Raw genomic sequence first — 229075 nt, forward strand, 5'->3', positions numbered from 1 at the left:
CACAGCCTGCTGTTCGATGTCGGAGAAATCGCTTCTCTGTCAGCGCGGAAGATACGGCGTGTCGACCAAATTTTCGTCTCGCATGCACATATCGATCATTTCGTCGGCTTCGACCATCTGCTCCGTTTGCTGGTCGGGCGCGAGAAAGCGGTGCAACTCTACGGTCCACCCGGGTTCGCCGAGCGCGTCTTTCACAAGCTTCAGGCCTATCGATGGAATCTGGTCGAAGCCTATCCTTGCGATCTGGTTTTCGTTGTGAGCGAATTCGAAACGCCGAATTCCATGTCGACCACGCGGTTCCGCCTGAAGAAGGCGTTTGCCGCGGAGCCATCAGTCTCACACAAAAACCGTGCTGGCGTGCTCTGCGATGAGCCGACCCATCGCGTGTCGGCCGCGATCCTTGAACACGGCACGCCCTGCCTTGCCTTTGCCCTGCAGGAAGCAGCGCATGTGAACATCTGGAAGAACCGATTGTCGGAGCGCGGACTTCCCGTTGGTCCATGGTTGCGCTCCCTCAAGAAGGCCGTTGTCGAGCGTCGCGCGGACGATCATTTGGTCCATATCGACGGACCGGCGACGTCGGATGATCGTCTTGTACCGCTTGGCAGCCTGCGTGATGTCCTGACGGTCGCCGCCGGTCAGAAAATTGCCTATGTTACCGATGTCGCCGACACGCCGGCCAACCGTGCCGCCATCGTGGCGCTCGTTCAGAGTGCGGACATCCTGTTCATTGAGGCCGCATTTGCCAGGACGGACGCCGGATTGGCGAGGGACCGGGGCCACCTTACGACCACGGCTGCCGGAGAAATTGCGCGGGAGGCCAATGTGCGCCGCGTCGAGCCGTTTCACTTTTCTCCGCGCTATTCGGGAGAGGAGGAGCGGATGCTGGCCGAGGTGATGGCGGCATTCAGAGGATCTCACGCCTGACGCGGATACTGGAGCAGCATTTCATGCTCGACGAAAGACAATTGCCGGCTGCGCACAGGAAATCGGTGCGGCTCTTTCTATGCGGAGATGTCATGTGCGGCCGCGGTATCGACCAGGTACTGGCGCACCCCTGCAGCCCCGAGATCTACGAAGCTTACATGCGATCGGCGGAGAGCTACGTGCTGCTCGCCGAGCAGGCAAATGGGCCCATTCCACGGCGTAACGGGTCGTCCTACGTTTGGGGTGCTGCATTGGACGAATTGGAGCGCATGCAGCCTGACGCGCGGATCATCAATCTTGAAACGGCTGTCACCCGCAGCAACGACCGCGCGCGCAAAGACATCAACTACCGCATGAGCCCCGAGAATGCAGAATGTCTCGCGGCCGCCAAGATCGACTGCTGTGTACTGGCAAACAACCATGTGCTCGACTGGGGCCGCGCCGGCCTGCTTGAGACGCTGACGACTTTGCAGAAACTCGACGTCAAAGCGACGGGCGCAGGGCGCAACGATCGCGAAGCGCGCGCACCCGCGGTGCTTAATCTTGCCAACGCGCGGCTCCTGATCTTTTCGTTCGGATCGACGTCGAGCGGCATCCCGGTCGAGTGGGCTGCGACGTCAGACGCTCCAGGCATCAACTTGCTGTCTGACCTCTCCGAGGCGAGCATGTTGGAGGTCGCTGACCAGGTCATGGCGCGGAGGAGACCGGGCGATCTCGTCGTCGTTTCGATCCATTGGGGATCCAATTGGGGATATCGCATTGCGGATCAGCAGGCGATTTTGGCCCGGACCCTCATCGACAAGGCAGGTGTATCGATCGTTCACGGGCATTCTTCGCATCATCCGAGAGCGATCGAAGTCTATCGAGATCGTCTCATTCTCTACGGCTGCGGCGATTTTCTGAACGACTATGAAGGGATTCCCGGTTACGAGCGCTACCGTGACGACCTCGCGCTGATGTATTTCGCCGACCTGGATCCGGCCAGCGGATGCCTCCATGCGCTCAAACTGGTTCCCCTGCAGATCAAGAACTTTCGTCTGTCCATTCCACCGTGGCCGGACATTGAATGGATCCAGCAGACCGTCGATCGGGAATGTCAGAAGTTCGGAACAAGGGTCATCTTTGATGCCGAACGGCAGCTCGTAGTGGCCTGAGCTACGGATAACGCGACCGGCCGGGATGGGAGAATACCGAGAACGGTAACGCGTTAGAATGCCTACGGCGAGCAGGGGGGTATCCCTGCTCGCCATGACTGCGGTTCCCTTGGAGGTTGGTCGGAACGAAGATTGTGCGTTACGGGGTACGGTCGGCGGTCACCAGGCGGGCTTCCCGGACCACCGACTTGGAGCCGGCGGCGCGGAGGCAGGAAGCCTCGAAATTCGGCCAGGCCTGCTGCGAGCAATCCTTGCCGACGGCACGGATATCCAGCCGGTCACCCTTGGCCAGCGCCTGCGGCACACTGGCTTCGACCTGGGGGGCAAAGCCGGGCAGCACAGTGAGCGCGGCAGCAATCAACGCGGCGGCAGCGACTGCGGAAAAAGCCTTGATCATGACGGTCCCCTGTCATGGGCCTTGGCGGCCCGTCGTTTCGTTGGGTGGACTTGTAGCCAGCGGAAGTTTCCGGCCGTCTTCGCCAACCCCGAAAATGGTTTCGTGCGGGCCGAGTTTTGTTTCGTCGGCCAGTGGCGGACGAAACATTGGCAGCCCGCGAGGGAGACGCTCGGGCCCCGGGACTGGTTCATTGGCCGACCGGAAATAAAAAGCCACACCAGGAGGGAACCGGGCCCGGCTTGCCGGGCCGCCCGGGTCGGGGTAGAGGGGTCTATGCCCCGTATCGCGCTCTATCCCGGTTCATTTGATCCCATCACCAACGGCCACCTGGACGTGCTGCGGCACGCCGTGACGCTGTGCGACCGCCTGATTGTCGCCATCGGCGTCCATTCCGGCAAAAAGCCGCTGTTTTCGACCGAGGAGCGGCTCGACATGGTTCGGGCGGTGTGTGAGCCGATCGCGCAACAGGCAGGCTGCGCCTTCGACTGCATCACCTACGACAACCTCACCGTCGCTGCGGCGCGGCAGGTCGGCGCTACCATCATGATTCGCGGGCTGCGCGACGGAACCGATATGGACTACGAAATGCAGCTTGCCGGCATGAACGAGGCCATGGCGCCGGAGGTGCACACGGTATTCGTCCCGGCGTCGCCGGCCGTCCGCCCGATCACCGCCACGCTGGTGCGCCAGATCGCCGGGATGGGCGGCGACTTCTCCGCCTTCGTGCCGCCCCAGATTGCCGCGAGCCTGAAGGCCAAGTTCGCAGGCTAAAAGCGCTGGTGCGCGACAACACGCTTTCCTGTTTTCACATGACCGGAGCTTTCATGATCCGAATTCTCGCCGTTCTCGCCGCGCTGTTTCTTGTGGCTCCCGCCATCGCCCAGCCGCTGCCCGCCAATCTCGACAAGGCGAATGCAATCGTGATCGACACCACCAAGGGCCGCATCGTGATCAAGCTGCGGAACGACCTCGCGCCCCAGCATGCCGAGCGCATCAAGCTGCTGGCGCGCGAGGGCTATTACAACAACGTGCCGTTCCATCGCGTCATCGAAGGATTCATGGCGCAGACCGGCGACGGCAAGAATTTCAACGGCACCGGCGGTTCGAAATATCCAAACCTGCCGGCCGAATTCTCCAACGTGCCGTACAAGCGCGGCATCGTCGGCATGGCACGAACGAGCGATCCCAACTCGGCCAATTCGCAGTTCTTCATCATGTTCGCCGAAGGCGCGTCGCTGAACGGCAAGTACACCGTGATCGGCGAAGTGGTGGCGGGCATGGATGTGGTCGACAAGATCAAGCGCGGCGAACCCGTCGTCGATCCCGACAAGATGGTGAAGGTGCAGGTCGCATCCGACGTCAAGTGAGGCGATGATTTCGGCGCGCCGCGGGCCGTCCGTCTGGTTTGCCGCCGCTCTCGTGTGGCTTGTGCCGGCGGCGCATGCATCGGCCCAGCCGCAGCAGCTCAACACCATCAAGGACGTCTACGCCAAACTGTATTCCTGCTGGCGGCCGCCGCCGGTCTCGCGCGCTAGCCCGATGGACATCACGGTCATCGTCAGTTTCAACCGCGAGGGCGCCATTCTCGGTCAACCAAGGATTACCTATGAATCCGCAAATGCCGGCGATAACGACCGGATCGCGTACCGAATTGCCGTAATGGAGACATTGCAACGCTGTGCGCCGTTGCCATTTACCGAAGGACTGGGCGGTGCGGTTGCCGGCCGGCCTTTCGCGGTCACTTTCAGAACCCGCAAACGTCCACCCAAACCTGAAGAGAAAAGAGCATGGCTGATACAGAAAATACTTTGATTCTTGAAACCACCCAGGGCCCCGTCACCATCGAAATGCGCCCCGATCTGGCGCCGGGCCATGTCGCCCGCATCAAGGAACTGGTGCGCGAGGGATTTTACGACGGCATCGTGTTCCATCGCGTGATCGAGGGTTTCATGGCGCAGACCGGCTGTCCGCACGGCACCGGCACCGGCGGTTCCGGCCAGAAGCTGAAGGCCGAGTTCAACAAGGAACCGCATGTGCGCGGCACCACCTCGATGGCCCGCGCCGCGAGCCCGGATTCCGGCGACAGCCAGTTCTTCATCTGCTTCGACGACGCCTCCTTCCTCAACGGCCAGTACACAGTGTGGGGCAAGGTGACGTCCGGCATGGAGAACGTCGACAAGATCAAGCGTGGCGAGCCGGTGCAGAACCCCGACAAGATCGTCAAGGCGCGGATGGCGCTGGACGCGGCTTGATGTAATTCGTCATACCCGGGCTTGACCCGGGTATCCATCCTAAGAAGAAGATGGATTGCCGGATCAAGTCCGGCAATGACGACCAGGCCGATGCGCACCGATCTCTTCGACTTCGAACTCCCCGCCACGAGCATCGCGCTGCGGCCCGCAAGCCCGCGTGATTCTGCGCGCATGCTGGTCGTGCAGCCGGACGGCGCGCTGAGCGACCGCATTGTCTCCGAGTTGCCGCAGTGGCTGAAGCCGGGCGACCAGCTCGTCGTCAACGACACCAAGGTAATTTCCGCCCAACTCAAAGGCCGCCGCATCGGCCGCGAGACCGAGCCGAAGATCGAGGCGACGCTGATCAAGCGGCTGGACGGGTCGCGCTGGCAGGCGCTGGTCAAGCCGGCGAAGAAGCTAGCGCCCGGCGATATCGTTCGCTTCGGCAATGAAGGCAAGGTCTGCCTGCTCGGCCATCTCGACGCCGAGGTCGAGGCCAAGGGCGAAGAGGGCGAGATCACGCTGTCGTTTTCGTTTCATGGGCCGGCGCTGGATCAGGCCATCGCCGATCTCGGCACGCCGCCGCTGCCGCCCTACATCGCCTCCAAGCGCACGCCCGACGATCGCGATGCCGCCGACTATCAGACCATGTTCGCGGTGAATGAAGGCGCCGTTGCCGCCCCGACCGCGGGATTGCATTTCACGCCTGAACTGGAGGTGGCGCTGCGCGGCCGCGGCGTCGAACTGCACCGGCTGACCTTGCATGTCGGGGCAGGGACCTTCCTGCCGGTCAAGGTGGAGGAGACCTCCGAGCATCGGATGCATGCCGAGTGGGGTTCGATATCGGCCGATACCGCTGAGGCCTTGAACACCGCGCGCGCCAAGGGCGGGCGCATCATAGCTGTCGGCACCACGTCGCTGCGGCTATTGGAGAGTGCTGCGACCGAAGACGGCACCATTCAGCCGTTCGACGGCGAGACCTCGATCTTCATCACGCCGGGCTATCGCTTTCGCGCGGTCGATATCCTCATGACCAATTTCCACCTGCCGCGTTCGACGCTGTTCATGCTGGTGTCGGCCTTCTCAGGGCTCGACGCGATGAAGCAGGCCTATGCGCATGCGATCGCCAGCGGATATCGGTTCTATTCGTACGGCGATGCCTGTTTGCTGTTCCGTGCGCGCGACTGAGGCAAAGCCGGGCGTCCTCGCTTGAAAAAGAGGCCCGCCAATTGGGCGGGCAAAGGTTCAGGGAGGAAGCGCTCTGACAATAAAGCGCCAACGCATGTTTCTTTGATTCGGCTGATGTCGCCAAGATCGTATAACTACCGTCTCTCGGCGCATCGATGCGCGGGAACAACAGGGGCCTTACATGAACTTCTCCGGTATTTTCGCGCGCATCGTCGCGCTGATCGGCGCCGTTGCGCTGTTGTGGCGGCGGCTGCAGGGATCCGCGCCTGCGCCGGCCTGGGGTGAAGCGCCGGCGATTCCGGAGGCCAAGCCGCAGGGCGCCATCCCGACGCTCAAGATGCCGACGGCGCAAGGCTGGAGCGACGGGCAGAAGCCAACCGCTGCACCCGGGCTCAAGGTCAACGCGTTTGCGAAAGACCTCGACCACCCGCGCTGGATCAACGTGCTGCCCAATGGCGACGTGCTCATCGCAGAAGCCACCCAAATCGCGGGACCGCCCAGGAGTGTATTCCACTATGCGATGCAGGCGACGATGCGGCGGGCCGCGGCGCTCGGCGTCAGCGCCGACCGCATCACGTTATTGCGGGATCGCGACGGTGACGGCGTTGCCGAGGGACGCGGGATTTTCATGGAGGAATTGAGCCAGCCATTCGGCATGGCGCTGGTCGGCGACACCTTCTATGTCGGCAACACCGACGGCGTGGTCGCCTTTCCATACGCCGCGGGCGCGGATCGCATCACCGCCGAGGGTCGCAATCTCGTGGCGTTCAAGCCGGGCGGGCACTGGACGCGGAGCCTGCTGCCGAGCGCGGACGGCAAAAAACTCTATGCCGGCGTCGGCTCGCTCAGCAACATCGCCGAGACCGGCATGGAAGTGGAGCAAGGCCGTGCTGCGATCTATGAGCTCGATCTGGCCGATGGCACGAGCCGTATCTTCGCCAGCGGGCTACGGAATGCCGTGGGGCTGGCATGGGAGCCCAACACAGGTGTGCTCTGGACCGTCGTCAACGAGCGTGACGGCTTGGGCGATGAGACGCCGCCGGACTATCTGACCTCCGTGCGCGATGGCGGATTCTATGGCTGGCCCCATTGCTACTGGGGGCAGACGGTGGACGATCGCGTGCCGCAGGATCCGGCCATGGTCGCCAAGGCGATTCAACCGGACTATGCGCTCGGCGGCCATACCGCCTCGCTCGGCCTGTGCTGGATGCCGTCAGGTACGCTGCCGGGCTTTCCGGATGGCATGGTGATCGGGCAGCACGGCTCCTGGAATCGCAGCACGCTGAGCGGCTACGCCGTCGTTTTCGTACCGTTCGAGAACGGACGTCCCTCCGGCCCGCCGCGGGATATTTTGACCGGGTTTCTCGCTCCCGACGAGAAGGTCTCCTACGGACGGCCGGTCGGGGTCACGATCGGCCCCGACGGCTCGCTGCTGGTGGCTGATGATGTCGGCAACGTCATCTGGCGCGTGACGGGCGCGTAATTGCCGTAGGGTGGGCAAAGCGAAGCGTGCCCACCATTCTCACTATCGATGCGGAGCGACGGTGGGCACGGCGCGAGGTGCGCCTTTGCCCAACCCTACCGCCACCTCACGCCATCGAGCGCTGTGGCAGCAATTCCGCGATCTGGATCGCGTTCAAGGCCGCGCCCTTCAGGAGTTGATCGGCTGACACGAACATCGAGATCGAGTGGCCTGAAGCATCGCTGAGATCCCGGCGGATGCGGCCGACCAGGACGTCGTCTTGGCCTGACGCGTCGATCGGCATCGGGAAGTAGTTCTTCGCCCGGTCATCGACGATCTTGACGCCCGGCGCCTTCCTCAGGATGGCGCGGACCTCGTCCTCGGTGATCGGCCTTTCGCATTCGAAGGTGATCGCCTCACTATGCGCGCGCAGCACCGGCACGCGGACGCAGGTCACGCTGATCGCGATCTGCTCGTCCTCGAAGATCTTGCGGGTCTCCTTGATGACCTTGGTCTCTTCATCGTTGTAGCCGGTCTCGGGATCGATTGCCGTGTTGTGGCTGAACAGGTTGAAGGCGTAGGGATGCGGGATCACCTTGGGCTGGAAGTCGCGGCCCTCGAGATGCGCGCGGGTCGATTCCACCAGCTCTTGCATCACGGCGGCACCACCGCCGCTCGCCGCCTGGTAGGTCGACAGGATGACGCGCTTGATGCGGTTCTGCCGGTGGATCGGCCACAGCGGCACCAGAGCCGTGATCGCCGAGCAGTTCGGGACGGCGATGATGCCCTTGTGCTCCCGGATACGGCTCGCGTTGATCTCCGGGATCACCAGCGGCACGTTCGGATCCATGCGGAAGGCCGAGGAATTGTCGATCACGACCGCACCGGCCTTGACGGCTGCGGGCGAGAACTTTCGCGAGGTGCCGGCGCCGGCCGAGAACAGCGCGATATCGACGCCCTCGAACGACTTTTCGGTGAGCTCCTCGATCACGATCCTCTCGCCGCGGAAGTCGATGGTCTTGCCCGCCGATCGGGCGCTGGCCAGCGCCTTGAGCTTGCCGACGGGAAAAGCGCGCCTGTCCATGGTGGCGATGAATTCGGCGCCGACCGCGCCGGTCACGCCGGCAATGGCAACAACGGGTTCGTGGCTCACGGGTCTGTCCTCTGTTTGAGCATCAATGCTGCGGGCAATAAAAAAGCCCCGGTCCTTTTCAGGCGGGGCTTCGGTTCAGTTAATGCGATCGTTCGACTACGCGCGCACGGCTCCCGAGCCCCCTGAGGGCGCTTTGGTTTTCGCGGTCGCTTTGGTCGAAGTCGTCATGGCGCGGACTTATGCGGCAGCTTGGGGCCGCCGTCAACGGGTTTCGGCCTCATCCGGGCCGCAACGGTGGCCAGACGAGCCCCGTCATCGCCGCCTTGCGGCGCCGGGAGGCTCGAGGATCACCTGCTTCAGGTCACTGCCACTCATGACGACGATTGCGAAATTCAGCCGGCTGCGTTCGCGGATCAGGCCGCCGCTGATGGCCTTGCCGGCCGCCGCCTGCTCGGCCACGCTAATGGCATCTGCCAAGCGGTGCCGGATCGTTTTGAGTGCAACGAGGTTGCTGCGGTCCTCGGCATCGAGCTCCTTCAGGGGCAGGGCGGCCTCGCCGCCGACAATCTTGCCGGTCGTGGCGTCGATGGCATGTTGCCAGATGCGGTCGTCGTGAAAGGTCTTTACGCGGTAGACTGGTGAATCCGACCCGCCGTCGAAGCTGACATCGGCAGTCGTCGCACCGGCATGCAGGGCTTCGGCAATCGCCATCGCCTGGCTGAGCGAGATCGCCGAGCCACGGAAGAGCTCAAGCTCGCGGGTGACCGCCTGCTGGTCGGACGCAGCGCTCTGCTCGGCCTCATTGCGGAGTGAGGCTGGCTCGCCGGCCGACGACGCGACAGCATAGACCGGGGCAGGGAGGATGACCGCCACCAGGGCGGCTGCAAGCAACTGTCTCCAACATCTCGGGGCACGCATGCTTGCAGTCTCCATCCTTGAGCCTATCTCTGCCGGCGGACGGGCCGGATCGTCTCATACAACGCGCGGCCGACCCTTTGGAGGCATGCGGGTCGGCCGCGGAGCGTCGCGAACGGGGGCTGTACTGTCGTTTGCGGCGATCGAAGCGGCGCGAGCCCTGCTGGGACTAGTGAAAACAGGACCCGCATTCCGCTTATAACAAAACCATACCGTATCGTTTTGTTTCGGTCAAGGATGCCCCGATGCGCTACCGCAGGTGAAACTCCGTTCTCACGGAATTGTCAGCGGGAGGGGCGCCGCCGAATGGTTCCTTTGGGGATGGACTGAACGCGGCTCGATGGCCCAAGCGCACCGGCCAGGAACAGCCTGATCGCCAAGCGCATGCGTTTTTCGGCGGACTTCATCTCCAGCGGCGTTCCGAACGTCGCCATGCGGTGCGTGTGACCGACGACCACGTCGAGAAAGACCTCGGCCGCGATTCCGGTATCTTCGACGTCCATGGCGCCTTGTGCGACCAAACGATCAAAGAACCGCGCGGTCGTGGAAACCGCCTTCAACCAGCCTTCTTCCTTGCCAAGTTTGGCAATGTCGGGAAAGTTGATGGCCTGCGACGTCATCATGCGACTGAACGCGACGGCATCGGGTCCGCAGGTGAACGTCAGCATCTCGCGCCCGACCTCGATCAGGCGCTGCTCGACCGAAATGTCCGAGGAACGCGTGATCTGCGCCTCCGCCGCTTCAGCAAGCGGAGCAAGCCAGCGCGCAATCTCGCGCCTCAGCACCTCCGCAAACAGCCCGCGCTTGTCGCCGTAGCGCGAATAGACGGTGGGCTTGCTGACCCGGGCTGCTTCCGCAACCGCATCAAGCGAGGTCGCATCGTAGCCCCGGTCCAAGAAAAGACGGGTGGCAACTTCGATCAGCCGCTGATCGCGCTCGACGGCGGCGCTTTTCGTCGGCCGGCCGCCGCGCGACTTCGGGACGTCTCGTTTCGCCGGTCTGGCCTTGGTCGCAGTCAATCCCATGCCCATTGATTCCTGCGCGGTCGTGATATCAGTCATTTGTTCTATAACGCGCAGCAGGAGGGACGTCATCGCGAATCTGGCCGAACTGGCCATATCGTCAACGGTCCAGGAAGGTCGTCGTGCGGCTCACGGAAGCGTCGAGGTCCAGGCGCGGCCGGACGCAGCCTTCTCATAGCCATGCTGATAAAGGGCGCGCATATAGGCGGTGTCGAATCCCTCTGAGGGCGACGCGGGATAGTCGCGCTCAATGTACGACAGATGGAAGCCCCACCGATTGCGCTTGGCGAAATCGTAGGTGGAAAAGATGACCGAGCGCGTCTGCGACTGGGTGATCGACGACAGGCTGCGTGAAGCGACGTCGAGCGTGCTGTTGGACACGAGCTCAAAAGTTCGTTCGAGCTTCTTGTTGACGAGGATGTAGATGTTCATCCGGCTGTTTCCGGGCAGACGTCCCTGGAAGAGCAGGGCATCCGGCAGCGTCAGGACCGGAGCGGTCACGCCGCCGTCGACATGCATCTCCTCAAAGCGCCGGCCCTGGCCCTCGGCTTCGATCAGGATGGGCGGGAAGACCAGGGGAATGCTGGCGGAGGCGGCCATCACGTCGCGAAACAGGCGCAGCGCCTCGGGCGAACCGACCGCGGCGATTTTCCCCATGTCCCAAACGACCGTGCGTTGGGTGTCGAGATCGGTCGTCACCACGAGCAGTTTTCGGCCCTTGGCATTTTCGTGTGCAACGGCGGCCAGGATCTCCGGCCCGACATAGCGGGCCACCAGCTCGCGCAGTCGCTTATTGCCGAACAGGCCGGATCCGAAGAGCACGCGGATGATGCTGGGATCATTGAGCAGGCTCTCCGCTATGCCGCTGGTGTAGACCTCCCTCAGCGTGTCGTCGTATTGGGATCCGAGAAATGCAAAGGGCGCAATCAGGCCGCCGGTGCTTACGCCTGAGACGACCGAGAAGATCGGGCGGGAGCCGGCCGCGGTCCAGCCGTTCAACACGCCCACGCCATAGGCACCATCGGCGCCGCCGCCGGAGAGCGCGAGATAGGTCTTGGTTGAGGAGGGGGCGTCTTTCTCGAAACGGAATTTTGTGACGGGTTCGTCAGTGTAGCGCCGCAGGCCGTCAATATCCAGCACGCGCGAGTCAGAGGCATCCGCGGCGCTGTAGGGCGTCCGCGGCAGGGACGTGCAGGCGGCTAGCGCGAGGCTGCACAGCAGGATGGCTGATCCGAGCAGGCGTGAGCCTGTCTTCCTGATCCGGCCGTCGGAGAGGATTGATCCTGTCAGGAAAGTGCGGAAGGGCATTCGCCGTCTGTCATCGTACACGCACTTGCCGCCGCCGGCCTCATCGCCCGCAGCGTCCCGTGCTGCCTGTTCATAAAACTATACGGTATCGTTTCATTCAACAAGCAAAACCTGAGGCTCGGGCGGCTCAATTGTGTCCGGCGTGGGGCGCGGGCTGCTTCGAAGCGCGCACTGGGCGGTTGATTGGCCGTTCTCGACACGCAATAAGCAGCGCCATGAGTCTTCCCAATCATTTCGAATTGCTCGCCACCGATGGTCCTGCCCGCACCGGCCGCCTGACCACGCCGCACGGCGTGGTCCGCACACCCGCCTTCATGCCGGTAGGCACGGCGGGGGCAATGAAGGGCATGCACTGGCGCGAGGTACGCGATGCCGGCACCGATATCGTGCTCGGCAACACCTATCATTTGATGCTGCGGCCTGGCGCCGAGCGGATCGCCGCGCTCGGCGGCCTGCAGGCCTTCACCGGCTGGAACGGGCCGATGCTGACGGATTCCGGCGGCTTCCAGGTGATGTCGCTGTCGGACCTGCGCAAGGTCAGCGAGAAGGCCGTGACCTTTCGCTCGCATATCGACGGCGCCAAGGTCGAGCTGTCGCCGGAGCGCTCGATCGAGGTGCAGCGGCTGCTGGGTTCTGACATCGCGATGCAGATGGACGAGTGCGTGCGGCTTTCGCCGGAACGCACTAACCACGGCCTTGCGGACATCGAGCGCGCGATGCGGCTGTCGCTGCGCTGGGCGGAGCGCAGCAAGCGGGCATTCGAGACTGCGCCTGATGGTTACATGCTGTTCGGCATCGTGCAGGGCGGCGACATTCCCGAAATGCGCCACGTCAGCGCGCGCGAACTGGTCGCGATCGGTTTCCACGGCTATGCGATCGGCGGGCTTGCGGTCGGCGAGCCGCAGGCGGTGATGCTGGCGATGATCGAGGAAACCGCACCGGCGCTGCCGGCCGATCGCCCGCGCTACCTGATGGGCGTCGGCACGCCGGAGGATCTGCTGGAAAGCGTGGCGCGCGGCATCGACATGTTCGACTGCGTGATGCCGACCCGGAACGGGCGTCACGGCATGGCGTTCACCCGCTTCGGCCAGATCAATCTGCGCAACGCCCGCCACGCCGACGATCCGCGGCCGCTCGACGAAGAAAGCGAGTGGCCCTCGGCGCGCGACATTTCGCGCGCCTATTTGCATCATCTGGTCAGGTCGGGCGAAACACTCGGCGCGATGCTGCTGTCGGAAATCAACGTGGCCTATTACCAGCACTTGATGCGGGGCATGCGCGACGCGATTTCACGGGGAATTTTTGCCAGCTTCCGCGAACGTACGCGCGCCGACTGGACGAAGGGCGATATACCGCCGCGCTAGGGTTCGGCTTCCGTTGGCGATCGATGCAAGATTGCCAGGCACGAATACAGAATGATTATAGGTAGGCCCGACTAAGCCACCGATTTACCTCCTGTACTCCACCATTCACTCTCGGGTGGCTCATTCCAAATACTCCAAATGGACTGGGCTATCAGCGGTGAACGCGTCTGATAGCAGTAAGTCAAGAAGACGTGGCGCTATGGCATCAACTCGCCGGGCGGCAAGAACGCAAGCCTTGGTCCCTACAGCGGCGTACCGCGAGGGCGCAAACGCATTCTTAGATGCGGAACTCCCACATCGTCGTATGGCTCGCCATCGCGTACGAATCCGAAATGCGAATAGAATTTTTCCAGATATAGTTGCGCACCAATGACGATATCGCACGACTCTTCTCCAAGGTGCGCGAGACTCCTTTGCACGAGTTCCTTCCCAAGTCCCGTTCCCCGATATTGCTTTGAAACGACTACTCTGCCCAATGACGCAAAAGCGCTCTGCTCGGAAGGCCAGGTACATCGAGCATAAGCGACAAACTCTGCGCCTGTTTTTGCCAGCAAATGCGACGCCGTCTGGTCAGCAAAATCCAAGTCCGAGTAGGGCGACTGCTGCTCGACCACCAGTATCTCCTGTCGCAACGCAAGCATGGAGTACAGTTCCTGTGAACCGAATTCGCCAAAGCGATACCAACGGAATTCTATCAAGCTACCCTCCTCTGTTTTCAAAGCTGACGAAATCTAATGTGCGCAGTCACCCGAAACATAGATGGGCAGGAAGTAGCACCAGGAGCGCGCGATGGCTCGCCGCAATCGGACTCGGTCGTTGGGAAGAACCAGGGTTGGCAAGCTGGACATAGCAACCTGCGAGAGAGGGTGCGTGGCAGCGGCGGCTGAGCGCGCTGGATTTCGGCCGTGCTTGCGGTGCAGGCCAGAGACGGCGCCATTCTCTCCGGCATGGAAGGGCTCACGAACGACCGTTGAGCGCGCGGTGCGATTGATCGGCAACGGCGCACTCGATCATGCGTCGGTTGAAGCGCTCGCGGATCGCGTCGGAGTCGGGACGCGGCATCTATGTCGATTGTTCGACAAGTATCTCGGCGCCAGTCCCAGTCAGATTGCCAAGACTGCGCGTGTGCAGCGGGCCAAGCGACTTCTGAACGATACCAAATTGCCAATGATCGAGATTGCATCGCGATCTGGGTTCGGCAGCTTGCGCCGATTCAATGCCGTTTTTGTTGAGGTATACAAGCGCTCCCCATCCAGGATTCGACGGGTGCAACGGAATGGCTAGAAAATTTCGGACCAAAAACAAACGCGCGCCGGGTAGGCGCGCGGTGACATCGCTTCACGCTAGAATCTATTTTTAATTTGACGCGTTTTCTTCACGCGAACCGGGAGCCACTTCGCTCGAAAACGCTATGCCGTCAATTACAGGCGAACCTCTTGATCGAATGTTTGGTCACGAATCCGTAACCGCAGGTATCGCAGGTCCAGAGATAGCTGATCACGTTGTCGTTGAGGTAGGCAGAAGCTTCCGCAGCCACCATGGTATCGGCGCACACCGGGCACGTCGGCAAATCACAGCCGCGCGGATCGGGTCTGGACGCTACGGTCGACAGGATTTCAGCAATAGCTGGCATCGTGACCTCCTTGCGCTCCGAACCTCAGGCTCAGCTCACGACGAAAGTATACACCAAAATCTTTGACGATGTCGCAACACAAATGCGTTGATTTCGCGATATTTGGCGACGTTCTTGTTTTGCAATGCAGCGAATTCTTCGCCTTCGCGATTTCGCCTTGCGCATCAATGCGGGCGCCTCCTAAGTAGGGCGAGCCGCAATTCCCGCACATGATCGTACAGGGGTGTTGAGATGGATGCGTCGTCAGCCGCGAGTGCAGTGCAACGTCCGGGGCGGGGCCGGGTTTTCGACTCCATCGTCGATGCGATCGGCGACACGCCGATCGTCCGCTTGCGCAAATTGCCGGAGGCGCACGGTGTTAGCGCAACCATCCTCGCCAAGCTCGAATATTTCAATCCCGCCGCGAGCGTCAAGGACCGCATCGGCGCGGCGATGGTGATCGCGATGGAGAAGGCCGGCGTGATCAATGCCGACACCGTGCTGATCGAACCGACGTCAGGCAATACCGGCATCGCGCTGGCCTTTGTCGCAGCCTCGCGCGGCTACCGGCTGAAACTGGTGATGCCGGAATCGATGTCGATCGAGCGGCGCAAGATGCTGGCTTTCCTCGGCGCCGAGATCATCCTGACGCCGGCCGCCCAGGGCATGAAGGGCTCGATCGCGACCGCGGAGGAACTGGTGCGGTCCACGCCCAACGCCGTGATGCCGCAGCAGTTCAAGAACCTCGCCAACCCCGAAATTCACCGCCGCACCACCGCCGAAGAAATCTGGAACGACACCGGCGGCAATATCGATTTCTTCGTCGCAGGCGTCGGCACCGGCGGCACCATTACCGGCGTCGGGCAGGTGCTTAAACCCCGCAAGCCATCGTTGCGGATCGTCGCCGTCGAGCCGGAGGAAAGCCCGGTGCTGTCGGGCGGGCAGCATACGCCGCACAAGATTCAGGGCATCGGCGCCGGCTTCGTGCCGGACATCCTGGATCGGTCTGTTATCGACGAGATCGTCAAGGTCAACGGCCCGACGGCGATCGAGATGTCGCGCGCGCTGGCGCGCATGGAGGGCATTGCCGGCGGCATCTCCTCGGGGGCTGCGATCGAAGCGGCGCTTGCGATTGGCAAGCGTCCCGAGAGTGCCGGCAAGACCATTCTGGCCGTCGTGCCATCGTTCTCCGAACGGTATTTGTCGACGGCGTTATTTGAAGGAATTTAGCGATGGCAGATCAACCGCGGCGGCCGAGAACCCTCAACGACGCACGCACCGAGGCCGAGGCCGCGTTCAAGCGCGCCACCGCCAAGGTCGCGGTAGCGCCGGCCAAACCAGCCACTGTTCCCGGCGTTCGCGAGCAGGTCACCTTGCGCATTGACCAGGACGTGCTGGAATGGTTTCAGGAGGGCGGTCCAGGCTGGCAGGATCGCATCAACGAGGCGTTGCGAAAGGCCGCCGGCAAGTAAGAACGCGACACGCAGCACGCCGCAACCCAGCGTCGATTTGCGAAGTGCCAAATGAAAAGGCCCGGGGATTGCCCCGGGCCTTTTGTTCGCTGATGTGTTCGTTCGCCGTCAGCGCAGCATGCCACCGACTACGCCGCCGATGAAGCGACCGGCGCCGGCTGGATCAGGACCGCTGTTGTTATACTGGCGCTGCGGCGGCGCCTGCTGGGGTTGTGACTGTGCCTGGCCGCTGCTGGGGGCGGGGGCGCGGCGCTTGGGAGCGGGCCGCTCCTCGTCGGAACTCGCGGTCGGCGCGGCTGCGACGATCTCGGTCAGCAACGCCTTGTGCTGCAGCTTGTTGAGGTAGCCGCTCTTGGGATAGCCGCGCGCGGCCTGCCAGCGCGCAATTACGGCACGGGTCGACTGGTCGAATTGGCCGGTGGCCTTGGTGTCGAAGCCGAGGCCGGTGAGGCGGCGCTGCACGTCGCGGCGCTGGCCCTTATCGAGGCCGATCTGATCCTCGGTGGTCTGGTTCGCTTCCTCCTTGAAGGTTGCGGGATCGATACCGGTGCTCAGGTTGCGGGTGGCATTAGCGTCCTTGGCACCGTTCTCCAGCGAGGCAATGCGCGACAAAGCCAGCGAGCGGAATTGACCGTTGGGATAGCTGGCCAGATAGGCGTTGAGCTCTTCCGGCTTGTTGGAATCCTTGATCGAGCGCCAGAACTCCAGTTCCACGTCCGACGCCTTTGAGGTGGATCCCGTCGGCGCTGCAGCCGCCACGGCGCCGGGCGCAGGCGCGCCGTTCAGGTAGACCGAGCCGATCAGGTTGGTGTGACCCCAAGGCAGTTGTCCCTTGTTGGTCTCCTCATTGACCTGCGCGCGGACCTTGGTCATCGCCTGCTGGATCTCGACTCCGGGCTGGGTGAGGTTGGCGAGCAGGGCGCGCGTGAACGGACTGTTGTTGCCTTCCTGGCCGTCGAGCGCGGTCTGGCCCGGGCCGGTCGCGAACGCGATCAGCGTGCCCTCGCCGGATTTCATTTCGGCAAGGCCGGTCTGCACGTTGACGCTGCGGGTCGCGGAGTTCGACTTGATCTTGGCCGCAAACGGATTGTCGCGGCAGGCATCGAGGAACACCAGCTTGACCTTGGCGTCGCCCATGGTCTGCTCGAGCGTGAGGTCGATATTGATCGCGGCGCCCAGCTTGACGTCCATTTCGGATTTGATGTCGGCGTCGATCGGCAACAGATAGTTGGTGCCGGAGATGGCGATGCCGTGACCGGCGTAGAAGAACAGCGCGACGTCGGCGCCCTGCGCCTTCTTGCCGAAGTCGAGCAGCCGTTCGGTCATCTTGTCGCGCGTGAGATTGGAGCCCTCGACCACTTCGAATCCGACATTGCGCAAGGCCGCGGCCATCGCCTTCGCATCGACCGATGGGTTCGGCAGCGGGGCGACGTTCTTGTAGGCGCCGTTACCGACGACGAAGGCAACACGCTTCTCGGCGCTGGCGGTACCAGCCGTGAAGATCAGGCCGATCACAGCCAGGACGAGGGTTGGGTAGCGCATCAGGAAATCCCCCTGCAGAATCAAATAAAGGCTTTGGTTGTAACGCTGGCTGGACATTACAAAAAATCCGCCACTTCGCGCCACAAAAAAGCAGGCGAAACAACCAAATTGGAGCCATCCGTTACCTTTGCACCACGCTGCGTCGCGTGATCCAGATCACAGCCCGGCAAATAAAATTCAATTTCGGGCGGATGCCTTAGTCGAAGGATTCGGTTTCAGGTTCAACAGATTGCCGGTGAGGATCAGCGCGGCGCCGAGCACGGTGAACAGATCGAGCCGTTCCGAATAGATCAGCCAGCCGGCGGCGGCGCTCAGGGGAACCCGCAGAAAATCCATCGGGATCACCACGGTGGCATCGGCATGCAGCATCGCGCGCGCCATGCAGTAGTGAGAGAACGTGCCGCAAAACGCGATCACCACGACCCAGCCCCAGAGATGGGTCGGCGGCCACGTCCAGACATAGAGCGCGGGAAGGAGACCTGCCGCCGATTGCACCACCAGCATCCAGAACATGATCGAGAGCGTCTGCTCGGTCCGGGTGAGCGATTTGACCATCGCGACCGATACGCCGAAGCCGACTGCGGCGCCCAGCGCGATCAACTGCCCCGGATCTACCTCGCTGGTGGCGGGGCGAACGATCATGACGACGCCGACGATACCGAGCACGATCGCGGCGATCTTCCAGATTGTCATGCGCTCGCCGAGAAAGGTCGCGGCGAGGATCGCGGTCCAGATCGGCATGGTGAATTCGATGGCCACCACCTGGCCGATCGGAATCAATGTGAGTGCAAAGAACCAGCCGAGCCCCGCACCGTAATGAATGAGGTTGCGCGCCACGTGCTGCGGCAGTCGTGTCGTCTTCATCGCGGCAAATCCGCCCGCGGCGCGGATCAGCGGGTACAGCATCAGAAAGCCGAGGATCGAGCGCATCTCCAGGAGCTGGAACACGTTGATCTCGCGCGCCGCCTCGCGTCCGGCGACCGCAATGATCAGCATCAGGCTGAGCCAGCCGGCCATCCACAGCGCGGCCAGGGTTTTGGATTGTGTGCGGTTCATTCGGCGGGCGCGGGGTTGGGGAAGGCCGGTATCGGCGAGTGTTGCGTGATTTGCAACGTGCAAATGCGCCGGGGCAGCGATGCGCGGCGTCACAATTTCGCTGTGGGAGTGGCTGCCGGTTCAATGCTAAGAGCGGCGGACTCAAGGAGGAAACTGCGCATGCGTGTCTTGCAACCGGCCGAATGGTCGAAACCCCGCGGCTTCTCGCACGGCGTCGAGGTCGACGGCCCTGGCAGATGGATCGTGCTGGCCGGCCAGACCGGCGGCGACGAGAAGGGCGATTATGCCCCTGACATGGCCGCCCAGGTCGGCACGGCGCTGAGGCGCATCGTCAAGCTGCTCGGCGAGGCCGGCGCGGGACCAGAGCACATCGTCCGCCTGACCTGGTACCTGACCAGCCGCAGCGAATACGAAGCCGCAGGAGCCGGCATCGGTGCAGCCTGGAAGGAAACGCTCGGGCGCAATTTCCCGCCATCGACGCTGCTCTACATCGACGGGCTGGTCGACGTCAGGGCCAAGGTCGAAATCGAAGTTACCGTCTTCGTGCCGAAGGCGTGACGAGGCGTAAGCAGACATCAGAAGTGCCCGGCGCTACCAGCCTCAACAAGCGCGCCGGAAAAGACAAAAGGATACCGTAAGCCCATGACCACTCGATCGACCTCTGCAGATTTCGTGACCGCCTTCGCAACCGGCTGGCCCGAGCACCAGCCCGACATCATGGTGCTGTCGCTGACCACGCACCGGGGCGTGCAGGATTTTGCGTTCAACAGGGAGCAGGCCTTGTTGATCGCCAAGACGATCAAGGAGACCGCGGCGAAACTCGAGAAGCCGAAGACGAGTTAGCGCGACTCCTCAACCGTCATCGCCCGCGAAAGCGGGCGGTGAAGTATTCCAGAGATGTTATGGCCTGAAACGCCAGGGCGCGGCGTACTGGGTACCGCGCTTTCGCAGGGTACGACAGCCGGCCTATTTCGACAGCGTGATACTGGCTGCGCGGAACTGGCTGTCGGCCTTCATGACGATGTGTTGCTTGTTGCCGGTGGTCTTCAGCGCGATGTTGGCGCCGAAGCCCGCCGCCTGGGCGATCACCTGAAAGCTGCCGTTGGCGCCACGGCCCTGGATGTTACCGCCGACATTCCGGCTGGTCTCACTCCAGGTGCCGCTGACTTCGCCGCCCGCTGCGATCACCGCCGCCTGCAGGTTGAACCGATAGGCGTCGCTGGCGCAGGTGAGGCTCATATCCATGCTGGCGCCGATCACCTTGTAGACCGCCCGGCAGCGGATGCGCTCGCTCGAACCGTCGTCCAGCGTCACGGTGCCCGGGCCGGACCATGTGCCGGCCATGCCGGCGAACGCACTGGACTGGGCGTAGCCCGTGGAGGCCGCAAAGATCGTCAAAAAAAACGCGACGGCTGCGAATGTCAGCCGCCGCGCTTTGGCGAAAAATTCTGAAATCTGGCTTGCCTTACTGACGGGACGCTTCCCATCGACCGCTGCACGCGACACCAGCTGAAGCCCCATTCCATTTCCCCGATCCGGAGTTGCCACTGAGTTGACCGTTCGCATATGCACCATTGATCGAGACTCGCACAAGTCCCCCGCTGCCGACGCTGCCGGACACCGGGCCGCCCGAAATCTTGCCGTCGGCGACATTCACGGTCGAGGTAGTCTGCGCATCGCAACTGCCCGTTTTTGTGACAACGGTAACCTGCCAAAGGCCGTCATAGGGCGACTGGGCGGAGGCCGGAGCGGCGGCCAAGGTCGCGGCTGAGGCAAGAAACGAAGCAAACAAAATGTCGCTGATGCGATTGGCGCGCATGGATCAAATCCTTGAGATGTGTGTGATGACGCGCCTTATCTGGTCACAATGTGTCCAAACTTGGGTGCGTCGCAACACTGTGGAAAGTTCCCGGGATTTCAAACACATCAAGGTGAATCCGGTTCCGGGCGGGGAACGAAAAAATCCGCCATTTTGATGCAAGTTCGGCGCAAATGGGACGGCTCGAGGTATTTTAGTAAGGGTCAGTGCTTGCCGTCGGACAGGCTCGGCGCTTGGGTCGCGAATTCTTCCTCTTGGGGCGTGGAGGGAAGGTTGTTGTGGGTCCTGGCGTGGAAGATGACGTCAGCGAGCAGTTTCTGGCCCAGCGGGGCCAGCGCGCGCTCCCAGAGCTCGCGCGCGGTCTCTCCCTTCTTGACGAACACCCACTCCTGCGCGGCGATGGCGCCGGCGTCCATGCGGTCGGCGAGGTGATAGACGGTGCCGCCTGCGATCGGATCCTCCTCCATGATGGTCCATTCGACCGCGGCGATGCCGCGATGCCGGGGCAAAAGCGAGGGGTGATAGCCGATACCGCCGAGTTTGGCGGTGGCCAGTGCTTCCCGTGTGACGCGGGCATGGCTGTGCGCGGTCACGATCAGGTCGGTATTGGGCGCGACTTCTGGCGCGGCCACGCGCTTCGGATCGGCCTGCACGACGACCTCGATCCCGGCGGCCTGCGCGGTGGCGGCAAGCCGGTCCTCGCCATCGTGGACGACAACGCGGACGATATCGATCCCGTGTTGGCGCAACGTGTTGAATGTCGTCACGCCGAAATGGCGGGAACCGACCAGTGTGATCCGCATGTGTTCTGTCCGTCGTTAGTCAGGCCGGTATGCCGATAGCACACCATGGCTGCCCGTTTCGACGCTGCGGCTGCGGCTTTTGGGTTATCAACAGGGCTAGCACTCGATCGCCCAGCTCGGGTAGGGCGGTCTCGCCCGGGACGGACCGGCTGCAAATTGACGCGGCCGACGGCGCCAGCCAGCGTGAGTGGCGTCACGTCGGCAAGAATGACGCGGCGCTACGGTTCGGGCCAACGCCGGCAACCAAGGGACCGCCAGCATGAAACGCTTTTTGATCTTTGCCGCCGTCGCGCCGCCGCTCGGCTTCGTCGTCGCGTTCTGGGTGATGCTGCAGATTGCCAATTGGCTTGCGGGCAGCCCGAACACCTTCGATGTCGCCCAAATCATGATGCTGCCGACGATATATCTGGTCGGGCTGATCCCGGCGCTATTGGCCGCGTGGTTCGACCATGCGCTGGCAAAACACAACGTCTCGTATCGTATCGCGCTCACGGCGCTGTTCGGCTACGCGATCAGCTACCTGCCGCTGGCAGCAACGGCTTGGATAGGCTTCGGCCACAGGCCGGGTGTCCTGCTGTGCGGGCTCATCGGCGCGGTGCCGTCGGCGGTGTGTTCGTGGCTGGCGGCGGAGCGGCATTCGCCTGACCTTGTTCTGTCACCATGACAGGATTCGCAGCTCCGGCCGGGAGTAGGGCGGGATCGGTTGCTGGACCGGTCCGGATTGCTGTTCGGCCGCCATCCGCAGTCGCGCCCGCAGGTCGGCGCTGCACTGCTTCATCTGGTTGCGCAACTCGCGCCGGCTGAAAGTGGTGAGGGAGGGATCGCCGAGCTGCTGCCAGGCAGCGCGCAGCCATTGCTGCAGGGCGCGGATATCGGAATCGAGGACCTCAGGCTGGTTCATGCCGCCGGAATCTCAAGACGTGATCGCGCCACGATTAGGTCTGATTCTCTTACCGACGCCTACTCCGTAGCAGGACGGACGGCAGGAAAAACCGAGGCCCGGAAGGGACCTGGACGCAAGGGAACGCGTGCCCCACATGATCGTTGCATGAGTGCCTCCTGGAGAGACCTCGATGTCCCGCAATCCGGCGCTTGTTCTCTTCATGGCGCTCGCCCTGATCGCCCCCACCAAGGCATTCGCACAATTGACGCCGCCGGCCGGCTCGGCCGGCGCCGGCAATTCGCCGATATCAGGCGTGCCGTTCGGTCCGGCCAATCCCAGGGCACTCTCCGACCCCAGCGGCATCGGCAACGCCGCAAGCACCCCGCCGTTGCGCCCCAATCCTCCACCGCCGGCCGTCTCCTACGGCGCGGTCGATACGCCAGCGCCGCGCGCACGCGTGGTGACGCCGCCCTATGCCGGCGCCTCGCAGCGGATCATCGGCCCGCGTCAGGCTTACCCGCGAAAACCGCCGGTTCGGCGGCGGGCGCGACCGGAGGTGAGTTCGTTCACGGGGATCTGCCGGGGATGCTAGCGGTCAAACTGCGATCCACCCCGCCAGCAGCAACCGCGCGAGGAGACGGACGTTTCGTCGCCCGGCCTTCGCGAGGAACAATTTTCCCTCCTCCAACTTATGCAAAGTCAAGCTCAGCGGTCATGCGTGTTCATCGTGCATGTGCTGATGCCGAGTATCGTGTGACGCAAAATTTGCCCTTGAGGCGGGGATGGCGGGAATGAACATCCAGCAACGGACGGCCAAGACTCTCTCTCCGCCAGGCCGGTCCGCCTCCCCCGACGTCGCCCGAGCGCCTCGCCAAGAGCACGAAGACAGGCCGGCTATCACCTACGAACATGTCGGCGTGGGCATCGTCGAGATCGATCAGACCGGGCGCATGTTACGCGTCAACCAAAAGGCCTGCGAGCAGGTGGGACGCGAAGCGGCCGATCTGCTTGGCCGCTCGATCTTTGACGCGACCTCGCCACAGGACGTCGCGCAGGATCTCAGGCAGTTCAGGCGACAGATCGCGGGCGAAATCGATCGCTACACCATCGAAAAGCGTCTCGCCCGCAAGGACGGCTCATACTTCTGGGCCGAGGTTACGTCCTCGAGCGTTCGCGATGCATCGGGAAATTTTCTGTGCGCGGTGCGCGTTCAGCATGACATCAGCGCCCGCAAGGAAACCGAACAGGCACTGGCGCGCCGCGGTGAGGAGCAGGCGGCCCTGTTCCGGTTCTCAGAGAGGCTGCAATCCGCCGCGTCACTGCCAGACGTTTACGACGCTGGCCTCGACGCCATCCTCGCAGCGTTCGCCTGCGAGCGTGCCTCCATTCTACTGAGCGACGACAGCGGCGTTATGCGCTTTGTCGGCTGGCGGCGCCTGTCGGACGGGTACCGCCACGCCGTTGAAGGCCATTTTCCATGGTCCAGGGATGAAGCAAATCCGCGCCCGATCTATTTCGAGGACATCGCCAAGGCCGATCTTTTCGGTGCGATCAAGGAAACGATTGCGCAAGAACGCATCGCAGCCGTCGCCTTCATTCCGATCCTGATTGGCGGCCGGCTCGCCGGGAAATTCATGGCCTATTACGACAGGCCGCATCGCTTCGCCGAACCGGAGATCAACGTCGGGCTGACGCTGGCGCGGCAACTGGGCTTCGGCATCGCGAGATTGCGAACGGAACAGGCGCGGTGCGCCGCCGAAGATCGCGCGCAGCTACTCGTGTCCATCGTGGAATCCTCCGATGATGCGATCATCAGCAAGGATCTGGACGGGATCATCCGGACCTGGAATTCAGGCGCCGAGCGGTTGTTCGGCTATTCGGCCGGCGAGGCCATCGGCAAGCCCGTGACCATTCTTTTTCCGCCAGGACGCGAAGACGAGGAGCCCGAAATCCTCGCGCGTATCCGGCGTGGCGAGCGCATCGACCATTATGAAACCGTTCGCCGGCGAAAGGACGGCAGCCTTTTCGAGATTTCGCTGACCGTCTCACCCGTGCGCGACGGCGAGGGACGCATCGTCGGCGCATCTAAGATCGCCCGCGACATCAGCGATCGCAAGGAAGCCGAACGCAAGCTGCGCGAGAGTGAGCAGCGTCTCACGGAACTGCTCGCGGCGATTCCGGCCGCGATTTACACGACCGACGCGCAGGGGAAAATTACCTATTTCAACCAGGCGGCGGTCGAATTCTCGGGCCGGACGCCCGAGCTCGGCAGCGACGAATGGTGCGTCACGTGGAAGCTGTTCATGCCGGACGGCACGCCGCTTCCGCACGACCAGTGCCCGATGGCGGTTGCGCTCAAGGAAGGGCGCGCCGTCCGTGGCGCGGAGGCGGTCGCGGAGCGGCCGGACGGGACGCGGGTACCCTTTATTCCATTCCCGACGCCGCTGCGAGACTCTTCCGGCAAGGTCACCGGCGCCATCAACATGCTGGTCGATATCAGCGAGCGACGGCAGGCGGAAACCCAGCAGCGGCTTCTGCTCGATGAACTCAATCATCGCACCAAGAACAACATGCAGATGCTGCAGTCGCTGCTGTTTTCCGCCGCAAGAACGACCCGCAGCGAGGAGGCGCGGAAAGTCCTGAACGAGGCCAGCGCGCGGATCGCGGCCATGGCGGCGGCGCAGGGGGTGCTGTACGGCCGAAGCGATGCGAGCCGCTTCGCGGCGGAAGAGTTCCTGCCAGCGGTCTGCCAGACCATCCGGCAATTGCTGCCGCCGGATGCGCGAATTGAATGCGGCGCTGCGCGCGGCGTGCTTTCCAACGACGTGGCGATGCCGCTCGCGCTGATATTGAACGAGCTTCTGACAAACGCCGTGAAGCACGGCGTCAAGGATCATGCGAGGCAGGGCGTCCGGGTCAGCTTGACCAGCGAGGGCGGACGGCTGGCGCTCTGCGTCGAGGATGACGGGGAGGGGTTCGACCTCGAAGAGGTGCGCAAGACCTCGTCCGGCCTGCAGCTTGTGCTCGGCCTCGCGCGCCAGTTGCACGGAACGCTTTGCGTCACGAGAAATCCCTCGCGGGCGTGCCTCGATTTCCCCGCTGCGAAAATCTAGCACGGCAATCGATGACGCTTCGACACAGCGCAGGGCATTTGGTGTTGCCGTCCGAGCCGGATCCGAGCCCGCCGCCGCCTGTTGAAAAGGCTCGATGGATGAAAGGGAAACAAACCCCGCCGCGCATTCTCGTCGTCGAGGATGATTTTCTGATCGCCATGCAAACCGAAGTCGCGCTGACGGCTGCCGGCTTTGAGGTTGTCGGCCCGGCCACGACCGCCGAGGAAGCCGTCGCGCTGGCCCGTGAGGCGCAACCGATGCTCGCCGTGATGGATATTCGTCTCGCCAGCACCCGCGATGGCATCGATGCCGCACGGCAATTGTATCAGGACCTCGCCATTCGTTGCATCTTTGCCACCGCGCACGACGATGCGCATACGCGCGGGCGCGCCGAGCCCTATGCCCCGCTCGGATGGCTGCCGAAGCCGTACACCATGGCTTCGCTCGTGGCGGTGGTTGCCGAAGCTTTTGCGCGGCTGCGCCAGTCGTGACGGCGCAGCAGCGCGCGACTGGAAGGCCACGCGTGGTCAGTCGTGACTTGCGACCACGCCCGTGAGCCTCAGTCCCGATGGTAGTAGCGTCGCCCTTTCTTTCGCCGGATTTCTGTCACCATCTTATTCTTGTGACGAATCTATGGGGAGACATGGACGTGGCAACAGGTACGGTGAAGTGGTTCAACGCGACAAAGGGCTATGGATTTATCCAGCCCGACACTGGCGGCAAGGACGTGTTCGTCCATATCTCGGCCGTCGAGAGAGCAGGTCTCAGCAGTCTGAATGAGGGTGCGAAGGTAAGCTACGAAGTCGTGGCCAACCGCGGGAAAGAATCCGCCGAAAACCTCAGGGTAGGTTGATCGTCGTACGCCCGTGCCAGGCATTGGGCGGTCCTGCCACAAGCTTGTTCGTCTGATCTGTCGGGGTCTTTATAGACACCGGCTGAAACGGAATTTAGCCGGTAACAAGGACGGCCCCAGCCAGACCATTGTCATGAGGCCCTCAAGGCCATCAGGCAAGCATGCCGGAATGGATCGGCCTAATGCTTCAGCAGTTCGTGCTGCGTGGTTTCAATGCCGCCTACCGGACTGGCACCGATAGCATCCTTGGCATCGCCGGGCGCTTCTGGGACGTCACGCCTCCCAGGCGAGATCAGAAGCTGTTTCCGCATCTCGGCGAGGCGGGCACGGCAGTATTCGCGGTACAGGAGGTCGAATATGGCGGGCATGATCTAACCTCGTTGTTTGATCTGCACCAACAGCTCCAAGCTATCATTTTTCTTGGGGCCCAAGATGTGAGCTAGATCACAGCCTGTCTCGCTTGAACTTCCACCGGCCCCAGTGATGCGTTTTCCGGGCTCGGTGAACGCGCGCGGACGTACCCGCGGTTCAATGCTCGCATGATGCTGATCGAAGCGAACGTCGTTGGCCCGCTCAACTCGGCCGCCAGCATCGGCGCTTGGATGGCGGCTTGCCATTCCGGCAAGGCGGTGTCCTTGCTTGGGAGGCCGAAGCTATTTGATCAAGTGCGCCACCATGGCCTCACAGGCCTTCTCGGCTTCCGCAAACGTCTTAAAAGGTGATCCACCTACCCGGATGGCGGTCCTGTTGGAATTGATGGGGCGCCAGGAAGCTACAAAGCCGGGCTGCCCATGGAGTCCGGGACCACTGCGACTCTCGTTGCTGATGACAAATGAGAAGCCGCTCTCGTTTGCGCTCCATATTTCCAGCTCCTCTGTCCCGGGAGCGATGCGGCTGAAGTGCAGAGCCATTCCACCAATCCAGACAACCCTGAAACGGCTCCAGCCTGTTGGAAGCTGGAACCGTCAACCCTCGAAGGGTTTTCTTCCGGTGGGCTTTGGGGGCTAGAACCGGAAGCCATATTAGATTCATTTCGAGGCCCAACGGTTCCGTCGCTCTTGCCGTTTTTCCCGCAACTCGGAACTGTCGAGTGCCGGACAGACAGCGGCCGAAATCGAATCTTAGCTTGCCGCATGCAGGGACGGCGTACGGACGGCTTGCCCGGCATAAGACAGGACGGCCTCAGCGGTTGACTCCAACCTCCCACCCTGGGGCCGTTTCTCTGCATCACGTCGAACTATGAAAGGGTCGTTCAGTATTGCTGCCTTTGATGGCAGGATCCCAGCATAGGAGTTGATTCGATGATGCTCGAAACAATTCTGGCGATGTTAGGCCTTGTGACCTGCGCGCTGATCCTCATCGCATTCTGGGGCTCCGACCTCTTTGGAAGCCGCACGCGGAAGCGGAGTTAGCTGTCCGCACTTCTGCGGGGCGCGGCTCGACCAAGGCCTGCTGACCCAAACGGTCCTGGGTGGCGGATTTCCGCTGTTGGGGTGAGGCAGAGCCGTAGTTGCTAAGCGCTGCGTCGCGTTACCTTGTGCCAATAGTTTGCGTTCCCAAGCGAGCGCATGGCGGACGATCAGGGAAAGATCATCCCATTGAGGCCGCCAGCCTAGCAGATTGCGCATCCGCTCCGCCGACGCCACGATCTCGGCCGGATCGCCAGGCCGGCGGGCGGCAAGTTCGACGGGAAAGTCGTTTCCGGATTCGTGCCGCATGGCCTCGATCACCTGCAAGACCGAATAGCCGCGGCCGTAGCCGCAATTTAGCGTCAGGGACTCTCCGCCACCGCGCAGGTATGAAAGCGCGTTATAATGGGCGTTCACGAGGTCGCTCACGTGGATATAGTCGCGAACGCAGGTCCCGTCAGGCGTGGGGTAATCGGTGCCGAAAACCTGCATCTTCTCTCGCAGACCGACGGCGGTTTCCGCTGCAACCTTGATAAGATGCGTTGCTCCTCGCGTTGCCTGTCCAGTGCGCAGAGCAGGATCGGCGCCTGCTACGTTGAAATACCTCAAGATGACGTAGCGTAGGCCATGAGCACGTGCAGCATCACGCAGCATTGTTTCGGCCATGAATTTGGATGAGCCGTAAGGTGATACAGGCGCAATGGGGGTCTCTTCCGTGACAGGATTTGCCGGCGGATTCCCGTACACCGCAGCCGTCGACGAGAGGATAAAACGCCGCACTCCACTCCTGATTGCGATCTCGAACAGGCTTCGGGAATTTGCCGTGTTGTTGCGATAATATCGAAGCGGTTCGGCAACCGACTCCGGCACGACGACAGAACCCGCAAAATGAATGATCTCCGAAATCCCATACTTCGCGATCAGGTGCGCAACTCGTCGCTGATCTCCGATGTCCTCAACGAAAACGGAAACTCCGGATGGTATTGCCCATTCGAAGCCCGACGAAAAATCATCGATCACGATGGGCAGTTCGCCGCGATCTGCGAGTCCGTACACCATGTGGCTCCCAATGTATCCGGCACCACCGGTGATAAGGATCGCCATTACTATCGCCTTGGGAGACCTGATTTGAAACTTCGGAACAAAGTTCCCTTCAGGCGCGTTATGAAAGCCAATGCCAGGGACAACACTTGAGGTGCGCTGGGGGTTCATTCCCGATCAAGGATTTAGCTGGGTGTCGCCTGATGTGATGCAGGCGGCGGTGTCGGCCGATGGATGGCAGATCCGTCTGAGTCTCGATCCGCCGCGTGAAACTCCTCGTGCTGCCGCTCGATCGCGTTGGTGGTGGTAGCGATGTGGCGACCTCGCCGCGCGAATTCCCACCACATTTCTAGACGGCAGCGGTGCGTTGTCATGCAACCGTTAAGGACAATGCATGGCGCTTGAACAGGTGGATGACGACGGCTCTGGGTTTGCGAGGCCGAAGCTCGGCCTCGCATTTGCTGCTCGCCATGCCGAGACGTTGCTCGTGCTCCTTGTGCTGAGCATGGCCTTGGTTATCGGGCTTGCGACCGCCGCGGATTACGGGCTGTCGACCGACGAATTCAATACTGACGATTACGGCCCCAAGGCGCTTGCCTGGTACACGAGCGCCTTTGCGGACCGGTCTCAGTTCGAGACGGTCGAAGAGTATCTGTGGATGTATGGACCGTGGTTTCAGATGCTCGTCGCGGCCGCGCAGCCGCTTGAGCTCGCGAGCCCGATCACGGTCCGGCACGCCATGACCTTCCTGTTCGGCCTCGCTGGGCTCGCCGCCGTCGTACCGATGGCACGGCTCACGGTCGGGCACTGGGCTGGGTTGACGGCGCTCACCCTGTGCCTGCTGACCGGCTACCTGTACGGCAACCTGTTCTTTGCCCCCATCGACGTGCCGTTCCTGTTCGCCATGAGCTGGTCGACGCTCGCGATCGTCCTGATGGTGCGGCAGGAGGTGCCGAGCTGGCGTCTGACCCTTGCGGCCGGCCTTGCCACTGGCCTAGCCATCGCGACACGCACCGGCGGGGTGATCACGCACGCCTACCTCGTCGGTGGCATGAGCCTGTGCGCGCTCGAGGCGGTGCTGCGCCATGGCCGCACGGGCTATGGCCAGTTGCGCCAGATCGCCTTGCATACGCTGCTCGCCATCCTCGTCGCCTGGCTGACGGCGATCGCGCTCTGGCCGTGGTTGCAGACTGGACATCCTCTCACACAATTCCTCGAGGCCTATCGGCACTTTGCTCCGCTCGACACCTCGTTCGAATTCCAGAACTGGGGCCAGCGCACGTTCACCGATAAACTGCCCGCCTGGTACATCCCCGGACAGCTCGTGGCGCGTTTGCCCGAGGGCTTTTTGGCGTTGCTGTTGCTCGGCATGGCGGTCTGGATCTGTGCTGCGGGGGCGTGGATGCGCGCCGCCCTCGGCGCCCTGCGTCGGTCCGGCGTCGTGGGACTGCGACCAGTGGCGGCCGAGCTCGCAGGATCGCGCGCGGTGCTGGTCGTCAGTGTGGCGGCGTTCGGGCCCATCGGGGTGCTCATCCTGCAGGGCTCGACGCTCTATGACGGTGTCCGCCACGTATTGTTCGTGATCCCAATGCTCGCCATCGTGGCCGCGCGCGGGCTGACGAGCCTCTTGCCCTTCTTGCGACGCCTCCCGATTGTGCCCGCGGCCCTCGGGGTCGCGCACACGGCCGCCGTCGTGGTGACGCTCGTCATCCTGCATCCGCTCGAATATATCGCGATGAACAGTCTGGCAGGCGGCGTCGCCGGCGCTTACGGCCGATTCGACCTCGACTATTGGAGCATGGCGGCTCCCGAGGCGCTGCGCCGCCTCGAGGGTCGAATTGACGCCGAAGGCCAGTTCGCGGGCGATCCACCACGCGTGCTGGTCTGCCTGGGCTGGCGCGAGCAACTGGCCGGCGTGATGTTCCGTCGCAACTGGATTGCCGAAACCGATCTGCGTAAGGCCGACTACCTGATCGCCACCGAGCGCTGGCCTTGTGCCGACGGCACGTCGGCCGTACTGGTTGATGAAGTCACGCGATTTGGCCGCCCGTTCGCCCAGATCTACGCCAATCGTCGCGGGCTCGGCGACTGACGCCAAGTCCCGGCGCGACTTGGCACGCGACTTGGCAATGGCATCTACTTCTTCGCCTGCAATTCGATCGGGAGCGCCTCGGGCTTTCGGCCCGATATGACCGGGCGACGTTTTCGCGGCGGGCCTGCCTCAAGCCGGCTCTCCTTGGCGCGATCGATCGCGACGGCGCGCGCCAGACGCGTGATCATATCGAGCTGGAGCCGCAACTTGAGATGCAAGTTGAGCATGATGAGCAGGCTGATCACGACCCAGGTGTAGACGATGAGGTCGGAACCGCGGCCGATTCCCACGAAGGCCGCAAGCGCGGTGGCATGCTCCGGCACCCAAACGAAGTAGAGGCCGGCGAGCGCAGCGCCGCTCGCGAGCAGGCCAATGATCGGCACCGTCCGATGCGCCGACCAGGCGTAGACCAGAACCAACGCCAGAAAGGCCGTCAACAATAGCTGCGCGATCATCGGTAGAGCCTCCGCGCAAACAGATCGATCAGGATGGCCAGTGCATCGGTGATGCGTTGACCCTTGCCCAGCGAATAGGCACTGTACTCGATGTTCACCGGCACCTCGACAAAGCGCAGGCGGCTCTGCGCGATCTGGTGCAGGATCTCGGATGCGTGCGCCATTCGGTTCTGTCGCAAGGAGATCGCGCGGGCGCCGCGCGCGGTCATCGCCCGTAGGCCATTGTGGGTATCGGTGACCGGCAGTCCGGTGCTCGCGCGTGTGAACCAGAGCGCGGCGCTGAGCAGGATGCGGCGCGACACCGGCAGATTTGCCGTCGCGCCGGCGAGAAAGCGGCTGCCGAGCGCGAAATCGATGCCGGGCTGCTCGATCGCCGCGAGCAGCGCCGCGATGGCCACGGGGGAGTGCTGGCCGTCGGCGTCGAACGTGACGAGCGCATCTGCACGCTGCTCGAGGGCGTAGTCGATGCCGGTCTGCAGCGCGGCGCCCTGTCCGAGGTTGACCGGATGCCGGACGACGAGCGCGCCTGCGAGCAACGCAACGTCGCCGGTTCGGTCACTGGAGCCATCATCGACGACCACGACCGCGTAGCCGGCGCGGCGAATGCCGGACACGACTCTGCCGACCACCGGCGCTTCATTGTACGCCGCGACAACGACCCAGGGATTACGAATCCGGCCGGTCATGGTGGCGCCTTGCTCAAGACCACGCGCATCGCGTCGAACAGGTTCACGGGAATAGCGAACCGGTTGCCCGTCGGGCTGGCCGCGATCTTGCGGCCGACCATGCGACCGACCTGGAAGGCGATCAGCGAGAACGGCACGAATTTCCAGGGGTAATCGGAACTCTCGACGCGAAAGCCGACCGAATTGGCCAGAGACGCGATGCTGGCGCGATTGAAGAACCACAGGTGCTGTGGAGGCGTCATCAGGCGCCAGTGCGCGCCGGTCGACCGCGCTGCCAAGGAACCGAAGTCTCCGGTCGTCAGCACAATGATTCCGTCCGGCCGGAGATGGTCCGCGAGCAGCGCGAGGGCTTCCTGCGGGTCGGGCAGATGCTCGATGACGTCGAGGAGGACGATGACATCCAGGGTGCCAAGCGACTCGAGAGTCGCTTCGCTCAGCGGGCCGCAGATGACGTTCAAGCCGAGATCGCCGGCATGGGCCGCGGCCGATTCCGCCGGCTCGATACCGCTCACCTCAAATCCCGCGCGGCGGGCTTCATCGAGAAAGAAGCCGTATGCGCAACCGATCTCGAGCAAGCAGCCCTGTGGCTTGCGGTGCTGGATGAACTCGACCGTGCGGGCGAACTCGCGCCGTAGCACAGGTTCGGCGCCGCGATAGTCGGCGTAGCCGTCGGACTGACGGCCGGAAAAGTAGCCATCGTCATAATATGCGAGGGAATCGAAGCTCGATGCCTCGGTGCGTCCCAGTCCGCAGTCCCGACATTGAAAGATGTCGCAACCGTTCTTGATGTAGAGAAACCGATGTGGCGTCGCCCGACTGCACGCGGGACACTTGAGCGTAAGCGCAGTTCGGTCGTTTCGCATCAGCACATGCGTCCCCAAAGGGCGTTTCTTCCGTGCGAAAAAACGCCTCCGGTGCCGAACTGTTCCGCTTGGCGAACGGCCACGGGGTCGCAGGCAGCTTTGCTGTGTCTGGGCTTCGAATACCCTTACGGCGTCCAGCCGCGACCCGGTCAGAGTCTTATTTCGACCGGCTTGAGACTGCGGGCAAATTTCCGAGGCGCGTCAGCCTCGGCGAAAGGCGCGTGGCATGGGTGAAAGCAAGATCGACGCGTGTTTGGACAACCTGATCAGATCAGCAAACGCTCGCGCGCACTCGGCACATTCGGAAGCCAGACCGACCTAGTGTGCGGCTCGCTGCGTAGATCGCACGCCTGATCCACTACCAACGTGCTGATCAGCGCTGATGACTTGCTACCCATTTGCTACCTGGGAGAGCTTTTAGGCAGCAGCCCAAGCCTAGTCTAGAAGCGCTTGATTTTATGAGGTTTTTGGTGAGCGCGGAGGAAGTCACACTTTCCAGCAAAATCAATAACCTAGCAGTGTCTAATCGTCATAACGGCGCACTGTAAGGCCAAAGGTTTTCAACGGAGTGTCTAAATCTCGGGGAGCCGCTCGCCTTGTCGGTCGGGATTGGACAGGTGATCCGGCGGTACTCCGCCTAACACCGCAGGGGCTCTGGACTAAATCTGGATCGAACCTGGCGCTGGTCCGCTGTGCCGCGTTCCGCAGCCGCGCCGGGCGGATCGGTAGGACCCGGTTCAACCCATGCCAGGGCTTCGACATGGTATGACGCTGAGGCCGCGACGACCACAGTTGAACATGTGCTTGGCTTAGCGGCGTCTCTCGTTATCCGGCATCTCCGGGGCGTGCCGGACGCATGTCCCGCCTGTGGCTCCAAGCGGCTGTCGCCACAACGGGGTTTTCACTCGGGCGCCCCCGACATCGAATGGGAGCGTCCGACGTGCGAAAAGTGTGGGTGGGTCGGTGAACCTGCCCCTATCCTTGGCGATCCCGAAGCCTACGCCTCGGATGATGAAGACTCGCCGCCCCCCGAGGGCGACTGCGTCATACCAAGCGTGCCGCTACGGGAACTTCGCAGGCCGACGCAGAATGATTAGCTGACATCGACGGTTGTAGGCGCCCGGTGGCTGGGTGTCGCTTTCGTAGTGGCCCGTAACACCAATCGGCAAAGCGGCTAGGCCGATCATCGTATGCTGCCCGGTCGCGAATTGACGAAAACCGGACATGGCGCAGGTGTCGCATTTCGGCAGCGATTGACCCAACTGAGACGAAACCCCCGCGCCAACATATCTACTACGCCGGCAGCCGCAGGGTCCCAAAATCGGTTCCCACAATCGTTGTTGCGGTGATACCGCCAGCCTCGACCGCTTTGTGCTAACCTGCCTCCGTCAACGGACCGCCGCGACGGCGTCGAGGGCCCTCCGGATGAAGATTCTCCTAGTTGACGATCATGCCCTGATCCGTGATGCATTGAGCGGCGTCATCAAGGAGTTGGTCGATGACGCGAGCGTATTGGAGGCACCGGATTGCCACCAGGCGATGCGACTGATCCGGGAGCATCCCGATCTTCATCTGATCCTGCTTGATCTCAACCTGCCGGATCGGGACGGCCTCGCGGTTCTCGCTGACCTGCGCATGCGCCACGCGACTATGTCGGTCGTCGTGTTGTCGGCCTTCCACGACCGCGAGAAGATCCTGAAGGCGCTCGATCTCGGCGCGCTCGGCTTTATTCCCAAGTCGGCACCCCGCGAGGTGATGGTGAACGCGCTTCGCCTGGTGTTGTCGGGCGGTGTCTACGTTCCGCCCGAGGCGCTCGCGCGAGCGGAACCGAAGGAGGCAAGGCCAGCAAAACCGTTCTCGCCCGCCGACGCCGGCCTGACGGACCGGCAGCTCGAGGTGCTGGCGCTTCTGATGCGCGGCAAGAGCAACAAGGCGATCTCGCGCGCGCTCGACATGGCCGAACCCACGGTGAAGCACCACGTCACGGCGATCCTCAAGGCCCTCAAGTCCGCGAACCGCACCGAGGCCGTCATAGCGGTGGGGGCGCTGGGCTGGGAGCTGCCACAGGTTCCCGAATAGCCGGCGCGCGGGCGATGGCGTCCGGACCGGCGGCGCCGCCCCCGCCGTCTTTGAGAAGCTGGTTAACGACGGAGCGCAGCGTAATCGGCAGCACTGGCTTGTGCAGAAGGTAGTATCCGCTCGCACGCGCTTCGCGCAGCCGCTCGGGCGTCGTGTCCCCGCTGATGAGGAACGCCGGGATCGACGCGCCGAATGCGCGGCGTATGCGCTCGATCACGTCGAAACCGGTATTCCCGTCGCTCAGGCGATAGTCGGAAATGATGATGTCCGGCGGCCTCTCGGCCTCCGATAGGGCGGCAAGCGCCGTATCCTCGGAGGTCGCGGTCACGACCCTACAACCCCAGCCTCTCAGCACTCCGCGCATGCTGTCGAGCACGAGCGCATCGTCATCGATCACCACCACCGATTTCCCTATCGCCTGATCCGCAGCGGCTTGCGGCGGAGCCTCAGGAAGTTCGCGTGGAGCGGCCAAAGGCGCCGAAATGATGAATCGCGAGCCTCTGCCGGGGCGGGAGGTCACCTCGATCGGACAATCAAGGAGGCGGCACAGGCGGTCGACGATCGCAAGCCCAAGACCGAGTCCGCCTCGGCGGTCCTGGCCGTGCGTCGAAAGCCGATGGAACTCGCTGAAGATATCGCGTTGCTGCTCCTCCGGAATGCCGATCCCGCTGTCCCAGACTTCGATCCGCAGGATGCCGGCGCGGCGGCGGCAACCGACGACGATGCCGCCCGCCGGGGTGTAATGCACGGCGTTGGATACGAGATTGAGGAGGATTCGCTCGAGCAGAATGAAATCGCTGCGGATCCAGGCGCCGCTCGCGACCACGCGCAGTCGCAGGCCCTTTTCACGCGCCGCGGCCGTGAACGTCATTTCAATCCGTTCGAGTAGCTGATCGACCGGAAATTCCGAGATGCTTGGAACAAGCACACCGGCATCGAGGCGGGACATGTCCAGAAGCTCGTTGAACAATTCGTTCATCGCCGCGACGGCAGCATCGATACGCCCGATGACCCAGGTCTTTTCGGCCTGATCCTTCTCGTTGCGCAGCTGCGTAACGAACAAGTTCAGGGCATGAAGTGGCTGCCGGAGATCGTGACTCGCCGCCGCGATGAACCGGGACTTCGCGAGGTTCGCCTCCTCCAGCTGGTGATACAGGCGGCCCAACTCCTCGGACATGCGGTTGACATTGACCGCCAGGGCGCCAAGCTCGTCGCGATTGTCGACCCGCACGCGCCGGGAAAAATCGCCGGCGGCGATCCGGCCAAGCTGGCCTTCGACCTCGGTGACGGGACCGATTAGCGAACCCGATATGGCGTAGCCGAGGATCACCGCCAGCACGATGCTGCCAAGGCCGAACCCCACCACGATCCAGCGGGAGGTGTCATAGGCCTGGTTGCTCGCCTCGATGCCGGCGACCATGTCGGCCTCGGCCTTGTTGACCAGCTGGTTGGTGAGGCGTTCGAGCCGATCGGCGATCGTTGCGGCCTGGGCCACCTGCAACGCGCGCGCTTCCTGGGTGTGGCCGGCACGGATCAATTCGATCATGTGCCGTACGACGCTGGTGAACTGGTTGTACTCCTTCCGGAATCGGTCGAGCAGCTCGATCTCATCCTTGGCCACGAACTGGAGCCGGTCGACGTTGTATCCCAGCTGATTGAGCTGGCGCAGCGTGCTCGCGAGCGTCACATCGTCGGACGACAGCAGGACGGACGAAACAGCATAGAGCTGATTGGTCGTGTCGTGCTGGACCTGGCGGTAGGACTCGATCTTGCGCTGCAGCCTGATGAGCTCGTCGGTGCGGTGATTGACCCCGCTCAGCACGTGCAGCCCCACCGCACCCATTGTGATCAGCAGAGCCCCGATCGCGAGAAATGCGGCCAAAAGCTTGATCTGGACGCGGGCGGGTACGCGTGAGACGAAGCGGATCAGTGCGCTTTGCGGGAGCATTATCGCTCGTTCATGAGGCTCACGAGATCGCGGCGAAACTCTTCGGGATTGAAGCGTACGCCGAGATACTGGACTCGAATCATGCCGTTCTGATCGACGATCGACGTAAGGAAGGAATGCTCGACGTCGCCGTTAACGTCGTTGGCGACGAAGACGCCGTAACGGCGCGCGAGATCGGCGACGACCGCAGCGGGACCGGTGAGGAAGCTCCAGCCGGCAACATCGGCGCCGTATGCCTGCGCGTACAGCTTGAGCATCTCGGGCGTATCGTGCTCCGGATCGACCGTGATCGATGCGAATGCGATCTTGCTCCCGAAGTCATGCCCGAGCCGGTCCTGCACCAGCGCCATCATCGGGGTGAGCATCGGGCACGTGGCCGTGCAGCGGGTGAAGATGAAGGTCACGGCCAGCACTTTGCCCCGCAGGGTGGTGAGGGAAACCTGCGCGCCGTCCTGCGAGGTCAGCGTGAACGTCGGCGCCGGCGCGATTTTTGGTAGCGGCTGAGCCTGGTATACCGCAGGGGCTGCGTCAGGTGACGGCTCCATCGGCCTCGGCGCGGCCGACAGGGCCAGCCCCAGGATCGCGAGCGGGAAAGCAAAGACCGCACGCATTGATCACCCCTTTAGCTCGCGCTTGAGCTCGTTGAAGAACTGCCAATCCGTGCCGTCGCCCAGGATCTTGTTAGGGGTCGCCCGGATGAACCCCGACTCGCGCAGCCGCAGCGAGTAGAAGCGAATGGTATCGTCCGGGTCGAACTCCCGCCAGTTCAAGTACTGGATTTCTTTGAATGACTGGAGCGCATAGTCATAGCGCGGAGTGAATCCGGCATCGACGATCTGGCGCGCGGCGCGCTCCGGCTGGGTGGCGCAAAAGTCAGCCGCCTTGATGATGGCGCGCAGAACGCGCTTGGTTGCGACCGGACACCTGCGCACATAGTCACGGTTTCCCGCCACCATGCAGCAGAAGTAGTGGGACCATGGGCGGTCGATGGCGCTGTTGAAGATCACATGGCCGATGTTGCGCGCGCGCAATTCCTGCGGCTCGGGCGGCAGCCCCAGAAACGCATCGATCTTCCCCTCGGCGAACAGCTCCATCGGCTTGGGAGAGGAACTGGTGACCCAGCGGATGTCCTTGGCCGGCTCGAGTCCGACATAGGAAGCCATGCCGCTCACAAAGGTGTATTGGCTCGAGCCCAAGGCCTGCACGCCGACGGTCTTGCCCTTGAGCTCAGGGATGCTGCGGATGCCTTCCCGCGCAAACAGCTCGAAACAGCCGACGTGCTCACCGGCGAGGATGGTAATCGGCTCGCCCGCGTCGATCGCGATGATGAGGGGCGGGGAGAAGTTCGTGGTGAAATCGATCTCGCCGCGGGCGATTGCCGTGGCCGCCATGGTTCCGGGCTCTGTCGGCACGTAGCGGATATCGGTGAAGCCCTCGGCGCGGAGCAACTCCTCGGCGACATACTGCGGGGCGATGCAGATGCCGGCGATTTTCCCGATTTTGACGGTCGTCGTTTCCAGCCGTCCGTCCTGAGCCTTCGAATACGGCGGGCCGACCAGACAGGCCGTGGCGGTCGCCGCGAGGGCAGCAAGGAAGCGACGCCGATCCTGGAATGTCTGCATGACCTGTCCTCCCCTGATGAAAGCTCTTCAAGCGTCAACGGCAGGTCGGTCAGGCATCCAACTATAAGCTGCCGCGCCATTCTAGTAAACTCAATGGCCGGGCCCGCGTCGGGCGAGCCCGGCGGAACTTGCTTTATCGCGATGCCGTCACGGCCGGCTGCATCACGCTGTTCACGACATACTCGCCGATCTGCAGGCCCATCTCCGTCCCGACGCGAGTCGAAAAGCGGTAGTGGAAGCCGGCCCAAATGCGGGCATTGGCAACCTCTTCCGTGTAGGCCGTCATGGTGGTCCAACGGCGGGTGATACCGGGCGCCGTTGGGCTCGTCATCGCGGTCTCGGGGATGTCCATACTTCCCAGCACCGCCTTGACCACGGCTGCGACGGTGCCGCTCTGGACGCAATGCGAGCACGGGTATTCCGGGTGCATGGGCGTATTTGCTATCGGCTGCCAGGTCGCGTCGCGATCGGTGGCCGGGTTGCCGTCGAGATCACCGTTGCGGATCGCCGTGATCGGGCGCCAGAAATTGTAATGATATTTGGCATCCAGCACGGCGATGATCGCATCATTGAGCCCGATCGCCACCAGCGCCATGAACCGCGCGCTGTCGACGACGCTCATTTCCTTCGCCCTTACAAGTTCGCGCGCGAAGGGGTGATAGGCGACGGGCGGGCCGACCAGCCAGAACCGGGCGATCTCGCTCTGCTGGGGCGTTCGCTTCGTACTGACTAACCCCCCATAGTCCTTGAGCTCGTTGAAGTCGATTGCCCACGCCTCGCTGTCGAGGGGGATCGGTGCTTTCGGACGGAATTGCGATCCGCGGGTTAGGGCAAACGGCTTCATGTCCGGCCACATCGAGGAGATCGTGATCGCCGTCGGCACATAGACGCCCGGCGTGGTCCTCGGCCGGTAGGCATCGGGCCCGTCGGAGCCGTCGTTGGCCCGGGCCGCTACCACCTTCGCGGCGATGGCCTCGCCCAGCCTGGCCCCGGCCGATTTCGCGGGCGCATCGGGTATCGACGCGAGGTACGTCGCGAGCGCCCCCTTCATGTCATCGGCTGTCTTTGCGTCAATGGTCGCCAGGACGGCGGCAGCTGCCGCGGCGGCGGCGGCTTCCTTTGAAGCGGCAGGGTCGGCCGGCAACTGGGCCAGATATGGCCGATAGCGCCGGTCGATTGAGTTGACCGCGTCGAACATCGCGGCGTGCACCATGCCCATCATGCGTTGAGCCATGTAGGGCGAGGTGCCGCCGAGGCTCGCCATAGGCGTGACGACGGCGAGGGCTTTCTGGTCCCAATCGGTGATAACGTTGGCAGACGCCGATGGTGCCGTGCCGATCATGGCGGCGGTAAGCAGCACTTGGCAAAACTTGGTGTGCATGTTGCGCTCCTCCGGTTATCTGACAGCCGCGCGTGCGGATCGCGGTGCAAGCTTGTTGCAGTGGCTGTCCGCGGTAAATGGGACTGACGGATCGCTGATCCGCGTGCAGAAAGAGCGCCGATCAAGTCGCAACTCTTTGGAATCCTGGGCGTTTCGATGATCCGCCGACCGGTCGCCTAGCGGTCCATTGGTGCTAAGACCGAAGTGCCGCGCAGATCTGCTCCGCCCCGGCGTCGCTCACACACACTTCGGCTAAGGTCCCTCAGTTGGGGTGACATTCCTAAGGGTAGCGGTCGATCAGTGGCGAGGCGCCCGCGGTGTCTGCATGCCAAAAGGAATCGCGACCCTTAAGCCAATCCGCTGAGCGCCTACGCGTAGCCCCCGAACCGGGCGCAAGTCCGCGTTTGGCCCATCGCGTCATTCGCTGCCGCGCAACAATACGTCGGCTATCAGGGGCCAAGCGGACTAGACCTATGAGACGATGGACGCCGCCAAATAGCAGTAAGTCCGAGTTTGGTAGTCGGCTTTGTGGAGGGCCTTGCCGAAAATAAGCATGCTTTCCGACAAATTTTTCCCTCCCCGGTGGGTCGGCGCTAACGTCCCTACTGCTGCGGTTAGAACGCCTGCGGCCTTTCACTGGCTAACAATGCCCAATCGCTTCATCACGCGCATCACGGTCATTGCATTCCACAAATCACCGCCGCGTGGCGTCGGAATATTGCGGTTGGTAAGCTCCTGCGCGATTTCCCGGTATGGCAACTCCCACACCGCCTCTAGGATGGGCCTCAGCTTGGCATCACGAGCCGCAGCGGCTTCGGTGTTCATCTTGCCGACATTTGGGTTGCCGAGAACGACGCCCCGCTGCTTGGCCTTGGCAAGCGCATCGCGTGTGCGTTCCGAGATCATGGAACGCTCTTTCTCGGCGAGCGCCGCATAGATGTGCAGCATGAAGGGGTCCACATTCTTGCCGAGCGCCGCGACGATGAACGGGACGCGCTTAGTCATCAGGCCCGAAATGAAGTGAACATCGCGGCTCAGCCGGTCGAGTTTCGAGACAACGATGGGCGCCTTGATCTGTTTGGCCTTGCGCAGCGCTGCGGCGAGGTGTGGGCGTTTGTCCAACGAAACACGCGGCAATAGCGCATGTGCTATGGGTGGCCCACGCGCATTTGATGAGTGCATGGGAGAGCACGCCGCGGCTGGCATTTCTGTCGCCCGAACCGGGATCAGGCAAGACGCGGGCGCTGGAGGTGACGCAGCTATTGGTGCCGAACCCAATTGCCACCATGAACGCAACGTCAGCGTATCTTTTCAGAAGGTGCGGTAATCAGGATAACGACCCGCCGACAATCCTGATTGATGAGATGGACGCCCTGTTCGGTCCAAAGGCAAAAGAGAACGAGGACATCCGCGCTTTCATCAATAGCGGGCACCGACGGGGCGCGACTTTCGGGCGCTGCGTGGTGCGCGGCAAGATCATCGATACAGAGGAGATCGAGAGCTATGCCGCCGTCGCACTCGCAGGCCTCGGTTGGCTGCCCGACACGATCATGAGCCGCAGCGTCGTTATCCGGATGCGGCGGCGGGCACCCGATGAGCAAGTCGAGCCTTTCCGGCACCGGATACACGCGCCGATTGGCGAGGAGTTGTGTGGGAGGTTGGAAGGCTGGGCTGGTGCGGTTGTCGATGCAGCCGAACTAGCGCGCCCCGACATGCCCATCGGCGTCGAGGACCGCAATGCGGATATGTGGGAGCCACTGTTAGCCGTGGCCGATCTGGCTGGTGGCAACTGGCCAAAGCTGGCGCGCGAGGCCGCTATCGCACTCATTGCTGCGGCTCGCGCTCGCGCTCTACCTTAACCTCGGCGTGCGCAAGTCGGACGTGGTGCGGATCGGGCCGCGCAACGTCAAGGCTGGCGTCTTGACCGATTTCCTGCCGCAGAAAACTAGCCACAGTAACGGCAAGCGCATCAACGTGCCCCTGACGGAAGAAACCAAGGCGATCCTAGCGGCGACGCCGATCACCGGCTCCGATAGCTACCTAGTCACCTCGTTCGGCAAGGCGTTCACCGCCAACGGGTTCGGCAACAAGATGCGGGAGTGGTGCGATCAGGCGGGCTTGCCCGAATGCACCAGCCATGGCCTTCGGAAATTATGCCTGACGCGCCTTGCCGACATCGACGGCATGGACGTGCTAGGCCTAGCCGCCATCTCAGGTCACAAGGATTTGCGCGAGTTACAAATCTACATCGACACCGCCGACCGCAAGCGGAAGGCCAAGTGGGCGATTTCCAAGCTTGAGGCAGCTCAAAAGGCGAACACGAAAGTGTCTAACCGGGCAAGCCCGTTAGACAATCCGACGAAAAATTTGAGTGAAATCAAGGCCGAAAGTTAAGAATGGTGAGCGCGGAGGGACTCGAACCCTCGACCCCATGATTAAAAGTCACGTGCTCTACCGCCTGAGCTACGCGCTCACTTGCCGCGCTGTGTAGGGGGCGGGCCCCTGCGGGTCAATAGTGCCGGCGCGACAAAATCGGCACCCGTGCAACTCGAATTTTCTTTGTGCCCGGGGCGCTTAGCAAGGCTTGTTGAAGCGGACGCGGGCCTGTTCATCCACCGTCAGTTCGCCTCGCGGCGAATTTCCGACGCAACCGGCTGGGACTGGCTGCCAACGGTCGGCAGGCTGACCGGACGCAGCCCGATCAGTTCCGCCGTCCGCACCGCGCTGTTACGCCAGAAGGCAAAGGAATTGGCGCGGGAGTTTTCCAATAGCGCGATCGAGACTGCGGCCAGGAACGGCAGGCTCTGCAGCACCAGCACGCCGGCGAAGATATAGATCTCGCGCACCTGCTTGTAGCCGTTCGTCACGACCAGCACGGTGGCGCCAACCAGCAGCAGCACGCCGAGCACGGCCTCCCAGAACGCCTGGAACTCGATCGACATCACGGACAGCCCGCCCTTGGAGGTGCGGGCGAACGGCAGATGCTCGGTGATCAGGCCTTGGGCGACCGCGCGCGATACCGTCCACTGCACGCTCATCGCCGCGATCATGGCCCCCAGCATCTGGCCGGCTTTGACATGCACGCGCAGGCGGTACAGCGCCACGAAATGGATCAGCGAGACGACGAAGGAGGCGATGATCGGCAGCGTCAGGATCTTGTCGGGAATGGCGATGTCGGCAAACGCCACGATCGGCACCCAGATCAGATTGAGGATCGCCACCAGCACGCCGAGGCTTTCGGCCCCTAGCCAGTTCAGCCAGCCGAGCGAGAATTCGCGGCGCTGATCCGGCGTCAGCCGGCTCGCGCCGGGCAGGAAGCGACGCCAGTGCTTCTTGACGATCTGGAAGCCGCCATAGGCCCAGCGGTGGCGCTGCTTCTTGAAGGCTTCATAGGTGTCGGGCAGCAGGCCGTGGCCGTAGCGGTGGTTGGTGTAATGCGTGAGCCAGCCATGCTCGATGATGGCGAGGCCCAGGTCGGTGTCCTCGCAGATGGTGTCGCCGGCCCAGCCGCCAGCCATGTCCATCGCCGCGCGGCGGATCAGGCACATCGTGCCGTGCACGATGATGGCGTTGTGTTCGTTGCGCTGGACCATGCCGATATCGAAGAATCCGGCATACTCGCCGTTCATGATGTAGTGCATCAGCGAACGGTCGCCGTCGCGATGTTCCTGCGGCGCCTGCACGAGGCCGACGCGCGGATCGGCGAACACCGGCACCAGGTCCTTCAGCCAATCGGGCTGCACGACGTAGTCGGCGTCGATGATGCCGATGATCTCGGCATCCGCCGCGGTGCGGTCCATGGCGATGCGCAAGGCGCCGGCCTTGAAGCCCTTGACCTTCTCGGCATTGATGAACTTGAAGCGCTCACCGAGCGTGCGGCAGTGATCCTGGATGGGCTGCCAGAACTCCGGATCGGGCGTGTTGTTGATGATGACGACGCATTCGAAGTTCGGATAGTCGAGGCGCGAGACCGCATCAAGCGTCTGCTTGAGCATCTCGACCGGCTCGAAATAGGCGGGAATGTGGATCGAGACTTTCGGAAACGCGACGGCGTCGCCGATCGTGGCGGGCGGCATCGCCTCCGCACTCTTGGCGATCAGCCGGCGCGGGCCGCGGCCGAACGCGATCGCGGCGATTTCGTCGATGCGCGCCATCGCAATCAGGATCAGCGGAACCAGAAGAATCAGGCCCAGCGTCAGCGCAAAGGCCGAGCCGAGCACGAAATAGTGTCCGGCCCAGTAGGCGAACACGGTGGAAACCCAGGCGCCGACGCCGTTGGCCGCGGCTGAAAGCACCAGCGCCTGCATGATGGTCGGCTGCTCGAGCCGCAGGATCGGCAGCGACATCAGGATTCCGACCAGGAGCGCGATCGCCGCCAGCTTCCAGTAGTTCTCGTTCACGATCGGGCCGGTCCAGGCGAATTTCGGTTCGCGGGAGGCGTCGAGAATGCCCCAATAGGGTCCGACGCCGCCTTCGAAGAATTTCCAGGGCTGATCGATCGCCTCGACGATGTTGTAGTCCATGCCGATGGCTTCGGCGCGGGTGACGAAATTGCGCAGCACTGAGGCCTGCTCGAACGGCCCGGGTTCAGCATTCCTCAAATTGTATCCGGCGCTCGGCCAGCCGAACTCGGCGATCACGATCCGCTTGCCGGGAAACTGGTCGCGCAGCAATTGGAACATCGCGACCGCCTGATCGACGGCCTGCTTGTCGGTGAAGTTTTCCCAATAGGGCAGCACGTGCGCGGCGATGAAATCGACGGAGGATGCCAGTTCCGGATAGTCGCGCCAGATGTTCCAGATCTCGCCGGTCGTCACGGGGACGTTGACCGACTTCTTCACCTGCTTGATCAGTTCGATCAGGTCGTCGACCTTCTGCTCGCCGCGGAAAATCGTTTCGTTGCCGACCACGATGCCGTTGACGTTGCTGTTGCGCTTGGCAAGATTGATCGCCGCCTCGATCTCGCGCTTGTTGCGATCGGAATTCTTGTCGATCCAGGCGCCGACGGTGACCTTCAGGCCGAACTCGGCGGCGATCGGCGGCACCAGTTCGACGCCGCCGGTCGACGAGTAGAGACGAATCGCGCGTGTGACCGTCGACAGCTTCTTCAGGTCGGCGCGAATCTTTTCGATCTGCGGAATATTATCGACGTCCGGATGCGCCGTCCCTTCGAACGGTGCATAGGAGACGCTTGGCAGAATGCCCCTGAAATCGGGTGCCGGCTGCTTTTCCTGAAACAGGCCCCACAGCCCGGCGTGAGCTGCGGTCACAAACAGCAGAACGGCGACGACGGCACGCATCGGGAGCTAAACCATACGGGGCTGCAATTTAAGGAAAGCGAACCCGTCCCCTGGGTTCGACCGACACGGCGGCGTCATAAGGATAGTCCTGCCCTGCGAATTCACAACTGGTATGACGCCATGACTTTTTTAAGGGCGCGGCCGAGAAACGCCGGGAAAATAGGATCGTTCCGCTGAACGTATCCTGAATGGCGGTTGTCTATTTCAAATCCGCCTATTTCGCCGGCGGGGCAGGCGGGGCGCTGGGGGCCGGCGAGGGTGAGGCGGCCGGGGCCGGCGGCGCGTTGCCGGCGGTCGCAGGCGCCGCCGGCGCCGGGCTGGCCGCCGCGGCCTGGGGCTGGGCGCCCGGATTGATCCAGCAGACGTGGATGCGGCTGTCGAGGGTTTCGGCGACTTTGGGATCGATCTGTCCGCCAAAGCGGGTCAGGCAGCGGAAGGTGGCCTGGACATGACCGCCGGGGCAGCCGAACCGGTCATAGAGATCGAGGTGCCGGAATGCGGTGTCGAGGTCGTCCCGCCACATCAGGCGAACCACCCGGCGGCCGAGCCAGACGCATTCGGGGTTTCCGGCCGGGCCGTTGATGGCCTGGGCCGCCTCGACGAATTCGTCGGCCTTGCGCTGGTTGTCCTTGTTGGCGTCGGCGGTATTGGCGGCCGACTTGCCTTGCTGATCCTGGGGGGCCGGGCTGCCGCTCTGGGCAAACGCTCCGGCCGATCCGATCAGGAGGGCCAGGCCGGCAGCGGCGAAGCGTCTCAAAACCGCAACTCTTGGATCAAGCACCCGTCGACGCATACATTCCCCGATTAGTTTCCTGCCGCGCGAGCGGCCGGTGTTGTGGTCTGGCTTGTTGCCGCCCAAATTGGTCCCCAATGCGGCAGACATACTGGGCGATTCACATGACGGGTATTTCAGATTTTGTCCAGCAAAGTCACAACTTTATCGGGGCGGTGGCAAAACTGCCGCAGGGGCGGCGGCGGAATAGGGCGATCGTGCATCTTGGCAGAACGCCGATGAACGGGTAATCGACGGTCCCCGCCCGGAGGATGGAACCGATTTCTCTTCGTACGCCGCTGGCGCTTCTCCTTTCATCGCTAGGTATGATCGCGGCCCTTTGGTGGTGGCTGGCCACGCCGATTACGCTTGTGCGCGCGCCGATCGACCCCAGCGCAAAGCTGCAATGCGTTTCCTACGCCCCGTTCCGCGGCGCGCAGACGCCGCTGATTCCGACTACGCAAATCCTGCCTGAACAGATCGCGCAGGATCTGGCGCAGCTCGCCAAGATCACCGATTGCGTGCGGACCTATTCGATCGAGAACGGGCTCGATCAGGTTCCGGCACTGGCCGCGAAGGTCGGGCTGAAGGTGATCCAGGGGATCTGGCTATCGAGCAACCGGATCAAGAACCTCGCCCAGATTTCGGTAGCGATCGAGCTGACCAAGGAGCACCCCGATGTCATCACCGCGCTGGTGGTCGGCAACGAGGTGCTGTTGCGCGGCGAGATGACGACATCGGATCTCGCGGCCCATATCCGCTCGGTGAAGTCGCGGGTCACCGTGCCGGTCACCTATGCCGATGTCTGGGAATTCTGGCTGCGCAACCGTGAGGTCTACGACGCCGTCGACTTCGTCACGATTCACATCCTGCCTTACTGGGAAGACATGCCGGTGCGCGCGAAACACGCCGCCGGCCATGTCGACGATATCCGCAAGCGGATGGCGGTGGCGTTTCCGAACAAGGAAATCCTGATTGGCGAAACCGGCTGGCCGAGCGCGGGCAGGATGCGCGAAGGCGCGCTGCCGTCGCGCACCAACCAGGCGCGCGTGGTGTCCGAAATCCTCGACCTTGCCAAGCGCGAAAAGTTTCGGGTCAATTTGATCGAGGCCTATGACCAGCCGTGGAAGCGCCAGCTCGAGGGCACGGTCGGCGGCTATTGGGGCATGATCAATGACGCGCAGCGGGCGGTGAAATATCCGCCCGGCGAGCCGATCAGCAATTATCCGTTCTGGAAACTGCAGATGGGATGCGGGATGGCACTCAGCGCCTTCGTGTTCCTGGCGGGCTGGCTGACGCTGCGGCGGCGGCCGTGGAAGCCGCGGCTGGCCTCGTGGATCGCGGTCGGGACATCGGCGACCACCGCCGGCATGCTGCTCGGGGTCGCCGCCGACAAGATGTTCTACGAGAGCTACGGGCTAGGGGGCTGGCTGCAATGGGGCGCGCTGCTGGCGGCCGCGATTGCGTCACCGATGCTGTGCGCGAACGCTGCGATGTCGGGGCGGCCGCTGCCGACATTCCTCGAACTGCTCGGACCGCGCGAGGTCCGGACCAAATCGGTGCTGACGGCGCTGTTGGGTTTCGTGCTTGTCGTCACCACGGTGATCGCGGCGGAAACCGCGCTCGGCTTTACGTTCGATCCGCGCTACCGCGATTTTCCGTTCGCCTCATTGACCATGGCGGTGGTGCCGTTCGCGGCCCTGATGCTGCTCAACCGGCCGAAAGAGGGCGTGCGCCCGATCGCCGAATCCACCTTTGCCGGTTTGCTGGTCGCCGCCGCGCTCTTCACCGGCTTCAACGAGGGCAACCAGAACTGGCAGTCGATGTGGACCTGCGCGATCTATCTCTTGCTGGCGCTCACGCTGTGGCGGGCGCGGGCCGAGCAAATCCCAAAATGAGCAGGCCGATCGCAAGTCCCGACAGCACGATATTGTAGAGCACGATTCCAAATCCCGCCGCGATCAGCCCGCCGGTCAACAGCACGATCGACGGCCGCATGACGTGAAGCGTCGCGATCACCAGCGCTGTGATGCCGAATACCGAATTCTTGAACAGATAGGTGGCGAGCGTCCGCGACTTGCACAGCATGGTTTGCAGGCCGGCGTCGCAGGCCAGCGCAACGGGCGACAATTCGACTGCGAGATAGCGCAGGTAAAGCGCGTAGCCGACGGTGACGAAGCCGACCACGAGCAGGAATTGAACTTGATAGGGCGTGAGCCGGAACGGGGATTTTTTCATGGGCGCAATATGGTCGGGATTGGCTGCCGGGACAAGCGTTCGCCTGTGCCGAGAATGCAAGTCAGAATTTCGCCATAACGCCCTATAAGACCCTCATCCTGAGGAGCCCGCAGAGCGGGCGTCTCGAAGGATGTAGGCCACAGACCGGGCCTCATGGTTCGAGACGCGCTTCGCGTTCCTCACCATGAGGGGCAAGGATAGTCAAAAGATTATTGCGAATTTTTCCGGCTGAAGAAGGACGACAGCGTCGTCTGCGTTGGCGCAGGCGGCGCCTCCGGCTTCTTCGCCACCTCCTCGACGACCACCGCCGCCGCCCGCTTGGCGATGCCGCGCCGGCGCAGCGGCGGTTTGGCTGCGGTGGGCGGCGGATCATCCGACTTCAGCGACAGCCGTTGGCCGTCGAAGATCGTGGTCTCGCAAGGCCGCTTGTTTTCGGTCAAGATGGCGCAGATCCTGGCGGCGGCGCCGGCGTCGTTCAAGGGACCCGCCACCAGGCGAAGCTGCATGCCGAGCCCACCGGTCGCCTCCTTGATGACGATGATCGGACGCAACCCCGTCAGGGGGGCGTTCGATCTCGATTTCAACAGCCCGAGCCACAACGCGCGCAGGCCGTTCACCGAATTGGCGGTGCCAAGATCGACCCCGAATTCGGTTCGCCGCAGCGAGACTTTTGGCGCCGTGTCATCGTCGGCTTCCGCATCGGCGGCCGATGGTGCCGCCGCCGCGACGTCGGGGATCGGGCTTGCGATCACAGGGTTTGGCGCCTTGCCCGGCGCGATCAGCTTGCCAGCGGCGGGATCGGGCGGGGCCATCATCGATTGCGCAGCCATCAGCGGCGTGGCGGGCGAGGGCTTTGCCGGCTCCGGCTTGACCGTGTCCGCTTTTGCGGTGTCGGCCTTTGCCAAGTCCGCGTTTGCCAAGTCCGCTTTTGTCAAGTCCGCTTTTGCCAGCTCTACCTTTGGCAAATCCGCCTTCGCCGTTTCCGGCTTGGCGCTCTCCGCTTTGGCCGCGTCGGTCTTCGCGGCATCCTTGGCGGCGGAGTACACCGCAGCCGGGGCGGGCTCCGCGGTGGCGGCAGTGGATTTATCGGCAGCGGGCAGCGTGGCCGGGCTAGTCGCTACCGGCGCGACGGCCGGCGACGGCGGCGGGTTTGCGGCGGCCTGCGGTTCCGGATTTGCAACAGGTGGTGAAGCCGAAGCGGAAGCCTGCCGGGCGATGGCCCCGGTAACAGAGTCGAGCCCCTGTTCCAGGCTGGTGACGCGGGAATACAGCCGGTCGCGATCACTATTGAGCGTATCGATGGCGGCGGAAAGCCGCCGCGCCTCGTTCTGGGTTTCCCGCGCAACCACCTGGATCTGCTGCGCCTGCCGGGTCAGATCGGTGGCGGCGACCTGTTCCCGCTTCAACCCGAGCGACGACTGGTTGGCCATCACGGCTAGAACCACCGCAGCCGTGGCGCCGACGCCCCAGGATCCGATCCGCCACAGCCCGCGGCGGTCGAGTTCGTCCTCCTCGGCCAACAGGTTGCTCAGCACGCCACCGGTGTCATCCGCCTCGAAGTCTGCGAGATGGTCTGGTTTCTTGGCCAAGCGCCCCTGGCCCTCCTCAAGGCCCGCCGAATCACAGGCCAAACATTAACAGGAAAAGCGACGCCCACTTGAATCCGGACGTTTTCGGGGCGGCGAATCGGTTTGATCTCCGGGGGAAAACAATTAAAGACGGCCCGGCGCCATCCGCTTTGTCCGTAAAAGGAACAGAATGACCGCTCGATCCAGCCTGACTGTCGTGCTTGCGGCCGGCGAGGGCACGCGCATGCGATCCTCGCTACCGAAGGTGCTGCACCCCGTCGCCGGCCAGGCGCTGCTGGCGCATGTGCTGGATGCGGCCCCGCACGGAACGGGCGCCGCGCTCGCGGTCGTGATCGGGCCGGACCACAAGGCGGTCGCCGACGAGGTTGCGCGCATCCGCCCCGAGGCGGCAACGTTCATTCAGGCCGAGCGCCTCGGCACCGCGCATGCCGTGCTCGCCGCCCGCGCGGCGATCGCGCGCGGCGCCGACGATTTGCTGGTGGCGTTCGGCGACACGCCGCTGATTTCGGCAAACACCTTTGCGCGGCTGCGCGCGCCGCTGGAGCAGGGCGCGGCGCTGGCCGTGCTCGGCTTCCGCGCCGCGGATCCGACCGGCTATGGCCGCCTGCTGCTCGAGGACGGCCACCTGATGGCGATCCGCGAACATGCCGATGCAACTGAAGAAGAGCGCAAGGTGACGCTGTGCAATGCCGGCGTGATGGCGTTCGACGGCCACAGAGCGCTGGAAATTCTCGACCGGATCGGCAATGCCAACAGCAAGGGCGAGTATTATCTGGTCGATGCCGTTACCATTGTCAGGGAAATGGGATTGGAGGCCGTCGTGATCGAAACCAGCGAGGACGAAGTGCGCGGCATCAACAACAAGGCGCAGCTCGCCGAAGCCGAAGCGGTGATGCAGGCGCGGCTGCGCCAGGCCGCCCTCGATGCCGGCGTGACGCTGATCGCGCCGGAGACGATCTATCTCGCCGCCGACACCATTTTCGGCAGCGACGTCACCATCGAGCCGTTCGTGGTGATCGGCCCCGGCGTCACCATCGCCGACGGCGCGGTGATCCATTCGTTCTCGCACATCGTGCAGGCCTCGATCGGCAAGAAGGCGTCCATCGGTCCCTATGCGCGCCTGCGCCCCGGCACCTCGCTCGGCGACGGCGTTCGGATTGGCAATTTCGTCGAGACAAAAGCCGCGACGATCGAAGCCGGCGCCAAGGTCAACCATCTCTCCTATGTCGGCGACGCCCATGTCGGCGCCAACGCCAATCTCGGCGCCGGCACCATCACCTGCAACTACGACGGCTTCTTCAAGCACAAGACCACGATCGGCACCGGCGCCTTCGTCGGTACCAACTCCTCACTGGTGGCGCCGGTCAAGATCGGCAACGGCGCCTATATCGGTTCGGGCTCGGTGATCACCAAGGACGTGCCCGACGACGCGATGGCCGTGGAGCGCAGCCCGCAGAGCAACCGCGAGGGCGGGGCGGCAAGGTACCGCGAGATGAAGATGCGGGCCAAGGCTGAGAAAGAGGGTTAGGCACAGGGGTTGTTAAGCTTTCCGCCTAAGACTGTCTCAATCCGCAATACGGTTTTCGGTCGAAAATGCCGTGAATAGCCCGGCACATTGCGGACGCTCGCGAAACCCCTCCGCGACGCCATCGCAGCACGATTTAGCAATTTGGCTACCAATTGGTGCCAGCATTCCGCCATTGCGGATAGGTCGCGATCGGCGACTGCGAAATCCGAAAGGCTCTAACCCGACCAGCCCGGTTGGCGGTCTCTTTCCTTTGGAGAGGCCCACTATGTTCAAAGGCTTTGTAATGGCAGCCGTGATGCTGCTTGGTGCGTCGCAGCTAGATCAGTATCTCACCCATGGTCGGTATACTGATGCCGCCACATCGATGCTGAGGCAGATCAGGCACTCGTTCGGTATTTGACCTGCAACCCGGCTGGCATCGGCTGCATTGCGACCGCCACCTCGGTTGACGCCGAAAGGAACGCTTTAACCTTGATGAATATTCATTCAAGTTCCTGCAACCATCGGTCTCGCTCGGCGTCATGCTTCAGTGCGGAGCGGAGCGCATTTATGGATGACGACAGGGAACAGCGTGAACTTCAGGAGCGGGTGATGCGCTTCCGCGTGATGGAGCGCGAGGTCACTGACCCGCTTGCAATGGGGCTCCTGCACGACATCGTCACAGAATTGGAAGCGGCCCTGGAGAAGCCTGACAGGTAGTCATGCAAAGCCCGGCAGCCATTTTGGACTGCCGGGCGAAACGCAAATACTAGGTGAACTGAATGCCGCGCCGCTGCAATGCGGCTATTTTGATGCGGATTTCGGGACCGTCTATCCGGAAGAGTACGGGCGCGCACTTTCGTCCCGTTAGAACCGAACCCTCGCACCTTTGCGGGGCGGCGTATTTTGCGTACCGGCAGAGCGCGACTGTTTCTTTAAAGACAGCACTGTGCAAACCTTGATCGACGGACGCGCCTCCGTCGGTCCGTATGCGCGCCTGCGCCCCGGCACCTCGCTTGGTGAGGGCGTTCGGATCGGCAATTTCGTGGAGACAAAGGCCGCGACGCTCGAAGCGGGCGCCAAGGTCAACAATCTCTCCTATGTCGGGGGGAATTCGGTGCCAGTGCACTCAATTGCACTTCGCCAGCGGCAAGTTAAGTGCACTGTCACCGTAACCCGTGCAGCCGCCAGTCGAACGTCTCCATCTCGGCGCGGCGCTCGGCGTCGGGCCGCCAGTCGAACAGCACGCGAGTCTCGGTCTTCATTCCGTCGAGAGTCGAGCGCGAAGCGAATGACAAGCGCGCCTTGCGTGCCCGCAGCAACTGCAGAACCTCGGTACTGCCGTAAGTCAGGCTCCCCGTGAAATCGAAGGTCTTGCCGCTGTTGTCTGCGCGATAATGCGACTCGTCGGTATGCTGTTCGCGGCGCGGCGCGACCTCGACCACGAGATCGATGTCGCCGAGATCGTTGCTGTTAGTGAGATACGATCCGAACGCGGTGATCTTGTGTACGAAGAACACCAGCTCGTCGCGCTTATTGATCTCGTTGGCGCGTGCAATCAGGGCAGCGACTTCGGCGTCGGCCTTGGCGCGGTCGAAGCGTTTCGTCAGGTTCGCAGCCGCGACTTGCCGACCCTTCTGGCTGGTCTGGTATTTGGCTTTATCGAACTTGTGCTCCGGTTCGTGGGGTTCGAGGTAGCCCTCGGCGAGCAGCGCATCGAAGACGCGCTTGGCCTCGGCGGCCTTGATCGGCGTGAACTTGAAGCCCCAGATTTTGCAATATTGCTTGCGGTCATCAGAATCGCATCGCTGGCGAAGGGTCTTCGGGATTCTCGGATTGGCCTTGTGGGCGGCGTCCACCGTGCTGCGCCAATGCTCGTCGTTGAGGAACTCAAGCACCGTTTCCGCGTCGATTCGAAATACGTTGAGGTGGCGCATCAGGTCGCGCGCTTTCTTGACGGGCAGTCCGGCGATAATGTTGGAATCAAGTTTCATTTGGTCTGGGTGTTGTTCCCATTTGTGTGAACCGTCCTTCACTGCCAAGTGTCGTCGTCTGGATCAGGCTTCTCGGCGGATAGATGAACTGGATTGATATCTTCGATCACTGAAAGCGCTTCGCGAGCCCTGTTCTGATCTAGGCCGTCCCTATGAACTATTTGCGTGAAATACCTTTGCAGAAGTTTTCGGCGCCCCGCGTCGTCTGCCTCTCGCCAACTTAGATCACAGGCGCCAACCGACATCGGATGGGCTTTGAGCGGAGGTGCTTCGGGAATTGTTGTCACTGCAATCTGCCCCGACGTGGGGCGGCCCTGCCACATATCGCGGTCCGGTGTCCAAACAATCATCGCGTCTCTAAGCAACATCTGCAATTCCCTTCGGGTGACCTTGTTGCCTCAGATCACATTTTAAGCTCAGGGTACAGTAATGGTTGGCTTGATTGTAGCCAGCATTAACCTAAAGTAGAATCTACCAGAGCCCTATCGCGCTGGGCTGGTCAGGGCTGGTAATAATGGACCGATAAAGTGATTCCGACGCGGCAAGAGGGAGGGGCGTTGGCCAGTGACAATAGCATTGCGGGATAGCTCGCCAGAAGCAGTATTGCAGCTGCTGGACCAGCTAGAGAAAATTGAAGACCCGTTCAGTCCTGAATTTGAACATTTAGACTTGGGCGATTGGCCTCAAGTTCATGTCTACATACCTCATCCCGAGGTCTCATCCAGCATTACGCCCCCGTTCATGGAGGCGTTTCTTGAGCTACAGAAGCAAATCTACCGGTTGGCCGCTCAAGCCTCTGCAGGGGTGGCTGATAGCGGACAACTTTCTGAAGGGGTCAAAGCAGAACTCCAAATCAATGTCCTCGTTACAGATGGTAGCTCTAATCTCACGGCTAAACTGGAAAAAATCGTTCCGGGATTGTTGAAGCAAATGATTGGCAAACTGGATGGCAAGCGGGCGGCTATCGTCCTCGTATCTGTGGCCGCACTAGTAGGTGGTAACTGGGCGTTCAATGCGTGGCTCGAACAGCAGAAAGCCATCAAGATTGAGGAGTTGAAGAGCAAAGATCACATCGAGGCTTTGAAGGCACTCACCCTCAGCTCGACCGGCCAATTGGAAGCACTCAAGACAATTACCGGCGTGCTGGAGAAGCAGGGCGAGATTGGCAGCCGTGCGTTGGAGGCTATTACCGCCACGAACGATGCCTTGCTTAAAGCGGCATCCAAAACCTCCGAAAGCTCGATAAACGATACACATCTGACCCGGCAGGAAGCCGAGTTGCTGCGGACAACGCCAAGAAAGAAAGCCGAGCTCCGAATCGCGATCCAAAGGATGCGGGTGCTCGACATCAACACCAGCGATCCACATGAGCTGAGCGTCCTAATCAGCACTCCAGACAAGAAGCAGCAGTATCGGATTAAGTTCGGAGATACCCTGTTCTCGGACCCATCCCGAAAGGCGATCTTTGAGGCGCTAGATAGCCGGGACTCGATCTGGATGGAGATCGCCTTTCGCGAGATCGATGGCGAAGTGAAATCGGTTCAACTGTTGCGGACCACTAATCCACCCTCAGTTGCTGAGGCCACCGACTCCGAAGAATAGAACCAGTGGTCACCGTAATTCTGTCACCGTAGTTCCGGGTTTAGGTTGCGCCAGGTGGCTTGCCCTGAAACTGGATGTTGCACTTCTTTGCGATAGAGGCCTGCTCGATGGCAACCATTTGGCCCTTCATGTTGGCAAGCTCCGCTGCCGTCTGCTTGTCACCACCGACAAAGAATGCCGCCGGCCAGAACACAACTATGGCTGCTGCAGTAACTAGGCCGTCTTTGGTTCGTTGACTGTCTTGGGCACCAGACAACGTTGCCGCCCGGGTCGAAATCGCCTGCGCTTCGAGGCCCAGGTTGCTGGCAGGTGTATGCCTGATAAGTGACAGGCGAAACATAAGACGGCGCAATATCCGAAGCCGATGAGGCGCACCCACCCAACGCGGCGCCCAGCGCCACGATTCCCAGACTACGCATGTTTGAAATCTCCCCCGACCCGTCCTCATCCAACCGCAACCGGAGAGCGAGGGCAATAGCGGGGACGCTGCCCCGGTACTTTTACGGAGCTTTCCTGCTGCGCGGCACATCGTCTGGCGGAGAACACGGAAAAGGCCGACTCGAAATCGGTCCCTTGAATGGTGCACTTAATCCGACCGAGGTTGCTGGCGTGGTGCATTTTAAGCACTGTCACCGTAATTCGTAATTCGCTGGCACCGTAATTCGCAGCACGATTTAGCAATTTGGCTACCAATTGGTGCCAGCATTCCGCCATTGCGGATAGGTCGCGATCGGCGACAGCGAATTCCGAAAGGCTCTAACCCGACCAGCCCGGTTGGCGGTCTCTTTCCTTTGGAGAGGCCCACTATGTTCAAAGGCTTTGTAATGGCAGCCGTGATGCTGCTTGGTGCGTCGCAGCTAGACTAGTATCTCACCCATGGTCGGTATACTGATGCCGCCACATCGATGCTGAGGCAGATCAGGCACTCGTTCGGTATTTGACCTGCAACCCGGCTGGCATCGGCTGCATTGCGACCGCTCGTTAGAGCGTTTTCCAGCGAAGTGGACACCGGTTCGCGTCAAGAAAACGCGTCAAAACAAAAGACTAGAGCTCGTTCTGATTCAATCAGAACGGAAAATGCTCCGGCCACTCGGTTGACGCCGAAGGGAACGCCTTAACCATTGATGAATGGAAACGGCCCCTGGAGCAGCCTGACAGGTAGTCATGCAAAGGCCCGGCAGCCATTTCGGACTGCCGGGCCAAACGCAAATACTAGGTGAACTTACTAGGTGAACTGAATGCCGCGCCGCTGCAATGCGGCTATTCTGATGCGGATTTCGGAACTGTCTATCCGGAAGAGTACGGGCGCGCACTCAGAGAAGAATCTTCAGAGGGGAGTCGTGAGAGAGGAGCCGATCCGAACGGACGTGACTTAACCTCTGAGCTTCGTCTCGTCTTCTAACTCCCGAAGTCGATCGATCTGCATTTTGAAGTGCGCGGGTATCTCTCGATCTTCCTTTATCGACGCTCGTAGTCTTTCGCCAATCTTTTGAACGATCGCGCGACTGTGTCGGGAGTCAATCTCAACAGTGTTTCGCTTGACAGTGTTTCGCATAGCAGTTCTCCAGCCCGCACGGCCCAACGACGCCCGACAGCAATATCGAGGGCCTTCTTCCTGCTCGCAGATAAGACGGAGACCGCCGCCTTTGGCTATCTTGCGCGAGCGCTTGTTCTTGAACAGCGGGTCCGAAGACCTTTGGCTATCCGCGACATGCGCCGTTCATTGACGGCGGGCGGCGGTCTCGGATTAACAATTCCGCCATGGGGACTTTCGTTCCGGTTCCATTAACGGTTGTTCAGCTTTCTTCAGGGAACTGCGAATTTCTTCAGGGAACTGCGAACTACGGCAAGCGATCCCATGCTTGGTCTCCAATCTCCATTGGAAGGCCGCTTCGCATATGGGCCCGTCCTCGTTGCGCACCGAGATCGCCAGGCGGGGGCAGCCTTCACGGCGAACCGTATCGCGCGCGAGATCAGCAAGGGAGAGGGAGACTTCGCGCCGTACTGAGGCCATGTCGGGCAGGATCATGCCGTCTTCGTCAGGAGTTAGTTCGCCATCAGCAATAACATCGAAAAAGTACCGGCCCATGTGAGCGCTCCTGGTCATGGCGGGAGCGCGGTGGCGTCTCTCAGTCACCGATAAATTGCCGTGTTGACCGTGCGGTGATCCATGGCAATCTCTGGCACTGCGGTATGTTCCAAAGAACTGACGACGAATTGCAGTCCAGCACAGTCACCGTAATTCCACGCGCGTTGTAGTTCGGTTGTGTCTCAGTTTGAATTTTTTGGGAGGTAGCTTTGCCGGAAGTGCTCCACGGCACCATCAATTTGAACCCAATCATGTTTCGACTGTTCGAAAACCGATATGACGGGGGCCGGGTATTTTGGTTCTGCCATCGCGCCGACCGCAACGGCGATCAGCGCGGGCAGATTGCTGAGTTTCCAGTAGACTGTTGAGCCGCACTGTGGACAAAAATAGTTATGAATTTTCCCGCCGCTTGCGGCGGCGTGCGTGAACTCCTTTGAGGTCCCCGAGATGGTGACAACATCGGCGGGGTAATAAGCGCCTACACCGAACGGCGCGCCGGTTCGGCGTTGGCAGTCGATGCAATGACAAGCAACGACTATCTTGGATGGTTCTTTTGGAAGCGAGAGCGTGACTGCACCGCAGCTGCATCGAGCGTCAGCCATTCGAATTATCCTCCAGTTGCTTCCGAGCAGGCAAAGCTTACCGCGAAGGGACGATGGGCCATTCGACCGATGACGGTAAAATCGATCTGATCGAACTTTATGGGGCTCTATTGCTCCGTCAAAGCTCGCACATCAGAATTACGCAGAATTACAGTGACAGCACTGTCATCGTAATTCCGATGCGGGGCAGCCTGAGGCCGGAGTTACAACGGCCGCCGCGACTGATACGCACGCCGACCGCGCCGGATCGCAAGTGCGATGTAGGCGATGCCGATTGCAACCGCGATCAGCGCACCAAGGGCGACGGCGATCGCGATCCCGCCAAGCATTATCAGCACATCCACGTGAGGCCCCCGCCCTGCAAATAAACATAAAAATTTTTGTTGGTAACTGTCATCGTGATGCAACCACTACGATAGCCGCCCAGGGCGCCCATAGGGAAGTGACCGTGCATTTAATTCCGCTCGGTCAAGCCTGCGCGCACAAACTAATTTCCTGAACCAAATCAAACTGATGCTACCCGTCCAGCCTCATCCGAAAAAATATTCCGCTTTCGCTGCAGGCCAAATCACCGCTATCACTCCGGCCATCCACCCCGGCAAGAGGGGCGTATCGCGATCGTCACGGACGCGGGGTTGGATGCGGTGGACGCAGCGGCGTCGGGCGCGATCGTGGTCGCAGGGCGGGTTCTCCCGTGAGTGATCCAACGTTTGCGCAGACGACCGGCGTTTCAAGGCCTTCGCCTTTAGCTTCGGCCGGCATCTCGCCGGTCGGAGTGGCGTGGAGGCGCTGCGTACGGCGAAGTCGTGTGGTTCTGGCATCCGTGGCTGATGTCAAGCCAGCGGAGACGCGTCGGCCCGACCGGGCTTAGACAAATCTCAATCCGCTGGTGACGGTGACAAAAAGGAATTCGTCGCCGGGAAGAGCACGAAGTAAGCCGTAAAGCCATTGCGCAGGGAATGCCGGATTGCCTCCGCTGAACCTGTATGCTCGTGTGCGTTTCCTTCTACCCATTGCACACGGGACCGCGGGTGCAGCGCGCATCCGGCATTCCCTGCTCCCTCTCTTTCGGGGAGACCAAGGTCAAAGCTCGGGCAGCTCATGCCGCGAGATCGCGGTCCCGTATTCCGCTCGCCTCGCGGACGTGACAGGTTAAGCCCTGGTCAGGCGGGCCGTTAAGCTTTCCGCTTAAGACTGTCTCAATACGCAACAATTATTGAGTATCTGTCGGACTGCATTTCTCGTTAAGAGAATCCCGGGTTGCGACGCTATTCGTCGATTTGGGGAAATAGAACCGCATGTGCGGCATTGTCGGCATTCTTGGGAAAGCTCCGGTCGCGGAGCTGTTGGTGGATTCACTCAAGCGGCTTGAATATCGCGGTTATGATTCCGCAGGCGTCGCCACGCTGGAAGGCGGTCACCTCGCGCGCCGCCGCGCCGAGGGCAAGCTGAAGAACCTCGAAAAGCGGCTGGGTGCCGAACCGCTCAAGGGCCACACCGGAATCGGGCATACCCGCTGGGCGACCCACGGTAGGCCGACCGAGAACAACGCGCATCCGCATGCGACCGATCGCGTCGCCGTGGTTCACAACGGCATCATCGAGAATTTCCGCGAGCTGCGCCAAGCGCTCGAGAAGAAGGGGACGGTGTTCAAGACCGAAACCGATACCGAGATCGTTCTGCACCTGGTCGACAGCCTGCTGCAGCAGGGCATCAAGCCGGTCGAGGCGGTGAGGGCGGCGCTGTCGGAATTGCGCGGCGCGTTCGCGCTCGGGTTCATCTTCTCAGGCGACGACGATCTGATGATCGGCGCCCGCAACGGCCCGCCGCTCGCGATCGGTCACGGCGACGGCGAAATGTATCTGGGGTCGGACGCGATCGCGCTCGGGCCGTTCACTGACACCATCAGCTATCTCGAAGACGGCGACTGGGTGGTGCTGACGCGCAAGGGCGCTGTCATCTACGACAAGACCAACGCGATCGTTCACCGCGATGCGGTCAAGCACAGCGCCGCGACCTCGCTGGTCGACAAGGCGAACTACCGCCATTTCATGGCCAAGGAAATCCATGAGCAGCCGGAAGTGGTCGGCCACACGCTGGCGCGCTACATCGACATGGCGAGCGAGCGCGTCATCCTGCCGGTCAAGCTGCCGTTCGATTTCAGGGACATCCAGCGCATTTCGATCACGGCCTGCGGCACCGCGAGCTATGCCGGCTACGTCGCCAAATACTGGTTCGAGCGGCTGGCGCGCATTCCGGTCGAAGTCGATGTCGCCTCCGAATTCCGCTACCGCGAGGCGCCGTTGCGCAAGGGGGATCTCGCGATCTTCATTTCGCAGTCGGGCGAAACCGCCGACACGCTGGCAGCGCTGCGCTACGCCAAGGCCCAGGGCGTCCACACCGTATCGGTCGTCAACGTGCCGACCTCGACGATTGCGCGCGAAAGCGAAACCGTGCTGCAGACGCTGGCCGGTCCCGAAATCGGCGTCGCCTCGACCAAGGCGTTTACCTGCCAGTTGATGGTGCTGGCCTCGCTCGCGGTCGCGGCCGGCAAGGCGCGCGGCGAATTGTCGGATGAGGACGAGACAAAACTCGTCCACGGCCTCGTCGAGATTCCGCGGCTGATGACGGCGGCGCTGACATCGGAACCGCAGATCGAAAAACTGGCGCGCGACATCTCGAAATCAAAGGACGTGCTCTATCTCGGGCGCGGCACCAGCTATCCGCTGGCGCTGGAAGGCGCGCTGAAGCTGAAGGAAATTTCCTACATCCATGCCGAGGGCTATGCCGCCGGCGAACTCAAGCACGGGCCAATCGCGCTGATCGACGAGAACATGCCGGTCGTGGTGATCGCGCCGTTCGACCGGGTGTTCGAGAAGACCGTTTCCAACATGCAGGAAGTCGCGGCCCGCGGCGGCAACATCATCCTGATGACCGACGCCAAGGGCGCGGCGGAAGCCACCATCGAATCCCTGGTCACCATCGTGCTGCCCGACATGGCGGCGGCGTTCACCCCGATGGTCTATGCCATCCCGGTGCAGTTGCTGGCCTATCATACCGCGGTGGTGATGGGCACCGACGTCGACCAGCCGCGAAATCTCGCGAAATCGGTAACGGTCGAATAGTCAAGTCAATCGGTTGTCACGTTGGCCCTTCAAAAATCTGCTAGGATGGCTTAGCTGGAACAAGCCGGCTGCTCCGACCTGGAACCACGATGAACCGCGAAGAACTGCCCCCGACCGCGTCCCCGGAGGAACCCCCGCCGGAGCCGCACCACGCCGGCCTAATGGCCCGTTTTCGGAACTATTTTCTGACCGGACTGGTTGTCGCAGGGCCGGTCGCGATCACGTTTTATCTGACCTGGTGGTTCGTGAACTGGGTCGACAATCTTGTCCGCCCGTTCGTGCCGACGGTCTATCGGCCCGAAACCTACCTGCCGTTCGGCTTGCCCGGTTCGGGGCTGATCGTCGCCGTGGTTGCGCTGACGCTGCTCGGTTTCCTCACCGCCAACCTGATCGGGCGGACGCTGGTCGATCTCGGCGAACGCCTGCTCGGCCGCATGCCGGTGGTGCGCGCGATCTATCGCGGCCTCAAGCAGGTGTTCGAGACGCTGTTCTCGGGCAAGGGGTCGAGCTTTCGCAAGGTCGGCCTGGTCGAATTTCCCTCGCCGGGGATGTGGTCGATCGTTTTGATCTCGCAGTCGCCGAGCGTGAACATCGCCAGCCAGCTTCCCGGCGAGGAAGAGCATATCTCGGTTTTCCTGCCTTGCGCGCCGAACCCGACCACCGGTTTCTTCTTCTACGTGCCGAAGAGCAAGATCATCGAAGTCGACATGAGCACCGAAGACGCCGCGACCCTGATCATGTCGGCCGGCGTGGTGCAGCCCGGCTCCGATCCGCAGAAACGGAATGCCGCCGCCCTGGCCGGCATGGCGAACGCGGCGCGCGTGGCCAATTCGGCTGCCGGGTTGAAGCCGGCTCCGGCAAAAGTGAAGGTGGAGTAGACGGGCCGAAATCATGAAGATCGAAGGCATCATTCCCGTGATGATCACGCCGTTTGCCGAAAACGGCCAGATCGACTATCCGGGCCTCGGCCGGCTGGTGGAATGGTACATCGACAATGGTTCGGATGCGCTGTTTGCAGTCTGTCAATCCAGCGAAATGCAGTATCTCAGCCTGGAAGAACGCGTCGAACTCGCCGCCTTCGTCAGGAAAGCCGCAGCCGGCCGCGTCCCGGTGATCGCTTCCGGCCACATCAGCGAAAGCCTGGATGACCAGCTTGCCGAGCTGACGGCGATTGCCGCCACCGGAGTTGACGGCATGGTGCTCGTCTCCAACCGTCTCGATGCCAGGCGGGAAGGCGGCAGCAGGTTCATCGACGATCTGACCTGGCTGCTCGACCGGTTGCCGAAGCAAATGCCCCTCGGTCTCTACGAGTGCCCGGCCCCCTATCGCCGCTTGCTCAGCGATGATGAACTGACCTTCTGCGCCGGTACCGGCCGCTTTGTCATCCTCAAGGACGTATCCTGCGACCTCGAAACGGTGAGACGCCGGGTGGCGCTGACCAGGGGAACGCCGCTTGCCATCGTCAACGCCAATGCGGCGATTGCCTTCAATGCGATGAAAGCCGGTTCGCGAGGGTTCACCGGCGTGTTCACCAACTTCCATCCCGATCTCTACAAGTGGATGATGATCGAGGCGGCCGCCCATCCGGCACTGGCGGACGAACTTTCCGTCTACCTTGCGCTGTCGGCGATGGCCGAACCGATGGGCTATCCGAAGCTCGCAAAGCTCTACCACCAGCGTCTCGGGACGTTCGCCTGCACCGACAGCCGTGCCGTCACCTTCGATATCCACGAAAAATTCTGGGCGCTCGACGCGCTGCTGGACAAGATCGTCGAGGGCACCGAGCACTACCGGCGGCGCATTGCCATGGCTGATGCGAGCAGGACTTATCCCGCGCCGATCAGCGGCACGGCTTCATCGCGCTCATACAGGTAAAGCAAACAGCGCAGCGCCTCGCCGCGCTCGCCCTTGAGTTTTGGATTGTCCTTCATGATACGAAGCGCCTCATCACGCGCCTGCGTGATCAGCTGGGCGTGCACGTCGGAACGGGCGATGCGATAGCCGGGCAGGCCGCTCTGGCGGATGCCGAGCACGTCGCCTTCGCCGCGCAGCTTCAGGTCTTCTTCGGCGATCCGAAAGCCGTCGGTGGTCTCGCGGATCACCTTCAGCCGCGCCTTCGACATTTCGCCGAGCGGCTCCTTGTAGAGCAGCAGGCAGGTTGACGCCTCCGAGCCGCGCCCGATCCGGCCGCGCAACTGGTGCAATTGCGCAAGCCCGAAGCGTTCGGCGTTCTCGATCACCATGATGGTCGCGGCGGGGACGTCGACGCCGACCTCGACCACGGTGGTCGCCACCAGTAGCCCGATCTCGTGGGCGGCGAATTGCGCCATCACGCGGTCCTTCTCCGTGCCCTTCATCTGCCCGTGGACGAGACCAACCCTGTCACCGAAGCGCTGCTGCAGCTTTTCAAACCGTTCCGTCGCGTTGGTGAGGTGCCCGGTGCCTTCGGCTTCCGATTCCTCCACCAGCGGGCAGATCCAGTAGACCAGTTTGCCGGCCTGCAGCGCGCGGCCGACGCCATCCGTCACCTCGTCGAGGCGGCTGGCGGGAACCGCGCGGGTGTCGATCGGCTGACGGCCGGCCGGTTTTTCGCGCAGTTCGGAGACGTCCATATCGCCAAAGTATGTGAGCACCAGCGTGCGCGGGATCGGCGTCGCGCTCAGGACCAGCACGTCGACCGCTTCGCCCTTGTTGGTCAGCGCGAGCCGTTCGCGCACGCCGAAACGGTGCTGCTCGTCGACCACGGCGAGCGCGAGTGCCTTGAAGATCACGTCGTCCTGGATCAGCGCATGGGTGCCGACCAGGAAATCGATCTCGCCGGCTTCGAGATGGGCGAGGATTTCGCGCCGCTCCTTGCCCTTTTCGCGGCCAGTCAGGATCGCCACGCGCAAGCCGGCGCGTTCGGCCAGCGGCGCGATGGTCTTGATATGCTGGCGGGCGAGAATTTCGGTCGGTGCCATCAGTGCGGCCTGCTTGCCGGCCTCGATGACCGCAGCGGCAGCGAGCAGCGCCACCACCGTTTTGCCGGAGCCGACGTCGCCCTGCAGCAGCCGCAGCATCCGCACCGGCTGACGCAGATCCTCGGCGATGGCGGCCATCGCCTCGCGCTGCGAGGACGTCAGCGCATAGGGCAGCGCGTCGATGATCTTGTGGCGCAGATGGCCGTCGCCGGCGTTGCGATCGCCGGCCGGGCGCCGCAACTGCGCGCGCACCAGCGCCAGCGCCAGTTGACCCGCCAGCAGTTCGTCAAACGCAAGCCGCGACCAGAACGGGCCATCGGGCAGGATGTCGGTGAGTTCGAGCGGCACATGCACGCGGTTCAGCGCTTGGCTGATCGGCGGAAAGCTGCAGCGCCGAATGACTTCCGGGCTGATCCACTCGGGCAGTTCCGGCAGCTTTTGCAGCGCCTGTGCGATCGCGCGGCGCAGCGAACCCAGCGCCAGGCCTTCCGTGAGCGGATAGACGGGATCGATGCCGCTGAGCTTTGCAAATCCGGCCTCATCGACGACGCGGTCCGGGTGCACGATCTGCGGAATGCCGTCATACATTTGCAGCGTGCCGGACACGTAGCGCTTCTCGCCGACCGGCAGCAGCTTTTCGACATAGCCGGGCTTGGCGCGGAAGAACGTCAGCACCACGTCGCCGGTATCGTCTGAGGCATAGACGAGGTAGGGCGCTCGGGAATTGCGCGGCGGCGGCCGATGGCGGTTCACGGTGACCTCCAGCGTCACCACGGTTCCCTGCACCGCCTCGCGGATCTTCGGCCGCGCCCGGCGGTCGATCACGCTGGCCGGCAGGTGCAACAAGAGGTCGACCAGCCGCGGCGTCTCATCGCGCGACAGCAGATAGCGCAACAGCTTGTCCTGCTTCGGCCCGACACCGGGAAGACCCGTGACCGGCGCAAACAGCGGATTGAGCAGGGTGGGGCGCATCGGCTCTCTCATCGCACATCGTGCGTCATGCGCGGGCTTGACCCGCGCATCCATCTTCAAAAGAGGATGGATTGCCGGGTCAAGCCCGGCAATGACGAGGTAGTTGATAATTGCGTGCAGCAAGGGCTGACATTGCCGATCCCGACCGCTATATCAACCCCGCCCGGCACGTCCGGGCTTTTGGCGTTCGAAATGGAATGGGACAATGACGGGTACGACACGGTCAAGCGGCGGCCTCGACGACCGCCGCAAGCGGCTTTTATTCCGCTGCTGGCATCGCGGCACCCGCGAGATGGATCTCATCCTTGGACGCTTTGCGGATGCCGAGATATCCGCCATGCGCGATGATGATCTGGCCGAACTGGAACGCCTGATCGAGGTGCCCGATCCCGATCTCTACGCCGCGCTGATCGGCGACACGCCGCTCGATCCGGAATATGCGACCGCGCTGTTCGACCGCATCAAGGCGTTTCGCGCCGTGGATCACGACGCATGAAGGCGCCTGTCAAATCACCCGCTGCACTGCTTGCTGCCAGCCGCGCGCTGACCTTTGCCAATGTCGCCGAGGGCGCAGAGGGGCTTGTCATCTCGGACCTCGCGCGCGCCGTCGCCGCGAAGCCGAAACCGCCGACCGTGAGCCTTGCGGTCGTCTGCCGCGACGGCCCGCGCATGCAGCAGCTTGCGCGGGCGCTGGAGTTCTTCGCCCCCGATTTGCCCGTGATGCAGTTTCCGGCCTGGGATTGCCAGCCCTATGACCGGGTGTCGCCGCACGGCGGCATCCTGGCGCAGCGCCTGACCACGCTGGCGCGGCTGTCGCGCCTGCAGGGCAGTGACAAGCCACTGATCGTGCTGACGACCGTCAACGCCATCGTGCAGCGCGTGCCTGCGCGCGAGGTGGTGGCGGCGCAGGCGCTCTCAGTGGCGCCCGGCCATGTCGTGCCGATGGACTCGATCGTCGCCTGGCTGGAGCACAACGGCTACAACCGCTCCTCGACCGTGCGCGAGCCCGGCGAGTATGCCGTTCGCGGAGGTATCCTCGATCTGTTTCCGGCCGGGCTCGACCAACCCGTGCGATTCGACTTCTTCGGCGACGCTCTCGAATCGATCCGTACGTTCGATGCGGAAACCCAGCGTACGCTGCTCGACATGCGCGCGCTCGATCTGGTTCCGGTATCGGAATTCCAACTCGTTACCGAAACCATCCGTCGATTTCGCATGGGCTATGTCGCCACTTTCGGCGCGCCGCAGCGCGACGATCTGCTTTATGAAGCCGTCAGCGAGGGCCGACGCCATCCCGGCATGGAGCATTGGCTGCCGCTGTTCCAGGAGCGGATGGACACGCTGTTCGATTATCTCGACGGCGCGCCGGTCGCGATCGAGCCGCAGAGCGAGGACGCCGCGCGCGAACGCTTCAAGCAGATCGAGGACTATTATGAGGCCAGGCGCGAGGCGCTGGAACACCCGGGCTCCGGTGCGATCTACAAGCCATTGCCGCCGGACCGGCTCTACCTGACGGAACCCGAGTGGACCACGCGCCTCGGTGAGGCGGCAGTGGCGCGGCTTACGCCATTTGCGGTGCCTGAGGGCAGCGCCGATGTGTTCGACGCCGGCGCGCGGCAAGGCCGCAACTTCACGCCCGAACGTGCCGACGGTTCGGTCAACGTGTTCGAGGCTGTCGTGGCGCACGTGCTGGCGTTGCAAGCGCAACGCAAGAAGGTGGTGATCACGCTGTGGAGCGAAGGCTCCCGTGACCGCATGGGCAGCATGCTCAGGGATCACAAGCTCGCCAACCTCACCAGCGTCAACACCTGGCGCGCGGTACAGGCAACGCCGCGCAACGAGGCCATGCTGGCGGTCGTCGGCATGGAAAGCGGTTTCGAGACCGATGAATTCGCTGTCATCAGCGAGCAGGACATTCTCGGCGACCGCCTGGTGCGGCCGCGCAAATCGAGCCGCAAGCTCGACAACTTCATCTCGGAGGTCACCAGCCTTGCGACCGGCGATCTCGTGGTTCACGTCGAGCACGGCATCGGGCGCTTTGTCGGGTTGCAGACCATCGAGGTCGGCGGCGCGCCGCATGACTGCCTCGAATTGCATTATGCCGCGGAAACAAAGCTGTTCCTGCCGGTCGAGAATATCGAACTGCTGTCGCGCTACGGCTCTGACCACGCCAATGTCGAACTCGACAGGCTGGGCGGCGGTGGCTGGCAGGCGCGCAAGGCGAAACTCAAGAACCGTATCCGCGAGATCGCCGGCGAACTGATCAAGATCGCGGCCGAGCGGCATTTGCACGAAGCGCCGAAAATGCCGGTGCAGCCGCATGTCTATGACGAGTTCTGCGCGCGCTTCCCCTATGAGGAAACCGAGGACCAGTTGGGGGCCATCACGTCCACGCTGAAAGACCTCGAAAGCGGCCGTCCGATGGACCGGCTGATCTGCGGCGACGTCGGCTTCGGCAAGACTGAGGTAGCGCTGCGCGCGGCGTTTGCGGTCGCGCTCGACGGCAAGCAGGTCGCCGTCGTGGTGCCGACCACGCTACTGGCGCGCCAGCACAGCAAGAATTTTGCGGAACGCTTCCGCGGCTTTCCGGTCAACGTCGCGCAGGCCTCACGCCTGATTCCAGCCAAGGAACTGACGCAGGTCAAGAAGGGGCTGACGGAGGGCAATGTCGACATCGTAATCGGCACCCATGCGCTGCTCGGCAAGTCGATCAAGTTCCGCGATCTCGGCCTTCTGATCGTCGACGAGGAACAACACTTCGGGGTTAGCCACAAGGAGCGGCTGAAGCAACTTCGTGCCCAGGTGCACGTGCTGACGCTGAGCGCCACGCCAATCCCGCGGACGCTGCAACTGGCGCTGACCGGTGTCCGCGACCTCTCGATCATCGCTTCGCCGCCGGTCGACCGGTTGGCCGTGCGCACCTTCGTGGCGCCGCACGATCAGCTTATGATCCGCGAGGCGTTGCTGCGCGAACGCTACCGTGGCGGGCAGGCGTTCTACGTGGTGCCGCGGATCGAGGACCTCGCCAGCGTCAGGGATTTCCTCGACAAAAATGTGCCGGAGATGAAGGTCGCAGTCGCCCACGGCCAGATGCCGCCGACCGTGATCGAAGACATCATGTCGGCGTTCTATGACGGCAAATACGACATCCTGCTCTCGACCACGATCATCGAGTCCGGCCTCGATATTCCGACCGCCAACACGCTGATCGTGCATCGCGCAGACATGTTCGGGCTGGCGCAGCTCTATCAGTTGCGCGGCCGGGTGGGGCGCTCGAAGCTGCGGGCCTATGCGCTGTTCACGCTACCGCCGCAGCAGAAGATCACAGCGCAGGCCGAGCGGCGGTTGAAGGTGCTGCAGTCGCTGGAAACGCTGGGCGCGGGCTTTCAGTTGGCCTCGCACGACCTCGATATCCGCGGTGCCGGCAATCTGCTCGGCGAAGAGCAGTCCGGCCACATCAAGGAAGTCGGCTTCGAGCTCTATCAATCGATGCTGGAGGAGGCGATCCTCAATCTCAAGGCCGGCGTAGTGGAGCCTGCCGCGGACCGCTGGTCGCCGCAGATCACCATCGGCATGCCGGTGCTGATCCCTGAGGATTACGTCAACGACCTCGCCGTGCGGCTGTCGCTGTACCGGCGGCTGGCCGATCTCGAAACCGACGAGGAGATCGACAATTTCGCCGCCGAGATGCGCGACCGTTTTGGCGTATTGCCGGACGAAGTCCGCTATCTCTTCAAAGTCGCCGCGATCAAGGCCTATTGCCGGCGCGCCAATGTCGAGAAGGTCGACGCCGGACCAAAGGGCGCGGTGATATCGTTCCGTGAGAACAAATTTGCGCAGCCGGACCGGCTGGTGTTCTTCATCCGCCAGCACGGTCAGGCCGCCAAGGTGCGGCCCGACATGAAGGTGGTGTTCCTGCAGACGTGGAAGACGCCGGAAGAGCGGCTGATGGGCACGACCGAGATTTTGCGGCAGCTCGCCAATCTCGCCGAGAGCAAGAAGGCGGCGTAGGTGGTCGGAAGGTAGGAAAGCGAAGCTTGCCCACCCTACGGACTGGCGTGGCGCACTTTCACGACGCCGCGCGATGCGCTTCTTCCTGAAGCCGCGACCGCAACGACTTCGCGGAATCATTCGGCAGCAGCGTTGCGACCGTGACGGTCGGTTCCGAGCGTGCGGCGCACGTGCCGTGGCTGGTATGGCGCATCACGCTCGACAGCCGCCGCGCGATGGTGTGTGCCGTCTTCAGGTCGGTTTCGGCAAAGACCACGACCACCGAGCCGTCTTGCTGGGCGGCGCCGAAATCCATTTGCCGCATCAAGCGGCTGATGATTCGCGCGCCATCGAATTGCGCGCGGGGATGCTCGGGATCGAACGCAAAGCGTGCGACCGACAATCCGCCGCCGCGCTGCTGGGTCTGGTAGATGGCGCTGGCGAAGTCGCGCTCGAAGGCGTCAGGGGTGAGCAGGCCGGTCCGCGCGTCGATCAGGCCATCGGCGTCGATGGCCTTCAGCGTGCGACTCAGATTTGCTTCGAAGGCATGCTGGCGGATCAGCGGCAGCGCGGTCGCCACCACCTGGGCGGCGTCGGTGGGAACGATCTCGAGGTTGGGCAGATCGTAGGCCGGCGCCAGATCGTTTGCCGTCACGACCACGGGAAGGTTGCGGAAACGGGCATCCTCCGTCAGCACGGTGAGGAAGGCGTCGACCACGCGCAGGCTGAAACCTTCACCAAGCACGATGCCGTCGATGTCTCTGACATTGAGATGCTTCGCCGCCGCCTCGATCGAGAGCGCGCCGACTACGCCGGTGCGCTCGCCAAGCGCGACCGACAATGTCGGATAGGCGCCGCCGCGGCCGATCAACAGCACGGTGGCGTCGCGCGCCGGATCGATATCCGACAGCGCCATCGGCGTTGCCGGCACCAGCCGGCGCATCACGGTCGCATGCAACGACCGCACGCGTAGCGCGGCACGCAGGCGGGCCACCAGACGGTCGGCACCGCCTTGGGGTTGGGAGGATTGGGTTTGCGAGGTTCGGCTCTGAAAGAAGGGAATGACGTTGTCTGGATTTGGGACCCGCGGATCGACCGCGATCATCGGCAGATAAGGCTGGCGAGCCGCAACCCGCGCTGCCAGCTCCGCCAGTCCGGCTGCATCGGCGTCGGAGGTGGCAGCCAGCACGGCGGCCGGTTGCACTTGCTCGACGGCCCGCACCGCGTCCATCCACTCGGTCTCGACCACCGGAAACAGCCTCGCGAGGTCGAGCGTGGCGGCGAAGGACGGCCGTCTCGCGTTCGACACGACGAGGATCGGACCTTGCTGGGACATCTTGAGAACTCGGATCAGCCGCACGTCTGGAGCCGGCGATCCTAGTTCGCGGCGCTTAATGCGGCGTCAACGCCGCCCCTGCCGGAGGTTCTCAGGCCGCACTGCTCCGGTCGCGAAATGCTTCCACCATCAATGGGTTAAGACCAAGTTCTGTCAGCGCGTCCCGGGCGCGCGCGTTGTCGAGCGCGCGGCCGGCGAGCCGGTGGCCGCTGAGGCGGTCGGGCAGCGCGGTCAGGAGCGCGCCCTGGCCGAGCCGCCGCGCCCACTCCTGCAGGTCCTGCGCCAGGAACCGGTAGCCGCCGACAGTCATGACGCCGGACGGTGGCGCGGTGACATTGATCGTGCCAGTCGCGCGGTCCAGCCGCGCCGCGTAATCCGTATCGACGTAGTCGCGCGGCGGCGAGGCGATCAGGGAGTCACTCGGCGGCGGAGGCGGCGCATAGGCCGCAACCGGCACCATCGGCCCGCGCAGTCCCAGCGTGCCGCGTGGCGTCAGCAGCACCTCGCCTGCGATCGACGATCCCGGCAATTCGCGCGGCGCGCCGTGGGGGCCGGGCTTGATCAGGGCCGGCGAGCCGTCCTCCGCGATCCGGCGGGCGCCGAACAATCCGGCCTCGCCGAACAGATAGACATCGGTCAGCGTCGCCTGTTGCGCGGACCAGCATGCGCTGGAGCCGACCTGTTCGGGCGTGCGCCACAGGCCGATGACGTTGCGCAGGCTTGGCATCCGCGCGGCGAGGTCCATTTCGTCCAGCCGCAACGCCAATTGAGCAGGCGCGATCAGCGTGTCGCAGGCCTGCTCGTTGATCTGCTCCTCCAGCACCTCCTCGTCGAACGGATGGTGCAGCACCAGCGTTCCGCCCGACAGCAGCCAGACCGCCAGCGACGAGGCGAGGCCGGCAAACGACATCGGCGAGAACGCCGACAGGACGGTTGCGCCCTGCGGCACGTCGCTTTCGAGCGACATCGCAAGGCCGCCGGCAATCAGGCCGAGATGGGCGCGGGGGACCGGCCGGAAGCCGTCCGAGGTGACGTCGAAGGAAATCAGCGCCGCCTTGCGGCCGTCCTGGATCACGGGACGCGTGGTCAGGGATTCCCGGAAAATCGCGTTGTCGAGTGAGGCCATGCCTTCGGGCAGGTCGCTGCCGAAGCCGCAGACATGGCGGATCGAGAACGCTTCGGCGGCGGCGTTCATGGCGATGTCCGAATAGACCACGCCGTCGACCTTGCCCGTGGTCACGATCGCCCGCGCGGCAGTGCGGTTGAGCGTCATGGTCAATTCCGACTGCCGCCAGAGCAGCGGCAACACCGCGACGACAAGGCCGGCGCGGAAGGCGGCAAGCACGGTGAGCGCGAATTCGATGGTGTTGGGCAGTTGAACCGCTATCACCGAATTGGATGGCAGGCCGGATTCGATGAAGTGCGCGGCCAGCGACGAGATCATGCGGTCGGCCTGCGCGAAGGTGAGACGCTTCGGCGGCTGGCCGGTGATGCGCTGCTTGTTGAGCGGATCGACCAGCGCCAGCGCATCCGGCTTCCGCGCCAGGTTCCGTTTGAACAACGTATCGAGCGTTGGCGAGGCGGTGGGCTGGGTCACGGCGTTACTTCGGCTCTGTCACGAGGGCTGCATCAGTTTGCGAGTTCATTTGGCGAGTTCACTTCGCTTCCGGCTTCTGCCACCAGGTTTCCGGCAGATAGCCCGTCAACGCGGTCGCTGCAGGCCGTTCTATCCGATTCCATCGCGCGATCCATTGCTCCTGCACGTTAATAACGGGGATGGCGTAGAAGCCCGATATCAGGGCGCGATCGAGCGCCCGTACCGCGGAGACGAAGGCGGGGCGCTCGCGCGCCTCAAGCAGCGCCGCAATCAGGGCGTCTATGGCCGGCTCCTTGGCCCCCATGTAATTCCGCGTGCCGGGAATGTCGGCGGCCTGGCTGCCCCAGTAGAAGGACTGCTCGTTGCCGGGGGACAATGATTGATCCCAGCGGTTCTGCAGCATGTCGAACTCGTAGCCGAGCCGGCGCTGGTCGAACTGCACGGGATCGACCGCGCGCACGCTGGCATCGATGCCGGCGCGCTTGAGGTCGCGCTGATAGGCCAGCGCGATCCGTTCCTGATCGCGCGTCGTCACCAGGATTTCGAAGGTGACGGGGGTTTTGGTCGCACGCTGCCGCAACACGGTTCCATCGAGATCGTAGCCGGCTTCCGACAGCAATTTGAGCGCGCTGCGCAGCGTCGTGCGATCGCGCCCCGATCCGTCGGTGACGGGCAGGCGGTAACTGCCGTCCAGAATATCCGGCCGGATGCGCCCGGGGAATGGTTTCAAAAGCTCGCGCTCGCGATCGTCGGCGGGGCGGGTATAGGCCGACAGTTCGGACCCTGCGAAGAAGCCCGCGGCGCGCGCATAGAGCCCGAAAAAATAATTGCGATTGATCCACTCGAAATCGAACAGCAACGTCAGCGCCTGCCGCACCCGGATGTCGGCAAATACCGGACGCCGCGTGTTGAACACCAGGAATTCCGCTGGCTGCGGCATCCCGGTCTTGATGGTATCGCGAATCACTTCGCCGTTGCGGGCCGCCGAAAAATCGTAGCCGTCGTGCCAGCGCAGCGGTTCGTGCTCGACGCGGAAGTCGTAGAGGCCGCGCTTGAACGCCTCGAACTGGCCATTGGATTCGCGATAGAAGTCGAGCCTGATCTCATCGAAATTCCACAAGCCGCGATTGACCGGCAGGTCGCGGCCCCAGTAGTCGGGATTGCGGGTCAGCGTGACGCTGGCTCCCGGCTTGACGGCGGTGACGCGATAGGGGCCCGAACCGATCGGTCCGGTCATCGTGGTTTCCTCGAACGTCGCGGGATCGACCGCGTGCCGCGGCAGGACCGGCATCAGGCCGAGGATCAGCGGCAGCTCGCGGTCATTGGCGCCGCCGAAATCAAACCGCACCGTGAGCGGATCGGGCGCCTCGGCCTTTGCGACTTTGGAATAGTACTGGCGGTGATTGGGACGGCCCTTGTCGCGCAGCAGGGCCCACGAAAACAGGACGTCCTCCGCCGTGACCGGCTTGCCGTCGGCGAAGCGCGCTTTGGGGTCCAGGTAGAAGGTCACATAGCTGCGCGCATCGTCGGTCTCGACGCTTTTGGCCAGCAAGCCATAGAGCGTGAAGGCCTCGTCATTGCCGCGCGCCATCAGGCTCTCGACCACAAAGCCCCTGATCTGCTGAACGGCTATGCCGCGAACGATCGAGGGATTGAGGCTGTCGAAGGTTCCAAGGAGGCCCCAGACCAGCCGCCCGCCCTTCGGCGCATCGGGATTGGCGTAGGGCATGTGGGTGAAACCGTCGGGAAGGGCCGGCGCGCCGTGCATCGCCAGCGCGTGGCTTTCGATCGCCCTCGCTTCGCCAACCGGCGCCACACCCAGCGCGAGGGCGATACAGGCCAGCACACGCAGGCGTATACGCCGGGAGACGGTCATAGACGGCCGCGAATTTGATTCGAAAATGCGCACCCGAGAGCTTTACCATAGGCTTCGGCCTCGGCCTGCGAGGAACGCCAAACATGCCTGTCGGCATTGATCTTTTCGTCTGCCGCTGTATTGAAGGCGGGCAGTTGATGATGGCGGGAACGCCTGTCACGTATCCGCCTCAATTGCCAACGAGACAGCCGCCCCAGCGCGGCTAGGTGTCGGTGCCTGTAGCGGTTTCGGGCGCTGCGGTTCAGAAAGGGTTTTCCGCAATGAATTTCCGTATCTTGGCCGGGTCGATCCGGCCGCATGGGCAGCTCTCGGCCCTGTTGGCGGCCTCGGCCTTGTCGGCAACGTTGATCGCTTCGGGCGCGCAAGCCCAGCAGCCCGCGCCGGCGCCCGGCGCCCCCAAGGCCGCTCCCGCGCCCGCCGCTCCGAAAGCGCCTCCGAAGGCTGCTCCCAAGGGTCCCGCCGGTGCCCCGGCTGCGCAAGCCCCGCCGGCCGGCGCTCCCGCTGGCGCCGCCCCCCAGCCGCAGGAACAGCAGGTCCAGTTGATCTACGCGCCCTGGACCAAGTTCTGCCTCAAGGGCCAGGAAGCCGGCGCCAAGCAGGTTTGCTTTACCGGCAAGGACGGCCGCATCGAGTCCGGCCAGCCCGTTATCGCCGCCGTCATCATCGAGCCGGAAGGTGAGCCGAAGAAGCTCCTGCGCGTGACCCTGCCGCTCGGCATGCAGCTCGTGCACGGAACCCGAATCATCGTCGACAGCAATGCGCCGCTGCAGGGTCCCTACGTCATCTGTTTCCAGAACGGTTGCATGTCCGACTACGAAGCAACCCCCGAGCTGATCGCCAGCCTGAAGAAGGGCCAGAATCTCGTTGTTCAGGCGATCAATTCCAACGGCGCGCCGCTGACGCTGCCGCTGCCGCTCGCGGGTGAATTCGCCAAGGCCTATGACGGTCCGCCGACCGATCCGAAGCAGTTCGAGGAAAACCAGAAGAAGTTGCAGGAAGAGCTGCAGAAGAAGGCCGAAGAGCAACGCAAGAAGCTCGAGGGCGCGGGTGGTGGCGCCAATCCGGCGGCGAAGTAAGCGCCGTATCGTTCGACAAAACACAAAAGGCGTCCGAGCAGGGCGCCTTTTTTATTGCCGGCGAAAATTGCTAGTTCAGCGACGGATTGCGCGGGCGGTAGCCGCCTGACTTGTCCTTCACGAAGATCTCGGCCACTTGGGAATGCCGAATCGGCTCGCCGGAATCGTCCGGCAGCAGGTTTTGTTCGGAGACGTAGGCGACGTATTCGGACTCCGAATTTTCCGCGAGCAGGTGATAGAACGGCTGGTCCTTGTGAGGCCGAACCTCCTCTGGGATCGACAACCACCACTCCTCGGTATTGTTGAATTCCGGATCGATATCGAAAATCACGCCCCGGAATGAAAACACCCGGTGGCGGACAATCTGCCCGATCTGAAACTTGGCGGTGCGCGCTTTGATCATGTCCCGTCGAATAGACCATGATTGTGGCCGATGCTAGGGGCAATAGGTCGAATTAACCTTTACGCGTAGTGGCCGCATCCGGCGCCATCTCCCCGAAATTACTGACGAAAAGACGTTTTCGAGATGGTCGATATCCTCAACCTCGCGCTTCCCTATTTCGGCCTGATCTTCATCGGCTTCGCCTGCGGCAAGACCAGAGGCCTGCCGGAATCCGGCCTTGCCTGGATGAACTTCTTCCTGCTGTACGTTTCTCTGCCGGCGTTGCTGTTCCGCATCATGTCGGAGACACCGTTCGCCGAACTGAACAACCCGCCATTCCTGATCGCAACGACGATCGGCACGATCAGCGCGTTCGTGCTGGCGATGGTGACAGGGCGGATCATCGGCGACCTCTCGCTGCGCAAGGCGACGGTCTCGGGCCTGGCTGGCGCCTATGGAAACATTGGCTACATGGGACCGGGGCTGGCGCTGGCGGTGCTTGGCAGCAAGGCGGCGGCGCCGACGGCGCTGATCTTCTGCTGTGACAGCATTTTCCTGTTCTCGATCGTGCCGCTGTTGATGGCGCTGACCGATCGCGAGCATCCGTCCTTCCTGCACGCGATTGGCGTCGCCGGGCGGCAGATCGTGCTGAACCCGCTGATCATGTCGGCCGCCGCCGGAGCGCTCGCTGCGGCGCTGCATATTCAACTGCCCGTTGCGGTCGACAAAACCCTGCTGTTCCTGCAGAACGCGGCGGCGCCAACCGCGCTGTTCGTGCTCGGCGTCACCGTGGCGCTGCGCCCGTTCGATCGCGTGCCTTGGGAAGTGCCCGGCGTGATCGCGATAAAACTCCTGGTCCATCCGCTGATCGTGTTCGGCTTGATGCTGCTGCTGGGGCCGTTCGCTCAGCCCTGGGCGACGACCGCCGTGCTGATGGCCGCGCTGCCGCCGGCGTTGAACGTGTTCGTGATGGCACGGCAGAACAATACCTGGATCGAGCCGGCGTCGGTCGCCGTCCTGATCGGGACCTTCGCATCCGTGGTCACGCTGACCAGCGTGATGTGGTTCATCCAGAGCGGACGGCTGGTGTTTCCGTAAGTGTGGCGCGGAGATACAAAATCGCGAAAACAACCCCATGCAAAGTAGAGTTGGGCTAGGTCACAGCGCTCACGCTGGCAGCTAGCTGACGCGCTTCCAGGTCGGCGCCAGCCCCTCGCGCATCGCGAGCCGCCGCAGCGGGCCGAATGAGCCAAGCAGGTGCATGCCTGCAGCGCGCAGCGATTGCATGCCCAGGAAATCGCTGAGCAATGAACGGTTGGCGACATCGATCGCAATCAGCCGGCTCGCGACGTCGGCGCGGCGGGCGGATTGATAGCGCGCCAGCACTGCCGGCGATCCCGGATCTTCCCCGAGCGAGATCGCACTCCCAGCGATGTCGGCGATATCGGCCGCATCGCGCAGTCCCATGTTGAGGCCCTGCGCGCCGATCGGCGGCACCACATGGGCGGACTCGCCGACCAATGCGACGCGGTGGCTGGCGAATTGCGCAGGACGCTCGATCGTCAGCGGAAACAGGTTGCGCCCGGCTTCAACCTCGACGCGGCCGAGAATGGAGTGGGACTGTCTTTCGGCGGCCTCCGACAATTCCTCGTCGCTGAGCGACATCAGCCGCTCGGCTTCCCTGCTCGCCGAGACCCAGACTACGCTGCAGCGGTTGCCGGGCAGGGGCACGAATACGCACGGACCCTGTGGGGTATGAAACTCGGTGGAGATGCCGTTGTGCGGCCGCGAATGGGAAATGTTGAAGGTCAGCGCCGACTGGTGCAGGTCGCGGCGGCTGATCCCGATTCCGGCCGCCTCGCGGGAAGGCGACTGCCGGCCGTCGGCGCCGATCACCAGCCGCGCGGCGATCTGGTCGCCCCTGCTGGTACGGACGGTGACGACCGCATCCTGCGGGTCGATCGTAGCCGCCTCGTCGTCAAATCGGACGAGGTTCGAAAGCCCGCCGGCGCGCTCTTCGAGGGCGACCATCAGCGAGCGGTTGTCGATGTTGTAGCCGAATTGTTCGAGGCCGATCTCCTCCGAGGCGAAGCGCACCTCGGGCGCGCGGATCAGCCGGCCGGTATCATCGACGAGGCGCATGGTCCGCAAGGCGGCAGCCTTGTCGCGGCAGCGGGGCCAGACGTCCAGACGTTCGAGCAGATCGGTGGAAGCTCCGAGCAGCGCCGTGGTGCGGTTGTCGGCATAGGGGACGCGGCGGGCGAGCAGGGCGGTTCTCGCGCCGGTTGCGGCCAGCGCGATTGCTGCAGTCAACCCGGCCGGCCCGCCACCGATCACGGCAGCGTCATAAACTTGCGATGCATCGTTCATATTGGGACAATTGACGTTCGGAGCGGCATTTTCAAGCCATCAACTGGCCGAAATGTTTCCGCCCAATCGCGCGGCGGAACGCCGCAAGCGCCGATATGCAAACCGGAGCGATTCCTGATAGCACTGCCGGAGCAATGGACCAGACCACAGAGCCAGATTCCGCACCCGCGACCGGCCGAATGCGGACCGCAGCATTCGCCGTGCATCTCTTCACGGCCATGGGGGCGGGCATTGCGTTGCTGGCGATGCTGGAGGCCGTGCGCGAGCATTGGGCGAACATGTTCGGCTGGCTTGGCGTCGCCCTGATCGTCGATGCGATCGACGGCCCGCTGGCGCGAAAGCTTGACGTCGTGAGGTTGCAGCCGAACTGGTCGGGCGAGGTGCTCGATCTCGTGGTCGATTTCGTGACCTACGTCTTCGTTCCGGCCTATGCGATCACCGCGAGCGGAATGCTGCTGCCGGTGGCGGCGCCGCTGCTCGGGATCGGCATTATGGTGTCAGGCGCGCTCTATTTCGCAGACCGGCGCATGAAGGCGTCCGACAATCACTTCCGCGGATTTCCGGCGCTGTGGAACGCCGCGGCGTTTTATTTATTCTTGCTGCACTTGCCGCCGGCGCTCTCCACTCTCGGCATTGCAGTTCTGATCGCGCTGACCTTCGCGCCGTTTCATGTGCTGCACCCGATCCGGGTCGTGCGTCTGCGCTGGCTGACTTTGTGGCTGCTTGCCGTCTGGGCCGCGCTTGCGATGTATACGATCGCCTGCGACTTCAACGTGGGTGCTCCCATCGTCGTCGGGCTTTGCGCCATTGCGGCCTACATGGTGGGAAGTGACGCGGTGATCCGGCGAATAAGGTCATTCAGAGCATGATGGAATTGTTAACGAGCCCGGAAGCCTGGGCCGCGCTGCTGACATTGACGGCGCTGGAAGTCGTGCTCGGCATCGATAATGTCATTTTCATTTCGGTGATCGTCTCGCGCATCCCGCCAGCGCAGGCTAAACGCGCACGCCAGATCGGCCTGCTTCTTGCGCTGGTGTTTCGCATCGTCCTGCTCAGCGTGCTGGTGTGGCTGATCGGCCTGACCGAACCGATCATCACGGTGAGAGACGTGGACCTGTCGTGGCGCGACATCATCCTGATCGCCGGCGGCGCATTTCTGATCGCGAAGGCGACGCATGAAATCCACGGCGAAGTCGAGGCGAGCCATGGCGAGCCTGATACTGAACCCAGGGCGAGCGTGTTTTTCTGGGCGATCATGCAGATCATCGTCATCGATATGGTGTTTTCGCTGGACTCGATCATCACGGCGATCGGTATGGCGCAGGACCTGGAAATCATGATCGCGGCCGTCGTCATCGCCTGCGTGATCATGTACATCTCGTCGGGCCCGGTGGCAAAGTTCGTGGCCAATCACCCGACCACCAAGATGCTGGCATTGGCGTTCCTGGTGCTGATCGGCGTGGCGCTGGTCGCCGATGGATTCAAATTCCATATCCCGCGCGGCTACATCTATTTTGCCATGTTGTTTGCGGCCGCGGTTGAACTGTTCAATGTGCTCGCCAGGCGCAACCGCAGGAAGGCCGCCAGATAGCCGGTTTGGACCGATCAGTTGACAAGGCGGCGGCGATGGCTTTCGTTTCGCGGGTCAAGTGGGGTGCTTGAGCAAATACCGAGGGAGAAACTGTCATGACCAAGGCCGTGCGCGTGCACAAAGTAGGGGGTCCGGAAGCCCTGGTGTATGAGGACGTGGACGTGGCGGCACCCGGCCCGGGTGAGGTTCGCCTTCGCCAACATGCCGTCGGCTTGAACTTCATCGACGTCTATTTCCGCACCGGCCTCTACAAGGCGCCGGGGCTGCCGTTCGTCGCGGGCAACGAAGCCGCCGGCGAGGTCGTGGCCGTCGGCCCGGGCGTCACCAATTTTCACCCCGGCGACCGGGTCGCCTACTATTTCACGCTCGGCGGCTACGCCAGCGAGCGGGTGATTCCGGCGGACAAGCTGGTCAAGCTACCCGACCACATCACCTACGAGCAGGGCGCCGTCCTGATGCTGAAGGGGCTGACGGTCTGGTATCTCCTGCACAAGACCTTCAAGGTCGAGCCCGGCCACCGGGTGCTGATCCATGCCGCCGCGGGCGGCATCGGGCTACTCGCCTGCCAGTGGGCAAAGGCGCTCGGCGCGCATGTGATCGGTACCGTGGGCTCCAAGGCGAAAGCCGATCTCGCGCTCGCCAATGGCTGCGACCACGTCATCCTCTACAATGAGGAAGATTTTGTCGCGCGGGTGAAGCAGATCAGCCGCAACGAACTCTGCGATGTCGTCTATGACGGTGTCGGCAAGACCACGTTCCCCGGCTCGCTATCGTGCCTCAGGCCCCGCGGCCTGTTCGTCAGCTTCGGCAACGCTTCCGGCCCTGTACCGCCGTTCCCGCTCGCCGAGCTCAACAATCACGGCTCGCTGTTCGCGACACGGCCGAAGCTCAACGACTACGTCTCTACCCGCAAGGAACTGCTCGAAGGTGCCGACACGCTGTTCGCCGCCGTCATCAACGGCAAGCTCCACGTGCCGATCAACCACGCCTACGCGCTGAAGGATGCCGCCAAGGCGCATATCGAGCTCGAGAGTCGCGCGACGACGGGGGCAGCGATCCTGCGGCCGTGACTCCACCGTCATTCCGGGGCGATGCGCAGCATCGAACCCGGAATCTCGAGGTTCCGGGTTCACGCTACGCGTGCCCCGGAACGACAATGGAAATAATCACGCCACCCTCCTTGCAGCCCCTGCCTTCACCAAAATCGCATCAAGGCAATCGATCATCAGCGATATCTCGTCACGCGTGACGTTGAGCGCCGGCATGAAGCGGAGCGCATCGGGCTGCGGCGAGTTGATGAGGACGCCGTCCGCCAGCGCCTCGGCCACGATGGCGGCACCGATCGGCAGTTTGAGATCGAGCGCCAGCAACAGTCCGCGGCCGCGAACTTCGCCGAGACCATGCCGGGCAGACAGTTTTTGCAGTTCGCTTTCGAGAAACAGGCCGGCATCGGCCACCGCTTTCAGGAATTCCGGCTTTGAAACCTCCTTGAGCACGGCAAGCCCTGCGGCGCACATCAAGGGATTGCCGTTGAAGGTGCCGCCCTGGTCACCGTGCTCGAAGCACGATGCATGCGCGGTCGCAAGCAGGGCCGCCAGCGGCACGCCGCCGCCGATGCCTTTGCCAAGCGTCATGATGTCGGGCTCGATTTCGGCATGTTCGTAGTGAAACAGCTTGCCGGTGCGGCCCATGCCGGTCTGGATCTCGTCGACGATCAGGAGCAGGCCGTGCTCGTTGGTCAGCGCGCGCAACTCTTGCAGGAATTGATCGGTCGCCGGCCAGACGCCGGCTTCGCCCTGGATCGGCTCCAGCATCACGGCGACCGTGTTGTCCGAGATCAGCGCCTTCACGGAATTGAGGTCGTTGAGCTTGGCCTTGCGGAAGCCCGATACTTTCGGCTCGAACAGCGGTTCGAACGCCTTCTTGCCCGATGCCGACATGGTGGCGAGGGTGCGGCCGTGAAATCCGCCTTCGAAGGTGATGATTTCGAACGCGCCGTTCTTGTATTTTGCACCGTACTTCCGCGCGAGCTTGATGGCGCCCTCGTTGGCCTCCGCGCCTGAATTGGCGAAGAAAACCTGATCGAAGCAGCTTCTCTCGACCAACGCCTGGGCCAGCTCGAGGCTGGGGCCGTTGTAGAAGGCGGGACTTGGCGTCAGCAGCCGGTTGGCTTGTGCGGCAAGCGCTTCCGCAACGGCAGGCGGCGAATGGCCGAGCGCGTTGACGGCCCAGCCCTGCACGAAGTCGAGATAGCGTTTGCGGGAGTCGTCCCAGAGATAGGAGCCCGCACCGCGGACGAATACCACCGGCGGGCGAGCGGTAATCTCCATCAGCGCGTCGAACGGATGGGTGGCGTCAGTCATGTCGATCTCCTCTGGGTGGTGCTGGGATGAAAGGCGAGGCCGAAACGCAAGAAGGCCGCACTTTTGAGGGTGCGGCCTTCTCGAAAACTTGGCTGAAACTAGCTGATCAGCGTTGTCGTCGGACACGGCACAACCCATCGTCGCTGGAGCGACGACGCAGGCAGGCGCGGCGGTTGGTCCGGTTCAGTTTCATGGCGATGGCCCATACAGCCGAACGGTGGGCCCTGTCAAGCGGCGTCGAGTGTTTCAAAATCCGGCGACGCTGCCATGCAGGTCGTATTGATCCGCGCGCTCGATCTTCGCCGTCACGATCTCGCCGACCTTCAACGGGCGGCGGCTGGAGAGATAGACCGCGCCGTCGATCTGCGGCGCATCGGCCTTTGAACGTCCCTTGGCGACAGTCGGGCCGACTTCGTCAACGATGATCTGCTGCCTGGTGCCGACCTTGCGCTTCAGACGCCGGGCGGAGATTTTCTGCTGCCGTGCCATCAGCGCGTTCCAGCGCTCCTGCTTGATATCGTCGGGCACGGCGTTGCCGATGGCGTTGGAAGCTGCCCCCGCGACGGGCTCGTATTTGAAGGAGCCGAGACGGTCGATCTCGGCCTCTTCCAGCCAGTCGAGCAGATACGCGAAGTCGGAATCGGTTTCGCCGGGAAAGCCGACAATGAAGGTCGAGCGCAGCGTCAAATCAGGACATTGATCGCGCCACTTCTTGATCCGCGCCAGCGTCTTTTCCTGCGCGGCGGGACGCTTCATGGCTTTGAGGACGTCCGGACTTGCATGCTGGAAGGGAATGTCGAGATAGGGCAGAATCTTGCCCTCGGTCATCAGGCCGATGACTTCGTCGACATGCGGGTAGGGGTAGACATATTGCAGCCGCACCCAAGCTCCGAGGTCGCCGAGTTCTTTGGCGAGGTCGAAGAATTTGGCGCGGACCTGGCGGTCCTTCCACGGGCTGTCGGCATATTTGATGTCGACGCCATAGGCCGACGTATCCTGCGAGATGACAAGCAATTCCTTGACGCCGGCGGTGACGAGCCGTTCCGCCTCGCGCAGAACGTCGTTGGCCGGCCGCGACACCAGGTCGCCGCGCAGTTTCGGGATGATGCAGAAGCTGCAGCGGTTGTTGCAGCCCTCGGAAATCTTCAAGTAAGCGTAGTGCCGCGGCGTCAGCTTGACGCCCTGCGGCGGCACCAGATCCAAATGCGGGTTATGGACCGGCGGCAACGCCCGGTGCACGGCCTCCAGCACGCTCTCATATTGCTGCGGGCCTGATATCGAGAGCACGCCTGGATAGGCAGCCTCGATCTGCTCCGGTTCCGCGCCCATGCAGCCAGTGACGATGACCTTGCCGTTCTCGGCCATCGCCTCGCCGATGGCGCCGAGCGACTCCTGCTTGGCGCTATCGAGGAAGCCGCAGGTGTTGACGATCACGATGTCGGCGCCGTCGTGCTTGCGCGCCAGCTCATAGCCTTCGGCGCGCAGCCGGGTGATGATGCGCTCGGAATCCACCAACGCTTTGGGGCACCCAAGGGAAACAAAGCTGACTTTTGGCGCAGCGGCCTGTTGCATATCTAATCTGCCTGATTGATACGCACGAGCTAGTCCCAATTGCCCATAAATACAAGGCTTTGCGCGCGCTTCTGACGTGCTATGGATGCCCTGCGGGGTTAAGAGTTGACCGATGAACGCTGAGTCGTCGCCGAAAATCGTCATTGTCGACGAAAGCCCGATCAGGGCCGCAATCCTGGAAGAGGGATTGCGGGAGGCGGGCTTTACCGGCGTCGTGCATATCAGCGAAATGCAGAGCCTGTTGGCGCGGATCTATGCCCTCGACCCCGATGTCATCCTGATCGATCTGGAGAACCCCAGCCGCGACGTGCTGGAACAGATGTTCCAGGTCAGTCGCGCGGTGCGGCGGCCGATTGCCATGTTCGTCGACCAGAGCGATGCGGCCTCGATCCAGGCCTCTGTCGATGCCGGCGTTTCCGCCTATATTGTCGATGGCCTGAAGAAGGAGCGGATCAAGCCGATCCTCGACCTCTGCATCTCCCGCTTCAACGCCTTCTCGAAGCTGCAGGACGAGCTTGATCGCACCAAATCCGCGCTCGAAGAGCGCAAGGTGATCGACCGTGCCAAGGGAATCCTGATGAAGGTGAAGGGCCTCACCGAAGACGAGGCCTATGTGCTCATGCGCTCCACCGCGATGCGCGAGAAAAAGAAGATCGGCGAGATTGCGCAGTCGATCCTGACCGCCTCGGAGCTGCTGAAATGACCACACCGCTGCATATCGGTTTCATTCCGCTGGTCGATGCCGCCGCGCTGATCATCGCCGTCGACAAGGGCTTTGCGGCCGCCGAAGGGCTCGATGTGACGCTGGTGCGCGAAGTGTCATGGTCCAATGTCCGCGACAAGCTCAATATCGGCCTGTTCGACGCCGCCCATCTGCTGGCGCCGGTGGCGATCGCCTCCAGTCTCGGGCTCGGACACGTCAAGGTGCCGATCGTGGCGCCGTTCAACCTCGGCCTCAACGGCAATGCGATCACGGTGTCGCCGGCGCTGCATGCCGCAATCATGAGCGAGATCGAGGGCGATGCTGCCGATCCCATGGCCACCGCACTGGCGCTTGCCCGCGTCGTGGCGATCAGGCGCAAGAGCGGCGTGGAACCGCTGACCTTCGGCATGACGTTCCCGTTCTCCACCCACAATTACCAGCTCCGGTTCTGGATGGCGGCGGGCGGGGTCGATCCCGACGAGGACGTTCGTCTGGTCGTATTGCCGCCGCCCTACATGGTAGACAGCCTCGCCAATGGGCATGTGGATGCGTTCTGCGTCGGCGCGCCCTGGAACTCGGTTGCGGTCGATCTCGGCGTCGGCCACATCCTGCATTTCGTCTCTGATATCCTGGTGCGCGCGGCAGAAAAGGTTCTCGCGGTCAGGCAAAGCTGGTCGGAAAAGAATTCGGGGGCGCTGGCTGCCCTGATCCGGGCGGCTTCCCACGCCGCCGAATACATCGAGGATCCCGGCAACCGCGCCGAGACGGCGCATGTCCTGTCGCGGCCCGATCGGCTCGGCGTCGGCGCCGAGGTGATCCAGCGCACCCTCGACGGCCGCCTGAAGATTTCACCCGACGGCCAGCGGCGTGAGAGCGGCCGCTATCTCCTGGTTGGGCGCGAGGGCGCAGCCCGGCCCGATCCCGCACAGGCCGCATGGCTCTACGCGCAGATGGTGCGCTGGGGGCAGACGGAGATGCGGCCGGAAGCGCTCCGGATCGCCATGGAGGTCTTCAGGCCGGACCTCTACGACGCCGCCATGGGGCAGCAAGGCAAGGCGCCCAGCGCCTCCGACGCCATCGGCGCCTTTGCCGGTCCTGCGTTTGACCCCAGCGACATCGCCGGCCATCTGGCGGCTTTCAAAATTGGGCATTGGAAGCCTTGAGCCAAGCCTGTGAAGCAACATTAGGCAAAAGTCGTAGCCGCCTAATTGCTGGGCAATTTGCACACGACGCGGCAATGAAGCAGGCTTCATAGTTTCGAGATCGTCCTCGGAACAGCTTGAAATACCAAGACATTCTTTTTGAGCCGGACTGGCACGCAACTTGTATGTTGCAGTGCGGTCGGCTCGTCGCTGAAGCCTGCTGACCTACGTCCAAGATGGATTTCCGCAGCAACGAAGCTGGTCGGACCGCATCCCAGAATCACAGCCCGGCGACGCGCCGAGCCGATTTTCTGAAGCGGTCCATCCCCATTCGTTGACGCCACCATTCGTGGCCGCAGGAGCTTCGTCGCGCACCATGAAGATCGAAACGCTCACAGTCGACTTTACCGACGAGCAGAAGCGCTACCTTGAAGGCTTCACCACCGGTCTGCAGATCAGCCGGGTCGGGCGGGGCCTTGGCGGCAGCGCCAGCAAGGCGAATGCCGAGCCGACCGGACCAGATGCCGCGCATATCAAGGCGCAGGACAAGGTCACGGCATCCGGCAAAAAGCTCGCCGACCCGGAAAAATTCAAGCGCGAGGAGCATCCGTTCGATGCCTATCCCCGGCTGAAGCAGCAGGCGCTCGACAACGCGCCGCCGAATCCCGCAGATAATTTCCGCTGGCGCTATTACGGCCTGTTCTACGTGGCGCCGGCGCAGGATTCCTACATGTGCCGGTTGCGGATTCCGAACGGCATTCTGAAGCACTGGCAGCTTTCGGGTCTTGCCGATCTCGCCGAAAAACTGTGCGGACCGTTTTGCCACGTCACCACGCGGGCCAATCTGCAGGTGCGCGAGATCCCGCCGAAGCACGCGGTGGCGCTGATCGAAGGTATCCAGGACCTGGGCCTGTGTTCGCGCGGCACCGGCGCCGACAACATCCGCAACGTCACGGGTACGCCGACGGCCGGGATCGATCCGCAGGAACTGCTGGACACCCGCGAATATGCGCGGGAGTGGCACTATCACATTCTCAATGACCGCTCGCTGTACGGGCTGCCGCGCAAGTTCAACGTCGCCTTCGACGGCGCCGGCAAGATCGCGGTGCTGGAAGACACCAACGACATCGCGTTTTCCGCGGTCGAAGTGAAAGATGGCTTCGGCGTCGAGCCCGGCGTCTGGTTTCGCCTGGGGCTTGGTGGCATCACCGGCCACAGGGATTTTGCCAAATACGGCGACATCATCGTCAAGCCGGCCGATGCGACAAAAGTGTCGGATGCCATCGTGCGCATCTTCATCGATCTCGGCGACCGCACGAACCGCAACAAGGCGCGGCTGAAATACGTGCTCGACGCAATGGGGCACGACAAGTTTCTTGCGCTGGTCGAGGAGCGGCTCGGCAAACCCTTCACCCTCGTGCCGCCGGAAGCACTTGCCCCGCGGCCGGCCTTCGACCGCATGGCGCATATCGGGGTGCACAAGCAGAAGCAGGAGGGATTGAACTGGATCGGCGTGTCGCTGCCGCTCGGCAAAGTCACCTGCGATCAGATGCGCGGGCTGGCAAAGATCGCGCAGGATCTCGGCGACGGCGATATCCGCCTGACGGTCTGGCAGAACCTTCTTATTCCGGGCGTGCGCGACGGGAATGTCGAACTCGCCATCGCGGCCATCAGAAAAATCGGGTTGGCGGTCGAGGCCTCGCAAATTCGTGCCGGGTTGATCGCCTGTACCGGCAATGCCGGATGCCGGTTTGCAGCGTCGAACACCAAGCGGCATGCCGCCGAGATCGGTGACTGGTGCGAGCCGCGCGTCAACATCGACACGCCGCTCAACATCCACGTCACCGGCTGCCATCATTCCTGCGCGCAGCATTACATCAGCGATATAGGGCTGATCGCGGCGAAGGTGGATGTCGGCGAGGACGTCGATCCCGTCGAGGGCTATCACTTGTTCACCGGCGGTGGCTTTGGTCCCGACGCCGATGTCGGGCAGGAGATCTATCACGACCTCAAGGCGGAAGACGCGCCGAAGACGGTCGAGAGATTGCTGAAGGCCTATCTCGCGCACCGTTCCTCGCCCGAAGAAACCTTCCTGACGTTTGCGCGCCGCCATGACGGCGAGACGCTGCGCAAGCTGGCCGATGCGGAGGTGTCGTCATGAACCAGATCACGCCGCCGCCCAAGATCGAGATCATTCCCTCGAGTGCGCCGTTCTCCGAGGCACAGCGTTCCTGGCTCAATGGGTTCTTTGCCGGCCTGCTGTCGGACGCCCCGACGCCGCTGTCGGCCGAGCAGGGCGCCGCCGTCATGCAGGGCGCCGGCGATGGCGATGACGGCGAAGCGCCTTGGCACGACCAGACCATGCCGATGGCCGACCGTATGAAGCTTGCGGAAGGCCGCCCGTTGCGGCGGCGCATGATGGCGGCGATGGCGCAGCAGGATTGCGGCCAGTGCGGCTACGACTGTCACAACTATTCGGAAGCGATCGCAAGCAAGAGCGAAGCGCGCCTCAACCTTTGTGTCCCCGGCGGCAAGGAAACCGCGCGGATGCTGAAGTCGCTCTATGAGGAGATCGACAAGACGCCGGCCGCGGCCGTATCGGCGCCTACCGCCGCACCGGCTGCGCTTGCGGCCGTGGCCGAGCCCGGACGCTCGCGCGATAATCCGATTACGGCGACCTTCCTGTCGCGGCGTCTCCTGAACAAGGCGGGGTCGGAAAAGGAGACCTGGCACATCGAGTTCGATCTGTCCGGCTGCGGCCTCGATTATGTCGTCGGCGATTCCTTCGGCATTTTCGCCCGCAACGATGTTGGCCTGGTAGACCAGATCATCGCGCTGCTCGGCGCCTCCCATACCACCAAGGTGAACGGCAAGACGCTGCGCGAAGCCTTGATCGACGACGTCTCGCTGTCGCCGGCGCCGGACTCCCTGTTCGAACTGATCTCCTTCATCACCGGCGGCGCCACGCGCGAGAAGGCGAGGGCGCTGGCGCAGGGCGAGGACCCAGACGGCGATGCGGCGACGCTCGACGTGATGGCGGTGCTGCAGAAATTCTCCGGCGTACGCCCGCACCCCGAGGCCTTTGTCGAGGCGCTCGAACCGCTGCAGCCGCGGCTCTATTCCATCTCATCGTCGCACAACGCGACCCCCGGAAAACTGTCGCTGACGGTCGACTGCGTGCGCTACGTGATCAACAAGCGCAAACGCCTGGGCCTGGCTTCCACGTTCCTCGCCGAGCGCATCAATCCTGGCGACGAGTTGAAAGTCTATGTGCAGAAGGCCCATGGCTTCGCGCTGCCGCAGGATCCCAAGACGCCGATCATCATGATCGGGCCCGGCACCGGCGTGGCGCCGTTCCGCGCCTTCCTGCTCGATCGCCGTGCTACCGGCGCGCCCGGCAAGAACTGGCTGTTCTTCGGCCATCAGCGCAGCGACTGCGATTTCTTCTATGCCGACGAACTCAATGCGTTGAAGACATCGGGTCTGCTGACACGGTTGTCGCTGGCGTGGTCGCGCGACGGCGACAAGAAGTTCTACGTGCAGGACCGCATGCGCGAGGTCGGCCGAGAATTGTGGACCTGGCTTGCCGAGGGCGCCAACATCTATGTCTGCGGCGACGCCAAGCGGATGGCCAAGGACGTCGAGCGCGCCCTGGTCGATATCGTCGCGCAGTTTGGCGCTCGAACCACCGACGAGGCCGTCAGCTTTGTCGGGGAACTCAAGAAGAAGGGCCGGTTCCAGCAGGACGTTTATTAGGCGTGGATTTGTTTACGCGGGGCACAGCCTAATTGACGCAAGTTGAACGAATGTGAGGCATGCGCCTGGCCCTGAGAGTATCCGGAATGTGATTTCGGTTGTCTCGCCAGCGCTTATATTTGTTTGGCCGAGACCAAGCAGCAATGACTACGATGTCGAAGGAAATCCTCACGATCGACGTGCTGTAGTTTGATGGGGCTTGTGTCAATCGCTGGCTCACTCGACCGGCGAATCAGCCACCGGTTATCTCGTGATGCCTGTCGGATTGTAATATGAGATCAAGGTGCTTCTCGTTCACCGCGGGCTTGGCTCTTCTGTTCGTCTTCCTGCCCGGTCCGGCGCGAGTGGCCATGACAGACTTGGACTTGAGCTTGGACTTGAGCTCACGGGTTCGGGACATTATGGCGGAAAATTTCGCGCCGGAAGCGACGGCCAACGATGCCGGCGGGCTCGCATCCGCCGTATACGTCGCGGGCCACGTCCAGTTCTTCAACTACGGCCTCGCCGATCAAGCCGGCAAGCGGCCGATCACACCGGACACGCTGTTCAACATTGCGTCGGTGCGCAAGGTGTTTGAGGCTGCGCTGGTCGCGCTCGGAACGCTGCGCGGCGAGATAAGGCTGGACGATCCGGTCAACAAGTACGTCCCCGAATTGAACGGCGACTATATTCGTCGGGTCACGATTGGCGAGCTTGCGACCCATACTTCCGGCCTGTTGCTGGCGACGGATCACCCACCATGGCCCAACGAGTCATACTCGTTGGGCCAATTTCTCGACATGCTCAACGCCTGGACGCCGCAGGCGGGCGAACAGCCGGGCAAGCAACGCATCTACACTCATGCCGGTTACGTGCTGCTGCAGCTAGCGCTCGAGCGTCGGTATGGGGTTCCAATTAGTCAGCTCATCGAAAATCGGATCCTGAGGCCGCTAGGGATGAGTTCGACGCTGCTTCCCGAACGCGGACCGGACGACCGTGCCGTCATGCGTCCCGAATTCATGCAGCGCGTCGTCCAGGGCTATTCCGATGACGGCACGCCGATCGGTCCGCCGGGCAACCAGCAGAGCTTTTATGATTTCCCTGGGAGCGGGCAGATGTTCTCGTCGGCGCGGGATCTCGCCATTTTTCTCACCGCCTGCCTCGGCGGTGGAGCGGTTGATCCGCAATTGCGCGAAGCGCTGCAGATGACTCAGCGTGAAATGTTCCGTTTCAACGAGAAGTTCGGACAAGCGATGGCGTGGGAGAATGTCGACGCGGACGGAGTAGGCGTCGTTGACAAACCGGGCGGGCTCAACAACGCGTCGGCCTATGTCGGGCTCGTACCGGAGCATAAGGTCGGCGTGGTTCTGCTCGCGAACCGCGGCGACTTTGGGCATGAAATCGCCCGCTACCGTGTGCTTCCGGCACTGTCGCGATTGGAACCCAACCTGCCAGCTCACTGATTGGGTTCCAGCTAGCTCAAATCGGCCCGAATAATATTCTCGCTGAAATCGGGACGCGGAGAATTTTCCCCTCGAAATGGAGTGCGCCGGAGCGCCCATATCGCTATTTCGGCGGATATCTTGAATCCGGGTACAAACGATATTCCATATGCAGTCCATGCCGCGTTGGAGATCGATGATGCGCGAATTATCGGCGGAAGCCCGCCTGCACCTTTACGCTCGCTCGGTATCCCGCCGTTCCGGCACCGGGTTGCACACCGCCGCGCTCTACAGCGCGTTCGCGCTTATTGCCGCCATCGTGTTCGGCACGCTCTCGGTTCATCCGTTCTAGGAGTTACAGCACCGTCTTGAACGGCGCGACTGCGATCCCCGCATCCTTCAACGCCTGACGCACGCCGCGCGCGATCTCGACCGCACCCGGCGTGTCGCCGTGAATGCACACGGTGTCGGTCCGCATCTTGATGACCTTGCCGGTGACTGAGACGACTGCGCCGTCCTGCACCATCCGCACCACGCGGTCGGCGATCTCTTTCGCGTCATGCAGCACGGCGCCCAGCTTCTTGCGCGACACCAGCGAGCCGTTGTCTTCATAGGCGCGGTCGGCAAACACCTCGTGCACCATCGGCAAGTTGGCGGCTTCGCCCGCCTGCACCAGCTTGGAATTGGCGAGCACCACGAAAATCAGATTGGGGTCGACGGCCTTGATGCCGTTGGCGATGGCCTTCGCGGTCATGTCGTCCTCACAGGCGACATTGGAGAGCGCGCCATGCGCCTTGACATGCGTGACCTTGTGGCCAGCCGCGGTCGCAATCGCCTGCAACGCGCCGATCTGGTAGGCGATGAGGTTCTCGATCTCCGATGACTTCAGGCCGGGAATCGGCCGACGTCCGAAGCCATGCAGGTCGCGATACCCGGGATGCGCGCCGACGCTGACGCCGCGCGCCTTCGCCAATTCGACCGTGCGGCGCATGATGTCGGCATCGCCGGCATGAAAGCCGCAGGCGACGTTGACCGACGTCGCAAGCTCGATCATCGCGGCGTCGTTGCCCATTTCCCACGCACCAAATCCTTCGCCGAGATCGCAATTGAGATCGATGGTTGTCATGGTACTGGTCCGCTTCTCGTGAGTGGATTGGTTGATCAGTCCGGGCCCGCTATGTCGGCCAGAGATACGGCGTGCCAGGTTCCGGCATCGACCGCGCTGACGGCATGGCCCGCGACATTGGCATCGTGCAGCGCATCGATGTTGAGATCAACGCTTTCGATGGCCCGCAACCGCTCGGGCAGGGTGCGCAGCAGCTCCGCAAATTTGCGCGCCTCCGCCTGCGCTTCCGCCATGCTGACGGCCCGAAAGCGAAAGGCGCGCCCGGCCGGGATCTGCGCAAATCGTCCGAAGTCGGCTGAAATCACGGTTGCGATCTTGGGATAGCCGCCGCTGGTGCCGCGATCGCGCATCAGCACGATCGGCTGGCCGTTGCCGGGCACCTGCAGGCTGCCGTTGACGGTACCGTCGGAGACGATGTTGTGGCCGTGGAGATGCCTGAGCACGGGGCCCTCGAGCCGGTAGCCCATGCGGTCGCTGGTCGCCGAGATCTTCCACTCGCTGTCGAGAAGGAGTTTTTTGGTCGCATCGGCGAATTCGTCATCCTGCGGTCCCCACACCACGCGGATCGGTGCGTCGCTTGCCGCCGGCAACTCGATCCGCCGTTCCGGCGCGCCGCTTGCCGTCTTCGTCTGTAGTTCATCGCCGGCCTGCAGCGGCCGGGGGTAGGGGCTGCCTAGCCCTGCGCGCGCATTGACGGCGAGGCTGCCGAACATCGGCTCGCCGGCAATGCCGCCTTCGATTGCGAGATAGCTGAACGAGCCGCCGCGGGCAAAACCGAGCGTCAGCGTCTGGCCATCGGCAAGCGTTGCGGAAGTATCCGATGCCAGGGGCCGTCCTGCGATATCGGCATTGCGCGGGGCTCCCGCCAGTGCGACGCGCACCGCGCCGCCGCGGGCGGTGAACTTTGCCCCGAACGGACCGACCTCGACGGCCGCCGTGAACGGTTCATTGCCAACCAGCGCATTGGCGGCCGCCAGCGCCAGCCGATCCATCGCGCCGCTTGGCACCAGGCCGTAACGCTGGGCGCCGGGACGTCCGCCGTCCTGTACCGAACTTGCCGGGCCGATCGATGCAATGACGAGCTTGCTCATGAGGCGATCTGCTCGGCAATGAAGTCACCGGCCTCGGCGGCCCGGTCCTGTTCCGCGAAAGTCTTGGCATCGACAGGTATAAAGGTGACATTGTCGCCCGGCTCCAGCAGGAAAATCGGGTCGCGGTGAAGCTGGTAGGTGCGGACCGCGGTCCGTCCCAGAAGGTGCCAGCCGCTGGGACCTGCGAGGCATTGCACGCCGGTCTGTACCCCGCCGATCGAGATGGTGCCGGCCGGCGTCAGCAAGCGCGGATTCTGCCGCCGCGGCATATGCAGGGTATCCGTAAGCCCGCTGAGATAGGACCAGCCGGGCGTAAATCCGATCATGGCGACCCGGTAGTCGCCGGCGACATGCCGCGCTACGACCTCGTCGGGCGTGGTGTTGAGGGTTTTTGCGACATCCTCGAGGTCGATGCCGTGCTCGCCGCCATAAACGACCGGGATGCGCCAGCGCCGGGTCTTTGTCGTCGCCGGTACCGGCCGCTGCGCGAGCGCAAGAATCTTTTCGCCGAGCTTGTCGAAATCGATTTGCTCGGGATCGTAATGGACCAACAGCGAACGATAGGTCGGCACGGTCTCGGTAACACCCGTGACCGGCTCGGCGGTCATTGCACGGTCAAGCGCCAACACCCGCCGGTTGGCGGCATCGTCGATGTTGCGGCTGAATTCCACCGTGATGGCGCTGTCGCCACTCGGCAAAAGGCGGGGCGGGGGAAGCGTCGCGGCCATGGCCTCGTTACTGTCTCGCAGCTTCGGCTTTTGGTTTTGAGCATGATCTCTCCGGAAAACCGGTACCCACTTTTCCGGATCATGCTCTGTGCTAGGCACAAGCTGTAGCGTGTTTTGGGCGGGAGTGGAATTCGCTTCGCGCGAAATCAGCCTGTAAGTTCAATAAATTAATCTGCATGCCGACGATAAGATGTTGTGATCGCGCTCCTTTCCGCGAGCCCTTGACGTGACATCCGCGCTTCGCAAGATGCGCTACCTTTCATCCATCTCTCCGGAGCCCGCATTCCAGATGTCCCTGTCCCCCGAAGCCCTCGCAACCCTCTCCGGCGTGTCCACCGCCACCATCACCACCGTGCTGCTCAAGAAGGGCCTGCGAAACGTCTGGATGCGCGGCACCAAGCCACTGCGGCCCGGGCAGCCTCGACTGGTCGGACCGGCCTTTACGCTGCGCTTCGTGCCTGCGCGCGAAGATCTGGCAACACCTGAGTCGTGGTCATCGCCGATTTCGACCCGCACCGCGATTGAGGCAATGCCGAAAGGCTGCATCGCCGTGGTCGACGCCATGGGCGTTACCGACGCCGGCATCTTCGGCGATATTCTCTGCGCGCGCATGGTCAAGCGCGGCGTTGCCGCGCTGATCACCGATGGCGTGGTGCGTGACGTCGAAGGCGTGCTCGGCACCAATTTGCCCGTGTGGTGCGACGGCTTCGCGGCGCCGCCGTCGGTGGCCGGGCTGACTTTCGTCGGCTGGGGCGAACCGATCGGCTGCGGCGGGGTTGCCGTGTTTCCAAACGATATCATCGTCGCCGACCAGGACGGCGCGGTGCTGATCCCGCAGGCGCTGCTCGACCATGTGTTGGCCGAAGGGCCGGAGCAGGAGCGCATGGAAGCCTGGATCGTCAACGAGGTGAATAACGGCGCGGCATTGCCCGGCCTCTATCCGATGAACGCCGAGACCAAGGCGCGCTACGCGGCCAGCAAGAAATAACCCGAGAAAAAGGAGACAACTCCATGGATATCCACCTCGCGGGTTCCCGGCCGACGCGCCGGGCGCCGCCGGAATATTTCACCGGCACGGTGCTGCAGGATCCGATCATCGCAACGGAGTCGCCGGCGCGTTTGGTCTCCACTCGCGTCGCCTTCGAACCGGGTGCGCGAACGGCGTGGCATACGCATCCCCTGGGCCAGACCCTATACGTAATCTCAGGTGTTGGCCGCGTGCAGGCCAAGGGCGGACCGGTCCGCGAAATCCGGCCCGGCGACGTGGTCTGGATCCCGCCGAACGAAAAGCACTGGCACGGCGCGTCGCCCACCAACGGCATGACCCATATCGCCATGCAGGAAGCGTTCGATGGAAGCTACGTCACCTGGATGGAGCATGTGACCGATGCGGAGTATTCCGTGAAGGTCGGCTGAACTCCTGCCGCTTCACATGCGTTGCGCGGTCCAGGTGCCTGAGCACAGGGCTGCGCGCCATGTGCCCGATCCTGACGCGCCGGTGAGAACGCCGGAGCCGACCGCGCGCTTCATGCCGCTTGCAAGCGTCACATGGATGGCGCCCGCTTCGGCGACGCGGCCGGACGCCGTTACGGTCGCGCTGTTCGAGGCGACCTGGCCGTTGTTGATTCCGATCGAGACCGACGCGCCGCTGCTGCAGGCGGCATTCGACGAGGTGATCTGCACATTCCAGGCGCCGTCGAACGTCGCGGCTGCGGATGGTGTCGCAAGGCCCAGTGCCGCGAGCAGCGAAACGACTACGACGGATTTCCGAGACTTTATCATGACGTGCCCCCTTTGGTTTGGACACGATCACGCTCTCACATCGGTTCCATGTCGACTGTGACTGTCATCACGGGTCAGCGCACAGTGAAGAGCCCCGCGTTGCGGCGGGGCTCTGGTTGATTGCACAGCGATGCTTGCCAATCAGTTGATGCGGGTCCAGGTCTGGCCGCCGCAGAACATGCCGCCGAAGGCGCAGCCCTGAACGCGCAGACTGTCGGTGCCCTTGAGGGCGATCGTCGAATCGTAGGTGCTGCCGGTATTCGGATCGAAGATCCGGCCGCTCCACTTGTCCTTGCCGGGCTTCATGTTGATCAGGACCTGCTCGCTGTTCTGGTTCGACTTCTTGTCGACGGAATAGCCGCAGAGATTGGGGCCACACTGTTCGATCCGCACCTTGCCTTCCTTCTCCTCCGTCAGCCACACGCCGAGCGGTGAGCTCGCAGATGATGGCGTCGAAGCTGCCGGAGCGGCAGCCTGCTTCTGTTGCGGCGGCGGTGGCGCTGGCGCAGCAACGGGAGCCGGCGCCGGCGCCGGCGGCGCAGCCGGAGCGGCCTGAGGGGCAGCGGGCGCTGCTGGGGCAGGCGCGGCCGCATCAGCCGGCGTAGCAGCCGCCGTAGTGGTCGACGGCGTGGCCGCTGTCGCGGCCGGAGCAGGGGCTGCAGGTGCTGGCGCCACCACAGGAGCGGCCGCTTGGTCAGTCGGTGCCGGCGCGGCCGGCGGTGGCGTTGTCTCGGGCGCGGCCTGCGGGGCGGTCCTTGCCTGTTGCGGCACCTTCTTGCCCGGACGATCAAGATCGCCTTCCTCGCCGCGCGCGCGTTTGCCCTTCTTGCCGGTGTTGTCGTAGACGCCGGGAATGGAAACGGTGCCACGATCGGGATCGATGGTAATGGTGCGGCCGCCATACTCGAAACTGTACTGGGCCTGCGCGGTGGTGAGGCTGCTCGCCAGCAACAGCACGGCGATAGCGAGACACTTCTTCATTATGACGACCTCCTGAGCAGGGAATCCCATCCCCGAAGCTACTACGCAACAGTAGCTTCCCTCAAAGTGATCCAGATCACTTTCAAACTATAAGTCGTGTACTAGCGGCTTTGGTTCAAATTCGACTTGGGAGTTCTAATCTGGGCATCCAGCTTGGATAGTCTAGATAGCCCCAGGGCACGGTCAATTTCCTGCGAAAACAGGCTTGTCCAATCCGGAATCAATCGAACCAGGCGGCATAGATTTTCCTGAAGCTGCCGTCCTCGGCGGCGATGTGCAGCCACTGATCGACAAAGGCCTTCAGCGCGACGTCGCGCTGCAGCCAATAGGCCTTCTCGGCAAAGTCGAACGGCTTTTCCGGATGCACCGCGCAGAGCACGCCGGGGTGTTGCTTCTGCTGGTAGCGGGTCTCGGAAGAGTCCGTCATCATCAGGTCGGCGTTGCCCTTGGCGATTTCATCGAAAATCGTGACGTTGTCGTTCCACATCTTGATCTCGGCGTTCTTGATGTTCGCCTTGGCGAAGCGCTCATTGGTGCCGCCGGGATTGACGATGACGCGCGTGCCGGCCTTGTCGATATCGGTCATGGTCTCGTACTTGCCCTTGTCGGCGCAGCGGGCGATCGGCGTCTTGCCCTCGCGCATGATCGGCGTCGAGAACAATCCCTTCTTCTGCCGGTCGAGCGTGATCGAGACGCCGCCCATCGCGATATCGAAATTGTCGGCCTCGAAATCCTTCATCAGTTGCGGCCAGGCCGTCTGAACGAACTCGACCTTCACGCCGAGCGCCTTGCCAAGCGCTTCCGCCATGTCGACGTCGAAGCCGCGGAATTTCGACGTGGTCTTGTCGAAATAGGTGAACGGCTGATAGTCGCCGGTCATGCCGACCCGCAGCGTGCCGCGCTTGATGATCTCGTCGAGGCGGGAATTCGCCGGCTGCTGCGCGTGGGCGAAAACCGTCCAGAGCATGAGGAACGCAACACTGGCCAACATCCGAAACATCACGTCTTCTCCACCGCCGAAATAGATGACATCCTGAAACGATGGTGTCGGATTTAGACCAGATAGCAACGCGATGCCAGCCGGAGAAATCGAAACGTGACCATCTCGCTTCACGAAGCTTCCGTCGGCGTCTTCGTGCCGTATCTCGGCAACCTGTCCGGTCTTCTCGATCACGCCTCGGCCCATGCGGGAGCCCGAAACATCGATCCCGCCGTCCTTCTGAACATGCGGCTCTCACCCACCATGTACAGCCTGAAGCAGCAGGTTGGAGAAGCCAACCGGCATGCGGTCGTTGCCGGCGCGCTGCTGGCTGGCCGCGCTCCCCACACATTCTCAGACACTGAGCCCGACATCCCCGAACTCAAGGCACGGATTTCAGCGGCGATCGATTTCGTGCAAGGCTTGCCGCGCGGCGAGATCGAAGCTGCAGCCGACAAGGAAGTCGCCTTCACGTTCAAGAACGGCGCCCAACGAAAATTCACCGGAAAATCGTTGCTGCTGACGTTCAGCGTTCCGCAGTTCTTCTTTCACGTCACGACAGCATACGACATCCTGCGCCATGCCGGTGTCGATCTTGCCAAGAAGGATTTTTTGGGGCCGCCGAGATAGCCGTCAGACGGTGCGGTAAGGCTAAGCCTCGTCGCTGTCCTTGCGGACCAGGTTGACGGCGGCGCCGCGTCCGGTCATCTCGCTCTTCAATTGCTCGAAGCGCCGGCGTGCGTCGCTTTCGCGATCGTCCACCATCTGGACCGCGGCGTCCCTCGACATCGGGCCGGTGACGATCGGCGTGGAATTCTCGCCGATGGTCTCGTCGACATAATAGTCGCCATTCTCGAGCCGGACCGTCCACTTGAAGCGGATCGAGGCCATCGGACCGGGACCGTGCTTGGAGTAGCCGTGCGCCTCGATCGGCGCAGGAGCGACGGGGATGGGCGGAGGGCCCACGGGCGCATGCTCCGCGACCGCGGTTTTTTCGGGCTCGCGATGGCTCTCCGGGCGGTCGAGAATGCTGGCGATGGCCGCCAGCGCGTTGTCGGTCGGGTCGCTTTGAGTCACGATTCAGCCTCCGAGATCGGGGCGCCGTGAGCAGAATCAATGTCCCCGTTGCCGCCCCGTGTCTTTCCTCGTTACCGAATAAGGCTGAGCCTTGTCCATCCGTGGCGCTTTTGCGGCGGAGCTTAGGCACACATCGGCGGTATTCTGTTCTTCCACGGCCGCTCCTGTTCGAGTTGCCCGGCCAGCCGGAACAGGGTCGCCTCATCGCCAAACCTGGCCGAGAACATCATGCCGAGCGGCAATCCGGCCTTGTTCCAGGCTAACGGCACCGACATCGCCGGCTGTCCGGACATGTTGAACATGGCGGTCCCGGGCATATAGCGGCGCAGGATCGGGGCAATATGCGACAGATCCTCCGACATGGTGTTGAGTTCGCCGATCCGCAGCGGCGGCGAGCACAACGTCGGACACAGAAATACGTCGCAGCTCTCGAAGAAGGCGGCGAGGGCGCGTGAAATCTGAAAGGCCGCGAGCTGGGCCGCGACATAATCGGTCGAAGTTGTCTTCCTTGCGTTGTGTGCGCTTGCCAGCGTCAATATTTCAAAATCGTTTTCCGTTGCGTCTCGCCCGAGCCTTTGCTCGATCAGCCGCACCGTCAGCGCGGTGTTGCCGCCGACAATGGTGGCCATGACCGCGGCCGGATCAGCGGCAAGCACCGGCGCCCGTTCCTCGACGTGATGGCCGAGCCCCGCCAGGAGGCCCGCGATCTCCCGCACGGCTGCCGCGATTTCCGGATCGATAGCGTCGCCATACGGCGATTTGTCGGTGAAGGCGATGCGGAGCCGGCCGGGATCGCGGCTGACTTCCTGTGAAAACGGCCGTTCCGGAGGCGGCGCTACATAGGGGCTCGACGGTTCGGGACCGTGGATCGCATCCATCATGACCGCGCTGTCGCGCACGCTGATGCTCACGACATGACCGCAGGCGAATCCACCCCAGCCTTCACCGCGATCGGGGCCGAGCGGATTGCGGGCGCGGGTCGGTTTCAAGCCGAACACGCCGGAAGCGGAGGCGGGAATCCGGATTGAGCCGCCGCCGTCGCTGGCATGCGCGACGGGGAGGATGCGGGCGGCGACCGCCGCCGCCGCGCCGCCCGATGACCCGCCGGAAGAATGCTCGAGATTCCAGGGATTGCGGGTCGGCCCGTGCAGTCGCGACTCCGTCGTCGGCATCAGGCCGAATTCGGGACTGGCGCTCTTGCCGAAGATCGAGACGCCGGTATCGAGGAAACGGTGCGCCAGCGTGCCGCTGTGGTCGGCCACAAAATCCTTCAGGACCGTGGCGCCTGAGGTCGTGCGCGTTCCCTCCAGGAGGTCGAGGTCCTTCAGGAGGAACGGGACGCCGGTAAAGGGACCGTCGGGCAGGCCGCGCTCGATCTGGCGTTCGGCATAGTCGTAATGCTTGACGACGACCGCGTTGATCTGTGGATCAACCTTCGCGGTACGGGCGATGGCCTCGTCGAGCAATTGCTTGGCCGAGACCTGTTTGTTCCGAACCAGTTCGGCAAGGCCAACCGCGTCGTAATTGCCGTATTCCTTGAAGGCCATGCGCATACCTCGCTTGCCGGCCGGCCGGTGGCCCGACCGCGCCCTGGGTCATTGACTTGCGGACGATCTAGCTGAGCACGTCCTGATTGATCACGTTCTGGCGCAACGGATCGCCATCCAGCACGCTCAGAATGTTGCGGGCGGTCTGCTCGCTCATCCGGTCCACGGCTTCCACCGTGACGCCAGCGACATGCGGCGCCATGATGACGTTCGGCAAGGCGAGCAATGCCTGGCCGGCCGGCGGCGGCTCCTGCTCGAAAACGTCGAGGCCCGCACCGGCAAGCTTGCCGGAAACCAGCGCTGTGTGCAGGGCGGCCTCGTCGACGATTCCGCCGCGCGCCGTGTTGATCAGATAGGCTGATGGTTTCATCCGCTTCAGCCTGTCGGCATTGAGCATGCCGACCGTCTCCGGATTCTTCGGGCAATGGATGCTGACGAAGTCGGCGCGCGGCAGCGCAGCGTTGAGGTCGGCGACCGGTTCGTAGCCGGCGGCCTTGATGTCTGCGGCGGACTTGTAGGGGTCGAAAACCAGGACGTTCATTTCCATCGCGAGGCAGCGCTTGGCGGTGCGCGTGCCGATGCGGCCAAAACCAATGATCAGAACCGTCTTGCCGAACAGGTCGTAGGGCAGCATTCCGAGCCTATCGGCCCATTTGTCGTCTCTGACGAGCGAATGCATTTCCGTTGCGCGCTTGGCGAGCGTTAGCATCATGAACAGGGCATGTTCGGCAACGGACGGCGAATTGGCGGTGCCCGCCACCATCAGCGGGACCCTGCGGCGGCTGAGTGCGGGGACGTCGACGGCGTCGAACCCGACGCCGATCCGGGTCACCACCAGCATGTCTTTCGAGGCTTCGAGTTCGGGCTCGCCGAAACGGGTGCCGCCGAGGGCGACGCCGTGGACCGGCGCATGCGCCTTCAGCTTGGCTTCGAAATCCTTCTGCGAAATCATGTTGGGAAATTCGACGAGTTCGATGTCGTCCCGCGCGTGAAGCAGCGCTCGTCCCGGTTGCGACATCGATTCCGTGACGAAGATTTTCTTCTTGTTGGTAGTCATTTCCTGCCCTTGATCTCCAGCAATTGCGTCGTCAAAGGACGACGCCGGTCACCTCGTTTAGCAGGTGCATGTTGTTGAGGTCCACAGCCAATCGGAGTGGGCCGCCGTCGTGCGCGCCGGCATTGGGATTGACCCGGCCGCAGACCTGCGAGCCCTCCACCGTAAAATAGATCAGCGTCTCCATTCCCATCGGCTCGGTGACATCGAGCACCGTGTCGAAGGTCTCCACGCCCGGCTCGGAATGCTGTTTGGCCTCGGTGATGTGCTCGGGCCGCAGTCCCAGCAGCAATTTGTCGGTGCGCGGGACGCCCTGATAGCGGGCGGCGCGCGCCGGCGGCAGCGGGAAGGCGACGCGATCGGTAAGCCGGATGTGCAGTTTGCCGGCGAAATCCTCCAGTCGGCAGGGGATGAAATTCATCGCCGGCGAGCCGATGAAGCTGGCGACAAATTTCGTCGCCGGCTTGTGATAAAGCTCGTTCGGCGTACCGATCTGCTCGATGCGGCCATGGTTCATCACCACGACGCGGTCGGCCAGCGTCATCGCCTCCACCTGATCGTGAGTCACGTAGACGGTCGTGGTACGGACCTTCTGGTGCACTTTCTTGATCTCGATCCGCATCTGCACACGCAGCTTGGCATCGAGGTTGGACAGCGGCTCGTCGAACAGGAACACCTTCGGATTGCGCACGATGGCGCGGCCCATGGCGACGCGCTGACGCTGGCCGCCGGACAATTGCTTCGGCTTGCGATCGACCAGCTCGACAATGTCGAGCATGCGCGCCGCCTCGTCGACGCGGCTCTTGATCTCGGACTTCGGATAGCGCTTCAGCCGCAATCCGAACGACATGTTCTCCGCAACCGTCATGTGCGGGTAGAGCGCGTAGTTCTGAAACACCATCGCGATATCGCGGTCCTTCGGCGGCACGTCGTTGACGACGTCGCCGCCGATCATGATGTCGCCGTCGGAGATATCCTCCAGGCCGGCGATCATCCGCAGCGTAGTCGACTTGCCGCAGCCCGAAGGCCCGACCAGCACGACAAACTCATGGTCGGCGATGTCGAGATCGATGCCGCGCACCGCCTCGACCTCGTCATAACGCTTGACAACCTTCCGCAACGTCACGTCAGCCATGAGATCAACCCTTTGTCGCACCGGCGGTCAGGCCGGCAATGTAATAGTCCATCAGGAAAGCGTAGATGATCAGCGGAGGCGCGGCACCGAGCAGGGCGCCGGTCATGATCTGGCCCCAGTTGAACACGTCACCCTTGATCAACGTGGTGATGATGCCGACCGGCAGCACAAGCTGGTCGGTGGATGTCGTGAACACCAGCGGATAGAGGAACTGCGCCCACGAGACCGTGAAGGCAAAGATAGTCGCGGCGATCAGACCGGGCATCGCGACCGGAATGAAGATGCGCGTCAACGTCTGAAACCAGGACGCGCCATCGATAATGGCAGCCTCGTCGAGCTCCTTGGGGATAGACGCGAAATAGCCGATCATGATCCAGGTACAGAACGGCACCGTGAGCGTCGGATAAACGATCAGCAGCACGTACCACCGGTTGATCAACTGAATCCCGGTCCAATCGCCAAAGGCCGCGAACATCTTGAACAGCGGCAGAAACAGCAGCGTATCGGGGATGAGATAGGTCAGAAAGACGCCGGTCGCGAGCGTCGCCGATCCCCAGAACCGCATGCGAGACAGCGCGAAGGCCGCGGGCACGCTGATCAGCATGGTGATCGTCACCACGATGATCGATACCCATGCCGAATTCCAAAAGAACGTCAGGAACTGGTTCGATGTCAGCAATCCGACGTAATTTGAAAGGGTTGGATGGAATACCCACCACGGATTGGTCGCCGCCGAGATTTCGGCGCTGCTCTTCAACGAGGTGATCAGCATATAGAGCGGAGGCACCAGCGAGAAGATCGCAAACAGGACGAGAAAGAAGTATGACCATCGCAGCGCCCACGTCCGGTCGCGGCTTATACTGCCGTATTTGACCTTGCGGGTTGGCGCAGCCTTGTCGATCACAACGGAGCTTGTCATCAGGCTTCATTCCCGCGTTTGTTGATGTCACGGAGAATGAAGATCGCCGCGATCGCCAGTATCGGAAACATGAACAGCGAGACGCTGGCGCCGAGCGGAATGTCACCGCCCTCAATACCGAGGCGGAACGCCCAGGTCGCGAAAATATGCGTGTGATCCAGCGGACCGCCGGCGGTCAGGATTCGAACGATATCGAAATTCGCGAAGGTGACGATCAGCGAGAACAGCGTCGTGATCGCGATGATGTTGCGCATCATTGGCAGCGTCACATACCAGATCCGCTGCCACCAGTTGGCGCCGTCGATCGCCGCTGCCTCATAGAGCTGCTCGGGCACCGACTTCAGTGCAGCCAGGTACATGATCATGAAGAATGGCGCACCATACCAGACGTTGACCAGGATGACCGAGAAGCGCGCCCAGACGGCATCGCCGGTCCAGGGGATCGGTCCGATGCCGAAGAATGAAAGCGTATAGTTGAAGGCACTGTAGGAGGGGTCGAACAGCCAAAGCCAGGCGAGCGTGCTCATCGCCGGTGGAATAACCCACGGCACCAGCAGCATTCCACGCCACTTGCGTTGACCCTTAGCGGGAATGTTGTGAACGAAATGCGCGACGACAAAACCGATCAGCGCCTTGAAGGCGACGGCGGTGATGGCAAAGATGCACGATTGCTGCACCACCAGCCAAAATGTTTGCCGTTTGAACAGGAATTCAAAGTTCCCCAAGCCAACGAAGCGTTGCATCGACTTGTTCAGGGTCGCCAGATGCAGCGAATAGAAAGCCGGATAAAGAACCAGAATTGCGATCAAGAGGATCAGCGGCAGAGTCATGAGGAAAGCCGCCGTGGACTTTCGCTTCATGGTGGTTCGCAGGCTTGAGCGCCTTCGCGTCCCGGCACCAGCAGCGCGGTTCGACTGAAGTGTGACATCGACCATGACGCATCGTCCTCGCGGGATGTATCACCGGGAAGACGGCGCTGGCCGATTTCCTGGTGCTGACAGAGTAGTGAATCCGCGCCGCGGCAGCGCGCTCGGATGGCTGCCGCGGCGAAGTCCTTCGCCTCAGCTCCGCATGAAGCCTTCGCACTCGCCTTCCGCCCAGGCGAGCGTGCTTTCCATCTTTTCCCCCTGACCGTAGCGCAGGCACATTTTCGTCAGCGTAGCCTGCACGTAGATCTGCTGAGCTATCTTCGGCGGGGCCGGCGAGGCCGCGATCGACAGCGTCTGATGGTTGAAGGGGTTGGGGTAGTGATAGAGGGTGCCCTTCGGTGGCCCTTCCTCGGCCCAGGTCTTCAGCGTCGTCAGTTTCTCGTATGCCGGCAGGTCGTATCCGCCGCTGGCTGCAACGAGTTTCTCGATCGAGGTTGGCTGCGAGAGGTGCGTAATGAGGCTCTTCGCGGCGGCCTTGTTCTTGGAGAAGCTCCACACTGCCAGGAAGTAGGGAAGGTGCGGCGCAAAGCGGCCCTTCGGTCCCTTCGGAAAACCGTGCGTCCAACACTGTTCGGCCACCTGCGGTGCATCGCGCTTGGCGACAGCCCATGCGCTTGGCGGGTTCATGATCATGGCGCCCTTACCGGACACCAGCCACCTGTTGTTCGAGGCATCATCCCATGCACCTACATCGGGCGGGAGGAACGCGATCAGCTTCTTGTAGTACTCGAGCGCCTGCCGCACCTCGTCGGTCTTGACCGTCAGGTTGCCCTTGGCATCGACAAGCTGCGCGCCGAAGGACTGGAAGATCGCGCCCGCCGTGTCGACGGAGTCGGAGGTTTCGCCCAAGCCGATCCCGAAGGGAACGCCTCCTTTGAAGCAGGCTTCCGCAGCCTTCAGGAAGGTATCGGTTGTCCAGTTGTCCGCCTTCGGCTGGGAGCCGGCGGGATACATTTCCTGCACGTCGATATTGGCGAATTTCTTCATCAGATCGATGCGGGTGCAGGGTCCCTTGATCTGGCTGCCGATGCAGAAGGGAACAGCATGCCATTTGCCATTGAGCTGGCCGAGATACTTCACCGTGTCGTTGACCGCGCCGTTCTGCGCAATCAGCGGCGTCATGACGTCGTTCATCGGCTCGAGCAGCTCAGTTTGAGCGTGCGGCCACCAGGTCGGCATCGCAAGAATATCGTGGCCAGACTTCGCTTGAGCCTCGGCGGCGATAGTGATCTCGTTTTTCCTGCCGTTGCTGGTAATGTAGTCGATCTTGACTTCGACCTTCTCCTTGTCGGCCCATTCTTTGACGAGGTCCGTGGACGCGTTGTTGGCGCCGGGCACCCAGTGGTCCCAGAACCCCATCGAAAGCGATCCTGCAGCGTGGGCGCCACGCACATAAGGCGCGGTGACGAGGGCTGCGGATGACAGCGCAGTAGCAGCAATGAATTGTCGGCGAGAAAGCTTCTTGCGTGACATGGTGTTTCCTCTTTGCTTGCTTTTTTGTTGTCGTCTTGTCGTTCCTCTTCTTATCTTGTCGGCATTCACGCGATCGCGCCGATCGGGGATGGCGTGCGCCTCGCGGAGATTTGGTTGCGCAATCAGAACAGAATTAAACGCGTCTGTCGAGAAATGACATCTGCGACGTTCTAGAACTAACGTTGCGTTCAAATTTCCAGCCATCGGAATTCTGTAATGCCGCTCTGCACGGCATATTGCGTTGCACACGCCGTCACGACCGCGAGAGAGTTTAGGATTGCGGTGGTGCCGCGGGGTTCCTGTTCCATGGGTTTGGCGCACCGGCACCGGCGAATACGGTCAGCGCCGCAGCTAGACTTGCGCGTCGCTGAGACGATAAGATTCGGATTCGAGGATGCCAGTGCCGGCTAACGACTACGGAGATCAATAATGAGGAGTCCGACATCCAAACTGCGCACGCGGTGGAAAGTGTGCGCGGCCATGGGGTTGGCCGCTATCATGCTTCTCAACGCGCCGAAGCCTGTGGACGCGCAGGTGGTTCAGGGTGTCGAGAAGGGCGCCCGCGAGGGTAACAGGGCGGCCGGACCGGTCGGCGGCGTACTTGGCGGGGCCATCGGCGGCGTCGTTGGCGTCGTGACCGGAGTCACCGGCGTGCTGACCGGCGCAACAGGCAGCAAGTCTGGTCCGGCGCCGGCGGCAAAAGAAAGCAAACAGGGAGAAAGCAAGCAGGGCGACGCAGCGAAGCCGGCGAAGGGAGCCAAGGGTGGCAAGAAGGAAGCGGCCAAACAACAGGCCGCCGCTACCCAAGCCGCCGCGCCGCAACTGACGGCCGAACAGATCGTCACCAACAGCGACGCCAATATCGAGCGGATCAAGAAGGAGCTAAACCTCACGCCTGAACAGGAGAAGCATTGGGCCGGGTTCAATAGTGCGATGCACTATCTCGGTCACAATGGCGCCGATCGCCTCAACCTGCGCATTGCGCGCGCCAAGCGCGATCCGCCCGATGACATCATCGAGCAGATGCGCAATGAAGCCCAATTTCTCAACGATCGCGCCGTCGACCAGCGCAACGTGGCCGATGCGGCCGAGCCGCTGTTCGCCAGTCTGAACGACAGGCAAAAGGCGGTCTTCATTCAGGAAATGGTCAATCTGAGCCACGAGCGCGGGCTCGACTAGCGGGCCGGCCGGACGAATAGCCGGGTACGCATGCCTTGGGGTAGGTTGAAAGGCGCGGCACCCGGCTATTCTGCCGCAGCGGCGCGGCTTCTCCCAATCTCATTGCAATGATGATGAAACCCTGACGGACTCGCGCCTTACTGATGGCTGACTTGCGGCGTTGTCGGGAACTTCATTCTTTGACGGGCAGTGTGGCGCCCCAAACACCATTGCGCCTTGGCACCGCAGCACCGAAAACCAATTCGGCGGGGTCGGATGCCGCCGAATTAAGCTCCGGACCCCATTGATGGTAGCGGAGCCTCAGCTTTTCGGAAAATTCAGTTCGACGCCGACGCCATCGGGATCGTAGAGGAAGAATTGCGTATCGCCGGTCCGCGGCACGATGCTCTCGCGGAATTTGACGCCTTTCGACTGCAGGCGCTTGCGCATACCATCGGCATCGGTTGCCGCAAAGGCGATGTGGTCAAGCCGTCCGGTATCCTCGTACTTCTTCTCCGTACCGCGCACGACGATGCCCTCGCGCGGCTTGCGCGTGCCCATCAGATGTACCGTGGCGGTGCCGCCGGAATAGAGCCAGTAGCCGGGGAAGTCGAGCGGAGGGCGGTCGCCGTTCTCCAGGCCCAGCACGTCGCAGTAGAAATCCTTGGTGCGCTCAAGGTCAGATGGTTCGATGGTGTAGTGCTGCAATCCGCCAAGTCCCATGGTCGTTCTCCCATAGCGTTTTCGAGCGAAGTGGATACCGGTTCGCGTGAAGAAAACGCGTCAAAATAAGAATCCAGAGCTTCGGTTCTGGTTCGATCAGAACCGAAGCTCTAGACAAAGCTGAGGTCGGTATCGACGCCCATCATCCAGGCGCCGACAGTTTCAAAGTGCCTGAGCTGGCCCTGCAACTGCTGGGTCACGGTATGGATGTCGCGGAAGCGCCGCTCCAGCGGATGGTTCTCGAAGATCGCGGTGGCGCCTGCGGCGTTGTAGGCGAAGTCGACAGCCTCGCGCGCCTTGTGAATGGCGTGGGTGGAGGCCATGCGGATGTTCATGCGCTGCGCCACCGTGATGGTCGCGCCCGCGCGGAGGTCTTTCCAGGTGTCGGCCATCGACTGCAACACGTAGCCGCGCGCGGCGCGGAGATTGACTTCCGCCTGGGCGAGGTTGCACTGAACCACGGCATTGTCCCGCAACGACGCCCTCGCGCCACGCGGCACCTTGTTGCGCATCGTCTCGACGAAATTGTCGAGCGCGGTGCGGGCAATGCCGCAGGCGACGCCGGCGAAACCCACCTGGTAACAGGTGTGATTGCTCATGCGGTAGAGCGGGCCGCGCTCGCGGCATTCCCGGTCGAACTCACGGGTGATCGAATGGTCTGCGCGTACGAAGAAGTCAGTGAGCGCGAATTGGTCGCTGGCGGTGCCGCGCAGGCCAACGGTGTTCCAGATATCCGTCCACTCGACATCTTCGGAGCGGACCAGCATGGTACGTTCGAGCGGGACGCCGTTGGCGTCGTATTTGGGCGAACCGTCGGCTGCATGGATCGGGCAGTGTGCCCCGAGCCAGGTCGCATGCCGGCCGCCGGATGCAAAGGACCACACGCCGGTCACGCGGTAGCCGCCCTCGCATTCGACCGCGCGAACCCTGGGGCCGGGCCCCCACGCCAGCACCGCGCGCGGATCGGCGAAGATCGCCTGTGCCACCGGCAGATCGAGATAGGCTGCCGACATCGCGCAACCGCCGGCCTGGCTGAGGCACCAGGCGGTAGAGGCATCAGCCTTAGCGATGGTTTCGATGACGTGGAAAAAAGTTACGGGATCGGTTTCGATCCCGTTGGTCGAGCGGGGCAACAACAGGCGGAACAATTGCGCGTCATGCAGCCTGTCGAGCAGTGCGGGCGGCAGCCGACGAGTGGTCTCGATCTCGTCGGAAGCTGCCGCGACATCAGAACGGATGGCCTCGGCCCGGGCGATCACCGCCTGGTCGCCGGCAAGATCGGGAGAGTCTGCAATCGGTGTATTCAAGACCATGCCCGCCGGTCCCATCTCGTCCATGTGCCTGTCATTGGTGGAAAAGCTATCGTGCCATCGTCGCGATCGGCAAGTCCATGGTGACGCGGAGCACATCTGCGAATAAGCGGTTGGGATTTCGTGCCGCTCTGCACAATGGAGCCCGAATACGATCGCCTTCCGCACGCCGCGCTTAATTCCCATTTCCCCGGGCGCACGCGCCGACTTGTTTAAGTTTTTGCGCTAGTCTGGCGGTTTGGCCGCGATCGATCGGGACGGAACGGACGGAATGGAAGAGAAGCGAAAGTATCCGCGAACGGAAATCGACGAGCCCGCCTATGTTTCGTCGGGCGGTTCCGTCATGCGTTGCGTGGTGCGGAACATCTCGCGCGAGGGGGCCGCGATCGATGTCGACAATCCGGCCTTCGTCCCGCAGCACTTTCACCTGGTGATGGCAAAAGATCCATCGATCGTGCACGAGTGCCGGGTGACCTGGATCCGGAGGAATCGTATCGGCCTGACTTTCATGAAGGTCGCGGATGCGGGCACGGTCGCAGAACCACAGCCAACGTAGCGGGGGGCACTAAGCGCGCTACTCGATCCGCAACTTTGCATCGCGCACCACCTTGCCCCACTTGTCCATTTCCAGCCTGATACGTGCGCCGAACTGATCCGGCGTATTCGCAACCGCCTTGAAGCCGAGCGTCGTGAGGCGCTCTTTGACATCAGCCTGTGCGACGATCCCGGCGATCTCGCGATGGAGCAGATCGACGATCTCTTTCGGCGTGCCCGCGGGCGCGACGATGCCCGTGAGCGTGTCGGCGTCCTGATCCTTCACGCCCTGTTCGGCGAAGGTCGGCACGTCGGGCATCCCGACGGCACGTTCCGCTGATGCCACGCCCAGCGCGCGCAGTTGTCCGCTCTGCACCGCCGACAGGGCAGGCGGCAGCGCGGTGAAGGCGATCGGCGTGTGCCCGCCGACCGTTGCCTGGATCGCCGGCCCAGCCCCCGTAAAAGGCACGTGCACCAGGTCGAGTTTGAAGGCGAGCCGGAAAAGCTCGCCGCCCAGATGCGGCGTCGAACCGATGCCGGGCCCGGCAAAGCCGTACTTGCCGGGATTGTCCCGGATGAGCTGCACCAGCTCCGGGAGGGTCTTGGCGGGCACTTGTGGGTTGACCACCACGACATTCGGTGACACCGCGACCAGCGTCACTGGCGCGAAATCCTTGACTGGATCGTACGGCACCTTGGCGTAGAGGCTGGGATTTACGACGAAGCCGGTGCTGATCACCATGATGGTGTAGCCGTCCGGCGTCACGCGCGCGACCTGGCCGGCTGCGGTATTGCCGCCGGCGCCGCCGATATTCTCGACGAAGAATTGCTGGCCGAGCTTGTCGGTAAGCTTCTGGGCGACGATGCGGGCGATCGCATCGGTCGGTCCGCCGGCGGGAAAGCCGACCACGACGCGCACCGGCTTGCTCGGATAGCCTTGCGCCGACGCTGCCATGATGCCGGATAGCAGCCACGTCGCTGCCAACATTATTCGCAAACCTGCGGCCACGGCGCTCTCCCCAATATGTTTGTTGTTGGGGCTATCATCGGCGAGGCGGCGCCGCCGGACAAGAGGCTATTGCGACGGCCCGCGGTCGTCACTTCTTGAGCAGAGGCTTGATCCGCTCTTCCAGCTCCTCGAACGACATCGAGCCCTGCAGCCGCAGCCCGTTGAGAAAGAAAGTCGGCGTCGACGTGACCTTCACTTTCTGATGGGCGTATTGCTGATCGGCGTTCAGCTTGTCGAACTGCGCCTGGTCTTCCTCGCAGGTCTTGACGTCCTGCTCGCTCATGCCGTGCTGCCTTCCGACATAGATCAGCGTATCCTTGGTCTGCGCCATCAGGCGGTCCTGCAGCTTGAATAGCATCTCGACTGCGCCGAGGTATTTTTCGGAATCGCCTTTACCGATGCAGCGCGCCAGTATCGAAGCTGCGGCGGCCTTGATGTCGAGCGGAAATTCCCGGAACACGAATCGTACCTTGCCGGTATCGATATATTTCGACCGCAACATCGGGAACACATTCTGGCCGAAGGCTGCGCAATGCGGGCAACTCATCGAGGAATATTCGGTGATGGTGATTGGCGCGTTTGCAGATCCGATTGCAATGTCCGGCAGCGATACCGGTTTGGCGACCGCTGCGGCAATCGCGCTTTGCGCGACGGCGGCGCCCGGGACGGCCGGTGATGCACAAGCAAGGAGGACGGCGAAGGCAATGCGACAGCGAACGTTCAACGCTTACTCCGAAACGGATCGGCAAAGGGCGAGCCGGCAAGCCTGCGGCCTATCGACCATTCTACCGGTTTCGCGCGCCAAGGCCATCCGGCTGCGATCGCAGTTGACTGTGAATTGATCGCGATCCGATCAAAGGCGCCAGAAAGTAGACGGCCCATCAATAAAAATGCCCCGCACCGCGGTCTTTGCGACCAGCGATCGCCGGGCAGTCTTAGGAGAAAACGGCGAGATCGCCGAATGATGCGGACATCATCGTCGGGCATCATGTAGATCGACATTCCGCCCTTTCAGCTGCGTTCGCATTGACCTGGATCCCAGCCCGCCTGCCGGTGTTGAGTACGAGCGCGACCAGAGCCGGCCGCGCGCAGGCGCGGGACCCGGGCTTCGATGGATGTCGCGGTCAGTGCTTCACGCGATGCGGTTCCATGCGTGCTTGCCGGGGGCCGGTGTATAGCACGCCGGATGTTCGAACTCGTCATGACCCGCCAGGTGCGTGACCTCAACGCAATTGGCATTCAGGCGGTCGTTGTCGACCAGCCGCTCCGCCAACACCAGCGCTTGGGAGGGGCCGACCGATTGAACTTCGATCTGGCGTTGCAGGCACTTGAAGCTATGGCCATCGGAATTGCAGAGATCTTTGTAGAAGGAGACGCGATAATTGTTCATCTTGCACTCCCGTCCTTCCGGCACCATGTCGGCCAGCTTATACTCTCATGCGTCCATGTCTGCCAGCCACTGGCGATTGCGCAACACGATTTGATGGGCGCTCGAAAATTCCAGGACGCCCTGGTCGCCGAGCTGTGAAAGCGCCCCGCGAAGCGGTTTCCAGCGTCAGGCCGAGGTAGTCGCCGATGTCGCGGCGACACATCGGCTCAGGGCCATCATGCCGGCTTTGGCGAGCCGACGGTCCATTTCCAGCTCCATCGCGGTCTTGCGGCCCAGAAGCAACATCTGGTCTTCGGCGTGCCGGAGGCCGCTTGCGGTCATGGTCCTGAGATTATGGGCGACCTGGACATTCGATCCCGCGGCGGCTTCCAGGCTGCGGCGCTTCGCCAGACGGACGGTGGTGTCGGCGACCGCTTCAGCCGTCAGGCAATGGGCCAAACCTGCATCGAGGCCGAACACGTCGCCCGGCGGATGGAACGCGCCGATCGGGCGGCGTCCGTCGTTGAGGAGCTTGTAGGTCCGGACCGAGCCGCGGACCACCCGATAGACGTACTCGGAGGGCTCACCCTCGCCGTAGAATTTCCTCGTCCTTCCGGTAGGAAAACTTACTGGCAATCACACCCGCGCAGATCGCGATCACGCTGAACTGGTCGGTGGCCGGGACATTCTGGCCGCGCGGGGCGGGGAAAGCCTTGGCTGCCGGGACTGCCGGGGCGGTGATCGTCTGGGTGAGCATTTGCCATCTCCTCGATTCGGGAGCGCCAGGTCGCGTCTGCAGCAGATTGGCGCGAATGTAACGATTCCCTGTTCCATGCATCAAGAAGCGGCACAACGCCATGACTGGCGCGACCCTGCTGACGTAGCCATGTTAGAGAGAGTTCGCTCGGGCTCGATTGACGAGGATCAAATGCTGCTCGGGTGCACCGGATAGGCTGCACACCCTTGCGTGAGGATATCAGACGAAATGCACGCCATGGTCCTGACGGCGCCCGGCGCGCCGCTGCGGTTTGAAGCGCGAGAGGATCCGGTACCGGGACCCGGCGATGTGCGCGTCAAGGTCGGCGCCTGCGGCGTGTGCCGGACCGACCTGCACGTCGTCGATGGAGAATTGCCTGATATCGCCTATCCGGTCGTGCCTGGCCACGAGGTGGTCGGCCGGGTGGAGGCGCTTGGTCCCAATGTGACATCTCTTGCGATCGGGGAGCGGGTCGGCGTTCCCTGGTTGGGCTATACCTGCGGCGAGTGTTCCTATTGCCGGAGCGGCCGGGAAAACCTCTGCGACCGCCCACTCTTTACCGGCTACACGCGCGACGGCGGCTTTGCCACGCATCTGGTCGCGGACGGCCGCTATTGCTTTCCGCTCGGCGAGACTGGCGACGATGTCGCCATCGCGCCGCTGCTTTGCGCGGGCCTGATCGGCTGGCGCTCGCTGGTGATGGCGGGCGAGGGAAAGCATCTCGGCATCTTCGGCTTCGGTGCGGCCGGGCACATCATCGCGCAGGTAGCGCGCTGGCAGGGACGTTCGGTTTACGCGTTCACCCGTGCGGGCGATGTCGAGGCGCAGCGTCTTGCAAAATCGCTCGGCGCAGAATGGACCGGCGGGTCGGAGGAACAGCCTCCGCTACCACTCGACGCCGCCATCATCTATGCGCCGGTCGGCTCCCTCGTGCCATTGGCATTGCGCGCTGTGCGCAAAGGTGGGCGCGTGGTGTGCGCCGGCATTCACATGTCGGACGTTCCGTCGTTCCCTTATCACATCCTCTGGGAGGAACGGCAGTTGCTTTCGGTCGCCAATCTGACGCGCGGCGACGGGATCGCGTTTCTTGAGGTCGCGGCGCAAGCGGGCATCAGAGCGCACACGAGCGTGTTTCCGTTCCAGGAAGCGAATGAAGTCCTCTCGAAGCTGCGCGCCGGGCAGATCACTGGCGCCGCCGTGCTGCAGCCATGACCGTGCGACCGCGCGCCGATACAGCCGCAGCCGGGGCTGACCTGCAGCAGCAGGTGCTCAATTTCCTCGACGCTTCCAGCTTCGGTCCGGCCAAGGGCGGCAAGCGGATCGACACCCATGCCTCGATGGTTTTTCTTGGAGCCGATCGGGCATTGAAGATCAAGCGAGCCGTGCGCTTGCCGTTCCTCGATTATTCCACGCTGGAGAAGCGCAAGCGGGCCTGCGAAGAGGAACTGAACGTCAATGCCCGTAACGCCCCCGAAATCTACCGGGGCGTCGTCGCCATCACGCGCAATTCCGACGGCGCCCTCGAAATCGGCGGCTCCGGCACTCCGGTCGAATGGGCGGTCGAAATGACACGGTTCGACGAAAATCAGTCGCTCGAACGTGTCGCGGCATCGGACACGATCGATCCATCGCTTGCGATGGCCGTGGCCGATGCGATTCTGCGATCCCACGACAAGGCGCCGCGCGCCGGCGGTGAAAGCTGGCTCGCCTCCCTTCAACCGATCATCGAACGCAATAGCGCAAAATTTCGCACCGTGCGCGGACTTGACGGCGTTGCCATCGATCAACTCGACGCTGACAGCCGCGATTCTGCCACGACGCTGCAACCGCTGCTCAGGCAGCGTGCCGCGCAAGGGTTGGTGCGCCGCTGCCACGGCGACCTCCACCTCGCCAATATTGCCTTGGTGGACGGCCGGCCTGTGCTGTTCGATGCCATCGAATTCGATCCCGTCATTGCCACGACGGACGTGCTCTACGATCTCGCCTTTACGCTGATGGATTTGATTCACTTCAATCAGGCAGCGGCGGCGAGTACGGTGTTCAATCGCTACCTTGCGAAGGCAGGGGATGAAGGCCTCGAGGGCCTGCGCCTGCTGCCGCTGTTTCTGTCGGCGCGGGCGGCAATCCGCGCGCATGTGCTGTTCATGAAGAGCGAACAGGCCGGAGGGAACGACGCGGTCTGGCAGGAGGCCAAGCGCTATTTCGATCTGGCAGGACGCCTCATTGCGCCCAAGCCGCCGCTGCTGGTGGCGATCGGCGGGTTGTCGGGCACCGGAAAGTCGGTGCTAGCACGCGGGCTCGCAGGCCTGATTGAGCCGCCGCCCGGCGCGGTCATTATCCGCTCGGATGTCATCCGCAAGGATCTGTTCGGCGCCAGCGAAACCACTGGCCTGCCGGAAACCGCCTATCGGCCCGATATCGGGAAACGTGTATATGACGTGCTGTCGAGCACCGCGCAGCGTGTCCTCGCCCAGGGTTGTTCGGTGGTGCTCGATGCCGCTTATCTGCAGGAAGCGGAACGGACGGAGATCGAGGCTCGAGCGGATGCGCATGGCGTACGCTTCGTGGGCCTTTTCCTCACGGCGGATCTCGCGACGCGGCTGGCACGGATCGAGCAGCGCAAGGGCGATGCGTCTGATGCAACGCGGAATGTTGCCCTGAAGCAGGAGACTTTCGCGATCGGCGCGGTAAACTGGCATATGATCGATGCCTCAGGGACACCCGACCAGTCGCTGCGCAACGCCTGTGTTTCCTTGCTTGCGGTGCCTGGCGAGCAATAAAGATGAGAAACGGTCAAACAAGAACGACCAGCCGACCCAAGGCCTCCGAGGCGGCGGGTCTCGATTGTGCAACCGCATTCCAGAAGATGACGCTCGGCTGTGTCGCTGATATCAAGGCCCACCACAGCAGCGCGTGCGCCGGCGATGCCGAGGCCGTGCATCAGATCCGGGTCGCGATCACCCGGTTGCGCGCTGCCGTAGCTTTTTTTGCGCCGATCGTGGTCGATTCGGAATGGCTTCGGCTGAAGAAGGAGATCGCCTGGCTGAATGGCCCGCTCGGCGCCGCGCGCGACAGCGACGTCGTGATGGAATATGCGCGCCGCAAGCGATACTGCGCTTGGGCTGAGCGCATGGTGGGCGAGCAGCTCGATCAGCACCAGACGCGGGATCACCGCCGCCTGGTTCGCTCCCTGCGCTCCGCCCGGACGCAACGTCTGATCGCAGCAATGGCGCGCTGGATCAGACAAGGACCATGGTTTGAGCGCTACAAGCGGCGCAAGGACGCGGAGACTCTGCAATCGTATTGCGCGCGCGAATTCGACCTCTGGCACGAACGGTTGATCCGAAAGGGGCAGCACCTGAAGACCTTAGGCGCGTCGAGCCGCCACCGGCTGCGGATCAAGGTCAAACGCTTCCGCTACATGCTGGAAGCGCTGACGGAAACCGTCGCGCCACGGGGCCGGGGCGAATTGCGTCACCTGCACCGGCCGGCGAAACGGCTGCAGCGCGCACTGGGCGACCTCCGCGACCTCAAGCGCTTCGCCGGGCTTGCCAGCGGATCGCCACAGGCGGAGAATGGCAATCGAGGCAAGAAGCATCCGCCGGGCTATCGCCGTCGAAAGGAAAAGCTGCTCGGCGCCGCCATCGCGGCTCATCGCGATCTCATGCACGCCGGAGCCCGCTGACGCCGCCGCTCGCATACTTCCGCTCGGAAGCGTCCAGGTTTGATGTGCGTCAACCTCGGCCATTCGCCCGTCGGTTACCTTGCCGGCAGCAACCGTAACGGGGGCCGCATGCCCTCGCGAATGTGCGGGAGAATGGCGATGTTCAGGAACATTCTGGTTCATATTCCCTCCGAGCGGCCGGTCAGGCCGGTGATTGACGTCGCTGTCGCGCTGACCATTGCGCGCCGGTCGCATCTCGATGCGGTCGCCATCGGCTATGAATCAATGAGTGCCGCCGGGATGATTGTCGAGGGCGGCGGCGCGGCTGTTGGCGCCGTCATGGAGGCTGAACAGGCGCGCGCCCAGGAAAGAGCGAACGCCGCGATCGCCATGTTCGAGATCGAGGCCAAGCTCGCCAAAATCGCCTACGGCACCAGGACCTTCGCGACCATTCCCGCGGAGGCCGGGCGGACCATCAGCGCGCTTGCCCGGCTGTACGACATGACGATCGTGCTGCAGCCGGAACCTGCGAAGGCCAGCCACGACAATGAGATTCCGCGGCAGATCCTGTTCAATTCCGGCGGGCCGATGCTGATGGTTCCCCATATCCAAAAGGGACCGCTTGACGCCCACCATGTCGGCATCGCCTGGGACGGCAGCCGCCCTGCCGCCCGCGCGGTACGCGATGCGATGCCGTTTCTGATGGGTGCGAAGGCCGTGACCGTGATTGCGGTCAATGAGGAGGCAGGTGAAGCCTCATCGGACCAGCTTGCCGCGCATCTGGCGCGGCGCGGCATTGCGGCCCGGGTGCAGCGGATGACGGCGGATCGCGTTCAGGGTGCCATTCTATCGATCGCGGCCGAAAGCAATATGGGCCTCCTGGTGATGGGTGGATACGGCCATTCGCGATTGCAGGAGAGAATTCTGGGTGGTGTCACACGCAGCATGTTCGACTCCATGACCGTGCCGGTGCTGATGTCGCACTGATTTCGGGGTGGGGCGAGCGGGGAATGCGGCCTTCCGGCTCGGCCGGCTTCCGCATGTCACTGGGAACACATCGCGTGGGATATCGGTTCACAGGTGTCCGCGACCCGCCGGATAGCAAGGCCTGATGTCGACCTATCGTCTGAAAAATCTGCTTTCGCCGCATTCTGTCGCACTGGTCGGGGCCAGTCCGCGCCGTGCCTCGGTCGGCCGCGCCATTCTCAACAATATTCGTAAAGCCCAGTTCAAAGGCGAATTCGGCCTCGTCAATCCGCGTTATCACGAGATCGATGGTGTCGCGACCGCCGGCACCATCGAAAAACTGGCTTTTGCGCCCGAACTCGTCGTCCTCACCGCGCCGGCCCGCACCATCGCAGGCCTGATCGATGAGGCGGGCCGCCGTGGCGCGGCGGGCGCGGTCATTGTCAGCGCCGGGCTCGGTCATGGTCCGGGCTCGATGGCGGATGCAGCGGAGCGCGCCGCGCAAAAACACGGTATGCGCCTGATCGGCCCGAATTGCCTGGGCATCATGATGCCGGGCGTCAGTCTCAATGCGAGCTTTTCCGCGCATATGCCGGCCGCGGGAAATCTGGCGCTGATCTCACAGTCCGGCGCCATTGCCGCGGGCATGGTGGATTGGGCGGCACAGCGCGCCGTCGGCTTCTCCGGCATCGTTTCTATCGGTGACCAGCTCGATGTCGATATCGCCGATCTGCTGGATTGCTTCGCGCTCGATGAAAAGACCCATGCCATCCTGCTTTACATCGAAGCCATCAAGGATGCCCGCAAATTCATGTCGGCAGCACGCGCCGCCGCGAGAATCAAGCCGGTCGTCGTCGTCAAATCAGGCCGCATGGCGCAAGGCGCGAAAGCCGCCGCAACCCATACCGGCGCGCTGGCCGGGGCCGATGCCGTCTACGACGCCGCGTTTCAGCGCGCCGGCATCCTGCGCGTATCGGACTTGCGCGAATTGTTCGACTGCGCCGAGACGCTCGGGCGGCTTAAATCACCGCCGGGAAAGCGGCTTGCGATCCTGACCAATGGCGGCGGTATCGGCGTGCTCGCGGTCGACCGGCTGGTCGAACTCGGCGGTGTTCCCGCCGACATTTCGCCTGCAACCCGCGAGAAGCTCGATGCGGTGTTGCCCCCGACATGGTCGAAATCGAACCCGGTCGATATCGTTGGCGACTCCGATCCCGCACGTTATGCCGCGGCGCTCGAAGTGTTGCTGGCGGATCCGAGCAATGACGCCGTGCTGGTGATGAATGTCCAGACCGCGATCGCCCGCGCCGATGACATTGCCGCGGCCGTCATCGGCGTGGTCGGGAAATATCGCGCCGAACGCCGCATGTCGCCGAAGCCCGTGCTGGCGGTCTGGGTCGGGGCGGACCACTCGATCAGCGACTTGTTGAGCGGCGCGGGAATTCCGAATTATCAGACCGGCGGCGACGCTGTCCTCGGCTTCATGCATTTGGTGCGCCATCGCGAGGTGGTGGAGGCGCTGGCGCAGGTTCCGCCCGCCATGCCGAGCGGGTTCGCTCCAGATGCCGATGCAGCGCGGCAGATCGTTGCCGCGGCGCTGGCCGATGGCCGCTCCTGGCTCGATCCGATCGAAGTCAAGCGGCTGCTCGATACCTACGACATTGCCGCCGTGCCGACATCTGTCGCCGCTGATGCCGAAGAGGCGGTTGTTCATGCGAACGCGCTGTTCGCGCAGGGTTCGACTGTCGTACTCAAGATCATGTCGCGAGACATCGTGCACAAATCCGACGTCGGCGGTGTTGTGCTCAACCTCACCAACGCCGACGCGGTGCGCAAGGCAGCCGCCGAGATTCTCGCGCGCGCAAGATCGCTGCGGCCGAAGGCGCGGATTTCGGGCGTGATGGTGCAGGCGATGGTGGTGCAGGCAAAGGCGCGCGAACTCATTCTCGGCCTCGCCGACGATCCGACCTTCGGCACGGTCGTCGTATTCGGCCGCGGCGGCACGGCGGTCGAGATCATCAGCGACAAGGCGCTGGCGCTGCCGCCGCTCGACCTGCAACTGGCGCGTAGCCTGATCGAGCGCACCCGCGTCTCGCGGCTGTTGCGCGCCTATCGCGACGTGCCTGCGGTGAAGCAGGACGCCGTCGCGATGGTTCTGGTCAAGCTGGCGCAGATGGCCGCCGACATTCCCGAAATCCGCGAGCTTGATATCAACCCGTTGCTGGCAGATGAAGCTGGCGTACTCGCCGTCGACGCGCGCGTCGCGATCGGGCGCGTGGAACGGAAGTTTCGCGGTTCGGGCCCGGCGAATTTCGCCGTACGGCCTTATCCCTCACGATGGCAGCGTCACATCGAAGTCAAGGATGGCTGGCGCGTGTTCGTTCGTCCGATCCGGCCCGAGGACGAGCCGTTGATCCACGAGATGTTGAAGCACGTCACGATGCAGGACCTCCGGCTACGGTTTTTCGCTCCGATGAAGGAATTTTCCCATGAGTTCATTGCCCGCCTGACCCAGCTCGACTATGCACGCGCAATGGCCTTTGTCGCGCTCGACGAGGCGACCAACGAGCTGGTTGGCGTGGTCAGGATCCATTCAGACTCGATCTATGAGAGCGGCGAATATGCGATCCTGTTGAGGTCGGACCTCAAGGGCAGGGGGCTCGGCTGGACCCTGATGCAGATGATCATCGAATATGCAAAATCCGAGGGGTTGAAAGCCATCTCCGGGGACGTGCTGGCCGAGAACACGGTCATGCTCGCAATGTGCCGCGGCCTGGGCTTCGAGGTGAAGTCGGACCCCGTCGAGCACGACATCTGCAACGTCAGGCTGACGCTTTGAACCGATCGATCCGACGCTGCTCGCGTCAGTTGTGGTATTTCTCGTGCCGCTGGCACTGACGCTCGGCGGGCATCGGCCTGATGGGTTTTCTCTGGTCGCTCGCTGGCGCGCGATTGCCGATGACGAACCTGTTCATCCGAACTATTCCGGTCGAGCACGGCCGAATGCCGCCAATACGAGTGGGTGAGGGACGATGGCGTTTGCACTGCACAATGGTGAATGCTTGGCAGGCTTTCACAATTCGCGCACTCTCCGCACGAGTCGGTCATGACATCGGGGATGCGCATGGACGTCACGGAAGTCGTTGTTGTCGTCTTGCTGGCGATTTGGGGCCCGCCTCTGCTGTTCGTGGCGTTTCTGTTACGGCCAATCAAATTGGCCGGCTCACGAGCCAAGCGATGAGGAACAGCCAACCGGCCATAGCAAGCACGATGGCGATCAAGTAGCTCACCGTCGTCCACCGTGTAGCGCAGCGGCGGTCCTCACGAACAAAGCCGCCTAGCGGAATATATTCGCTTGACGGCCCTGCCGAGTGTGGGCCTGGACTCCTGGGGAAATTGTCCGGTGGCCACGGGACCGCCGCCCCTCAGGTTCTGCAACTGACGCACCGCGGCCGGACGGCAGCAAGCTCTTGGCTCTCGCGAACGAATACATTTGTTGCCAAGCAGCACTGATCGGATTTCGCCAAAAACCGTGATTCTGGCGGAAGGGGTGGGATTCGAACCCACGGTACCCTTGCAGGCACGCCGGTTTTCAAGACCGGTGCCTTAAACCACTCGGCCACCCTTCCAGCTCAAGAATTTCAGTCGCTTAGCGTAGGGCTGGCTCGAACGCAATGCGAACGTGGCCCCGATTTGCACCCATCCTGTCATTTCGGAAGAAACCCAGCGGCCGCTGCCGGAATTAGTTCGGGCGCTTGTTTAGCCGAACGCAACAGCAAGCAGGCTTGAGCACAGCAGCACGAAGCTGGCCGTCGCCAGAGCAAGAAATCCGTTGGAGACAATGTCGTGGTTGCGCATTGATACACCTACCACATCCGATGCTCGTCCGAATTTATTAAAGCTTCCGAATCCCGGTCGAAACCACGGAATCATTTCTGTCCGAAGCCGGCGGTTACCCGAACCGGCCGCCGCTCACGCCTCAAGCTCTGGAACGATAGCCTTCAAACGCATGGGCAAGGAAAATGCCTGCGCTCACCAGGCCCATCACTGCTGTAACTGTCTCGATCATCGCACAAATCCTTTGCGCCCCTGCAACGCACAGAACGACTGCATCGTTGCACAGTCAAAAAGATTCACAGGCGGAAATCGCAGATCGGCCGTGAGTGATGATTTACTGCAACAGATTGCTGAAAGCGGCAGAAGGGACGGTGCGGGCGGGCCGTCTTTTGCCTGATATCGATAGTGCACGCCCGCAAATCGCCGGATACGCAAAGCAACCATTGATTCACCACGCAGGAGCAGACCCCATTTCCGCCGTGTTCCGGTTGCGATATCTTCACGACAGGATGCGGAGGTGGGCCGCATCGTGGGGTAAGGCCGCAGCGCTTCAACGTAGGCACGCGGCCGCTGGAAAATGGTAGTTGGGGTGATGGGGATTCGACGGCCAAAAACGATCGTCCTGGCGGCGCGTGGGACCGTTGCCGTGGCAACGTGCCTTCTCCTTGCCAACTGCGCCTCATCCGGCAAATTCGCCAGCCGCGTCGATCCCAAATATGGCGTCTCCTCGAGCCCCCGCGTGGTGGGGTTCGGAGAGCCTGTGCCGAAGGGTGGGGGGACCTATCGCATCGGCAAGCCCTATACCGTCGCAGGCCGGGTTTACGTGCCGGAAGAGGATCCGAACTACCGCGCCGAGGGCATGGCTTCCTGGTATGGCGACGACTTCCACGGCCGGCTGACCGCCAATGGCGAGGTTTTTGACATGACCTCGCTAACCGCTGCCCATCCGACCCTGCCGATCCCGAGCTACGCCCGCGTCACCAATACCCGGAACGGCAAGTCGCTGATCGTGCGGGTCAACGACCGCGGCCCCTACCATGGCAATCGCCTCATCGACGTCTCGAACAAGGCGGCCGAACTGCTTGAATTCAAAGCAAATGGCGTCGCTCGTGTGCGGGTTGAATATGTCGGCCGGGCGCCACTTGAAGGTTCCGACGACCGCCAGCTCCTCGCCACCCTCCGGACCGGCGAGCCCGCGCCGTCCCCGTCCACGGTCCGCGTCGCTTCGGCCCGGCCGTTCGTTCCCGAAATCTCTTCGTCCGCGGGCCGAATCCGGGGCGAGGTTCCGATGCCGGAGGGGCGGCCCTATAGCCTCGGCAATACCTCGGCCGACTACGCCTCGATCAACGCGACCTCGGAAATGTCAGCCTCCAGCCGATCGCGCGGTCGCGCCGCGGAAAACCCGCGCGCCGTATCCTACGAGAATGATGCGAGCTATGCGGCTCCCAGCCTGGCCTACCTGCCGGTCGATCCGCGGGGGCCAAGCGCGGTGCTTAGCGGCCGCGGGCTGTACTAACCCTTCAGGAACGCGACCAGGGCGGCGTTGACCTCATCGGGCCGCTCCTGCTGAATCCAGTGACCGGCCCCATCCAGAATGAGCTTCTGCCGCAAATTCGGCAGCACGCGCTCCATCTCGTTGACCAGCTTGGCGCCGATCAACCCGGTAATGACGCCATCCTTCGATCCCGCGATGAACAGGGACGGCTGGTGGATTTGCGCGCCCTGCCACGGGGCGGTCAGCTCCCAATTGCGGTCAATGTTGCGATACCAGTTGAGTCCGCCGCGGAAGCCTGACTGTCGGTAGATCTCCGCGAAATAGGCGAGGTCGGCCTCGGTCAGCCAGTTCGGCAACGGCCGATTCGGATCGGCGCCGGCGAGGAATCCCTTTCCCTCCTGAACATATTGATGGGCCGCCGGATCGGAGAAGCCGCGCCCGGCCAGCACGATTCGCATCGTTGCAGCCACGTCGCGCTCGAACTCGGCCTCGGCCACGCCAGGTGGCTGAAAATACTGCCAGTAGAAATTGGTGATGCCGTTGTTCCGCAAGGTTTCGAGCGGAAGACCGCGTCCGCGGGAAGGGGGCGGCACGCTCAGGCCGGCAACCTTGGCGAAGATATCGGGGCGGAACATGGCGGCGTGCCAGGCGACCGGCGCACCCCAATCATGGCCGACAATGACCGCTTGCTTTTCGCCAAGCGCCGCCACCAGCGCGACCATGTCGCCAACAGTGTGGAAGATGGTGTAGGCGCCGACATCGGCTGGCGCGCTGCTCCGGCCGAACCCGCGCATATCGGGGGCGACGACATGGAAACCGGCTTCCGCGATGGCTCCGATCTGGTGCCGCCAGGAGTAGGACAGTTCGGGCCAGCCATGGCAGAGCAGCACCAGCGGACCCTGGCCCTGTTCAACAACAAAGAACTCCAGCCCGTTGGCGGAAATGGTGCGTGAGGATGGCATCGCGTTTCCGCCCTGTTTTTCGTATCTTGTCGGGAAAATGCAGCACCGCCACGATACGTTCCTTCGTTCGGTGCCGCAATCCGGTCGACACGGCGGCAAGTCCAAAAGGCAAGTCCAAAACCTGTGTTGTTTGCGATACTTCCAACTGTTAGAACGCACGGATTCAGGACATCGCCGATGGCAGCAGAGACCTCCGTTTCCCGCAAACCCGACGCCGCGGCCATTATCCCGTGGCGCAGCCTGATGGCCGCTGTCCTCGCGCTCGCGGTCGGCTGGAGCGGGATTGTTTACGCCGCCAACAACAGCGTGCAGGGCGCGCCGAAGAAGGAAGATGGCGGCTTTGACGGCGACGCGCCGACCGCGATCCTCATCGAGGCTTCCAGCGGCAGCGTGCTGTTCGAAAAGAACGCCGACGAATTGCGGGCACCGTCCAGCATGATGAAGCTGATGACGGTCGAAGTGGTCTTCAACGCCATCAGGGAAGGCAAGATCAAGCCGACGGACGAATACCGGATCAGCGAGAACGCCTGGCGCAGGGGCGGTGCGCCGGCCGGCGGCTCGACCATGTTTGCCATCCTCAACAGCAAGGTGTCGGTGGACGACCTGTTGAAGGGCGCGATCATCCAGAGCGGCAATGATTCCTGCATTGCCCTTGCCGAAGGCATGGCCGGCAATGAGCGGATCTTTGCCGCCGACTTCATGACCAAGCGGGCCCGCGAGCTCGGCCTGACGAAATCCACATTCGGCAATTCCAACGGCTTGCCCGATCCCGCCAACAGGATGACGGTTCGGGAACTGGCAAAGCTCGCCCGTCACCTGATCCTGACCTATCCCGACATGTACAAATTGTTCGGCGAGCGGGAGTTCACCTGGAACAAGATCCGGCAACAGAACCGCAATCCGCTGCTGAACTCGCTCAATGGCGCCGACGGGTTGAAGACCGGTTACACCAAAGAGGGTGGCTACGGCATGGTTGGCTCCGCCGTGCAGAACGACACGCGGCTGATCGTCGTGATCAACGGGCTCGAGGATCCCGACGATCGCGCCTCCGAGGCCAAGAAGATGCTGGAATGGGGTTTTCGCAATTTCGAGACCCGCACGCTGTTCGCGGCCAACCAGCCCGTCGGCTACGCCAAGGTGTTTGGCGGCGAAAGCCGTTCGGTGAAGCTTGCAAGCCCCGAGCCGATCAAGGTGATGGTGCCGAAGAACGGCAGCGAGAAACTGATCGCGCGCATCGTCTACAGCGGTCCGGTGCGGGCACCGGTGCAGGCCGGCCAGCCGGTCGGTGTCGTCAAGGTTTGGCGCGGTGCCAATATCGCCGTGGAGGCGCCGATCTTTGCCGCGGAATCGATCGGCACCGGCTCGACCATGCGCCGCGCGATCGACGGCGCCAGCGAGCTCGTCATCGGCATGTTCCGCGCGAGCGCAGAGAAGCTCTGAACATGAACCAGGCAACGCTGCAGCGGCCCTCCGGACGCGGGAAGTTCATCACGTTTGAAGGCGGCGAGGGCTCCGGAAAGTCCACGCAGATCAAGAAGCTCGCCGAGCGTCTTGCGGCCGCAAAGCTGCGCGCCATTGTTACCCGCGAGCCGGGTGGCTCGCCGGGCGCGGAAATCATGCGGCATCTCGTGCTGTCGGGAATCGGCAAGCTGCTCGGACCGGATGCCGAGACGTTATTGTTCGCGGCCGCCCGCGACGATCATGTTCGTACCGTCATCCAGCCTGCGCTCGGCCAGGGAACATGGGTGCTGTGCGACCGCTTCGCGGATTCGACCCGCGCTTATCAGGGCAGTCTGGGGCGGGTCTCGCCGATCGTGCTCAACGCCATGCAGCGCGTCACCATCGGCGATCTCAAGCCGGACCTGACCATCATTCTGGATATTCCCGTGGAAGTCGGCTTGCAGCGGGCCGCGGCGCGCCGCGGCAGCGGCGTGCCGGATCGGTTCGAGGCGGAAGATCTGCAGTTTCACCAGGATCTGCGCGACGCCTACCGGAAGATCGCCGCCGAAGATCCGCAGCGCTGCGTGCTGATCGATGCCAATGCCGATGCCGACACGGTCGCGGCCCGCGTCTGGACTGCACTGCGCGATCACGTGTTGGCAGTCCCGAGCCCGGCGGGTACGGCATGAGCGCACGCAAGACCGAGCAGGAGGTGGCGGTCCGGCATCCCCGCGAAACGGCCGATCTGTTCGGCCACCGCGAGGCGGAGATGGCATTGCTCAATGCCTATCGCAGTGGGCGCATTCCGCATGCCTGGCTGATCGGCGGTCCGCAGGGCATCGGCAAGGCGACGCTGGCCTATCGCACGGCCCGCTTCGTGCTCGCGAATTCCAATCCCATGGCGCCGTCGGTGCAGCGCGCCGAGACGCTTGCGCTTGATTCGAATGATCCCGTCGCGCGCCAGGTCACCGCCGGCGCGCATGGCGGGCTGTTGGTGTTGGAACGCGGCCTCAACGATCGCGGCGTGATGCGGACCGTGATTACCGTCGACGAGACGCGGGAGACGATTTCGTTCTTCGGCTCGACGGCGGCGGTCGACGGCTGGCGGGTCTGCATCGTCGACACCGTCGATGAACTCAATCCGAACGCCGCCAACGCGCTGCTCAAGATCCTCGAGGAGCCGCCGCAACGATCGTTATTCCTGCTCGTCAGCCATTCGCCGGCGCGGGCGCTACCGACGATCCTGTCCCGCTGCCGCAAGCTGCCGCTGAGACCGCTCGCGACCGACGACGTCATTCGCGCGGCGTCGCGGGCCACTGACATCGCACCCGATGATCCGGCGCTGTCGGAGGCTGCCGATGCCGCGGAGGGAAGCGTGTCCCGCGCGCTGACGCTGCTCGGCGGTGACGCGCTGAAGCTGCAACAGCGGACCGCAGCGCTGCTGGCGACGCTGCCGCAGGTCGATCCGCGCGAGCTGCATGCGCTTGGTGATGCGCTGGGCACCAGCGATCGGGTGGCGCTGGCAGCGTTCATCGACGGCATCGATCGCTGGATCTCTGAAAAGCTGCGCACTGGCGACGCCAACGCGAATCTGCCCCGCCTTGCACGGCTGGCTGAGGTATGGGAAAAGATCGTCCGCGCCGCGCGCGACACCGAATCCTACAATTTGGAGCGAAAACCGCTGGTTTTCTCGGTGTTCGGGATGCTCGCGGAAGCGACGCGGTAACGCTCCGCCTGACAATAATCTCGACAATCGTTGTGTTGAACTAAAGGAATTCGTGGTGGCGAAGGCTGGAAAGAAAGCTTCGAAAAAGCGCAAGGCGAAGAAGACTCGTAAAGCGCTGCCCGCCCGCGCCGGCAAGAAGGCCGCGGCGAAAAAGCGCGCCGCCAAGAAAGGGGCGACCAAGAGCAAGCGCGTCGTGAAGAAAGCCGGCAAGGCTTCGAAGAAGGCTGCAAGGAAAGCCGCGCCGAAGTCACCCAGAAAGGCTGCGAAGAAGGCAGCCAAGAAATCCGTCAAGAAATCAGCGAAGAAATCAGCGAACAAGACCACGAAGACGCGCGCGGTAACTTCGCAAGAAACGAACCCTGTCGTACCGGCGGCCCCTGTAGCTCAACGCGCAAAGCGAACCACGCCGCGCGCGAAGCCGGCTGCCGCCGTCCAGCCGGCGGCGGCTGCCGAGCGCAACACCTATTTCATCACGACCGCGATCGCCTATCCCAATGGCATTCCGCATATCGGCCACGCCTATGAAGCGATCGCGACCGATGCGCTGGCGCGGTTTCAGCGGCTCAACGGCAAGGACGTCTTTTTCCTGACCGGCACTGACGAGCACGGCCTGAAGATGGTGCAGACGGCCGAGAGCGAAGGCATGGGCGTCGCTGACCTCGCCGCGCGCAATGCCGGCCGGTTCAGGGAGATGGACGAACGTCTGAACGTATCGTTCGACCGTTTCATCCGCACCACGGAGCCTGACCATCATCGCTCGGTCCAGGTGATCTGGAACCGGATGCAGCAGAACGGCGACATCTATATCGACACCTATGCCGGCTGGTATTCGGTGCGCGACGAAGCCTATTACGCCGAGGAGGAAACCGTCCTCGGCGAGGACAATGTGCGCCGCGGCCCGCAGGGCTCGCCGGTCGAGTGGGTCGAGGAGAAGAGCTACTTCTTCAAACTGTCGGCCTATCAGGACCGCCTGCTCGCACTTTACGAGAGCCAGCCTGATTTCATCGGGCCGGATTCCCGCCGCAACGAAGTCATCAGCTTCGTGAAGGGCGGCCTGAAGGACCTGTCAATCTCGCGCACGACGTTCGACTGGGGCGTCAAGGTGCCCAACGACCCCGAACACGTGATGTATGTCTGGGTCGATGCGCTGACCAACTACATCACCGGCGTCGGCTTCCCCGACGAGAGCGATCCGAACTGGCGCTACTGGCCTGCGGACGTGCACGTCATCGGCAAGGACATCATCCGCTTCCACGCGGTGTACTGGCCGGCGTTCCTGATGTCGGCCGGCATTCCCGTGCAGAAGCGGGTCTATGCCCACGGCTTCCTGTTCAGCAGGGGCGAGAAGATGTCGAAGTCGGTCGGCAACGTCGTCGATCCCTTCAATCTGGCCGATCAATATGGTGTCGACCAGATGCGCTACTTCTTCTTGCGCGAGGTGCCGTTCGGGCAGGACGGCAACTACAACCATGAAGCCATCGTCGCGCGCATCAATGCCGACCTCGCCAACGATCTCGGCAACCTGGCGCAGCGCTCGCTGTCGATGATCGCAAAGCAACTCGGCGGCGTGCTGCCGGAGCCCGGCGAGTTCACCGACAATGACAAGGAGATCCTGGCGGAGGCAGATGCCATGCTGGGGGCGTCGCGAACCGCGATGGCGACGCAACAGATCCATCAATGGCTGAATACGGTGTGGTCTGTGGTCGCGGAAGCCAACCGCTATTTCGCGGGCGAGGCGCCGTGGGCGCTGGCAAAAACCGATCCCGCGCGGCAGAAAACCGTGTTGTACGTGACGGCGGAGGTCGTGCGGCAGGTCGCCATCCTGACCCAGCCGGTGATGCCGGATGCCTCGAGCAAGCTGCTCGACAGTCTCGGCATTCCCGACGAAAAGGGGGCGCGCGATTTCGCAGCGCTCGCCACGCGGATCAAGGCTGGCACGACCCTGCCGGCGCCGGTCGGCGTATTTCCGCGCTACGTCGAACCAAAGGCGGATTGAGCCGTTTGCAAGCCATGCTCGTCGACAGCCACTGCCACCTCGACTTTCCGGATTTTGCCGAAGATCTCGACGCTATCGTTGCGCGCGCCGAGACCGCCGGAATCGGCCGTATCGTCACGATCTCGACTCGGGTCAAGCGGCTCGGCGGGCTGCTGGCGATCGCCGAGCGGTTTCCCAATGTCTATTGCTCGGTCGGCACCCATCCGCATCAGGCCGATGAGGAAGATGGCATTCCCGCCAGCGAACTGATCGAACTGACCAAGCACCCGAAGGTCGTGGCGCTGGGCGAGGCGGGGCTGGATTATTTCTACCAGCACGGCTCGCGCGAGGCGCAGGAGCGCGGCTTTCGCGCGCATATCGCGGCGGCGCGAGCGACAGGGTTGCCGCTGGTGATCCATACCCGCGAGGCGGATGACGATTGCGGCCGCATTCTCGAAGACGAAATCGCCAAGGGACCGTTTCGCGCGGTGCTGCATTGCTACACCGGCGGACGCGAACTCGCGATGAAGGCGATTGCGCTGGGACTATCGATCTCGTTCACGGGCATCCTGACGTTCAAGAAGTCCGAAGCGTTGCGCGAACTCGCCGCCGAGCTCCCGGCCGACCGCATCATGGTCGAAACCGACTCGCCGTATCTGGCGCCCGGCAAGTTTCGCGGCAAGCGCAACGAGCCATCCTACGTTGTTGAAGTGGCAAAAGTGCTGGCTGAAACGCGCGGCGTCTCGCTGGAAGAGATATCGCGGCTGACGACGGAAAACTTCTTCCGGCTATTCTCAAAAGTGCCGGCACAGAAGGCTGCCGCATGACGGTGACGCTGACGATTCTCGGCTGCGGCTCCTCGGCCGGCGTGCCCCGCCCGGCGCTCGGCTGGGGCGCCTGCGATCCCAATAATCCAAAAAACCGCCGACGCCGCTGCTCGCTGCTGGTCGAGCGCAACGGCACGCACGGCACCACGCGGATCGTGATCGATACCTCGCCCGACCTGCGCGAGCAGTTGATCGACGCCAATGTCGACCACATCGACGCGGTGTTCCTGACGCATGAGCACGCCGACCAGACCCACGGCATCGACGATCTGCGTTCGGTCGTGCTGCATCAGCGCCGGCGCATTCCCGTTTATTTCAACCAGTCGACCGCCAAAGACATGATGGCGCGGTTCTCCTATTGCTTCATCGCGCCCGAGGGCAGCGACTATCCGCCGATTCTGACGCGCCATTCGATCGAAGCGGGCGAGAGTCATGAGACCGAAGGGAAGGGCGGGCCGGTGAAACTCTCCGCTTTCCTGGTTCACCACGGCAAGATTCCCGCGCTGGGTTTCCGCGTCGGGGCCGCCGCCTACACGCCAGACCTCCACGACATTCCCGAGGAAAGCTGGCCGGCGCTGGAGAACCTCGACCTCTGGATCGTCGACGGGCTGCGCTATGCCGGCCATCCCAGCCATTTCAGCGTCAACGACGCGCTGTCATGGATCGAGCGCTTCAAGCCGAAGCGCGCCGTTATCACCAACATGCATTCCGACCTCGATTACGAGGTGCTGCGCCAGAGCCTGCCGCCGGGAGTGATTCCGGCCTATGATGGGCTGCGGCTGACGCTGGACGGCGCAGGCTGAGCCTGCGTCGCAAATCCGATCGGAGCGCGGAGTAACGTCAATGATTGGCCTGTTCTTTGAGGTCCAGACAAGACCCGGGCACCGCGATCAATATCTCGATCTTGCGGCCTCGCTGAAGCCAGATCTTGAGGCGATGGGCGGCTGCCTCTTCATCGATCGCTTCAGGAGTCTGACGCGGGAGAACCTGTTGCTGTCCTACCAGATCTGGCAGGACGAGGGAGCTTTAACGGCTTGGCGGGCCCACGCGCGCCACCATGATGTACAGACCATTGGCCGCGAAAGAGTCTTTTCGGACTATCGCATCCGCGTCGCCCAGGTGATTCACGAAGCAAGGCCCGGACAACCGATCTGGCAACCCGAGCGGCGCACGCCCTATAACGATCCGACAAGGCGCAAGCCAACATATGTTCTGGCCTCGGAATCGAAGAATGCCACGTTGCCGGCAGAAACCACATGGCGCCGTGATGCCTTCACAAGCGTCTATCGTGACGGGCACTTTGCACACCTGATCGATTTGCCGGACGATCGAGCCGGCATCGAATTCGGCTCGCGCCTGTTTGCCGATCCGACAACCCAGTATTTTCGCGTCTTCGAAGTGATGCGCGACTACGGGATGTACGAACGGACCGAAGCGCCGCAATACTATCCGCCGGTCACGCTTCGCTCGCAATAACGGTCACGCCGAAATCGCCTTCGCCGAATCCACCTGGTTGCGCAGCATGAACTTCTGGATCTTGCCGGTCGACGTCTTCGGGATAACGCCGAACACCACCGCCTTCGGCGTCTTGAAGCCCGACATGTGGCTGCGGCAGAAGGCGATGATCTCGGCTTCCGTCGCCTTGGCGCCCTCCTTCAATTCGACGAAGGCGCAGGGCACTTCGCCCCATTTGGAATCGGGTTTTGCGACGACCGCCGCGAACAGTACGGCGGGATGCTTGTAGAGGACGTCCTCGACCTCGACGGAGGAGATGTTCTCGCCGCCTGATATGATGATGTCCTTGGAGCGGTCCTTGATGATGACATAGCCGTGCTCGTCCAGCACGCCGAGGTCGCCGGTGTGAAACCAGCCGCCGGCGAAGGCCTCCTTGGTGGCCGCCTCGTTTTTCAGATAGCCCTTCATCACGATATTGCCGCGGAACATCACCTCGCCGATGGTTTCCCCATCGCGCGGCACCTCCTGCATGGTTTCGGGGTCGAGCACGGTGACGGCTTCTTCGAGCGGGTAGGGCACGCCCTGCCGGCGCTTCATCTGGGCGCGCTGGTCGGCAGGCAGTTCATCCCAGCCCGGCTGCTCGGCGCAGACGGAGGCGGGGCCATAGACCTCGGTCAGGCCGTAGACATGCGTCAGCTTGATGCCGATGCTCTCGGCACCCTCGAGCACGGCGACCGGCGGTGCGGCGCCTGCGATCAATCCGACCACGGGGCGCGCGGCTTTTCCCTTCGGCGCGCCGGGCGCGTTGATCAGCGTGTTGTAGACGATCGGCGCGCCGCACATGTGGGTGACGCCGTGTTTCGGGATCAGCTCAAAGATTTTTGCCGGATCGACCTTGCGCAGGCAGACATTGATGCCGGCCGAGGCCGCGACCGTCCATGGAAAGCACCAGCCGTTGCAGTGGAACATCGGCAGCGTCCACAGATACACCGGATGCTGGCCGAGATTGCCGGCGAGGATATTGCTGACGGCATTGAGATAGGCGCCGCGGTGATGGGTCACGACGCCTTTCGGGTTGCCCGTGGTGCCCGAAGTATAGCTGAGGGCAATCGCGTCCCATTCGTCGGCCGGCAGCCTTGCGACAAAGCAGGGATCGCCTTGGGCGACGGCCGCCTCGTACTCGATCTCTCCAATCCGCTTGCCGCCTGCAAAAGCTGCGTCATCGACATCGACGACGAGGGGGTTTGGGCCCTTCATCAACGTCAGCGCTTCCGCGATCACGCCGGAGAATTCGGGATCGACCAGGATGATCTTTGCGCCGCCATGGTCGAGCTGGAAGGCGATCGAGGGCGCATCGAGCCGGATATTCAGCGCGTTCAGCACGGCCCCTGCCATCGGCACGGCGAAATGCACCTCGTTCATGGCCGGGATATTCGGCAGCATTGCCGCGACCGTATCGCCGCTGCCGATACCGCGGCCGGCGAGCCACGACGCAAAACGCCGGCAGCGTTGATAGGTCTCGGCCCACGTAAAACTGCGGCCTTCATAGACCGTGCTGACGTGATCGGGATAGACGGCGGCGCTGCGCGCGAGGAAGCTGAGCGGCGTCAATGGCACGTAATTCGCCGGCGTCTTGTCCAATCCGATTGAGTACTGATTCTGGGCTGCGCTCATCGGCTTTGTCCCATCTGCGTAATTGACTCTACAAGAACCCGATGGAAATCCACGGGAAGATCGCCACGATAATCAGGCCGACCAGCAGCGCCAAGAGGTAGCCCCAGATCGGCCGGATACCCTCGGCCGGATCGACGCGCCCGATGGCGCAAGCCGCATAATAGCCTACTCCAAAGGGCGGCGCGAATAGCCCGATACCCATCGCGAGGATAACGATCATCGCATAATGGACCTCGTGGACGCCCACGGCGCGGGCGATCGGAAACAATAGCGGCCCGAACAGCACGATCGCCGGAATGCCCTCGAGCACGCTGCCCAGGATCACGAAGGCCACGATCGACACCGCGATGAACGTCGTCGAGCCGCCGGGCAGGCCGGTCATGGCGGCCGCCAGCGTCCGCGAAAAGCCTGATTGCGTGAGGCCCCAGGCCATGCCGGTGGCGCAGCCGATGATCAGCAAGATCGCGCCCGACAGGCACGCGGTCTCGACCAGCATGGGCATGATCCGCCGCCAGTCGAAATTGCGGTAGATCAAGAGCCCGTAAATCAGGAAACCGACGATGAAGGCATAGACGATGCCGATGGTGGAAACCTCGGTCGCGGTCGCGATACCTTCCACCACCGCGTAGCGGATCACGAACGGCAGCGCGATGGCGGGCAGGGCGATGGCAAACGCGCGGGCGACCTCGCCGGCGCTCGCCCGCGTGACATGGCGCAGATCCTCATTCCGGTACCGCCACCACACCAGCGCCGACAGCGTGATCGCCAGCACCAGGCCCGGCAACAGGCCGCCGGTGAACAGCGCCGCGATCGATACGCCGGTGACGGAGCCAATGGTGATCAGCACCAGGCTCGGCGGGATGGTTTCGGTCTGTGCGCCGGTCGCGGCGAGCAGGGCGACCAGATCGCCCGGCTTGGCGCCCCGCGCCTTCATTTCCGGAAACAGCACCGGCGCCACGGCAGCCATGTCGGCGGCCTTCGAGCCGGAGATGCCCGACACCAGATACATCGCGCCGACCAGCACGTAATGCAGGCCGCCGCGGACATGGCCCAGAAGGCTAGCCAGAAACGCCACCATGGCGCGCGCCATGCCGGTCATCTCGATCAGCAGGCCCAGGAAGACGAACAACGGCACCGACAGCAGGATCAGGTGGCTCATGCCCTCGTCCATGCGGCCGACCAGCACCATCAGCGGCGTGCCCGTGGTCAGCGCCAGATAGCCGTAGGTCGCAAGCCCGAAGCCGAACGCAATCGGCACGCCGGCGAACACGCAGAAGCCGGCGACGCCGACAAAGAAGATGATCAGATTGAGATTGCCGAGCGGCTTGAGCGAGCCCCTGAGCAGCCAGAAGATCGCGATGACAAGTGCGACCGACAGGATCGCAGCGACCATGGTTCGACCATTGCCTGATCGGGCCAGCCGCAGGAAGGCAAACAGCGCCATCAGCGCGATGCCGACCGGCAGCGCCCCGGCACGCCAGATATTGCTGATCTGCAGCGCCGGCGTGGTGATGTAGCTTTCCTCGTAGGCATATTCGTAAGCCGGCCAGGCAATCAGGACGAGAAACGCCAGTGCGGCTACGGTCGCCACCAGGTCGAGATAAGCGCGCATGGCGGGTTTTGCGCTGGCGACCACCGCCGTCATCCGCATGTGCTCGGCGCGGCGGAATGCGACCGCAGCACCCAGCATGGCCAGCCACAGGAACAGGATCGAGGCCAGCTCGTCCGACCAGATCAGCGGCCGGTGCAGCGCATAGCGCGCCACCACGCCGGCAAACAGAATCACGATCTCGGCTATGACCAGCAGCGCCGCCGGGATTTCGACCAGCATTCCCAAGGTGTGTTCGATCGACGCCGGCAGCGAACGGCGGCGAGGGGGCTGACCCACCTCACCGCCGACAGCTTCGGTCATTCCGGCATGAGCCATGATGGCCTTCAGATGCTTAGGACAACTTGCCCACGGACTTTTCGAGCAGTTCCCAGGCCTGGTCGCCGTATTTGCCTTTCCATTCCGCGTAGAAGCCGGCAGAGCGCAGCTTGTCGCGGAACGGCGTCACGTTGGGCTGGTTGAACGTGAGGCCCTTGCCGGCCAGTTCCTGCTGCAGCCCGGCATTCAGCTTGGCGACGTCCTCGCGCTCCTTGACGGCCGCCGCGTTGATGTTCTTGGCGACGATCGTCCTGACATCCTCAGGCAGCTTTTCCCAGGCGCGGCGGTTCGCCAGGAACCAGAAGCCGTCCCACATATGGTTGGTCAGCGAACAGAATTTCTGCACTTCATACAGCTTCGCCGTCGAGATGATCGCCAGCGGATTTTCCTGACCCTCGACGATCTTGGTCTGCAGTGCGGAGTAAACTTCGCTGAAATTGATCGAGGCGGGCGCTGCATCGAATGCCTTGAACATCGACGTCCAGAGCGGCGACACCGGCACCCGGATCTTGAAACCCTTGAGGTCCTCAGGGCCGTTGATCGGCTTGGTCGACGACGTGGTCTGGCGGAAGCCGTTGTCCCAGATCTTGTCCATCACCACGAGGTTCGCCTTGGTGATCTCGCCACGAATATGGGCCCCTAGACCGCCGTCCATGGCCTTCCAGACCGTATCGTAGTCCGGGAACGCAAAGCCGATGCCGCTGATCGACGCCGCCGGTACCAGCGTGGCCAGGATCAGACCCGACAGCGTGAAGAACTCGACGCCGCCGGAACGGATCTGGCTCAGCATGTCGGTGTCGGAACCGAGCTGATTGTTCGGAAAAATCTGCAGGTCGAACCGGCCATTGGTCTCGGCCTTGATCGCCGCTGCCATTTCCTTGGCGCGGGCGTTCATGGGATGGCCGTCAGGAAGATTATTGGCGTACTTATAGGTAAATTCGGCGGTCTGGGCCCGCGCTACCAGCGGCGCGCCGATGCCGCTCAAAACCGCTGACGCAGCGGATGCCTTGAGAAGCGTGCGTCGTGAAAAACTCATTGGGTTCTCCCTTGAGGGTTATTGTTCTTGCTATGACCCGATGTCGCGAGTCATCCACATACTCGCGCGCTTATTGCAGCGTCCGCACGCGGCGGCAACACAGGCTTTGTCGGAGCAGGATTGTTTTGGCCAAACGAAGCGCTGTACAGTCGCCATGCTGGCTCGGCTTGCTAGGATATCCGGCTAAATCTTTGATCTAATTGTAGATATTGATATTCCATAATATACCTTATGCGAATTACAGATATTCGGCTTGGGATCTCGTTTTCCGTCGTTTCTGGATTTACGGCGCCCTGTGCACTTCAGGTCCAGGAATTTCGCAGCCGGAACGAGATCTAATGTGCTCGACGTTAGACTGAGGGAACTCAACGCGGAAGCAGCGGACCGAGAGGTCCCAGCTCGATATTCAGGTCCTCGGCGGCGAGCCCGAAGTGCTCCCGCAGGCGCGATATGCGGTTGTCTAGAAGCATCAGCGTCATGCCGACGCGCTCCTCCTCCGCTTCGGTCAAGCCGCCCTCGTCGACACGACGAAGCGCCTGTCGCTCCACGAGCTGACGCAGCAACTCCACGACGGTGAGCACCAGGCGGGCCAGATCTCGTTCGACCGTGTCAGGCGCCATCGAAATGCGCTGGCGCGGCCCCGGCTCATGTCCAGCGACGCCGGCGCTCACTGGTCTCGCTCCGCTGCGCCAGATCGCGTGGTCCGGCCGAGCGACGTGATCAGAGCGCGAAGCGAGATCTGCACCATGTCGATGTCGGCGATCGCCAGCGTGATGTCTCCGGCCAGCACGATGCCACCCGCCAGGAGCCGGTCGAGCAGGTCGACTAGTGCGACCTCTCGGTCCGGGAACGCGGCGGGGCTCACGTGCGCTCCTCGCTGTCGGCGAACGAATAGGGCGGCCAGGGGCCCGTGATCTCGAGCGTCACGTGCGGGTTTTCGGCGCCCAGCCGCTGTGCACGGGCGGCGAGTTCTTCGGCGCGCCCGGCATCCACCAGGTAGGCTGCGTTGAATACATTTTCGCCTGGGGCAGCGGACAGCTCGGCGCTCTGCGTTCGGTGTTGGCGGCGATCGACGGCAAGCCCGGCGAGAACGGCGTCCATCTGCTCGGCCGCAGTGGTTGCGCGCCGCCACGCGTGCTGGCGCCGATCGCGCTGCTCGCGGCGGTTGCGCAGATAGTCCCTGCCCGCGCGCGCCGATCCGGACCCGTCGGTTTTCTCAGCCACGGACATGGCGCCGGCAGATGCGCCCGCGTGCTGCACGTAGATCTTCACCCCCACCTCCACGCGGCCCGCGAATCGATCCAGCGTCTCGCGGAAGCGCCGGTACTCCCGGCGTAGCAACTGCGCAACGCGGTCGTCGGTGCGGTGAACGGTCGCGAGGCGGAACGGCAGCGTTGGTGTGCACGCGGCAACCGCCGCCACGACCCTGTGGTGCGCGCGTGCGATCACCTCTAGCTCCGCCAGCGTCTCCAGCCTGGCTCGCAGCGCGGTCTCGTCGGCGTCGGCAGGTGCAAGCGGACTGACCACGGCGACCAGATCTTGGTGGCGGACCAGGTGGATCGCGGCGCCGTCGACGCCGACGAGACCGGCCGCCTGGGTTGGATTGAACGGGCGCGCGACCGCGTATGTATAGCTCGCCGTGCTCATCGCCGTGCCTCCAGAGTGGCGGTTTGCAGCGCCCTGACCTGCTTACGCAACCGCGCGTTCTCGGCCGCGAGCTGCCGCGGCCGAGGCTGGGAAAGCGCCGGATCGTGCTCCCACCAGTCGATCCCCATCGCCTTGGCCTTGTCCACCGACGCGACCAACAGCCGGAGCTTGATGGTTAGAAGCTCGATGTCGAGCAGGTTGATCTTGATGTCGCCGGCGATGATCAGCCCCTTGTCCAGAACCCGCTCCAGAATGTCGGCCAGGTTCGGCGAAGCACCCTGGCGTCCGTGCCACTCCATCATGCGATCAGATTCAATCATGCGATCATTCCTCGCTTTCGTCCCTCGTCCAGCCGGTCGAGGATCTCGTCCTCGCGTCGATCGAATTCCTCGGCATCGATCAACCCTTCATCCAGTTGCCGCGAAAGCTCGGCCAGCTCGCGCCGGATGGCTGCCGGGCCGCAATGCTGTTCGGCAGCGGCGTCGACGACCCGGTCGATGGTCCACAGCGCGAAGCGGGCCGGCGCGAGCGGCAGCAACAAGACATGCGACAGGAGTCCCACCGCCACGGCCCCTCACACGTCCGCTTCGTTGCCGACGAAGCTGTAAGGCGGCAAGGGCCCGTACAACTCGACGCTTGCGTAGCCGGGCAGCTCGCGGCGCAGCGGCGACAGGGCACCGTCGAAGTCCGCCCGGGCGCCGGACGCCACCAGGAACGATACGTTGACGAAGCAACCGTCGACCGGCGGGCCCCGACGTATCTGCGCGGCATGTGGTTGCAGGCGGGCGATGACCTGGCCTGCGTCACGCGCGCGCCGCTCCGCAACGGCGGCGGCCACGTGCTCGCCGAACGCCACCTTGTCCTGGTGGCGGCCGCCGTCTGCGGCGCGAAGTGCGTGATTCCGCGCACGTAACTCGTCGTTCTGAAGCAAGAGGTCGCGGAGAAGGGCTTCCTCCGCATGAATGCCTTTGACGTTGAGCTCGACATGGCCATCGATCCGGGACAGCAGGTCGCTATAGCGACGCGCCCCCGATCGAAGCTCCGTCTGCACGGCCTCGTCGTCGGGCGCGACCATCCCGAACCGCATCGGCAGCACGGTGCCGGCTGCATAGATTCGTCCGATGACCGCATCGTGCTTCACCAGATCGCGCCGCTTCGCGCGCAAGTTCTCCGGCGCGTCGCTAACCACCGCGACGAGATCCTGCTCGCGCACGAGCCGGAGGGCGGGAGCGTGCTCCCCGACCCCCACCGCCCCTTCGAGCGGTAGTGGGTGGGAGGCACGCGTGAAACAGTAGACGTAGCTGCTCATCAGTCATCCTTTCCGTTGCGTCAGCCGATTTCCGTGCGCGCCCGGCCGGGTAGCTCGAGCGGCAGCGCGTTGTCGGGCAGCGAGCGGCCGATCCGGGGGCTGCTGCCGGTGAGATCGAGGCGGCCACACATCTCGGCGAAGCGCAGGTAAGCATCGACGCCGGCCACGACGACCCGCGCATCGATGGTGACCACCTCGAGGCCGATCACCGACACACGCACGAACACGTCGATGACCAGCCCGCGGTCCAGGATCAATTCAACGACTTTGTACAGCTCGCCCGACAATCTGCCACCGTTCGCTTGAGGCGTTTGAGTCATTGCTATTCCAGTCATACGGTTTGCTCCTTCCGGAAAACACGATCTGTCCTTCCGGAAACTGATACGCGCATAGCTTCGCAATGGTTTCAAAACGAGGACGTAAGCCGCGTCGCCTCGCGCTGCCGCATCCGCTCGCCGCCAATTTTTCACTGTCAGCGCAAAGGGTTTCCGTGGGGCCTTTCTGCCGAGGCAGGCATAACGCGGCGCCGCCCGCCGGGCTGCCAAAATTGGACTCGAAGGGATCGAGATCCACGGAGCGCATGGTCATCTGCTCCATCAGTTCCCTCGCCCATCGCCAATTACCGTAGTCAGTCGCGTACGGTTTTAATCGTAAGTTCAAAGATCATGTCGCAGCCAAACTTCCAATCGGGGCGTCGCGCCTTGGCGCTCTCAGGTGGACTCCGATGCAACCAGGAAAATCGGCGGTTTGACTCGAATGGAACCAGAGTGGACTCGAATGCAGCGGCGAAACAGCCGGTGAACATCTCCGTTTTTTGCTGCCGAGGCTCAGATCCAAACAGAAACGACCCGGCATTCCCCAATCTGCATTGGAGCTCGCCGATTTCATCGCTGGTAGGAACCCTGGTTTCCCGCCCACAATGCAGCGTCCAAGCGGCGCCTGGGTTCGAAGCCGCTGCTACGGGAGGCATGTCATGCAAGAACACATCAGCCGTCCAAACAAACCTAGCGCCATTCCATTCGATACCGCCAAGCTCGACTTGCTGATGGAAGCGGCTGGCCTCGACATCCTGGTCGCAACCTCGAAGCACAATGTCCAGTACCTGCTCGGCGCCGAACGCGCGATCTTCTTCGATTACATGGACGCGCTCGGGGTCAGCCGTTACTTGCCAGTCGTGATCTATCCGAAAGGCGCGCCTGACAAGGCGGCCTATATCGGTCACCGGTTGGAGGCCCACCAGCGGGCCGTCGCGCCGCTGTGGGTTCCGCAGGTTCGCACCGAAGGAAACGGATCGGTGGATGCCATTTCGACAGCGGCCGGCCTGATCAAGGACGCCGGCGTGCCGATGAAGCGGATCGGCGTCGAGATGCCGTTCCTGCCGATGGATGCCGGCAGGGCTCTTTCGGACGCCCTGCCCGATAGCGAGATCAAGGATGCGCTGTTGGTGCTCGAGCGCCTGCGTGCCGTGAAGTCGCCGGCGGAATTGGTCAAGCTAAAGAAGGCATCGGAATTGGTGATCCAATCCATGGTCGAGGTCATCGAGAACCATGGCGTGGGCACCACCAAGCAGCAGCTTTCCGATGCGCTGAAGATTGCGGAGGTGAAGCGCGGATTGACGTTCGAGTATTGCCTGCTGGCTTGCGGCTCCAGCCACAACCGGGCGCCGTCCGCCCAGCGCTGGGAGAATGGTGACGTGCTGTCGCTGGATTCCGGCGGCAACTATCACGGCTATATCGGCGACCTCGCGCGGATGGCGGTGCTGGGCGAACCGGACAGCGAGCTCAAGGACCTGCTGGCCGAAATCGAAGCCATCCAGCGCGCCGCGTTCGCTGCAGTTCGGCCGGGTGCCATGGGCGGTGAAATCTATGTCGCAGCCGAGAGGGAGCTGGCACGGTCCAGCCAGCGCGCCTGCACCGACTTTCTTGCTCACGGCATGGGGCTGGTCAGCCATGAGGCCCCTCGCCTGACGGCCAAGGGTCCCATTCCCTACGATGACCCGGACGCGCGCCGGCCCTTGGAGCCCGGCATGGTGGTGTCGATCGAGACGACGATGAAACACCCGCGCCGCGGCTTCATCAAACTGGAGGACACGGTGGCAGTGACGGCAACAGGTTACGAGATATTTGGCGAAGGCAGCCGCGGCTGGAACATCGGCGGCAGTGCACCGGCGCAGTGAGGCCGTTCGGCATCAAGGCGCCGCCACAAGGCAAATCAGGTTTTCTCTACCGCGCCGCCCGCCTCCAGCCAGCCCTTGAAGCCGCCGAGATTGCGCACGTTGGAATAACCCATTTCCTTGAGGGTCTTGCCGACGAGCGCTGAGCGGCCACCTGAAGCGCAATACGCGATCACGGTCTTGGCGCGGTCGAAGGCCGCGTCGTGCATCGCCGAGGCCGGATCGGCCCGGAACTCAACAAGTCCGCGCGGCACGGCAAGAGCGCCCGGCACCTTGCCCGAAGTTGCCACCTCCGCCGGCTCCCGAACGTCAAGGAACAGCACGTCAGCCCTCCCCAGCAATCCCTTGGCTTCATCTGGACTGATACGCGGCACTTCGGCATCGGCTTCAGCCAGCATTGCCTGGACTGTTTTCATTTCTGTTCCCTCCCTGGACGCGTAATGCGAAGTCAATCGCGACCGCACAATTGCGGCCACGGAATATAGCCTTTTGGATTGGATTTCGTTCGACCGAAATCCTTGAGGAGTCCGCCATTTTTTCGTGACACCGCTGCGGCGCGAGCCACGCCAGGCGATGTTGCGGTCGTGAAATTAGCCGTCCGTCCCGATCAGGCCCAATTGCATCTCGGCTGGCGCCGGCGCCGGGAGGATAGCACGACGATCAAAGAGAACAACCCGGTTACGTCCCTGCCCCTTGGCCTGGTAAAGCGCAGCGTCGGCGGCGGCAACCAGCACGCCTCTGGCGACATGGAGCGGCATTGCCGGTTAGCTTTGCGTTGGCGCAGTCCAAAACATTTGCACTATCTCCCCTTAAACCGCGGCTTGCGGCGCTCCAGAAACGCCGCGACACCCTCCTTATGGTCCTCGCTCATGCTCGCCAGCGCAAACTGGTCGACGTCCATATGGCTCGCCAGGTCGTCCAGCGCGTGCGCCAGACGGTTGACCGTCAGCTTGGTCATGGCGACCGACAGCGGCGGCTGGGCCGCGACCTTGGCAGCGAGCACCATCGCGGCATCGAAGACCTTGCCGGGATCGGCCACCTCCTCCACCAGGCGCCATTCGTAGGCTTCAGTGGCCGAGATGCGCTGGTCGGCCAGGATCACGGCCTGCTTGGTGCGGGCCGGTCCCATCAGGTGCAACATCCGCGGCACGCTTTGCCAGCTCATGTTCATGCCAAGGCCGATCTCAGGCACGCGCATGTGGGCGTCGCGGGCCATCACGCGGAAGTCCAGCGCGACAGCGAGCGCGACGCCGCCGCCGACACAAAATCCCTCGATGGCGCCGATGGTGATTTGCTCCATATCCTGCCAGGCCCGTGTCAGCCGCGGTCCAAGTTTCAGGTGCCGGCGCAGCGTGCCGAGATCCATGGACTTGCGGGACCGGCCTTCAGGATCCTTCAGGTCAAAACCCGCGCTGAACGATTTGGCGCCGCCCGTGAGCACCACGACCGAAGTTTCGCCGTCATCCTCAAAGCTTCGGGCGGCGTCAGTGAGCTGGCGCATCGCCTCCGGCGACATTGCATTGATGCCGTCACCGCGGTCGAAACGCACGACCGCGATGCGGCCGTCCGGTCCCAGGCCCTTCTCGATCTTTACGAACTCCGCCAATGCATTGCTCCCTGTCCGTGATTTTCCCGAACTCTAGCGCAGAAATAAATTCGGCGGACCAGTATCTTCCGCGCCTTTCCATTCGTCTTGTCCGAGAAAACCGCATCCGCATCGCGTGGAGCGGATCGAACAAGGAGCATTTTACGCATGGGATCGTCATATCGCTGGGTGATCGTCGGCGTGGGCGCGCTGATGACGTGCGTCGGCATCGGCGCAATGTTCTCGCTCGCCGTGTATCTGGAGCCGATGTCCACGGAAACGGGCTGGTCACGCGCCGGAATCTCGGGCGCGATGACCATCGACTTCCTGACAATGGGGATAGCCGGTTTCGCGTGGGGAGCGGCGAGCGACAGGTTTGGGACACGCCCCGTCGTCCTGGGCGGCGCCCTGCTCCTCGGCCTTGGCCTGTTTCTCGCCAGCCGCGCGACATCGCTGATCGAATTCCAGCTCACCTATGGCATTCTCGTCGGCCTTGCCGCGGGCGCCTTCTTCGCGCCGATGATCGCTGCCGCGACGGTTTGGTTCGACAACAACCGCAGCCTCGCAGTGTCGCTGGTTTCCGCAGGAATGGGCGTTGCGCCGATGACGATCTCGCCATTCGCGCGCTGGCTGATCTCGACCTACGACTGGCGCACCGCGATGATGACCGTTGGCTTGATGGCGTGGGCTTTGCTGATCCCAGCCGCGCTGTTGGTGCGGCAGGCGCCGAAGGTAACTGCGTCGGGTGCGCCCGCAAAAGGCGCTGCCGGCGATCCCGGAGCCGGATGGTCCGTCGCCCATGCGCTGCGCTCGCCGCAGTTCCTGGTGCTGGCGCTGACGTTCTTCGCCTGCTGCGCCGCGCATTCGGGGCCGATCTTCCACATGGTCAGCTACGCGATGCTCTGCGGCATCCCGGCGATGACCGCGGTCAGCATCTATAGCGTGGAAGGCCTGTCCGGGCTGGGCGGCCGCCTCCTTCTCGGCATTCTGGCTGACCGGCTCGGCGCGAAGCGGGTTCTGATCGGCGGGCTGCTGGTGCAGGCGTTGGCGATTGGAACCTATCTCTATGTGAGCAAATTGGGCGAGTTCTATGCGCTCGCGATCGTCTTCGGAACAGCCTATGGCGGCGTGATGCCGCTCTACGCCGTGCTTGCCCGCGAATATTTTGGGCCCCGGATCATGGGAACGGTGTTCGGCGCCGCCACCATGGTATCGAGCCTCGGCATGGCGTTAGGCCCCTGGGCCGGCGGCATGATCTTCGACACCTTCCAGGACTATCACTGGTTGTACATCGGCGCGCTCAGCGTTGGCCTCGGCGCCATGGCGATTGCGCTCGCCTTCCCGCCGCTGCCTTCGAAAGCCCGCGAAAGGCTGCAACCGGCTTGAACGCAAGCTTACAGATGGCCCGTGCGATGGTGCTCCGGCTTGCCGCCGGGCACCGGGAAGCGGATCGTGGTGCCGAGCGTGATCCAGTTGGCGTTCTCGCCCGAGATGTTGCGGCCGTAGATCAGGTCGACGGAGAAAATCTCGTTCGGCCGGTAACGCACGCCGGTCTGAAATCGCGGCTGGACCACGCTTGGCGTATCCGATTGTCCCGCCTGCCCAAAGGCTTCGATGGTCCACTGCAAGGTTTCCGTGAACTTCCAGTCGAAGCCGATGCCGTACGCCAGATAATGGCGATCGACGCTGCGATCCCACAGCCAGCCGCCGTTGAAATTGAGGCGCATGTTTTCGTTGAGCCGAAACGTCGCCGGCACGACCGCAAAGGCGGTGAGGTTCTCGCCAGTCAAGGCGTCAAAGGAACCGCCGGCATAAAAGGAAAAACCGAGCCTTCCGATGCCGGTCGGCACGATGTTCATCTTGGCTTTCGGCTGGATCGAGGTGTTCCACTCGGCGTCGCTGCGCGCGCGGTTGGTGAGCATGCTGAGTTCGACCGGCTTGAACGGGTTGATCACACAGGACGGGTTCGCCACAGCCGAAAAATCGGTGTTGGACGCGGCCGACAGCCAGCTCTCGATCTTGCATGATCCGGTTTCGGAAATGTCGGCGGCATCGACCGCATAGGCACCGTTGGCTGCGCACGCCTCCCCGGCCGCAAGCCAGCCCAAAATGGCCGCCGCGAATGCTATTGCCGTGCACCCTGCCCTGATCCCCATTGGGAAATGCTAGCAGAGTCTCTGCCTCGACATAGCCCGGATTTTGCGCCTATCCTGACGGCATGAGCGACCATGATCACGATCACCACGGCCATCATCACCACCACGATCACGACCATTCCGAGTTGTCGGAAACGGAGCTGCGGGTGCGCGCGCTGGAGTCGATCCTGACCGAGAAAGGCTATGTCGATCCGGCGTCCCTCGATCTCCTGATCGATCTCTATGAGAAGAAGATCGGACCGCGCAACGGCGTTCGCGTGGTCGCCAAGGCCTGGAGCGATCCGGCCTATCGCGCCCGGCTGATGAAAGATGCGACGGCTGCGATTGCCGAACTCGACTATTCCGGCCGCCAGGGCGAGCATATGGTCGTGGTGGAGAACACGCCCGAGCAGCACAACATGGTGGTATGCACGCTGTGCTCCTGCTACCCGCATCCGGTGCTGGGACTGCCGCCGGTCTGGTACAAGTCCGCGCCCTACCGCTCGCGCGCCGTGTCCGATCCGCGCGGCGTGCTGAAGGATTTCGGCGTGACGCTGCCGGCCAGCACCAAGATACGCGTCTGGGATTCGACCGCCGAGATCCGCTACCTCGTGCTGCCGATGCGCCCTGAGGGCACCGACGGCTGGAGCGCGGAGCAGCTCGCAGAACTCGTCACCCGCGACAGCATGATCGGCACGGGCCTACCAAAGCAGCCCGGCGAGACCGCCTGATGGACGGCGCGCATGACATGGGCGGCGCCAAGGGCTTTGGCCCGGTTGTGCCCGAGCCGAACGAGCCGGTGTTTCACGGCGACTGGGAGCGCCGCGCCTTTGCGCTGACGGTGGCGATGGCGCGTCCCGGCGGCTGGAACATCGACATGTCGCGGTTTGCCCGCGAGAACCGGCCACCCGAGGACTATCTCAGCAAGAGCTATTTCCAGATCTGGCTGGCCGGTCTGGAAACGCTGATGGTCGAGCGTGGACTGGTGACGCGTGAAGAGATCGAAACCGGCAAGGTGCTGTCGCCGCCAAAGCCCGGCGTCACGCCGATCGCCCCAAATGAGGTCACGCCGGCGATCCGGCGCGGGGGCCCGACCGAACGCGAACCCAAAGCGCCCGCGATGTTTGCGGTCGGCGAGACCGTCCGGATGAAGGACATCCACCCGGTGACGCATACAAGGCTGCCGCAATATGTCCGCGGCCATCTCGGCATCATTGAGCTCATTCACGGCTGTCATGTCTTCCCCGACACCAATTCGCTCGGCAAGGGTGAGGACCCGCAATGGCTCTACACCGTGCGTTTCGACGGCCCGGAATTGTGGGGCAAGGATGGAGATCCCACGCTCAGCGTCTCCGTCGACGCCTGGGAATCCTATCTGGAGCGCGTGTGATGAATCTGACCCCGCAGCAGGCGATGCGGGCGGCCGTCGCCGTCCCCGGCGTGCCCCGCGACGAAGCCGGCCCGGTGTTTCGCGAGCCATGGGAGGCGCGCGCCTTTGCCATGGCGCTGGCGCTGCACGAGGCCGGCGTTTTCACCTGGAAGGAATGGGCGGAGACGCTGGGGGCGCAAATCAAGCGCGCACAGGCCGAAGGCGATCCCGACACCGGCGAAACCTATTACCGGCACTGGCTCGCCACGCTGGAAACGATCGTCGCTGCCAAGGGCGTTGCCACATCGGATGCCCTGCATCGCTATCGCGGCGCCTGGGATCACGCCGCCGGTCGCACGCCACACGGTGCGCCGATCGAGCTGACGGTGGAAGATTTTGGCCGCTAGAGCGAGATGACTTTTCTTCGAATCGTCATCTCGCTCTATCTCATTGATTTGAGCATGATCTTTTCGGAAAACCGGTACCCACTTTTCCGGATCATGCTCTAGGCCAGCGCCGCATATTCCCGCCAGCCCTTCGCGCGCAACGCGCAGGCCGGGCATTCGCCGCAGCCATAACCCCAATCGTGCTGCGCACCGCGCTCGCCGAGATAACAGGTGTGGGAGTGCTCGCGGATCAGATCGACCAGCCCTGCCCCGGCGAGTTCCTGCGCGAGTTTCCAGGTCGAAGCCTTGTCGAGCCACATCAGCGGCGTATGCAGCTCAAAATTCTTCGCCATGCCGAGATTGAGCGCGGACTGCAGCGCCTTGATGGTCTCGTCGCGGCAATCCGGATAACCGGAGTAATCGGTCTCGCACATGCCGCCGATGATGTGGCGGATGCCACGCCGGTACGCCAGCGCTGCGGCAAAGGTGAGAAACACCAGATTGCGGCCCGGCACAAAGGTGTTGGGCAGGCCATCCTCGCCCATGGCAATGGCGACATCGCGCGTCAGCGCGGTGTCGGAAATTTCAGCCAGCGTCGGGATTTCCAGCGTGTGGTTCTCGCCGAGTTTTGCCGCCCAATCTGGCCGCAGCGATCTTAGGCCCGACAACAACCGGTCGCGGCATTCAAGCTCGATGGCGTGGCGCTGGCCGTAGCTGAAGCCGAGCATTTCGACGCGGGCGAAGCGCTGCAGCGCCCAGGCCAGGCAGGTAGTGGAATCCTGCCCGCCGGAAAACAGCACCAATGCAGTTTCGGACGATGATTGATCGCTCATAACGGGCCAATAGCACTCCCGCGCTTTGAGGCCAACCGGTGGAAACTGCCTCGATTTCGGCTCGTTCCGCTGGGATCGGGCGACCGCTTGCGGCATAAAGCGGCTTGTGCTCCCAAGCGATGGAAATTCCATGACGCCCTCCCGCGATATTTCCCGGCTCATCGAGATCATGGCGGCGCTGCGCACGCCGGTCACCGGGTGCCCGTGGGACCTCGAGCAGGACTTTGCGACCATTGCGCCCTACACCATCGAGGAGGCCTATGAGGTGGCCGACGCGATCACCCGCGGCGACCTCGACGACCTGCGCGAGGAACTCGGTGATCTCCTGCTGCAGGTCGTCTATCACGCGCGCATGGCGGAAGAGCAGAACGCCTTTGCTTTCGGCGACGTGGTCGAGGCGATCACAAGGAAGTTGATCCGCCGTCATCCGCATGTGTTCGCCGATAAAGACGGCAATATCGCCCCCGCCGGCGTCAAGAGCGCCTGGGAGCGTATCAAGGCCGAGGAAAAGGCCGAGCGCGCGGCGCGACGGCCGCCTGAAGCGACCACGCATAAGTCGCTGCTATCGAGCGTCAAGGCGGGTCAGCCGGCCCTGACGCGGGCGATGGAACTGCAGCGCAAGGCCTCCACCGTCGGCTTCGACTGGAACGATCCCCGCGCGGTGCTCGCCAAGATCCGCGAAGAGGCCGACGAGATCGAAGCAGCGTTGGACAGCGCCGACGCCGATGAACTCGCCGCCGAAACCGGCGACCTCCTGTTCGCGTTGGTCAATCTGGCCCGCCACATCGGCGCCGATCCGGAAGGCGCCTTGCGCGGCACCAACGCCAAGTTCGAGCGCCGCTTTGCCTATATCGAGCGTGCGCTCGCGGCGAAGGGCCGTTCGCTGGAAGACGCAACGCTCGAAGAGATGGACGCGCTGTGGAACGAAGCCAAGGCTGAGCAGTAAACCCTATCGTCGTCCCGGCGAACGCCGGGACCCATACCGCGTGATCTACCAATTTAGGAAAGGTGTTCGACGACTTTTCGCAACAATGAGCACTTCGGGTTATGGGTCCCTGCGTGCGCAGGGACGACGAGAAATCAAGAAGCCACGTGGGGCACAGCGTCAAACCTGGAAACCACGATGTCGCGCTTGGTTTCGTCGACGCGCACGGTCATGTCGAAGCGGCCGTCATGCAGCTTCTTGTTGAGCACTTCGGCATTGCGATGCAGCCAACTGATCCCGGCGCCGTCGGAAGCATCAATCGACAGATCGAGCGTCGTGCGCGTCGCCGCCAGCCGATCCTCGATCGCCGTCAACAGCTCATTGACCCCCTCGCCTGACACGGCGGACACCAGAAAACAGGGCCGCTCCGCCGGACGGCGCGCTGCGATGTTGCGCAGGTTTTCGCGCTCCTCCGGATCGAACCGATCGATCTTGTTCCAGACTTCGAGGATGCGCGCGCCTGCGTCCGGATCGATACCGAGTTGACGCAGCACGGCGTCGACGTCACGCTGCTGCGCCTCCGCGTCTTCATGCGAGATGTCGCGGACGTGCAGAATGATATCGGCCTCCAGCACCTCTTCCAGCGTGGCGCGAAACGCCGCGACGAGTTGCGTCGGCAGGTTGGAAATGAATCCGACAGTATCCGATAGCATCGCCTTGCCGCCATGCGGCAGGCTCAGCGCGCGCAAGGTGGGATCCAGCGTCGCAAACAGCATGTCGGCCGCCTGCACGTCGGCCCGCGTGAGCCGGTTGAACAGCGTCGACTTGCCGGCGTTGGTGTAGCCGACCAGCGCGACCACGCGGTACGGCACCCGCTGCCGGCCGGCGCGATGCAGCCGGCGCGTCGCCTGCACCTTCTTCAGTTCGTTCTCCAGCCGCGCGATGCGGTCGCCGATCAGGCGGCGGTCGGCTTCGATCTGGGTTTCGCCGGGGCCGCCCATGAACCCGAATCCGCCCCGCTGGCGCTCCAGATGGGTCCAGGACCGCACCAGCCGGCTGCGTTGATAATCGAGATGCGCGAGCTCGACCTGCAGCGCGCCCTCCTTGGTCTTGGCGCGGCGGCCGAAGATTTCCAGGATCAGGCCGGTGCGGTCGAGCACCTTGGTGTTCCACGCCTTCTCGAGATTGCGCTGCTGGATCGGCGACAGCGCGCAATCCATCACCACAAGTTCGATGTCGTGGCCCGCGATCAGGCCGGTGATCTCCTCGACCTTGCCCTTGCCGAGATAGGTCGCAGGCCTGATCTGGCTGATGGGCGCAATCAGTGCATCGGCGATGGTGAGGTCGATGGCGCGCGCCAGCCCCGTCGCTTCCTCGAGCCGGGCTTCGGAATCGCGCGCAACCTCATTCGACTGCGCATCGGCGTCGCCGCGGCGCATTCGCAAGTAAGGGCCGATGACGATCGCCCGCCCGGTCTGTTTTGCCCCCGCCGACCGCGGACGGTCGGCGCTCCCTTCACGGTTGAAGGGTTCCAATCAGTTCACTTTCAAGCCGGAGCATCCTCGCCGCCCTCGAACAACTGGATCGGAGCCCCCGGCATGATGGTCGAGATCGCATGCTTGTACACAAGCTGCGAATGACCGTCGCGCCGGAGCAGCAAGCAGAAGTTGTCAAACCAGGTAACAATCCCCTGCAGCTTCACTCCGTTGACCAGAAAGATCGTCAGTGGCGTTTTTGTTTTACGAACGTGATTTAGGAAGGTGTCTTGTAGATTTTGTGCGCGGTCTGCCGCCATTGTTTTTGTCCCGCCGTCTCGTGCTTCTTTTTGTTAAGCCGGTTGTTGCTCTCTCACGGAGCCTGCCCCGACTCGCCGGCTTCCCCTGAGATCCCCCTCCGGTCGGCTCGGCAGCACGATTAGAGGCTACGCGCGGTTTTAAGGCAAGCCGGTTCGCGTTCCACCTGGCAGGAACCCAGTGGCCATTCTCCGTAAAAGTGCGGAAAGAGATAAATATTCCAAAGCAAGTGCATGGATCGCTTCAAGGCGAGCGAGATGAGCCGCAGATTTCGGCATGTAGCGAACAGGCGATTCACTTAAGGCTTCAGCCAACCCCAAGCGCCTTGAGTTTGCGATGCAGCGCCGAACGCTCCATGCCGACGAATTCGGCGGTGCGCGAAATGTTGCCCGAGAACCGGCTGATCTGGGCGATCAGATAGTCGCGCTCGAACACCTCCCGCGCCTCACGTAGCGGCAGCCCCATGATGTGTTCGCCATTATTGCTGGTCGGCATCGCCGGCACCATCGAGCCCACATCCTGCGGCAGCATGTCGGCGGTGATGATCGCTTCAGGACCGCCGCCGGCCAGAATCATGACGCGTTCGACGTTGTTGCGAAGCTGGCGGACGTTGCCGGGCCAGACATGCGACTGCAATACCGCCATCGCGTCCTGGCCGATCTGCCGCTTCGGCAAGCCCGTCGCCGCCGAAATCTGGTCCATGAAATAGTCGATCAGTTCGGGAATGTCCTCGCGGCGTTCCGACAGTGGCGGCACGCGGATCGGCACCACCGACAGCCGGTGGTAGAGATCCTCACGGAAGCGCCCTTCCGCGATCTCTTCCTCCAGGTTGCGCGCCGTAGAGGAGATGATGCGGACGTCGACATGAATCTTGGCGGTGCCGCCCGAGCGCTGAAAGGTCTGATCGACCAGCACGCGCAGGATCTTGTTCTGGGTCTCGCGCGGCATATCGGCGATTTCGTCGATGAACAGCGTGCCGCCATGGGCCTCTTCCAGCGCGCCCGGCTTGCGCGCCTGCTCGCCGTTCGACTGCTCGATGCCGAACAATTCGACCTCCATCCGCTCCGGCGTGATCGCCGCGGCGTTGATGACGACGAACGGTCCCTCTGCACGGCTCGATGCATTGTGCAGCATGCGCGCGGCCAGCTCCTTGCCCGAACCCGAGGGGCCGACGATCAGGATGCGGCTGTTGGCCTTGGCCGCCCGGTCGATGGTCTGGCGCAACTGGTTCATACAGGCCGAGCGTCCGGTGAGAACGCTCGCGGTGGGCGCCAGTTGCTTGAGTTCCTTCACCTCGCGCTTGAGGCGCGAGGTCTCCAGCGCCCGCGTCGCCACCAGGATCAGCCGGTCGGACTTGAACGGCTTTTCGATGAAGTCATAGGCGCCGCGCTTGATCGCAGCCACCGCGGTCTCGATGTTGCCGTGGCCGGAGATCATCACCACGGGAACGTCGGCGTGGTCCTTCTTGATCTGCTCGAGCAATTGCAGGCCGTCGAGCTTGGAGCCCTGCAGCCAGATGTCGAGAAACACCAGATGCGGGCGGCGATTGGCGATCTCGGCCAGCGCCGAATCGCTGTCGCGCGCGGTACGGGTATTGAAGCCTTCGTCCTCCAGGATGCCCGCAACGAGGTCACGAATATCGGCTTCGTCGTCGACAATCAGAATGTCACTGGCCATGGGTTACACCTGTCTTGTCAGTTGCCTGTTGCGGCTTCGGATTTTGCTTCATCATTGGTCGCGGATGCCGCCTCATTGGTTTCGCCTGACGGCGCTTTTGTTTGATTAACCTGTAGTCTTGCTTCCGCCTTCGGCGCATGGCCCGACACGGCGAAGCGCAGCCGCATCCAGGCGCCGCGCTGCCCGGGCCGGAAATCGGAGGCATCCTTGAGTTCGATGCGGCCGCCATGGTCTTCCAGCACGCGGCCGACGATGGCGAGCCCGAGCCCGGTGCCCTTCTGGCGCGTCGTCACATAGGGCTCCAGCAACCGCGCACGGCTCACCTTGGGCAGGCCGATGCCGTTGTCGACGACGTCGATCACAATGTCGTCGCTTTCGCGCGCGGCAATGACGTCGATGCGTCCCTTGCCGAGTTCTTCCGGCGGCACCTGCTCGATCGCCTCCGTCGCATTCTTGATGATGTTGGTCAGCGCCTGCGAAATCAGCCGGCGGTCGAACTGGGCGCGCATCGGATCCTGCTTGATATCGGCCTCGATATCGAGATCGGGATGCCCGACCTTCATCAGGAAGACCGCCTGCCGCACGGTGTCGGCGACGTCCTCGCCTTCCATGACGGGCTTGGGCATCCGCGCAAAGCGTGAAAACTCATCAACCATCCGCCTGATGTCGTCGACCTGTCGCACGATGGTGTCGGTACATTGTTCGAAGATGTTCTTGTCTTCAGTGATGACCTTGCCGAATTTGCGGCGGATACGTTCGGCCGAAAGCTGGATCGGCGTCAGCGGGTTCTTGATTTCGTGGGCGATGCGGCGCGCAACGTCGCCCCACGCCGAGGTGCGCTGCGCGGAGACGAGATCGGTGATGTCGTCGAGCGTGATGATGTAGCTGTCGCGCGACTGGCTGGTCTGCTCGGCGCTGACGCGGACCGACAGATTGCGCTCATGGCCGTCGCGTGTAATCGTGATCTGGCCCTGCACCAGGCGCTGCGTGCCCTCACGCGCGGTCTTCATCATGTCGTCGAGCTCGGGCAGCACGTCGGACAGCGGATGGTCCAGCGTCTCGGATTCGGCATGGCCGATGAGCTTCTCGGCCGAGCGGTTCAGGATTCCGACGCTGCCTGACGCGTCGACGCCGATGATGCCGGCGCTGGCCGAAGACAGCACCGCCTCGATAAAGCGGCGGCGGCTGTCGATCAGATCCGACGCGCTGACCAGCTCGTCGCGCTGGGTGCGCAATTCGGCCGTCATCTTGTTGAATGTCTCGCCGAGCTGCGCGAGGTCGCCTTCGGATTTGTGGACCGGCACCTGGACATGCAGATCGCCGGTCGAAACGACATTGGCCGCACTCATCAGGTTGCGGATCGGCGCCACCAGCCAGTTGGCGAAATTCAGTCCGATCAAGATCGACGCCATCAAAATGGTGAGTGCAATCACGGCAAACATCAGCGCGAAGGTGACCTGGATGCCGAGGCGGCGCGCTTCGATCTGGGCATATTCGGCGACGCTGGCCTGGGTCTGCTTCAGCTGACTGACCACCCGCGGGTCAAGCAGACGGGCAACATAAAGAAATGTGTCAGTGAAGCCGCGCAGGCGAATGATCGCTGCGACGTAGTTTTCGTCCGGGAATACCGCAATCTCCGGTTTGCTTTCACCGATATTGCTGAGGAACTCCTGCGGCGGCGTCGCGAATTGCTGCTGGATGCCGGTTTGCGCCGTCACCAGAACATTGCGATCCTTGTCGATCAGCATCGCGCCTGGCAAATTGCGTGAAGCTGCGTTGTTCGTCAGCAATTCGAAAAATGACTGCCGGTCCTGGTCGAAAAGTGGCCGCGCATTGGAAAGATCGTTGGCCATCCCCAGAATGTCGCCATTGATCAGGTAGGCGTGCTCATTGACATAGGCATGGGCAATGCTCAGCGAGTTCTCGATCGCTGCCCGCGTCGGCCCGGAGAATAGTCTGTCGAGACCGCGATCAAGGGTGACATTGGCGACAATGGCAACCACGACCGCTGGCAGCACGGCGATGAAGGAGAACAGGCTGACGATCTGAATGTGCAGCCGTGCCGCGGCCCGGCCGCGTCGCCGCGCCTGAATCACCAGCCAGACTTCGCGGACGATGATGCCGACCAGCAGCAGGATGGTCGCCGCATTGATCAGCAGGAATGAATAGACCACCTGGCGGGTCGGCTCGATCGGCGTCAGGCCAGCCAGGACCATGAAGGTCAGAAATGCCGACAGCAGCGCGATCGCGACCGCAAACGGCGCCACCCACTTCCGCAGGATCCCCCCTCCGGATTCGGCAAGTGACGGGTCGAATGGTGGTGCCGAGGTCGTCTCTGCGGTGGTCATTCCGGCAATCGGTGAGCTGAAAGGGCTAGGGCCCGCCATTCGCGGACTGATGCATTCATATCACAATGTTGCCGAATTGCGACAATTCGACGGCGCACCGACCGCTAAAGCGATCGATCCCCAGCCACGTCACCCGTCTGCATTGCGGAAGGAGGCAGGTGCAATCCCTAACCGCCGCTCCGGTAGACCTGAATGTCGAGGTCCCTGATCTTCTTTCGCAGCGTGTTGCGGTTGAGGCCGAGCAGGTCGGCCGCGCGGATCTGGTTGCCGCGGGTGGCCGCCAGTGCCGCGGTGAGCAGCGGCACCTCGATCTCCTTGAGGATGCGGTGGTAGAGGCCCGGCGGCGGCACGCCGTTCGGGAAGCCGGAGAAATGCGAGGACAGGTAGGCTTCGACCGCACCGCCGAGGTTCTCCACGCCCATCGGGGCGTTGCCGCCCGAGGTGACCGCCGGCGGCGCCAGCTCGCCATCGATCACCGAGGCCGTAATGACGTCCTGCGGGTAAAGCGCCGCCAACCGGCGCGCCAGGTTCTCGAGCTCGCGCACGTTGCCGGGCCAGCGGTGCTGCTTGAGGCGTTCCAGCGCCTGCGTGTCGAGTTTCTTCGGCGGCAGGCCATCCTTTTCGGCGAGCGCGAAGAAATGCCGGATGAGATCGGGCAGATCCTCGATCCGCTCCCGCAACGGCGGCAGCCGCAGCGGTACGACGTTGAGGCGGAAGAACAAGTCCTCCCGGAACAGGCCCTGCTGGATCAGGATGCGCAAATCCTTGTTGCTTGCCGCCACGATCCGGACGTCGGTCTTGATCGGGGTGCGCCCGCCGACCGTGGTGTATTCGCCCTGCTGCAGCACGCGCAGCAACCGCGTCTGCGCCTCCATCGGCATGTCGCCGATTTCGTCGAGAAACAGCGTGCCGCCTTCTGCCTGTTCGAACCGGCCCGACGCGCGGGTATTGGCGCCGGTGAACGCGCCGCGCTCATGGCCGAACAATTCGGATTCGATCAGGTCGCGCGGGATCGCGGCCATGTTGACGGCGACGAATGGGCCGTTGCGACGCTTGCCGTAGTCGTGGAGCGCGCGGGCAACCAGTTCCTTGCCGGTGCCGGACTCACCGGAGATCATCACCGTGAGGTCGGTCTGCATCAACCGCGCCAGCACCCGGTAGATTTCCTGCATCGCCGGCGAGCGGCCGACCAGGGGAATCGAATCGAATTCGGAATCGTCGGCCGCGCTCGCCACCCGCTCCTTCGGCTCGGCCAGCGCGCGGCCGACGATGGTAATGAGCTCCTTCAGGTCGAACGGCTTTGGCAGATATTCATAGGCGCCGCGTTCTGAGGCCCGGATCGCCGTCATGAAGGTGTTCTGCGCACTCATGACGATGACGGGAAGGTTCGGCCGCATCTTCTTGATTCGGGGCAGCAGATCGAACGCGTTCTCGTCGGGCATCACCACGTCGGTGATGACGAGATCGCCCTCGCCCTGGCTCACCCAGCGCCACAGCGTCGCGGCATTCCCGGTCAGGCGCACTTCGTATCCGGCGCGCGAGAGAGCCTGGTTCAGAACGGTGCGGATGGCGGTGTCGTCATCGGCAACGAGTATGCTACCTGCGGGCATCGTTATTCCTCATCTTGCGTCCTGTGAGGCAGGCGGCAGCGTACCCGGAACGCCGTCGCGGTTGCTTTGGTCGAACTGTTTGGCGGGATTGAACATTGGCATCAGCACGCGGAACGTGGTCTTCCGCGGCTGCGATTCGCATTCGATGATGCCGCCGTGATCGCCGACGATCTTGGCGACCAGCGCCAGGCCGAGACCGCTGCCGGTTTGCTTTGTCGTCACGAAGGGATCGAACAGGTTCGGCAGCAGGTCTTCAGGCACGCCGGAACCGTTGTCCTTGACGCAGAATTCGAGCGGCAGCGACACCCGCGATTTCTTGCCCGGCACCGACAGGCGGACACCGGGACGGAACGCGGTGGTGAGCTGGATCTCTGCGTCCGAGCCGAGATCGGCCACCGCTTCGGCGGCGTTCTTCACCAGATTGAGGAACACCTGGATGAGCTGATCCTGATTGGCCAGCACCGGCGGCAGTGACGGATCGTATTCCTCGATGAAGCGGATGTTACGGGCGAACCCGGACTGCGCCAGCCGTTTGACGTGGTCGAGCACGGAGTGGATGTTGACCGGTCCGCGCGCCACCGGACGGTCATCGCCGAACACTTCCATGCGGTCGACCAGGGTGACGATGCGGTCGGCCTCGTCGCAGATCAGCCGGGTCAGCATGCGGTCTTCGGATGAGGCCGCCTGCTCCAGCAACTGCGCTGCGCCGCGGATGCCCGACAGAGGGTTCTTGATTTCATGCGCCAGCATCGCAGCCAGCGCGATCACCGAGCGCGCCGCGCTCCGGTGCGTCAATTGCCGGTCCATCTTATCGGCGATGGTGCGCTCCTGCAGCATCACGACGATGTGGCCGGGCCGTTCGGTGAGCGGGGCGACGTGCAGATCGACCTGGCGATCGCCGCCGATGCGGGGCGTACCGAGATCGACCTTGTATTCATTGACCGGCGAGCCGCTCGACCGCACCTGGTCGATCAGCGCCAGCAGCGGACTGCCGAACGGCACCAGCTCTTTCAGGGATTGCCGGCGCAGAAATTGCGTCGAGATTTCGAAGAAGGATTCCGCGGCGATATTGGCGTCGACGATGCGGCCGTCGGGCGCCACCAGCAGCACCGGGTTGGGTAGCGCGTTGAGGATGGCCTCGCTGTCGGTGGGCACGGCGCGGCGGTGTTCTGCGACTGAACTCATGCAGCAGCACTCCATGCGAAATCGTCGAACGCGTCCTGCAGCGATCGGTGCACGCGGCGCGGATCCTCCGACGTCAGAATCTTTTGCCGCCAGCCCTTCAGCGTCTCTGCCGGCGCGCGGCTGCACTGGGCCGCGATCTCCAATGCCCAGCCAAGATGCTTGCGCGCGTGCTTGAGCCCGATGCGCTGGCCGTAATGGCTGCAGACTTCGTCATAGAGCGCGCGAATGTGGATGAGCTGCTCGGCCAGTGCCGGCGTCGCCTCGGACTTCCCGGTTTCGAGCCGGCGTCCGATCTGTCCCGGCAGCCAGGGCTGCCCCTGCGCGCCGCGCCCGATCATCACGGCGTCCGCGCCCGACACTTCCAGCGCCTGCACCGTCTTCTCGAATGAAGTGATGTCGCCGTTGACGACGAGCGGCACGGAAACCGCCTCCCTGACCGGGCGAACGGCGGCCCAATCGGCCGTGCCCTTGTAGAACTGGCAGCGCGTGCGCCCGTGCACGGTAATCATCTGCACGCCAGCCTGTTCTGCGCGGCGCGCCAGTTCGGGCGCGTTGAGCGAGCGATCATCCCAGCCGAGCCGCATCTTCAGCGTCACCGGCACCTTCACCGCCGCGATCGTCGCTTCGATCAGTGTGAGCGCATGATCAAGATCGCGCATCAGCGCCGAGCCGGATTGGCCACCGGTGACGTGACGTGCCGGGCAACCCATGTTGATATCGATGACGTCGGCGCCTGCCGCTTCCGCAACCCTTGCGCCCTCCGCCATCCAATGCGCCTCGCAACCCGCGAGCTGGACGACGTGCGGTCCGACGCCGGCTGTCTCGCAGCGCAGAAGCGACATCGGCCGGCCATGCACGAGTTCGTCGCTGGCGGTCATCTCTGAGACGACCAGTCCGGCTCCGAGGGTAGCGGCAAGACGTCGAAAGGGAGCATCGGTGACGCCGGACATCGGCGCCAGAAGGACCCGGTTGGCGACAGCAATCTCGCCTATTTTCAACGGCTTAGAACGTGAACTTTCCGGGCCGGTCACGGCGTTCTCATGGTTGGGGCGGCGGCGTCATTGCAACCGTCGGCGCATATTGTGAGCACAAATCTTGTGCAGTCAAGCTTCTTGCCTACACTTTAGACAGATCTATCATTTGTGCAAGTGCACTGCAACAAAAACCGCTTTTCCCACAGCTAGTGGGAATCGCTCTGTTTTTCCGTATTCGGCATGGTAAGGGCTGTGCGCCAGCGCGGCCCGACACCCTCTCCTCAACCCGATTCGTTCGTATTTGAGTCCAGATGCCCAGACCTGAGCGCACCGCAGCCATCCTCGTCGCAGCCGGACGCGGGCTTCGCGCCGGCGCCGGGGGACCCAAGCAATACCGCGAGATCGGCGGACAGACGGTCATCTTCCGCGCCATGGAGGCGTTCTGCCGGCATCCGGACGTGTTTGCTGTTCAGCCGGTGGTGAATCCCGATGACACCACGATCTTCAATGCGGCCGTCGCGGGACTACGCCACCAGCCGCCCGCCAATGGCGGCGCGACACGTCAAGCCTCGGTGCACGCCGGGCTCGAGGCGCTGGCCGCGGAGAAGCCCGACATCGTCCTGATCCACGACGCCGCGCGTCCCTTCGTGACCCCTGCGGTGATTTCACGCGCGATTGACGCCGCCGGCCGCACCGGCGCCGCGGTTCCTGCGATATCAGTCGCAGACACGATCAAGCAGGTCGACGATACCGGCAATGTCGAGGGCACGCCCGAACGCGCGCGGCTGCGAATCGCGCAAACGCCGCAGGCGTTTCGTTTCGATGTGATTCTCGATGCGCATCGCCGCGCCGCGCGCGACGGCCGCAGCGATTTCACCGACGATGCGGCACTCGCGGAATGGGCGGGATTGACGGTAGCGACCTTTGAAGGCGATCCTGCAAACATGAAACTGACCACACCAGAAGATTTCGCCCGCGAGGAAGCCCGCCTCGCCGCCCAACTCGGCGACATCAGGACCGGTACCGGTTACGACGTGCATGCCTTCGGCGACGGTGATCATCTGATGCTCTGTGGCGTACGCGTGCCGCACACACGCGGCTTTCTCGCCCATTCCGACGGCGACGTCGGCCTGCATGCCCTGGTCGACGCCATTCTCGGCGCGCTGGCGGACGGCGATATCGGCTCGCACTTTCCGCCGAGCGATCCGCAGTGGAAAGGCGCCGCGTCCGACAAATTCCTGAAATACGCCGTCGACCGCGTCACCGCACGCGGCGGCCGGATCGCCAATCTCGAAGTCACGATGATCTGCGAGCGCCCGAAGATCGGGCCGCTACGCGACATCATGCGCGCGCGCATCGCCGAGATCACCGGGCTCAGCATCTCGCGCGTCGCTGTCAAGGCAACGACCAGCGAACGGCTTGGCTTTACCGGCCGCGAGGAAGGCATCGCAGCGACTGCTAGCGCCACCATCCGTCTCCCCTGGTCTGATAAGGGCTGGGGCGAGTAACATGAGCGGCAGCGACGCGCGCGCCCTCTCCCGCTCGCTGCTCGATTTGTGCCGGATGCGCAAGCTCACCATTGCGACGGCGGAATCCTGTACCGGCGGCCTGGTCGCCGGCGCGCTCACCGACATTCCCGGCTCGTCAGACGTCATCGATCGCGGTTTCGTCACTTACTCCAACGACGCCAAGCGCGCGATGCTCGGCGTCAAAGCCTCAACGCTTACGACCTTCGGAGCGGTCAGCAAGGAAACCGCGACCGCGATGGCGGTGGGCGCGCTGGAAAAGGCCGGCGTCGATCTCGCGGTATCCATTACCGGCATTGCAGGCCCCGGCGGCGCCACGCCGGGCAAGCCGGTCGGGCTCGTCCATTTCGCGGTCGCCTCGCGCGATGGAAAGATCCTGCACCGCGAATTCCGTTTTGGAGCCATTGGCCGCACCACCGTGCGCCAGCGCTCCGTCGTGGAAGCGCTGCGCCTGTTGATGGAGCTGGCGCGCGGGCCGCAGCCGCCGGTCAAACCGCGACGCCAGACGATGAGTCGGTTGCGTCCACGGGTCGCGCGAACGCCACGGCGCAGCGCCGTCAAGCGACGCCGGCCGACGCGGACGTAAAGCCGGTATCAACCCTGCGCGGCCAACGCCTTGGCGCGCGTTTCGCTCAGCGAGCTTGCCGGCGTCAATGCTTCCGGGCTGATCGAAAGCTCGATGATGGCCGGAAGTCCGCTTGCCACGGCCCCATCAAAAGCACGCGTGAAGTCTTCGGTCCGTTCGACATGGGCGCCGAAGCCGCCGCACGCGCGCGCCAGCGCCGCGAAATCCGGGTTGGCGAGATCGGTGCCGGAGACACGGCCGGGATAGGTCCGCTCCTGATGCATCCGGATGGTGCCGTACATGCCGTTATTGCAGACGATCACAATCAGCGGCAGCCGGTTTTCGACCGCCGTCATGAACTCCATCCCGGTCATCTGGAAGCAGCCGTCGCCGGCGAACGCGATCACGGTGCGTTCCGGATGCAACTGCTTGGCGGCGACCGCCGCGGGCAGGCCGTATCCCATCGAGCCAGAGGTCGGCGCGAGTTCGGTACGAAACTGCCGATAGCGCCAGAACCGATGCACCCAGACGGCATAATTGCCGGCGCCGTTGCAAATGATGGTGTCATGGGGCAGGCGATCGCTCAAGCCGCGCACGATCTGCGAGAGTTGCACGTCGCCGGGCGAGCGCGTCGGCTCGGCAAAGGCGAGATAGTCGGCATGCGCCGCCTTGACATGGTCGGCGCGGGATCGGTGCTTCGGCTCCAGCCGCTTGATCGCGGCCGCAAAGGCCGAGCTGCTCGCGACCACGCCGAGCGTCGGCGAATAGACGCGGCCGATCTCTTCGGGATCGGGATAGACGTGAACCAGCGGCTGCCTCGGCTTCGGAATATCGAACAGCGTGTAGCCGGAGGTGGTGGCCTCCCCCAGCCTCGCGCCAAGCGCGATCACCAGATCGCTGTTGCGGATCCGGTCGGCGATTTTTGCGTCGAGACCGATGCCGACATGGCCGCCGTAGCAGGGATGCAAATTGTCGAAATAGTCCTGGCAGCGGAACGAAACGCCGACGGGCACTTCATGCGCCGAGGCAAACGCCTCGAGATCGCGGCGTGCCTGCTCGCGCCATCCGCCGCCGCCGACAATCAGGAACGGCTTCTTCGCCTCCGAAAGCAGCGCATGGAACTGCCGCAGGGTGCCGTCATCAGGCGCGATCGGAAGCGGCGTGTAGGGCGGCGCATCCGGCACCTCGGCGGTATCGGTGAGCATGTCCTCGGGCAGCGCCAGCACGACCGGGCCGGGACGGCCCGAGGTCGCGGTGAAGAAGGCGCGCGAGATGAACTCCGGGATCCGCCTGGTGTCATCGATCTGGGCCACCCATTTCGACATCGGGCCGAACATCTGGCGATAGTCGATTTCCTGGAACGCCTCGCGTTCCATCATGTCGCGCCCGACCTGGCCCAGTAAAAGGATCATGGGCGTCGAGTCCTGAAATGCGACATGAACGCCGGCCGATGCATTGGTGGCGCCGGGCCCCCGCGTGGCGAACGCGATACCCGGGCGGCCGGTCACCTTGCCATAGGCCTCCGCCATCATGGCGGCGCCACCTTCATGTCGGGCGTTGATGAACCGCACCCGCTGGCTCTGGTACATGCCGTCGAGCGCGGCCAGGAAGCTCTCGCCGGGCACCCCGAACACGGTGTCGGCGCCGTGCAAGGCCAGTTGCTCGATCAGAATATGGCCACCGGTTCGAAGATTTGCGTCCATCGCCTCATCCTTCGGTTACGGGATCACGGATTTGGACCCGGCTTAATGAATGGTGTCGGCACCAGCAACCGGTTTTCCTGCAAGATCAGATATGTCGCCGGTCGTTGTCTTTGTTCTTATTGTTGGTCTTTCGGTGCCACTCGCGCCTCCACACCTGTCACGGCCTCATAGGCCTTGATGACGGCGGTGCAGGACTCTCCGTCGTGCCCCAGTAGCGCCGCCTGCCGGTAGGTCTGGTGCACGGCCTCCGCCATGAACCCGGGCAGGCCCGCCTCCTCCAGCCAGCGCGCGTAATAGCGGACATCCTTGCGGGCGTTCGCCAACGACATCAGCGGGGTAAAGTCGCCATCGAGCGTGGCCTGACCGTAGAGATCGAGCATGCCGCTCTTGGCGCCGGCGGCCGAGATGATGCCGATCACCTGGGAAAGATCGAGTCCGTCCTTTGCAGCAAGCGCAAATCCCTCGCACCACGCCGCCACGTTGGCGAAGGCGATGTAGTTGTGAATGAGTTTTAGGCGGATGGCGTGCCCCTGTGGGCCGATGTGGAAGATGTTTTCGGCATAAAGCTCGAAATAGGGCCTGAGATCGTCGAGCAGGTCGCGCTCGCCGCCAAACAGCACGTTGACCTTGCCGATGTCGGCGTGCTTCGGGGTCCGCGTCATCGGCGCCTCGGCGTAGCGCCCGCCGGCTGCCCGCACCATGCGGTCCAGCTTTGCGACCATTTGCGGACTGCCGGTGGTGTGGTCCACGATGATGAATCCCCGCGCAGGGCCGGCGAGCAGCCCATTGGTGCCAGTGAGCAGCGCCTCGACGTCCTCGGCCTCATTCACGCAAATCATGACAATGCGGCAATCGCGAATCTGCTGCAGATTGCCCGCGGCGGTCGCCCCAAACGATTTGGCAATCGCGACCGCGGCGGGGTTGAGATCAAAAGCGGTCACGGCCACGCCCTTCGCGACGAGGTTCTTGACCAAACCGCGTCCCATTCCTCCGAGCCCGATGAAGCCAACGCGTTCGAATGTCGTCATTTCAACTTCCGTGATTGTTCGAGAATTTCTTGGATTGGTGCAATGCTTTGCCGATCACGCTGGCGTCAGCCGGCCCTAACCGGACCCGCGCCGCGCCCCTTCCCGTAAACCGCATCCGCCCGCTTTTCGAACGCGGCGGCGAAGCGCTGGAATGCGGCATCGAACATCGTCCCCATCAGCATCGCCAGCATCCGGCTCCTGAATTCGTAGGACAGGAAGAACCCAACATCGCAGTCGGTCTCGGATTTCTGCTCGAACGTCCAGCGGTTCTCGAGATTGCTGAACGGGCCCTTCAGATATTCGACCATGATCTTCAGGTTCGGCCGGTCCAGCGTCACCCGGCTGGTGAAGGATTCCCGCACCAGCTTGAACGATACGGTCATGTCGGCGACGATGATTTCGGTGCCATCCGCCCTGGACGTGCGCTGACGTACCTTTAAAGATTGGCACAACGGCACGAATTCCGGATAGCGCTCGACATCGGCAACCAGGTCGAACATTTGCGACGCGGTGTGACGAACCCGGCGCTTGCTGGAAAAGCGCGGCATCAGTGGACACTCACGCGGTTTTGCTTGAGCGCGATTTCCTGCAGATAGCCGGTCGCCCGCCTCCGATCCGTGAAGCAGACCAGCGATTGGTCGGCGCGCAGGCCGCCAAAATAGTCCAGGAGCTTCGGTCGCTGTTGCCGGCGATAGGTCCTGACATAGCGAAAGAACTCGAAGTCGATTCTCTCCGGACAGCCTTCGGCCATTTCCGGGCGGACCTTGCCGTAGCTGCCGGCGATCCGCTTCATGATGCCGAACATGCAAGCCCTGCGCGGCAGGTCGAACCAGATCACGGTATCGCTGACCTGGCGGCGCAATTCGCCCGCGCCGTACCTGGTGTAGTTGCCGTCCATGACCCATTGCGGCCGACGCGCGACCTCGGCAACGCGATGTCCGAACTCGGCGTTGTCTGACGCGACCCAGCCGGGTTTCCAGTACAGCGCATCCAGCGAAACGAAGGGAATGCCCGCAATCTCCGACAGCCGTCGAGCAAATGTCGACTTGCCGGACCCCGACGATCCCATGACGAGAACGCGTTGCATTGGTTCTATCCGAGGCTAGCGGGCCCGCGCGAGGCGCGCCGCCTGCAGCTTGGCAAAATCCTCGCCCGCATGGTGCGACGAGCGGGTCAGCGGGCTCGCCGACACCATCAGGAAACCCTTGGTGTAGGCGACCTTCTCGTAGCCCGCGAACTCATCCGGGGTTACGTAGCGCATGACGGCATGATGCTTGCGGGTCGGCTGCAGATACTGCCCGATGGTCAGGAAATCGACCTCGGCCGAACGCAGATCGTCCATCACCTGCAGCACCTCGTGCCGCTCCTCGCCGAGGCCCACCATGATGCCCGACTTCGTGAAGATCGTGGGATCGATTTCCTTGACCCGCTGCAACAGCCGGATCGAATGGAAGTAGCGCGCGCCCGGCCGCACCGTGAGGTAGCGCGCCGGCACGGTTTCGAGATTGTGGTTGAACACGTCGGGTTTTGCTGCCGCGACCACTTCCAGCGCGCCTTCCTTGCGCAGGAAGTCCGGGGTGAGAATTTCGATGGTCGTAGTCGGGCAACGCGCGCGGATGGCGCGGATTGTTTGCGCAAAGTGCTCAGCACCGCCGTCGGCAAGATCGTCGCGGTCGACCGAGGTTACCACGACATGGGTGAGCCCGAGCTTGAAGGTCGCCTCCGCGACATGTTCCGGCTCCGCGGAGTCGAGCGCGCCGGGCATGCCGGTCTTGACGTTGCAGAACGCGCAGGCCCGCGTGCAGGTGTCCCCCATGATCATGAAGGTGGCGTGCTTCTTGTCCCAGCACTCGCCGATGTTCGGACAGCCGGCCTCCTCGCACACTGTGACGAGGCCGTTCTCCTTGACGATCTTCCTGGTGTCCGCATAGCCCCGGGTGTTCGGCGCGCGCACCCTGATCCAGTCCGGCTTTGGCGGCGACAGCGCATCCGGCCGATTCACCTTTTCAGGGTGACGCGGCCGCAGGGGCGTGGTGGAAAGCGTGTCTACGATGGTGACCATGGTTCGTCCAAAAGGCCGGAATCCCTAGGTAATCGGTATATCAGGTGCCTGCAACCCGGCTCGCGAAACCCCCGGGGAACATGTAACTATTTCGACAGGTTTCCCCACTGTTCCTCTGATTCTCACCTCGAATGGTTCAAATCTCAAAATCGGCCGGGACGCTCCCGCCCCTCGGCAAGCCGCTGAAACGCTCATTTTTCGACCGCAGCGTGCATGAGGTCGCGCCCGACCTGATCGGGGCGACGCTGCTGGTCGATGGCGTCGGCGGCATCATTGTCGAGGTCGAGGCCTATCACCATCTGGACCCGGCCGCGCATTCGTTCCGCGGGCCGACGCCGCGCAACCGGATCATGTTCGGGCCGCCTGGCTTTGCCTATGTCTACCGCTCCTACGGCATCCACTGGTGCGTGAATTTCGTCTGCGAGGCGGAAGGCTCGGCCAGTGCCGTGCTGATCCGCGCGATCGAGCCAACCCACGGTATGGCGGCGATGCGCCGCCGCCGCGGACTGCAGGAGGAGCGCGCGCTGTGTTCGGGGCCCGGCAAGCTCTGCGAGGCGCTTGGCATCACGATCAAGCACCACGAATTGCCGCTCGACGTTCCGCCGTTCGCGCTGCATGCGCGGCTTGGCAAGGCCGAGATCGCTGCGGGCGTGCGGATCGGCATCACCAAGGCGGTCGAACTGCCCTGGCGCTACGGTTTGAAGGGATCGCGATTTCTGAGCAAGCCGTTTTGACAGTGGAGTTTTGCCTGCGAACGCAGGGACTCATACTCCGCGGCTTTTGTTGTTGAAAAAACAAGATAACGACGACCTCATAAAACAACTTCGGCCGGTGGTTATGGGTCCCTGCGTTCGCAGGGACGACGGAAGATTTTCAGGTTTGAGATCGACGAGCCGACATACATCCGCGATCTCGCGACGCGAAATGCGCCCGAGGTTTGCTTGAAGTTCGCCCTCGAAAGTGAGAGGGCGCAGGGAATGCCGGGTGCCGGCTAGCACCCGCGGTCTCGTGTGCAAGATGCACTCAAGAATGCGCACACGAGCATACAGGTACAGCCGGAGCAGCCCGGCATTCCCCGCGCAATGGTTTGACAGCTTATGCCGCGCTCTCCCTGGAGACGAATTCCTCTTGCCTCCATCGCTGACGAATTGACGGCTCGCATCGCCCGGTCGAGCTTTGCAAACCTCCGCCAGCTTGACACCAGCCACGGGTGCCAGGACCACACGGTTTTGCCGTACGCAGCTTCCTCCGCCAAACCATTCAACCAGCCAGTGCCGCCGGCCAAACTTCTGGCGAAAGCGCTTAAGCGCCGTTCGTCTGTGCGCAATGCTCGCTCACGGATAACCGCCCTGCGAAACATCTTGCGCGCCTGACGCTGCCGCGTCCACCGCAACCCGCCCCAACGTTCGTGACGATGGCCAACGCCCCTCTTCTTTAGGACGGGATGGCGGGAGTTTTACCGGTGATTTGGGTCTGTCAGGAAGCGGAATATTTTTGCGACCGAAGCTGGACGGGGCAAATCAGCTTGAAGTTGCTACGGAAAATCGCGTATTGGCGCAGGCGACGCGGGCTATGCGCCGTGGGCCACAGCGACATCGGAAAAACGCCGCGCTGTTTCGTCGCTCGAATTGACTGGACTGCCGCTGCGCTGTACGGCGGGACGAACGGCGCTGTTCGAATTCGAAAGGGGGAATTCTATGCATCGTATCGCCTGCATCATTGCGGCCGCGTTGATGGTCATATTGTCGACCCCACTGGAGGCTGAAGCGCTCTCGTTTGAGAGCGTTGTTTCTCCTTCCGAGCGAACCGCAATTGTGACCGGCACTTTGTCACTTCCTCCAGGACCTGGACCTTTTCCCGTGGTCGTTTTGATGCATCCCTGTGGTGGACTTGACCGGTTTGGCGTGGCGACCCTTAAGGCGCATGCCAAGAACCTGCAAACGGCCGGCTTTGGCGCATTCATTCTTGATAGCTTCGGGCCGCGGAATCTGGGCGGAGGAAAGGCTTGTGGAATGGAAACGTCCCGCTTTCGGAAGGACGATGCCTTCAACGCGATGGCTTTTCTGGCGAGGAACCCGAAAGTCAGCAAGGATAATTTGTTTGCGCTCGGCTTGAGCAGCGGAGGGAGTGCTGCGATCGAGATCGCAAAGGGAAAAGCCGAAGCTCGATTTAGAGCCGTGGCCGCCTATTACCCGGAGTGCCACTCATTCGGCCCAAACGTCGCGATACAATCGCCGCTGTTGATCTTCGTTGCAGGGAAAGACGACTGGACGCTTCCAGACGGCTGCCTAAGAGCCAAGAATATCAATTGGGTTGCAGGAGCCACATTTGACGTGGTCGATTACCCAAACGCACGTCATGGCTTTGACCAACAGCGTGATCGTCCCGCCACATACAGAGGGCACACGCTTGCCTACAGCCCCGACGCCACGGCCGACAGCCGAAGGCGAGTGATTGATTTTTTCCTTCGCCACCTGACCGATGATCTCAAGACGAAAATGCAGAAGGGGCGCAACTAATCCCTTGGGCCCGGTGCCCGCATATTCGAGTTACCGTGCCTGCAGCGTGAAAGACGGAGCGCGTTCTCAAGCCTGCCAAATACGGACCGAAGCCACGTGTCGAGTTCCATTGCTAGCCATTTTGGTTTGAGCAGACCCAATAACGATGCGGTGACGACGAGCATCGCCTTTTCAGCAATCGCAACATCGACTCAATCCCGTCACGACACGCCCACGTTGAGCACGTAAGTGTGGCCTGCTGTTTCGCTTTGCGCGAGTCAAGTGTGCTCATAGATTGTACCGCGTCGAACACGTGGAACACGCAGCGCGATAAGTCTGCGCAAGCCACGGAGTCACCAAGCAGCAACAGAAACTTCAAAGAAAAGGAGCTGTACGATGGCGGGCGGCGTGTTTCCTGTTCAAGGATTTGGATTCCTTTCCAACTACAATGGTGCATTCGTAGCCAGTTCCGCGGTTGCCGCCATGCAGGCGATTGCGGGCACGAATGCAAACTCGATCGAGCTCGCGCCGCGGCTGTTTATGCAGACCAGGACGTCGAATGACGTCTTCGCCGACCCCAACAAGACCGAGAGCGACGCCAATATTCTTCAGGCCATGGCAAATGCGGGGGCGTTCGGGCTTTCGGTTACGCTGAAGCCCATGGTTTCAGCCCTCGATGGCTCGCTTGCATACGTCCTCAATCCGAGCGATCCCGCCGCGTTCTTTGCTTCCTACAAGAACCAAATGGTTCATATGGCTGAAATTGCCGAACAAGCAGACGTCAGCATGCTTGTGATCGGCAATGAGCTGGGCAAGCTCTCCGGCCCTGAATACCGAAATTATTGGGTCGACCTGATCGATTCCGTGCGCGCCGTGTTCCACGGCGAGATAACCTACGCGGCCGCCACCGACGAAGCCATCAATGTCAGCTTCTGGGACAAGGTTGATGTCATCGGAATCAACGCATATCCGCCGCTGACGACGAAAACGGACCCGACCGTCGAGGAGATGGTCAATGCATGGAACAGCATGTCCACCGACGACTACTGGGCGAAGGTGATGAACCACATGTCGCCGGTCGATTTCTTTCATTCCCTTGCCGTGCAGTACGACAAGCAGGTGTTCTTCACCGAGACCGGCTACCGCAGCGTCGACGGAACCAATATCAGTCCGGGCGGCTGGGCCGACAGCACGACGCAAGATGTCCAGGAGCAATACGATGCCTTCAACGCCTTCTTTCAGGTGTGGGGATCGGAAGGCGGAAGCTGGTTCAGGGGCGCGTCGATCTGGAACTGGGATGCGAACAACAAATACTCGCCGATCGGCTACTCGCCCGAAGGCAAGCCGGCACAGGAATTGATTACCGAATGGTACGGAGGTCAGCACCAGCCGCCAGGCCAGACGCTAACGGGTTCTCCGTCTGCTGATTTGATGGATGTCGGTGGCGGCAATGACGTGCTGTCAGGCGGGGTCGGCAACGACACGATCAAGGCAGGCGGCGGCGACGACACCATTACCGGCGGCCCCGATACGATTCCGAAACTCACGGAGACCACTATCACGGTGACGGGCTACAGCTCCGTCGTCGACGGCGTCGGCGCCAAAATGCAACTCCTGATCAACGGGCAGCAGATCGGCAGTACGGTCGAATTCCACGGCGCGACCGACCCATCGGGTTTCCAGACTTTCACATTCACGTTCGCCAACCCGGCTACCGTCTCCAGTCTCGATCTCGCCTTCATCAACGATATAGCCAACGCCAATGGCGACCGTAACCTTTATGTCAAGGACATCACCGTCAACGGCGAGCATCTTGCCGTGTCGGAAGGCGTCAATCCGAGCTCGCCAGGGACGTGGAACCTCTACCAGAACAAGTCCATCCACTATGACATGACCGGGCACCAGGACCTGTTCTTCGGTTCGTCGACTGATGATGACTATCTGGAAGGAGGCCCGGGCAAGGATGTGATCAGCGGTGGCGCCGGGACGGACACGGTCCAGGGCGGCGCGGGCAACGACACCATTACCGGCGGGCCCGGCGCGGATGTGATCCACGGCGGAGCGGACGACGATGCGATCAATAGCGGCGCCGGCATCACCACGGCGACGGATCAACTCTATGGCGACGACGGCAATGACATCATCAAGGCTGGCAGCGGCGACACCGGCGCCCTGCTCGACGGCGGCGCTGGCAAGGATCAGTTGTATGGCAGCTGGGCGGCGAACGTCATGAACGGCGACGACGGCAGTGATTATTTGTCCAGCGGCGGCGGGCTGGATGTCATGCATGGCAACGCCGGTGACGATCAGCTAAAGGGCGGCGCCGCGGCGACCAGGATGTACGGCGACGATGGCAGCGACAGTTTGCAGGGCGTCACCGGCAACGAGTTCCTGTACGGTGGCAGCGGCAACGACCGGCTGACCGGCGGCGCTGGAAACGATTATCTGGCCGGCGGGACGGGCAACGATACGTTCGTGTTCGCCCCTGGCTTCGGCAAGGACACCGTTGCCGACTTCCAGAATACCGATGGCGTGCAGGACATCATTCAGTTCGACAAGACCGTGTTTGCCGACTTCAGCGCGCTGCAATCGCACATGGCCGAGGTTGGCACCAGCGTCGTGATCACGGTCGACGCCAACAATACGATCGAGATTCAGAACAAGACCTTGAGCCAACTCCACGCCAGCGATTTTCTATTCGTCTGAAGCTTATCGGGCCGAGCGCCGCACCGACAATCATCGCGCGGCTACTCTGTTCGATGGCACACCGCCTCGACCTTATTGCCGTCGGGATCGCGCAGGAACGCGCCATAATAGGCGGCGTGATAGTGGCGCAGGCCGGGTGGCCCGTCATCGGTGCCGCCGGCGGCGATACCGGCGTGCCAGAACGCGTCCACCTCGTTTCGCGATTTCGCCCTGAAGCACCAATGCCGGCTGGAGGCTTCGTCCGGCTTTGGGCCCCGGTAGATCGCGAGGTAGACATGGTCCGGATGCGCCGCGTCAGCCCGCTCGCCATAGCCGATCCAGCGGTCGCTTCTTCCAACCTTGACGACGTCGAGTGCTTTCATGATCGCGTCGTAGAAGCGCTCGGCTGAGGCGAAATCTGAAACCGTGATGGAGACGTGGTCCAGCATCGATAAGTCCCTCGATGATGACTGAGAAACCTCCATCGTCATTGCGAGCGAAGCGAAGCAATCCATATCGCGGCATAACGGATAGATGGATTGCTTGGTCGCTTCGCTCCTCGCAATGACGGCGCGGACAGCTACGACGCCATTTTCAACCGCTCCAGCGCTTCGAGGAGCTTTTCCTTTCGCGCCACCGCCGCCTCGCGCTTTTCCTTTTCTTCCTCGACGATCTCTTCGGGCGCGTTCGCCACGAATTTCTCGTTGCCGAGTTTGGCGTCGACCCGCTTGATGTCGGCGTCGGCCTTGACGATTTCCTTGTCGAGCCGGGCCTTTTCGGCCGAAAGGTCGATCACGCCCTTGAGCGGCAGCGCCACGACTTCGCCGCGCACGAGCAACTGCACGGCACCTTCCGGCGGGCGATCGGCGAAATCGATCTCGGCCAACCGCGCCAGACGTTTCACGATGTCGTTCCAGCGCTGGGCGCGGTCCTTGGTCTCCGCGGACGCACCCGACAGCACCACCGGGATCAACGTCGCCGGCGGAATGTTCATTTCCGAACGCACCGAACGGATGGCGGTGACGAGATCGACCACCCAGCCGATCTCGGCCTCGGCAGCGGGATCGCTGAAATCTTCGGCATAGAGCGCGGCCGTGGCCGGCGCGATCAGGGGATCACCGGGCCCTGCCATCGCCATCGCGGCGATCTGCTCGGCCGTAACCGAACTCGCCTTGCGCGGCCATTCGGCCAGCACCAATAGGCCGTCGCGCCTGGCCGTCACGGCCCAGAGCTCTTCGGTGATGAATGGCATGAACGGATGCAGCAATTTAAGGATCTCGTCGCGCGCCCAGGCGATCATGGCGCGGGTCTCCGTCTTGGCCGCCCCATCCTCGCCCATCAGCACAGGTTTTGCGAGTTCGAGGTACCAGTCGCAATAGACGTTCCAGACGAAACGGTAGATCGCGTTCGCGGCGTCGTTGAAGCGATAACCGTCGATCGCCTCGGTAACCTCGCGTGTGGCGCGCGACGTCTCATGCGCGATCCAGCGGTTCAGGGTTTCCTTCGCCGCTGTCGGATCAAAGGCCGCGGGCTTCTCGCAGCCGTTCATCTCGGCAAAGCGGCAGGCGTTCCAGAGTTTTGTCGCGAAATTCCGATTGGTTTCGACGAGCTGTGGCGACAGCTTGATGTCGTGGCTATGGGCGGCGCCGCGCGCCAGCGCAAAGCGCAGCGCGTCCGCGCCGAAATCGTCGATCACGCCCAGGGGATCGATGACATTGCCTTTCGACTTCGACATCTTTGCGCCCTTCTCGTCGCGCACCAGGCGGTGGATGTAGACGGTCGAGAACGGCGCCTCCTTCATGAAATGCAGGCCCATCATCATCATCCGGGCGACCCAGAAGAAGATGATGTCCCACCCCGTGACAAGCACGTTGGTCGGGTAATAGCGCTTCACTTCCGGCGTTTCGTCCGGCCAGCCGAGCGTCGAGAACGGCCACAGCCCCGATGAGAACCAGGTGTCGAGCACGTCTTCATCCCTGACGATGAAGCCCTCGCGCCTGGCAGGGTCCTGCGCCATTTCGCGCCCCTGCTCTTCCGTGATGACTTCCTGCTCGACGTAGTAACCGAGCGCGTTGCCGACGGCTTCCTCTTCGGTTTCGGCGACGAACACCTTGCCGTCGGGTCCGTACCACGCGGGAATCTGATGGCCCCACCACAGCTGGCGCGAGATGCACCAGGGCTGGATGTTCTCCATCCATTCGAAATAGGTCTTTTCCCAGTTCTTCGGCACAAAGCTGGTCGCGCCCGAGCGCACGGCCGCGATCGCCGGCTGCGCCATGGTCCTGGCGTCGACATACCACTGGTCGGTCAGGTAAGGCTCGATGACCACGCCTGAGCGGTCGCCATGCGGCACCATGTGCGTGTACGGCTCGACCTTGTCCAGGAAACCGAAATCCTCCAGCCGTGCCACGATCTGCTTGCGTGCGGCGAAGCGGTCGACATTGTGCAACTCTTCGGCAAGAAGGCTCGCGCCTTCCGGCAAGCCGCGCAGATAATCCTCGTTGTCGACGAGAGCGAGACAGCCCTCGCGATCGAACACGTTGACCTGCGGCAGGCCGTGACGCTTGCCAATTTCGAAGTCGTTGAAGTCGTGCGCCGGCGTGATTTTGACCGCACCCGATCCTTTCTCGGGATCGGCGTAGTCGTCGCCGATGATCGGGATGCGGCGGCCGACCAGCGGCAGGATAACGTGCTGGCCGATCAGGTGCCCGAGACGCTCGTTCTCCGGATGGACCGCAACAGCGGTATCGCCGAGCATGGTTTCGGGGCGCACCGTCGCCACCACGATGAAAGTCGAGGGATCGTCGGGGCTGAAAATTTTACCTTCGATCGGATAGCGCAGATACCAGAGACTGCCCTTGACCTCGACCTGCAGCACTTCGAGATCGGAGATCGCGGTCACCAGCTTCGGATCCCAGTTGACCAGCCGCTTGTCCTTGTAGATCAGGCCCTCGCGATGCAACTGGACGAACACCTTCACGACCGCACGCGACAAGCCTTCGTCCATCGTAAAGCGCTCGCGCGACCAGTCGCAGGAGGCGCCCAGCCGCTTCAACTGGTTGACGATGGTGCCGCCGCTCTCGGCCTTCCATTGCCAGACGCGTTCGAGGAATTTGACGCGGCCGAGGTCGCGCCGGTGCTCCTGCCGTTCCATCAATTGCCGCTCGACCACCATCTGGGTCGCGATGCCGGCATGATCGGTGCCGGGCTGCCAGAGCACGTCGCGGCCGCGCATGCGCTCGAAGCGGCAGAGAATATCCTGCAGCGTGTTGTTCAGCGCGTGGCCCATATGCAGCGAGCCCGTCACGTTCGGCGGCGGGATCACGATGGTGAACGGCGCGGCGTCTTTTCGTTCCGGGCGGCCGGCCTTGAACGCGTCGCTCTCCTCCCAGATCCGGGACATGCGGCTTTCGATATCGGCGGGCTGGTAGTTTTTCTCGATCATGGCACTGCAATTGGGATGTAGGGGGCGCTCTTGAGCAAAACCGTCGCCGGCCCGCTCAAAGAATGTGAATCAAATCAACGTGGTAGCGCCCGGTTTGAATGCGATCGGCGCCGGGCCGCCCCTAGAAAGCCGCCACAGCGCCTCAAGTCAACCTGACAACTCAGTGCCGGACCTGCAGGGAGCCGTGGTAACGCCGGTTTGAATGTCCGAATGGGGCCCGATCGATGCCTGCCGAGGGCAACCTCAATGCAGCCTTGACCCTGTCTTGGGACTAGCGCCCGCGCGAAACCCGCTCGATTTCGGCCTTGACGATCCGCTCCACCAATCCCGGCAAATTGTCGTCTAGCCAGGATTTCAGCATCGGCCGCAGCATTTCCTTGACCAAGTCTTCCAGCGTCCGCGCATTGTTGCTCAGCACGGTATTGGCCAGCGAATTGAAGGCGGATTCCACGGCGGAGACGGTCGAATGCGACAAAATTGGTCGCGCTGGCGCGCTCTCGAACGGCGGCTCATAGGCCGGCTGGCGACGTGACGCCCTGGCTTCGGTGAATTCGATGTCGTCCTGAGGTTCGACCTTGCTGAATGTTGCTGCGGCGGGGGCTGGTGTCGGCTCCGGCAATGCCATCTCGTCGGTGAGTTCGAACACGTCTGGTTCTGGTTCAGGTTGCGGCGCCGGCCGGATGTCCGCCTCGGGCGTCGCCGCGTCGAGGCTCGCCAGCATGGCGTCGATGTCGTCCTGGTTGTTGCTGGCGACCGGTTCAGGTGCAGGCGGCGGTGGGACCGGCTTCGGCGCGGGAGCCGGCTTCGGTACCGGAGCAATTGCCGACGGCGGGATATCCCTCATCACGGCCGGCTTTGCGGCGGCCGGGCTCGCCGTTTTTTCGGCAGCCGCAGGCTTGGCCTCGTCGTCGGCTATGATGCGACGGATCGACGCCAGAATCTCCTCCATCGAGGGCTCTTGGACCTTTGCAGGTTGCGTCATCTCCGACTCCACATCGAAACCATTTTACACCAAAGCCACGAGGGAATTGCCGGTTCCGGAAATGCAGGCCGGGATTTTCATCGCACAAGCCTGACTTGTCCCCAGATCAAGCCCGCCGCTGCATCGCGCGGTGGCCCTTCTCCCCTCAAGGCGACCCCCTGACGCGCGTCCGTGAGATGCAAGGACGCGGGCCACGAATCGCTCAGCTCGCCCCGGAAACGGTACGTCATGGCCACAATTGATTGCAAGCAAAGCGCCCGGCGCTTCAGGCGCCGGGCGACGATTTCATCCCACCTGTGCGGAAATCTGCTCGGAGATCAGCGGCCGTCGGGTGTGCGAACGCCAGCCCAGCTATCACGCACCTGATGATAGTGCACGCTGGGGTCGTAGACCGTGGTTGGCAAGTTGAGCACCAGCGGCGACAGCCGTCCGACCTTGTCCAGCACGGAGTATGACGCCACCACGCGATCATGCTGCGCGGTGACGAGCGCGACGCGCGCGTTGACCAGCGCCTGCTGCGCGTTCAGCACGTCGAGTGTGGTGCGCTGTCCGGCCTTGGCTTCCTCGCGCACGCCGTTCAACGCGATTTCCGACGCCTGCACCTGCGCTTGTGCAGATGCAACCTGCGCCTTGCCGGCGACGAGTTGTCCCCATGCCGTGACCACGTTGGCGCGGGTCTGGTCGCGGGTCTGCTCGAGAGCCAGACGCTGCTGCGCCAGCGTTTCCTTGGACTGGCGGATCAGCGAATATTCGCTGCCGCCTTGATAGATCGGAACGTTGAGTTGCGTGATCGCGGACGCGCCGAACGACCGATATTGGATCAGGCTCTGCTCGTAGGATTGCTGCACAGAGGCCTGAAGCGTGACCGTCGGCAACAGCGCGCCTTCGGCCACCTTGACCTGGAGGTAGCTGACGTCGATGCCGAACATCGCCGCGGTGACGGTCGGATTTTGCGTCAGGCCGAGCTCGACGGCGGCCGGCAGCGTCGATGGCAGGAAACGGTCGACCGGCGAGCCCGGCGCGAGCGCTACCGGCTCGTTGCCGATGATGCGGCGAAAGTTCGAGCGCGTCGTGGTCAGGTTGGCTTCCGCGGTCAAGAGCTGCGTCTTGCCGGCGGCAAGCTGGGCTTCCGACTGCGCGACGTCGGTGCGCGTGACTTCGCCGACGTTGAAGCGGTCGCGCGTCTGCTTGAGTGTCTGCTCCAGCACGCGAACGTTGCTCTTCTGCACCTCGACGATCGCCGAATCGCGCAGATAATCCATGTAGATCGTGGCGCCGCTGAGCAAGACGGTCGACTCGAGTGCGCGCAGCGCTTCGCGCGCACCGGAAACTTGCCCCTCAGCCGCTCTGGTCCGGTTCGCGGTCTGCTGGCCGTTGAAGAGTGTCTGCGTGATGGTCGCGCCGACGCTGCGCGGCGGATTGGCGCCGTTAATGACGGTTCTCACCAGGACGTCGGGGGTGCCGCCCTGCGTGCTCAGCGTATCCGTATATTGGTAGCCCGCGCTTGCCGTGACCGCGACCTTCGGGCGGTAGCCCGACAGCGCCTGCGGCACGTTCTCGTCGGTGATGCGCACCTGCGCGCGCTGCGCATTGAGTTGCGGGTTGTTCTGATAGGCGCGCACCAGCGCTGCCTCAATTGTGTCGGCCAAGACGGGCGCCTGGCCCATGCACACTAATAGAAGGGCCGAAGCCGCGGCCCCGGCAAATGCCTTCACCCCACGCATCCCAAGCAATCCAATCTTTTGGCGCCCGACCCATGACCATGATCGCACATGATCATTAACCGAACGTCGCTTCACTCGAAGTGAGTCCCAGCTCACCTTAGTCCGCACGTAAGCCGGACGGAACTACCCCGCAAGCAAACGCCGTCGAAACTCTTCACGTGGGGCAATCGGGCCACACTTCTGATTTCGAAGAGGATTTAGCCGGCCGCGGAGGGCGGATATTGGGCGTGGAAACGGCTGAAACGCTAGAAAACGAAGGCCGGAACAAGTTCCATGCCGGGCAGCACCGGGGCAGCGGCATCAAACAGCGTCCGGTGACCGAAATCGCCATGCGAGCAGGTCACGATGGTAGCCCGTGCCGGCCGCGACATCGCAAAAACGCCCACCAATCGGCCGCCACTGCGCAATTGCCCGTAGAGCTGCTCTGGCACGATTTCGGTCGCACCGTTCAGCACGATGACATCATAAGGTGCCTTCGCCGGGTCGCCATCGGCCGGCGCTGCGGCGCGGACCGTTACGTTTCCACAGCCATTGCTGGCCAGAATCGCCTGCGCCTTGGCGGCCAGCGCCGAATCGCTCTCCGTCGCGGACACTTGGGGCGCGAATCGGGCGATCACGGCGGCGGCGTAACCGGTGGCACAGCCGACCACCAGGACGCGGTCGGTCTCCTTGATGTCAGCCGCCTGCAGCATCTTCGCCAGCACCTCCGGCTTGATCAGGAACCGCTTGGCCGAACTGCCCTCGCCGACGTCGAGATCGAGGTCCAGATAGGCCAGCGCCTGCTTGTTTTCGGGAACGAAGGCCTCGCGCGGCACTGCCAGCATGGCATCGAGAATTCGGATATCGGTCACGTCGCTCGGACGCACCTGACCATCGACCATTTTCTGGCGCGCGGTCGCAAAACCGGACATAGGCTAAGACCCTGAGAGCATGCGGCGTGGCCGCCGGGAGAGCTGAAACCGAGGTCATCTTTGGTACAAGCGTCGGCAAAACGCAACATGCGGCCCGCCTGTCGCCGGGCTGCCCGCCGGCGGTGCGGGAAAAGCCGCTTACTCGAAGCCGCCTACTCGATCGTCACGGCGAGCCGGGCGATCAGCCGCGCGACCTCATCCAGATGTTCGGTATCGTGCTCTTCAATGGCTTGCGCGAGCCGCTGCAGGCATTCGTCGTCACTTAGGGCGGGACCGTCGCTCGGAACGATCGAAGGTACGGCGCGGATCAGGTCGGTCGCAATGGCTGGCATCGAATCAGCTCCCGTGAAACCCCGACATCACGGAGCCTCCGGACCGATTGAGTCGAATTGGCGGCCCGCTCCATGACGCCTGGGGATGACGGGGATGACGGGATTGCGCATGTTAGGTTCCGGGTGACCGTCTTCCCCAGGCCGAAAACGACGACAAATCGTTGTGACGCAGCGGCTTTCCGGCCCCGCTTCAAGCAGGAGCGCAGCCGATGATTTGGTCCTTTGCAAGCCTGAAAGGCTTTGTTATACGCTCCCCGCTCGCGAACCTTTGTTTCGCCTGTTCCTCGGTAGCTCAGCGGTAGAGCATTCGACTGTTAATCGAATGGTCGCTGGTTCGAATCCAGCCCGGGGAGCCAGTTGCGGCTGGTAGGTTCGCCATTTTTCGATCCCTACCCGCGCGATAGACGACCTCCAATCTGCGCATACAGTAAATTGCGGCGCTTCATTTATCGCGGCAAATCCTTTCTGAAGGCGAGCTATTTAATAGATCGGCGCTGCCACGAGCGCGTCGGTCCTGGAAGGAAGAGCCCTTATACGGCCGGGCTTCCGCAGCCGGACTCAGCAGCGTAACGCTGAAAAAGCAGCATCAATCGGACCCGCGGGGCATGAATCAACTACACAACCCGGCGCCGTGCTTGGCCCGAATATTCAACGCAGGATATTAAAGGATACCGCTTGACCAAATGGTATAATTTCTGAAAATGTTCCCTGGTATTTTAAATATTAAAAATAACAAGGTGCCGCTATGGGTAAGTTATTTAATATTCTGGCCGTGACGTTGCTCGCCAGTCTGGTTCATTCGCAGGCGAGCGCTGCAACGGTCGTGAATTTCACGGGCGACGGCAAGTTCTCCAACGTGTCGAATTGCACCGGCGGTAGCCCCGGCTGCTCCATTAGCAATGACAAAAACGTGCTCAAAATGTCCGGGGCGACGTGGCCGGGAAATCAGTCGAGCACGCTGACCATTACGGACATCACCGGCACAAACATCACAACGAACCAGAACGATTACACTATTGGCAAGATCACCTGGGTGAACCTGGCGACTTACAACACCGATCAGAACTTCAACGTCAAATACACGTTTTCGCTGAATTTCACATCGCCGAACAATGCGTTTGATTCTCAGGTGTTCAACCTGAACATCCAGCAGACGACCAACCCGTCGCCTGACAACGTGTTCAACATCAGCCAGACGACGCTCAACAACCTGGGCCCGTTCACTCTCAACGGCGTTACGGTTTCCGACATTCACTTCGTTGAATTTGGCGATGGATGGTACGACGGAAGCAGATGGACGAACCCGGAGCGTGGGACGTCGACGCTCAAGATCGTGGCCGACTTTACCTTCGCGACGGCGGCCCCTCCGGTACCGGAACCGTCAACCTGGGCGATGATGATCCTTGGCTTCGGCGGCGTCGGCTTCATGGCCTATCGTCGCAAACGGGGCGGAAGCGCGATCACCGCAGCCTGACCTCAGGCGTTGAAACAACTCGAAAGCCGCCCGATCGGGCGGCTTTTGTTTTTCGACATCGGTGGCGCCCTACCTCGCCGCAATGGCAGCGATGAACAGCGCGCAAGCCGCCGTGGATGAAACCGTCCGCACGTGGTTCCACACCGTCCAGTCCGTCAGATAACGCGCCCACAGCGATGCGGCCTCGTGGCTTGCGGGATCGGCCGCGGCAAGCGCGTTGTTCAGCGGCACGTTGAAGACCATCGTCACGACGAACATGCCGAGCACATAGAGTACGCCGCCGGCCGTCATCGCGATCGCGCCGGGCTCGCCCCAACGAAACAGCGCGGTCACCGCCAGAGCGGCGCTCGCAGCCGTCGTTGCCAGGAAGATCGGCATGAACAGCGATTGGACGATCGCGGCGTTGATCGCATTCATCGCTGCGATGCCTGCCGCCTGACCGATGCGGCCAAGCGCCGTCATGATGAAGGTCGAGAACGCGAAATAAAGCCCGGCGAGCAGACCGCAGCCGATCGCGGAAAACCACAGCAGCCCCGTGATCAACATCTGCAGCATGATCATGCCCTCCAGGCACCGGTCGCCGCGGTCCGGCGGACGTAATCGGAAAAGTCACGCGCGGGACGCCCGAGCGCCTGTTCGACACCGTGCGCGACATCAGAATTGCGCCCGTCGAGCACGACAGTGAACAGTTCCAGCATGAGTTCGATGATTTCGTCGGGTGCGTGGGGCCGCATCCCGGCTGCAAATTCCTCCGGCGCGATCTGCCGGTACCCGACCGGCCGCCCCGCGGCGGCGGCGATTTCGGCGACCGCCTGCGCGAATGTCAGCGCGCGCGGTCCCGTCACCTCATAGACCTTGCCGGCATGACGCCGATCCGTCAGCGCGGCGACGACAACCTCGGCGATGTCATCGGCGTCGATGAACGGTTCGGGTACGGCGCCGGCCGGCAAGGCGATCTCGCCGGCCAGCACGCCGTCGAGCAGATAGCTTTCGGAGAAATTCTGATCGAACCAGCTTGCGCGCACGATGGTCCAGGGAATGCCGGATTGCTGCAACGCCGCCTCTGCCCGTTGCGCTCCCGGCTCGCCACGCCCCGACAACAATACCATGCGCTCCAGCCCATTCTCGTGCGCCAGCCGGCTCACCTCGGCGATCGCATCACTGGCGCCCTCGACCGCAAGATCCGGCTGGTAGGTGACATAGGCCATCGAGACGCCGGCAAGCGCGGCCGGCCATGTCTCGGGGCGGGTCCAGTCGAACGGCACCGGTGTCGAACGCGACACCGGCCGCGTCGGGACGCCGCGCGCCCTTAGCAGCGCATTGACGCGCGCACCGGTCTTGCCCGCGCCGCCGATAATCAGGATCGGAAGTTCTGACATGGATCATCCTTTTCGGGAATATAATACGAGAATATCTCGTATTTGCCAAACCCGATAAACTCTCGTATTGGTCACGTCAAGTCGCTTTTGTGTGAGAGGACCGATGCCGAGGGGAAAAGCCGGACATAAGGCAGCCGAAGCGGGAACTGCGGGATTGGCGCGCCTCGTCCCGACCCAGCAACGCAGCCGCGAGCGGTTTGAAAAAATTCTCGCATGCGCCGCAGAGCTGATGGCGGAAAAAGGCAGCGAAGCCTTCCGCATGAGCGACGTCGTCGAACGCAGCGGCGTGCCGTTCGGCTCGCTCTATCAATACTTTCCGGACAAGACCGCGATCATCGGCACGCTCGCGGAACGCTACAACACAGTCGGGCGCGACTGCGTCCGGCGCGACCTCGCCGTGGTCAAGACGGCGCGGGATCTGCATCCGGCCCTGTGTCGGATTACCGACAGCTACTATCGGATGTTCGTGGATGTGCCGGTCATGCGCGACATCTGGCAGGCGACGCAGGCCGACCGTGCCCTGCAACGACTTGACGAGGAGGATGGCGTCTATCTCGCCGGGCTGCTCGGCGACGCGCTGCGGCGTATCGCACCCGACGCGCCCAGAGCCGCCCTCGCCTCGTTTTCCCAACTGATCATGACGCTGATCGCAGCGACCGTCCGCCACGCGATCGCGCAGGACGCGAAGGAAGCGGCCCGCATCCTCACCTTGTTCAAGCGGATGCTGCCGAACAATCTGGCTGCGCTGGAGATGTAGCGAAGCGGTCGATACTTATTGCTCGAACACTGCCGCACAAGCCGGGCTCAGGCTCGACTTCTGCCGGCGCAGGCATGCGGTAATCGCCCGGGCGTTCGGGATCTCGCCGGCACAGAGCCGGTAGACGTCGGGCGTGCAGGCTCGGCGCTGTTCGGGAGTACCTTGCTGGGCACCGGCCGAGCCGCTCGCCATCAGCGTGAGCAGGAAGCCGAGCGTCGAAGCCCGGCGGGAACGACGGAATAGTGCCGCACCTCGTACAAACCTTGCCTTCATTGACCGCGTCTCCCTGGATCACGCCCGCCTTGAGATGGCAGGCGTCATCCAGCGAATACGCGAACTGAATTTTGTAGAATGTGATTTTTCTCACACGACGTCCCACCTGCGCGGGGTTAGTGTTGCGCGGGGAACTCAACACTTTAGTAACCAGCTTTGCCGCGGCCGCCGAATCGTTAAAATTCGAGCGATCCGCTCAATCTGGAAACAAAATAGTTTTGCGACCATCGCCTCTGGAACCCCGGAGAGCGCGATGAGCGAAGTCGAATACGATTTGCTGCTGGAAGTCGTGCAGACGGCCATTGCGCCAGCCCTGGAGGATGATTTCGTGGTCCAGACCCAGCGCTTTTGTCCGTCGCCGCGTGCCGCCAACGACAACCAGGCCCGTTGGCCGCTGGTTCCGTTTCCCGAGGGCTGGTACGCCGCCTGCTGATCGCGGCCGGCCTGCTGCGGCCTCTCATATAATCAGTCTAAGTCATTGATTATATGGATGGAGGCCACGACCAGAATTGAACTGGTGTACACGGTTTTGCAGACCGTTGCGTAACCACTCCGCCACGTGGCCCCATCGGGCGCACTCATATACGCCCTGCCCCGGATAGGCAACCAAGCAGCGCTGGTCCCGTCCCGCGCTGGTTAGCGACTGACACAGCCCGGATCTTGGCGCCTCAGCCGGCGGACCTATCGCCGTGACGATTATTCCGAAGCCCCAGCTTGGCCGTCCTGGCGCGGATGCCCGCGACCGTCCGCTTCATTTCCATCGCGATTACCCTCGGCGGCTTGCCGCTGCCGATCAGCGACCGCAGCAGCGTATCGTCTTCTACCGTCCATTCAGCGCCGCTCAGTTGAAAGCGCTCTTCGCGGCTTGCTTCCACGGTTGGCGGCGCAAACCTCACCCAGCCCAGCGTCTCATGGAAAATGACGACGAAGGCGATCCACAGAACGATCGCCCGCCCCTCGGACAAGGCCGCGGATTTGAGATGTTCCGCGCTGAACGTCGCCGGCACCAAGGCACCCAGAGCGGGCCAGATGTCTCCCGCGATTGAATTGACGCCATGCGCGTACAGCGACACGAAGGGGCCGGCGGCGATGGCACCGATGGCCGCGATCAGCCAAAGCGGCAGTCTTCGCCCGGCTGTCTTGCTCACCCATTGGGTGACGAGGCCAGCGAGGCACCAGGGCACAATGGCGAGGAAAAGGACATAGACGGTCGCGCCAGCCGCTCCCATGATGGCCAGATACGGTCCGAGAACGGCCGAAAGCACCGCCAGCACGATCGGAACGCCGCAAAAGAAAACGAGATCGATCAGAGCCTGTTTCGACAGGCGCAAATGCGCAACCAATTCCATCCGTTGCTCCGCTTGCATCCGACGCACCGTCATAGTGCGAGCGAAAGCATGGAGCAACCTTCAGTCCTTCAATCGCGCACGTCATGAGACGCGACCGAGTACAAGTCGGAACGCCCATCCGACCTGGCATCTGGCGCGTGCCGTCATCGACACCCGATGACGGCCGTGCAGCTTAGAATACGCTGCTGATGGCCGCGACAACGAACGGCGCGGCCATCAGCAGCACCGGCCACAGCCGGAACATCAGGCGGCGAGACTACTGCCTGCGGCAATTTTCTTTTTGAGGGTCTCACAGACGGTGCGGACTTCGGATGTCATCAGGGAACAATCCTCGATCTGCAGGAAGTAGCGCTTGCCCTCCTCGCGATAGTTCGCCGCCAATTCCTTGATCTCGTCCACCATGGCGTGAACGCCGGCAACCATCGCCTCACATTTCTTGGCGGCCTCGGCCAGTTCGGCACCGAGCGCTTCGATTTCTTTCACCGCGGCCTCGTATTCGCGGACCACGGCTTCGGCTGAGAGTTTGCCGACCTGATTGACGCCTTCCTTGTGCTCTACGTAGTCGGGCATCGGGCCTACCGGCAACGGACGATCGTCGCTGTGAGGCACCGCACGGATGAACGGCCCTCGCCGGGTGTTGTGGATGATGTTGCCGATTTCCCCTTCGATTTCGTTGGCGTCAAGTAATGGAGAGCGAGTGAGAATTTCTGTGCTCAAAGTCATCGACTAAGCTCCAAATTGTTACGCGGAGAATTTGGAATTTAGCACCGTCAAGGGAGATGTCATCATTGTCCACAGCCCGCTATGTCTTGAATCCGACATTGGAACCCGCGTGCTGGCGTCCCCCCTATGACGGGTGATAGTGCAACATTGCGCAATTCGTACCAGTTTCGTCCACGCAGCTTTTGCTCGAACGCCGGAGTTAGCCGCGCTTGCGGCGCCTAAAATCCCGCTTCTTCGGCTTCGGCGCGAGCTCGGGCATTTCGGCTTGCACTTCCCGATAGCGTGCCAGCATGCGGTCGAAGCTTGCGTTGAGCGCCTCCGCGATCGCAGGCCGCTTCTCGAGCGCGGCGAGCAGCAGGCCGGCGGCCTCGATGGTGGACAGGCCGTCGCGGCGCGGCTCCTTGCGGAGCTTACCGTAACGCGACGGGCGTTTCGGCCCGAGAATGACCCGCTGACATTTCAGCATCCACGCGTTGCGCCACCATAGCGCCTTGGCCTGGCTCCAGGTTCCGTCGAGCAGCACGACGCCTTCGATGTCGGAAAGGATCGCCCGCTGGTGCGGCTCGATTTCGCCCTTGCGGTTGATCGCGACGATCTCGGCATCGGTGTCGAGATCGGCGACCTTGGCCGAACCGAGATAAAGCACAGCCCAACGCGAGGGATCGTGGACCGTCCGGCCCAGCGCCTTGGAGAGGCTTGGCCAGGACAAGCCGATTTTGACGACCGCATCCTTGAAATGCATTGCCGTCAGCCGCGCGGTGCCGAGCGCCCGGTCCTGCTCCTGCGGGTGCTGCAGGATCAGGAGCGAGGTCTTGCTTTCGATCGGCGTGACGCTGTCGCAAATACAGAGCGGCAGCGGCTTGGCGCAATGCGGACAGTCCGGGACCACCTCTTCGGCGGAGCCGGACTTGGAACTGGCTTGTTCTGACATCTGCCCGCTATACGCTTCGTGGCCAGTAATTCAACTATTCGGCGGGCGCGGCGACCGCGGCCGGCTGGCGTCGCTGCCTCAGCCGGTCGATCAGGAGGTAGATCACCGGCGTGGTGTAGAGCGTCAGGATCTGCGACACGAACAAGCCGCCGATGATGGTGATGCCGAGCGGCCGGCGCAGCTCGGTGCCGGGGCCGGTGGCAATGACCAGCGGGATGCCGGCAAACAGGGCGGCCATCGTCGTCATCAGGATCGGCCGGAACCGGGCGCGGCACGCCTCGAAGATCGCGTCCGCCGACGACAGGCCGCGGTGGCGTTCGGCGTCGAGCGCGAAATCGACCATCATGATGCCGTTCTTCTTGACGATGCCGATCAACAGGATGATGCCGACAAAGGCGATCACCGTCAGCGGCGTGTTGGTCACCTGCAGCGCCAGCAGCGCGCCGAGGCCGGCGGACGGCAAGGTCGAGATGATCGTGATCGGGTGGGCCAGGCTCTCATAGAGCACGCCGAGCACGATATACATCGCCACCAGCGCGCCGAGGATCAATAGCGGCTGTCGGCCGCTGGTCTTGTTGAAATCACCGGCATTGCCGTCAAAACTGCCGCGGATGCCTTCCGGCATGTGCAGTTCCTCGACGGCGCGCTGGATGTTCGAGGTCGCGACCTCCAGCGGTACGTTGGGCAGAAGATTGAACGAGACCGTCGTCGAGGGGAACGATTGCGAATGATATACCGCGAGCGGCGACAGGCCGCGCTGGTAGCGCACCACGGCCGATAGCGGCACCTGCGCATCGTTGGCGCCGGCCACATAGATGCGTTCCAGGTTGGAGGGATCACTCTGGAATTTCGGGTCGATCTCAAGCACCACCATGTACTGGTTGCGCTGGGTATAGATAATCGAGATCTGCCGCTGCGCGAACGCGTTGTTCAAGGCGTTGTCGATATCCTGCACGCGAACACCGAGGCTCGAGGCGGTCTTGCGGTCGATCACCAGCGACAATTGCAGCCCGCCGGGATCGCGGTCACTGGAGATGTCGGTGATACCCTCCACCGTCTCCATCCGCTTGGCGACCAGCGGCGCCCATTTCTGCAGCAGATCGAGGTTGGTGCTCGACAGCGTGTATTGATAGTCGGAATCACTCTGCCGGCCACCCGTGCGGATGTCCTGCGCGGCGAACATAAACAGCCGGATGCCGGCGACCCGGTAGAGATTGCGCCGCAGGCGATCGATCACCTGTGCGGTCGATAGGCCCGCCCGCTCCTCGGGTGGCTTCAGGCTGATGAACATGGTGCCGCGGTTGGAGCCGCCGCCGCCCGGACCGGCGGTGCCGCCGAGCGACGAGCCGACGCCGGCGACCGCCGGATCGGCCATCACGATGTCGGCCAGTTGCTGCTGCAGCCCGAGCATCGCCTGGAACGAGGTGTCGGGGGATGCGCGTGTCGCGCCGATCACAAAACCGCTGTCGTCGGTCGGGAAGTACCCCTTCGGTGTCTTGATATACAGCACCACCGTCAGCGCGATGGTCGCAAAAAACACGATCAGCGTGAGAAACGGGAATCCCAGCACCGCCCGCAGCGTCCAGGTGTAGAAGGCAACGATGCGCGACAGCGTGCCCTCGACCAGGCGGTCGAACCAGGTCGCGCGATCGGAAGTCGCCTCCTTGATATAGTGGGCGCAGATCATCGGCGTGATCGTGAGCGAGACCACGGTCGATACCACAATGGCGAAGGTCAGCGTCAGCGAGAATTCGCGCAACAGCCTGCCGACGATGCCGTCCATGAAGATCAGCGGCGTAAACGCCGCGATCAAGGACAGGCTGATCGAGAGCACGGTGAAGCCGATCTGTTTGGCGCCCTCGAGGGCGGCCGGATACGGCGCCATGCCATGTTCGAGATTCCGGTACATGTTCTCGATCATGACGATGGCGTCGTCGACCACGAAACCGACCGAGATCGCGAGCGCCATCAGCGACAGATTATCGATCGAGAATCCGGCGAGCCACATGCCGGCGCAGGTCCCGGCCAGCGCCAGAGGCACCGAAACACCCGCCGCAAGGGTCGGCGTCAGTCGCCGCAGGAACGCGAACACCACCACCATCACCAGGAAGGCGGTCGCCAGCAGCGTATATTGCATGTCGAGCACGCTGGCGCGGATGGTGCCGGTGCGATCGACCAGCGTCGATATTTCCACCCCGCCGGGCAGCCACTGCTTCAGTTCGGGGAGTAGCGCCCTCACCCGATCGACGGTGTCGATCACATTGGCGTCGCCCTGCTTGGTGATCTGGATCAGGACCGCCGGCTGCTTGTTGAACCAGGCGATCGAGCGGCTGTTGCGGACGGAATCCTCGACCTCGGCGACGTCGGCGAGACGGACGAAATTGCCGGCCGAGCTCTTGACGATGATATCGCGGAATTCGGCCGCGGTGCGCATCTGCCGGTTGGTCGAGATCGTCTCGCTCTGACGGCCGCCGTTGAAGATGCCGACCGGTCCCAGCGGATTGGCGCTGATGATCGCAAGCCGGACGTCGTCGGTCGCGATATCAGCATTCGACAGCGCCACCGGATTGAGCGCGATCCGCACCGCCGGCTGGTCGGCGCCGGTGACGTTGACTTCGCCGACGCCCGGCACCTGCGAGATGCGCTGCGCGATCACGGTGTCGGCCACGTCGTACATCGCGCTGGTGGTCAGCGTCTTCGACGTCAACGCCAGCACGAATACCGGCGCGGCGGCAGGATTGGCCTTGCGGAACCGCGGCAGCGACGGCAGGTCGCTCGGCAAGTCGGCCAGGGACGCATTGATCGCCGCCTGCACGTCGCGCGCCGCGCGGTCGATGTTGCGGCCGATCGCAAACTGCAACTGGATGCTGGTGGAGCCGAGCGAACTGGTCGAGGTGATCTGGTCGAGGCCCGCGATCTGGCCGAGCCGGCGTTCCAGCGGCGCGGCAACGGTCGAGGCCATCACGGAAGGATCGGCGCCGGGACGCGTGGCGGACACCCGGATCATCGGGAAGTCGACGTTGGGCACCGACGAGACCGGCAGAAAGACATAGGCGACCATGCCGACGAGAAACAGCCCGATCGCCAGCAGCGTGGTGCCAACCGGCCGCCGAATGAAGGGCTCCGAGATCGATGCCATCTATTGCATCCCCTCGGTCGCGCCGGCGACCGTCGGCCCGGGAGGCCCTGGGTCCGGCACCGCCCTTTCGATCTTTCGATTGAGCCGGTCGAGCGCCAGATAGATCACCGGCGTCGTATAGAGCGTCAGCAACTGGCTCAGCAGCAAGCCGCCGATGATGGAGATGCCGAGCGGGAAGCGCAATTCGGCGCCAGTGCCGCTTTCGATCGCCAGCGGCAATGCGCCGAACAGCGCGGCCAGCGTCGTCATCATGATCGGACGGAACCGCAGCAGGCAGGCCTGCACGATGGCTTCATTGGGCGACATGCCCTGATGCCGCTCCGCCTCCAGCGCAAAGTCGATCATCATGATCGCGTTTTTCTTGACGATGCCCATCAACAGAATGATGCCGATCAGGCCGATCACCGACAGGTCCTGCCCGCACAGCATCAGCGCCAGGATGGCGCCGACGCCGGCGGATGGCAGCGTCGAGAGAATGGTGATCGGGTGAATGTAGCTCTCGTAGAGCACACCGAGCACGATGTAGATGGTGACGATTGCCGCCAGAATGAGCCATGGCTGCCCGGCCAGCGATTTGGAGAACTCGGCCGCGTCGCCCGCATAGACGCCGACGATGCTGCCGGGCATGCCGATCCTGGTCTCGATCTTCTTGACCGCCTCGACGGCATCGCCAAGCGCCTCGCCGGGCGCGAGGTTGAAGCTGAGTGACACCGCCGGAAACTGCGCCAGATGTGAAATCGCCAGCGGCGCGGTGGTGCGGGTCAGCGTCGCCACCGCCGACAGCGGCACCTGGGCGCCGGGGGCGCCTGCGGTGGTACTCGCGGCCCCCGGCAGATAGAGCTTTGACAGAATCGACGGATCGCGCTGGTACATCGGCATCGCCTCCAGCACTACGCGGTACTGGTTGGCCTGGCCGTAGATGGTAGAAATCTGCCGCTGCGCAAAGGCGTCGTTGAGGGTGTCGTTGACCGCCTGGATGCTGACGCCGAGTTGGCCAGCGCGCTGGCGGTTGATGTCGAGCGCGGCGCGCAAGCCGCCCTCCTGAGCTTCCGAGGAGACGTCGCGGAACAAGGGATCGCGGCGCATTTCGGCAATCAGCTTCTGCGACCACAGCGAGACCTGCGCCGCGTCGGTGCCGGTCAGCGTATACTGGTACTGCGAGCGGCTCGACTGGGTCGAGATCTGCACGTCCTGCACCGGCTGGAAATAGATGGTCATGCCGGGGATCGAGGCGGTGCGTTGCTTCAGCCGGTCGACCACGACGGCAACATCATCGTGCCGTTCGCCGCGTGGCCGCAGCGTCATCACCAGGCGTCCGACATTGGTGGTCGGGTTGACCGAGCCTGCCCCGATCACGGAAACCACGCCGACGACGTCAGGATCGGCCTGAATCGCAGCCGCCGCCATCGCCTGCCGGCTTTGCATCTCGGCAAAAGAAACGTCGGGTCCGGCCTCGGTCACCGCCGTAATCGACGCGGTATCCTGCAGCGGCAAAAAGCCCTTCGGCGCAATCACATACATGAAGAGGGTCGCTGCGATGGTGGCGAACGTCACCACCAGCGTCGCCCGCTGGCGCTGCAGCACCCACAAAAGCGTGCGATGGTAGAGGGCGACCATGCCGTCGATGAAGCGGCTGACGGCAGCAAGCCCCGGAACCGTCATCTCTTCGCCGACATGCTTGAGCAGCCGCGAACACATCATCGGCGTCAGCGTCAGTGACACGATCGCAGACGTCACGACCGCAATCGTCAGCGTCAGCGCGAATTCGCGGAACATGCGCCCGACCAGCCCGGACATGAACAGAAGCGGAATGAACACCGCAATCAGCGACACCGTCAGCGAGATCACGGTGAAGCCGATTTCGCTGGCGCCCTTCAGCGACGCCTCCATCACGGATTCGCCGTTCTCCATGTGGCGGACGATGTTCTCGATCATCACGATGGCGTCGTCGACCACGAAGCCGGTGCCGATCGTCAGCGCCATCAGCGACAGATTGTCGAGGCTGAACCCCGAAAAATACATGATGCCGAAGCTCGTGATCAGCGACAGCGGCAGCGCCACGCCCGCGATCAGGGTCGCGCGCAGCGACCGCAGGAACAACAGCACCACCAGCGTCACCAGCACCACGGAAAGGATCAGCGTGAACTGGACGTCGCGCACCGAGGCGCGGATGGTGACGGTACGGTCGGAGACGATGGTTAGTTTGACGCCGGCCGGGATCGCGCGCTGCACCTTGGGGATTTCGTCACGGATCTGCCGGACCACCTCGATCACGTTGGCGCCGGGTTGCCGCTGGATGTCGATGATCACGGCCGGCGTGCCCTGATACCAGCCGCCGGTTCGATCGTTCTCCAGCCCGTCGACGATGATCGCAACGTCGCCGATCGTGACCGGCGAGCCGTTGCGGTAGGCAATGATGATCGGCTTGTAGGCTTCCGCCGCCGCGATCTGGTCGTTGGCGGCAATGGTGTAGGCCTGCTGCGCTCCGTCGAGCGATCCCTTCGGCCCCGACACGTTGGCGCCCGCGATAGCGTTACGCAAATCCTCCATCGAAATGCCGTACGCTGCAAGCCGTGCCAGATCGGCCTGAACCCGCACCGCAGGCTTCAGCCCACCGAGTATTGCAACGCGCCCGACGCCGGAAATCTGGCTGATGCGTTGCCCAAGGATCGTATCGGCGATGTCGCTCATGGCGCGCAGCGAGATCGTCTCCGACGTCAGCGCGAGCGTCATGACCGGGGCATCCGCCGGATTCACCTTGGCGTAGGTCGGCGGGTACGGCAGGTTCTTCGGCAGGATGCCGGCGGCCGCGTTGATCGCGGCCTGGACGTCCTGGGTGGCGCCGTCGATGTCGCGGTTGAGGTCGAACTGCAGCGAAATCTGGCTGACGCCGAACGAGGAGGTCGACTGCATCGACGACAGCGACGGAATCTGCCCGAGTTGGCGCTCCAGCGGCGCGGTGATCAGCGACGCGATCACGTCGGGGCTGGCGCCCGGCAGTTGCGTCGTCACCTGCACGGTCGGGAAATCGACCTGCGGCAGCGCCGATACCGGCAGTGCCCAATAGCCGAGCGCGCCGCCGATCATCAGCGCGATCCCCAATAGCGAGGTCGCGATCGGCCGGCGGATGAACGGTTCGGAGACGCTCATGGTTGCGTCCTCACTTGCGAATTCATTTCAGGCGTGCGGCGCGTCGATCATGGCTGCGACTTCGCGGCGCCGCCCGACGGCTCGGCTGGTGCCGGACCGGTTTGTCCCTTCTGATCGCCCTCGCCGCGCTCGCGCTTGCCGCGGTGTTCGCCGTCCTTCGCCGGACCGCCTTTGGAATCTCCCTTGGCGTCTCCTTTGGCATCCGGCGAGCGGCTGCGCTTGCGCGGCGCCAGATCGGCGGTCGGCGCCCGGTCGTCGGTGCCGATCAGAACCCTGGCGCCGTCAGAGAGATTGGCAAAGCCGGTGGTCACCACGCGGTCGGAGACCGAAAGGCCACTTGCGACGACGGCGTCGTTTTCGTTTTGCTGCGTCACCACGACCGGTTTGGCGGTAGCGATATTGTCGGGGCCGATCACATAGCTGAAGGTACCAATAGGGCCGCGCTGTACGGCGGCGGCCGGCACCACGATCGCCTTCTCCAGCGTCTCGACCTTCAGCCGCACATTGACGAATTGTCCGGGCCAGAGCTGGAACTTGGCGTTCGGAAATTCGGCCTTCAGCTTTAGCGTGCCCGTGGTCGGATCGACCTGGTTGTCGATGCCCTTGAGCGTACCGGTATCGACGACTGTGACGCCGTCATTGCCAAACACGTCCACCGCCAGCACGCCCTTGGCTGCGGCGGCGTTGACCCGCACGATCTGCTGCTGCGGCATGCTGAACTGCACGGCGATCGGCTGCAACTGGGTGATGATGACGAGGCCGGTGACGTCAGAAGCGCGGATGATGTTGCCCTGGTCGACCTGGCGCAGGCCAACGCGCCCCGTCAGCGGCGCGATGACCTTGGTGTAGCCGAGCATCGCCCGCGCATTGTCGATCGCAGCCTGGTCCGCCTGCACCAGCGCTTCCTGCTGGGCGACCACCGCGCGCTGCGTATCGGCCTGCTGCTTGGAGCCGGCATTCGACGCGGCAAGCTGCTGATAGCGCGCCAGATCGAGCTTCTGGTTGGCAAGCAGCGCTTCATCCTGGGCTTTCTTGGCCACCGCCTGATCGTACTGGGCCTGGTAGATCACGGGGTCGATCTCGGCCAGCACGTCACCCTGCTTGACGTCCTGGCCCTCGACGAAATTTACCTTGATCAGCTTGCCGTCGACCTGAGCACGCACGATAACGTTGTTCAACGCGCGGACCGAGCCCACCGCGTCGAGATAGACCGGGACATCCTGCGTGCGCGGTGTCGCCGCCAGCACCGGCACCGGGAGGTCGGGGCGCGCGCCGGGCCCGCCGCGGCCGGTCTGCTTCTGCTGAAAGGCGTTCCAGCCGAGATAGCCGAGGCCGCCGAGGATCAACAGCGTGATCGTTAGCGATACCATCCGCCGGCCGATGCCGCGCGCGACGCGCTTGCCCGCCGTCTTCGCGTCGTCCTTTACTTCCGGCTTAAAGAGCATTGACCGGCCTCTCCATCCTGGGCTCCCAGCCGCCCCCCAGCGCCTGATAGAGACTGACGATCGCGAGTAGCCGGGCCAATTGGGCCTGCCACAGCAAATCTTCAGCCTGGAATAGCGTCTGCTGCGTATTTAGCACAACTACGATATCGGCGGTCCCTGCCCGCAGCTGCTGCTCGGACAGCTCGAAGGCCCGCCGTGAGGCCGCCACCACCTCACGCTGCAACCGCAGCCTCTCGGTGGTCTGGCGGATCGACATCAAGGCAGTATCGACATCGGCAAAGGCTTGCACCACCGTCTTGCGATAGGTCTGCAGCAACTCGTCCTGCCGCGCCTTGGTGAACTCGAAATTGCCGAGGATCCGGCCGCCGTCGAAGATCGGCTGGGTCAGGCTGCCGACCATGCTGAAGAACGCGGCGTGAGGCTGAAACAGCGATGTCAGCGCCGAGCTCTGATAGCCGCCCTGCCCGGTCAATTGAATGCTCGGAAAGAACTGCGCGCGGGCGTTGCCGACATTGGCGGTCGCGGAGGCAAGCTGGGCTTCCTGGCGGCGGATGTCGGGACGCTGTGTCAGCAATTCCGACGGCAGGCCGGGCGTGACCCGAGGCGCGGCGATCTGGTTCAGAGATCCCCCGGTCACACGCACCGCTTCCGGGGGCCGCGACACCAGGGTTGCCAGCGCGTTGATGTTCTGGTCGAGCGTCTGCCGCAGCGGCGGCACCAGGGCGCGCTGGTTGGCGACCACGCTTTCCTGTTGCGCGACGTCGAGGTCGGTGCCGGTGCCGGCCTTGAAGCGGTCCTTGATGGCGTTGAGGATGCGCTCGGCGCTGGCGATGTTTCGCTGCGCCGTCCTGATCCGGTCCTGCGCGGCGAGCACCTGGAAATAGGCATTGGCGACGGTCGTCAGCGTGGTCAGCGCGACGACGTCGCGATCGAAGCGGTTGGCGACCGCGGTCTCTTCCGCTGCTTGCGCGGCGTCGCGGTTCTTGCCCCAGAAGTCCAGCTCGTAGCTGGCGCTCAGCGAGGCCGAATAGTTGACCACCTCACGGCCGCCAATACTCAAGCCGCTGGCGCTCGATCCGGAGGTCCGGGAATAGCTCTCCGAGCCGCTGCCGCTGAGAGCAGGCAGAAGTGCCGCGCCCGCGATTCGCGCCTGCGCATCGGCCTGCTTGAACCGCGCCGTGGCTGCCGCGATGTCCAGATTGACGGTCTGCGCCTCCTCCATCAGGCCCGTCAGCTCCCGCGAACGGAAGCCGCGCCACCAGTCGAGCGTCGGCGGTGCGTCCGCGGCCCGCGAAAGCCTCGCCGCCTTGTAACCTTCGGGCACGTCGAGCGCGGGATCGGGAAGATCCTTGGTCAGGATGCAGCCGGAGGACGCGGCGACAAGGCCAAATACTGCAAGCGATCGCGCCAGCCGCTGGGCGCCGGGGACCAGAGCAGGCCAGTGATCCATCGCAGCAGTTGCAGTTCGCTGGGTCACACCCGTTCTCCACCGGGCAAATCCCGGCACGGCGCATAACGAGCGCTACTCCTGATGGCCTGCATTACGTTCACGGGGTGATGCTTCCGTTGGAACCGACCGCCATACTAGCCTTGCGGTTCGGGCGCGGACAGCCCCGCGCAGCCCACCGCCGATCGTCCGCACGGGTGCGCAAAACAGGCAGTAAAGGGCTCGTTTCCCCTTGTTTTATAGGGTTTGTCGTGATGTCGGGACGCGGCAGGACCATCGAAATCTTACGAAGATTTCATGGGCTTTTCCTGGGATTTTTCCCCTGTTCTCACGCCCGCATCGGCCTGTCGTACAGCGAATCCCCGCCTGTGGCCGATTTGAAACTCCGGGAACAGCCCCCCGTATCTCGCAGCGTGCCATGGAGGGCCAAAAATGCGAGTCGCGGTGGTCGGGACCGGAATCAGCGGCAATGCCGCGGCCTGGACGTTGTCGAAACATTATCCGGTCACCGTCTACGACCGCGAACTCAGGCCCGGCGGCCACAGCCACACCGTCAGCATCGACTATGACGGCGCGCAGCTTGCGGTCGACATCGGCTTCATCGTCTACAACGAACTGAACTATCCGGACCTGACGGCGCTGTTCGCCCATCTCGGCGTCGAGACCGTCGAAAGCTGCATGAGCTTTGCGGTGACGGCGGACACCGGCCGCTTCGAGTGGAAAGGCGGCGGCAACAACTGGTTCGAGACCGCGTGCGGGTTGTTCGCGCAGCCGCGCAACATGCTGTCGCCCTCCTATCTCTGGATGCTTCGCGACATCGTCACCTTCAACCAGCAGAGCATCGAGGATTACGCCGCCGGAAAATTGGCCGGGCTGACGCTTCGCGAATATTTCCGCACCCGCCACTTTGCGCCGCGGCTGTTGACCGATTATCTGGCGCCGATGGGCGCAGCGATCTGGTCGGCGCCATCGAGCGAGATGCTGGATTTTCCGGCCGAAAATTTCGTCGCCTTCTTCGCCAACCATCGCCTGCTGCAATATGACCGCCCGGTCTGGCGCACCGTAAAGGGCGGCAGCCATCGTTATGTCGAAAAACTGACCGCTTCATTCCGCGACCGGATCAAGTTCGGCTGCGCCGTCATCGGAATCGAGCGTACCTCGTATGGCGTCATCGTCCACGACAGCCACGGCAAGACCAACACCTACGATCATGTCGTGATCGCTTCCCACAGCGACCAGGCACTGGCGATGCTGTCGGATGCCGATGACCGCGAGCGCGCCATCCTGGGCGCGATCGGCTATTCGCCGAACACGATCTATCTGCATCGCGATACCAGCCTGATGCCGAAGCGCCGGCGCGCCTGGGCGTCCTGGAATTTCCTGCGCTGGCCGCGCCTGGGAAGCGTCGATAACGACGTCTCGGTGACCTACTGGATGAACGAGCTGCAGGGCATCGATCCCGACAAGCCGTTATTCGTCAGCCTCAACCCGCCCGTCGCACCGGATCCCTCACTGACGTTCGGCAAGTACCTGTGCGAGCACCCGCAATATAACGCCACGGCCTTTGCCGCCCAGAGGCGCCTGCCCGAAATTCAGGGCCGGCGACATACCTGGTTCTGCGGCGCATGGACCGGATACGGATTCCACGAGGACGGATTGCGATCAGGCCTTGCGGTCGCCGAAGCGCTCGGCGCGGTGGCGCCATGGCGCCAGGCATCGCCCGAGCTGGCGGAAGCTGCGGAGTAGCCATGCGCATAACCCCGGCAGGATCAAAACGACCTTCCGCCGACGCGGCGGCACTTTACGTCGGCTGCGTCATGCATGCGCGGCTGAAGCCGATCGATCATCGTTTCAGCTATCGCGTGATGAGCCTCTTGATCGATCTGGACCGGCTCGCGGACGCAGACCGGCTATCGCCGCTGTTCGGCGTCAACCGCGCAGCGCTCTACGCTTTCCATGAGGCCGATCATGGCAGACGGGATGGATCATCCTTGCGTGCCTACGCGCAAAATTGCGCGGCCGAGCGTGGTATCGACCTCACGGGCGGACGGGTGCTGCTGCTCTGCTATCCCCGCCTGCTCGGCTACACCTTCAATCCGCTTTCGGTCTATTTCTGCTATCGCGCTGATGGTGAGCTGGCGCTGCTGATTTACGAAGTGCGCAACACCTTTGGCGACATCCATCCTTACGTCCTGCCGGTAACGTCAAACGAAATCAGCGACGCCGGCGTGCGCCAGCAGCAGGACAAGCTGTTCTACGTCTCGCCCTTCATCGAGATGGCGATGCGCTATCATTTTCGCGTGCTGCTGCCCGGCGAGCGCGTCCAGTTGCGAATTCTGGAAACCGGCCACGAAGGCCCCGTCCTCGCTGCAACTTTCAATGGCAGTTGTCGCATGCTCGACACCAAGGAGTTGCTGCGCGCGTTTTTCGCCCTCCCACTGGTCACCGTAAAGATCATGGCGGCGATCCACTGGGAGGCGCTGCGGCTCTGGCTGAAAGGCGCGCGGCCGGTGTCGCGGAAGGATGCAGCCCACAATACCGGCTTGGCGAGCGGGAAAAGCAACGATTATACTTCGCGGCCGTTGCCCACCCGTGCCAGGGATTGAAGCAGGATCAATCGACCATGCGAGGCCGGGTAAACCGCCATTCGATGGATCGCCCATGTCCGAGTTGATTTCGGTCACATCGGAAACCGTAGACGCGACGTTTCCGGAATTGCCCCGCCTGGTCCGGCTGGCGCTGGGCTTTGGTTCAAAGCTGCAGCACGGCACGCTCGACGTAACATTGGCCGACGGCCGCCTGGTCCGGTTGGGCGGCAACGGGCCGGGCCCGGCCGCAGCGATGAAGATCTACGACTACGGCTTCGCCTCACGACTGCTGCGCGGCGGCGACATCGGCATTGCGGAGGCTTATTTGCGCGGCGAATGGGACACGCCCGACCTCACGCAGTTCCTCTATCTGTTCTGCGTCAACCAGGACTGGATGCAGACCATGCTGATCGGCAACCCGCTGACACGCACCTTCCAGGCCGTTCGGCACTGGCTCAACCGCAATACCAAGCGGCAGGCCCGCCGCAACATCTATGCGCATTACGACATCGGCAATGCGTTCTATTCGGCCTGGCTCGATCCCAGCATGACTTATTCGTCGGCGCTGTTCGAGGACGACACGCCGGACCTGACCGCAGCCCAGCACAACAAATACCGACGGCTGGCCGAGGCCATCGATCTGCGGCCGGGCCAGAAGCTTTTGGAGATCGGCTGCGGATGGGGCGGCTTTGCCGAATACGCCGCCAAGACGTTCGGCGCCAAGGTCGTCGGGCTCACCATCAGCAAGGAGCAGCGCGATTTCGCGCAGGCGCGCATTCACAGCGCCGGGCTCAGCGACAAGGTCGAGATCAGGCTGCAGGATTATCGCGACGAGCGCGACCGCTATGACCGGATCGCCTCAATCGAGATGATCGAGGCGGTCGGCGAGCAATTCTGGCCGAAATATTTTTCACAGTTGCGCGACCGCCTGCTGCCTGGCGGGCTCGCCGGCATCCAGGCCATCACCATCCAGGACAGCCTGTTCAAGACCTATCGCCGCGAAGTGGACTTCATCCAGCGCTACGTCTTTCCCGGCGGCATGCTGCCCTCGCCGCAGATCCTTAAAACGCTCGGCGAGCGCTTCGGCGTTCCCGTCATCCGCGAGCGCATTTTCGGGCAAGATTATGCCAGGACGCTTGCGATCTGGCGAAGCAATTTCCGCGCGGCCTGGCCCAACCTGACGCCGTCCGGCTTCGACGACCGCTTCCGGCGGCTGTGGGAATACTACCTCGCCTATTGCGAGGCCGGGTTCCTGTCCGGAAATATCGACGTCCGTCAGGTGGTGTTTGCGAAATCGGGCTGACCGCCTGCCCGAACGCTGGCTTGTGCGGCTAGCGGCGGTCCTTTAGGGTCGCCCAACGATTAGGCAAGCAAACCGGCAATTTCAAAGACATGGCCTTCAACAAAGACGTCATCGAAGCGATCGGCAACACGCCCCTCATCAAGCTGAAGCAGGCATCCGAGCTGACCGGCTGCACCATTCTCGGCAAGGCCGAGTTCATGAATCCGGGCCAGTCGGTCAAGGATCGCGCGGGCAAGTGGATGATCCTCGAAGCCGAGAAGCGCGGCGATCTCAAGCCGGGCGGGCTCGTGGTGGAATCGACCGCCGGCAATACCGGCATCGGTCTCGCCGTCGTCGCCAGCGCGCGCGGTTACCGGACCTTGATCCTGATTCCGGAGACCCAGAGCCGGGAAAAGAAGGACACGCTGCGGCTTTGTGGCGCCGAGTTGATCGAAGTGCCTGCGTTGCCCTATTCGAACCCGAACAATTACCAGCACGTCGGCAAACGGTTGGCCGAACAGCTTCGCAAGACCGAGCCGAACGGTGTCTTGTTCGCCGATCAGTGGAACAATCTCGACAACGCCAAGGCGCATTACGAATCGACCGGTCCGGAAATCTGGGACCAGACCGGCGGCAAAATCGATGGCTTCATCTGCTCGGTCGGCACCGGCGGCACGCTGGCCGGCGCCAGCCGCTATCTGAAGGAGAAGCACCCGGGCATCGTCAATGCCTGCGCCGATCCGCACGGCTTTGCGATGTACGAGCTGTTCAAGCACGGCACCGCCAAATCGACGCCAGGCGACTCGATCACCGAAGGCATCGGCCTCGGCCGCGTCACGCCCGTGGTCGAGACTGCGAAGGTCGACGACGCTTTCCTGATTTCGGATGAGGAAGCCGTAACTGTCATCTACGAGCTGCTCGAGCACGAAGGCCTGTGCCTCGGCGGCTCGACCGGCATCAATATCGCCGGTGCGATCCGGCTCGCGAAGCAACTCGGACCCGGCAAGACCATCGTCACCATCCTCGCCGATTCCGGCAACCGCTATCAGTCAAAACTGTTCAATCCGGAATTCATGCGCTCGAAGAACCTGCCGGTTCCGGCATGGCTGGAAAGGCGCACTGAGATCGACGTGCCCTTCGTCAAGGTGTGAGGCGGGAGAGTTGTAGGGTGGGCAAAGGCGCCCTTGCGCCGTGCCCACCATCTCTCAACGACGACACTTCTGGTGGGCACGCTGCGCTTTGCCCACCCTACAGACAGACGCTAATGCCGCAAAATCTGGCTCAGGAACAGCTTCGTTCGCGCGTGCTGCGGGTTGGCGAAGAATTCCTGCGGCGTATTTGACTCGATGACCTGCCCCGCATCCATGAAGACGACGCGGTTGGCGACTTCCCGCGCAAATCCCATTTCGTGGGTAACCACCAGCATGGTCATGCCTTCCCTGGCGAGGTCGACCATGGTGTCGAGCACTTCCTTGACCATTTCAGGATCGAGCGCCGAGGTCGGCTCGTCGAACAGCATCACCTTCGGGTTCATGGTCAGTGCGCGCGCGATGGCGACACGCTGCTGCTGGCCGCCCGACATCTGGCCCGGGTATTTGTTGGCCTGATGCGGGATCTTGACCCGCTCCAAAAATTTCATCGCCGCCGCTTCGGCATCCTTTTTCGGGATGTTGCGCACCCAGATCGGCGCCAGCGTGCAGTTCTCCAGCACGGTCAGATGCGGAAACAGGTTGAAGCTCTGGAACACCATGCCGACTTCGCGGCGGACTTCGTCGACCCGCCGCAGGTTCGGTCCGAGTTCGATACCTTCCACGACGATGTTGCCTTCCTGGAATTCTTCCAGCGCGTTAATGCAACGGATCAGGGTCGACTTGCCCGAGCCCGAAGGACCGCAGATCACGATGCGCTCACCCTTGGAGACATCGAGGTTGATGTCGCGCAGGACGTGAAACTCGCCGTACCATTTATTGAGGCCCTGGATGCCAACGATCGAATCTGTGCTCATGGTCCTACACTCAGTTGCGGCGGTGCACGTTCAGCCTGTTCTCGACGAACAGAGAGTAACGCGACATGCCAAAACAGAAGACGAAATAGATGATCCCGGTGAACGCAAAGCCGGTGAACAGCGTGGTCGGCGTCGACCAGTTTGGATCGGAAAATGACGCGCGCAGCGATCCCAACAGATCGAACAGCGCAACGATCGAAACCAGCGAGGTGTCCTTGAACAGGCTGATGAAGCTGTTGACGAGGTTGGGGATGACGTGGCGCAACGCCTGCGGCATCACGACCAACGCCGTGGTCTTGCCCCATGACAGGCCGAGCGCACTTGCCGCCTCGCTCTGCCCGCGCGGGATCGCTTGCAGGCCGCCGCGGATGTTTTCAGCCTGGTAGGCGCCGGTAAACAGCGCGATCCCGATCAGGGCGCGCACCAATCCGTCGATGGTGAAACCGGTCGGAACGAACAGCGGCAACATATAGGTTGCGAAGAACAGCACCGTGATCAGCGGAACCCCGCGCCAGAACTCGATAAAGGCGATCGAGAAAATCCGGATCAGCGGAATCGACGAGCGCCGGCCGAGCGCGAGCGCGATTCCGACAGGCATCGACGCGACGATGCCGGTAACCGACACCACCAGCGTCACCAGCAGGCCACCCCACAGCCGCGTGTCGACGACAGGCAATCCGCCACGGTCGAGCCCCATCACCCCGATGGCAATGCCGATACCGGCGAAGATCGCGAGGCAATTGACCAGGGGACGCAAAGCGTCGCGTTTGCCGGCGCCCAACCAGAACACCAAAGCGGAAGCGATGATGGCGGTAACCGCAAGATCCGCCCACACCGGACGGCCAAAAGCCTGGATCTGGTCGCGCAGCCAGGTCAGCGGCAGCAACAACCAGGAGATCACCGTAGCGACCAGCACGATCAATTTGCCGAGCAGCCATAGCAGCGGCCCGATCACGGCCGTTGTCTCGCCCGCAGCCACGAGCTTCCGCCCGCCGTCGCCAATACTGTCGTTGAAGCCTGCCAGAAGTCCGGCCGTCCAGCTCACGCCAAACCCGCCCAGTCCGCCGCCATGCAGCAGGAAGAAGGCGACGACGGGCAATGCGCCAAAGAAAAGCCCGGCATTGAGGCCCTTGGCCGGCAGCCGCGGAATCAGCAGCGGCAGCAGCAGGATTGCGGCCAGGATGAAGGTCAAATTGACCCGCCAGCGCTCCGGCTCCGGATAGAATCCATAGATGAACTGGGTGAATTTCGCCTGGATGAACGGCCAGCAGGCGCCGACCACGTGCCCGGCATTCTCGGCAAGGCAGGCGGTGCGATCCCCGCCGGTCCAGACCGCATCGACCAGCAGGAATTTCAGCGCGGGAACGATGGTGAACCATAACAGCAACGTGCTGACGATCGTGATCAGGATATTGGTCGGCGAATTGAACAGGCGCGTGCGCAAGAAGCCGACAAAGCCCGTGGTCTTCACCGGGGCAGGGCGTTCGGCGACGAGGTCCTGGCGGACAAAGCCGGATGGTGTGGTGTCGCTCATCAGCCCATACTCCGGCTGATACGCCAACTATAGAAACTCATGATCGCGCTCGTCACCAGCGAAATCAGCAGATAGACGCCCATGGTAATGCCGATGATCTCGATCGCCTGCCCGGTCTGGCTCAGTGTCGTGCCTGCAAACACCGACACCAGATCGGGATAACCGATCCCGACCGCCAGCGAAGAGTTTTTGGTCAAATTGAGATACTGGTTGGTCAGCGGCGGCAGGATCACGCGTAGCGCCTGCGGGATCACGATCAGCCGCAGCACCGAGCCGCGCTGCAGTCCGAGCGAGGAGCCGGCTTCCATCTGCCCCTTGTGCACGGAGAGAATGCCCGCGCGCACGATCTCGGCAATGAAGGCCGCCGTGTAGGTCGATAGCGCCAGCGTCAGCGCGACGAATTCGGGAATGACACGTGAGCCGCCGGCAAAGTTGAAGCCTTTGAGTACCGGCACTTCAAACGTGACGGGTAGACCAAAGATCAGTGCGCTGACCAACGGAAGGCCGATGACCATGCCGAGCGCATAGGGCCAGACCTTGATCACCTTGCCACTTTGGAAGAGTTGCCGGCGGGAGTAACGCCACAGCGCAATCGCCGCCACGATCGCCACCAGGAGCGCAGCCGCAAACGGCTCGAACCCGGGCGTGCCGATCGGCTTCGGAATCACCAGACCGCGGTTGCTCAGGAAGAAACTGTCGAAAACGGAGATACTCTGCCGCGGATTGGGCAATGCGGCGAGGACGGCGAGATACCAGAACAGGATCTGGAACAACAGCGGCAGGTTGCGGATCAGTTCGACATAGCCGCCCGAAATCCGCGACAGCAGCCAGTTCGGCGACAGCCGGCCAAGCGCGACCAGGAATCCGATCAGCGTCGCAAAGAAGATGCCGATCACCGAGACCAGCAGCGTATTGAGCAGACCGACCAGGAAAACGCGGGTGTAAGGATCGGATCCCGAATACGGGATCAGGCTCTGGCTGACGTCAAAGCCCGCATTGTTGGCCAGGAAGCCAAAGCCCGCAGTGATCCGCTGCGCCTGCAGATTGGCGCGGGCATTGGCGACGATCTCGTAAGCAATCCAGGACAGTGCCGCGACGAACAGGATCTGGACGACAAAACCGCTCCAGCCCGCACTTCCACCGAGCATCCGCTGCAGTTTGGCAACAAACTGCGACGGTGGTTTCCGGGGTTCGATGGCCATCGCCGCAGCCCTCTCGGCTAGCGATCAGCGGATCGGCGGTGCGTACTGGATGCCACCCTTATTCCACAGCGCGTTGAGCCCGCGGGCAATTCCGAGCTTGGAGCCGGCGCCGACGTTGCGATCGAAGGCCTCGCCGTAATTGCCGACGGCCTTTACGATCCGCGACACCCAATCCTTGGTCAGGCCGAGCTGTTCACCGAGATTGCCGTCGGTCCCGAACACCCGTTTCATCTCCGGCTTGTCCGACTTGGCCATCTCATCGACATTCTTCTGGGTAATGCCGAGTTCTTCGGCAGTGACCATTGCGAACAGCGTCCACTTCACGATGTCAAACCACTGATCGTCGCCGTGGCGCACCATCGGGCCCAGCGGCTCCTTCGAAATGACTTCCGGCAACACGACATGATCGGCCGGGTTGGCAAGCTTCAAACGGTCGGCATAGAGGCCGGACACGTCGGTGGTGAAGACGTCGCAACGGCCGGACTCGTAAGCCTTGACGGCTTCGTCGTTCGTGCCGAACGCGATCACCTCGTACTTCATGTTGTTGCCCTTGAAGTAGTCGGCGAGGTTCTGCTCGGTCGTGGTGCCGGTCTGCACGCAGACGGATGCGCTGTTCAATTCCAGCGCCGAATTCACCTTCAGCGACTTTTTCACCATAAAGCCCTGGCCGTCATAATACGTGACGCCGGTGAAGTTGGCGCCCAGCGACGTATCGCGCGACAACGTCCACGTGGTGTTGCGGGACAGCACGTCGATTTCGCCGGATTGCAGCGCCGTGAAGCGGTCCTTGGCCGACAGCGGCACGAACTTGATCTTGGTGGCGTCGTTGAGGACGGCCGCCGCGATCGCCCGGCATACATCGACGTCGAGCCCGGTCCAGCTACCCTTGTCATCCGGAGACGAGAAGCCCGGCAGGCCCTGGCCGACGCCGCAAGACAGCATGCCCCGGTCCTTGACCGCCTTGAGGGTTTGCGCCGAGGCGACCTGGACCGAGAGACCGGCGGCAACGGCAAGGGTAACAACCAGAGATACGCGTTTCATGGGCAAGGCCTTTCAAGGGGCGTCCGGAGATCGTTTTTTAGGCAACGCCTCACGTTGTAGGGCCAACCCGCTGATCCCTCGCTGAAAAGCGTCATCCTGACCGTGCATTTGACGTGCCAACCCGGTCAGGCGGTGGATCTGATATCGCGGCAGGCCCCTCAACTTGCAGCGACTGTTAGTTGGCATGCATCTCAGAACGACTGGCGTGCCGGGTCAAGGGGTTGACGGCCGTCTTCTGTGTCTTGTTATTAACCCAGCCGCCCCCGACCCGCCGCCCGGCAGTGTTTTCGCGATCAAGTTGTAGCTGCGGCATAACGTCTTGGATGATGCAAACGCATGAGCTCTTCGAACGACGAACCGTCCAACCCGCAAAAAGCCGAAACCAGACTGGTCACCGCCGGCCGCGACACCAAGGGACAGCGGGGGTTCGTCAACCCGGCGGTCTTCCACGGTTCGACCGTGCTCTATCCGACCGCCGAGGACCTGCACGCCCACCGCGCCGAATTCTCCTATGGGCGTCATGGCTCGCCGACCACGCGGGCGCTGCAGGACGTGCTGATGTCGCTGGAAGGCCCGCAATGCGCCGGCGTCGGGCTGACGCCGTCGGGGCTGGCCGCAATCACCACCGCCCTGCTCTCGGTGCTCAGCGCCGGCGACCATGTGCTGGTGACCGATAATGTCTACCGGCCCTCGCGCAATTTCTGCAACGGCATGCTGGCGCGCTACGGCGTCGAGGTCAGCTATTTCGATCCGCTGATCGGCGCCGGCATCGAAAGCCTGTTCAAGCCCAACACCAAGGCGGTGCTGGTCGAGGCGCCCGGCTCGCAATCGTTTGAAATGAGCGACATCCCCGCCATCGCCGCCGTCGCGCATGCAAGGGGCGCGCTCGTCATCGACGACAACACCTGGGCCACACCACTGTTTCATCGCTCGCTCGATCAGGATGTCGACATCAGCATGCAGGCCGCCACCAAATATATCGGGGGCCATTCCGACATCATGTTCGGCACGATTTCGGCGAACGCCAAGGCGTGGCCGCTGATTGCCGAGGGCATCCGCCTGCTCGGCGTCTGCGCCGGTCCCGATGACGTCTTCCTGGCGCTGCGCGGCACGCGAACGCTTTCGGTGCGGCTCGCGCAGCATTACCGCTCGGGCCTTGAAATGGCCCGCTGGCTCGCCGCCCGGCCCGAAGTGCTCCAGGTGTTGCATCCGGCGCTTGAAAGCCACCCGGGGCATGCGATCTGGAAGCGCGACTTCACCGGCGCATCCGGTCTGTTCAGTATTGTTCTAAAGCCAGTGCCGCAAAAGGCGGTCGACGCCCTGCTCGATACCGTAAAGCTGTTCGGCATGGGCTTTTCGTGGGGCGGCTTCGAAAGCCTCGTCATCCCGTTCGATTGCGATTCCTACCGCACCGCGACCAAATGGTCCCCCGGCGGGCCGACGCTGCGGCTCCATATCGGCCTGGAGAATGTCGATGACCTCAAGGCCGATCTCGATCGCGGTTTTGCAGCGTTAAAGGCGGCCGGCTAGGCGGGCACCTCACGCCGCCCGATTGCCAGCCTTGGCCGCGCCCGCCATCTCCGCGGCGAGCAACAGAGCTGCCCGGCTGGCGCCGACCGAGGCGACGCCCTGGCCTGCGATGTCATAGGCCGTGCCATGCGCCGGCGTACAGATCGGAAACGGGAAGCCCCCCAGGATCGTCACCCCGCGATCGAAGCCCATCAGCTTCATCGCGATCTGGCCCTGGTCGTGATACATCGTCAGCACCGCATCGAAGGCACCGTTCTTGGCGCGCAGGAAAACCGTGTCGGCCGGAAACGGCCCCTCCGCCGCTATTCCCCCAGTCCGGCCGGCCACGACCGCGGGTTCGATCACGTCAATCTCCTCGCGGCCGAAATTGCCGCCGTCCCCGGCATGCGGGTTGAGCCCGGCTACGGCGATCCGGGGCGCGGCAAAGCCGGCCCGTCGCATGCAGGCATCAGTCAGTTTGAGCGCGCGATGAATGCGTTCGACGGAAAGACGCGAGGCCACGTCCCTGAGCGGGATGTGCGACGTGACGCGCGCATTCCAGAGCCTGTCAAGCACGTTGAATTCGCTGGCCGGCGTTTTCAGGCCGGCGATTTCGGTGGAGAACGCAATCTCGTCGTCATACTCCGCACGCGCGAGCCGCATTGCCTTCTTGTTGAACGGCGTGAAGCAGACCGCGTCCACCTGCCGGTCGCGCGCCAGCGTGAGCGCGCGGCGGTAATTCTCCAGCGCGAATGCACCGCCGGCCTGGCTGGCGACGCCACGTTCGATGGTCGCCGGATCGAGATGGCCAAGATCCATAAAGGCGGCATCATTGCCAATTGTTCGAGGGCCTGCGGACGGCGTGACATTTGGCAAGTCAGCCTTGACACCCGCCACGCGCGCACCTTCGTCGAAAACGCGGCGGTCCCCGATCACGATCAGGCGCGCGCGGGAGCGGACTTCGTCGAGGCAGGCGAGCTTTGCGGTCAGCTCCGGGCTGATGCCGGCGGGGTCTCCCATCGCCAGCGCAATCACCGGCTTGCCGGGGTTCTGCACGTTCATATGATCCTCACCTTTTCATGAGCGGCTTCGTCCGGCTTTCGCAGCAGACGCACGATCTGCAAGGCGAGTGGAAGCAGCAACAACGCCATCCCGGCCAGGACGAGGGTCGCCACCAGCCGGTTCGCAAAGAATATCTCGAGCGATCCCTTCGACATCAGCATGGCCTGCCGAAAGGCGTCCTCGGCCTTGTCGCCGATCACGATCGCAAGCACCAACGGCGCCAACGGATAGTGCAGCTTCTTGAAGAGATAGCCGACGACACCGAAGCCAAGCATCAAGACGACGTCGAGATAGGAGTTCGAGACCGAATAAGCGCCGACGACGCAGATGATTACGATAAGGGGCGCGATGACGGCGAACGGAATGCGCATCAGGGCGGCAAACACCGGAACGGTGAGCAACACCAGCGCAACCGCAACGATGTTGCCGACATACATCGAGGCGATCAGCCCCCAGACGAAATCCTTCTGGTCGACGAACAACATCGGCCCGGGATTCAATCCCCAGATCATCAACCCGCCCATCATGACGGCAGCCGTGGCCGAGCCGGGAATGCCGAGCGAGAGCATCGGCAATAGCGCGCTGGTGCCGGCGGCATGGTCGGCGGTCTCCGGCGCGATGATGCCCTCGGTCTCGCCGCTGCCGAAACGCGCGCCATTGCGCGAGAAGCGCTTGGCGATGCCATAGCTCATGAAGGAAGCTGCGGTCGGGCCGCCCGGCGTAATGCCCATCCAGCAGCCGATGGCGGCGCTGCGCAGCAACGCAATGCCATGGTGCGGCAGACGGCTCAGCGCCTGGAAGACTTCCTTCCAATCGACCCTCGACGATACCGCGCGGGCCTGGAACTCTTCCTCCACCGCGATCAGCAACTCGCCGATGCCGAACAGTCCCATGACGGCAACGACGAAGCTGACGCCTTTCACCAGTTCGTCGATACCCATGGTGAGCCGGACGCTGCCCGAGACCGTATCGATGCCGATCGCGGCGATGGCAAACCCGATCGCGAGCGCCACCACCGTCTTGATCGGCGCCGCGCCGCCCATGCCGACGAAGCTGGCGAAGGCGAGGAAATAGACCGCGAAGTATTCGGGCGGTCCGAAGGCGAGCGCCACCTGCGCAACCCAGGACGCCAGAAACGTAATCAGGATCACGCCGACAAGCGCGCCGAACGCCGCCGAGCCGAAGGCTGTGGCCAGCGCCGTGGTCGGCCGGCCGTCGCGCGCCATCGGATAGCCGTCGAACGTGGTGGCGACCGACGAAGGTTCGCCCGGGATGTTGAACAGGATCGACGTCACTGAGCCGCCGAACAGCGCACCCCAATACATGCTCGAAAGCAGAATGATCGCCGATACCGGCTGCATGCCGAACGTCAGCGGCAGCAACAGCGATACCCCGTTTGGCGCACCCAGGCCCGGCAGAACGCCGACCAGAATGCCGAGCAGGACGCCGATCACCATCAGCGTCAGATGCGGAACGGTGACTGCGATGGTGAAGCCGTGCAGCAGCGATTGAAGGTTTTCCATCGCCCGTCCCTTCAGAAACCGAACGCAGAGCCGAGTGCGCCGTGCGGTAGCGACACCTGGAACATGCGCTCGAACACGACGTAGAGCGCAAGCGGCGTAACCACGGCGATGCCAAGCGCGCGCAAGACCGATTGCTGCTTCGGCAACGCCACCACCGCAAAAACATAGCCCGCCGAAGCGAGATACATCCCAGCGACGGGAATGACAGCAACGAAAATCGCGGCAGGAACGAACAACCCTGCAAGGCGGCGCAGTTCGGACGGCGTGACGGCCACCCTGATAATGGCCAGGGTGCCGCGCCCGAGCGCGCCCTGCGCCATGTTGTAAAGGCTGCCGAGCACGACGATGACGCCAGTCAGGAACGGAAACGTGCCGGCGTCGACGCCGGCACTCGACCAGCCGATGCCGTTGTCGATGCTGGATACGACGACCACGATACCGAAGGTTCCAGTCAGCGCCGCCGTGGCTATCTCGAGCGCCCGTCGTGATATCATCGCTGCCCGCCCTACTTCACCAGCCAGCCCTGTTCGCCCGCAACCTGCTTCACGTGTTCGAGGTCCTGCTTGATGAAATCGGCGAACGCAGCGCCGGTCAGGAAGGTGTCAACCTGCGAGGTCTTCTCGATGTAGTCCTTCCATTCGGGCGTCGCCTGCACCTTCTTCATGAGATCGACGTAGAACGCCGCCTGCTCCGGGCTGACCTTGCCCGGCAGCCAAACCGTCCGCGGCTGCTCATATTGCGAGATCGCAAGCCCCTGCTCGACGCAGGTCGGCACGTCGCTCCAGCCTTCGGTTGCGGTGACCTTCGGCCCCTGCGGCAATCGCTTCGGGCTGAAGGCGCAGAGCGGGCGCTGGGTACTTCCGCGCCACTGCCCAAGGCTCTCGGAGGGATTGTTGACATGCGCATCGATGTGGCCGCCGGCCAGTTGAACGGCGGCCTCGGCGCCGCTCTTGAAGGGGATGTAGGTGAATTTGACGTGCGCCGCCTTCTCGATCATCCGCGTCAGGACTTCGTCGGTGTCCTTGGACTGCGCGCCGCCCATCTTGAACTCGGTCGCGGCTGCCGCCTTGAGAAAATCGCCGGCAGTCTTGTAGGGCGCGTCCTGTTTCACCCAGAGCAGGAATTCGTCCTGCGCCAGTGCGGCGACTGGGGTGAGATCGCTGTAGTTGAAGGCGACCTTGGAGACGAGCGGTTGCTGCCACGCGTTCGAGGTGCCGAAGATCACCTTGTGGGGATCGCCGGCGGACGCCTTGCCATAGACATAGCCCTCTGCCCCGCTGCCGCCGCCCTTGTTGACGACCACGATCGGCTGATCGGTCAATTTGTATTTGGTGACGATGCTCTGGACGGCGCGCGCGAGATTGTCGGTGCCGCCGCCCGGCCCCGCGGTGGCGACGAACTCGATCGGCTTCTGCGGCTGCCAGGCCGCAGCGGCCGGAATCGCGCCGGCCAGCATCAACGCTGCCGTGGACAGCAGGAGTCTTGAAGTGATCTTCATCGTTTCCTCCGAATAGGCATTTTTTGTTGTCGTTGGTATTTTCGTTTTCTCGTCAGGCAACCTGCTCCTTGCTTCCGTCCGGGGCGGCAACGACCGCGCCCTCCCGCTCGAATGCCTCGATTTGGCTCTGATCGAAACCATGTTCGCGCAAGACTTCACGCGTATGCTCGCCATAGACGGGCGCGCCTGAACGCACCTTGCCCGGCGTCGCCGAGAATTTGACCGGTAGCCCGATCGTTTTCACCGGTCCGAGCGTCGAATGCTCGACCTCGACCACCATGTCGCGCGCGAGCGTCTGCGGATCGTTCAGCGCTTCCAGCATGTTGTGAACGGGGCCGCAGGGCACGCCTTTCTCGTCCAGTGCCGCCAGCCAATGCGCCCGCGTCTGTTTGCGGAAACGGACGCTCAGTTCGGCTTCGAGTTCCTTCAGATGCGCCATGCGGTCGGAGCCGTTGACGAAGCGCGAGTCGGAAGCCAGCTCCAGCGCACCAAGCGCTTCCAGCATCAACAGCCAATGCTTCTTGTTGGCGCCGCCGACCACGAGCCAGCCGTCGGACGCCTCGAACGCCTGATACGGCGCGTTGAGCGGATGGGCTGAGCCCATGGCGCGCGGCGCCACGTTGCTGGCGAGCGCAATTGTCGACTGCCAATAGGTCTGAACCAGCGCCGCCTCATAGAGCGATGTCTCCACCCATTGCCCTTCACCGGTCTTGAGCCGGTGCGAATAGGCGGCCACGATACCCATGCTGGCCAGGAGTCCGGCCGTGATATCGGACAGCGGCGGACCGCATTTGACTGGCGGACCGTCCGGCCGTTCGCCGGTGAAACTCATGATGCCGCTCATCGCCTGGGCGACCAGATCGAAGCCGCGGCGATGCCGGTACGGGCCGGTGCGGCCGAAGCCGGACAGCGAGCAATAGATCAGCGCCGGAAAATCCCTGTGCAGATCCTCATAGCCGAAGCCGAGCCGCTCCATCGCGCCCGGCGCAAAATTCTCGACCAGAACGTCGGCGCCGGCGATCAGCCGCCGCAGCACTTCCTTGCCGCCCGCGGTCTTCAGGTCGAGCACGATGCCGCGCTTGTTGCGGTTCATCATCAGAAACGAGGCCGCCTCGTCGCCGATCTTCGGCGGCACCGAATGCCGCGTGTCGTCGCCATTCGGCCATTTCTCGATCTTGATGACGTCGGCGCCCATGTCGGCAAGCATCAGGGTGCAGGTCGGCCCCGCCATCACGTGGGTGAGATCGATGACCTTGAGGCCGGCGAGCGGCCCCGTGCGTGGCATCTTGTCGTTTTGAACGGACATCAAGGGCTCCTACTGGCCGCGCCATTGCGGCGCGCGCTTGGTGAGAAACGCGTCGAGCCCTTCACGGAAATCCTGGCTGGTGTAGCACATCAGGATGAGGTCCTCGCCCTCCCCGTGCGCCATCCGGTTCTGCAACCGGGCGACCGCCTGCTTGGTCGCGTTCAGCGTCAGCGGCGCGTGGCCGGCAACGAGCCTTGCAATCTCGTCGGCGCGCGTATCGAGCGCGGCCAGATCATCGACGACCTCGTTAAGCAGGCCGACGGAGACCGCCTCCTCGGCTTGGACAAGACGTGCGGTAAAGATCAGATCCTTGACGCGCGCCGGACCGATCAACGCGGTAATGCGGCCGACATTCGACATCGACAGGCAATTGCCGAGGGTGCGGGCGATCGGAAATCCCATCCGCGTGCTCCTGGTGCCGATGCGCAGATCGCACGCGGCCGCGATTCCCGCGCCGCCGCCGGTGCAGGCGCCGTTGATGGCGGCAATGGTCGGCACCCGGCATGTTTCGAGAATGCCGAGCACACGGTCGATGCGGTTCTCATAGTCGAGCGCGTCCTGCGGCGTCTTGAACGCACGGAACTGGTTGATGTCGGTGCCCGCGGCAAACGCCTTGTCGCCGGCACCCCGCAGCAGCAGCACCTTGATCGCATGGTCGCGGTTGGCGCGTTCGCAGATCTCGGCCAGCCGCTCGTACATTTCGAAGGTGAAGGCGTTGCGCGCCTGCGGCCGGTTGAAGGTTACCCGGCCGATGCCGTCATCGAGGGTAAACAGGAGGTCCCCCTCCCGTACCGTCATTTCCTGATCCACGTCGCCATCCCACGCGTTAATCGATTTTAACCAATTCTGAATGCAAAAATTCGATTTATCAAGCTGGAACCAACACAAATCCGATGATATAGCCATTTTTGCATTCAAACTGGATATTAGGGCGATGCTTCATGAGGAAGTCGTAGGCCGCGTCCGCGCCATGCTGCTCGATGGCGAGATTCCGCCGGGCGCGCGGATTCCCGAGCGCGACCTCTGTGAGAGGCTGCAGATCTCGCGCACGCCGCTGCGCGAAGCCCTCAAGGTGCTCGCCGCCGAGGGCCTGGTCCAATTGCTGCCGAACCGCGGCTCGCGCGCGGCCAAGCTGACCGACAAGGACATGCGCGACCTGTTCGAGGTGTGCCAGGGGCTTGAAGCGCTGGCCGGTGAACTCGCCTGCGAACGCATCACGGATGCCGAGATCGCCGACGTCGCCGCCGCCCACGCCGCGATGGTGCGGCACTACGGAGATCGCGACCTTCTGCAGTACTACCGCTGCAACCGCTATATCCACGAGGCGATCATTGCCGCGGCCGGCAACCCTGTGCTGTCCGGCCTGTATGATTCAGTCACGGCCCGCATTCGCCGCGCGCGCTACGTCACGCCAATGACGCCCCGGCGCTGGGCGCTGGCGGTGCAGGAGCACGAAGCGATCCTCAATGCGCTGCAACGCCGCGACGGCGTTGGGTTGTCGCATATCCTGCGCGCACATCTGCGCCACAAGCGCGACGAGGTGTTGCAGGCGGGCTTCGCCGAGACCGAGCCTCAAGATCAGGCTCGCGCGTCATAGCAGCGATCAGACTTGATGCCGATCGGCTCTGAAACGCACGCCGATCTTCATGGGCGAGTGTGATCGCTGATGCGCCACACCGAACGGCTCCGGGTTTTTGCGGAGCGGTCTTTATCCAAACGATAACCACCCGTTCACCATGACGGCGAATCCCGCCGTCCGATCGTCCAAAAACTTCACGCCTCAAGTTCCCTTATACCTTTGATGCCTAGTCATACCTCCGGGGACGGCTGTCATTTGCCGTGCAGTTGGGGCGTCCCTGCGTAAGAGTAGTAAAGCGTATGAATATCGGTCGTGTCGTCGTTCTGATCATCGCGTTGAGTGCCGGCGGCGTCGCCGCCTATCTCGCCCGTGGCACGGAAGAAAAATCCCGTCCTGCGGCCGAACCGGTCGCGCAGTTGCCGACGATGGAAGTTCTGGTCGCGAAGTCCGACATCGGGCTCGGCCAGCCGGTCAAGCCCGAAGACCTGCAATGGCAGGCCTGGCCGGCTTCCGCCGGCAGCAATCTGGTCAACCGCGCCTCCAGAGCCGAGGCCATCACGGAAATCGCCGGTTCGATTGCACGCGCTCCCTTCATCGCGGGCGAGCCGATCCGTGAACAGAAGCTGGTCAGGGCCAACGGCTCTGGCTTCATGGCAGCAATCCTGCCGACCGGCATGCGGGCGATCTCGACCGAGATCTCGCCGGAAACCGGCGCCGGCGGCTTCATCCTGCCCAACGATCGCGTCGACGTCATTCTCACCAAGCGCGAAAAGACTCCGGGGGCCAGCGGAGCCGACGCCGTCCAATCCGAAATCATTCTCTCCAACATCCGCGTGCTCGCGATCGATCAGGCGCCGAAGGAAAAAGAGGGCATCAACACCCTCGTCGGCCGCACCGTCACGCTCGAACTGAAGCCCGAGCAGGCCGAGACGCTGGCGCGCGCGCGCCAAAGCGGCACGCTGGCGCTCGCGCTGCGCAGCATCACGGACGTCAACGCGGCCGAAGGCCGTTCCGAAGATCAGGTTCGAAAACGAAGCGAGAGCGTCAACGTGGTTCGCTACGGGGTCGCCAATCAAACGACGGCACAGAAGTGACCGAAAGGACGCCCGAGATGAAGTTTGGGGAAAATCAGTCAGCGATGCGAACCGTAGCGGCGCGCACCCTGTTATTGTCGGCCGTCGCCGCGCTGACGCTTGGCCCGCTGCTGCCCGTCGTCGCAGCCGAGTCCGAGAAAGATCCCGTGACGACCTCCGCCATCGGCCCGGTCAAGATGCGCTTCCTGTCGCTCGGCATCGGCAAGTCCATGGTCGTCGACCTGCCGCGCGACGTGAAGGATGTGCTGGTCGCCGATCCGAAGATCGCCAATGCCGTCATTCGCTCCCCGCAACGCGCCTATATCATCGGCGGCGCCGTCGGCCAGACCAACGTCGTGTTTTTCGACGGCGATGGCCAGCAGATCGCTTCCTACGACATCGCGGTCAAGCGTGATCTCAACGGTGTGCGGGCCGCGCTGAAGCAGACCTTGCCCGGTATCCAGATCGAGGGCGTCGGCGACAGCGTCGTCCTGACCGGCTCCGTATCCTCTCCAGTCGAGGCCCAGCAAGCCGGCGAGATCGCGGCGCGGCTGGTCGGCGGCGCCGATAAGGTTGTCAACTCGGTCGTCGTCCGCGGCCGCGACCAGGTGATGCTCAAGGTCACCGTCGCGGAAGTGCGTCGGGACATCGTCAAGCAATTGGGTGTCGATCTCAGTGCCAGCATGAACTACGGCACCGCGGCGGTCGTTTTCAACAATAGCAATCCGTTCACCGCCAACAGTGCGCCGCTCGTCCCCGGCAACGGCTTGGCTGCGGCGGCTTTGAACAAAGCTGGTCTGCCATCGGTCACCGCGACCCTGCGCGCGATGGAGAGCGCGGGCGTGGTGCGGACGCTGGCGGAGCCAAATCTGACGGCGATCTCCGGCGAGTCCGCGACATTTATTTCAGGCGGCGAATTTCCCATTCCGACCGGCGTAACCTGCCAAACGACGACGGGGGGCGCGATCGGACAATGCGTCCAGACGGTCAGTTTTAAGAAATTCGGCATCTCGCTCAATTTCACACCGGTCGTGCTGACCGAGGGACGCATCAGCCTGAGGGTGATGACCGAAGTGTCGGAAGTCTCGACCGAAAACGCTTTGCAGGGCGGTGCCGGCGGCACAACGATTCCCTCGATCAAGACGCGTCGCGCGGAAACCACGCTGGAAATTCCGTCCGGCGGCTCAATCGCGATGGCGGGACTGATCCAGGAACAAACCAAGCAGGCCATTAACGGATTGCCCGGCGCGGACCAGATACCGATTTTTGGACAGCTTTTCAGGAGCCAGGACTTCATCAACCACCAGACCGAGCTGATGGTCATCGTGACGCCCTATGTCGTCCGGGCCGTCGCGCAGAAAGAACTGTCGCGGCCCGACGACGGCTTCGCGCCGGCGTCCGACTCCCAGTCCGCGTTGCTCGGGCGCATCAACCGGATTTACGGCGTTGCCGCCCGCCTCGATCCCATCAGCGGAATGCAGGGCAATTTCGGCTTCATCATTGATTGAGACGCAGAACTGCTCACCGAGTGGGGACGAGGACAGAACGATGACAACGAGAATACCGCTCCATCGCGTCAAGGCCTCGCGCATGCTTGGCGCCCTCCTCGGCGTTTCGGCGGCGCTCGGCGCCTGCACGCCGCAGACCACGGAAATCGTGACCGCCAGCGTCTCCGATGATTACCGCCACCGTCATCCGATTGCGGTGACGGAAGCCAACCGCTCGATCGTGGTGTTCGTCGGTCATGCACGCGGCGGCCTCTCCGGGCCGCAACGCACCGACGTCATGGGCCTCGCGCAGACCTGGGTGCGCGAAGGCACCGGCGCGATCATCGCCGACGTCCCGATCGACACGCCGAACGCGCGCGCGGCCGCGGCATCGTTCCGGGAAATTCAGTCGGTGCTAATGGCGGGTGGCGTGCCCTCGCGCGCCATCACGTTGCGTCACTACCGGCCCGACGATTCCCGTACGTTGCCGACGATCCGGCTCAGCTATCCGAAGATTACGGCCGTGGCGGGACCTTGCGGCCTGTGGCCGCAAGACCTCGGACCGAATATCGATAATGTCGCCTACAACGAAAACCGCTCCTATCACAATTTCGGCTGCGCCACCCAGCGCAACCTTGCAGCGATGATCGACAATCCCGCCGATCTCGAACAGCCGCGTCCCGAGACCCCTGCCTATACGCCGCGGCGCGATATCGCCTTTGACAAATACCGCAAAGGCGTCACGACCACGACCACCTATCCCGAATCCGACAGAGCCAAACTCAGCGATACAGGCAAATGATCAGCCGCGTCTTTCAAAACTCCGACGATCAACTCGACGACACGCCGGCGCAGCCCGAGGAATACATCTCGCCGGCACCGCGCGTATCGGTGCAGGCCTTCTGCGCCAGCGTCGCTGTCGCCGCAGCGGTACGCGCGGCGAGCGAGGACCGCCGCCTCGGCAAGGCCCACCTTTCGGTCCACATGGGCGGCATTGCCGGCGCCATCGAGGCCTACCACACAGCGCCGACGCCGAACGTCATTGTGCTGGAGACCGAGCCCGGCAGCGACATCCTCGAAGGGCTCGATGAACTCGCGGGCGTGTGCGACGCAGGAACCCGCGTTGTCGTGATCGGCAGCGCCAACGACGTCACGCCCTATCGTGAACTGGTGCGGCGCGGCGTCAGCGACTACGTGACCGGACCGATCGAACCGATCGACGTCGTGCGTGCAATATGCGGTCTCTACGCGGCCTCCGAGGCGGTGGCCGTCGGCCGCATCATCGCCGTGGTCGGCGCCAAGGGCGGCGTCGGTGCCTCGACCGTCGCGCACAACGTGGCCTGGGCGATCGCGCGCGATCTCGCGCTCGATTCCGTCGTGATCGATCTCGACCTTGCCTTCGGCACCGCCGGCCTCGATTACAACCAGGATCCGGTTCAAGGCATCGCCAATGCGGTTTTCCAGCAGGAGCGGCCGGACTCCGCCTTCATGGAACGTCTGCTGGCGAAATGCACCGACCGCCTCGACCTGCTGGCGGCGCCGGCAACGTTGGACCAGGTCTATGATTTCGGGGCCGATGCCTTCGATGCGATCTTCGATACGATGCGCATGACGACCCCCTGCATCGTGCTCGACGTCCCCCATCAATGGTCGGCATGGACCAAGCGCACGCTGGTCGGCGCGGACGACATTCTGATCGTCGCCGAGCCTGATCTCGCCAACATGCGCAACGCCAAGAACATGCTGAACGTGCTGAAGGCGGCGCGGCCCAACGACCGGCCGCCGCTCTATTGCCTCAACCAGGTCGGCATGCACAAGCGTCCGGAGATCTCCACGCGCGAATTCGCCAAGGCAATCGAGAGCCAGCCGATCGCGGCCATTCCGTTCGATTCGAAGATGTTCGGCACCGCCGCCAATAACGGCCAGATGATCGCGCAGATCGCCGCCAAGCACCGCACCACCCAGATGTTCTTGCAGATGGCGCAGCGCCTGACCGGCCATGCCGTGACCAAGCGGTCCCGCACGTCGTTCCTGACGCCGATTATCAAGAAGCTGCAAGGCGCGACGGCTCGCAGGGCCTGAGCAAACAACGACGACGGCAGCGCCTGGAGCGCTGACGCCTAGTCGGCGCGTCCAGCGGCCGCGATCGGCATCTTCCCGGCCTCGGCGCGCGCGTTCTCCTTGTCCTTCCGCGACAGCATCTGCCTCAACAGCGCGACGTTGGCAGCAGCCTCGGCGGGCGGCAGATCGGCCTTCACGATCTTTTCGGCGTCGGCAACACGGCCCTGCAGGCCAACCGCCAACGCCAGATTGGCGCGCATGCGCAGGTCGGTCGCCGCAAGGCCGTGGGCACGGCGCAGCGTCTCCTCGGCCTTGGGCAGATCCTTCGAGAGTACGTAGGACAGTCCGAGATTGGACAGCACCGCCGGCTGATCGGGCGCGATCTTCAGCGCGCTCGCATAATATTGCCTCGCCTCCTCATATCGGCCGAGCTGGTCCAGAGTCGCGCCCTGTGCCGAGAGCAGGCGCCAGTCGGGATCATCGGGGCTGTGGGCGCGGCCGAGCACGTCGAAGGCTTGCTGGAAATTGCCGTTGTCCGCGAGCGCGCGGCCGTAGGCGGCGAGCAGCAGCTTGTTGCTGGGATGGGCGATGGTGGCCTGTTCGAGCACCGCAACCGCCTGCGCCCGCTGTCCTGTCGCGCGAAGCGCCTTGCCGTATTTCAGCGCCGCGTCGGCATCCTTCGGATTGGCGCGATAGCGTTCCTGGTAGAGTTCGACGTCGCGGCGCGGATCGCTGCCGCGGCCGGTGTCGGCCTTCTCGTCGATCGAGCCGGTAATATCCGATAGTCCCGAGGTCTGGCAGCCGCCAAGCCCCAGCGCCAGGATCAAGGCGGATCTGCACGCAAGAAGCCGCGCGGCGCGGGACGGATGGGGCGACTTCTGGGACATGTAGCTCGACTCACGGCGGGAACTGTCCAGAAGTGTTCACAGCTTAACCCTAAGTTCAGGTTAAGCCGACCCGGCTTTGCGGTAATCGGTGACCTTCACAGGCCGGGCGCTTGCGTCTTGCCTGGGCTGCTGCTGCGCGGCCTAGTCGACGAATTGTGCGCCAAGCTCGCAACCGATCCGCCAGGCCAGCCGGCACTGACGCGGCCTTCCCTCCGAGAAGATCACCGTGAATTCGGAAGGAATTTCCGGATACTCGGCGATGATCTTCACACCGCCATCCGACATGTCCGAGATCATGCAATCGCGCGGCAACCCGCCGGTCGCAAACTGTATTTTTGCAAAGCTTCTGCACGCCCGACGTTCGCTTCTGCGGCGATTCGCATACATGTCGATCCCTGATCCTGCTCGAAGTGATTCACCCGATGGTGGATCAGGTCTACCGAAGAATTGTTGGAATTGGCCTATCGCAACGGCTCGCAATGTAACTGATATGTTCGAACTCCGTTTACCGAGCCTGGCGCTTGGGCTGAAGACCGAGGGCCTCGCACGGCCAGCAAATACGCCTGCCGCGGCGCAATTTTCGGCAAATTAAAAGGTTGATCCCCCCTCGTTAGGCGATAGCCTGACTCCTCGACTCGATTTGGCGGAAACTGAAACGCATGGGAAGTCTGGTTCTTCTCGACCTGATGGGCGGCGTCGCGCTGCTGCTGTGGGGCCTGCATATGGTCCACAGCGGGATCCTGCGGGCGTTTGGGCCGAACCTGCGCCTGTTGCTGGCAAAGGCCCTGAGCAACCGCTTCACCGCCTTTGGCGCCGGCCTCGGTCTCACCGCCCTGCTCCAGAGCAGCACCGCGACGGCGCTGATCACGAGTTCGTTTACGTCGGAAGGCCTGGTCAGCCTCGTCCCCGCGCTCGCGATCATGCTCGGCGCCAATGTCGGCACCACGCTGATCGTACAGATCCTGTCGTTCAACATCGCCGCCGTCGCACCCGTGCTCTTTATCATCGGCCTGGTCGCGTTCCGCAGCGGGCCTCGCTCGCGCGTCAAGGACATCGGCCGCGTCTTCATCGGGCTCGGCCTGATGCTGCTGGCGCTGCATATCCTGCTCAATACGCTGGCGCCGGCAGAGAATGCGCCCGGCGTGCGCGTGTTCATGAACGCCATCACCGGCGATCCCGTGCTCTGCATCCTGTTCGCTGCGATCGTGACCTGGCTCGTGCATTCCAGCGTCGCCAGCGTGCTGCTGGTGATGTCGCTGGCCTATGCGCATTTCATCACGCCCTACGCGGCACTGGCGCTCGTGCTCGGCGCCAATCTCGGCAGCGCCATCAATCCGATCGTCGAGGGCGCGCGCCGCGACAATCCCGCGAGCTATCGCCTGCCGCTGGGCAACCTCGTCAACCGGCTTGCCGGCATCCTGCTGGTGGCGCCGTTCCTGCAGCCGATCGCGGACCTTCTGATCGCGTGGCAGCCGGATGCCGCCAAGGCAACCGCCCTGTTCCACATCGCCTTCAACGTTGCGACCGCACTTCTCTTCATCGGCCTGCTCGACGGCATGGCGCGGCTGCTGAAGACGTTGCTGCCCGAGCGCGTCAAGGAGGCCGACGCGTCCGGGCCGCGCTATCTCGACGAGAGCGCGCTGGAGACGCCTTCGCTTGCCTTGGCCGACGCCGCCCGCGAGACCCTGCATATGGGCGATCACGTCGAAATCATGCTGCGCAAGGTAATGGCGGCGATGATGACCAACGACCGGGCCTTGGTCGACCAGGTCTCGCAGATGGACAACAGCGTCGACAGCCTCGACGAAGCGATCAAGCTCTATGTCACGAAACTCACCCGCGGCAGTCTCGACGAGCGCGAGGGACAGCGGGCGATGGAGATCGTCTCCTTTGCCATCAACCTCGAGCATATCGGCGACATCATCGACAAGAATCTGAGCGAGCTCGCCACCAAGAAGATCAAGCGCCGCTTCCAGTTCTCGGCCGAGGGCGCCGAAGAGCTGTCCGCCTTCCACAAGCGCACGATGGATTCGCTTCGGATCGCGTTCGGCGTCTTCATGTCCGGCGACGTCAACGAGGCACGCAAGCTTCTGGCCGAGAAGGCCGCGCTACGTAATGCCGAACTGGCCGCGACCGAACGCCATCTCGACCGCCTGCGCGAAGGCCGGCCAGAAACCATCGAGACCACCTCGCTTCATCTCGACGTGCTGCGCGACCTCAGGCGCATCCACTCGCACATCTGCTCGGTCGCCTATCCCGTGCTGGATGCCGCGGGCGAATTGGCCGCCTATCGCAGTGCCGAAGCCGAATTGCCGGCGCTGCCCACGCCGGTGCCCGGCCGCCCGTAATCAGCGATCCAGCGTCTTCGACGCGGTGCCGCGGTTCTTCACGATCAGCATGATGTTTCTGATGTAGATGATCGTGGCCAGCGACTGGCCGATGATGATCACGGGTTCGCGCTTGGCGATGCCGTAGACCAGCGTCATCATCCCGCCTCCCATCGAGAAGAACCAGAACGCCATCGGCACCACGCTTTGCCCGGCACGCTCGCTCGATATCCACTGCACCAGGAAGCGGGCGGTGAACAGCAATTGCGCAACCAGCCCGAAGGCCAGCCAGAAATCGAACTTGGCGACGAAGACGTCGTAAAGATAGTCGCCGAGCGCCTGGCCGTATTGAATCAGCATCAGAGAACCTCGGTCGCGACGGGTGTCGATTTCTTGCGGCGGATCAGCCACCACACGCCGGCAAGATCCATGATCCCGATCCATAGCCGGTCAAAGAAGCCGTAATTGGACACGCCGGAACGGCGCGGACGATCGACGACGTCGACATAGGCGATGTCAAAGCCTTCGCGGCGTACCAGCGCCGGCAGGAAACGATGCAGACCATCGAAATAGGGCATCGAGAGGAACACCTCGCGGGGAAACGCCTTCAGCCCGCAGCCGGTGTCGCGGGTGCCGTCGCGCAGGATCGCATTGCGCACGCCATTGGCGATCCTTGACTGCAGTTTCTTGAAACCGGTGTCCTTGCGCCCGACCCGCTGGCCGGCCGCGAGGCCGACGCGCCCACCGCCGTTTTCGACCGCCGCGATCAGGTCGGGCAGGAACGCAGGATTGTTTTGGCCGTCGCCGTCCAGCGTCGCCACGATGGCGCCGCACGCGGCCCGCACCCCGCTGCGCACCGCCGCCGATTGCCCGGAAGAATTGGCGTGTTTGAGGTGCCGGAGCTGACTGTGCTGCTTCATCAGCGCGGCCAGCCGTTCAGCGGTCGCATCCGTCGAGCCGTCGTTGACATAGATGATTTCGTAGACCCACCGGCCGTCGAGCGCGCTGACGATTTCCGCAACCAGCGGCGCGACGTTCTCCGCTTCGTTGCGCACCGGCACAACGATGGAAACGGCGACCGCAGCTCTGTCGGAAGGTGTCAAATCGGCACTCGTCTGGTTGGTTTGGGAGAACCCGGAACCGGGCGTATCGGGCCGTCAGGCGGCGTCCGCTTTTATGGGGCGAAAGCGCCCCGGGCAACCCTTTTGAGGCGTTCGGACGAGGGCCCGACCAGGGACACAATGCTGCCGTCGCTTTGAATCGCAAACCCCAGCCTGCGGGCCGCAAACCAGTAGCGCACGAACATCGCGCCGATGATGCCGACCAGCGCGCCGGCGACCACGTCGCTCGGATGGTGGGCGACCAGCACCAGTCGGGTGGCAGCAATGATCAGAGCATAGACGGCCATCGTAACCCGCGCCTTCGGCCAGATGGCCGACACCGCGAAAGCTAACGCGAATGCGGTGGTGGCGTGGCCGGAAGGAAAACTGTAATAGGCCGGGTTTCCGGCGAAGTGCGAGAAGTTGAAGGCGTCGGCCTCGCCGCCGACAAACGGCCGGCCACGACCAACGATCCATTTCAGGACTTCCGTGACGAGAGCGGGTACGGCTACCGCCAGGAACATGAACTGCAACCGCGTTCCCAAACCGAGCAGCAGCGATCGCCGGATTCCACCCAAGGCCGGCGAAATGATCGCCACCAGGATCAACAGCCCGGCGAGCGCCGCCAGCACATATTCGTCCTTGCCGAAATCGGTTAGAATGCGGACCCACCACAGCGACGGGGTGCCGCGCTTTGGCATCTGGGCGATTTCCCACGCATCGAGCGCATACATCAGCACCACGATCGCAGCGCCGAGACCGGCCGAAATCCACAAGATGTGACGCGCCGCCCGGCGAGCAGCTTCGGCCCGCCGCGAATGCGACGGCGAGCGCACGAGCTGCGCCAGCGACAGCCAGCTCAGCGTCAGGAAGCGCGAAGCATAATTTCTGGATTCGCCGGCCACGGCGTTTGCGGACATCTTACTCCGTGCCTTCCGAGCGGAAGATGGCGATCGAGACCGCCTTGCCTTGCGAGATATTATAGCCCTCGATCCGCTTGGCCACGTTGTAGCGCAGCCCGATCGCTTCGGCGCGCTGGACGAAGGCGCGTTCCGTGCGCGATTCCACCAGCGCAAAGCGGCAACTGCCCTGCCCCAGAAAATCGGCAGCGCCCGATCCGTCGGTCAGCAACGTGCCGGTGCCGGTCATGAAGACGAGGCTCGGCTCGTGAAAGCCCGCCGCGGCTGCCCTTGGCCCGACGCAGACCACGTTGCGAAGCGCCCGCGCGATCTCCGCACTTGGAAACATGGTGGTCAGCGATGGCATGACGATGCCGTAGATTCCTATCGCCAGAAACATCGCCGCGACTACGGCGTTCAACAACGATCGCTCGGCGCGGCTGTCCTCGAACATCCACCACGCGATCAGACCGAAGATCATCGCCGCCGCGAGGAAGGGCCAGGCCGGAAAGGCGGGGTAGTGCGTCAGCTTGATGGCGCCGATGACGGCGATCACGGATGCCCCCGCCGGAATGACAAACCACCATGCGGCACCGCGCATCAGCCAGGACCGCGACAGCACGCGGCGCTCCAGCGCGCCGGTGGTGAGGATCGCAATCGCCGGATAGAGCGGCAGCACGTAATGCGGCAGCTTGGTCAGCACCAGTTCGAACACGATCCATGACGGCACCAGCCACGCCAGCAGATATTGCGCGCCGGGCTCGCCGCCGCGCGCGCCATACTGCCGGCGCCGCCATCCCGGCCAGCGCCGCCCCCGGCCAGAACGTGATCCAGAACAGCAACAGATAGAGGCCGGGCGGCGCGCCGTGGGATTCCTGCGCGCCGAGCTTGCTCAGCATGTCGCCGCCAAGCGAATTGGAGAAGAAGGCCTCGCCGGCGCGCCAGAAGATCGCAACGAACCAGGGCAGCACCAGCACCAGCGTCCACATCAGCCCCCAGACCGGGCGCAACCGCCAAAGCCACGCCGCCGAACGGTCGAGGATCGCGAGCGCCAGGATGGTGAGGCCAACGAACATCAGGATCAGCGGCCCCTTGAGCAGGATGCCGCCGGCCAGCGCCGTCCAAAAGATCGCGGGCGCGCTCCAGGACGGATGCACCGGGTCCTCGCCGCGCTGCCAGGACAGATAGACCCGCGCCATCGCCCCCATCGCGGCGACAACGGTCAACAGCAGCATCGCGTCCGTTTTGGCGAGCCGGGCTTCGGCGCCGAGCAGGACGGAACTGCACATCATCAGCGCCGCCAGCGCGGCCCCCCGCCGCGTGACGAAGGCGAGCGCCGCCCAGTAGGTCAGCAGCACCGCGCCGATGGCACCGATCAGGGAGGGAATGCGATAGAGCCAGATGCGCAACTGCGCCCGCGGTAGGCCGAGCGACGAGGCGGTTTCGACCACGGCGGCCTGCAGCCAATAGATGCCGACCGGCTTCTTGTAGCGGACGTCGTCCTGAAAGCGGATATCGACGAAATCGCCGCTTTCGACCATCTGCTTGGTCGCCTGCGCGAACCGCGCCTCGTCGCGGTCGATCGCCGGAATATTGAAGAAGCCGGGCAGGAACAAAACGATGCCGCACAGCACCAGGAACACGATGGCGCGAAAGTGGTTCGCGGTCGCGAAGTCGAACGCGGCGGCCAGCCGGCGACCGGAATGCGCAGGTTTTACAGGCTGTTGGCCTGCTCCAAAGCGTGGGGGCTGGAAGGTTTCCACCATGTTGGACGCATACGATGAAACCGCACTGCAAACAACACCACAGATTCGCCCTATCCGACTGTCCCCAGACGCTTTTTCCTTACTGTACCCGGATCACAACGGTGTCGGCCGCCCCCGTCGCGTCGATGACGGTCAACCGGGCAAAGCCCGGCCCGGGCGGATCGACCAGGCGCTGGCGCCGGCTGTCGATTTCGCCGACCGAGGTACCGTTCAGCATGATGGTCAGCGGCAGCACGCCGCCCGCCACCTTGACCGGCATCGGCGCGGCCTGCCCGCCGCCCGAACGGTCGACATCGATCCGCGAGCCATTCAACGGAAACTGGATGCGCGGCATCTGATCGTTTCCGGTGCGGATCAGTTCGCCAACGGGACGGAAACGCCGCAGCGGCAACGGCAGCTTGGCATTGCCAGCAATCAGCACCCCCTTTGGCGGCTTCGGCAGCGCCGCCGGGGTCTTCCCGGTCCGCGCAAATGCGTCGAACAGGATCGGGGCTGCGGCGGTGCGGCCGACCAGGCCCGGCACCGGCGCGCCATCGGGGCGCCCGACCCACACCCCGATCGTGACGCGGCCATCGAAACCAACGGACCACGCGTCGCGATAGCCGTAACTGGTGCCGGTCTTGAATGCGATTTTGTTGTGCACGCCGTTCTCCGGCGGCGGCGTCCCGAGCAGCACATTGCCGACCTGCCAGGCGGCGGCCTGGTCCATCAGCCGCAGCGGCTCGCGCGCGTCTTTCGCCAGCATGATCTCGCGGAGCGGCCGCGCCGCGCCAAGCCGCGCCAGCCCGGCATAGAGCTGCGCCAGATCCTGCAAGGTGACACCGACGCCGCCAAGGCCCATCGCAAGGCCCGGCGCTTCATCCTTCGGCAGCACGAGGTTGCCGCCGGCCTGCTTCAGCCGCGACGACAGCCGGCTGGAGCCGACCCGGTCGAGCAGCGCGATCGCCGGCACGTTCAGCGAGAGCTGCAGTGCCTTGCGCACCGGCACCGTGCCCTGGAACGTCATGTCGAAATTTTCCGGCGCGTAGGAGCCGAACCGAATGGGGCGGTCGTCGATCAGGCTTTCGGGATGCACAAAGCCGTCCTCGAAGGCGAGCCCATAGATGAACGGCTTCAGCGTCGAGCCCGGCGAACGCACGGCGCGCGTCATGTCGACCTGACCGGCGCGGCGCTCGTCGAAATAATCGGATGAGCCGACGCGCGCCAGCACGTCGCCACTTTCATTGTCGACCGCGATGATGGCGACCGAAATGTTCGGTCCCTGCGCTACTGCACGGTCGCGCGCCAGCGCTTCCAGCGTTTTCTGCAGGCCCGAATCCAGCGTCAGCTTGACCAGCGGCGCATCCTTCACCGTCGCCATCGCGGCATCGGAGGAATGCGGCGCCAGGATCGGCATCGGCTTGCGCAGCCGCGGCACTGTCACCGCCCTCCCCTGCGCCGCGTCCTCTTTCGACACGACGCCATCCTCGACCATCCGCGCCAGCACGCGGTCGCGCGCGGCATGGGCGGCTTCCGGATAGCGATCGAGCCGGCGGCGTTCCGGCGATTGCGGCAGCGCGACCAGCAATGCTGCTTCCGCAAGCGAAAGCCGTTTCGGCTCCTTGCCGAAATAGGCGATGGATGCGGCGCGGATGCCTTCGAGGTTACCGCCGAACGGCGCCAGCGCGAGATACAGATCGAGGATCTCGTCCTTGCTGAGCTGCTGCTCGAGCTGGACCGCGCGCACCATCTGGCGCAGTTTTGCATAGACCGAGCGCTCGCGCCGCGGCTCCATCAGCCGCGCCAATTGCATCGTGATGGTCGAGCCGCCGGAGACAATGTGGCCGCTAGTCCCAAATTGAAGCGCCGCGCGCCCGAGCGCCAGCGGATCGACGCCGCCATGCGACCAGAACCGGCGGTCTTCATACGCCAGCAGCAGCTTGAGATAGCCGGGATCGACTGACGTCTTTGCCTCCACCGGCAGGCGCCAGCGTCCGTCGGCCATCGCATAGGCGCGGAGCAATTTGCCATTGCGGTCGACGACCGTGGTCGACACCTTGCGCGCCTCCTCCAGCGGCAGCGGCCCGAGCGATGCGATCCAGCCGGCGACGGCGGTGGTGATCACGATGAGGATGAAGGCGAGAGACACCGCGATCCGGAAAAAGCGGCGGCGCCCAATAGCACTGCCGTCATGGCCGGGCTTGGCCCGGCCATCCACGTCTTTGCTTCCCTCACTCGAGGAAGACGTGGATGCCCGGGACATCTGCGCGAAGACGCGCTTCGCGCTTTTGCCCGGGCATGACGGAGAATTATGGGGACCCATCTCGCTCATTTCGCTGGACGCACCTCAACCGAACCGGTGCCGGAGCGGCCGTAGCGCGAGGGATTGTACATGTCCTCGACATAGGCCTGCGGCAGCACGTATTTGCCCGGCGAGACCGCACGCACGATGTAGGCCACCGTGAACACTGATTTGTCGTCGCTGGCGCGATCGATCGCCGCCGTGAAGCGGTCATCGCGGAACTCGGTATGCTCCGGCTCCTCGCCGTCCTCGATCCAGTCCAGCGTGCCCGAGTCGCCCGACGACACCAGCCGCGGGTTGTCGATCTCGAGGCCGGCCGGCAGATAATCGGCCACCATGATGTGTCCGTATTCCGGCTTGGCCTCGGTGATCTTCAACACCACGGCGAAGCGGTCGTTCTGCCTGGCCTTGGTGACATCTGCCGGCTTGCCGTCGAGCGTGAAGTAATTGCGCTCGATCTTGAAGCCGTTCGACGCCGCCGGCTCGGGGGTAACCGGCGAACCCGAGACCGAAACCACCGCCTGCACCGGCGCATCGCCGGTGTTGGTGATCTTGACCGGCTTGCCGGCCATCGCCTCGGCCTTGTAGCTGCGATAGACCGCGGCTTTCACCGGCGATCCATCGATGTCCAGCGCCAGCGTTTCCTTCGACAGCGCACGTGCGGCCAGCACCAGCCAGGCGTTTTCCTGGGTCGAAGTGTAGGGCGAAAGCCCCCGCGCCACTTCGACGCGCTGGACAGCCTGCGTCAGCGTTGCCCGCGGCGCGTTGCCTTCGCTGGCAAGCGAGACCAGCGCCGCCGCATCGCGCAGCGCCGAGCCATAGTCGACCCGGCCGAACTCGATCACCGGCTTTGGCGCCAGCGCATCGAGCGCCGCGCCATAGACCCGCTCCGCCCGCGTCTTGTCGCCGACCAGCGCCAGCGCCGCCGCGAGTTGCGATTTCGCGATTGGGGTCGCGAGATTGGCGAGCTTGGTATCGGCGAGATAGCGCAGGTCGCCGATCGGCGCGGCGCCATTGCGGGCGAGCACGTAGAGGCCATAGGCCAGATCGCGACCGCCGTCCTTTTCCGGCTCGTTGGCGTTGACCACGGAATTTCGGATGCGGTCGAGCGCGTTCTTGAACAGCACGTCCGGCACCGCAAAGCCCTTTTCGCGGGCGCGGGTCAGGAAGTCGGTCACGTAGGCATCGAGCCAGGCGTCGTCGCCGCCGGCCGACCACAGGCCGAACGAGCCGTTCGAGCCCTGCCGCGCCAGCAGCCGTTCGATCGCGTCCTTGATGCGCTGGTCAACCGCGGTATCCATCGCCAGATGCGCGCCAGCCGCGAGGTCGTTGACATAGAGCAGCGGCATCGCGCGGCTGGTGATCTGCTCGGAACAGCCATGCGGATAGCGATCCAGCGCCTTCAGAATGGTGGCCGCATCGAGCGCGGTGGACAGGCTCACCGACAGCGACACGCTGCCGGTGCCCGACACCAAGTCGGAGAACATGTCCGGCGTCAGCGTCAGGCTCTCGCCTTTTGCCAATGTCCGGATCGAGCGCCGCGCCAGCACCTGCGTCGCCGCCTTGACGTCGAGCGCATAATGCCGCGCCAGCGTCAGCCCATTCGGTCCCTTGATGTCGACGTCGAGATTGGCGGTCCCCGCGCCGCCGGCGTCGAGTGCCAGCGCCATCGAGGTCCGCTGCTTGGCGGCGAGTTTGACTGACGTGGTCGGATTACCCGTCACCTTCACCGGGCCCGATGTCTTGACGCTGATGCTGTAATCGCCGGGCGCGCCCTCGACATTGTCGAGGTCGAAACTCATCGTGCCCTTGTCGCCGTTGAGCAGGAAGCGCGGCAGCGTCGCCGTCAGAACCACGGGATCGCGCACCGTGACGTCGACGGTCGCTCGGCCGAGCTTGGTCGAATTCCACGCGACCGCCATGACGCGGGCCGTGCCGGCAAACTCCGGAATATCAAAACTGATTTCCGTGGTGCCGTCGGCGCCAACCGTGACAATCCCCGAATAGAGCGCCAGCGGCTTCTGCGTGGGCGGCGAGCCCTGCAACTCGGCGCCGGCGGAATCGCCACCGGTCCGGATCTGGCCGCGCGTACCCTGCATGCCGTCGATCAACTGCCCATAGAGGTCGCGGATTTCGGACGTCAGGCGGCGCTGGCCAAGATAGTAATCGTCCGGCGCCGGCGGCTTGTAGTTGGTCAGATTGAGAATGCCGACATCGACTGCGGCAACGACGATCTTGGCGTCTTCGCCGGGATTGAGCCCGCCGAGTTTGACCGGGATCTTGAGCGCCGTGCCCGGCCGCACCAGCGGCGGCGGCGATAGCGCCACCTGCAGCGTGCGCGTCTTCTTGTCGATGCCGAACCACTTTAGCCCGATCGCGCGCCCGGGCATCCGCAGCGCCGCCGCATCCAGCGGCCGGCGCAGCGTCGCCAATACATAGGCGCCGGTGCCCCAGTCCTTGCCGATGGTCAGCTTGACCTGATGGGTGCCTTCCCTGACATCGACGGTCTGCGTCGTCAGCAGGCGGTCGCCGAGCACGTTGATGGTCAGCTTCCCCGCAGTGCGGGCATTGACCGACACCACCATGGTGTCGCCGGAAGCGTATTCCGGCTTGTCGACCGAGGTCTCCAGAAGATCAGGCGTATCGGCGCTGCCGTCGGAGTACCAGCCGACGTCGAACTGCACCGACGTGACCGGTCCGTCCGCTTCCGTCGATTTGACGTCAAGGCGATAGCGGCCGGGCTCCGGCGCGACCGACACCCGCGCCGCCTTGTCTGATGTCAGCGTCAGCTCGCCATCGGCGACGCGCTTGGTCGATTTGACCGGCTCATATTCCCACGACGAGTTCTGGCGGTACCATTGATAGCGCGACTCCACCTTCAGGAGTTCGTAGCGCAGGCCGTCGCGCGGCAATTGCTTGCCGTCGGGACCGACGAACACGACGTCGAATTCGGCCTTGTCGCCCTCCGCGACGCTCTTGTCGCCGAATAGCGGCTTGATGCCGATCAGGGCGGCCTGCGGCGCCACGGGAAGCACCAGCTTGCGCTCGACCGCGCGGCCGCCGGTCTCCACCATGCGGATGAAGATCTGCGCCTCCTGCGGTCGGGTCGACGTCGGCGCCTTGGCGAGCGACACCGGGAAGGTCGCAACGCCATTGGCGTCGGCCTCGGGGAGGTTCTCGATCGGGGTGCGCTCGTTGGAGGCGGTCTCCTCATCGGCCACGCCGAACTGGTAGCCGGGATAGCCCGGTCGCCCCGAGGCAGCCGGCGCCACCAGCATGTCGCCTTCGAGCTGCAGACGCGAGGCGGGTGCACCGTAAAGGAACTTGCCGGCGACCTTCAGTTCGACTGGCGTCTCAGCCTTGATCATCTTCTCCCTGGCCGAGACATCGAATTCGATCCGTTCGGGGATGTAGTCCTCGACCATGAAGGTGGTCTCGCCGACGGAGGAGCCCTTGGGGTCGGTAAAAGCGCGCACCCGCCAGGTCCCGGTCGGGACCGCGGAATTGAGCGGCAGGACAAGAGAGCGGCCGCCCGCGCCCTGATCCGGCAGCACGGCGCGGCGGAATTCGACGCCGTCCGGCCGCTCGATCACCAGCGTCAGCGGCCCGCCGGCCATGGCGTTACCCTGCCCGTCGCGTAGCAGCGCGGTCAGGTAGACGGTTTCGTTCGAGCGGTAGACCCCGCGCTCGGCGTAGACAAAAGCGTCGGCGCCAGCCGGCACCACCCGCCCCGACACGCCGCGGTCGGTGAGGTCAAAGGCATTGGTCTTCAGGCTGAGGAAGGCATAGTCCGCCTTGTCGCTCATGACCGTCAGCAGGGCCGGCGACAGCCCGCCCTCGCCGCGCGCCAGCCCTGCCTCGAACAGCACATGCCCGGCGTCGTCGGTCTTGCGGGTGGCGAGTATCTCGTTGTTGCGCGCAATCAGCCGCACCTCGGCCTTGGCGACGGCTTCCGTGGAGGCCAACGAGTTGACGAACACATGGATGCCGTCATTGCCGGAAAACGCGGTCAGCCCCAAGTCGGAGACGATGAACCATTGCGTCGCGAGCGACCCGTTATCGTCGCCGCTGCCGGGCCCCTTGGCCGCGGCCGTCATCACATAGACGCCGGGCTGCAGGTCGCCGAGCGCCTGGTCGACGGGAAACGCCGTCACGACATCCTGGTTCAGCGTGGTCGCGGTCGCAAGTTCGCCGGACCAGACCTTGGTGCCGCGCTCGTTGCCCAAATCCGAGAGCTGGTAGCTGGAGATCGTCTTCTGGAAATCGCTGTCGACCACCGTGTTGATCAGGTTGCGGTCGCCGATCCGGAACACGTTGACGTTCACCGACGGCGTATTGACGCTGACCAGCGGAATGCCGCGCTGGCCGGTGCGCGGCAGCACATAGGCGCGGCCCGTGAAGCGCACGAACGGCTTGCGGTCACGCACATAGATATTGAACTCGGCCGATTTCGGCAGGCTCTCCTTGACGGTGGACGGCAGGCCGGCGCGCAGGTTGATGTTGTAGCGCTCGCCATGCTTCAGCCCGTCGACGCAGAGCTGCTTGCCCTCGCTCGTCAGCGCCGGTTTGTCGGTACCGGCCTGCGCCACGAAGGGCGCGAAATCGACCCGCTTGGCGAGATCCTCGGAGAACTGGAAGCAGGCGCGCGGCGAAGCGCCGTCGGAATCGACGGTATAATCCAGCAGGCGGAAACCATGCTGGTCACGCATCTTCTCATACTGGCCGCGGACCTCGGCGACCTCGCGCATGTCGAGCGACAGCCGCAACGCATCCAGCGCCGGACGCCACAGCTTGCGCTCGGACATCGCCCGGCCCAACACGGCCAGCGCATCGGCCTCCTCAGCCTGGTTGCCGGCGCGCTGATAGGCGATGTAGGCCGCGGTCGAAGCGCGCTCGTACAGGAAGGTCTGTTCGCTGGAACTGGCGGAGCGGATCTGGAAGATGGTTTTGGCGAGCCTCAGCCAGTTGGCGCCATCCTCCGGCGTGGTGGCGGCGATCTGGCCGAGGATCTGCAGGCCGACTCGGAAGTCGGCACGCTTGAAAGCGGCGTCGGCGTCGTTGCGCAGGGTCGCGGAGGATTTGGCGACCGGCCCCGCCTCGCTCTTGATCTGGGCTTCCAGCTTGACGGCCAAATCGGCCAGCTCGTCGCGCTTGAACGCTTTGTCCGCGGCCCCTGCTGCCGTCAGGCCAAGCGCCAGCGTGGCGCAA

General features: G+C 63.1%; 207 protein-coding genes, 4 tRNA genes and 4 pseudogenes (2 of these 215 running past the window's edge). 92 read left to right on the forward strand and 123 right to left on the reverse strand.

Features of this window, described 5'->3' with window-relative positions; genetic code table 11:
- Positions 1-927, forward strand: the 3' portion of a protein-coding gene (locus V1288_RS27105) for a ribonuclease Z (RefSeq protein WP_334359940.1). The gene continues 81 nt to the left of window position 1, outside the view; 927 of the gene's 1008 nt are visible here — the last part of the coding sequence; its start codon lies beyond the left edge, outside the window; it ends in the stop codon at positions 925-927.
- A gap of 23 nt (positions 928-950) precedes the next feature.
- Positions 951-2081, forward strand: coding sequence for a CapA family protein (locus V1288_RS27110; protein WP_334359941.1), 1131 nt, complete (start codon positions 951-953; stop codon positions 2079-2081).
- Between the two features lie 139 nt (positions 2082-2220).
- On the opposite strand, the gene V1288_RS27115 is transcribed toward V1288_RS27110, so the two are convergent.
- Complete coding sequence (locus V1288_RS27115; RefSeq protein WP_334359942.1) at positions 2221-2478, reverse strand: hypothetical protein; 258 nt, start codon at positions 2476-2478, stop codon at positions 2221-2223.
- A gap of 273 nt (positions 2479-2751) precedes the next feature.
- Here V1288_RS27115 and coaD point away from each other — a divergent pair, with 273 nt between their 5' ends.
- The 6 genes from coaD to V1288_RS27145 all read left to right on the forward strand — a co-directional run bounded on the left by coaD (position 2752) and on the right by V1288_RS27145 (position 7380).
- The gene (coaD, locus tag V1288_RS27120) at positions 2752-3249 is read left to right on the forward strand and encodes a pantetheine-phosphate adenylyltransferase (protein ID WP_334359943.1); all 498 of its coding nucleotides are present in this window, start codon (positions 2752-2754) and stop codon (positions 3247-3249) included.
- A gap of 53 nt (positions 3250-3302) precedes the next feature.
- Complete coding sequence (locus V1288_RS27125) at positions 3303-3845, forward strand: peptidylprolyl isomerase (protein WP_334359944.1); 543 nt, start codon at positions 3303-3305, stop codon at positions 3843-3845.
- 4 nt (positions 3846-3849) lie between these two features.
- Positions 3850-4290 (forward strand): hypothetical protein, encoded by a 441-nt coding sequence (locus tag V1288_RS27130; protein WP_334359945.1) that lies wholly within the window; start codon positions 3850-3852, stop codon positions 4288-4290.
- Positions 4266-4730 carry a peptidylprolyl isomerase gene (locus V1288_RS27135; protein WP_334359946.1) on the forward strand — a complete coding sequence of 155 codons (465 nt, stop codon included), beginning with the start codon at positions 4266-4268 and terminating at the stop codon, positions 4728-4730. The genes V1288_RS27130 and V1288_RS27135 overlap by 25 nt, the downstream gene beginning before the upstream one ends.
- A gap of 90 nt (positions 4731-4820) precedes the next feature.
- Complete coding sequence (gene queA, locus V1288_RS27140) at positions 4821-5897, forward strand: tRNA preQ1(34) S-adenosylmethionine ribosyltransferase-isomerase QueA (protein WP_334361413.1); 1077 nt, start codon at positions 4821-4823, stop codon at positions 5895-5897.
- Between the two features lie 181 nt (positions 5898-6078).
- Positions 6079-7380, forward strand: a complete 1302-nt coding sequence (locus V1288_RS27145) for a PQQ-dependent sugar dehydrogenase (protein ID WP_334359947.1) — start codon at positions 6079-6081, stop codon at positions 7378-7380.
- A 106-nt stretch (positions 7381-7486) separates the two neighbouring features.
- Here V1288_RS27145 and V1288_RS27150 read toward each other — a convergent pair whose 3' ends face one another.
- The 4 genes from V1288_RS27150 to V1288_RS27165 form a co-directional block, all read right to left on the reverse strand.
- Positions 7487-8512, reverse strand: coding sequence for an aspartate-semialdehyde dehydrogenase (locus tag V1288_RS27150; protein ID WP_334359948.1), 1026 nt, complete (start codon positions 8510-8512; stop codon positions 7487-7489).
- A gap of 252 nt (positions 8513-8764) precedes the next feature.
- Positions 8765-9343: a PepSY domain-containing protein gene (locus V1288_RS27155; protein ID WP_334359949.1), complete on the reverse strand. Its 579-nt coding sequence runs from the start codon at positions 9341-9343 to the stop codon at positions 8765-8767.
- Between the two features lie 308 nt (positions 9344-9651).
- On the reverse strand, positions 9652-10392 hold the full coding sequence (locus V1288_RS27160) for a TetR/AcrR family transcriptional regulator (protein ID WP_334361414.1): 741 nt from the start codon (positions 10390-10392) through the stop codon (positions 9652-9654).
- 126 nt (positions 10393-10518) lie between these two features.
- Entirely contained in the window at positions 10519-11697 is a 1179-nt protein-coding gene (locus tag V1288_RS27165) for a patatin-like phospholipase family protein (protein ID WP_334359950.1), read from the reverse strand.
- A gap of 215 nt (positions 11698-11912) precedes the next feature.
- Between V1288_RS27165 and tgt the strand changes: the two genes are divergently transcribed.
- Positions 11913-13061 (forward strand): tRNA guanosine(34) transglycosylase Tgt, encoded by a 1149-nt coding sequence (gene tgt / locus V1288_RS27170; RefSeq protein ID WP_334359951.1) that lies wholly within the window; start codon positions 11913-11915, stop codon positions 13059-13061.
- 242 nt (positions 13062-13303) lie between these two features.
- On the opposite strand, the gene V1288_RS27175 is transcribed toward tgt, so the two are convergent.
- Complete coding sequence (locus V1288_RS27175; RefSeq protein ID WP_334359952.1) at positions 13304-13759, reverse strand: GNAT family N-acetyltransferase; 456 nt, start codon at positions 13757-13759, stop codon at positions 13304-13306.
- Positions 13760-13934: 175 nt separating this feature from the next.
- Between V1288_RS27175 and V1288_RS27180 the strand changes: the two are divergent.
- Positions 13935-14345, forward strand: a pseudogene (locus tag V1288_RS27180) (helix-turn-helix domain-containing protein); the annotation flags it as partial.
- A 133-nt stretch (positions 14346-14478) separates the two neighbouring features.
- Here V1288_RS27180 and V1288_RS27185 read toward each other — a convergent pair.
- Positions 14479-14694, reverse strand: coding sequence for a hypothetical protein (locus tag V1288_RS27185; protein ID WP_334359953.1), 216 nt, complete (start codon positions 14692-14694; stop codon positions 14479-14481).
- 231 nt (positions 14695-14925) lie between these two features.
- On the opposite strand from V1288_RS27185, the gene cysK reads away from it, so the two are divergent.
- Together cysK and V1288_RS27195 are read left to right on the forward strand one after the other, a co-directional pair.
- The gene (cysK, locus tag V1288_RS27190) at positions 14926-15903 is read left to right on the forward strand and encodes a cysteine synthase A (protein WP_334359954.1); all 978 of its coding nucleotides are present in this window, start codon (positions 14926-14928) and stop codon (positions 15901-15903) included.
- A 2-nt stretch (positions 15904-15905) separates the two neighbouring features.
- Entirely contained in the window at positions 15906-16145 is a 240-nt protein-coding gene (locus V1288_RS27195; protein WP_334359955.1) for a BrnA antitoxin family protein, read from the forward strand.
- Between the two features lie 108 nt (positions 16146-16253).
- Here V1288_RS27195 and V1288_RS27200 read toward each other — a convergent pair whose 3' ends face one another.
- Both V1288_RS27200 and V1288_RS27205 read right to left on the reverse strand, forming a co-directional pair.
- On the reverse strand, positions 16254-17687 hold the full coding sequence (locus V1288_RS27200; protein ID WP_334359956.1) for a caspase family protein: 1434 nt from the start codon (positions 17685-17687) through the stop codon (positions 16254-16256).
- A 177-nt stretch (positions 17688-17864) separates the two neighbouring features.
- Positions 17865-18743 (reverse strand): DMT family transporter, encoded by an 879-nt coding sequence (locus V1288_RS27205; protein ID WP_334359957.1) that lies wholly within the window; start codon positions 18741-18743, stop codon positions 17865-17867.
- Positions 18744-18902: 159 nt separating this feature from the next.
- Here V1288_RS27205 and V1288_RS27210 point away from each other — a divergent pair, with 159 nt between their 5' ends.
- Complete coding sequence (locus V1288_RS27210) at positions 18903-19301, forward strand: RidA family protein (protein ID WP_334359958.1); 399 nt, start codon at positions 18903-18905, stop codon at positions 19299-19301.
- An 84-nt stretch (positions 19302-19385) separates the two neighbouring features.
- The gene (locus tag V1288_RS27215) at positions 19386-19586 is read left to right on the forward strand and encodes a hypothetical protein (protein ID WP_334359959.1); all 201 of its coding nucleotides are present in this window, start codon (positions 19386-19388) and stop codon (positions 19584-19586) included.
- A 123-nt stretch (positions 19587-19709) separates the two neighbouring features.
- Here V1288_RS27215 and V1288_RS27220 read toward each other — a convergent pair whose 3' ends face one another.
- The 3 genes from V1288_RS27220 to V1288_RS27230 form a co-directional block, all read right to left on the reverse strand.
- The gene (locus V1288_RS27220) at positions 19710-20264 is read right to left on the reverse strand and encodes a hypothetical protein (protein WP_334359960.1); all 555 of its coding nucleotides are present in this window, start codon (positions 20262-20264) and stop codon (positions 19710-19712) included.
- Positions 20209-20562, reverse strand: coding sequence for a hypothetical protein (locus V1288_RS27225; protein ID WP_214490206.1), 354 nt, complete (start codon positions 20560-20562; stop codon positions 20209-20211). The genes V1288_RS27220 and V1288_RS27225 overlap by 56 nt, the downstream gene beginning before the upstream one ends.
- A 203-nt stretch (positions 20563-20765) precedes the next feature.
- Positions 20766-21365, reverse strand: coding sequence for a formyltransferase family protein (locus tag V1288_RS27230; protein WP_334359961.1), 600 nt, complete (start codon positions 21363-21365; stop codon positions 20766-20768).
- Between the two features lie 259 nt (positions 21366-21624).
- Here V1288_RS27230 and V1288_RS27235 point away from each other — a divergent pair, with 259 nt between their 5' ends.
- The gene (locus tag V1288_RS27235) at positions 21625-22029 is read left to right on the forward strand and encodes a DUF5413 family protein (protein WP_334359962.1); all 405 of its coding nucleotides are present in this window, start codon (positions 21625-21627) and stop codon (positions 22027-22029) included.
- Here the strand turns inward: V1288_RS27235 and V1288_RS27240 are convergent.
- Complete coding sequence (locus V1288_RS27240) at positions 22021-22266, reverse strand: hypothetical protein (protein WP_334359963.1); 246 nt, start codon at positions 22264-22266, stop codon at positions 22021-22023. The two genes, V1288_RS27235 and V1288_RS27240, sit on opposite strands and share 9 nt — an antisense overlap.
- Before the next feature lie 172 nt (positions 22267-22438).
- Here V1288_RS27240 and V1288_RS27245 point away from each other — a divergent pair, with 172 nt between their 5' ends.
- The 6 genes from V1288_RS27245 to V1288_RS27270 all read left to right on the forward strand — a co-directional run bounded on the left by V1288_RS27245 (position 22439) and on the right by V1288_RS27270 (position 26936).
- Positions 22439-22840, forward strand: coding sequence for a hypothetical protein (locus tag V1288_RS27245; RefSeq protein ID WP_334359964.1), 402 nt, complete (start codon positions 22439-22441; stop codon positions 22838-22840).
- 199 nt (positions 22841-23039) lie between these two features.
- On the forward strand, positions 23040-25361 hold the full coding sequence (locus V1288_RS27250) for a PAS domain S-box protein (RefSeq protein WP_334359965.1): 2322 nt from the start codon (positions 23040-23042) through the stop codon (positions 25359-25361).
- Positions 25362-25459: 98 nt separating this feature from the next.
- Complete coding sequence (locus V1288_RS27255) at positions 25460-25852, forward strand: response regulator (protein WP_334359966.1); 393 nt, start codon at positions 25460-25462, stop codon at positions 25850-25852.
- A gap of 158 nt (positions 25853-26010) precedes the next feature.
- On the forward strand, positions 26011-26214 hold the full coding sequence (locus tag V1288_RS27260; protein WP_334359967.1) for a cold-shock protein: 204 nt from the start codon (positions 26011-26013) through the stop codon (positions 26212-26214).
- Between the two features lie 182 nt (positions 26215-26396).
- Positions 26397-26657, forward strand: coding sequence for a hypothetical protein (locus V1288_RS27265; RefSeq protein ID WP_334359968.1), 261 nt, complete (start codon positions 26397-26399; stop codon positions 26655-26657).
- A gap of 96 nt (positions 26658-26753) precedes the next feature.
- Complete coding sequence (locus V1288_RS27270) at positions 26754-26936, forward strand: hypothetical protein (protein WP_334359969.1); 183 nt, start codon at positions 26754-26756, stop codon at positions 26934-26936.
- 606 nt (positions 26937-27542) lie between these two features.
- On the opposite strand, the gene galE is transcribed toward V1288_RS27270, so the two are convergent.
- Positions 27543-28727, reverse strand: coding sequence for a UDP-glucose 4-epimerase GalE (gene galE / locus V1288_RS27275; protein WP_334359970.1), 1185 nt, complete (start codon positions 28725-28727; stop codon positions 27543-27545).
- A 331-nt stretch (positions 28728-29058) separates the two neighbouring features.
- Here galE and V1288_RS27280 point away from each other — a divergent pair, with 331 nt between their 5' ends.
- The gene (locus V1288_RS27280; protein WP_334359971.1) at positions 29059-30756 is read left to right on the forward strand and encodes a hypothetical protein; all 1698 of its coding nucleotides are present in this window, start codon (positions 29059-29061) and stop codon (positions 30754-30756) included.
- A 44-nt stretch (positions 30757-30800) separates the two neighbouring features.
- Here V1288_RS27280 and V1288_RS27285 read toward each other — a convergent pair whose 3' ends face one another.
- Genes V1288_RS27285 through V1288_RS27295 form a run of 3 tightly spaced genes read right to left on the reverse strand, consistent with a single transcriptional unit; the run spans position 30801 to position 32760 of the window.
- Entirely contained in the window at positions 30801-31211 is a 411-nt protein-coding gene (locus tag V1288_RS27285; protein ID WP_334359972.1) for a DUF2304 domain-containing protein, read from the reverse strand.
- On the reverse strand, positions 31208-31897 hold the full coding sequence (locus V1288_RS27290) for a glycosyltransferase family 2 protein (protein ID WP_334359973.1): 690 nt from the start codon (positions 31895-31897) through the stop codon (positions 31208-31210). Before V1288_RS27290 ends, V1288_RS27285 begins: the two co-directional genes overlap by 4 nt.
- The gene (locus tag V1288_RS27295; RefSeq protein WP_334361415.1) at positions 31894-32760 is read right to left on the reverse strand and encodes a class I SAM-dependent methyltransferase; all 867 of its coding nucleotides are present in this window, start codon (positions 32758-32760) and stop codon (positions 31894-31896) included. The genes V1288_RS27290 and V1288_RS27295 overlap by 4 nt, the downstream gene beginning before the upstream one ends.
- 104 nt (positions 32761-32864) lie before the next feature.
- On the opposite strand from V1288_RS27295, the gene V1288_RS34145 reads away from it, so the two are divergent.
- Both V1288_RS34145 and V1288_RS27300 read left to right on the forward strand, forming a co-directional pair.
- Positions 32865-33026: an AlpA family phage regulatory protein gene (locus tag V1288_RS34145; protein ID WP_442893992.1), complete on the forward strand. Its 162-nt coding sequence runs from the start codon at positions 32865-32867 to the stop codon at positions 33024-33026.
- 1159 nt (positions 33027-34185) lie between these two features.
- Positions 34186-34839, forward strand: coding sequence for a response regulator transcription factor (locus V1288_RS27300; protein ID WP_334359974.1), 654 nt, complete (start codon positions 34186-34188; stop codon positions 34837-34839).
- Here the strand turns inward: V1288_RS27300 and V1288_RS27305 are convergent.
- From V1288_RS27305 to V1288_RS27325, 5 genes are all read right to left on the reverse strand, one after another.
- A complete protein-coding gene (locus tag V1288_RS27305; protein ID WP_334359975.1) occupies positions 34790-36787 on the reverse strand; it encodes an ATP-binding response regulator in 1998 nt (665 codons plus the stop codon). The two genes, V1288_RS27300 and V1288_RS27305, sit on opposite strands and share 50 nt — an antisense overlap.
- Entirely contained in the window at positions 36787-37398 is a 612-nt protein-coding gene (locus tag V1288_RS27310) for an SCO family protein (protein WP_334359976.1), read from the reverse strand. Before V1288_RS27310 ends, V1288_RS27305 begins: the two co-directional genes overlap by 1 nt.
- Before the next feature lie 3 nt (positions 37399-37401).
- Positions 37402-38409: an ABC transporter substrate-binding protein gene (locus tag V1288_RS27315; protein ID WP_334359977.1), complete on the reverse strand. Its 1008-nt coding sequence runs from the start codon at positions 38407-38409 to the stop codon at positions 37402-37404.
- A 133-nt stretch (positions 38410-38542) separates the two neighbouring features.
- Entirely contained in the window at positions 38543-39790 is a 1248-nt protein-coding gene (locus V1288_RS27320) for a vanadium-dependent haloperoxidase (protein ID WP_334359978.1), read from the reverse strand.
- A gap of 633 nt (positions 39791-40423) precedes the next feature.
- A complete protein-coding gene (locus V1288_RS27325) occupies positions 40424-40927 on the reverse strand; it encodes a recombinase family protein (RefSeq protein WP_334359979.1) in 504 nt (167 codons plus the stop codon).
- Positions 40928-40962: 35 nt separating this feature from the next.
- On the opposite strand from V1288_RS27325, the gene V1288_RS27330 reads away from it, so the two are divergent.
- Together V1288_RS27330 and V1288_RS27335 are read left to right on the forward strand one after the other, a co-directional pair.
- Positions 40963-41649 carry a DUF3631 domain-containing protein gene (locus V1288_RS27330; protein WP_334359980.1) on the forward strand — a complete coding sequence of 229 codons (687 nt, stop codon included), beginning with the start codon at positions 40963-40965 and terminating at the stop codon, positions 41647-41649.
- Positions 41618-42184 (forward strand): tyrosine-type recombinase/integrase, encoded by a 567-nt coding sequence (locus tag V1288_RS27335; protein WP_334359981.1) that lies wholly within the window; start codon positions 41618-41620, stop codon positions 42182-42184. The genes V1288_RS27330 and V1288_RS27335 overlap by 32 nt, the downstream gene beginning before the upstream one ends.
- Positions 42185-42187: 3 nt before the next feature.
- On the opposite strand, the gene V1288_RS27340 is transcribed toward V1288_RS27335, so the two are convergent.
- The 3 genes from V1288_RS27340 to V1288_RS27350 form a co-directional block, all read right to left on the reverse strand.
- Positions 42188-42263, reverse strand: a tRNA-Lys gene (locus V1288_RS27340).
- Between the two features lie 145 nt (positions 42264-42408).
- The gene (locus tag V1288_RS27345) at positions 42409-45090 is read right to left on the reverse strand and encodes a glycosyltransferase (protein WP_334359982.1); all 2682 of its coding nucleotides are present in this window, start codon (positions 45088-45090) and stop codon (positions 42409-42411) included.
- A 214-nt stretch (positions 45091-45304) separates the two neighbouring features.
- A complete protein-coding gene (locus tag V1288_RS27350) occupies positions 45305-45883 on the reverse strand; it encodes a beta-1-3, beta-1-6-glucan biosynthesis protein (protein WP_334359983.1) in 579 nt (192 codons plus the stop codon).
- A 251-nt stretch (positions 45884-46134) separates the two neighbouring features.
- On the opposite strand from V1288_RS27350, the gene V1288_RS27355 reads away from it, so the two are divergent.
- Positions 46135-47760, forward strand: coding sequence for a glycoside hydrolase family 17 protein (locus tag V1288_RS27355; protein ID WP_442893859.1), 1626 nt, complete (start codon positions 46135-46137; stop codon positions 47758-47760).
- On the opposite strand, the gene V1288_RS27360 is transcribed toward V1288_RS27355, so the two are convergent.
- Positions 47720-48100 (reverse strand): hypothetical protein, encoded by a 381-nt coding sequence (locus V1288_RS27360; protein WP_334359985.1) that lies wholly within the window; start codon positions 48098-48100, stop codon positions 47720-47722. The two genes, V1288_RS27355 and V1288_RS27360, sit on opposite strands and share 41 nt — an antisense overlap.
- Positions 48101-48309: 209 nt before the next feature.
- On the reverse strand, positions 48310-49689 hold the full coding sequence (locus V1288_RS27365; protein WP_334359986.1) for a pentapeptide repeat-containing protein: 1380 nt from the start codon (positions 49687-49689) through the stop codon (positions 48310-48312).
- Positions 49690-49858: 169 nt separating this feature from the next.
- Here V1288_RS27365 and glmU (V1288_RS27370) point away from each other — a divergent pair, with 169 nt between their 5' ends.
- From glmU (V1288_RS27370) to glmU (V1288_RS27380), 3 genes and pseudogenes are all read left to right on the forward strand, one after another.
- Complete coding sequence (gene glmU / locus V1288_RS27370; protein WP_334359987.1) at positions 49859-51217, forward strand: bifunctional UDP-N-acetylglucosamine diphosphorylase/glucosamine-1-phosphate N-acetyltransferase GlmU; 1359 nt, start codon at positions 49859-49861, stop codon at positions 51215-51217.
- Between the two features lie 549 nt (positions 51218-51766).
- A complete protein-coding gene (locus V1288_RS27375) occupies positions 51767-51916 on the forward strand; it encodes a hypothetical protein (protein WP_334359988.1) in 150 nt (49 codons plus the stop codon).
- Between the two features lie 247 nt (positions 51917-52163).
- Positions 52164-52328 (forward strand): annotated as a pseudogene (gene glmU / locus V1288_RS27380) (bifunctional UDP-N-acetylglucosamine diphosphorylase/glucosamine-1-phosphate N-acetyltransferase GlmU); the annotation flags it as partial.
- 34 nt (positions 52329-52362) lie between these two features.
- On the opposite strand, the gene V1288_RS27385 reads toward glmU (V1288_RS27380), so the two are convergent.
- The gene (locus V1288_RS27385) at positions 52363-53190 is read right to left on the reverse strand and encodes a hypothetical protein (protein WP_334361480.1); all 828 of its coding nucleotides are present in this window, start codon (positions 53188-53190) and stop codon (positions 52363-52365) included.
- A gap of 564 nt (positions 53191-53754) precedes the next feature.
- On the opposite strand from V1288_RS27385, the gene V1288_RS27390 reads away from it, so the two are divergent.
- Positions 53755-54792: a hypothetical protein gene (locus V1288_RS27390; RefSeq protein ID WP_334359989.1), complete on the forward strand. Its 1038-nt coding sequence runs from the start codon at positions 53755-53757 to the stop codon at positions 54790-54792.
- Between the two features lie 40 nt (positions 54793-54832).
- Here the strand turns inward: V1288_RS27390 and V1288_RS27395 are convergent, their stop codons facing one another.
- From V1288_RS27395 to V1288_RS27410, 4 genes are all read right to left on the reverse strand, one after another.
- Complete coding sequence (locus V1288_RS27395) at positions 54833-55132, reverse strand: hypothetical protein (protein WP_334359990.1); 300 nt, start codon at positions 55130-55132, stop codon at positions 54833-54835.
- A gap of 1407 nt (positions 55133-56539) precedes the next feature.
- Positions 56540-56881: a DUF6894 family protein gene (locus V1288_RS27400; RefSeq protein ID WP_334359991.1), complete on the reverse strand. Its 342-nt coding sequence runs from the start codon at positions 56879-56881 to the stop codon at positions 56540-56542.
- 182 nt (positions 56882-57063) lie between these two features.
- Entirely contained in the window at positions 57064-57483 is a 420-nt protein-coding gene (locus V1288_RS27405) for a GFA family protein (RefSeq protein WP_334359992.1), read from the reverse strand.
- A gap of 203 nt (positions 57484-57686) precedes the next feature.
- Positions 57687-57827, reverse strand: a complete 141-nt coding sequence (locus V1288_RS27410) for a hypothetical protein (RefSeq protein ID WP_334359993.1) — start codon at positions 57825-57827, stop codon at positions 57687-57689.
- 954 nt (positions 57828-58781) lie between these two features.
- Between V1288_RS27410 and glmS the strand changes: the two genes are divergently transcribed.
- From glmS to V1288_RS27425, 3 genes are all read left to right on the forward strand, one after another.
- On the forward strand, positions 58782-60608 hold the full coding sequence (gene glmS / locus V1288_RS27415) for a glutamine--fructose-6-phosphate transaminase (isomerizing) (RefSeq protein ID WP_334359994.1): 1827 nt from the start codon (positions 58782-58784) through the stop codon (positions 60606-60608).
- An 89-nt stretch (positions 60609-60697) separates the two neighbouring features.
- Positions 60698-61486, forward strand: coding sequence for a DUF502 domain-containing protein (locus tag V1288_RS27420; protein WP_334359995.1), 789 nt, complete (start codon positions 60698-60700; stop codon positions 61484-61486).
- Positions 61487-61499: 13 nt separating this feature from the next.
- Positions 61500-62483 carry a dihydrodipicolinate synthase family protein gene (locus V1288_RS27425; protein ID WP_334359996.1) on the forward strand — a complete coding sequence of 328 codons (984 nt, stop codon included), beginning with the start codon at positions 61500-61502 and terminating at the stop codon, positions 62481-62483.
- Here V1288_RS27425 and recG read toward each other — a convergent pair.
- On the reverse strand, positions 62435-64540 hold the full coding sequence (gene recG / locus V1288_RS27430; protein WP_334359997.1) for an ATP-dependent DNA helicase RecG: 2106 nt from the start codon (positions 64538-64540) through the stop codon (positions 62435-62437). The genes V1288_RS27425 and recG overlap by 49 nt on opposite strands.
- A 205-nt stretch (positions 64541-64745) precedes the next feature.
- Here recG and V1288_RS27435 point away from each other — a divergent pair, with 205 nt between their 5' ends.
- Together V1288_RS27435 and mfd are read left to right on the forward strand one after the other, a co-directional pair.
- The gene (locus tag V1288_RS27435; protein WP_334359998.1) at positions 64746-65036 is read left to right on the forward strand and encodes an FAD assembly factor SdhE; all 291 of its coding nucleotides are present in this window, start codon (positions 64746-64748) and stop codon (positions 65034-65036) included.
- A complete protein-coding gene (gene mfd, locus V1288_RS27440) occupies positions 65033-68551 on the forward strand; it encodes a transcription-repair coupling factor (protein ID WP_334359999.1) in 3519 nt (1172 codons plus the stop codon). The genes V1288_RS27435 and mfd overlap by 4 nt, the downstream gene beginning before the upstream one ends.
- A gap of 58 nt (positions 68552-68609) precedes the next feature.
- Here mfd and V1288_RS27445 read toward each other — a convergent pair whose 3' ends face one another.
- From V1288_RS27445 to V1288_RS27455, 3 genes are all read right to left on the reverse strand, one after another.
- A complete protein-coding gene (locus tag V1288_RS27445) occupies positions 68610-69866 on the reverse strand; it encodes a GGDEF domain-containing protein (protein ID WP_334360000.1) in 1257 nt (418 codons plus the stop codon).
- Positions 69867-69957: 91 nt separating this feature from the next.
- Positions 69958-71463 (reverse strand): class I adenylate-forming enzyme family protein, encoded by a 1506-nt coding sequence (locus V1288_RS27450; protein WP_334360001.1) that lies wholly within the window; start codon positions 71461-71463, stop codon positions 69958-69960.
- 58 nt (positions 71464-71521) lie between these two features.
- Positions 71522-73339 carry an extracellular solute-binding protein gene (locus tag V1288_RS27455; RefSeq protein ID WP_334360002.1) on the reverse strand — a complete coding sequence of 606 codons (1818 nt, stop codon included), beginning with the start codon at positions 73337-73339 and terminating at the stop codon, positions 71522-71524.
- Positions 73340-73599: 260 nt separating this feature from the next.
- Here V1288_RS27455 and V1288_RS27460 point away from each other — a divergent pair, with 260 nt between their 5' ends.
- Positions 73600-74415, forward strand: coding sequence for an invasion associated locus B family protein (locus V1288_RS27460; RefSeq protein WP_334360003.1), 816 nt, complete (start codon positions 73600-73602; stop codon positions 74413-74415).
- A 70-nt stretch (positions 74416-74485) separates the two neighbouring features.
- On the opposite strand, the gene hspQ is transcribed toward V1288_RS27460, so the two are convergent.
- Positions 74486-74818, reverse strand: a complete 333-nt coding sequence (gene hspQ / locus V1288_RS27465; protein ID WP_027537766.1) for a heat shock protein HspQ — start codon at positions 74816-74818, stop codon at positions 74486-74488.
- Between the two features lie 123 nt (positions 74819-74941).
- Between hspQ and V1288_RS27470 the strand changes: the two genes are divergently transcribed.
- Complete coding sequence (locus V1288_RS27470) at positions 74942-75895, forward strand: AEC family transporter (protein WP_334360004.1); 954 nt, start codon at positions 74942-74944, stop codon at positions 75893-75895.
- Positions 75896-75976: 81 nt separating this feature from the next.
- Here the strand turns inward: V1288_RS27470 and V1288_RS27475 are convergent, their stop codons facing one another.
- Complete coding sequence (locus V1288_RS27475; RefSeq protein ID WP_334360005.1) at positions 75977-77167, reverse strand: UbiH/UbiF family hydroxylase; 1191 nt, start codon at positions 77165-77167, stop codon at positions 75977-75979.
- Positions 77168-77301: 134 nt separating this feature from the next.
- Here V1288_RS27475 and pcsA point away from each other — a divergent pair, with 134 nt between their 5' ends.
- The 3 genes from pcsA to V1288_RS27490 all read left to right on the forward strand — a co-directional run bounded on the left by pcsA (position 77302) and on the right by V1288_RS27490 (position 79828).
- Complete coding sequence (gene pcsA, locus V1288_RS27480) at positions 77302-78036, forward strand: phosphatidylcholine synthase (RefSeq protein ID WP_334360006.1); 735 nt, start codon at positions 77302-77304, stop codon at positions 78034-78036.
- The gene (locus V1288_RS27485; RefSeq protein ID WP_334360007.1) at positions 78033-78758 is read left to right on the forward strand and encodes a TerC family protein; all 726 of its coding nucleotides are present in this window, start codon (positions 78033-78035) and stop codon (positions 78756-78758) included. The genes pcsA and V1288_RS27485 overlap by 4 nt, the downstream gene beginning before the upstream one ends.
- 95 nt (positions 78759-78853) lie before the next feature.
- Positions 78854-79828, forward strand: a complete 975-nt coding sequence (locus V1288_RS27490) for a quinone oxidoreductase family protein (RefSeq protein ID WP_334360008.1) — start codon at positions 78854-78856, stop codon at positions 79826-79828.
- A 96-nt stretch (positions 79829-79924) separates the two neighbouring features.
- On the opposite strand, the gene V1288_RS27495 is transcribed toward V1288_RS27490, so the two are convergent.
- Both V1288_RS27495 and rimO read right to left on the reverse strand, forming a co-directional pair.
- Positions 79925-81121 (reverse strand): acetylornithine transaminase, encoded by a 1197-nt coding sequence (locus V1288_RS27495; RefSeq protein WP_334360009.1) that lies wholly within the window; start codon positions 81119-81121, stop codon positions 79925-79927.
- Positions 81122-81367: 246 nt separating this feature from the next.
- Complete coding sequence (rimO, locus tag V1288_RS27500) at positions 81368-82693, reverse strand: 30S ribosomal protein S12 methylthiotransferase RimO (RefSeq protein ID WP_334360010.1); 1326 nt, start codon at positions 82691-82693, stop codon at positions 81368-81370.
- 112 nt (positions 82694-82805) lie between these two features.
- On the opposite strand from rimO, the gene V1288_RS27505 reads away from it, so the two are divergent.
- The 6 genes from V1288_RS27505 (at position 82806) to V1288_RS27530 (ending at position 90067) form a co-directional block, all read left to right on the forward strand.
- The gene (locus V1288_RS27505) at positions 82806-83396 is read left to right on the forward strand and encodes an ANTAR domain-containing response regulator (RefSeq protein WP_334360011.1); all 591 of its coding nucleotides are present in this window, start codon (positions 82806-82808) and stop codon (positions 83394-83396) included.
- A complete protein-coding gene (locus V1288_RS27510; protein WP_334360012.1) occupies positions 83393-84559 on the forward strand; it encodes a CmpA/NrtA family ABC transporter substrate-binding protein in 1167 nt (388 codons plus the stop codon). Before V1288_RS27505 ends, V1288_RS27510 begins: the two co-directional genes overlap by 4 nt.
- 355 nt (positions 84560-84914) lie before the next feature.
- A complete protein-coding gene (locus V1288_RS27515) occupies positions 84915-86699 on the forward strand; it encodes a NirA family protein (RefSeq protein ID WP_334360013.1) in 1785 nt (594 codons plus the stop codon).
- Entirely contained in the window at positions 86696-88294 is a 1599-nt protein-coding gene (locus V1288_RS27520) for a sulfite reductase subunit alpha (RefSeq protein ID WP_334360014.1), read from the forward strand. The genes V1288_RS27515 and V1288_RS27520 overlap by 4 nt, the downstream gene beginning before the upstream one ends.
- A 305-nt stretch (positions 88295-88599) precedes the next feature.
- A complete protein-coding gene (locus tag V1288_RS27525) occupies positions 88600-89736 on the forward strand; it encodes a serine hydrolase (RefSeq protein ID WP_334360015.1) in 1137 nt (378 codons plus the stop codon).
- A gap of 178 nt (positions 89737-89914) precedes the next feature.
- Positions 89915-90067 (forward strand): hypothetical protein, encoded by a 153-nt coding sequence (locus tag V1288_RS27530; RefSeq protein WP_247777853.1) that lies wholly within the window; start codon positions 89915-89917, stop codon positions 90065-90067.
- A 3-nt stretch (positions 90068-90070) separates the two neighbouring features.
- Here V1288_RS27530 and V1288_RS27535 read toward each other — a convergent pair whose 3' ends face one another.
- The 3 genes from V1288_RS27535 to pxpB are packed head-to-tail and all read right to left on the reverse strand — an operon-like array spanning position 90071 to position 92660.
- A complete protein-coding gene (locus V1288_RS27535) occupies positions 90071-90841 on the reverse strand; it encodes a LamB/YcsF family protein (RefSeq protein WP_334360016.1) in 771 nt (256 codons plus the stop codon).
- Positions 90842-90876: 35 nt separating this feature from the next.
- Positions 90877-91932, reverse strand: a complete 1056-nt coding sequence (locus V1288_RS27540) for a biotin-dependent carboxyltransferase family protein (RefSeq protein WP_334360017.1) — start codon at positions 91930-91932, stop codon at positions 90877-90879.
- The gene (gene pxpB / locus V1288_RS27545) at positions 91929-92660 is read right to left on the reverse strand and encodes a 5-oxoprolinase subunit PxpB (protein WP_334360018.1); all 732 of its coding nucleotides are present in this window, start codon (positions 92658-92660) and stop codon (positions 91929-91931) included. The genes V1288_RS27540 and pxpB overlap by 4 nt, the downstream gene beginning before the upstream one ends.
- A gap of 289 nt (positions 92661-92949) precedes the next feature.
- On the opposite strand from pxpB, the gene V1288_RS27550 reads away from it, so the two are divergent.
- Positions 92950-93648 carry a ribonuclease activity regulator RraA gene (locus tag V1288_RS27550; RefSeq protein ID WP_334360019.1) on the forward strand — a complete coding sequence of 233 codons (699 nt, stop codon included), beginning with the start codon at positions 92950-92952 and terminating at the stop codon, positions 93646-93648.
- Between the two features lie 23 nt (positions 93649-93671).
- Positions 93672-94076 carry a (R)-mandelonitrile lyase gene (locus V1288_RS27555; RefSeq protein WP_334360020.1) on the forward strand — a complete coding sequence of 135 codons (405 nt, stop codon included), beginning with the start codon at positions 93672-93674 and terminating at the stop codon, positions 94074-94076.
- A 12-nt stretch (positions 94077-94088) separates the two neighbouring features.
- On the opposite strand, the gene V1288_RS27560 is transcribed toward V1288_RS27555, so the two are convergent.
- The 3 genes from V1288_RS27560 to V1288_RS27570 all read right to left on the reverse strand — a co-directional run bounded on the left by V1288_RS27560 (position 94089) and on the right by V1288_RS27570 (position 96423).
- Positions 94089-94442, reverse strand: coding sequence for a hypothetical protein (locus V1288_RS27560; protein WP_334360021.1), 354 nt, complete (start codon positions 94440-94442; stop codon positions 94089-94091).
- Between the two features lie 141 nt (positions 94443-94583).
- On the reverse strand, positions 94584-95423 hold the full coding sequence (locus tag V1288_RS27565; RefSeq protein ID WP_334360022.1) for a DUF2147 domain-containing protein: 840 nt from the start codon (positions 95421-95423) through the stop codon (positions 94584-94586).
- A gap of 220 nt (positions 95424-95643) precedes the next feature.
- On the reverse strand, positions 95644-96423 hold the full coding sequence (locus tag V1288_RS27570) for a transporter substrate-binding domain-containing protein (protein WP_334360023.1): 780 nt from the start codon (positions 96421-96423) through the stop codon (positions 95644-95646).
- Between the two features lie 96 nt (positions 96424-96519).
- On the opposite strand from V1288_RS27570, the gene V1288_RS27575 reads away from it, so the two are divergent.
- Positions 96520-97032 (forward strand): DUF1993 domain-containing protein, encoded by a 513-nt coding sequence (locus tag V1288_RS27575; RefSeq protein WP_334360024.1) that lies wholly within the window; start codon positions 96520-96522, stop codon positions 97030-97032.
- 21 nt (positions 97033-97053) lie between these two features.
- On the opposite strand, the gene V1288_RS27580 is transcribed toward V1288_RS27575, so the two are convergent.
- From V1288_RS27580 to V1288_RS27610, 7 genes are all read right to left on the reverse strand, one after another.
- Positions 97054-97479, reverse strand: coding sequence for a hypothetical protein (locus V1288_RS27580; protein ID WP_334360025.1), 426 nt, complete (start codon positions 97477-97479; stop codon positions 97054-97056).
- A gap of 122 nt (positions 97480-97601) precedes the next feature.
- Positions 97602-99026: an amidase gene (locus V1288_RS27585; protein ID WP_334360026.1), complete on the reverse strand. Its 1425-nt coding sequence runs from the start codon at positions 99024-99026 to the stop codon at positions 97602-97604.
- Positions 99027-99093: 67 nt separating this feature from the next.
- The gene (locus tag V1288_RS27590) at positions 99094-100083 is read right to left on the reverse strand and encodes a hydroxyacid dehydrogenase (protein ID WP_334360027.1); all 990 of its coding nucleotides are present in this window, start codon (positions 100081-100083) and stop codon (positions 99094-99096) included.
- A gap of 31 nt (positions 100084-100114) precedes the next feature.
- Positions 100115-101215, reverse strand: coding sequence for an ABC transporter ATP-binding protein (locus V1288_RS27595; RefSeq protein ID WP_334360028.1), 1101 nt, complete (start codon positions 101213-101215; stop codon positions 100115-100117).
- 4 nt (positions 101216-101219) lie between these two features.
- Entirely contained in the window at positions 101220-102134 is a 915-nt protein-coding gene (locus V1288_RS27600) for a carbohydrate ABC transporter permease (protein WP_334360029.1), read from the reverse strand.
- A complete protein-coding gene (locus tag V1288_RS27605) occupies positions 102134-103069 on the reverse strand; it encodes a carbohydrate ABC transporter permease (protein ID WP_334360030.1) in 936 nt (311 codons plus the stop codon). The genes V1288_RS27600 and V1288_RS27605 overlap by 1 nt, the downstream gene beginning before the upstream one ends.
- 126 nt (positions 103070-103195) lie before the next feature.
- A complete protein-coding gene (locus V1288_RS27610; protein ID WP_334361416.1) occupies positions 103196-104536 on the reverse strand; it encodes an ABC transporter substrate-binding protein in 1341 nt (446 codons plus the stop codon).
- A 429-nt stretch (positions 104537-104965) separates the two neighbouring features.
- Between V1288_RS27610 and V1288_RS27615 the strand changes: the two genes are divergently transcribed.
- Positions 104966-105715 carry a Spy/CpxP family protein refolding chaperone gene (locus tag V1288_RS27615; protein WP_442893860.1) on the forward strand — a complete coding sequence of 250 codons (750 nt, stop codon included), beginning with the start codon at positions 104966-104968 and terminating at the stop codon, positions 105713-105715.
- Between the two features lie 300 nt (positions 105716-106015).
- On the opposite strand, the gene V1288_RS27620 is transcribed toward V1288_RS27615, so the two are convergent.
- Both V1288_RS27620 and V1288_RS27625 read right to left on the reverse strand, forming a co-directional pair.
- Entirely contained in the window at positions 106016-106417 is a 402-nt protein-coding gene (locus V1288_RS27620) for a VOC family protein (RefSeq protein ID WP_334360031.1), read from the reverse strand.
- A 110-nt stretch (positions 106418-106527) separates the two neighbouring features.
- Entirely contained in the window at positions 106528-107754 is a 1227-nt protein-coding gene (locus tag V1288_RS27625) for an acyl-CoA dehydrogenase family protein (protein ID WP_334360032.1), read from the reverse strand.
- 211 nt (positions 107755-107965) lie between these two features.
- Between V1288_RS27625 and V1288_RS27630 the strand changes: the two genes are divergently transcribed.
- Positions 107966-108283, forward strand: a complete 318-nt coding sequence (locus V1288_RS27630) for a PilZ domain-containing protein (protein ID WP_334360033.1) — start codon at positions 107966-107968, stop codon at positions 108281-108283.
- A gap of 18 nt (positions 108284-108301) precedes the next feature.
- On the opposite strand, the gene V1288_RS27635 is transcribed toward V1288_RS27630, so the two are convergent.
- The 4 genes and pseudogenes from V1288_RS27635 to V1288_RS27650 form a co-directional block, all read right to left on the reverse strand.
- Entirely contained in the window at positions 108302-109249 is a 948-nt protein-coding gene (locus V1288_RS27635) for a Bug family tripartite tricarboxylate transporter substrate binding protein (RefSeq protein WP_334360034.1), read from the reverse strand.
- A gap of 109 nt (positions 109250-109358) precedes the next feature.
- Positions 109359-109994, reverse strand: coding sequence for a DsbA family protein (locus V1288_RS27640; protein WP_334360035.1), 636 nt, complete (start codon positions 109992-109994; stop codon positions 109359-109361).
- Between the two features lie 408 nt (positions 109995-110402).
- On the reverse strand, positions 110403-110660 hold the full coding sequence (locus V1288_RS27645) for a hypothetical protein (protein WP_334360036.1): 258 nt from the start codon (positions 110658-110660) through the stop codon (positions 110403-110405).
- 45 nt (positions 110661-110705) lie between these two features.
- Positions 110706-111396, reverse strand: a pseudogene (locus V1288_RS27650) (cyclic nucleotide-binding domain-containing protein).
- Between the two features lie 228 nt (positions 111397-111624).
- Between V1288_RS27650 and V1288_RS27655 the strand changes: the two are divergent.
- The 5 genes from V1288_RS27655 (at position 111625) to V1288_RS27675 (ending at position 118865) form a co-directional block, all read left to right on the forward strand.
- A complete protein-coding gene (locus V1288_RS27655; protein WP_334360037.1) occupies positions 111625-112608 on the forward strand; it encodes a zinc-dependent alcohol dehydrogenase family protein in 984 nt (327 codons plus the stop codon).
- Entirely contained in the window at positions 112605-114176 is a 1572-nt protein-coding gene (locus tag V1288_RS27660) for a bifunctional aminoglycoside phosphotransferase/ATP-binding protein (protein WP_334360038.1), read from the forward strand. Before V1288_RS27655 ends, V1288_RS27660 begins: the two co-directional genes overlap by 4 nt.
- A gap of 2 nt (positions 114177-114178) precedes the next feature.
- Positions 114179-115081 carry a CHAD domain-containing protein gene (locus V1288_RS27665; RefSeq protein ID WP_334360039.1) on the forward strand — a complete coding sequence of 301 codons (903 nt, stop codon included), beginning with the start codon at positions 114179-114181 and terminating at the stop codon, positions 115079-115081.
- Positions 115082-115219: 138 nt separating this feature from the next.
- The gene (locus V1288_RS27670) at positions 115220-116047 is read left to right on the forward strand and encodes a universal stress protein (protein ID WP_334360040.1); all 828 of its coding nucleotides are present in this window, start codon (positions 115220-115222) and stop codon (positions 116045-116047) included.
- A gap of 124 nt (positions 116048-116171) precedes the next feature.
- On the forward strand, positions 116172-118865 hold the full coding sequence (locus V1288_RS27675; protein WP_334360041.1) for a bifunctional acetate--CoA ligase family protein/GNAT family N-acetyltransferase: 2694 nt from the start codon (positions 116172-116174) through the stop codon (positions 118863-118865).
- A gap of 700 nt (positions 118866-119565) precedes the next feature.
- Here the strand turns inward: V1288_RS27675 and V1288_RS27680 are convergent.
- Positions 119566-119655: transfer RNA gene (locus V1288_RS27680), tRNA-Ser, on the reverse strand.
- Positions 119656-120455: 800 nt separating this feature from the next.
- Here V1288_RS27680 and V1288_RS27685 point away from each other — a divergent pair.
- Positions 120456-121379: a septal ring lytic transglycosylase RlpA family protein gene (locus V1288_RS27685; RefSeq protein WP_334360042.1), complete on the forward strand. Its 924-nt coding sequence runs from the start codon at positions 120456-120458 to the stop codon at positions 121377-121379.
- On the opposite strand, the gene V1288_RS27690 is transcribed toward V1288_RS27685, so the two are convergent.
- Complete coding sequence (locus tag V1288_RS27690) at positions 121376-122320, reverse strand: alpha/beta fold hydrolase (protein WP_334360043.1); 945 nt, start codon at positions 122318-122320, stop codon at positions 121376-121378. The two genes, V1288_RS27685 and V1288_RS27690, sit on opposite strands and share 4 nt — an antisense overlap.
- Positions 122321-122497: 177 nt before the next feature.
- Here V1288_RS27690 and V1288_RS27695 point away from each other — a divergent pair, with 177 nt between their 5' ends.
- The 7 genes from V1288_RS27695 to V1288_RS27725 are packed head-to-tail and all read left to right on the forward strand — an operon-like array spanning position 122498 to position 129764.
- Positions 122498-123760: a D-alanyl-D-alanine carboxypeptidase family protein gene (locus V1288_RS27695; protein ID WP_334360044.1), complete on the forward strand. Its 1263-nt coding sequence runs from the start codon at positions 122498-122500 to the stop codon at positions 123758-123760.
- Positions 123761-123762: 2 nt separating this feature from the next.
- Positions 123763-124449 carry a dTMP kinase gene (gene tmk / locus V1288_RS27700; protein ID WP_334360045.1) on the forward strand — a complete coding sequence of 229 codons (687 nt, stop codon included), beginning with the start codon at positions 123763-123765 and terminating at the stop codon, positions 124447-124449.
- Positions 124446-125486, forward strand: coding sequence for a DNA polymerase III subunit delta' (locus V1288_RS27705; RefSeq protein WP_334360046.1), 1041 nt, complete (start codon positions 124446-124448; stop codon positions 125484-125486). Before tmk ends, V1288_RS27705 begins: the two co-directional genes overlap by 4 nt.
- A 55-nt stretch (positions 125487-125541) precedes the next feature.
- Positions 125542-127482, forward strand: coding sequence for a methionine--tRNA ligase (gene metG / locus V1288_RS27710; RefSeq protein ID WP_334360047.1), 1941 nt, complete (start codon positions 125542-125544; stop codon positions 127480-127482).
- Positions 127483-127496: 14 nt separating this feature from the next.
- The gene (locus V1288_RS27715; RefSeq protein ID WP_334361418.1) at positions 127497-128288 is read left to right on the forward strand and encodes a TatD family hydrolase; all 792 of its coding nucleotides are present in this window, start codon (positions 127497-127499) and stop codon (positions 128286-128288) included.
- Positions 128285-129091 (forward strand): MBL fold metallo-hydrolase, encoded by an 807-nt coding sequence (locus V1288_RS27720; protein WP_334360048.1) that lies wholly within the window; start codon positions 128285-128287, stop codon positions 129089-129091. Before V1288_RS27715 ends, V1288_RS27720 begins: the two co-directional genes overlap by 4 nt.
- Positions 129092-129131: 40 nt before the next feature.
- Positions 129132-129764, forward strand: a complete 633-nt coding sequence (locus tag V1288_RS27725) for an antibiotic biosynthesis monooxygenase family protein (protein ID WP_334360049.1) — start codon at positions 129132-129134, stop codon at positions 129762-129764.
- Positions 129765-129767: 3 nt separating this feature from the next.
- On the opposite strand, the gene V1288_RS27730 is transcribed toward V1288_RS27725, so the two are convergent.
- From V1288_RS27730 to V1288_RS34155, 11 genes are all read right to left on the reverse strand, one after another.
- On the reverse strand, positions 129768-131417 hold the full coding sequence (locus tag V1288_RS27730) for an acyl-CoA synthetase (RefSeq protein ID WP_334360050.1): 1650 nt from the start codon (positions 131415-131417) through the stop codon (positions 129768-129770).
- Positions 131418-131445: 28 nt separating this feature from the next.
- On the reverse strand, positions 131446-133344 hold the full coding sequence (locus V1288_RS27735) for a TRAP transporter large permease (RefSeq protein ID WP_334360051.1): 1899 nt from the start codon (positions 133342-133344) through the stop codon (positions 131446-131448).
- Positions 133345-133360: 16 nt separating this feature from the next.
- The gene (locus V1288_RS27740) at positions 133361-134380 is read right to left on the reverse strand and encodes a TRAP transporter substrate-binding protein (RefSeq protein WP_334360052.1); all 1020 of its coding nucleotides are present in this window, start codon (positions 134378-134380) and stop codon (positions 133361-133363) included.
- Positions 134381-134745: 365 nt separating this feature from the next.
- Entirely contained in the window at positions 134746-135051 is a 306-nt protein-coding gene (locus V1288_RS27745; protein WP_334360053.1) for a gas vesicle protein K, read from the reverse strand.
- Positions 135048-135245, reverse strand: coding sequence for a gas vesicle protein (locus V1288_RS27750; RefSeq protein WP_334360054.1), 198 nt, complete (start codon positions 135243-135245; stop codon positions 135048-135050). Before V1288_RS27750 ends, V1288_RS27745 begins: the two co-directional genes overlap by 4 nt.
- Positions 135242-136027 carry a GvpL/GvpF family gas vesicle protein gene (locus V1288_RS27755; RefSeq protein WP_334360055.1) on the reverse strand — a complete coding sequence of 262 codons (786 nt, stop codon included), beginning with the start codon at positions 136025-136027 and terminating at the stop codon, positions 135242-135244. Before V1288_RS27755 ends, V1288_RS27750 begins: the two co-directional genes overlap by 4 nt.
- Positions 136024-136347, reverse strand: coding sequence for a gas vesicle protein (locus V1288_RS27760; RefSeq protein WP_334360056.1), 324 nt, complete (start codon positions 136345-136347; stop codon positions 136024-136026). Before V1288_RS27760 ends, V1288_RS27755 begins: the two co-directional genes overlap by 4 nt.
- Positions 136344-136568, reverse strand: a complete 225-nt coding sequence (locus tag V1288_RS27765; RefSeq protein WP_334360057.1) for a gas vesicle protein GvpG — start codon at positions 136566-136568, stop codon at positions 136344-136346. The genes V1288_RS27760 and V1288_RS27765 overlap by 4 nt, the downstream gene beginning before the upstream one ends.
- Before the next feature lie 33 nt (positions 136569-136601).
- Positions 136602-137336: a GvpL/GvpF family gas vesicle protein gene (locus V1288_RS27770; protein ID WP_334360058.1), complete on the reverse strand. Its 735-nt coding sequence runs from the start codon at positions 137334-137336 to the stop codon at positions 136602-136604.
- A gap of 20 nt (positions 137337-137356) precedes the next feature.
- On the reverse strand, positions 137357-137623 hold the full coding sequence (gene gvpJ / locus V1288_RS34150) for a gas vesicle protein GvpJ (protein WP_442893861.1): 267 nt from the start codon (positions 137621-137623) through the stop codon (positions 137357-137359).
- On the reverse strand, positions 137595-137933 hold the full coding sequence (locus tag V1288_RS34155; protein WP_442893862.1) for a hypothetical protein: 339 nt from the start codon (positions 137931-137933) through the stop codon (positions 137595-137597). Before V1288_RS34155 ends, gvpJ begins: the two co-directional genes overlap by 29 nt.
- Here V1288_RS34155 and V1288_RS34160 point away from each other — a divergent pair.
- The gene (locus tag V1288_RS34160) at positions 137898-137984 is read left to right on the forward strand and encodes a hypothetical protein (RefSeq protein ID WP_442893993.1); all 87 of its coding nucleotides are present in this window, start codon (positions 137898-137900) and stop codon (positions 137982-137984) included. The two genes, V1288_RS34155 and V1288_RS34160, sit on opposite strands and share 36 nt — an antisense overlap.
- A gap of 325 nt (positions 137985-138309) precedes the next feature.
- Positions 138310-139512 carry a Xaa-Pro peptidase family protein gene (locus tag V1288_RS27785; protein ID WP_334360059.1) on the forward strand — a complete coding sequence of 401 codons (1203 nt, stop codon included), beginning with the start codon at positions 138310-138312 and terminating at the stop codon, positions 139510-139512.
- 35 nt (positions 139513-139547) lie between these two features.
- Here V1288_RS27785 and V1288_RS27790 read toward each other — a convergent pair whose 3' ends face one another.
- Together V1288_RS27790 and V1288_RS27795 are read right to left on the reverse strand one after the other, a co-directional pair.
- Positions 139548-139925 (reverse strand): rhodanese-like domain-containing protein, encoded by a 378-nt coding sequence (locus V1288_RS27790; RefSeq protein WP_334360060.1) that lies wholly within the window; start codon positions 139923-139925, stop codon positions 139548-139550.
- 383 nt (positions 139926-140308) lie between these two features.
- Complete coding sequence (locus tag V1288_RS27795; RefSeq protein WP_334360061.1) at positions 140309-141115, reverse strand: enoyl-CoA hydratase/isomerase family protein; 807 nt, start codon at positions 141113-141115, stop codon at positions 140309-140311.
- 147 nt (positions 141116-141262) lie between these two features.
- Here V1288_RS27795 and V1288_RS27800 point away from each other — a divergent pair, with 147 nt between their 5' ends.
- Positions 141263-142480 carry an MFS transporter gene (locus tag V1288_RS27800; protein ID WP_334360062.1) on the forward strand — a complete coding sequence of 406 codons (1218 nt, stop codon included), beginning with the start codon at positions 141263-141265 and terminating at the stop codon, positions 142478-142480.
- 8 nt (positions 142481-142488) lie between these two features.
- Here V1288_RS27800 and V1288_RS27805 read toward each other — a convergent pair whose 3' ends face one another.
- Positions 142489-143250 (reverse strand): hypothetical protein, encoded by a 762-nt coding sequence (locus tag V1288_RS27805; RefSeq protein ID WP_334360063.1) that lies wholly within the window; start codon positions 143248-143250, stop codon positions 142489-142491.
- Positions 143251-143312: 62 nt separating this feature from the next.
- Between V1288_RS27805 and nthA the strand changes: the two genes are divergently transcribed.
- The 3 genes from nthA to V1288_RS27820 are packed head-to-tail and all read left to right on the forward strand — an operon-like array spanning position 143313 to position 145005.
- On the forward strand, positions 143313-143960 hold the full coding sequence (gene nthA / locus V1288_RS27810) for a nitrile hydratase subunit alpha (protein WP_334360064.1): 648 nt from the start codon (positions 143313-143315) through the stop codon (positions 143958-143960).
- Positions 143960-144619, forward strand: coding sequence for a nitrile hydratase subunit beta (gene nthB / locus V1288_RS27815; protein WP_334360065.1), 660 nt, complete (start codon positions 143960-143962; stop codon positions 144617-144619). The genes nthA and nthB overlap by 1 nt, the downstream gene beginning before the upstream one ends.
- A complete protein-coding gene (locus V1288_RS27820; protein WP_334360066.1) occupies positions 144619-145005 on the forward strand; it encodes a nitrile hydratase accessory protein in 387 nt (128 codons plus the stop codon). The genes nthB and V1288_RS27820 overlap by 1 nt, the downstream gene beginning before the upstream one ends.
- A 98-nt stretch (positions 145006-145103) precedes the next feature.
- On the opposite strand, the gene queC is transcribed toward V1288_RS27820, so the two are convergent.
- On the reverse strand, positions 145104-145817 hold the full coding sequence (gene queC, locus V1288_RS27825) for a 7-cyano-7-deazaguanine synthase QueC (RefSeq protein ID WP_334360067.1): 714 nt from the start codon (positions 145815-145817) through the stop codon (positions 145104-145106).
- A 130-nt stretch (positions 145818-145947) separates the two neighbouring features.
- Between queC and mazG the strand changes: the two genes are divergently transcribed.
- Positions 145948-146763 carry a nucleoside triphosphate pyrophosphohydrolase gene (gene mazG / locus V1288_RS27830; RefSeq protein WP_334360068.1) on the forward strand — a complete coding sequence of 272 codons (816 nt, stop codon included), beginning with the start codon at positions 145948-145950 and terminating at the stop codon, positions 146761-146763.
- Positions 146764-146897: 134 nt separating this feature from the next.
- Here the strand turns inward: mazG and hflX are convergent, their stop codons facing one another.
- The 7 genes from hflX to dusB all read right to left on the reverse strand — a co-directional run bounded on the left by hflX (position 146898) and on the right by dusB (position 156353).
- On the reverse strand, positions 146898-148277 hold the full coding sequence (gene hflX, locus V1288_RS27835) for a GTPase HflX (protein WP_334360069.1): 1380 nt from the start codon (positions 148275-148277) through the stop codon (positions 146898-146900).
- An 11-nt stretch (positions 148278-148288) separates the two neighbouring features.
- On the reverse strand, positions 148289-148537 hold the full coding sequence (hfq, locus tag V1288_RS27840; protein ID WP_006020546.1) for an RNA chaperone Hfq: 249 nt from the start codon (positions 148535-148537) through the stop codon (positions 148289-148291).
- A gap of 304 nt (positions 148538-148841) precedes the next feature.
- Complete coding sequence (ntrX, locus tag V1288_RS27845) at positions 148842-150212, reverse strand: nitrogen assimilation response regulator NtrX (protein ID WP_334360070.1); 1371 nt, start codon at positions 150210-150212, stop codon at positions 148842-148844.
- A 17-nt stretch (positions 150213-150229) separates the two neighbouring features.
- Entirely contained in the window at positions 150230-152560 is a 2331-nt protein-coding gene (locus V1288_RS27850; protein ID WP_334360071.1) for a sensor histidine kinase NtrY-like, read from the reverse strand.
- A 167-nt stretch (positions 152561-152727) separates the two neighbouring features.
- Entirely contained in the window at positions 152728-154170 is a 1443-nt protein-coding gene (ntrC, locus tag V1288_RS27855) for a nitrogen regulation protein NR(I) (RefSeq protein ID WP_334360072.1), read from the reverse strand.
- Positions 154171-154179: 9 nt separating this feature from the next.
- Positions 154180-155355, reverse strand: a complete 1176-nt coding sequence (locus tag V1288_RS27860) for a two-component system sensor histidine kinase NtrB (RefSeq protein ID WP_334360073.1) — start codon at positions 155353-155355, stop codon at positions 154180-154182.
- Positions 155352-156353 (reverse strand): tRNA dihydrouridine synthase DusB, encoded by a 1002-nt coding sequence (dusB, locus tag V1288_RS27865; RefSeq protein ID WP_334361419.1) that lies wholly within the window; start codon positions 156351-156353, stop codon positions 155352-155354. The genes V1288_RS27860 and dusB overlap by 4 nt, the downstream gene beginning before the upstream one ends.
- Positions 156354-156640: 287 nt before the next feature.
- On the opposite strand from dusB, the gene V1288_RS27870 reads away from it, so the two are divergent.
- Together V1288_RS27870 and V1288_RS27875 are read left to right on the forward strand one after the other, a co-directional pair.
- A complete protein-coding gene (locus V1288_RS27870; protein ID WP_334360074.1) occupies positions 156641-157837 on the forward strand; it encodes a bifunctional 2-C-methyl-D-erythritol 4-phosphate cytidylyltransferase/2-C-methyl-D-erythritol 2,4-cyclodiphosphate synthase in 1197 nt (398 codons plus the stop codon).
- A gap of 1 nt (position 157838) precedes the next feature.
- A complete protein-coding gene (locus V1288_RS27875) occupies positions 157839-158441 on the forward strand; it encodes a CinA family protein (protein WP_334360075.1) in 603 nt (200 codons plus the stop codon).
- Positions 158442-158449: 8 nt separating this feature from the next.
- Here the strand turns inward: V1288_RS27875 and V1288_RS27880 are convergent, their stop codons facing one another.
- From V1288_RS27880 to lipA, 5 genes are all read right to left on the reverse strand, one after another.
- On the reverse strand, positions 158450-160123 hold the full coding sequence (locus V1288_RS27880) for a thiamine pyrophosphate-binding protein (protein WP_334360076.1): 1674 nt from the start codon (positions 160121-160123) through the stop codon (positions 158450-158452).
- Positions 160124-160239: 116 nt separating this feature from the next.
- The gene (locus tag V1288_RS27885) at positions 160240-161151 is read right to left on the reverse strand and encodes an NAD(P)-dependent oxidoreductase (RefSeq protein WP_334360077.1); all 912 of its coding nucleotides are present in this window, start codon (positions 161149-161151) and stop codon (positions 160240-160242) included.
- A 65-nt stretch (positions 161152-161216) separates the two neighbouring features.
- Complete coding sequence (locus tag V1288_RS27890) at positions 161217-161699, reverse strand: type II toxin-antitoxin system RatA family toxin (RefSeq protein WP_334360078.1); 483 nt, start codon at positions 161697-161699, stop codon at positions 161217-161219.
- Complete coding sequence (locus V1288_RS27895) at positions 161699-162238, reverse strand: DNA topology modulation protein (protein ID WP_334360079.1); 540 nt, start codon at positions 162236-162238, stop codon at positions 161699-161701. The genes V1288_RS27890 and V1288_RS27895 overlap by 1 nt, the downstream gene beginning before the upstream one ends.
- 15 nt (positions 162239-162253) lie before the next feature.
- The gene (lipA, locus tag V1288_RS27900) at positions 162254-163213 is read right to left on the reverse strand and encodes a lipoyl synthase (protein WP_334360080.1); all 960 of its coding nucleotides are present in this window, start codon (positions 163211-163213) and stop codon (positions 162254-162256) included.
- Positions 163214-163344: 131 nt separating this feature from the next.
- On the opposite strand from lipA, the gene V1288_RS27905 reads away from it, so the two are divergent.
- From V1288_RS27905 to V1288_RS27915, 3 genes are all read left to right on the forward strand, one after another.
- The gene (locus tag V1288_RS27905; RefSeq protein ID WP_334360081.1) at positions 163345-163947 is read left to right on the forward strand and encodes a DNA-3-methyladenine glycosylase; all 603 of its coding nucleotides are present in this window, start codon (positions 163345-163347) and stop codon (positions 163945-163947) included.
- Between the two features lie 963 nt (positions 163948-164910).
- Positions 164911-165732 carry a dienelactone hydrolase family protein gene (locus tag V1288_RS27910; protein WP_334360082.1) on the forward strand — a complete coding sequence of 274 codons (822 nt, stop codon included), beginning with the start codon at positions 164911-164913 and terminating at the stop codon, positions 165730-165732.
- 375 nt (positions 165733-166107) lie between these two features.
- Entirely contained in the window at positions 166108-168417 is a 2310-nt protein-coding gene (locus tag V1288_RS27915; RefSeq protein WP_334360083.1) for a glycoside hydrolase family 113, read from the forward strand.
- Positions 168418-168458: 41 nt separating this feature from the next.
- Here V1288_RS27915 and V1288_RS27920 read toward each other — a convergent pair whose 3' ends face one another.
- The 6 genes from V1288_RS27920 to V1288_RS27945 all read right to left on the reverse strand — a co-directional run bounded on the left by V1288_RS27920 (position 168459) and on the right by V1288_RS27945 (position 175790).
- Positions 168459-168845, reverse strand: a complete 387-nt coding sequence (locus V1288_RS27920; protein ID WP_334360084.1) for a VOC family protein — start codon at positions 168843-168845, stop codon at positions 168459-168461.
- Between the two features lie 131 nt (positions 168846-168976).
- Positions 168977-171841 (reverse strand): valine--tRNA ligase, encoded by a 2865-nt coding sequence (locus tag V1288_RS27925; protein WP_334360085.1) that lies wholly within the window; start codon positions 171839-171841, stop codon positions 168977-168979.
- 271 nt (positions 171842-172112) lie between these two features.
- Complete coding sequence (locus V1288_RS27930; protein ID WP_334360086.1) at positions 172113-172823, reverse strand: PopZ family protein; 711 nt, start codon at positions 172821-172823, stop codon at positions 172113-172115.
- 317 nt (positions 172824-173140) lie between these two features.
- Positions 173141-174547: a TolC family outer membrane protein gene (locus tag V1288_RS27935; RefSeq protein WP_442893863.1), complete on the reverse strand. Its 1407-nt coding sequence runs from the start codon at positions 174545-174547 to the stop codon at positions 173141-173143.
- 245 nt (positions 174548-174792) lie between these two features.
- Positions 174793-175458, reverse strand: a complete 666-nt coding sequence (locus tag V1288_RS27940; protein ID WP_334360087.1) for a protein-L-isoaspartate O-methyltransferase family protein — start codon at positions 175456-175458, stop codon at positions 174793-174795.
- Between the two features lie 152 nt (positions 175459-175610).
- Positions 175611-175790, reverse strand: coding sequence for a hypothetical protein (locus V1288_RS27945; protein WP_334360088.1), 180 nt, complete (start codon positions 175788-175790; stop codon positions 175611-175613).
- A gap of 281 nt (positions 175791-176071) precedes the next feature.
- Between V1288_RS27945 and V1288_RS27950 the strand changes: the two genes are divergently transcribed.
- Positions 176072-176146: transfer RNA gene (locus tag V1288_RS27950), tRNA-Asn, on the forward strand.
- A gap of 389 nt (positions 176147-176535) precedes the next feature.
- Positions 176536-177264 carry a choice-of-anchor K domain-containing protein gene (locus tag V1288_RS27955; protein ID WP_334360089.1) on the forward strand — a complete coding sequence of 243 codons (729 nt, stop codon included), beginning with the start codon at positions 176536-176538 and terminating at the stop codon, positions 177262-177264.
- A gap of 69 nt (positions 177265-177333) precedes the next feature.
- Here the strand turns inward: V1288_RS27955 and V1288_RS27960 are convergent, their stop codons facing one another.
- Positions 177334-177819 carry an anthrone oxygenase family protein gene (locus tag V1288_RS27960; protein ID WP_334360090.1) on the reverse strand — a complete coding sequence of 162 codons (486 nt, stop codon included), beginning with the start codon at positions 177817-177819 and terminating at the stop codon, positions 177334-177336.
- A 2-nt stretch (positions 177820-177821) separates the two neighbouring features.
- The gene (locus V1288_RS27965) at positions 177822-178643 is read right to left on the reverse strand and encodes an NmrA family NAD(P)-binding protein (RefSeq protein WP_334360091.1); all 822 of its coding nucleotides are present in this window, start codon (positions 178641-178643) and stop codon (positions 177822-177824) included.
- Positions 178644-178746: 103 nt separating this feature from the next.
- On the opposite strand from V1288_RS27965, the gene V1288_RS27970 reads away from it, so the two are divergent.
- On the forward strand, positions 178747-179400 hold the full coding sequence (locus V1288_RS27970; protein WP_334360092.1) for a TetR/AcrR family transcriptional regulator: 654 nt from the start codon (positions 178747-178749) through the stop codon (positions 179398-179400).
- A gap of 15 nt (positions 179401-179415) precedes the next feature.
- Here V1288_RS27970 and V1288_RS27975 read toward each other — a convergent pair whose 3' ends face one another.
- The gene (locus V1288_RS27975; protein ID WP_334360093.1) at positions 179416-179673 is read right to left on the reverse strand and encodes a hypothetical protein; all 258 of its coding nucleotides are present in this window, start codon (positions 179671-179673) and stop codon (positions 179416-179418) included.
- A 253-nt stretch (positions 179674-179926) separates the two neighbouring features.
- Between V1288_RS27975 and V1288_RS27980 the strand changes: the two genes are divergently transcribed.
- Positions 179927-180106 carry a hypothetical protein gene (locus V1288_RS27980; RefSeq protein ID WP_334360094.1) on the forward strand — a complete coding sequence of 60 codons (180 nt, stop codon included), beginning with the start codon at positions 179927-179929 and terminating at the stop codon, positions 180104-180106.
- 58 nt (positions 180107-180164) lie between these two features.
- Here the strand turns inward: V1288_RS27980 and V1288_RS27985 are convergent.
- From V1288_RS27985 to V1288_RS28020, 8 genes are all read right to left on the reverse strand, one after another.
- Positions 180165-180238: transfer RNA gene (locus tag V1288_RS27985), tRNA-Cys, on the reverse strand.
- Between the two features lie 103 nt (positions 180239-180341).
- Positions 180342-181022 (reverse strand): hypothetical protein, encoded by a 681-nt coding sequence (locus V1288_RS27990; RefSeq protein WP_334360095.1) that lies wholly within the window; start codon positions 181020-181022, stop codon positions 180342-180344.
- A 243-nt stretch (positions 181023-181265) separates the two neighbouring features.
- Positions 181266-181745 carry a hypothetical protein gene (locus V1288_RS27995; protein ID WP_334360096.1) on the reverse strand — a complete coding sequence of 160 codons (480 nt, stop codon included), beginning with the start codon at positions 181743-181745 and terminating at the stop codon, positions 181266-181268.
- A gap of 199 nt (positions 181746-181944) precedes the next feature.
- Positions 181945-182676, reverse strand: a complete 732-nt coding sequence (locus V1288_RS28000; protein ID WP_334360097.1) for a tRNA-uridine aminocarboxypropyltransferase — start codon at positions 182674-182676, stop codon at positions 181945-181947.
- A gap of 34 nt (positions 182677-182710) precedes the next feature.
- On the reverse strand, positions 182711-185815 hold the full coding sequence (locus V1288_RS28005; protein WP_334360098.1) for an efflux RND transporter permease subunit: 3105 nt from the start codon (positions 185813-185815) through the stop codon (positions 182711-182713).
- Entirely contained in the window at positions 185816-188965 is a 3150-nt protein-coding gene (locus V1288_RS28010) for an efflux RND transporter permease subunit (protein ID WP_334360099.1), read from the reverse strand. It abuts the gene before it with no gap.
- A 47-nt stretch (positions 188966-189012) separates the two neighbouring features.
- Positions 189013-190410, reverse strand: coding sequence for an efflux RND transporter periplasmic adaptor subunit (locus tag V1288_RS28015; RefSeq protein ID WP_334360100.1), 1398 nt, complete (start codon positions 190408-190410; stop codon positions 189013-189015).
- Complete coding sequence (locus tag V1288_RS28020; RefSeq protein ID WP_334361421.1) at positions 190400-191860, reverse strand: efflux transporter outer membrane subunit; 1461 nt, start codon at positions 191858-191860, stop codon at positions 190400-190402. Before V1288_RS28020 ends, V1288_RS28015 begins: the two co-directional genes overlap by 11 nt.
- A gap of 429 nt (positions 191861-192289) precedes the next feature.
- Here V1288_RS28020 and V1288_RS28025 point away from each other — a divergent pair, with 429 nt between their 5' ends.
- From V1288_RS28025 to V1288_RS28040, 4 genes are all read left to right on the forward strand, one after another.
- Positions 192290-193603: an NAD(P)/FAD-dependent oxidoreductase gene (locus V1288_RS28025; protein WP_334360101.1), complete on the forward strand. Its 1314-nt coding sequence runs from the start codon at positions 192290-192292 to the stop codon at positions 193601-193603.
- A 2-nt stretch (positions 193604-193605) separates the two neighbouring features.
- Positions 193606-194463, forward strand: coding sequence for a DUF1365 domain-containing protein (locus V1288_RS28030; protein WP_334360102.1), 858 nt, complete (start codon positions 193606-193608; stop codon positions 194461-194463).
- 55 nt (positions 194464-194518) lie between these two features.
- Complete coding sequence (locus V1288_RS28035) at positions 194519-195748, forward strand: cyclopropane-fatty-acyl-phospholipid synthase family protein (protein ID WP_334360103.1); 1230 nt, start codon at positions 194519-194521, stop codon at positions 195746-195748.
- Positions 195749-195837: 89 nt separating this feature from the next.
- On the forward strand, positions 195838-196878 hold the full coding sequence (locus V1288_RS28040) for a cysteine synthase A (RefSeq protein ID WP_334360104.1): 1041 nt from the start codon (positions 195838-195840) through the stop codon (positions 196876-196878).
- A gap of 110 nt (positions 196879-196988) precedes the next feature.
- On the opposite strand, the gene V1288_RS28045 is transcribed toward V1288_RS28040, so the two are convergent.
- The 4 genes from V1288_RS28045 to V1288_RS28060 are packed head-to-tail and all read right to left on the reverse strand — an operon-like array spanning position 196989 to position 201509.
- Positions 196989-197732, reverse strand: coding sequence for an amino acid ABC transporter ATP-binding protein (locus tag V1288_RS28045; RefSeq protein ID WP_334360105.1), 744 nt, complete (start codon positions 197730-197732; stop codon positions 196989-196991).
- A 10-nt stretch (positions 197733-197742) separates the two neighbouring features.
- The gene (locus tag V1288_RS28050; RefSeq protein ID WP_334360106.1) at positions 197743-199266 is read right to left on the reverse strand and encodes an amino acid ABC transporter permease; all 1524 of its coding nucleotides are present in this window, start codon (positions 199264-199266) and stop codon (positions 197743-197745) included.
- A complete protein-coding gene (locus V1288_RS28055; RefSeq protein WP_334360107.1) occupies positions 199266-200468 on the reverse strand; it encodes an amino acid ABC transporter permease in 1203 nt (400 codons plus the stop codon). The genes V1288_RS28050 and V1288_RS28055 overlap by 1 nt, the downstream gene beginning before the upstream one ends.
- A 24-nt stretch (positions 200469-200492) precedes the next feature.
- Positions 200493-201509 carry an amino acid ABC transporter substrate-binding protein gene (locus tag V1288_RS28060; RefSeq protein ID WP_334360108.1) on the reverse strand — a complete coding sequence of 339 codons (1017 nt, stop codon included), beginning with the start codon at positions 201507-201509 and terminating at the stop codon, positions 200493-200495.
- A gap of 336 nt (positions 201510-201845) precedes the next feature.
- On the opposite strand from V1288_RS28060, the gene metC reads away from it, so the two are divergent.
- Positions 201846-203039, forward strand: coding sequence for a cystathionine beta-lyase (metC, locus tag V1288_RS28065; protein ID WP_334360109.1), 1194 nt, complete (start codon positions 201846-201848; stop codon positions 203037-203039).
- 9 nt (positions 203040-203048) lie between these two features.
- Here the strand turns inward: metC and V1288_RS28070 are convergent, their stop codons facing one another.
- Genes V1288_RS28070 through V1288_RS28095 form a run of 6 tightly spaced genes read right to left on the reverse strand, consistent with a single transcriptional unit; the run spans position 203049 to position 209205 of the window.
- The gene (locus V1288_RS28070) at positions 203049-204080 is read right to left on the reverse strand and encodes a 4-hydroxythreonine-4-phosphate dehydrogenase PdxA (protein WP_334360110.1); all 1032 of its coding nucleotides are present in this window, start codon (positions 204078-204080) and stop codon (positions 203049-203051) included.
- Entirely contained in the window at positions 204077-205603 is a 1527-nt protein-coding gene (locus V1288_RS28075) for a tripartite tricarboxylate transporter permease (RefSeq protein ID WP_334360111.1), read from the reverse strand. The genes V1288_RS28070 and V1288_RS28075 overlap by 4 nt, the downstream gene beginning before the upstream one ends.
- An 11-nt stretch (positions 205604-205614) precedes the next feature.
- Complete coding sequence (locus tag V1288_RS28080; protein ID WP_334360112.1) at positions 205615-206097, reverse strand: tripartite tricarboxylate transporter TctB family protein; 483 nt, start codon at positions 206095-206097, stop codon at positions 205615-205617.
- Positions 206098-206108: 11 nt separating this feature from the next.
- Positions 206109-207101 carry a Bug family tripartite tricarboxylate transporter substrate binding protein gene (locus tag V1288_RS28085; protein WP_334360113.1) on the reverse strand — a complete coding sequence of 331 codons (993 nt, stop codon included), beginning with the start codon at positions 207099-207101 and terminating at the stop codon, positions 206109-206111.
- Positions 207102-207153: 52 nt separating this feature from the next.
- Positions 207154-208407: a CaiB/BaiF CoA transferase family protein gene (locus V1288_RS28090; RefSeq protein WP_334360114.1), complete on the reverse strand. Its 1254-nt coding sequence runs from the start codon at positions 208405-208407 to the stop codon at positions 207154-207156.
- A gap of 9 nt (positions 208408-208416) precedes the next feature.
- On the reverse strand, positions 208417-209205 hold the full coding sequence (locus tag V1288_RS28095) for an enoyl-CoA hydratase/isomerase family protein (RefSeq protein ID WP_334361422.1): 789 nt from the start codon (positions 209203-209205) through the stop codon (positions 208417-208419).
- 136 nt (positions 209206-209341) lie between these two features.
- On the opposite strand from V1288_RS28095, the gene V1288_RS28100 reads away from it, so the two are divergent.
- The 5 genes from V1288_RS28100 (at position 209342) to V1288_RS28120 (ending at position 214628) form a co-directional block, all read left to right on the forward strand.
- Entirely contained in the window at positions 209342-210004 is a 663-nt protein-coding gene (locus V1288_RS28100; RefSeq protein ID WP_334360115.1) for a GntR family transcriptional regulator, read from the forward strand.
- A gap of 281 nt (positions 210005-210285) precedes the next feature.
- Entirely contained in the window at positions 210286-211080 is a 795-nt protein-coding gene (cpaB, locus tag V1288_RS28105; protein ID WP_334360116.1) for a Flp pilus assembly protein CpaB, read from the forward strand.
- 17 nt (positions 211081-211097) lie between these two features.
- On the forward strand, positions 211098-212567 hold the full coding sequence (locus tag V1288_RS28110) for a type II and III secretion system protein family protein (RefSeq protein ID WP_442893864.1): 1470 nt from the start codon (positions 211098-211100) through the stop codon (positions 212565-212567).
- Between the two features lie 40 nt (positions 212568-212607).
- Positions 212608-213348 carry a CpaD family pilus assembly protein gene (locus tag V1288_RS28115; protein ID WP_334360118.1) on the forward strand — a complete coding sequence of 247 codons (741 nt, stop codon included), beginning with the start codon at positions 212608-212610 and terminating at the stop codon, positions 213346-213348.
- A complete protein-coding gene (locus V1288_RS28120; RefSeq protein WP_334360119.1) occupies positions 213345-214628 on the forward strand; it encodes an AAA family ATPase in 1284 nt (427 codons plus the stop codon). The genes V1288_RS28115 and V1288_RS28120 overlap by 4 nt, the downstream gene beginning before the upstream one ends.
- 38 nt (positions 214629-214666) lie before the next feature.
- On the opposite strand, the gene V1288_RS28125 is transcribed toward V1288_RS28120, so the two are convergent.
- Together V1288_RS28125 and V1288_RS28130 are read right to left on the reverse strand one after the other, a co-directional pair.
- Positions 214667-215494, reverse strand: coding sequence for a tetratricopeptide repeat protein (locus tag V1288_RS28125; RefSeq protein ID WP_334360120.1), 828 nt, complete (start codon positions 215492-215494; stop codon positions 214667-214669).
- Between the two features lie 141 nt (positions 215495-215635).
- A complete protein-coding gene (locus V1288_RS28130; protein WP_334360121.1) occupies positions 215636-215881 on the reverse strand; it encodes a PilZ domain-containing protein in 246 nt (81 codons plus the stop codon).
- Positions 215882-216153: 272 nt separating this feature from the next.
- On the opposite strand from V1288_RS28130, the gene V1288_RS28135 reads away from it, so the two are divergent.
- Positions 216154-217842 carry a Na/Pi cotransporter family protein gene (locus tag V1288_RS28135; protein WP_334360122.1) on the forward strand — a complete coding sequence of 563 codons (1689 nt, stop codon included), beginning with the start codon at positions 216154-216156 and terminating at the stop codon, positions 217840-217842.
- On the opposite strand, the gene V1288_RS28140 is transcribed toward V1288_RS28135, so the two are convergent.
- The 6 genes and pseudogenes from V1288_RS28140 to V1288_RS28165 form a co-directional block, all read right to left on the reverse strand.
- On the reverse strand, positions 217843-218181 hold the full coding sequence (locus tag V1288_RS28140; RefSeq protein ID WP_334360123.1) for a lipid-A-disaccharide synthase N-terminal domain-containing protein: 339 nt from the start codon (positions 218179-218181) through the stop codon (positions 217843-217845).
- Positions 218181-218924, reverse strand: a complete 744-nt coding sequence (locus tag V1288_RS28145; protein WP_334360124.1) for a glycosyltransferase family 2 protein — start codon at positions 218922-218924, stop codon at positions 218181-218183. The genes V1288_RS28140 and V1288_RS28145 overlap by 1 nt, the downstream gene beginning before the upstream one ends.
- Before the next feature lie 71 nt (positions 218925-218995).
- Positions 218996-219841 (reverse strand): phosphatase PAP2 family protein, encoded by an 846-nt coding sequence (locus tag V1288_RS28150; RefSeq protein ID WP_334360125.1) that lies wholly within the window; start codon positions 219839-219841, stop codon positions 218996-218998.
- A gap of 1 nt (position 219842) precedes the next feature.
- Positions 219843-221586, reverse strand: a pseudogene (locus V1288_RS28155) (ArnT family glycosyltransferase).
- A gap of 79 nt (positions 221587-221665) precedes the next feature.
- Positions 221666-223783 (reverse strand): penicillin-binding protein 1C, encoded by a 2118-nt coding sequence (gene pbpC, locus V1288_RS28160; RefSeq protein WP_442893865.1) that lies wholly within the window; start codon positions 223781-223783, stop codon positions 221666-221668.
- A gap of 110 nt (positions 223784-223893) precedes the next feature.
- On the reverse strand, positions 223894-229075 hold the 3' portion of the coding sequence (locus tag V1288_RS28165; RefSeq protein WP_334360127.1) for an alpha-2-macroglobulin family protein. Its footprint extends 29 nt past the window's final position; only the last 5182 of its 5211 coding nucleotides appear in the window; its start codon lies off the right edge, out of view — the gene reads right to left on this strand; it ends in the stop codon at positions 223894-223896.

The organism is Bradyrhizobium sp. AZCC 2176, from assembly GCF_036924645.1.
In the GTDB taxonomy this organism is placed as follows: domain Bacteria; phylum Pseudomonadota; class Alphaproteobacteria; order Rhizobiales; family Xanthobacteraceae; genus Bradyrhizobium.

Coding starts and splice junctions, on each gene's coding strand:
- V1288_RS27110 (WP_334359941.1), top strand. CDS start 951: ATGCTCGACGAAAGACAATTGCCGGCTGCGCACAGGAAATCGGTGCGG.
- V1288_RS27115 (WP_334359942.1), bottom strand. CDS start 2,478: ATGATCAAGGCTTTTTCCGCAGTCGCTGCCGCCGCGTTGATTGCTGCC.
- coaD (WP_334359943.1), top strand. CDS start 2,752: ATGCCCCGTATCGCGCTCTATCCCGGTTCATTTGATCCCATCACCAAC.
- V1288_RS27125 (WP_334359944.1), top strand. CDS start 3,303: ATGATCCGAATTCTCGCCGTTCTCGCCGCGCTGTTTCTTGTGGCTCCC.
- V1288_RS27130 (WP_334359945.1), top strand. CDS start 3,850: ATGATTTCGGCGCGCCGCGGGCCGTCCGTCTGGTTTGCCGCCGCTCTC.
- V1288_RS27135 (WP_334359946.1), top strand. CDS start 4,266: ATGGCTGATACAGAAAATACTTTGATTCTTGAAACCACCCAGGGCCCC.
- queA (WP_334361413.1), top strand. CDS start 4,821: ATGCGCACCGATCTCTTCGACTTCGAACTCCCCGCCACGAGCATCGCG.
- V1288_RS27145 (WP_334359947.1), top strand. CDS start 6,079: ATGAACTTCTCCGGTATTTTCGCGCGCATCGTCGCGCTGATCGGCGCC.
- V1288_RS27160 (WP_334361414.1), bottom strand. CDS start 10,392: ATGGGATTGACTGCGACCAAGGCCAGACCGGCGAAACGAGACGTCCCG.
- V1288_RS27165 (WP_334359950.1), bottom strand. CDS start 11,697: ATGCCCTTCCGCACTTTCCTGACAGGATCAATCCTCTCCGACGGCCGG.
- tgt (WP_334359951.1), top strand. CDS start 11,913: ATGAGTCTTCCCAATCATTTCGAATTGCTCGCCACCGATGGTCCTGCC.
- V1288_RS27185 (WP_334359953.1), bottom strand. CDS start 14,694: ATGCCAGCTATTGCTGAAATCCTGTCGACCGTAGCGTCCAGACCCGAT.
- cysK (WP_334359954.1), top strand. CDS start 14,926: ATGGATGCGTCGTCAGCCGCGAGTGCAGTGCAACGTCCGGGGCGGGGC.
- V1288_RS27195 (WP_334359955.1), top strand. CDS start 15,906: ATGGCAGATCAACCGCGGCGGCCGAGAACCCTCAACGACGCACGCACC.
- V1288_RS27200 (WP_334359956.1), bottom strand. CDS start 17,687: ATGCGCTACCCAACCCTCGTCCTGGCTGTGATCGGCCTGATCTTCACG.
- V1288_RS27205 (WP_334359957.1), bottom strand. CDS start 18,743: ATGAACCGCACACAATCCAAAACCCTGGCCGCGCTGTGGATGGCCGGC.
- V1288_RS27210 (WP_334359958.1), top strand. CDS start 18,903: ATGCGTGTCTTGCAACCGGCCGAATGGTCGAAACCCCGCGGCTTCTCG.
- V1288_RS27215 (WP_334359959.1), top strand. CDS start 19,386: ATGACCACTCGATCGACCTCTGCAGATTTCGTGACCGCCTTCGCAACC.
- V1288_RS27220 (WP_334359960.1), bottom strand. CDS start 20,264: ATGGGGCTTCAGCTGGTGTCGCGTGCAGCGGTCGATGGGAAGCGTCCC.
- V1288_RS27225 (WP_214490206.1), bottom strand. CDS start 20,562: ATGCGCGCCAATCGCATCAGCGACATTTTGTTTGCTTCGTTTCTTGCC.
- V1288_RS27230 (WP_334359961.1), bottom strand. CDS start 21,365: ATGCGGATCACACTGGTCGGTTCCCGCCATTTCGGCGTGACGACATTC.
- V1288_RS27235 (WP_334359962.1), top strand. CDS start 21,625: ATGAAACGCTTTTTGATCTTTGCCGCCGTCGCGCCGCCGCTCGGCTTC.
- V1288_RS27240 (WP_334359963.1), bottom strand. CDS start 22,266: ATGAACCAGCCTGAGGTCCTCGATTCCGATATCCGCGCCCTGCAGCAA.
- V1288_RS27245 (WP_334359964.1), top strand. CDS start 22,439: ATGTCCCGCAATCCGGCGCTTGTTCTCTTCATGGCGCTCGCCCTGATC.
- V1288_RS27250 (WP_334359965.1), top strand. CDS start 23,040: ATGAACATCCAGCAACGGACGGCCAAGACTCTCTCTCCGCCAGGCCGG.
- V1288_RS27255 (WP_334359966.1), top strand. CDS start 25,460: ATGAAAGGGAAACAAACCCCGCCGCGCATTCTCGTCGTCGAGGATGAT.
- V1288_RS27265 (WP_334359968.1), top strand. CDS start 26,397: ATGCTTCAGCAGTTCGTGCTGCGTGGTTTCAATGCCGCCTACCGGACT.
- V1288_RS27270 (WP_334359969.1), top strand. CDS start 26,754: ATGATGCTGATCGAAGCGAACGTCGTTGGCCCGCTCAACTCGGCCGCC.
- galE (WP_334359970.1), bottom strand. CDS start 28,727: ATGGCGATCCTTATCACCGGTGGTGCCGGATACATTGGGAGCCACATG.
- V1288_RS27280 (WP_334359971.1), top strand. CDS start 29,059: ATGGCGCTTGAACAGGTGGATGACGACGGCTCTGGGTTTGCGAGGCCG.
- V1288_RS27285 (WP_334359972.1), bottom strand. CDS start 31,211: ATGATCGCGCAGCTATTGTTGACGGCCTTTCTGGCGTTGGTTCTGGTC.
- V1288_RS27290 (WP_334359973.1), bottom strand. CDS start 31,897: ATGACCGGCCGGATTCGTAATCCCTGGGTCGTTGTCGCGGCGTACAAT.
- V1288_RS27295 (WP_334361415.1), bottom strand. CDS start 32,760: ATGCGAAACGACCGAACTGCGCTTACGCTCAAGTGTCCCGCGTGCAGT.
- V1288_RS27300 (WP_334359974.1), top strand. CDS start 34,186: ATGAAGATTCTCCTAGTTGACGATCATGCCCTGATCCGTGATGCATTG.
- V1288_RS27305 (WP_334359975.1), bottom strand. CDS start 36,787: ATGCTCCCGCAAAGCGCACTGATCCGCTTCGTCTCACGCGTACCCGCC.
- V1288_RS27310 (WP_334359976.1), bottom strand. CDS start 37,398: ATGCGTGCGGTCTTTGCTTTCCCGCTCGCGATCCTGGGGCTGGCCCTG.
- V1288_RS27315 (WP_334359977.1), bottom strand. CDS start 38,409: ATGCAGACATTCCAGGATCGGCGTCGCTTCCTTGCTGCCCTCGCGGCG.
- V1288_RS27320 (WP_334359978.1), bottom strand. CDS start 39,790: ATGCACACCAAGTTTTGCCAAGTGCTGCTTACCGCCGCCATGATCGGC.
- V1288_RS27330 (WP_334359980.1), top strand. CDS start 40,963: ATGAGTGCATGGGAGAGCACGCCGCGGCTGGCATTTCTGTCGCCCGAA.
- V1288_RS27345 (WP_334359982.1), bottom strand. CDS start 45,090: ATGCGTGCCGTCGTCGCCGTTCTGCTGTTTGTGACCGCAGCTCACGCC.
- V1288_RS27350 (WP_334359983.1), bottom strand. CDS start 45,883: ATGCGTCGACGGGTGCTTGATCCAAGAGTTGCGGTTTTGAGACGCTTC.
- V1288_RS27355 (WP_442893859.1), top strand. CDS start 46,135: ATGGAACCGATTTCTCTTCGTACGCCGCTGGCGCTTCTCCTTTCATCG.
- V1288_RS27360 (WP_334359985.1), bottom strand. CDS start 48,100: ATGAAAAAATCCCCGTTCCGGCTCACGCCCTATCAAGTTCAATTCCTG.
- glmU (WP_334359987.1), top strand. CDS start 49,859: ATGACCGCTCGATCCAGCCTGACTGTCGTGCTTGCGGCCGGCGAGGGC.
- V1288_RS27375 (WP_334359988.1), top strand. CDS start 51,767: ATGGATGACGACAGGGAACAGCGTGAACTTCAGGAGCGGGTGATGCGC.
- V1288_RS27385 (WP_334361480.1), bottom strand. CDS start 53,190: ATGAAACTTGATTCCAACATTATCGCCGGACTGCCCGTCAAGAAAGCG.
- V1288_RS27395 (WP_334359990.1), bottom strand. CDS start 55,132: ATGTTTCGCCTGTCACTTATCAGGCATACACCTGCCAGCAACCTGGGC.
- V1288_RS27400 (WP_334359991.1), bottom strand. CDS start 56,881: ATGGGCCGGTACTTTTTCGATGTTATTGCTGATGGCGAACTAACTCCT.
- V1288_RS27405 (WP_334359992.1), bottom strand. CDS start 57,483: ATGGCTGACGCTCGATGCAGCTGCGGTGCAGTCACGCTCTCGCTTCCA.
- glmS (WP_334359994.1), top strand. CDS start 58,782: ATGTGCGGCATTGTCGGCATTCTTGGGAAAGCTCCGGTCGCGGAGCTG.
- V1288_RS27420 (WP_334359995.1), top strand. CDS start 60,698: ATGAACCGCGAAGAACTGCCCCCGACCGCGTCCCCGGAGGAACCCCCG.
- V1288_RS27425 (WP_334359996.1), top strand. CDS start 61,500: ATGAAGATCGAAGGCATCATTCCCGTGATGATCACGCCGTTTGCCGAA.
- recG (WP_334359997.1), bottom strand. CDS start 64,540: ATGCGCCCCACCCTGCTCAATCCGCTGTTTGCGCCGGTCACGGGTCTT.
- V1288_RS27435 (WP_334359998.1), top strand. CDS start 64,746: ATGACGGGTACGACACGGTCAAGCGGCGGCCTCGACGACCGCCGCAAG.
- mfd (WP_334359999.1), top strand. CDS start 65,033: ATGAAGGCGCCTGTCAAATCACCCGCTGCACTGCTTGCTGCCAGCCGC.
- V1288_RS27445 (WP_334360000.1), bottom strand. CDS start 69,866: ATGTCCCAGCAAGGTCCGATCCTCGTCGTGTCGAACGCGAGACGGCCG.
- V1288_RS27455 (WP_334360002.1), bottom strand. CDS start 73,339: ATGACCGTCTCCCGGCGTATACGCCTGCGTGTGCTGGCCTGTATCGCC.
- V1288_RS27460 (WP_334360003.1), top strand. CDS start 73,600: ATGAATTTCCGTATCTTGGCCGGGTCGATCCGGCCGCATGGGCAGCTC.
- hspQ (WP_027537766.1), bottom strand. CDS start 74,818: ATGATCAAAGCGCGCACCGCCAAGTTTCAGATCGGGCAGATTGTCCGC.
- V1288_RS27470 (WP_334360004.1), top strand. CDS start 74,942: ATGGTCGATATCCTCAACCTCGCGCTTCCCTATTTCGGCCTGATCTTC.
- V1288_RS27475 (WP_334360005.1), bottom strand. CDS start 77,167: ATGAACGATGCATCGCAAGTTTATGACGCTGCCGTGATCGGTGGCGGG.
- pcsA (WP_334360006.1), top strand. CDS start 77,302: ATGGACCAGACCACAGAGCCAGATTCCGCACCCGCGACCGGCCGAATG.
- V1288_RS27485 (WP_334360007.1), top strand. CDS start 78,033: ATGATGGAATTGTTAACGAGCCCGGAAGCCTGGGCCGCGCTGCTGACA.
- V1288_RS27490 (WP_334360008.1), top strand. CDS start 78,854: ATGACCAAGGCCGTGCGCGTGCACAAAGTAGGGGGTCCGGAAGCCCTG.
- V1288_RS27495 (WP_334360009.1), bottom strand. CDS start 81,121: ATGACTGACGCCACCCATCCGTTCGACGCGCTGATGGAGATTACCGCT.
- rimO (WP_334360010.1), bottom strand. CDS start 82,693: ATGCAACAGGCCGCTGCGCCAAAAGTCAGCTTTGTTTCCCTTGGGTGC.
- V1288_RS27505 (WP_334360011.1), top strand. CDS start 82,806: ATGAACGCTGAGTCGTCGCCGAAAATCGTCATTGTCGACGAAAGCCCG.
- V1288_RS27510 (WP_334360012.1), top strand. CDS start 83,393: ATGACCACACCGCTGCATATCGGTTTCATTCCGCTGGTCGATGCCGCC.
- V1288_RS27515 (WP_334360013.1), top strand. CDS start 84,915: ATGAAGATCGAAACGCTCACAGTCGACTTTACCGACGAGCAGAAGCGC.
- V1288_RS27520 (WP_334360014.1), top strand. CDS start 86,696: ATGAACCAGATCACGCCGCCGCCCAAGATCGAGATCATTCCCTCGAGT.
- V1288_RS27530 (WP_247777853.1), top strand. CDS start 89,915: ATGCGCGAATTATCGGCGGAAGCCCGCCTGCACCTTTACGCTCGCTCG.
- V1288_RS27535 (WP_334360016.1), bottom strand. CDS start 90,841: ATGACAACCATCGATCTCAATTGCGATCTCGGCGAAGGATTTGGTGCG.
- V1288_RS27540 (WP_334360017.1), bottom strand. CDS start 91,932: ATGAGCAAGCTCGTCATTGCATCGATCGGCCCGGCAAGTTCGGTACAG.
- pxpB (WP_334360018.1), bottom strand. CDS start 92,660: ATGGCCGCGACGCTTCCCCCGCCCCGCCTTTTGCCGAGTGGCGACAGC.
- V1288_RS27550 (WP_334360019.1), top strand. CDS start 92,950: ATGTCCCTGTCCCCCGAAGCCCTCGCAACCCTCTCCGGCGTGTCCACC.
- V1288_RS27555 (WP_334360020.1), top strand. CDS start 93,672: ATGGATATCCACCTCGCGGGTTCCCGGCCGACGCGCCGGGCGCCGCCG.
- V1288_RS27560 (WP_334360021.1), bottom strand. CDS start 94,442: ATGATAAAGTCTCGGAAATCCGTCGTAGTCGTTTCGCTGCTCGCGGCA.
- V1288_RS27565 (WP_334360022.1), bottom strand. CDS start 95,423: ATGAAGAAGTGTCTCGCTATCGCCGTGCTGTTGCTGGCGAGCAGCCTC.
- V1288_RS27570 (WP_334360023.1), bottom strand. CDS start 96,423: ATGTTTCGGATGTTGGCCAGTGTTGCGTTCCTCATGCTCTGGACGGTT.
- V1288_RS27585 (WP_334360026.1), bottom strand. CDS start 99,026: ATGGCCTTCAAGGAATACGGCAATTACGACGCGGTTGGCCTTGCCGAA.
- V1288_RS27590 (WP_334360027.1), bottom strand. CDS start 100,083: ATGACTACCAACAAGAAGAAAATCTTCGTCACGGAATCGATGTCGCAA.
- V1288_RS27595 (WP_334360028.1), bottom strand. CDS start 101,215: ATGGCTGACGTGACGTTGCGGAAGGTTGTCAAGCGTTATGACGAGGTC.
- V1288_RS27600 (WP_334360029.1), bottom strand. CDS start 102,134: ATGACAAGCTCCGTTGTGATCGACAAGGCTGCGCCAACCCGCAAGGTC.
- V1288_RS27605 (WP_334360030.1), bottom strand. CDS start 103,069: ATGGTCGATGTCACACTTCAGTCGAACCGCGCTGCTGGTGCCGGGACG.
- V1288_RS27610 (WP_334361416.1), bottom strand. CDS start 104,536: ATGTCACGCAAGAAGCTTTCTCGCCGACAATTCATTGCTGCTACTGCG.
- V1288_RS27615 (WP_442893860.1), top strand. CDS start 104,966: ATGAGGAGTCCGACATCCAAACTGCGCACGCGGTGGAAAGTGTGCGCG.
- V1288_RS27620 (WP_334360031.1), bottom strand. CDS start 106,417: ATGGGACTTGGCGGATTGCAGCACTACACCATCGAACCATCTGACCTT.
- V1288_RS27625 (WP_334360032.1), bottom strand. CDS start 107,754: ATGGACGAGATGGGACCGGCGGGCATGGTCTTGAATACACCGATTGCA.
- V1288_RS27635 (WP_334360034.1), bottom strand. CDS start 109,249: ATGTTGGCAGCGACGTGGCTGCTATCCGGCATCATGGCAGCGTCGGCG.
- V1288_RS27645 (WP_334360036.1), bottom strand. CDS start 110,660: ATGAACAATTATCGCGTCTCCTTCTACAAAGATCTCTGCAATTCCGAT.
- V1288_RS27655 (WP_334360037.1), top strand. CDS start 111,625: ATGCACGCCATGGTCCTGACGGCGCCCGGCGCGCCGCTGCGGTTTGAA.
- V1288_RS27660 (WP_334360038.1), top strand. CDS start 112,605: ATGACCGTGCGACCGCGCGCCGATACAGCCGCAGCCGGGGCTGACCTG.
- V1288_RS27665 (WP_334360039.1), top strand. CDS start 114,179: ATGAGAAACGGTCAAACAAGAACGACCAGCCGACCCAAGGCCTCCGAG.
- V1288_RS27670 (WP_334360040.1), top strand. CDS start 115,220: ATGTTCAGGAACATTCTGGTTCATATTCCCTCCGAGCGGCCGGTCAGG.
- V1288_RS27675 (WP_334360041.1), top strand. CDS start 116,172: ATGTCGACCTATCGTCTGAAAAATCTGCTTTCGCCGCATTCTGTCGCA.
- V1288_RS27685 (WP_334360042.1), top strand. CDS start 120,456: ATGGGGATTCGACGGCCAAAAACGATCGTCCTGGCGGCGCGTGGGACC.
- V1288_RS27690 (WP_334360043.1), bottom strand. CDS start 122,320: ATGCCATCCTCACGCACCATTTCCGCCAACGGGCTGGAGTTCTTTGTT.
- V1288_RS27695 (WP_334360044.1), top strand. CDS start 122,498: ATGGCAGCAGAGACCTCCGTTTCCCGCAAACCCGACGCCGCGGCCATT.
- tmk (WP_334360045.1), top strand. CDS start 123,763: ATGAACCAGGCAACGCTGCAGCGGCCCTCCGGACGCGGGAAGTTCATC.
- V1288_RS27705 (WP_334360046.1), top strand. CDS start 124,446: ATGAGCGCACGCAAGACCGAGCAGGAGGTGGCGGTCCGGCATCCCCGC.
- V1288_RS27715 (WP_334361418.1), top strand. CDS start 127,497: ATGCTCGTCGACAGCCACTGCCACCTCGACTTTCCGGATTTTGCCGAA.
- V1288_RS27720 (WP_334360048.1), top strand. CDS start 128,285: ATGACGGTGACGCTGACGATTCTCGGCTGCGGCTCCTCGGCCGGCGTG.
- V1288_RS27725 (WP_334360049.1), top strand. CDS start 129,132: ATGATTGGCCTGTTCTTTGAGGTCCAGACAAGACCCGGGCACCGCGAT.
- V1288_RS27730 (WP_334360050.1), bottom strand. CDS start 131,417: ATGAGCGCAGCCCAGAATCAGTACTCAATCGGATTGGACAAGACGCCG.
- V1288_RS27735 (WP_334360051.1), bottom strand. CDS start 133,344: ATGGCTCATGCCGGAATGACCGAAGCTGTCGGCGGTGAGGTGGGTCAG.
- V1288_RS27740 (WP_334360052.1), bottom strand. CDS start 134,380: ATGAGTTTTTCACGACGCACGCTTCTCAAGGCATCCGCTGCGTCAGCG.
- V1288_RS27755 (WP_334360055.1), bottom strand. CDS start 136,027: ATGAGCACGGCGAGCTATACATACGCGGTCGCGCGCCCGTTCAATCCA.
- V1288_RS27760 (WP_334360056.1), bottom strand. CDS start 136,347: ATGATTGAATCTGATCGCATGATGGAGTGGCACGGACGCCAGGGTGCT.
- V1288_RS27770 (WP_334360058.1), bottom strand. CDS start 137,336: ATGAGCAGCTACGTCTACTGTTTCACGCGTGCCTCCCACCCACTACCG.
- V1288_RS34155 (WP_442893862.1), bottom strand. CDS start 137,933: ATGGAGCAGATGACCATGCGCTCCGTGGATCTCGATCCCTTCGAGTCC.
- V1288_RS27785 (WP_334360059.1), top strand. CDS start 138,310: ATGCAAGAACACATCAGCCGTCCAAACAAACCTAGCGCCATTCCATTC.
- V1288_RS27790 (WP_334360060.1), bottom strand. CDS start 139,925: ATGAAAACAGTCCAGGCAATGCTGGCTGAAGCCGATGCCGAAGTGCCG.
- V1288_RS27800 (WP_334360062.1), top strand. CDS start 141,263: ATGGGATCGTCATATCGCTGGGTGATCGTCGGCGTGGGCGCGCTGATG.
- V1288_RS27805 (WP_334360063.1), bottom strand. CDS start 143,250: ATGGGGATCAGGGCAGGGTGCACGGCAATAGCATTCGCGGCGGCCATT.
- nthA (WP_334360064.1), top strand. CDS start 143,313: ATGAGCGACCATGATCACGATCACCACGGCCATCATCACCACCACGAT.
- nthB (WP_334360065.1), top strand. CDS start 143,960: ATGGACGGCGCGCATGACATGGGCGGCGCCAAGGGCTTTGGCCCGGTT.
- V1288_RS27820 (WP_334360066.1), top strand. CDS start 144,619: ATGAATCTGACCCCGCAGCAGGCGATGCGGGCGGCCGTCGCCGTCCCC.
- queC (WP_334360067.1), bottom strand. CDS start 145,817: ATGAGCGATCAATCATCGTCCGAAACTGCATTGGTGCTGTTTTCCGGC.
- mazG (WP_334360068.1), top strand. CDS start 145,948: ATGACGCCCTCCCGCGATATTTCCCGGCTCATCGAGATCATGGCGGCG.
- hfq (WP_006020546.1), bottom strand. CDS start 148,537: ATGGCGGCAGACCGCGCACAAAATCTACAAGACACCTTCCTAAATCAC.
- ntrX (WP_334360070.1), bottom strand. CDS start 150,212: ATGGCCAGTGACATTCTGATTGTCGACGACGAAGCCGATATTCGTGAC.
- V1288_RS27850 (WP_334360071.1), bottom strand. CDS start 152,560: ATGACCACCGCAGAGACGACCTCGGCACCACCATTCGACCCGTCACTT.
- ntrC (WP_334360072.1), bottom strand. CDS start 154,170: ATGCCCGCAGGTAGCATACTCGTTGCCGATGACGACACCGCCATCCGC.
- V1288_RS27860 (WP_334360073.1), bottom strand. CDS start 155,355: ATGAGTTCAGTCGCAGAACACCGCCGCGCCGTGCCCACCGACAGCGAG.
- V1288_RS27870 (WP_334360074.1), top strand. CDS start 156,641: ATGCCCAGACCTGAGCGCACCGCAGCCATCCTCGTCGCAGCCGGACGC.
- V1288_RS27875 (WP_334360075.1), top strand. CDS start 157,839: ATGAGCGGCAGCGACGCGCGCGCCCTCTCCCGCTCGCTGCTCGATTTG.
- V1288_RS27880 (WP_334360076.1), bottom strand. CDS start 160,123: ATGGACGCAAATCTTCGAACCGGTGGCCATATTCTGATCGAGCAACTG.
- V1288_RS27885 (WP_334360077.1), bottom strand. CDS start 161,151: ATGACGACATTCGAACGCGTTGGCTTCATCGGGCTCGGAGGAATGGGA.
- V1288_RS27890 (WP_334360078.1), bottom strand. CDS start 161,699: ATGCCGCGCTTTTCCAGCAAGCGCCGGGTTCGTCACACCGCGTCGCAA.
- V1288_RS27895 (WP_334360079.1), bottom strand. CDS start 162,238: ATGCAACGCGTTCTCGTCATGGGATCGTCGGGGTCCGGCAAGTCGACA.
- lipA (WP_334360080.1), bottom strand. CDS start 163,213: ATGGTCACCATCGTAGACACGCTTTCCACCACGCCCCTGCGGCCGCGT.
- V1288_RS27905 (WP_334360081.1), top strand. CDS start 163,345: ATGGTTCAAATCTCAAAATCGGCCGGGACGCTCCCGCCCCTCGGCAAG.
- V1288_RS27910 (WP_334360082.1), top strand. CDS start 164,911: ATGCATCGTATCGCCTGCATCATTGCGGCCGCGTTGATGGTCATATTG.
- V1288_RS27915 (WP_334360083.1), top strand. CDS start 166,108: ATGGCGGGCGGCGTGTTTCCTGTTCAAGGATTTGGATTCCTTTCCAAC.
- V1288_RS27920 (WP_334360084.1), bottom strand. CDS start 168,845: ATGCTGGACCACGTCTCCATCACGGTTTCAGATTTCGCCTCAGCCGAG.
- V1288_RS27925 (WP_334360085.1), bottom strand. CDS start 171,841: ATGATCGAGAAAAACTACCAGCCCGCCGATATCGAAAGCCGCATGTCC.
- V1288_RS27930 (WP_334360086.1), bottom strand. CDS start 172,823: ATGACGCAACCTGCAAAGGTCCAAGAGCCCTCGATGGAGGAGATTCTG.
- V1288_RS27935 (WP_442893863.1), bottom strand. CDS start 174,547: ATGCGTGGGGTGAAGGCATTTGCCGGGGCCGCGGCTTCGGCCCTTCTA.
- V1288_RS27940 (WP_334360087.1), bottom strand. CDS start 175,458: ATGTCCGGTTTTGCGACCGCGCGCCAGAAAATGGTCGATGGTCAGGTG.
- V1288_RS27945 (WP_334360088.1), bottom strand. CDS start 175,790: ATGCCAGCCATTGCGACCGACCTGATCCGCGCCGTACCTTCGATCGTT.
- V1288_RS27955 (WP_334360089.1), top strand. CDS start 176,536: ATGGGTAAGTTATTTAATATTCTGGCCGTGACGTTGCTCGCCAGTCTG.
- V1288_RS27960 (WP_334360090.1), bottom strand. CDS start 177,819: ATGCTGCAGATGTTGATCACGGGGCTGCTGTGGTTTTCCGCGATCGGC.
- V1288_RS27965 (WP_334360091.1), bottom strand. CDS start 178,643: ATGTCAGAACTTCCGATCCTGATTATCGGCGGCGCGGGCAAGACCGGT.
- V1288_RS27970 (WP_334360092.1), top strand. CDS start 178,747: ATGCCGAGGGGAAAAGCCGGACATAAGGCAGCCGAAGCGGGAACTGCG.
- V1288_RS27975 (WP_334360093.1), bottom strand. CDS start 179,673: ATGAAGGCAAGGTTTGTACGAGGTGCGGCACTATTCCGTCGTTCCCGC.
- V1288_RS27980 (WP_334360094.1), top strand. CDS start 179,927: ATGAGCGAAGTCGAATACGATTTGCTGCTGGAAGTCGTGCAGACGGCC.
- V1288_RS27990 (WP_334360095.1), bottom strand. CDS start 181,022: ATGGAATTGGTTGCGCATTTGCGCCTGTCGAAACAGGCTCTGATCGAT.
- V1288_RS27995 (WP_334360096.1), bottom strand. CDS start 181,745: ATGACTTTGAGCACAGAAATTCTCACTCGCTCTCCATTACTTGACGCC.
- V1288_RS28000 (WP_334360097.1), bottom strand. CDS start 182,676: ATGTCAGAACAAGCCAGTTCCAAGTCCGGCTCCGCCGAAGAGGTGGTC.
- V1288_RS28005 (WP_334360098.1), bottom strand. CDS start 185,815: ATGGCATCGATCTCGGAGCCCTTCATTCGGCGGCCGGTTGGCACCACG.
- V1288_RS28010 (WP_334360099.1), bottom strand. CDS start 188,965: ATGAGCGTCTCCGAACCGTTCATCCGCCGGCCGATCGCGACCTCGCTA.
- V1288_RS28015 (WP_334360100.1), bottom strand. CDS start 190,410: ATGCTCTTTAAGCCGGAAGTAAAGGACGACGCGAAGACGGCGGGCAAG.
- V1288_RS28020 (WP_334361421.1), bottom strand. CDS start 191,860: ATGGATCACTGGCCTGCTCTGGTCCCCGGCGCCCAGCGGCTGGCGCGA.
- V1288_RS28025 (WP_334360101.1), top strand. CDS start 192,290: ATGCGAGTCGCGGTGGTCGGGACCGGAATCAGCGGCAATGCCGCGGCC.
- V1288_RS28030 (WP_334360102.1), top strand. CDS start 193,606: ATGCGCATAACCCCGGCAGGATCAAAACGACCTTCCGCCGACGCGGCG.
- V1288_RS28035 (WP_334360103.1), top strand. CDS start 194,519: ATGTCCGAGTTGATTTCGGTCACATCGGAAACCGTAGACGCGACGTTT.
- V1288_RS28040 (WP_334360104.1), top strand. CDS start 195,838: ATGGCCTTCAACAAAGACGTCATCGAAGCGATCGGCAACACGCCCCTC.
- V1288_RS28045 (WP_334360105.1), bottom strand. CDS start 197,732: ATGAGCACAGATTCGATCGTTGGCATCCAGGGCCTCAATAAATGGTAC.
- V1288_RS28050 (WP_334360106.1), bottom strand. CDS start 199,266: ATGAGCGACACCACACCATCCGGCTTTGTCCGCCAGGACCTCGTCGCC.
- V1288_RS28055 (WP_334360107.1), bottom strand. CDS start 200,468: ATGGCCATCGAACCCCGGAAACCACCGTCGCAGTTTGTTGCCAAACTG.
- V1288_RS28060 (WP_334360108.1), bottom strand. CDS start 201,509: ATGAAACGCGTATCTCTGGTTGTTACCCTTGCCGTTGCCGCCGGTCTC.
- metC (WP_334360109.1), top strand. CDS start 201,846: ATGAGCTCTTCGAACGACGAACCGTCCAACCCGCAAAAAGCCGAAACC.
- V1288_RS28070 (WP_334360110.1), bottom strand. CDS start 204,080: ATGAACGTGCAGAACCCCGGCAAGCCGGTGATTGCGCTGGCGATGGGA.
- V1288_RS28075 (WP_334360111.1), bottom strand. CDS start 205,603: ATGGAAAACCTTCAATCGCTGCTGCACGGCTTCACCATCGCAGTCACC.
- V1288_RS28080 (WP_334360112.1), bottom strand. CDS start 206,097: ATGATATCACGACGGGCGCTCGAGATAGCCACGGCGGCGCTGACTGGA.
- V1288_RS28085 (WP_334360113.1), bottom strand. CDS start 207,101: ATGAAGATCACTTCAAGACTCCTGCTGTCCACGGCAGCGTTGATGCTG.
- V1288_RS28090 (WP_334360114.1), bottom strand. CDS start 208,407: ATGTCCGTTCAAAACGACAAGATGCCACGCACGGGGCCGCTCGCCGGC.
- V1288_RS28095 (WP_334361422.1), bottom strand. CDS start 209,205: ATGACGGTACGGGAGGGGGACCTCCTGTTTACCCTCGATGACGGCATC.
- V1288_RS28100 (WP_334360115.1), top strand. CDS start 209,342: ATGCTTCATGAGGAAGTCGTAGGCCGCGTCCGCGCCATGCTGCTCGAT.
- cpaB (WP_334360116.1), top strand. CDS start 210,286: ATGAATATCGGTCGTGTCGTCGTTCTGATCATCGCGTTGAGTGCCGGC.
- V1288_RS28110 (WP_442893864.1), top strand. CDS start 211,098: ATGAAGTTTGGGGAAAATCAGTCAGCGATGCGAACCGTAGCGGCGCGC.
- V1288_RS28115 (WP_334360118.1), top strand. CDS start 212,608: ATGACAACGAGAATACCGCTCCATCGCGTCAAGGCCTCGCGCATGCTT.
- V1288_RS28120 (WP_334360119.1), top strand. CDS start 213,345: ATGATCAGCCGCGTCTTTCAAAACTCCGACGATCAACTCGACGACACG.
- V1288_RS28125 (WP_334360120.1), bottom strand. CDS start 215,494: ATGTCCCAGAAGTCGCCCCATCCGTCCCGCGCCGCGCGGCTTCTTGCG.
- V1288_RS28130 (WP_334360121.1), bottom strand. CDS start 215,881: ATGTATGCGAATCGCCGCAGAAGCGAACGTCGGGCGTGCAGAAGCTTT.
- V1288_RS28135 (WP_334360122.1), top strand. CDS start 216,154: ATGGGAAGTCTGGTTCTTCTCGACCTGATGGGCGGCGTCGCGCTGCTG.
- V1288_RS28140 (WP_334360123.1), bottom strand. CDS start 218,181: ATGCTGATTCAATACGGCCAGGCGCTCGGCGACTATCTTTACGACGTC.
- V1288_RS28150 (WP_334360125.1), bottom strand. CDS start 219,841: ATGTCCGCAAACGCCGTGGCCGGCGAATCCAGAAATTATGCTTCGCGC.